Source organism: Thalassospira permensis NBRC 106175 (assembly GCF_000714555.1).
Taxonomy (GTDB): Bacteria; Pseudomonadota; Alphaproteobacteria; order Rhodospirillales; family Thalassospiraceae; genus Thalassospira; species Thalassospira xiamenensis.
This window is the reverse complement of the sequence record NZ_AUNC01000023.1, coordinates 57,672-288,357: the sequence shown is the minus strand read 5'-3', so window position 1 is coordinate 288,357 and position 230,686 is coordinate 57,672. Positions and strand designations below refer to the sequence as shown.

Genomic DNA, 230,686 nt, shown 5'->3' with positions numbered 1-230,686 from the left:
TCGTCAATGCTGACCAGGTCACTCGGGCCGAACCATCTCCAGGTTTGTTTCATGTGTTTCTCTCTGTATTGGCGTGGTGTCTTCAACACCGACTATAACGGTTGTGAACAGTATCACGACATAATTTTGTTGACTAGTATGGTAGTATGCATCATGACTCAGAAAAGCAAGGAGAGATTGATGGGCGATCCCGAACAAAACGACTGGGAAATCACGCACGATCAGGCTGTCGGCCCACAGATCCATCGCATCATACGCGAACGGATCGTGTGTACGGACCTGCTTCCCGGTGTGCGCTTGTCCGAAGCAGAACTTGCAAAACATTTTAATGTCAGCCGCCAACCGGTCCGCGAAGCTTTCATCAAGCTTGCCGACGAGGGTCTTTTGGAAGTTCGTCCGCAGCGCGGAACCTATGTGCGGAAAATTTCTGTTGCCGCTGTTCTTGACGCACGATTTGTCCGCGAAGCCATTGAAGCCGACATTGCACGCTTTGTTGCAAAAGAACCTGACGATGCGTTTCTTGCCCGCCTCGAACAACTGATTTCCGATCAGCGCAAAGCAATGAAAGGCGATGCAAGGTCGTTTCTGAAACTGGATCATGATTTTCATCACTGCCTGGCGGAGGCCGCCGGAAGAACATATGCGTGGAAGGTCGTTGAAGATGTCCGCGCCCAACTCGACCGGGTACGGTATCTGAGCTACTTCCAGTTTCCGATGGACGAAATCATCGAACAGCATGTCCGAATTGTTGCGGCGATCACAGCCCGTGATCCCGAAACAGCCAGCGCAGCCATGCGTGAACACCTCCGTGAAATCCTGCATACGCTGCCTGATATTGCCCGCTCCAAAACGGAGCTTTTTGATGACGCCAATTCTGCGTTGTCATCCTGAGACGTCAACCGAACTGGGAGGAAAATATGCTTAAAAAAACGACCAAAAAACTTATGATCGCTGGTGTCGCAGCCATGATGATGAGCAGTTCTGCGATTGCGGCTGAAATGACCCTCAAACTTGGCCATCTCGCCAATGAACAGAATTCCTGGCACAAGGCTGCGGTCAAATTCGGCGAAGAACTCTCAAGCCTTACCGACGGCCGCATTGATGTTCAGGTCTTCCCGAACGAAACGCTCGGCAAGGAAATCGACCTGATCAACGGCATGCAGCTTGGTTCGGTCGATATGACCATTACCGGTGAAAGCCTTCAGAACTGGGCTCCGATGGCGGCCCTTCTGGCTGTGCCTTACGCCTATCCCACGCTAGAAGACATGGATGCGGTTGCCAGCGGCGAAATCGGTTCAAAAATTGAAGATCAGATCGTCGAAAAGGCACAGATTCGTCCGATCGCCTATTTTGCACGTGGTCCGCGTAACCTGACCTCGAACCGTGAAATCAAAAGCCCGGATGATCTCAATGGTCTGAAAATGCGCGTTCCGAACGTGCCGCTGTTCCTCGATGTCTGGAAGGCGCTTGGCGCACAGCCGACACCGATGGCGTTTTCCGAAGTCTTTACCTCGCTTCAGGCTGGCACGATTGACGCGCAGGAAAACCCGCTTGCGCTCATCGATTCCGCCAGCTTCGATGAAGTTCAGAAATTCGTGAACAAAACCGAGCATGTTCGTTCATGGATCTACCTGACCATTTCGGAAATCACCTGGAACAACCTGTCTGACGAAGACAAGGCTGCTGTGACCGAGGCCGCAAAACGCGCACAAGCTTACGAACGCGACCTGTTCGCCGCGGACGAAGAACGCCTGACCAAAGAACTTCAGGAAAAAGGCATGACCTTTGTTGAAGTCGACAAAAAGGCCTTTGCTGCAAAAGCTAAAGATGCAGTTCTCGCCAATGTTTCCGACGAAATTCGTCCATTCGTCGAAGAACTCTTCACAAAATAAAATGTGCGGGATCGGTCACTTCGCGTGACCGATCCCTTTCCGACGGGGAAGCAACGTGCTTTTTGCCAGATTATACGCGTTCATTATCGCACTGTGTCGCATCGCAACGGGGGCTGCCTTCAGCATCCTAATGTGCACGGTTCTAATACAGGTCTTTTCGCGCACCTTCATGCCCAGCTCTCCGGTCTGGACAGAAGAACTAACGCGCTATGCCCTGCTATTTCTCGCCGCTTTCGGTGTTGGCCTCTCGTTCCGCAATGGTGAATTGGTCAATGTTGATATCGTATGCGAAATGCTACCCCTGCGCATACAGCGGGCGCTCATGTTCGTTTCAGCTGCTCTAACCACTGGCTTCTGCCTGATTCTGGTATCCCCCGCATGGAGGTTCGTTTCCATCGGTGTCATGCAAACCTCGCCTGCACTCGGGGTCCGAATGGACTTTATCCACGCGACGGTATTCATCCTTCTCGTGCTGCTTAGCCTTTTCGCAACCTTGCGTATGATCCGTGTTATCGCCGGTGTATCTGACGGAAAACCCGAAGACACGACAAAGGACTTTCCATGAGCCTTGCAATCTTACTAGGCGTTTTCGCCCTCGGCCTTGTTATCGGGCTTCCCGTTGCCGTTACTTTGGGCCTGTCTTCGCTTTGTTATCTGCTCATTGAAGGCATTCCGCTCGTCGTCATCCCGCAAAAAATGTTCGCGGGGATGGACGTCTTTGTTCTGCTTTGCATTCCTGGCTTCATCCTTGCCGGGAACCTGATGAATGGGGGTGGCATCACGCCGCGCATCGTCCGGTTCGCCAATGCAATGGTGGGCTGGATGCGCGGTGGGCTGGGCCTTACCAACGTTACCGGCTCCATGCTGTTTGGTGGCATTTCTGGCACTGCGGTTGCCGATGCTGCTTCCATCGGTGGCATGATGATTCCCGGCATGGTGCGCGCCGGTTATACCCCTGCCTTTTCTGCTGCGGTGACCGCGGCCTCATCTACGGTTGGCCCGATCATCCCGCCAAGCATGCCAATGATCATCGTCGGCGCACTTTCGGGTATCTCTGTTGGCAAAATGTTCATCGCCGGAGCCATCCCGGGCATCCTGATGGGCATTGCCATGATGATTACCTGCTACATCATCGCTGTTCGTCGCAAATTCCCCCACCAGCCATGGCAGGGCTTTGGCGAACTGCTTCGCTCCTTCATGGGGGCCTTCTGGGCTCTTGCCATGACGGCACTAATCGTTGGCGGTCTGCTAAGCGGCATAGTCACGCCTACAGAAACCGCCGTCATCGCAAGCCTCTATGCCCTGATTGTGGGCTGCTTCATTTATCGTGAACTGCCACTGCGCAGGGTTCCAAAAATCATTGTCGATAGTGCCGTCACTGCGGCGGCCATTCTGGCCCTTGTCGGTTTGGCCAACGTGTTTGGCTGGATTTTGGTTTCTGAACGCATTCCCCAGATGATCTCGAATGCGGTCTTGTCCGTGACCGACAATAAATATGTCGTCATTCTACTGATCAATCTGGTGCTGCTTGTCGTCGGCATGTTCATGGAAACCATCGCAGCCCTGATCATCCTGTTTGTGCCGCTTCTGACACTGGCGACCAATGTCGGCGTTGATCCGATCCACTTTGCCGTGTTTGCAGTTCTCAACCTGATGATCGGTCTGACAACTCCGCCGGTCGGGATTTGCATGTTTATCTGTGCAAACATTGCCAAGGCACCGGTCACCACGGTGATCCGGGCCCTGATGCCGTTCCTTCTGACGAACATCATGATCCTGTTTCTTGTTTCCTATATCCCGGCGCTGTCAACCTGGCTGCCGTCCCTGATGGAGTAATCTATGCAAACACGTGTTTGCCGTCTGTATGGCCAAGACGATCTGCGGATCGAAACTGAAAACGCCCCTGCTTCCGCCCATGACGAAGTTCTTATCCGCGTCGGGGCCGGCGGTGTGTGTGGTTCGGATATGCATTATTATTTCGAAGGCGGCATCGGCCAGATCCGCGTGCGCGAACCGATCATTCTGGGCCATGAAGCCGCCGGGGCGATTGTTGCACTTGGCCCCGATGTTACCGGGCTTGTCATCGGACAAAAGGTCGCGATCAATCCAAGTCACCCATGCGGCACTTGCAGCTATTGCAAGAAAAACCTGCAGCAGCATTGCCTGAACATGAAGTTCTTCGGCTCTGCAATGCCAATGCCCCATATTCAGGGAGCATTCCGTGATCTGGTCAATGTCCGGCAAGGCCAGTGCTTTGCGATCAGCAATCAAACAGATATCGGCCATGCCGCCTGTGCAGAACCACTGGCAGTCTGTCTGCATGCCGTGGCGCGTGCTGGTGACCTTTCGGGGAAAAAGGTTCTGATTACCGGGGCTGGCCCGATTGGAAGCCTTTGTGCCGCCGCGGCCAAACGTGCCGGGGCCAGTGAAATCGTTGTTACCGATTTGCAGGATTTCGCGCTGAATGTTGCGCAGCAAATGGGTGCAACCAGCACCATCAATATCGCCAATGCCGCGGACGACCTGAAAGCCTATGAACAGGACAAAGGTCAGTTTGACGTTTGTCTGGAATGTTCGGCAGCCCCGGCAGCATTGCGGTCTGCAATCAGTGTTTTGCGGCCGCAGGGTATTCTGGTTCAGGTCGGGGTTGCAGGTGAAATCCCTGTCCCCTTCAACCCGCTGGTCGCCAAGGAAATCACGATCACCGGAACCTTCCGATTCCACGCGGAATTTGCCGATGCTGTGCGCCTGATTGACCGCGGTGACATAAATGTCACCCCAATCATCACCCAAACCTATCCGCTTGAAACCGCACAAGAAGCGTTTGAAGTCGCACGAGATCGAAGCAAATCGGTTAAAGTTCAATTGTCTTTCGCCAATTGAATTTGCTTCCTGTTTATCCGAATACCAAGAAGGCTGTGGCATTATTCATGTCACAGCCTTCTTCATGAGGCCCCCTAGTTAGGCCGTGATGAAACGTCTGGCAGGTTAGCCATCTTGTCAAACACCGGCACGCGGCTGAAGATTGATGTGCGTCACATTCTAGGACGACTTGTTAAATTGTCGCCCTTGGGCAAAAGAGACGTTTGACTTGCCGGATGAAGACAATTCCGACAGAACTAAGCAAATGAACAATGCGCGTTGGTAAAACCAGCGCATGGGAGGCGCTAAGTGTCCGGTTTCCATTGGTCGCGCAATCAGCGTATGAGTTTGGTTGGCCGATACACGCTTTTATCGGTCGGCGTTGTAATATGTGCGCTTGTCGCACTGAGCTTCTTTTATCAGCGTTTTTCCAGTGAACTGATTGACCGCCTGACGGGTGAGCGCCTGAGCGCGCAGGTTGCAGCAACATCAAACAAACTTTCCGCATTTCTGGACGCCCGCATTTATCAATTGGTGACCCTGTCAAACCACCCGGCGTTACCGGCCTTCATTGATGCGCCAAATTCACCGCAGGCAGAAGAGGCGCTTGCATTGCTGCGGGTCGAGGCGGATTCACCTGATTTGTATGGCGTGCTATTTTTTGACTGGAATGATAATCTGGACAGACTGGTTGCCGGGCAAGCCGCGTCCGGCCCGCCATATTGGTCCAAAACCGGTTGGGATATCCGAGGTCTTCCCCGCGTCGAACATGAAGGTATCGAATTCATCGGGCCGCAACTGCCCGAAAATGGGAATTCCGGCTGGATTTTGATGCGTCAGCATATTCGCGATAACGGGCTTGGCCAGAATACGTCTGTTGCGCTTCATATGCGTCTTGCATCCCTGACCGAACTCCTTGTCAGTGCTGGTGTTGCCGGGGTGATTGAACCGCTTTTGCGAACGCCAGGTGGTGTTGTTCTGGACCCAACGGGCCGTCCAGCCGAAGTCACCGGTGAACTGATTGAAGGCCCCAGCATTCTTCCGGGCTGGAATATCGTCATGAGTGTTCATCCAGGCACCATTTTGCAACCGATTGATCAGACCCGGTTTTGGCTTTATGTCACAGCGACCCTTATAATCCTGGTCATTCTGGCAATCTTTTTTGCCCTGTCGCGCAGCCTGCGGCGAAGGGTTGATACACTGGTTCAGGGCGCGCACAGCATTGCATCGGGCGATCTATATTACCGTCTGCCCGAAGGCCGCCGCCGTGATGAAATCAGCACGGTTGCCAAAGCATTCAACACCATGGCATGGCAGCTTAAAGACCTGATTGACCGAACCGTTCGCGCCGAAAAACTTGCAGTACTTGGACAGTTTGCAACGGGCGTTGCCCACGAAGTTCGCAATCCATTGGCCACGATGAAAACCACCGTTCAGGCCCTCACCCGCAAGGAACAGGATGGTGAACGCAAGGTCTTGCTTGACGACATGGGCCATCAGATTGATCGCCTTTCACGCGTGGTGAACGATCTTCTGGCTTATGGACGCCCGGGAGAGGCCAATCTGCAAAATGCCGAAGTTCGCGAGCTGTTTCGTCAGTCTTCCCGAGTTCTTGAACCGATTGCCAAAGAAGCGAATGTCCGGTTTTACACCAGCGGCGATTCCGGGCTGAAGCTTCATATCGACCCGGATCAGGTTTTGCAGGTTCTGCTTAATCTTGGCATCAATGCCATTCAGGCCTGTAAGGTCGGCGGCACCGTCGGTTTGCGGGCAGAACAGAACGAAGAGTGGGTAGAAATCCGCGTCACAGACGATGGCGCGGGCATCCCCAAACAGCATTTGCTTGACGTGGTACAACCATTTTTTACCATGAAAAGCAAAGGGACCGGTCTTGGCCTGACGATCAGCCAGCAGCTCGTCGAGGCCAATCAAGGTACCATTCATATTGAAAGCGCCCCGCAAGAGGGCACGACAATTACATTGAAGTTCCTCGCCGCAAAAGCAGGAACTTCCGAGGAGGAATATCCCGAAAATGTCCCAGAAGATCAGAATACTGATCGTCGACGATGAGGAATCGTTCGTTCGTTCTTTGAGTTTTGCACTGAGAACAGAAGGTATGGACGTCACGGGCGTTCATTCCGGCGAAGATGCCTTTCTCGAAGTTCGGAAGAACCAGTTCGACATTATCCTGCTTGATCTGCGCCTGCCCGGCGCCGATGGCATGGAGGTCCTGAACAGTATCCGTAATCTTGACATTGATATACCTGCGATCATGATCTCGGCGCATGGCGATACCCGTGCGGCAGTCAAGGCCGTCAAGCTTGGGGCCGCAGACTATCTTAGCAAGCCGTTCGAACTTGATGAGCTGATCCACACGATCAATACGGTTCTGGATCAAAATCAGACGGCGCTGGAACTGGAATATCATCGTAAACGCGATGTTCCGGCCAACGGCCTGATCGGCGATTGCACAGTCATGAGCAACCTGCGCACCACTATTGAACGCGTCGCCAAAAGTAGTGCCAGCCGTATTCTTTTGCTGGGAGAGTCCGGCACTGGCAAGGCATTGGTCGCACGTGCAATCCATGGCGAAAGCCCACGATCATCGCGGGCCTTCATCGAGGTGAACTGCGCAGCATTGCCCGAGCAACTGATTGAGTCCGAACTCTTTGGCGCGGAAAAAGGCTCCTATACAGGTGCCCATCAGAAACGTACCGGTCTGGTAAAGCTCGCAGATGGTGGCAGCCTGTTTCTCGACGAGATCGGCGAACTTCCGCTGGCTCTGCAGGCGAAATTCCTGCACTTTCTGGAAAATGGTGCTTATCGCCCGGTTGGCAGCGAGCATTCGGCATCGGCCGATGTGCGTGTGATTGCGGCAACCAACCGCGACCTTGCCGAAGAAGTCCGTCTAGGCAATTTCCGCGAAGACCTGTTCTATCGGTTGAATGTCATTACCATTGATATCCCGGCCCTTCGGGAACGGGGTGACGACATCATCAAACTGGTCGAACATTTTGCCGATAAACAGGCAAAGGCCGAGGGATGCCAACCGATCAAGTTTGCACTGGAAACGGTTGATATTTTGCTTGCACATCGCTGGCGCGGGAATGTACGCGAACTCAAGAACCTGATCGAACGGCTGACCATTTTGTATCCGGCAAAGATGATTTACCCGGAACTCCTGCCTGCCGAATTTCATGAAGACGAGTTGCATGACGAACGGGAACCCCATCAGCCCGCAAGCTCTAACGCGCCGCAATTGCAGGATCGCCTTGATACCACGGAACGCACTCTGGTGCGGGACGCGCTTGATCAGGCAAACGGGCACAAGGGCCGGGCGGCAGAAATCCTTGGCATTTCGCGACACGCCTTAAAGCGAAGGTTGCAAAGACTGGGACTGCAATAACAAAAAGGGCGGTTCCGGCCATTCACGAAATCAAAAGCCATTGAGCGAAAACCGCTCAATGGCTTCTTCCGTTCGGAGCGCCAACCGCTCATAACCGCGCGCATTGTTTGTGAGCGCCCGCACATCCATCGCACAAAACCGCAATCTCCCTGCCTTTTTCCTTTTAGTGATCAGTTGGCACAGCCTTTGCCAATCAGTGGGACAAAGGTACAAACACGAATGGAACAACCATTCGTAGGGAGGATACATCATGGAGATGCTCAAACGCCCGGTTTCCGGGTGCATCACCATAATTATTGCCACGTTCACAATGCTTGTCGCCAATAGCGCACAAGCCGAACGTTTTGAGCTGGGTGCATCAGCCAAAGAAGCGGATGCGGTGATCGGCTGTTTGTACCCCATGACCGGTCGATCAGCGACCTATGGTCGAGACAGCATCGTCGGCATTCAAATCGCACTTGATGACCTTGCCGCTGAAACCAAGGCAGGACTAACCCCACCAAAACTTCGCATCATTGCCGATGATCCGCGATCAAAGGCTTCTTATGCCGTGCGTTTGGCACAGGACTTCATCGCCAAGGATAAAGCCCGGTTTTTCTGCGGGATCGTATCATCAGGCGTTGCCCACGCAGTAAGCGACCTTGCCCGTCAGGAAAAAGTCATCATGATCGGAACCGATCATGCATCTTCTCGGCTCAGCATCGAAGCCGGTCATGATTATTATTTCCGGGCCACAAATGACAGCTGGACCAGCATGGCCGCAGGGGCGCGCTATCTGCGCGACATTCAAAAGGAAACTGGCTGGAAACGGCTGGCCTTTGTGGGGCCCGACTATGATTATGGGCATGTTTCCTGGACGGACTTGCAACTGGCACTCGATGGCCTTGGTGTTGAATATGAAACCGTCAGCGCATTATGGCCCAAGCTCTATGAGCCGGACTATTCGATCTATATCAATGCCCTGCAATCGGCGAAGCCGGACGTCGTTGTCACCGCACTTTGGGGTGGAGATTTCATTGCCTTCATCAAACAGGCATCAACGACCCGTTTCTTTGAAACCACCCGTCTGGCCAATTTTGATACCGGTGCCAATTACGATGTGATGATGGCGCTGGGTAATCAGCCCTATCCCGGCCTGATCCTTTCGGCTCGTCATCACAATAATTGGCCAGAAACCGGACGTAACAAACGATTTGTCGCGCAATTCCATCACCTGACCGGTCGTTATCCGACTTATGCCGCCGAGGGTGCCTATACCGGCATTATTGCAATTGCGCGTGCCATCGAAAAGGCGGGCGGCTCAGACGATGACAGGGCACTGATCACCGCACTCGAAGGGTTGCAACTGGCCCTGCCCGAAGACCCGCCGGGCTTTGCATCCTATATCGATCCCGACACCCACCAGATTGTCCAGGCGCAAGCCGTGGGCACGGTCGTCCATAACGAAGATTTTCCGCCATCGAAACTGATGGTGGGAAATTGGGCGATCTATGACGCCGAAGACCTCAAACCGTCAAAAGAGATGGTCAAACGCCGCCGCGATGCCGTGGCCGGTGGGTCTGAGGCTGTTCCACCGCCATCTCCATAGACCTTTCCCAAGGGAGGAAAAAAGTGAAGAATAATAAAACAACTTTCAGCAATTATCTGGTTTCGGGCGTCGCTGCCCTTGCCTTGACGGTCGGCCTTGCATCAGCTGCATCGGCTGCCGAAAACGGCAAATTCCGCGTCGGCATCGTCACCTTCCTGTCTGGCCCGGCTGCTGGTCCGTTTGGCGTTCCTTCTGCGAATGCCGCCAAAATTCTTGTCGAAGCGCTTAACAAGGGAGAGGTACCAGCACCTTATAACAAGCTTGGCATCAATGGGGCGGAAATCGAAGCAGTTATTATTGATGAGGCTGGTGGTGCAACCAAGCAGGTTGAAGAATACCGCAACCTTGTCCAGCGCCAAAAAGTTGATGCCGTGATCGGCTATGTGTCTTCGGGTGATTGCCTCGCAGTTGCTCCTGTAGCAGAAGAACTGAAAACCTTCACTATTGCGTATGATTGCGGCACTCCCCGCCTGTTTGCGGATAACCCCGATGCACAATATATGTTCCGTACCGGCCTTGATGCATCGGTCGACAATATCGGTGCCGTTCGCTATCTCAAAGCAACCCGTCCGGACGTAACCCGTCTGTCAGGTATTCAGCAGAACTATTCCTGGGGTCAGGACAGCTGGGCTGACTTTACGGCTGCAGCGGCAAAACTGCTGCCGGAATCAGAAATCGTCGAAGAACAGTTCCCAAAAATCTATCAGGGCCAGTATGGCGCAGAAATCTCTGCCCTGTCGGTCAAACGTCCGGAAATCGTCCACAGCTCCTTCTGGGGTGGCGACATGGAAGCCCTGGTTCTTCAGGCAAATGCCCGTGGCCTTCTTGAAGACGCCACCGGTTTGCTAACCTGCGGTGAAGCGAGCCTTGCCACCTATAAAGATCAGGCACCAAATGGCATGATCATTGGTGCGCGCGGTCCGTTCGGTGCATTTGCGCCGGACAACGCCCTGAACACCTGGTTCAAGGGTGCTTATAACGCCGCCTATGATCTTGATCCGGTTTACCCGGCAACCAAGATGGCACAAGCGATCCTCGGCCTGAAATTTGCCGCTGAAAATGCAGGCCTTGCCGACAAGGAAATCCCGACCGCAGATCAGCTTGCGACGGGCCTCAAGGGGGCAACCTTTGAATCCGTTTCGGGTACTGTCGAAATGGCGCGCGGCAATGGTCATCAGGCGATGCAGGGCATCACCTATGGCGAATACCACTATGAAGACGGCAAGGCGTCCATCGTCAATACCGTTTCATTCTCAGGCGAATGCGTAACTCCGCCAGAAGGCGTTTCTGCCGCAGACTGGATTGCCCAGGGCTTCCCGGGCGCTCAGTGTAACTAAACGCAATCTTCCTGCGATGCGGGCATCTCTTTTGCGGGATGCCCGCCCTTTTCCCTGCACACTGGATATTTGTGATGACAAGTCTTCTTGCCGTCCTGATTGATGGCTCGATCTATGCATCGTGGCTGTTTCTCGTGGCCGCTGGCCTGACCGTGATTTACGGGGTGATGCGCATCCTGAACATGGCGCACGGCAGCTTCTATGCCATTGGCGCCTATTCGGCAGCATCCCTTGTTGGCTGGTATTTCAACAACGGTATCGGCCCGGCCTGGATCAGTTATCTTTTGCTGATTGGTGCGGCACTGGTTGCCGGACTGATTGTCGGCGTGATCCTTGAACGCGGATTGCTGCGCCTGATGTACGGCCGCGACGAAATCCTGATGGTGATCATTACCTATGCGCTTTTGCTTATCCTTGAAGACACGATGAAAATCGTCTGGGGGGTCAATCCGTATTTCGCCTATCAGCCCTATTCCGAACTCGGCCGAACGTCTTTTGGACTGCTTAAGGTTTCGAATTACGACCTGTCACTGGTCGGGGTTTCGGCCGTCATTGGCCTTGTTTTGTGGGGACTGCTCGAACGCACCAATACCGGCAAGGTATTGCGCGCGGTGATCCATGACCGCGAGATCGCGGTGGCGATGGGCGTTAATGTCCGCCTCATGTTCACCATCACCTTTGTCATCGGTACCATCCTTGGTGCACTTGCCGGTGCGCTGACCGCACCTGCCATCTCGGTTGTGCCGGGTATCGGGATTGAAGTCATCGTTCTGGCCTTTGCCGTGGTCGTGATTGGTGGACTTGGCAGCATCGGCGGTGCCGCGGTTGGTGCCCTTCTGGTTGGATTGAGCCGCGCCGCTGCCGTTCATTATGCCCCTGAATTCGAACTTTTCGTCATTTACGGCGTGATGTCGCTGGTTCTGGCGTTCCGCCCCGAAGGCCTTTTTGGCCGTACTTTGGCGAGGAAAATCTGACATGCGCTTCGATAAAACTGAGATCTCGCTTGCTGCAATTGCGATTGCCTGCGTGCTGTTCGGGTTTGTATCGCCCGGCTGGCTGATCTTCCTTTTGACCATCGCCTTTGCCAAAGCCCTCGTTGTGCAAGGCGTTGTCATGCAGATGCGCTCCGGCCTGGTATCGTTTGGCCAGGGCCTATTTTACTGCATTGGTGGATATACCGTCGGCATGGGTGGCCAGTTCTTTGGCATCCATGATGCAATTGCTGCCCTGGCCCTTGGCATGCTGGTGGCAATTGCGGTTGCCATGTTGCTGGGGCTGTTGCTGACCCGATATCGGGACATCTTCTTTGCGATGCTGTCGCTGGCATTTTCGATGATCCTGTTCGGCATCCTTGTCAAAAGCCCTGAACTGGGCAGTACGGACGGATTTAACGTGCATAACTGGACCGTCTTTGGCTGGGCACCAGAAGGCGGCGAAGGCAGTCAGCTTACTGTCTTCACCCTGACCGTTCTGGCAGGTCTGGTCATTGCCGTTCTGATCCACCGTTATACCAAGGCCGGGATCGGCGTGATCTGCGAAGCCGTTCGCGAAAACGAAGTCCGCGTTGAATATCTTGGTCTCTCGCCGCGCTGGCTGCTGTACGGCAACTATGTCTGTGCCGCTGCAGTTTCCTCACTTGGCGGTGGATTGACTGCCCTGGCCACCGGGCATGTCGACCCTGAAATGGCCTATTGGACCACATCGGGCGAATTTATCTTTATCGCTCTTCTCGGCGGGTTGGGTCATGTCGCCGCTCCGTTCATTGCTGCCGTGGTTTTCTCGGTCGTGCGGACCTATGCAATCGAACTGGTTCCCCATACCTGGCAGATGATCCTCGGATTTACCCTTTTGGGTGTCATCGTCTTCCTGCCTAAAGGGCTCTGGAGCCTGGTATCGCGGAAAAAGTCAGGAGAACGTGCATGACTGTCATTCTTGAAACCAGATCGCTAAACAAGGAATTTGGGGCGGTCATCGCCGCAAAGGACCTTGATGTCCGGATTTCCAAAGGTGAAATCGTTGGCGTCATCGGGTCCAACGGCGCGGGCAAGACAACCTTCATCAATATGGTGACCGGTTATCTTAAGCCGACCCGTGGTGAAATACAGTTTAACGGCAAGTCTATTCTTGGCCGTTCGCCACGTGCCATCACCCGTGCTGGCATGGCACGTTCATTTCAGGTTGCACAACTATTTCCTGAAATGACGGTAATCGACAATCTGATCGTTGCCCTTGCCGCTGCCGAAAGTCCACGCCCAAGCTTCCTGAGCCCGCTTCGCAGCGACAAACGCATCGCACGGGCCGAAGACATCCTGCGTGAATTCGGTGTCGAAAATTATCGTGATTCATTGGTGACGGCAGTTCCGCAAGGTGCACGCAAACTGGTGGATATCGCCATGGCCCTGATTGGCAATCCGCAGATGCTTTTGCTGGATGAACCGACCAGTGGCGTCAGCATGGATGAGAAAACCGCCCTGATGGACACCGTGATGAATGCCGTCCGCCAGCATGGTGTGACAGTGCTGTTTGTTGAACATGACATGGATGTGGTCGAACGTTACGTTTCGCGTGTTCTGGCCTTCTATAGCGGTGAAATCATCGCCGACGGCAACCCGTCGGCGGTTCTTGCCGAAGAACGCGTGCGTGATCTCGTGACCGGCCATCGTCCCACTCACAAAAAGGGGAATGGCGCATCATGACGCTTGAAATCAAGAGCCTGAATGTTTCAATCGGCAACATTCCGATCCTGCGTGATGTTTCTCTGACCGTTCCGTCCGGGCAGATGTTTGGTCTGATCGGTCATAATGGTGCAGGCAAAACCACATTGATGCGTGCCATCATGGGATTGCTTGAGGCCGACGATGGTTCCATTACCTTTGATGGCAAGGATCTGCGCAAAACGGCTGATTTTGGTCGGGCAAAAGGCGGTATCAGTTACATGCCCGAAGACCGCCGCCTGATCCCGTCACTTACGGTTGAGGAAAATATTCTTCTGCCTGCATGGGCCAACGGCATTGCCGATGCCAGGGAACGTCTGGAATGGGTTTATGACCTGCTTCCGGAAATTGCGCAGTTCCGGGCGCGCCGCGCCTTACAGCTTTCGGGGGGACAGCAAAAGCTGGTCGCACTTGGCCGCGCCCTTATGCCGGGCCGGAAGTTGTTGCTGCTTGATGAACCGTTCGAAGGTGTTGCCCCGGTTCTGTCACGCCGCCTGTCCGAAGTCATTTCCAACCTTGGCAGCAGCGGTTTGTGCGTCCTGATTTCCGAGTCAGATGACACCCATTCCGCCGATCTGGTGACAGGGAGCTACCGCATCGAACGCGGCACAGTTTCCCCATCAGCAACCCAGTTCGCCTGAACCGGCCAACGCGAGGACCCCCATGTCAGATTTTACATTTGAAACCACGCCCCGCGTCATCTGCGAGTTTGATGGCGCACTTCAGTTGGGCAGCCTGTGTAACGAGTTCGGCGCAAAACGCGCCATCCTCATCACCGATCCGGGCCTGCAGAAAGCCGGATTGATTGATGCCCCCTATCAGGCCCTTATTGATGACGGGATCGATACTCTTCTGTGGACACGTGTTGAAGCCGACCCGCCTGAAAGCACCATCCTTGATGCCGTAAAGGGCGCGATGGATTTCGCGGCCGATATCATTATCGGCCTGGGTGGTGGATCATCGATGGATACCGCCAAGCTGGTGGCCTTGCTGTGTGGCAACCCGCAGCAACTTGACGCGATCTATGGGATCGGTCTGGCAAAAGGACCGAGACTACCGCTTATTCAGGTTCCAACCACCGCAGGCACCGGTTCTGAAGTCACACCCATTTCCATCGTTACCACTCCGACCCAGGAGAAAAAGGGCGTTGTATCGCCGCTTCTTTATCCGGATGTCGCATTGCTTGATGCCAAACTGACGATGGGTCTTCCTGCATCGATTACGGCAATGACCGGTATTGATGCGATGGTTCATGCAATAGAGGCCTATACAACCAAGCACAAGAAAAACGCGCTGTCTGATGGTTTGGCCATTCGCGCGATGCAGCTGATGACCGCCCATATTGATGATGCGGTATCGGCAACACCATCACGCGAATCCCGCGAAGCCATGTTGCAAGGATCAATGATGGCTGGCATGGCATTCGCCAATGCCCCGGTCGCCGCAGTTCATGCGCTGGCCTATCCGCTGGGTGGGCATTTTCATGTGCCGCATGGTCACAGTAATGCGCTTGTCCTGATCGAGGTTCTTAAATTCAACCGCGATGCAGCCCACGCGCAATATGCGGAACTGGCCCGTGCTGTTCTGCCGGGTGAACGGTTTGCCGATGATAATGCCGCCTGTGATCGCTTTATCAGCTACATGACCGACATGGTCGAACGCATGCCGTTTACCCGACAGCTGCGCGATGTCGGCGTGTCTGAGTCCGATCTCGACATGTTGGCGACGGACGCGATGAAGGTCGAACGTCTTTTGATCAATAATCCGCGCGAGATGACCTTTGAAGCCGCCCGCGACATTTATGCCTCCGTGCTTTAACCGCAGGATAGCCCCATGACGATTGAACTCAATGATACCGGTCTTTGGCAAACCCTTGGTCATATCAATGGCAAATGGGTGTCGGCTGAAAATGGTATAACCTTTTCAGTGACAGATCCTGCAACCGGCGCACATCTTGCCGATGTTCCCGATATGGGGGCATCCGAAACCCGGCTGGCGATTGATGCCGCCAATGCCGCCCTTCCGGCATGGCGGACAAAGACTGCCAAGGAACGGGCAAACATCCTTCGCAAATGGTTTGACATGTGCATGGCCGCACAGGAAGACCTTGCCTTGCTGATGACTCGCGAACAGGGAAAACCCCTTGCCGAGGCCCGTGGCGAAGTGGCCTATGGCGCGTCATTCCTTGAATGGTTTGCCGAAGAAGGTAAACGCATTTATGGCGATGTCATTCCCTCGCACGGTGCGGATAAACGCATCATCACGGTCAAACAACCGATTGGCGTTGTTGCTGCGATCACGCCCTGGAATTTCCCGATGGCCATGATCACCCGCAAATGTGCCCCGGCACTTGCCGCGGGCTGTACCGTTGTCATCAAACCTGCCGAAGACACGCCCTTGACCGCCCTTGCCCTTGCGGAACTGGCCAAGCGTGCGGGTTTCCCCGATGGCGTGATCAATGTGGTGACCGCATCGCATGGGGCGGATATCGGCAATGAACTGACCGGAAACCCGATTGTGCGCAAACTGTCCTTTACCGGTTCAACCCAGGTCGGCAAACTTTTGATGCGGCAATGCGCCGACACCGTCAAAAAGGTCAGTCTGGAACTTGGTGGGAATGCGCCATTTATTGTCTTTGATGATGCCGATCTTGACGAGGCCGTTGCCGGTGCCATCGCATCGAAATACCGCAATGCCGGACAGACTTGCGTTTGTGCCAACCGCATTCTGGTGCAGGAAGGTGTCTATGACGCCTTCGCCGAAAAACTTGCCGCCGCCGTTGCCAGGCTGCGTGTCGGTCCCGGCACCGAGGAGGGTGTAACCCAGGGGCCGCTGATCAATACCAAGGCCATTGAGAAGGTCGAAACCCTTGTCAATGACGCGATCAGTTGTGGCGCAAAAGCAGTATTGGGTGGCGCACGCGCCAAACCGGGTAGCAATTTCTTCAGCCCGACCATCCTGACCGGTGTTACCGCCGACATGCGGATTTTCTCCGAGGAAATTTTTGGCCCGGTTGCCCCCCTGTTCAGGTTCCGCGACGAGGCAGACGCCATTCGTATGGCCAATGATACGCCCTTTGGACTGGCGGCCTATTTCTATGCCCGTGATATCGGTCGTATCTGGCGGGTTGGCGAAGCACTGGAATACGGCATTGTCGGCATCAATGAAGGGATCATTTCCACAGAATCAGCCCCGTTTGGCGGTGTGAAAGAATCCGGTATCGGCCGCGAAGGATCGAAATACGGCATCGATGATTTTGTCGAAATCAAATATATGTGTCTCGGCGGTCTTGCCGGGAAAGCCAACTGACCGGCAACAAGGAGCCCACCATGAGTTTCATGTTTCGTAGTGTCCCGCGCATCGTATGCGAGGCGGGCGGCATTGCCAGAACCGGCACCCTGATGAAAGAACTTGGCGCAACCCGCGTCACTGTTGTTTGCGATCCGGGCATTGTCACACTTGGCTTTGCCGATCAGGTGCAAAAATCGTTGGAAGCGGCTGGTATTGCCGTTCAGATATTCTCCGATGTTAAAGCTGATCCCCCCCAGAATATCGTTCAGCAGGCCATTGATGGTGCCAAGGAGTGGCAGGCTGATGGTGTGGTTGGTATTGGGGGTGGCAGTTCTCTTGATAGTGCCAAACTTGTCGCGCTGCTTGCCAATAGCGATCAGACAATCGAAGGCATTTACGGGATCGACAAGGCAACCGGCGACCGTTTGCCCCTGATCCAGATCCCGACAACCGCTGGCACCGGATCGGAAGTCACCTGGGTGTCGGTCATCACCGATAACAATAATCTGAAACAGGTTGTTTATACCCCGCAACTGATGCCCGATATCGCGCTTCTGGATGCTGAACTGACCTATGGGTTGCCACAGAAAGTCACCGCGGCAACCGGTCTTGATGCGATGGTTCATGCCATCGAAGGATACACCAGCCGCACACGTAAAAACCCGATTGCCGATGGCATGGCGGTCACAGCATTGTCGCTGCTTGGCAAGAACCTGATGAAGGTGATAGAGAACCCCGGCGACAAGGAAGCCCGATCGGCAATGCTTCAGGGCTCACTGATTGCCGGGATGGCCTTTGCCAATGCGTCAGTCGCAGCCGTCCATGGGCTGGCTTATCCGTTGGGCGCACGGTTCCATATTCCGCACGGACACGCCAATGCACTGGTAATGGCGCAAGTTTTGCGCTTCAACCTGCCCGCCGCAAGTAAACTCTATGCCGAACTTGCGCCCTGTCTGATCGAAGATGCCGATTTCTCATCCGATGAAGATGCCGCAGAGGCCTTTGTTCGCCGGATTGAGGCAATGGTCCTTGCCAGCGGCCTTGAAACACGATTGCATGAACTGGGGATCACCGAAGACTCTCTGCCTGAAATGGCCGAGGAGGTCTTTACCAAAATCCATCGCCTGATCGAGAGCAATCCGCGCGATATGACGACAAACGATATTGAAGCCATTTACCGCAGCGTTTTCTGATTTAGCCGCTTGTGAACTCCGATTTATACAGTGGCAAAGAACCGGCGGCCTGTTTGGTCGCTTGGCCGCCGGTTCTTAAAATCAATCGAGGCGATCCCGGATTACCGAATGGCAACCGGGTTGATGATCATCTGGACTGCGCCTTTTAACTTTGCCTGCCCCAGAACAAAAAGAAACTCGTGGGCGCGGTCTGCTGCCAGATCCTTGGTGACGATGTTTTCAAGGATATAAACGCCGTTTTCTGCCAGAAGCTTCACATGAACCGGGAAGAAGGCATTCGGGTCCTCGTGAGGAACCGCTTCGAGGCCCCATGTATCTCCGCCAACCGCGACCACACCCCGCGTAGCCAGCCATTCCGCGGCTTCCAGCCCGATACCGGGTTCGGTCTTGCCATAAAGCGCATTATCCTTACCCACCAGATCAAGCCAGCCGGTATGGATCAGAACAACGTCACCCTTGCGGATTTCAGTCCCAGCCGCCTTTTGGGCGGCCATGATATCATCCAGGGTAATGACATATCCACCATCCAACCGGGCGGCTCCCTTTATCGCGGCAACGTTCAGCAGCACACCACGGGTTGCCATTGGCGGAACATTTTCAATACCCAGCTTGGTCAATCCGGTGGCAGCGACCATGTCTTCGGCGTGATTATTGTTATAGTAAGTGTGGTGATCGCCAAGATGACCAAGGCCATCAATCTGGGTTCCCACGCCGAGCCAACCGGTAAACATGTCGTCATTATACGTTCCGGCATTACTGCCGATGGTCTTGTTGCCACTTTGCCCGGGCGAGAAAACCGTTACAGCCACACCACGCGGTGCGAATGCAGGCGTATCGCGCGAAATTTCCATACCCAGTGAGTAGACTTTTCCCTTGGAAATCAGCTTGCTTGCCGCAAGGGTTACATCTGATGAAAGATAGTTTGCGGCTCCGATCTGATCATCCGGACCAAACCGCGAGATGAACCTGTCATCTGCCGATGCACTGCCGACAGCTCCGATGAAACCCAATATTATTGATGCAGAAATCAGGATTTTTGCTTTTTGCATTTATTCCTCCCTAAGTTGATAAACACTTAGAGAGTGGCAATTGTCGTGCCAACAAAAAGGTGACGCAAATCAGCATTTCCACCGAAAAAGGGAGCGGATACCGATCAACTCAAAACTTAGAATGATCGGTTAGCGCGCAACAGCCCGCAAACACGACACGGCATACCACGAGTATTTCTTGGAGATTGATTTTGAGAAATCGATGGTGCCCCCGGGGAGAATCGAACTCCCACTCTCAAAGAGAAACAGATTTTGAGTCTGCCGCGTCTACCAATTCCGCCACAGGGGCAGGCACATATGGGTGCATTGCGCACCCGCCATCGTGGGGGCGGATAATAGCTGTAATTTTCGTCCGGTCAATGGGGCTTTGCGCAAAAATTACATCTTTGGCCGCAGCGGACTTTTCTCGGGAAAACGGCATTGCGAGACGGCCCCAAATGCGGTTACATCACCCGTTCCTGGGCCATAGTGCCGCATTGTTTTTATCGTCTTAAATGCAAAGGGCGTTTCCGTGCTGCGCAGCCTTTATGACTGGACCCTTGGCCTGGCCGCCCATCGCCACGCTGCCATTGCACTTTTCATTATCGCCTTTGTGGAAAGTTCGGTTTTTCCAATCCCGCCGGACGTTCTTCTGATCCCGATGATCATTGCCGCGCCAACACGCGCATGGCGTTATGCGTTAATCTGCCTTGTCGGGTCTGTTCTTGGCGGCATTGCCGGTTATGGCATCGGCTACTTCCTTTTTGAAAGCATCGGCCAACCGGTATTGCAGCTTTATGGCTATAGCGCCAAGTTCGATGTATTCCGCGATTATTATAACGAATGGGGTGCCTGGGCAGTGTTCATCGCCGGGATAAGCCCGTTCCCCTACAAGGTCATTACCATCCTGTCGGGTGTGACAGCACTTGATCCGGCAATATTCATGGTCGCATCGGTTCTGGCGCGTGGTTTGCGCTTCTTCATTATTGCAGCCCTGATCTGGAAGTTTGGCCCGGTCATTCGCGACTTTATCGAAAGGCGGCTTGGCCTCGTTTTTACCATATTTGTCGTGGTTCTTGTCGGTGGATTTGCTGCCATCAAACTGATCCCGCACGGTTAACACCGAAAAACGATAACGGAACAACCCGATGATCAAATTGCTTCGCGCACATTATGCCCCAGCCCTGCCACCTGTTGCCATTTTCCTGATTTCTGCCGGAAGCCTCGGCTTTGCCTTCTATGCGCAGTATGTGCAGAAGCTTTTGCCCTGTGTGTTATGCCTTTATCAACGCGTACCGTTTTATGTTGCCGGTGGCCTTGCCATTCTTGCCCTTTTGCTGCTGCGCATACCGGGTGCTTCGCGGGTTCTTGTTTATCTATGCGGTGTTGCCTTTGCCATTGGTACCGGAATTGCGATCTATCATGTCGGCGTTCAGGAACTCTGGTGGGAAGGTCCGGCCATGTGTGGCGGCCTTACCAGCGGCGCGGCATCGGTCGCCGACCTGAAAGCGCAACTGATGGCCCAGCCGATTATCCGCTGTGACAAGATCGACTGGGCCCTGTTTGGCATCACGATGCCGACAGTCAATGTCTTCTTCTCGGCCGCGCTGACGATCCTTTGCCTGATCGCTCCATCACGGTGGATGAAACGCTAGAACGATCAAAATCAAACCCGAAATCCGGCCTGCCAGACGCTTTGCTAGCAGGCTTTTTTTTGCGAAAAACACACCAGATTGCGGACACGAGATATTCTTTTTCCCTCCGTTAAATAATAATGCGAATTATTCTTGTTTGCATAAAATTCTTCTTATAATATCCGCAGCCTTAAGGAATACCGAACCAGATAGGTCTGCGCTGATCGAGCACGACCGAAGAGCAAATATACCCAGCGAGGATATAGGCAGGAATGCCAGACCAGACATTCCATCCCCATATGACAACCAAGATCGAAGGAATCACATTCCTGGAAGAACTTCGTTTCAGACGCTGGAACACAGGGATTACCGATCTATGGCATGTGCAATGTGCAGAAACCTCGGGTGGCAGTTATGTCTCGGAAGCGCCGCGACTGGTTGCCATTCTGGAATGCGCCGGGGATGCGCAATTTTGCATTCGCGCGAACAAAAACCATACTGGTGAAGGCCGTGGTGATCAGGGGTGCCTGTTCTATATTCCGGCCGGCATGCATGTCACCTCTGAGGTACAGGGCTCATGCCGCCTGCGCCATCTTGACATCCATCTTGATACACAACGGCTTGAACAATGTCTTGGCTACAAGGCAGATCCCAGCGTCCTCGAAATGCCGCGGATCGGCTTTTATGATCAGCGCATCAATGCGCTTGTGCGCATGATTGCCGACGACATCGCAACCGATAGCCCATCACCGGCGCTCTATGGTGAAGGACTTTTGACCGCACTGACCAGCGCCCTTCTGGCACCGATGCCAGAAACCGATACGACACGCAAACGCGGCAGGCTCGCCCCGTTCCAGCTACGCAGGACTGTCGATTATATTGAACAAAATTGCGGTCGCGTTATTCGCCTGGATGAATTAGCCGAACTTGCAGGACTATCTCAATCTTATTTTTGCTCGGCTTTTCGCGAGAGCACAGGCATGCCGCCCCACCAGTGGCAGATGAAAGCCAGAATAGAACGCGCCAAAACCATGCTGCGTAAATGCGATACTCCTTTGGCATCCATCGCAACCCAAATCGGCTTTGCAGATCAGGCCCATCTCACACGGGTATTCCGCCGCATCACAGGCACCACACCCGGCGCATGGCGCCGCGAACAGGCTATCGTAAATTAAACCAAAAACCGTTCAATATAGCCAAATAGGGTTCAATATTTCCCCTTTCGCTGCGTGCTATCGGGACGTCACACGTGACAACTGACGCAGAGAACAGACCCAATGAAGTCCTTCAGAGACAAGAACTTAAGAACCGCCCTTCTTGGCAGTGTTGCAATGATTTTCGCAACATCACCAATGCAGGCTTTCGCACAACAGGCCAAAGACGAAATCCTTGTTGATCCCATCGTGATCGAAGCCGACCAACAAAGTGAAACAGCAACGTCACCTGTTAAGGGATATGTTGCAAAGCAAAGTGCAACAGCAACCAAAACCGGTACCGCGATCTCGGAAACGCCCCGCGCCATATCGGTCATCTCAAAAAAAGAGATCGAAACACGCCAAGCCCAGACCGTTATGGATGCCCTTAAATATTCGCCGGGCATTCAACCGGATTTGTATGGTTACGACACCCGCTATGACTGGTTCAAGGTGCGGGGCTTCGCCCAACAGGACATAGGCCTTTACCGCGATGGTATGCAGCTTCGCTCATCGGGTTATGCGTCATTCAAGCAAGAGGCATATGGGGCAGAACGCATTGAACTCCTGCGTGGCCCGACATCGGTTCTTTATGGTCAGAATGCGCCGGGCGGTATCGTCAACGTCGTTTCCAAGCGCCCTCATGCAGACATGCTAAACGAAGTAGAACTGCAAACCGGCAGTTTCGATCACAAACAAGGGGCCTTTGACATCGGCGACAAGCTGGTTGAAGACGGAAGCGTTCTTTACCGCGTTACAGGCCTCGTCAAAGATTCCGGCACCCAGACCGATATGGTCGATGACAAAAGGATTTATCTTGCGCCATCGCTGAAATGGGAAAATGACGACACTTCCTTGACCCTTCTCACCCATTATCAGGAAGACGATACCGGCTCGGCAAACAACTGGCTGCCCGCCGTCGGAACAATCTTTGGCGCCCCCAATGGTGCAATTCCGGTTGATGTCTTTACCGGGGAACCGGCGTTTGAGGGCTACAAGCGCATTCAGTATTCACTCGGTTACGAGCTCAGCCATGACTTCACGAATGATCTTACATTCCGCCAGAACGCGCGATATGCCTTTGTTGATGTCGATTACAAAACAATCTACGGAAACGGCTGGGCAGATGTAAATGCTGGCACGCTAAACCGCAGTCTCCTGCGCACCGACCAGAATGCACACGCCATTACAATTGATAACCAGCTGGAAACCCGGTTTGAAACCGGAACTGTCAATCACACCCTTCTGACCGGACTGGATTATCAGCATTACATCTATGATCGTTATGCCGCGTTCGGCAGTGCGTCGGCGCTAAACGTCTATAACCCGTCCTACGGCGGAACTCTGTCTGCCCTGACGACTTGGTACGATGACGATGTAACGCTTCGCCAGCTTGGTGTTTATGCACAAGATCAGATCGAGTTTGATGAACATTGGGTATTGACCCTTGGCGGTCGCCAGGACTGGTCAGACGAGAAAAAATACGACAACGCCAATAACGGTGCAGAGAGCAGCAAAAACGATCATGCCTTTTCCGGTCAGGCCGGGCTCGTTTACAAAACCGAACTCGGCCTTACGCCATATATCAGCTACTCGGAATCCTTTACCCCCGTCGCCAGTCAGGGAACGCAAAACTTTGATCCTGAAACAGGTCAGCAATACGAAATTGGTGCCAAATACGAACCTGAAAGCTTCGATGGCCTGTTAACCGCTGCCTTATATGATCTGCGCCGTCAAAATGTCACGACAACCGACCCTGACGATACAGCACGTAAAATCCAGTCAGGCGAGGTCCGCTCGCGCGGTATCGAACTGGAAGCAACCATTGAGCCTTTTGAAGGGTTGGTTGGCAAAGCTGCATACAGTTTCAACGATGCCGAAGTCACCAAAGACAACGATGGCTATCAGGGCAAAGCCCCGGTCGGCGTTCCGAAACATACAGCATCTCTTTGGGCTGATTATACGTTACAGTCCGGCACAATGAGTGGCTTTGGGTTCAATGGTGGCGTTCGCTATCTCGGTAAACAGTACGCTGATCAGTCAAACACCGTTGAAGTCCCGTCAACCACTCTGTTTGATGCCGGCATCCACTATGAGATTGAAGGCTACCTTCTGGCATTGAATGCGACCAACCTGACGGATGAACGTTGGGTCGCAAGTTGCTCGGGAACAAATGCCTGCTACTACGGTCAGGGACGCACGATTCTCGCCACGGTCAAATATCGCTGGTAGTCAGATTGCGAAGGACTTCGTAAAATACAAAAGCACCGCCAGAAACGACGGTGCTTTTACTTTGTCCACATATATCGGACCCGGATCAGAAGTCGTATTCCAGTTCGGTATCCCAATACAAAAAATCCCGCCAACTTTCGTGAAGATAGTTTGGCGGGAAGCGGCGTCCGATGGTCTGGAGTTCGTGCATGCTCGGCTGTTCGGGGGTCCTGCGCAGCCGGAGTCCGGCTTCCCTGATCGATCGGCTACCCTTGAAAAGGTTACAGTCCGAACAGGCAGTCACAATATTGGACCAGTTCGTTCGCCCGCCCCGCGACCTCGGAATGACGTGATCGAATGTCAGGTCACTGGTCGGCAGACGATCCCCGCAATACTGGCAGGAAAACTGGTCGCGCAGGAAAACGTTGAACCGGGTAAAGGCCGGGCTGCTTTTGAGCGATACATATTCCTTGAGCGATATGACACTCGGCAGTTTCATTTTGAAAGACGGAGAATGGACTTCGCGATCATATTCCGAGAGAACATCAACGCGTTCCAGAAACACTGCCTTAAGCGTATCCTGCCAGGACCACAAGGACAGCGGGAAATAGCTTAACGGCCGGAAATCGGCGTTAAGGACAAGTGCCGGACACGCATTGGGCGATAAATGCATATCATCCGCTCCACCGTGTTTACCGAGTCGCACCCACTATTTAGCAGGTTCGCGAATCGCGGGTGATGAACATATCATGACGTTTCATCAATCCATGCGACGCGGTCACGTAAATCACTGATAGAGAAAAGTATAGACCAATTTTCGCAAAGCGCAAATCCCGCTTGAGGCCGAGTCGCAAACATTTACGCAAAACCGGCGGCACCAGGTACGACTCGCAATCAGGCACATCAACGCCCGGACAAACAAAAAGGCCGCGCATCGATGATGCACGACCCTTTTATGGCCCCGGAACAGGGCGATCTGAAATCTTTGAAAAACGAAAGGCCCGCAATCGCGAGCCTTCGTAATTCTTAAAGCAAAAGTCTGCCTTAGGCAGCTTTCGCTTCAACAGCTTTGGCGATCTGGCGTTTGACTTTCACCAGCTCTGCCGACAGCTTGGAAGCTGCTGTGCCGAGCACATATGCATCCAGACCACCACGTTTTTCAATGGTGCGGATCGCATTGGTGGTCAGACGCAGACGCACCGAACGACCCAGCGCTTCGCTCAGCAGCGAAGCCGGCTGAAGGTTCGGAAGGAAACGACGTTTGGTGCGGTTGTGGGCGTGGCTCACATTCATGCCGACCAAAACGCCTTTGCCGGATACCGGGCAGCGACGTGCCATGACCTGATCTCCTGGTCTATAATTCGCAAAAGGACGCTTGGCCTGACATGCAGGCCCGCGCTTGGAGCCGGGTTATTACCGTCTCTGACAGATGCCGTCAAGCCTTCATCCACGCTTTTACGCGACAAAAACACCTGTTTTGCGCAATCCGTTCATATTGCATCACGCAAGGACGGCTTTTCCCATCTCAACCACACGGAATCAAGCGATTTTCCCGGGCACACAGCCATACCCCCGGTTCGGTTTGGCAATTACATCACGATGATGCGACCCGATTCTGGACGGCATCCGGCAAAGACAAACATATATAAAGTCGGGTTCAGGCCTTCTCGCTGCCCATATTGGCTCTTTGACGTTACGTTCTTTATAAGGATTCAGAAGATAGAGGCCAGAACACCCAAGGTCACCCAGATTGATCCTTGTCAAAACATCATCGCGCATTCGGTGTTAGCGTGCCGTCATAGTTATTCCGCACACGCTTGGGGAGCACTGCGCATGATGAAAACCGATTCCAAGGTATCCTTGCCCCTTTTGGGCATTCTGCTGGTCGCTGTGATCGGCCTTGTTTTGTATCTGGCCGGTTATGTGCTTGCGCATTTCGGTGTGCCGATTGCATCGGTCTGGATTTACGTCGCACTCGCACTGGTCCCGGTCGTTTTCCTCGTGCTTCTGGATTTCAGTCGCTAATCCTGCGCGCTATCTGCAAACAATAAAACGGCCTGCCAGTTTCGGCGGGCCGTTTTATTGTTTGGAGGGCTTTCGCCTGAAAAATCACCATCAGACGGCTGAACTTCTTTGTTGCCAATGGGGATTTTCACAAGGCCCCGCCGACGGGCGGGCAAAGAAATATCCCTGATAGGCATCAACCCCCATCGCCGCAAGTTCGCTGCGTTGCTGCTCGGTCTCAATACCCTCGGCAATAACATCAAGACCGAACCGATGCGCAATCAGAATGGCGCCTTCGATCACCGCACGTGAATTGACATCCATTTTCAGGATGAAAGATTTATCGATTTTGACCGCATCGACGCGGATCTGATGCAGGCGGGAAAGCGATGAATAGCCCGTACCGAAATCATCAATATGAACTTCCACTCCCTGATCATGCAGATCAGCCAGGACTTCTGAAATCAGTTGTGTGCGCCGGATATCAAAGATCGATTCTGTCACTTCAATAGTCAGGCGGTTGGCTGGCAGACCCGTTTCAAGCAGCAGATTTTCCACCATACGGGCAAAACGCGGCACAACAATCTGACGCACCGATACGTTAACCGCAATCTTGGGCCCACCGGCAAAGCCGGACCAGTCCAGGATCGTTTTGCAGGCTTCGCGCATCACCCATTCGCCGATATCGACAATCAGCGCCGATTCCTCAGCAATCGGAATAAACTCGTCTGGTGGTACACGGCCAAGTTCCGCACTTTCCCAGCGCAACAACACCTCATAGGCGGTAATGTCGCCCGTCTTCGCACTGACGACCGGCTGATATTCAAGAAAAAGCTCATTGGCGGACAAAGCCTGACGCAGGGCCTGATTGATCGCCAACCGACGTTCCTGCTCAACAAGCAACTTGCTGTCATAACTTTGCACACTGCCACGCCCGGACCGCTTAACCTCGGCTGCGGCCAGATCGGCCCAATGGATCAATTCCGCAATCTGCGGGTTCTCGTCCATGCCAAATGCGACACCAGTGCTGAAACCGACATGCAATGTCTGCCGTGCGATATGGATTGGCCGGTTAACAGCCGCCCGGACCTCGGCGATGGTTTGGTCCACCAGCTGATGCAGATTTTCCGGCTGATCAGTCAGAATCATGATGAATTCATCACCACCCCACCGCCCGACAGCATGACGATCATCGACATATTCCCGTAAACGGTGCGAAACTTCCTTAAGCACCAGATCACCGATCGCATGACTGAGCCCGTCATTGATCTGTTTGAAATGATCAAGATCAATGAACAGAACGGCATAGGCACGATTGCCCCAGCTTGCGCGCGCTTCTTCAAACCAGGAAACGATGCCATCACGGTTCAGCAATCCTGTCAGGGTGTCGCGCACCAGAAGATTGCGAAGTTCACGGGTTCGTTTCGCCACCCGAGCTTCAAGTGTCGCATTCCAGTTCTCGGTTATCCGGTTTTTCTCGCGCAGGTCGTCAACCAGAGAGTCATTTTCGTGCTTCAGCACAAGCGACCGATACAGAATACCGTGATTATTGCGATGGGTGATCATCATGACGGTTACAAAGATGAAGCCAAGCCCCGACAGAACGTAATTCGGCTCCGGCATGACAATCAGAACAATACAGGCAGGCAGTAGCAACATCAGAAGATAGAATCGGCCGACCCTGAAAACAGGTGCAAGAATTCCTGTCGCGCCACCGGCAAGCCCCGCCAATATGATCAGGGTTACGAAACGGCTTTCATTACTTTGCGTTGGCAAGTCAAAGATTGACGCCAACGCCCAAAGGATAGCGCCGGAACAAACACCACAGGCATATCGCATAAACCATCTATGGAATTCCGCATCATCAAATGCCGAAACCAGCCGTCGTTCGACATGATAGCGATACCCGATAAAAAGCCGGATCACCGTCGTTGCAAAAATCACGCAAATCCAGACGGTCATGCCAAATGATAGTTCGGATTGAAACCAAAGCGTCCCGACAAGACCACTTCCGGCCGACAGATTGACAAGGACGTTCGCCCAGTTGTTGCGATAGGCAAGATCAAGAAGGTCCGCGCGAACCTTCTTTTGCAGTTTCGGCGCTGCTTCGGTCCCGTGTCCGGGTTCCAAAAGCAGCCGTTTCAAGGTGTCAGCCATCCTGGCTGTGAACTGCCCCATCCGGAAATTCCGTTATAGCCGTTTACACGCTTAACAATCGGATGCGCAACATTAGCTATTTGGATGGTAAGCAGTCACCCTAAATAATTCCAGATAGAAAGTGCGGTTTTTTTGAAGCAATGCCCCTTGTAAGCCCCAAAGTCGACCGGGACCCGGTTTTGCCCCGGTCGGCTTTCGATGCCAGATCGTCAGAATTATACCCTCAGAATATCTCGAAGACTTGCCCGGTCTGAAGACCCTCGACCGACTTGGCATAGCCAAGGGCCGCACGTGCCGCCGGAACGGGATCATGCCCGCGGAAATACGGTGCGTAGCCTTCCATCGCCTCAAGGATCACACCGGGGCTGACCGCGTTGATGCGAAGCCCCGGTTTCATTTCGATTGCAGCAGCCCGCACAAAAGACTCGATTGCGCCATTCACCATCGAGGCCGAGCTACCGTAACGGATCGGATCTTTGGACAGGATACCAGTGGTCAGCGTGAATGATGCATTGTCTGCCACGTGATCACGCCCAACCAGCACCAGATTGACCTGCCCCATCAGTTTGTCATTGATCCCGATGCGGTATTTGTCATCGTCCATTTCGGCGAAATCACCGAAATGAACCTTTCCGGTCGCAGAAACAACCGCATCGACTTTGCCGACCTTTTCAAACATCGCATGGATTGATGCGATATCCGTCAGGTCAACATTAACGTCTCCACTTGCGCGGGACGCACGGATGATGTCGTGGCGTTGGGACAACTCGGAATCAATCCCACGCCCGACAATCCCCGATGCGCCTACCAAAAGAACTTTCATCTGATCCTCCATCCTTGGAAGTGCTTCGATGGAAGGATTGTCTCATGAGACAATTGCAAGGATAATCTGGTTATTTCCAAACATTTTGTTTAATATTATAAACAATGAAAGATTATCTGAGTGAAATGCGCAGCTTTGCGGCCGTCATGGAAAACGGTGGCTTTACCCACGCCGCCAAGGCACTTGGCGTGTCCAAGGGCCTGATCAGTCAGCATGTCAAAAGACTGGAATCAGAGCTGGGGGCACAATTGCTGTTCCGGTCAACCCGCAAGGTAGAACCAACCGAAATCGGGATTACATTTCTGGGTTACTGTCAGAATATCACCCAAAGTGCCACCGCCGCATTCGAAGCCGTCGAGGCTCTGCGCGGCGAACCGGTCGGCACCGTTCGCATTACGGTGCCCGTTTCCTTTGGCGAGATGTTTCTTGATGACATCATCGTCGCATTTCAAAAAGCACATCCGCGCATACAGATCGAAATGGAACTGGAAAACACCTTCCGTGCGCTGCAATCTGCCCATATCGATATCGCCATTCGCGTCGGATTATCCGACGACCCAGAACAGGTTGCCATTCCGCTGGGTCAATTGTCTGAACTGATCTGCGCAAGCCCTACCTACTGGGCAAAGCACCCAAAGCCCGAAACACCCGCCGATCTGGGAAATCACAATTGCCTGCTGAATTTTCAGTACTACAAAGATGGCAACTGGGTTTTCTTTTCCGATGATGGCGCACAATCAGTTCCGGCACAGGGCAATCTGCGCCTTAATCATTATCCGCTGTTGCGCAATGCCGCGATCCGCGGATTGGGCGTTGCCCGGCTGCCCCGGTATGTTGCCCTTCCGGCAATCTTCGACGGATTGCTTGAAACGGCACTGGATGGCTATTCATCGCCGTTACGACCGATCTATCTGGTTTACCCCTATCAGGAAAACCTGCCGGTCAAAAACCGGTTGATGATTGATTTTATTCGCAGTTGGTTCGTCGAACGACCTGACCTTCTGGAAACCAGAACGACGTCGCCTAGACATATCCGCTTAGCGCAATGACCTCTTGGGCGCTCATACCCTCGTCACGCATGGATCGCAGTGTTTTTGATTTGTCGCGCTTGGCAAACCGTTTGCCATCCGGGCCCGTAAGCATGCCATGATGATGATATTCAGGAACATCATACCCCAGCAATTCCTGTAACAGGCGATGCAGGTGGCTTGCAAAAAACAGATCCTGACCGCGGGCGACAAGGTTGATACCCTGCAAATGATCATCATGGATTACCGATAGATGGTAGCTTGTCGGCGTGTCCTTGCGCGCCAGAACAACATCGCCAAATATTTCCGGCGTTGCATGCTGTTTTCCAAACTTGCGGTCATACCACCATAACGGGCTGGCGACCTGTCTAAGGGCATGCTCCATATCCAGACGCAGCGCATAACTTTCCCCCGTCGCAACACGATCTGCGCGTTCGGACGCACTACGATTACGACAGGTCCCCGGGTAAAGCACACCATCCGGCCCATGCGGCGCATTTCCGATCCGCGCGATTTCTTCCTGAATGTCTTTTCGCGTGCAAAAGCACGGATAAAGCAGCCCGGCATCGGTCAAACGATCCAGCACCTTCTCATAATCAAGGAAATGCTGTGACTGTATACGGACAGGGCTTTCCCATCGAAGCCCCAGCCAAGCAAGGTCCTCAAAGATCGCATCAACATATTCCGGGCGACAGCGGGTTTGATCTATATCTTCGATCCGCAAAAGGAAACGACCATTCGGACCGGCCTGTTTTGCGGAAAACAGGGCCGAGGCCGCATGGCCAAGATGCAGAAACCCGGTCGGACTGGGGGCAAAGCGGGTAATGGCTGTCATAACGGCCCTATCCCCATGACCTACCAGCGGTCACGATCACCGGTCGCCTTGTCCTTGGCGGTATCCGCAGGCACATGACGCATCGGACGTTTGGGTTGACGCCCCCCCTGTTCATCGAACAGATCGGACAATTCACGCAACATCGTCCCGCCAAGCTCTTCGGGGTCGTTGATCGTTACCGCACGCTGGTAATAGCGGGTCACATCATGTCCGATCCCGATCGCAAGCAGCTCAACTGGCGAACGGGTCTGAATCCAGTCGATGACCTCGCGCAAGTGCCGTTCAAGGTAATTTCCGGAATTCACCGACAGGGTCGAATCATCGACCGGCGCGCCGTCGGAAATCACCATCAAAATCCGGCGTTGTTCCGAGCGGCCCAGAAGGCGTTCGTGCGCCCAAAGCAGGGCTTCGCCGTCGATATTTTCCTTAAGCAATCCTTCGCGCAGCATCAGGCCAAGATTCTTGCGCGCGCGCCGCCACGGGGTATCGGCCGCTTTATAGATGATGTGTCGCAGGTCGTTGAGACGGCCCGGTTTTGGCGGCTTGCCACTTTCAACCCATTTTTCGCGCGATTGCCCGCCTTTCCACTGACGGGTAGTGAAACCAAGGATTTCGACCTTCACCCCGCACCGTTCAAGGGTACGTGCCAGAATGTCGGCAGATAGTGCGGCAATCGTAATCGGGCGCCCGCGCATGGAACCGGAATTATCGATCAGCAGCGTCACGACCGTATCCCGGAAATCTGTATCCTGTTCCTGTTTGAAGGACAGCGAGGTCGAAGGTGTTGAAACAATACGCGCCAGCTTCGCCGCATCAAGGATGCCTTCTTCAAGGTCGAAGTCCCAGCCACGATTTTGCTGCGCCATCAGGCGGCGCTGCAAGCGGTTGGCAAGGCGCGAAACGACATTCTGCAAATTCGCAAGCTGCTTATCGAGCATGGCGCGCAGACGCGAAAGCTCCAGGCCTTCGCAAAGCTCGTCGGCAGTTACGATTTCATCAAATTCACGCGTAAAGGGTTCATAGCCGCGTTCAATCGGTTCGTTCCGACCGTCAAATTCCGGCTGTTCGCCCGGTCCGGCAGGCTGTTCTTCCTGCGACATCGCTTCAAGCTGCTGGTCATCGATATCGCCTTCACCGGCTTCGGCTTCTTCGGTACCGGCATCCTGCTGCTGATCATCACCATCAGGTTCGGACTCGTCGGCCTGCCCCTGCTGGCCACCCTGACTGTCAAGTTCCTCGTCCGGGTCGGTTTCGCCTTCTTTTTCGTCCTCATCCTCGCCGTCATTTTCAGGCGGGGCTTCGTCGATATCATCTTCAAGAGACAAATGATCAAGCAGGCGGCGCAATCCCCGCGCAAACGCATCCTGATCGTCAATCAGATCGCGCAGATCGTTCAGGTCTGTACCGGCATTTTCTTCGATATGGGCACGCCACAGATCGATCAGCGGGCGGGCCGATGACGGGGCGGGTTCGCCAGTAAAAATCTCGCGCGCCAGCATCCCGATTGCATCAGCAAACGGGGCATCTTCGCGCGCCGTCAACCGATGGAAGTTTTTGGCACGGCAATCCTGTTCGGCATGTTCACGCAGGTTCTTGCGCACACCGGGGAAATAACGCGAACCAACTGCCTCGCAACGGGCCGTTTCCAGCGCGTCGTAAACGGCCTGTGCCTCGGCGGTTTCGGGCATACGGCGGGCATGAAGGGCCACATCATGGTGACGCAGTTTCAACGCCCAGCCATCGGCAACCCCGCGCAGGTCGGCAACCTCGTCCTTCGGCAGCGCCTGTTTGGGCATCGGCAGGCGCACATGTTCGCCATAGCCACCTGCCCGGCCGCCTTTGACAAAGCCGACTTCAAGATCATTGCGTCCGGCAAGCGCACGAAATGTCGCCGCTGTGCCGCGCAAAAATCCGGAAAGCGCTTCATCATTCTTCATTGCTCTACTCGCTTCTGGAATCAGGTCGCCGATTTGCTTTAACAATGGATGATCCTAACGGACCATCACATTGATGGCTTCTTCGGGAAGTTCCTCGCCAAAGCACCGCTGATAATATTCAGCAAGGATCGGGCGTTCGACCTCATCGCAACGGTTAAGGAACGTCACGCGAAACGCATAGGAAATTTCCCCGAAAATCTCGGCGTTTTCCGCAAGCGTAATAACGGTACGCGGGCTCATGACAGTCGAAATGTCGCCTGCGACAAATCCCTGGCGGGTCAGGTTGGCAAGTGCAACCATGGCCTCGATCTTCTTGCGGCCTTCGGCATTGTCGAACGACGGCACCTTGGCGGTCACGATGTTGGTTTCATCGGCAACCGACAGATAGTTAAGGGTCGCAACAATCGACCAACGGTCCATCTGGGCCTGGTTGATCTGCTGGGTCCCGTGATATAGGCCTGTGGTATCGCCAAGGCCGACCGTGTTTGACGTCGCAAACAGGCGGAAGTTCGGATGCGGATGGATGACCTTGTTCTGATCAAGCAGGGTCAGCTTGCCATCGACTTCCAGAACACGCTGGATAACGAACATCACATCGGGGCGACCGGCATCATATTCATCAAAAACCATCGCAACCGGACGTTTAAGCGCCCAGGGCAAAATGCCTTCGCGGAATTCCGTGATCTGTTTGCCATCGCGCAACACGATGGCATCTTTGCCGATCAGGTCGATACGCGAAATGTGGCTATCAAGGTTTACACGAACACAAGGCCAGTTCAGACGTGCAGCAACCTGTTCGATATGGGTCGACTTACCCGTACCGTGATACCCTTGGATCATCACGCGGCGGTTATGGGCGAAGCCCGCCAGAATGGCCAACGTGGTATCGCGATCAAACCGATAGGTCGGATCAATCATGGGAACATGTTCGCTGCCCTGGCTGAATGCCGGAACCTTCATGTCGGAATCAATCCCGAACGCTTCACGAACGGAGATTTTGATGTCTGGTGCATCCAGCGGATGTTCGGCGGCTGCACCTGTCGCTTCGTAACCTTGGCTCATAAGTACTCGCGCATTTGTCGGACCGGTGACGCGGTCTCGTTTGAAACTAGCTCATTAATAGCGGCTAAGATGCGCGTGACAAAGGGAAGATGCGCAAAAAAAATCTATCGCCGCCAATGGATCGAACAATGAAAAGGTCCGCGGCACGAATTGCAAGGCAGATTTTATCAAATTTCGCCCGATACCAGTCCCTGATTACGTGGAAACACGTGCTTCCAGATCACGGATGTATCTCATCAGCGACGAATAGGCTGCACTGATTTTCTTAAAGCGTTCTTCGGCAACCTTGTCGCCGCCATTGGCGTCGGGATGGTATTTTTTCGACAGCGCCTTGTATTTTGACTTCAGTTCGTCCTTGGAAAACGGCCAAGGAAGATCAAGCGTTGCCATGGCCTGTTGCTGTTCGGATGGCATGCCCATAGCCCCCGCGCGACGCTGGGCATCTTCGCTTTTGCGTCGGCGATCCCCCGCAGGGTCACCCCCTGGGCCATGATGGGTCGGATCACCATCTTCATTAAAGAAGCCGAAACCGTCGCTGAATTTGAAGTTGAACGGTTTCTTGGCACCGCGAATATGCCCGAACCGCCATGTCGGGCGTTGCCAATGGGTATCACGCCGGACATCGTTTTCGATGTCTTCGGCTTTCATGCCCTCGTAATAGTTCCAAGACTTGTTGTATTCCCGGACATGGTCGAGACAGAACTTATAGTACTCGCGAAGCTTGCGGTCCTTGGGCGCACGAAATTCCCCATGACCTTCACATCCCGGCCATTCACATACGGGCAGGTCTGGTTCTTCATGGTAAAGGGTTTTGCGTTTGTTGCGTTGGCCGCGGTTCATCTGCGTTTATATGTTCTGATCATCAAGCTTCGCAATATCATACGAGCCGTTTTAATGCGATAAAAGGCTTGAAAAACTGCCATCGCGTGCCACAACGGTGCCAACAGTCAGATTTTCACATTAATTCATGCGAAACACACCGAAACATGAGGCCATTGTCATGCAGGTAGCCCAACAGATTGGCGATATCCTGACCGCGGAATTCGCCCCCGAGAAACTCGAAATCATCGATGATTCGTCAAAACATGCCGGTCATTCAGGCGCCGACCCACGCGGAGAGTCGCATTTTTCCGTACTGGTCGTTTCCCAAAAATTTGATGGCGAAAACCGGGTCAATCGCCAGCGGCTGGTTTACGCAGCCCTTGATCAGCTTCTGAAAGATCGCGTTCACGCGCTGGCTTTGAAAACCATGACACCTTCCGAATATGCAGCGGCTGCGACCCAAAAATAACCAAAGCGTTTATTCCGCATCGTGAAATCAACTTAGACGACCGTTGTTTTTCGGCGCAATAATAGCCCAGAAGCCCGATGCGCAGTCTCCTGCATATGGGGCACGGGCGCCGGTCAAATCTGCGCCCGATACAAACGGGAGGACTAGGTTATGAGAACGCGCCTTATCGGGGCAAGCGTCGCCCTGTTTATGTCTGGAACGGCCTACGCACAGGCCCCCGCTCCGGACAATCTAGAAAAACTCTCCAATTTCCAGTCAACAGGCACCAGCGAGTTCACAAGAATCGAGCAAACCGGTGACTATGCTGACGGTATCAAGAAAACGCTTGAACGCATTACTCTGCCGGACGGTTTCAAGATTGCCCTTTATGCCGTTGTGCCCGATGCCCGCCATATCGCCGTTGGCCCGCAAGGGGTCGTGACATTTGTCGGCACGCGCAAGGACAAGGTCTGGTCGGTAACCGACCGCAACAAGGACCGTGTTGCCGACGAGGTCAAGGACTTCGCCCCGTCCTTGCGGTTCTCCATTCCCAACGGTCCGTGCTTCTCTCCCGATGGCATGCTCTATATCGCAGAGCAAAACAGGGTTCTGACCTTCCCCGCCGCCGAATTTTTCTATGAAAGCCCCGATGTCGCGGCATTCAATGTCGTTAAGCAGGGTGAGCTGATTCCACCGTCCGAAGAAAGCTACAATCACACCGCACGTGTTTGCAAAATCGGCCCGGATGGCAAACTTTATATCTCGCTTGGGCAACCTTTCAACGTTTCCCCCAAGGACAAGCTTGATCTTTATCGCCAACACGGGATCGGCGGTATTATACGCATCAACATCGATGGAACCGGCCGTGAAGTATACACATACGGGGTCCGGAACTCCGTCGGTCATGACTTCCATCCGGAAACCGGCGAACTATGGTGGACGGACAATCAGGTTGACGGCATGGGCGATGACATTCCGCCCGGTGAAATCAATCACCAGACAGCAGCCGGTCAGCATTTCGGCCATCCCTGGTATGGCGGCGGCAACGTTCGCACAAATGAATATGCCGGTGAAGAAGTTCCCTATGATGTCGTGATGCCCGCGGTCGAAACCATTGCACATGCTGCCGACCTTGGCATGTCCTTCTACACGGGCAAGATGTTCCCGGCCAAATACAAGAATGCGATTTTCTCGGCCCAGCACGGATCGTGGAACCGCACCACGCCGGTCGGCGCGCGCGTGATGGTAACCTTTATCGACAGTGACGGCACGGCCCGCATAGAGCCCTTTGCCGAAGGCTGGATCGATGAAAACGGGGAGTATCTTGGCCGCCCGGTTGATGTCGCCCAGCTGCGCGACGGTTCCCTGATTGTATCGGACGACCTTGCCGGTGCCCTGTACCGCATCTGGTACGAGGGGAAATAATGCGGATATTGCTTATCGTGATTCTCGGCGGGCTTTTGCCCGCCGGGGCTTCCTTGGCACAGGACATTGATGCCGGCCGGAAAGTTGCGGGCATATGCCGAACCTGTCACGGTCTGAACGGATTTGCCCGCATCCCGATTGCACCGCATATCGGCGGCGAACCCGCGGCATACATTGAAACCCAATTGCGCGCGTTTCGCGATGGCAGCCGGGAACATGAAATGATGACCGTGGTTGCCCGCAGTTTAACCGACCAGCAGATCGCCGACGCCGCGGCCTGGTATAACCATTTTGATGTGACTGCCACACTGCCAGCCGGGAAAAACCCCAATGATGCCCCGGAACTTTGCAGCGCCTGCCATGGTTCAAACGGGATTTCGGAAATGCCGGACGTTCCCAACCTTGCCGGTGAAACCAATATCTATCTCGAAACACAGTTAAAAGCGTTCCGAAACGGCAAGCGCAATCATGAAATCATGTCGCCAATTGCAACCGAGCTTGACGATAAAGGAATGCAGACCGCAGCAGACTGGTACAGTGCGATTACGATCAACATCACCGATCCGACCAAACCGAACTGAAACCAAAATCAGCTGTCGGGTCGCAGTGCCCCTGAAACATCAAGGCCAACCGTCATTGCCGCGATAACATCTCCGGTTTCCGGATTGATGATCGGAACCGTAACCTGCGACAGAAAGGCACGGGTTGATCCATCAAAATAGATGTCGGCGATCTGACTTATATCCGGGTCATGGCTAATGGCGACCTCGAATTTCTGCTCATCTGATTGATCGAAATCGGTCGTCAACCGGTTCATGCCGATAACCGCGCCGTTGGTATCGAATACGAATATTTCGGCAATATTGTCGGCGTCGCTTTCCTGAAAGGCCCGCAGGATATCGGAAAGCGGATTTTCAAGGATTTCGGTTGCCTTCGGGCTGGCAATCCCGCCTTCGCTGCCCTGACGCCATTCGCGATCGATTTCGACAATCGCATGAGGCTGAATTTGTGCTCCACCCATTGCGGACCGTACCGCCCCAACAAGTTCCGCATTCGCCGCCATGGCGCGGATCGCCGGTAATTGCTGACGAGTAATCAGATCACGTTCCCAATCCTCAAGCTGCATGGGTAAGGTTTCGCATGCACCCAGCGCCGTATTCAGCGACGCAATTAGCCCGGGATTAAGGCGGGTATATTCCCGCCCAATATAAACAACAAGCGGGGCATATCGTTCGAACTGGACGTTGAACTGATCTTCATGGTTGCCCATGCTGTCGCGCGCGGCCTCGAATGTCTGTTTGTCGACCAAGGCGTATTCAACGCGCCCGGCCAGGACCTGCGAAATCAGGGAGTTGATGGACGGTGCCTTGGCAATTTCCTGATACCCCTGCTCTGCCAGCCATTCTGCTTCGTTGGAGCCAAGGATGGCACCAACAGAAAGCAGACTGTCGGGTGTCGGGCTTGACGCGAAACTGCCCTGTTGTCCGGCAGCTGAAATCCAGACCCATTTTTCAAGTGCTAACGGCAAGGTCGGCTCGGCGTATTCGTCCATGAAGGAGCTGATCCGCGCCAGAAAGAACCCGTCCGCCTGCCCGTTTCGCACCATTTCCCGATTGCGCTGGCGGGGTGCAATCGCGATCCCGTACCCAACCCCGATCCGGTCAAACGCGCAATTCAATACTGCGATGGAATAGCCTCGCAAAATGCCATTCTGCAATTGCTGATAGGGAGGCTGAAGATTGGTTTGAAGAATGAGGAATGCGTTCTTGTCCGATGAGCCGGTAGAATCCTGTGCTTGTTCCTGCCCCTGTGCGGGAAGGCTTTTCAGCGTAATCACAAACACGCATGCCATCAGGCCAAGCAGCAAAATACAGCTATAGGCCGACGCAAATCGCCCCGAAAGATTTTGTCCTGATGGCTGTGTATGGCGTCTCATGCAACACCTGACATTCACCAAACCCCGTCACCGGTGATATTGGGTGTAATAACAGCGTTACAAGACTGACCGCTTAGTCACCGGTATACATATCGGGCGCAATGCGTTTGACCGCCGCACCGTCACTTCGCCACCCGTGGCAGCTATTCACCAATGGAGATCGGCGCTTTTTCGGCGGGTTTGGCACCGTGCCATCCTTTTCCGCCTGCTTTCGGCGTTCTTCGGCCTCGCGGGCGCGGATCGGAAAGATTGTCTGAAACGCAGTCGTTGCCACCGGTCCCATCAGTTCGGTCAGATGCGTGCATCCGTGAATGCCACCAACCCGTTCGCGAATCTGCTGTTTCAACCCCGGCCCGATCCGAAGTCCGACAAGTGCGGCGTAGTTCGGGGCAATTTCATCACAGGCATTGAACGGGGCATGATCAGTGACGGCTTCAACCGCACTTATCACCATGTCATCCCCGACAGTAATGCGCAGCCACATTTCATGGATCGGTACACCGGCGGGAATTTCGCCGCGGTCGTTATTTTCAAACCCGTATGTCTTGGTATCGGTGATATGGCCTTCGATATCCCAAAGACCGTCCTTGCGACGATATCCGGTGCAGGTAACGTTGCGGGTATGGATATGGTCACGTTCCGCAGGGCTGGATAAGGGCATGGCATATATCTCCTTTACGTAAACGTAAAGACAGTAACTGGTACGTTGTCAACCTTCAAAAACGCAGAACGGCTGATGCGGAACCTCCGCATCAGCCGCCCAAAGCATATTTCATGGACTAAACCTGATTTACGCGACGCCGTAATCGGACCCGAAAATAAACTTTTCGCGTTCGCGCAAATCTTCTTCAAGCTGTGCCTTTACGACATTGAACAGATCGCGGATCGACACCATGCCGACGACATTTTCCCCATCAAGCACCGGAAGATGTCGGTAGCGGCGCGCACTCATCAATTCAAGGGCATTCATCGCCGTATCGCCGGGTGCAAGTGTATCGGGATTGGCCGTCATAACCTGTTTAAGGGGGGTAGATGCCGCATCAAGACCCTTTGCGACAACCCGGTTTACAAGGTCACGCTCTGTAAAGATGCCGGCAAGCCTGGCATTGTTATCGACAATGATCACGGCACCGATCTTGCGTTCGGTCATCATATTAACGGCGTCCATGACCGAGTCTGCTGGATTCAAGGTTGCGATCGACTGCTCTTTGACCACACCAGGTACGATTTTCGTATCCATGTTTTTCCCTCTGCGGGTTGCTGTTGCCACGTGCCCTGCCCCGATCAGATTGCTGAAAACAACGCATCAAATGCGTCCGGGGCCCTTATTTGCAATTGGCCCTGCAATCACATCGATCAAGACCTTTGTCGATCATTTTAACCGATAAGTAGATTTATAAGAACATATTTACACCCAGGAAACAAAAAGGGCCGCCCGGTTTCCCTTGCAGCCCGTTTGTTTTGATGCAATCAATGCTAGTTCGTATCGTCGGTTGCGACTTCGCGCACTTCACGTAATTTGATGCGGGTTATCTGATTTCGAATGCGACGCAGGACTTCGAATTCCAGTCCATGGAATCGGAACTGCTGTCCGACATCGGGAATACGGCGGGTTTCATAAAGCAACAACCCGGCAACGGTTGCGGCCTCTTCGTCGGGCAAACGCCAGCCAAAACGACGATTAAGGTCACGAATGGTCACATCACCGCGCACAATGACCGATCCATCGGTTTGCGGCTGAACACCAACAACCTCGACGTCGGTTTCATCGGCGATATCGCCAACAATTTCTTCAAGGATATCTTCAAGCGACACGACGCCTTCGAACGCCCCATATTCATCGACGACAATCGCGAAATGCTCGTGACGTTCCTTGAACGCCTTAAGCTGATCGGCAAGCGTGGTGCTATCGGGGATGAACCAGGGTTCGGAACTCAGCATGCGAACATCTTCTGCCGTTTCAGGCTTTGCCCCACGGACGATTGCTTTCAACGCCTCACGCGCATGCAAAACGCCAACGATGTTATCCGGATCCTTGTCATAGATCGGAATACGCGTATGCGGGCTTGCCAATACCGTATCAAGGATTTCTTCCATCGGGCGCGTGATATCAATCATCTGCACCTTGCGACGGTGCACCATGATTTCCCAGACACCGACATCCTCAAGGTCAAGAACCCCATGCAACATGGTGCGTTCGGCATGATGATCACCAACAACGACGTCATCCGCATGCAATTCAATGGCACCGCGCAATTCACGCTCGCGGTCGGTTCCCGGGCCATCGCCGCTGCCAAAAAGGTGCAGGGTGGCACGTACCAGCACCTGAATGGTCTGGGTAACCGGCGCAAAAACAACAACCAGAATACTCATCGGCCGGGCAACGCGCAGCGCCATGCTGTCTGCGTGCTGAAGCGCATAGGTCTTTGGCAGAATTTCAGAAAATATAAGCACAAGTGCCGTCATGGCCGCGGTCGCATAAACGACGCCGCGTTCACCAAAAAGCTCGATCATGACAGACGTTGCCAAGGCAGATGCCAGAATGTTGACAAGGTTGTTACCCAGCAGAATGGCACCGATCAGCCGCTCCTGATACTGGCGCAACCGGTTGACGATCCCTGCCCGCTGATCTCCATCCTGTTCCTTGTGATGCATGACTGGCTTTGATGCTGCTGTCAGCGCAGTCTCCGAGCCAGAAAAGAAAGCCGAAAGCATCAGCAGGATAAAAATCACGACAATCGTGATTGTCATTCAGGTTCGTCTCCAATGGGTGTACGCAACAGATATCTACTTTGTGCTGTTGCGGCGTATCAGGTCAATCTCTGATCGGGCAAGTCATCAAGTTCACAGTCGCTATTGCCCCGAACTTCTGCCTTAGCCGTGGCAGGAACGGGTAATGGCAGCACGCATTTTCTGAATGTCCATCGCCTTGGATGTAAAAGCCTTGCCGATACCACGCGTCATGACAAACGTGATTTCACCGTCACGAACTTTTTTATCGCGCGACATATGGCCGATCAAACGATCAATATCCCAATGCATGCCCGGAACTTCGGACGCACATACCGGCAAACCAACCGATTTCAGATGACTTGCAATCCGTTCTTTTTCGCCAGCCGGGGCCATGCCCATTGCCGCACAAACGTCATGGGCAATGACCATCCCCATCGCCACGGCTTCGCCATGCAGAAGCTTTGCGCCGTATCCGGTTTCCGCTTCCAGCGCATGCCCAAATGTGTGACCCAAATTCAATAGGGCACGTTTCCCAGACTCGCGTTCATCCTGAGACACGATCCGCGCCTTGGCCGCACAACTGCGCATCACGGCTTCGCGGCGCTCCGCACCATCGTTGCTCAAAACGGCTTCGGCGTTCTGTTCAAGCCAGTCAAAGAATTCCGGATCATCAATCAGGCCGTATTTAACAACCTCGGCGTAGCCGGCAAGCATTTCGCGGCGCGGCAATGTATCAAGAACCGCCGTATCTGCCAAAACAAGGCGCGGCTGATGGAATGCACCGACAAGGTTTTTGCCCGATTTCGAATTGATGCCTGTTTTGCCCCCAACCGAACTATCGACCTGTGAAAGCAGGGTTGTCGGAATTTGAACGAAATCAAGACCACGCAAAAGCGACGCTGCAACATAACCCGCAAGATCGCCAACCACCCCACCGCCAAGTGCCATGATCAGGGTCGAACGTTCGATCCCCATCGCCAGAATCTGTTCGATAACATCTTCGAACACGGCAAAGCTTTTGGATTTTTCACCGGCAGGAACGATCACTTCGCGATGCGCGATACCCGCCCCGTCAAACGATGCCAGAACCACCGGAAGATGGCGTTCCGCCACCGTCGCGTCACTGATAACGACGACACCGGCCTTTCTGACGAACGGCGCGATATGGCTTGCGGTATCTGCCAAAAGATTGCTTCCGACCAGAATATCATAGCTGCGCGCACCAAGTTCGACGCGCAAAACGTCATGATTTGCCGCAAGAGGAGACGTCTGATTGCTCACCGGATTATATTCCCGTCTTTATCGAATGAACGGCCAAGCAGGGCAATGACCCCGTCGCGCGTTTCTTCCTTGGAGGATTCGTCACAGTCAAAAATGATGTCTGCTCCGGCATAAACCGGATAGCGCGCCTCGATCAGATCGCCAAGAATCTGACGCGGATCGCCATTATTGAGCAGCGGACGATGCGTTCGCCCGCTGGTACGTTGCAGCAACAGATCAAGGTCGGCACGCAACCAGACCGAGACCGATTTGTCCAGAATAAGTTCCCGGGTTTTTTCGCGAATAAACGCACCACCACCGGTCGCAAGCACAAGCGGCTCGCCATCCAGCAGACGCGCGATTACGCGTTCTTCACCTTCGCGAAATGCTTCTTCGCCGTATAGCTTGAAGATGTCGGCAATCGAACAGCCTGCGGCTTCCTCGATTTCACGATCAGCATCAACAAAATCCAGATCAAGTGCCTTGGCGACCATACGTCCGATGCAGCTTTTCCCGGCCCCCATCAGACCGATAAACACCAGCGGTCGGCCTTTCAGCCCTGTCCGGATATTTGCAATCACGTCATCGCGCAAACCCGACTCGGCAATATTGCTCTCCATGATCGGTTTGCAGTCCTGTCTTTAATCCGGTTATCACACAATTTACCCATTTCTTTAGGCCAGCTGCGGCCTGAACGCAAGCAAACCGCGCTGTTCACCGACAAATTCCTTCGTTACACAAGGGATCTGAGCAATTCCGATACGGAGCGAGATTTGCGCACCCGCTGAAAACTTTTGGCCATCGCGTTAACCCTCTGTGAGGACCCGGACCCTAAACTGCCTTTATATCGCCGAATTGGAATGTCATGGAAAAGGTTCGGGGAACGGGGTTGGAGAAATCACAGGCTGAATTCATGGCTTTGGGCCAAAGCGGTTCGGCTCTGTCTTGCATCTTTTACCGGGCCCCGCATACTGATCTTTGCGCATATAGAACCAACGCACCGAAGTCTGGATAACCATGAAGATAATTTCGCGTCTCATTTTATTGCTGATTATTGCTGTCATCGCTGGTGGCGCAACATTTTTGGTCACCTGGGATATTCCATCGCCAACGACCCAGATGGAAGAAACCATCCCGAATTCGAGGTTCAACTGACATGCGCTTGCGTTCTCGCCTGCTGATGCAATCCTGTTTCGTCACAATGATGGCAGGGACAGGAATCACCTTGCCCGTGGCTTTTGCCAACGCGCAGGCACCGGTTCCGCTGTTTTTGAAACAGGAAGCAGAACAGAACGCAAATTCGCAACCGGATGCGACCGCCCCTGCAACAGGCGGCAATTCGGGCCCAAACAGCAATTTTGGTCAGGGTACCGGTACACTACCAGATACATTCCCAAGCGACCCCGACGCGGTCCAGACGGTTACGTTGCAAGCTGTTGATGCTGAGGCCGTTGGTACACTGGGACGTGAACGTGGCGGATTTGGTGCCGATATGTGGAACGGCACAAGCCGGGAAACGGCGGCACGTCTTCTGACAGATATTCCGGCAATGCCCGCAACGCATACGGGCCGCGACCTTGCACGTCGCCTGTTGTTAAGCATCGCGGCCGTTCCTGATGATCACAAGGAAATCAGCATGCTTGAAACGCGTGCTGCCAAGCTGATCAATATGGGTGAACTGGACGGTGCGATTGATCTGGTCCGCGCCACACCACAAGGGGCACGGGGCTCGCTGCTGGCACAGGCAGAAGTCAATGCTTTGATGATTGCCGGAAAACTTGATGATGCCTGTGCGGCAATCGATGGTTACAGCAACAGCTTCGACGATATTTTCTGGCTCAAAGCCGCTGTCATGTGCGCGCTTCATGCCAATGACCGGACATCGGCATCGTTTTCGACAGATCTGGTCCGCGAAATGGAAGGCGAAACCGACAAAACCTTCTTTGGTCTGGTATCTGCCATCCGGAACGGATCGGCGCCGTCGCAAGACATTCTGAACTCGCTGAACACGTTGCGCCCGATCGATATTGCGCTTCTTGAAATCGCCAAGCAAAGCATTCCGACCAATCAGCTTGAAACCGGTAATGCCGCCGCCATTCTGGGCATGATCAATGCGCGTGCAACGTCGACCGATGTGCGCCTTGAAGCCGCCCGCAAAGCTGAAAAACTTGGCCTGATCGAAGCCGCGCAGTTGCGCAAGATTTATAGCGACGTCTCTTTTGACGCAGATGCGATAGCCAATGCGCTTGACGATGCCCCCGAAGGGGTGCAGGCCCGCCAATATGCCAAACTGTATCAGGCGGCCACCAAAAGTGATGTTGCAGCAGTCCGTGCGGAAATCCTTGCTGCCCTTTATGAATCTGCAATCATCAATGGTGATTTCGTTCAGGTATCACGCCTGACGTCCGATCTGCTGACCGATATCCCGGTGAATAGTGATTTTTCGTGGTTTGCGATTGATGCGCTAAAATCCTCGATTGCGGCAAACAATATGGAACGTGCGTCCGGTTGGCTGCAAACCGCCAAAAACAGTTCCAATCCGGGCAACGATATCGAATCCCGTCTGATCCTTCTTTATCCGGTTCTGGCACTTGCCGGACTTGAAGATACCGGAACACCAACCGCCACCGAAATGGCAGACGGGTCGAATGGCAGTGTCACGGTTAATCTGCCCGACGATGGGGCAACAACGCCTGTCCGTTATGGACTGGGCGGTGCTGTAACTCTTACGCCACCAGCCAAAACTTCTGCACCGATGAACGACGCACAGGCCAAACACCGCGCCCGTATGACCGAATGGCAGGAAATGGACGCCGCCCGCGGCGATCAGATTCAGGCAAAACGTGATTCAGAACTGATCTTTAGCCTATTTGACGGCTTTGGCATTGAAGTCCCGATTGCACTTTGGGATGCGCTTTTGACCGCGCCCTATCTTGATGAACGCCAAACCGTAAGCACGGCAGTCAACCATCATCTGGAAACCGCAGCAATGAATATGCAGCGCGGCAAAACCGTCGCCCTTGCCATTCATGCGCAGCAGGTTGCAGGGGTTCCCAACGGTGACCCAAAGGATCTTTCGGACGCGGTTGCCGCACTCAACCATATCGGGCTTAACCGCGAGGCACGCCGTCTTGCCGTCGAAATCCTGATGGCTCGAAGCCAATAACGGACAGATATCGTGGCACAGCCGCTTAATAGCAATCTTGTCGCGGCCTTTCTGGAAATGATGGCAGCAGAACGTGGGGCAAGCATTCATACGCTCGACGCGTATCGCCGTGATCTGGAAGATTATGTTGCAAGTCTGAAAACGCAGAAATCGGACCTGATCGGTGCGCAGGACACCCATGTCCGGAAATATATGGCATCGCTTGGCGATGCAGGTTTGGCGCCGCGAACCCAGGCCCGTCGGCTGTCCGCCGTCCGGCAGTTCCACAAATTCCTTTATGCCGATGGATATCGCAATGACGATCCATCTGCCCATATCGACAGCCCCAGGCAGGGCAATACATTGCCAAAATTCCTGACCATTGATGAAATTGATCGACTGATTGTCACCGCCACCAATCATGACGGCATCAAGGGCAAACGCCTTCTGGCGATGGTAGAACTGATGTATGCCACTGGCATGCGCGTCTCCGAACTGGTTGAACTGCCTTTTGCCGCTGCAGCGCGTGACCCGCAAATGCTGATCGTTCGGGGCAAGGGAAACAAGGAGCGGCTCGTCCCGCTGTCCGATCCTGCCCGTGATGCCTTAAGGGATTATCTTGAAGTCCGGGCATTGTTTATTCCGGTCACCAAGGCAAACCAGCCCGGCCAATCACCCTATCTGTTTCCGTCGCGCGGCAAATCGGGTCATCTGACGCGCCAGATGTTCCTCAATATGGTCAAGGACCTTGCCGCCGAAGCCGGAATTGCCCCGTCACGGGTTTCCCCGCACGTCTTGCGTCATTCCTTTGCCAGCCACCTTCTGGCAAACGGGGCCGATTTGCGCAGCCTGCAACAGATGCTGGGCCATTCGGATATTTCAACGACACAAATCTATACCCACGTCCTCGAATCGCGTTTACGCGGCCTTGTGCAGGAACACCATCCACTTGCTCAACTGCAACGTGGCTGACTTCGCCCGCCGGAATCACAAAATTTGTCTAGCTCTCTGTATAAGAAACCTCGACCAAATGCTGTGAAAAGTGTCGGTTTTCTGCGGATGTCATATATTCGTAACTGTACTGTCATCAGGTTGTTGCCGATCCTGCGTTAGGAGCTTTGCATGTACCGTGATGCTCCTGCCGTTCAGAGGATTCAGTAAATTTTTCAAGATCGGGGAATAGCCTTGGCATTTGATGCGGAGGATGAACTGACCGCGGACAGAGCTGCCGGCTCGGCACTCCGCCTTCGGAACTGGAAGCAGATCGTCGAAAAAGTCGACTTTGCCTTTCAACCGATCGTCAACCCGCATACCGGGCACATATTTGGCTACGAAGCGCTTTTGCGTCGCTGGGAAGACAGCGGCTTTGAGTCGATCCAGTCCCTTTTCGATACGGCGTGGGAAACCGGCAATCTGCACGGCGTTGACATGATGTTGCGCGAAAAGGCGATTGCAAAGTTTGCCCGCCTGCCCGAAGCACGCCGATTGAAACTGTTTTACAATTTTGACAGTCGTGTTGTCCGTACCCCGGATTATCAGCCGGGCCGCACCGCCGAATTGCTGCGTAAAGCCGGTCTTGAACGCGACACCATCTTTCTTGAAATTTCAGAACGTCACGACATCAGCAACGCCCAATACCTTCAGGATATTCTGACGCGATATCGCAGTCAGGGTTTCAAGGTTGCGATCGACGACTATGGCAGCGGCTTTGCCCAGCTTCGCGCGCTTTACGAATGCGAACCAGACATCATCAAGATTGACCGGTTCTTTATCGACGGGATTGATCGCGACCGGCGCAAGGAACTGTTTGTATCCCAAATCACGGCTTTCGCGCATATGATTGCCGCACAGGTCGTGGCCGAAGGCGTTGAAACCCGCGAAGAGTTTTTGTGCTGTCGACGGATCGGATGCGATCTGGTGCAGGGATTTTTCATTGCACGGCCATCGGTCGACCTGCCGGAACGTACAGATATCGTCCCTGCCATTTCCGGGGTTGCGATAGAAAACCGGCGCGGGGTAGAACGCGACGGCGATGTTTTGCGGTCCTATTTGCTCGAGACGCCACCGATCGAAAACAACATCAATCCGGTGGAAATCCTGTCCTATTTCCAGAAAAATACCGACATCGCCATTGCACCGGTTATCAACAGGCAGGGCGAACCGCTTGGCGTGATCCGGGATTCAGATTTCAAGGCTTTCATATACACGCCATTTGGTCGCGAGCTTTTGCAAAACCCGGCCAACCGCACAAATATCAGCCGTTTTTTGCGCCGCTGCCCGATTGCCGATATCAATACCAGTCTGTCAGAACTGCTTGAAACCTTTGTCGCGGCAAACTCGCTTGATGGTGTGATCCTGACTGAAAAGGGGGTTTACCTTGGCGTGCTTGATCAAAGTGCGCTGCTGCGCGCGGTTAATGAACGCAATACGCTAAATGCACGCGATGAAAATCCGCTGACCCGTCTTCCGGGAAACAGTGCGATTTATCGCTATGCGGCCAACGCACTTGCCAAACCGCGCCGCCGTCGCTTTGCCGTTTACTTTGATTTCGACAATTTCAAACCCTTCAACGACCTTTACGGTTTCCGGCAAGGGGATCGCGCGATACTGCTTTTCAAGGATATATTGGGCAAAGCGCTAAGCCAGAATGACTGGTTTGTTGGTCACATCGGCGGCGATGATTTCTTTGCCTATGTCCAGTCAATTGACTTCGAGGATGCCGTAAGTGCGGTTCAACGTGCCCAATCCATGTTCGATGAACAGATCAAAAGCTTCTATGACGCCCAAACCCGCGATCAGGGTTACCTGATCGGCAAGGGGCGCAACGGTGAAAGCAGCGAATTTCCTTTGATGACGGTTAGTGCTGCATTGGTACGTATCCCGCCGGAACGCACAGACATTACGCTTGACCATATCTCGATCGAGGCCGCAAAACTCAAAACGATTGCCAAAAATAGCGTGACCCGCTTTGCCGCGGGCCATTATGACGCGCCGGACAATATCGCGCCGATGATACAGGAACCCGGATAACAGGTGATACGCGTTATCGTTGCAAATAACGCTTTTCTTTAAAATCACTGACGCTAAAATCCGGAAAATACAGCACACTTGTTTTGCTGCCCGTCATAACAAATGTAGCGAGCCGTCCTGCCATCATGGTCAGCGTTACCAGCACTTCTGAAATTCTGCCGCCGATTCCGGTCCGCCCAGCAAGTCCGGTATCGCCACGTGCATCCCAGACGCAGCAGGAACAGAAGCAATCCGTCGAGCAGGTCGCAAACTCGATCCAGCTTTCTGACGAAGAAATCGAACGCGTTCAGCGTGCTGCGGAAACGGCACGCAATGAACGCCGGTTTCAGGATGGCCAGACTGCCCTGACACTTGAAAATAATCAGGGCGATGATGCCGCCAACAGCTACGGTGCCAACGGGAAGTCCAGTCACACCTTCGCCAGCGGTGCCAACAACCGTGGCAGTCTTGTTGATTTCTACGTCTAACCTGACAGCAACGATAACCCGGCCTTAAAGCCCAAGGGTACGTTTCCACCCATCCCAGTTCCAGATCAGTTCTGCAATCCGGTCATAACCGGCCCGGTCCGGGTGATAGCCATCTCCACGACGAAGCGCGCGCTGCCAATCCTGATCGGCAAGCGTGGTTGCATGCAGATCAAGATAAGGCACGTCAAAACCCCGCGCCGTTTCGGCATATATCTGGTTTAGCCCTTCAAGGCGTTCGTTGATTTCCTTACTGGACTTGCCGCCATCAATGACTGCCTGCGGTCCGATCCACAAGGTCGGTGCCAATTTGGATGCTTCGCCTATGATCTCTGCTGCATTTGCCGCCGATTTGGCGGGGGAAACCCGCATGGTGGTTTCCTCGCCACGGTCTTCGGCATGGTTGGCATCATTCACACCAAAACTGAACATCAAAACCGTCGGGAATTCTGGCACCATGCGAAGTTCGGCCTCAAACTTCCAGCGGGCTTTCAAGCCCTCGCTGGTTTCGGCACGAATGCCCAGATTATAGATCGTCGTTTCGCGCTTGGCCTCGTCCAGCAACCGGCGGCCTAGCCGTATTGGCCAACCGCCTTTATCCCCGTCGCGCACGCCATTGACCAGACTGTCCCCAAAACAGCAAATGCGATGACCTGTAACGCCTTCGGTCATGATTACTCCTGCAACTTTGCGGCATTCTGCGCCGCCAAATAATTCATCAGTTCCTCGCGACCGGGCGCAAAGGCATTTGCAATCCAGTATTCTTCCGCCATCTTCAATAACCAGCCCATTGTCGGCCCGGCGGTCACAAGACCCGCTGCGAGAAGATCCCGCCCCTGAATTGGCATTTTAACATCGACCCAGTCTGTTGCCGCCTGCAACAAAGCTTGCCAATCGCGGTTTTCGGCACCGCTGGCCCGTGGCGGGATCGCCGCACGCGCCGCCCAGGCAATCAAAACCGCATCGCGAAAGGCATCCGGCCCGATGCGATAAAGATCCCGCCGGATCGTATCCTCGGACAAATCGGCACTGATAAGATTGGCATTGGAAATCATTGCCGCGAAACGGTCGGCTTCGTCGTTGGACAATCGCAATGCCCTGCCAAATTCGGTTGCCGCCTGCAAATCGTCATCAGCATTTTCCGGCGCACGGTACAAGGCCGCCAGACGACGCAATGGATCGGGCTTGATTGCAGAATCGGCAAGAGCCGTACTATCAAGCCATTCCATCATGCGAAGTCGCGGTGTATCTGCCAAATCCGGCAAGATAACCGGCAACACATTAAAGCCGATCATTTCCTTAATCGTGGCTGCCGGGCTGCGTGAACGCAGCAATTTAAACATCTCATCGCGAATACGTTCGGGTGAAATATCCCGAAGCCCTTGCGCCCCCTTGCGGCATGCTTCCGCACCAATCGGGTCAAGTGGTGGTCGACCAAACCATGCCTGAAACCGGAAAAATCGCAGAATACGAAGGTAGTCTTCTTCAATCCGGTCTTCGGCAATACCGATGAAACGTACCCGGCCTTCGCGCAAATCCGTTTCACCGTCAAACGGATCATAGATCGTCCCGTCCAGATCGCAATAAAGCGCATTGAATGTAAAATCACGACGTCTGGCATCGCCAAGCCAGCTATCAGTAAAGGCGACTTCTGCATGACGGCCATCGGTCGTGACATCAATGCGCAGCGTCGTGATTTCATAGGCCGATGCATCGGTTATCGCCGTCACCGTGCCGTATTTAAGCCCGGTGGGGATAACTTTGAGCCCCGCCTTTTCAAGGGCAATAACGGTTTCTTCCGGTTTCAGGTCGCACGCGATATCCACATCGATCAGATCACGTTTCAAAAGCGCATCGCGTACGATCCCGCCAACAAAGCGGGCCGTGCCACCATGCGCTGCAATCGCATCAAATACACGTGCTGTGTCGGGATGCGTCATCACCCCGTAGGGCTGCAGATGCCCGGTTGCTGTCAGTTCGGTCATCGGTAAATCTTTGCTGGCCTGAAACCTTGCAGGCGGATGTCTCTTTTCCGGGTTATTCCTTGGGTTCGAAAAATCCTGGCTGAACGACACCATCCTTTAATACCGGCGGATGATAAATGGAATCAGGTGATGCACCAGTCCCGAGTGCCGTTACAATCAGGATTGCCGCCGCCAGCGCCACACCAATACCAAGCAGCAAAAGCCACGGCCCTTTGTCCCAGGGCGGAATAACATCATGCCCTTCTCGAATCGCCTTTGCCCGCGCCCATTTAAGCCAAAGACCGTAAACAAGAAACGGCAGGATTACGGGAATGGCAATCTGAATAATCTGTCGCAGCATTACCGATAGTCTCCAATCTTTACCGTTCAGTACTCGCCTTAAGAACCTCGCTGAAATTCACCAGCATTCCGGCCGTTGCCCCCCAGATGTAATATTCCTGATACGGGATGGCAAAATAGCGGCGCTTTGCCCCTTCGAAGGTCACGGTCTGAAGTTTCTGGTTCTGCGGTTCAACAATGAATTCCAATGGTACTTCAAATACTTCTGCCACTTCATGTGCATCGGGTGCAAGGTCGAAAGGCGGTGTGATCAGCCCAACAACCGGCGTCACCCGATATCCGGTTACAGTGTAATAATCGTCCAGACGACCAACCAGTTCGATATGCGTGCGCGACAGCCCAATTTCTTCCTCGGTCTCTCGCAGGGCGGTTTCCTCAAGCGTATTGTCATGGTCTTCCTGACGACCGCCGGGAAAACTGATCTGACCGGCATGATCGCTCAGATGATCGGTGCGGCGCGTCAAAATCACATGCAGGCCTTCGTCGCGACGCACAAGCGGCACAAGAACGGCTGCCGGACGCGCAATCAGTTCCCCCTCGGCAAAGTCGCGCGCGCGTGATTCTGATCCCGGATAGTCAACCGCATGGTCCCCACGCCGTTGAAGAATATCATCACGCGGCGCATTCAATGCGGCAATGATCTGGGCCGGTGTCATTCGCCAGCCTCCAGCGTTCCGATCTCGAAGAACTGATTGTGACTGTAAACACCAATACGCATTTTGCCGGTCTCCGGTTCTTTAAGCTCGTCAGCCATATCGACCAGCTGATAAAATACAGCCCGGTTCAGTCGGGCCTCAAGACCGCGATCAAGCTTCACATAGGGCGACGGCTCACCGGTTTCGGGGTCGTGTTCAACCCTTAAACCATGATTTTCATCAAGCTCGACCCACTGATCAATATTGGTCCGAAAACGGATGACAGATGCCGTACTCTCGCCGGTTTTTTCCAGCTCGACCGCAATGAAAGCAACATCTTCGACCTCAATGCGCGCCATCTCGGCCGGGGTCACCAGCCAGTGCCCGCCTTCCTCGTCGCGTTGCAGGACAGATGCGAAAAGTTTGACAAGTTCGATACGGCCAATCGGCCCACCTTGATAGAACCAGGTTCCATCACGACCTATAGACATGGGAATGTCGCCACAGATCTGTGGATGGCGTCCGCCTGCCGGTTTTCCGGCGCGAAGGCGGGTCCAGAGCTTTTCGGCAAGATCGACGGTTTTTTCGTTACTGCTCATGCTATACACTTAGGTCCGAAACCAAAAGATTGCGCGCTTTTATAACGCTGATACCATCCTTATTGGGTAGCCGGCTTCGATTACCGGCACAACAGAGGAAGCAAAGTTTCCTGTCATGACAAACGCGCCACGTTTTCCCGAAGAAATGGGTCTTTCACAAGACAGCAGTCTTGAACGCGACGCAGGGCGGCTTGACGCCTGTGTTGGCCGGTTGGACGAAGCCCGCAAGATGGTTTCATCTGTTATATTTGGGCAGAATGAAGCCATAGAGCAAACACTTATCGGCATTTTATCCGGCGGACATGTCCTGATGGTCGGTGCGCCCGGACTTGGCAAGTCATTACTGGCCCATACATTGGGAAAAGTCCTTGGCCTGCTTGATAAGCGTATCCAGTTCACACCCGACCTGATGCCAGCCGATATCCTTGGCTCCGAAGTTCTGGAAGAAGGGGCAGACGGCAAACGCGCATTTCGTTTCATCAAGGGCCCGGTTTTCTGTCAGTTGCTTCTGGCCGATGAAATCAACCGCGCCAGCCCGCGCACCCAGTCCGCCCTGTTGCAGGCCATGCAGGAACGCGAAGTATCCGTCGCCGGTTACAGCCACAAGCTTCCGGAACCGTTCCACGTTCTGGCAACCCAGAACCCGCTGGAACAGGAAGGCACCTATCCCCTGCCCGAGGCACAGCTTGATCGTTTCCTTCTGGAAGTCCGGCTGGGCTATCCCGATCAGGATGAAGAACGACGCATCGTAACCGAAACCACTGGCCGCTATCCTGTGCGCCCACGGCAGGTGCTTCAGGCCGACGATCTGGCCGAAGCACAGGATTTCGTCCGGCGTCTGCCAATGCCCGACCGGGTGCTGGATACCATCATTGCACTTTGCCGCGAATGCCGACCGGAAAGCACGCATATGGCCGATATCCGCGATAATGTTGCCTGGGGTCCCGGCACGCGTGCGGCACAGGCCCTGTCGCTTGCCTGTCGTGCCCGTGCCATGCTGTTTGGCCGCTTCGCCCCCTCGATCGAAGATATCGAAGCCCTTGCCGTTCCGGTGCTTCGCCATCGTTTCGGCTTGACCTATGGAGCACGTGCCGAGGGTTTCACCGCCAGAGGCCTGATCACCAACGCGTTGGAACATCTGCAGGAGAAATAAGAATTGGCATTGGCCGCGGTCCACGATCATGTTGCAGCCGCACGTGCACTGGCGGCCCGATTGCCGCAACTGATCGATGAAAGCCGACGCATGGCGATCAGCTTGCGAAGCGGCCTTCACGGCAACCGCAAAGTCGGCCCTGGCAGCGATTTCTGGCAGTTCCGCCCCTATATCACTGGCGATCCAACCAACCAGATCGACTGGCGTCGTTCCGCGCGTGGCGATCATACCTTTATCCGTCAGACCGAATGGCAGGCCAGCCACAATTACTGGATCTGGCCGGTTCTATCGCCATCCATGTATTGGTCATCGGCACGAGACATCCCTTTCAAGGCCGAACGCACCCTTGTCATTTCCATCGCACTTGCCGATCTGCTGCTGCGCAACGGGGAAACGGTCGGAACATTCGATGCCGAACGGACCCGCATCACATCTGCCGAACATCTTGAAAAACTGGCCCACGCCATGCTGGCAAGCCCGGGCAACATCACCGACCATGCCGGTTCGATGCATGCCGGTCGCAAACATTCCGTTCTGGTGCTGGGTGATTTTCTGGAATTCGTCGATAGCAAGCAGTCGCCGGTCCGCGCGATCAAGACCCTTGGCCAGTATCAGAATGACGGTGCGCTGGTGCATGTTCTTGATCCCGCTGAAATCGAGCCCCCCTTTACCGGTCGGGTCAATTTCATGGATACCGACGATCAGATGATTTACCGCAGCGAACGGTTTGAAGACCTTCGGGAAGGTTTCCGGCAGCGGGCCAAAACCTGGCGTGCCGACATCCGCGACGCCGCGCGTGAAAACGACTGGCTGTGTGACCAGCATGTGACTTCGGAAAGTGCAAGCCCGACCCTGCTTGCGCTTTATCAGCATCTAAGCGAACGCCAAAGCCAAAGTGGCTCTAACGGACGTGGTCGTCCGGCAATGAACCGCAACAGCCCGACGAGGCCGCGATGAACCTTGCGGCCATCACCTTTTTATATCCTGCGATGCTGGCCGGTCTTCTGGTTCTGCCGATTGTCTGGCTGATCATCAGATCCGCACCAAGGTCGCCCAAACAAGTCGTGTTTCCGGCGGCCCGGTTGTTGCGGGGGCTTCGTGCCAACCGGCGTGACATGCAACGTGCACCAATCTGGCAAACGCTTTTACGCTGCCTGATCCTGACCTTGCTGATCCTCGCCGCCGCGCGACCAGTCCTTAACAGAACAGAATTCTCGCGCGACGAGGGCGCTATTCTGATCATTGCCGAAAACAGCTGGTCATCAGCAGCAAACTGGCAGGAATATCGCACTGGCCTTAGCCAGATCATCAATCAGGCACGGCTGGATTTGCGCAGCATCTATATCGCACAAACCGCACCCGAGGCATCCGGCGCAACAACAACAAGATTACCCGATATTATCGGCCCGATATCGCCGCACGAAGCTGACCGTTTTATTGATCGACTGCATCCGCGCCCATGGGCCCCCGATTATACGGCTCTGTCAAACCGGATTGCCGATCACCAGCATATGGCAAATTCCATCGGCAGCATTATGTGGCTGACGGATAATATGGAACACCCCGCAAAGGCGGATCTTGCCAACGAACTTGGTACCATTGCGCCGATTACCGTACTTGGTCCCAAACGTGAAAACCGCATCGCGGTTCAATCGCTGACACGCAACCGTACCGGACTTGATATCACCCTGGCCCATCAGAATATGAATGCGCCAGGCGAATTTGCCCTTCTTGCGCGCAATGAACGTGGTCAGGTCCTGTTGCGTCACACTGTAAAAATTGAACCAGCAACCCATCAGACCAGAACCCAAATCCCACTACCCAGCGACATCACCAATTCGATACAGTCCGTAGGAATAGAAGGTATAGAATCCGCTGCCACGGTCTTTCAAACCGGTGCCCGCTGGCAACAGCGAAAAGTCGGCGTGATTGTCAGTTCCGGAGATAGTCCGGTGCTGCTGTCGGATCGGTATTTCTTTCTGGACCGGGCAATTTCCCCCTATGCCGACGTGACCTATGCACCACTTGGAAAGCTGCTTGAAAGCGGGATAGATATCCTTGTCGCCACAGGGCCGATTTCCGGCCTTGGCAGCCAATATTCAGCCCTTGAACGCTGGGTCCGCGATGGCGGTATGCTGGTGCGTTTCGCAGGGGACAGCACGACCGAGGTCGAACCGGAATTCCTGCCTGTGACGCTGCGTCTTGGCAATCGGGATTTCGGCGGATCGATGTCATGGGAAAAACCGAAACGACTTTTGGCATTTCCGGAAACCAGTCCATTTTTCGGCGTCCTGATTCCCGAGGAAATCACCATCAATCGGCAACTTCTTGCCGAACCCGATCCGGAAATTGTTGCCAAAACATGGGCCCGCCTGACTGATGGCACCCCGCTGATTACAAGTGCCCCGCGCAATGCCGGGCGAATTGTTCTTTTCCATGTGACCCCGTGGGCCGATTGGTCGAACCTTCCGATGTCGGGCCTGTTTGTCGAAATCTGGCAACGCCTTTTACCCCTTGCAAGCCCAAGTGACCGGTCTGAGGCCGAACTGCAAACAAGCCTGCCGGCCCAATCCGTGCTCGATGGCTTTGGCCGTGCTCATCAACCTGATGCAACGACCCTGCCCTTGCGCACACCGTTGCCGATGCCCGATCCACGGCATCCGCCGGGGATATACGGCAAAAATGGTCAGGCCGTTGCGCTTAACCTTGGCTCATTCCTTGAAAATCTTGACAGTCAGGTCCGCTGGCCGTTCGGCACGGTCATACGTGAAATCACCGATCAGGACCAAATCGATCTTGCCGCGATGTGCCTGATGGCTGCGATGCTGCTTCTGATCCTTGACGGGGTTGCCCTGATACTCGTCCATCACGTCAGTCTGAGACGTGCCCGGCATAAAGATGCGCTGACATCTTTCCTTCTGCTGGCATTTATCGGTGCTTCGGCAACGATGCTGCTGGGTGGCCGCGACGCCAGGGCGGTCGAAACACAGGCCGCTGCCTTGCAACCGCGTCTCGCCTATCTCAAGACGGATGTTGCCCCGATTGACCGTCTCAGCCAGTCGGGACTTGCCGGCTTGACCGAAATCCTGCGTCGGCGAACGGCCGCTGACCTGGCCGCCCCTGATGCCATTGACCCCGAAGCCGACGATCTCAGCTTTTATCCGCTGATCTATTGGCCGCTGGTTGACGGACAGCAACCTTTTTCGGACTTTGCCCGGACGCGTATCAACCGATATCTTGATAGCGGCGGCATGATCCTGATTGACAGCCGTGATCAGGAAGTCGAACCAGCCCGCCTGCGCCGATTACTGGCCGGGCTGGAAATCCCGATCCTTGATAAGGCGCCGGGGGATCATATCCTGTTTCGCAGTTTCTATCTGCTCGACCATGCCTATGGCCGCTTTGCCGCGCCGCTTTGGCTTGATGCACGGCCCGATCAACGGTTGGACGGTGTTGCGTCTGTTCTGTTTGGCGGGAATGACTGGGCATCGGCCTGGATGCTGAACGAAGGCATCCAGACAGAGAGCCGCACCGATGACATTTCCCCGCGCCAGCGCGAAATGGCCTGGCGTTTCGGGGTCAACCTGGTGATGTATGCGCTTACCGGCAGTTATAAGGGGGATCAGGTTCATTTGCCGGCAATCCTTGAAAGGCTTGGCCGATGAATAGAAGCTGGCAGGATTTTCAGATCGCACCATTACTTGATATCGGGCTGCTGCAAATACTTGCCATCGCCTGTGTAGCCGCCATCCTTCTTTTTGCGGTATTTCGCCTGCGGGGCACGATCTGGCGGGCAATCGCGATGGCGGTCATGCTGCTTGCACTGATTGCGCCGCAATTTACCGATCAGAACCGTGAAAAACTAAGCGACATCGTCCTTGTGCTGGTGGATCGTTCCAATAGCCAGAATATCGGCAGCCGCCCCGACCAGACGGATGCCGCGATCTCGCAGATACGCAACCGCTTTGCCGATGATCAAAGTATCGAACTGCGTATCGAAGAAGTGCCGGGCGAAACCGACACCCTGATGTTTGCTGCCCTTGACCGGCTTCTTGGCGGAATCCCGCGCGAACGACTGGCCGGGGTCGTCATGATTACCGATGGGCAAATTCACGATATTCCCGCCAGTCTGGATCTGGGTGCGCCCCTGCATGCGCTCATTACCGGGCGCGAAGATGAACATGACCGGCGTTTGCAAATTCGCCAGACCGCCGATTACGGTATTGTCGGCAAGAACGCGGATTTCATGGTCGAAGCCATTGATCGCAACCTTGAGACAGGAAGTCCGGTATCGGTCCGCATGCTGCATGAAGATGGCACCGAACGGAACCTGACGCTGCCGGCCAACGAACCGCACCGCGTCACCATTCCTGTGCCCCATGCCGGGCCGGTGATCGCCGAATTGCGCATGGATGAAAATCCTGACGAAACAGATCAGACCAACAACCGGCTAATCCTTGAAACGACCGGCGTTCGTGATCGGCTCCGTGTCCTGCTGCTTTCGGGCGAACCGCATCCCGGCGAACGGGCATGGCGGAACCTTCTGCGTGCCGATCCCGGTGTTGATCTGGTGCATTTCACGATCCTGCGCCCACCGGAAAAAGGCGACGATACCCCGATCAACGAATTGGCTCTGATCCCATTTCCGATCCGTGATCTGTTTGAAGTGCGCCTGCGGCAGTTCGATCTGATCATTTTTGATCGCTATCAGATGCGCGGAGTTTTGCCTGCCCACTATCTGGAAAAGGTGGTGGATTATGTCCGATGGGGTGGTGCCGCCCTTGTTGTCGCCGGGCCGGAATATCTTGGACCTGATGGGCTTTCAAACACGGTTCTGGGTGATTTGATGCCGGTTCGGGCAACGGGCCGTGTCATTGAACAACCTTTTGCGCCGCGCGTGAACACAGCCGGACGCATTCATCCGGTGACAGCCCCGATTGCCGGTTCAATCAATACCCCGCCAAAATGGGGCCGCTGGTATCGGCAAATCGAAACCCGGAAAACTGACAATGACGTCATGACGCTTTTGACCGGTGTGGATCAATTACCCCTATTGTCCTTGCGGCGTGTTGAAGAAGGCCGGGCAGCTATGCTGAGTTCGGATCAGATGTGGTTGTGGCAGCGCGGCCATGATGGTGGCGGACCGATTGCCGAATTACTACGCCGATTGTCGCACTGGCTGATGAAGGAACCGGCCCTTGACGAAAATACCATTGCCACCGAACGCAGTGCCGATGGTAAAAGTCTGACCCTGAGCTGGCGCAAGATCGGGGCTGAACCGACAACCGCAACCGGTGCCGATCCGGAAACCGGCCAAGTCGTGCGCACAACATTTGAACGAACATCGGATCAGACATGGCAGGCCACCCTGCCCATCGCAGAGCGCGGCCTGATCCGCGTTCAGGCCCTTGATCGCGACGGCGTTACCCAGTCGGCATTGCATGTCGACCGCGATGTTCTGACCAGTGAACGTCGCAACACCAACTCGACATCAGACCTGTTACGAGAACTGGTTCTGGCAAATGGCGGATATATTGATCGCATCGAAAAAGGGCTTCCCGATTTCCGTCGGGTGAAAGAAGAACGTGTCTGGTTTGGCACAAACTGGGCAGGCTTGATGGAAACGGAAAGCTATCGCACAGTGATTGGCGGCATTACCAATCTGTTGCCTCTTCCGGTCGTTGCTATTCTTCTGGGGTTGATGTGTCTGATCGGCTGGCGGATCGAAAGCAAATAGCCTTAGTCGACCGGATACATCGTTTTGTGGAAATTACATAATCCACCGCGAAACTTTTCCACCAGAAAATCAATGAAAATACGCACCTTGGTCGGAAGATGGCGTCGTTCCGGATATACGGCATAAATCCCGCCACTGGCCAGCGAATTATATTCCTTAAGGATTTCGACCAGCGACCCTTTTTGAAGCGCCTCGGCAACGATGAATTCCGGTTCACGCGCGATACCAAGGCCCCGGATCGCTGCGAACGAGGTAAAATCACCATTGTTACACGACATGACCGGATTGACGCGGACATTAATCTGGCCTTCGGGTCCTTCAAATTCCCAGACATTCGGGCTGGGAAGGTTGGTATAGGCAAGTGTCCGGTGATTGGCCAGTTCGGTCGGGTGTTTGGGTTCACCATGTTCGGCGATGTAGCCCGGCGATGCCACGACGTAACCGTTAAAGTCGGCAAGCTTGCGGGCAATCAGGCTGGAATCCTTTAACCGGGTGATGCGGATGGCCATATCGAACCCTTCGGCAACCAGATCAACCATGTGATCGGCCAGATGAATATCGACATGCAACCCCGGATGCAGGCCCATGAATTCAGACACAAGATCGGGCATATACCGCTGGCCAAATGTCAGCGGAGCCGAAATCCGGAGCGTACCCCGCGGCGTGCCCCGTAAATCGGTCAGGGCATGTTCGGCTGTTTCGATTTCCTCAACCACGCGCGCGCAGTGCTGATAAAAAGTTGCACCCGCGTCGGTCAGGCTCAACCGGCGTGTCGTGCGATTAAGCAAACGAATGCCAAGACTGTCTTCAAGCTTGGTGACATGCTTGCTCACCGCGGATTTGGACATGGCAAGTTTGCGCGCGGCGCCGGAAAAGCTTTGCTCCTCGACGACACGAGCAAAAACCGTCATTCCATCCAGATTGCCGATCAGCATTGCTTTGCTCCTGTCCGAGTACCGAATAATTGTTGCCCATTTGGAAACAAATTAATGTCATATCGCCCGATTGCATTCAACGGGGAAATGACGATGATAGGAACAACGACCCCGGCCGCGCGTAATCGGCATATCACGGGACCACAAAAAACCGGAGGATACGATTATGGGCCTTTTGGTCGATGGAGAATGGAAAGACCAATGGTACGACACGAAATCGACCGGTGGTAAGTTCAAACGTCAGGACGCCGCTTTTCGGAACTGGCTGTCGAAAGACAAGGACGCCGAATTTCCTGCGGAAGCTGGTCGTTATCACCTGTATGTTTCCTATGCCTGCCCGTGGGCACATCGCACGCTGATCTTCCGTGCCATCAAGGGACTGGAAGACATGCTTTCAGTTTCGGTCGTGCATTGGCGCATGCTTGAAAATGGCTGGGAATTTTCCCCTGATGACGGGCTGCCCGACCATCTTGGCAATCACCGTTTCATGCATCAGATTTATACTGCGGCAGAACCCGATTATACTGGACGGGTTACGGTGCCGGTTCTTTGGGACAAGAAAACCAACCGGATTGTCAGCAACGAATCTGCCGAAATCATCCGGATGCTCAACTCTGCCTTTGATGATCTGGGAGCCAAACCCGGCGATTACTATCCAGAATATCTGCGCAGCGAAATCGATGCGATCAATGGCCGGGTCTATGACGATGTGAATAATGGTGTCTACAAATCTGGCTTTGCGACCGCTCAGGATGCCTATGAAGACGCTGTGACAACGCTTTTTGGCACGCTGGACTGGCTGGAAGACCATCTGTCGACCCATCGCTATCTGGCGGGTGATCGTCTGACAGAGGCCGACTGGCGGCTATTCACCACCCTGATCCGGTTTGATCCGGTCTATCACGGGCATTTCAAATGCAATCTGAAAATGCTGAAGGACTATCCCAATCTTTGGGCCTATACGCGCGAACTTTATCAGGTGCCCGGCATCAAACAGACCGTGTTCTTTGAACATATCAAGGGCCACTATTATGAAAGCCACCTGATGATCAACCCGACGGGCATCGTGCCCAAGGGACCTGTTCTCGATCTTGATATGCCACATGGCCGGGACAAACAGTTCGCCGGATAGATAACACGCCCTGCCCGATTTGTTGGCTGACAACACCACGCCCAAACAAAAACCCCCGCAGAAGTTCTGCGGGGGTTTTGCATTCCGAAAACCGGAAACTATTAATTCAGGCGACCTTTGATTTCCGCAATTGCGCTATCGACAAGCTCGTCTGCCTTTGCAGCAGTAACCTTTTCGGAAACCAGTGCAAATGTGGCCTGTGCCGCGATTTCGGCCACACGGGCACGAACTTCGGCAATGGCCTGGGTTTCGAGATTGGCAATACGGTCCATGGCCTGCTGTTCACGACGCTTGAGCGACGCTTTCAGTTCAGCCTGGGCATTCTCCAGCATGCGGTCGGCTTCCACCTTGGCATGGGCGCGGATTTCATCCGCTTCCTTCAATGCTTCGCGCTGTTTGGCCTGATATTTGGCCAGAAGCTCCTGAGCTTCTTCACGCAGGCGCTGTGCTTCATCCAGCTCTTCCGAGATTTTCTGCGCACGCTTGTCGAGTGCACCGGAAATACCCTTAACAGCCTTGAAGCCGCCGAAACCGGCAACCAGCAAGAAAGAAAGCGTGGTCCAGGTGTAAGGATCGGTAAGGAACGTAACCTCGTGCGGGGTTGCCATCTTCTTACTCTCCTACAATCGCCGAAACGGCCTTGTCGGCAGTTTTGGCCTGAACCTTGACACCGATAAGCTTGTCGGTTGCTTCACGGGCGATTTCGGATGCGGCTTCGGCCACACCTTTCATTGCGTCGTCTTTCGCACCGGCAATTGCCTTTTCGGCATCAGCGGTCTTTTTCGACAGTTTCTTGACCAGCGCTTCGGTTTTCGCAGCTTGCTCTGCAGCTGCTTTCTCCGTTGCTTCGCGAATATCTGCCTGTGCGGCATCACGAGCTTCTGCCAAGGCAGCCTCGTACTTCGCGATGGCGGCATCGGTTTCGTCTTTCAACGCCCGGGCCTTGCCAAGATTGTCTTCAATGGTCTTGTGACGGCGTTCCAGAACTTCGCCAACCTTCGGCAACGCGATTTTCGACATCAGGAAATACAGGATGCCAAAAATAACGAACAGCCAGAAAATCTGTTCCGAGAACGTCGCAATATCAAACTGCGGCATAGCCTACTCCCGAATTCAACGACACCGGCGAGGGGTATCCTCGCCGGGCCGAGTATTCGCGCAAAAGGCGCCGATTAGCCGAACAGAACGATCAGCGCAACGACGAGTGCGAACAGTGCAATAGCTTCGGTAACGGCAAAGCCGATCCAGCCATACAGTTCAACGTCGCCTTTTGCAGCCGGGTTACGGCCAACAGTCGCAATCAGGCTCGACCAGATGTTACCAACCCCGATACCGGCACCAATCATGCCAATAGCAGCCAGGCCAGCACCGATCATCTTAGCAGCATCGAGTTCCATAACTTCACCCTTTCGAATTTCTTAAAGGCAATCAGAAGAGATCACACCGGTCCACTAGCATTAGTGCATGTGGATTGCATCATGGAGATAGATGCAGGTGAGAATGGTGTAGACATAAGCCTGAAGCGCAGCAATGCCGAACTCCAGAACCGTAATCCCCGTCAGAAGAGCAAACGGAAGGACGCCGAAGATGCCGATCAGGCCGACGAACCCGCCAATCACTTTCAGCATGATGTGTCCGACGGTCATGTTCGCAAACAGTCGGATCGCCAAGCTGAACGGACGAGAGAAATAGGAGATGATTTCAATCGGGATCAGAATGAAGGCCGTTGCAATCGGCGCACCTGCCGGGAAGAACATCCGGAAGTAATGCGTACCGTGGCGAACGAAGCCGATAATGGTCACACCGATAAAGATCACCAGAGCCATCGCAAAAGTCACAGCGATATGGCTCGTAAAAGTAAAGCTGTGCGGGATCATGCCAAGCAGGTTCCCGAACAGAACAAACATAAACAGGGTGAAAACGAACGGGAAATACTTGCGCCCCGCGGTCCCCACATTATCTTTCAACATATTGGCGACGAATTCATACATCACCTCGGCGGCACCCTGCCAACGGCCAGGTACCAATGCCCCACGACGCATGCTGAGCGTCATGAAGCCCGTTACGAGAACGGCTGCGATCACCATCCAAAGTGCGGAGTTGGTGAAGGAAACATCAATGCCGGCAACCGAAAGCTCGGCCAAGGGCTTGATTTCAAACTGCTCTAGCGGTCCAGCCACCGTAATCCTCGCTCAATCTTTTGAGGGCCAAGGCTAATCCTTGTCCCCCTGCTTGCGCTCCCCCATCGCGCGTCCAAGTCCGACTGCACTGTCGAATCCTTTGGCCACCCGATAAGCGTTAAGACCACCAGCACCTGCTCCGAGAAATACAAACAGAACAAGCAGCCAGGGCGTCGTACCAAGCACCCGATCCAGCGCCCAGCCAATCAATAGTCCAACAAGAACAGCAGCGATCATTTCCGCCGAAATTCTCATTCCTAATGCCATCCCTTGGGATGGTTTGCCGGTCGCCCGGTTCGGGCTGTGCGTTTCTTCACGCTTGCTTGCTACGGCCACCAACTTGCTTTCAAGCTCTGCTAATGAAGCGCGATCTTTATCATCGCTCATTGTCGTGAACCCCGCTGTGGCAGCCTTGCAAACGTCGCAAGGAAATGCGCGGGCAACATACTTAGCGCCCCATAGGCTGTCAAGCCGTAAAACCCCACCTTGCCGGGGGCACAAAATTGGCATTAAACATCTGTTTTATAATAATTTTACCGTCGAAATGTGTGATCATTCACATTTGATGTTAGGCGATAGTCGCAGCCGCATTTATCAGACTTTTCCATAAACAACCGCTTGCAACCGGCGGTTTCCCTTGGTTCCTGGCCCGTTGAACCACTGAATTGGGCTTCTGAGTAACCATTGTGAATTCAATCGCTTTTTATTGATTTCCGCCTTTTGCCGCGCGGTTTCGCATCGGCTTCCTGCTAACAGCTTCATATCCACGGCAAGAAACCGCGTGACATCAAACCGATTCATCTGAAACCGGCCCTTTTAATAAGAGGCAAACGGATTGCACCAAAGCAAAATCCTTAACTGGGCTAAAGCAAATGATCAGTTGGTAAAATCGAGCTCTTTTTGCTCTTTCTGGGAATAGACCTCGGCCTGGCGCAAATCGACCGACACCAGCGAGGAAACACCGCGTTCCGCCATTGTCACCCCGAACAGGCGGTTCATGCGGGCCATGGTCATGCGATGGTGGGTAATCACAAGGAAACGCGTATTGGCATGGCGGCCAATGGCTTCAAGCAATTTACAGAACCGGTCGACGTTGGCGTCATCAAGTGGTGCGTCAACTTCGTCGAGCACGCAAATCGGTGCCGGGTTGGTCAGGAACACCGCAAACAGAAGCGCAACAGCGGTCAATGCCTGCTCGCCACCAGACAGTAATGAAAGGTGCTGCAATTTCTTGCCCGGCGGGGATGCCATGATCTCAAGCCCGGCTTCCAGCGGATCGTCCGCATCGGTCAGCATCAGATGCGCCCCGCCACCGCCAAACAGGCGGACAAACAACTGCTGGAAATGTTTGTCGACTTCGTCAAATGCCGCTTTCAGGCGGTTGCGTGCTTCGCGGTTCAGCTGGTTGATACCATTGCGTAATTTATCAATGGCGGCGATCAGGTCATCGCGTTCGGAAACCAGTGTGTCTTTCTGTTCTTCCATCTCGGCCAGTTCGACCTCGGCCCTCAGGTTAACCGCACCAAGGTTTTCGCGTTCGCGCGACTGACGCTGCAAACGGGCCTCGATATCGTCTTCGGATGGCAATTCCTTGGTCTGATCGATTTCGGCCAGCTCTAAAAGCTGATCAGGCGTGGCATTAACCCGTTCGCGAATGCGCTCGATCAAATCGCGACGATGCTGTTCTGCCTGCTCCAGAAGGGCTTCGCACCGAACCCGGCCTTCGCGGGCCTCGGCCAGTTTCTGTTCCGCTTCCTTAAGGTTCTGATCGGCTTCGCGCTGCGCATTTTCGGCACGCACCAGTTCATCCGCCGCGTCCTTGCGTGCCTGATCGGCAATCTCGATACGGTCGGAAAGGATCGCGCGGCGCTCTTCTATCTCGTCGGGCTTAAGTTCAAGCTCCTCGATCTCCATGCGCGCTTCTTCCTGACGTTCACGAAGCTGGGCCACACGTTCGCCTGCCCCCGATGCGCGATCATTCCAGGATGCGATTTCGCTTTCAACAAATTCAAGTCGCTTGCGACGCCCCGATGCATCACGCTGCATGCGTTCAAGCTGGCTGCGCGCTTCCATCTGATCGGCGCGCGCATCCGAGAGCTCGGCACGTTTTTCAATCAGCTCAGCCTTGATTTCCATCAGGCCTTCGCTCGATTCCTCGGGCGTTGCCGCCAGTTCTTCCTGCTCGGCGATCAGTTCATCAAGGTCCTGCTTGGCACGCTTTTCGGCTTCTTCAGCGTTTTGCAGGCGTCCTTCAATGGCACTGGCGTCACGTTTGATATTGGCAATTTCTTCTCGCGCGCGGGCCAATGATCCCTCTGCCTCGCGAAGGGCACGGTGGGCTTCCTGTTCGCCGTTGCGTGCGGCTTCAACATCTTCTTCAAGACGTTCAACATTTTCCCGCGCTGTATCGGCCTTTTCCGCTGCAAGCTCGACCGCGTCGTCGATCTCTTCAAGCTCAAGGCGTAATTCTTCAAGTCGATTACGCTGTCGCAAACGTGCGGCTGCCGGAAGCTCCGCGCCAACCTTGATCCGATAGCCGTCCCAACGCCAAAGTGCACCTTCACGCGACACCAACCGCTGCCCGGTTTTCAACGTCTTGGCCAGCCAGTTACCTGTTGCCTCGTCATCAACAACCCCGATCTGCCAAAGGCGTCGGTTCAGCAATGCCGGACCGTCAACAAATTTCGCCAGTGCCTGGACCCCTTCGGGCAGGGCAGGGTCATCTGCGTCAGGGTCAACCGCCGACCAGTGCATCGGGGCATCTTCGGCATCGGGCGCGTCAAGGTCCTCGCCAAGTGCCGCCGCCATCGCCATTTCAAGGCCGCTGGTCACCGAAAGCTTTTCGATCACCGCCGGGAACTGCTGATCTGCATTGCCCTTGACCAGACTTTCAAGCGCCTCGATCTCGGCGACAAGCCGCGCCTTGCGGCTTTCGACATCACGAAGGGCATCGCGCGATTCGGTTTCCGCTGTTTTCAGGCTGTCTTCACGGTCGCGCAATTCGGCAAGACGCATTTCGGCATCTTCGATGGCAAGCTTACGCTGCTCGCAAAGTTCTTCGCATTCCTCAAGCACCAGACCGGCCTCTTCAAGGGCGTCGGTAAAATCGGCTTCAACCCGGATATCATCAAGGCGGGCAACGGCCTCGTCATAGCGTTCGGTCAAACGTGACCGGCGGGCGGAAAGTTCGCTTAACCGCTGCTGAACGCTTTTAAGCCGGGCTTCTTCGGCGGCTGCCCGGTTGGTCAGTTCGTCAACCTGCCCTTCCAGCGTTTCAACCCTTGCGGCCTGCGCGACGGCGCGTTCCTTTGCCTCGTCAAGCTCGTCATCCTCGCCGTCCTGGGCTTCACCCAGCTCTTCGCGTTCTGCCTTAAGCTTGTTCAACGCCCCTTCGGCGTCGCTTGCCAGTTCTGCTTCACGCGCAAGGTCGGCATCAATCTGCTGGATGCGCGCACGAAGCTGCGACATTTGGGTTTCGATCTGTGACTTGTCCTTGTCCAGTCCCTCACGCTCGATCAGCATGCGCTGCAAGGCCGCTGCCGCATCGCTTTCCTTTTTGCGAAGATCCGGAAGGCTTGCCGCAATATGGGCCTGAATGGTCGTTGCCTCGGTCACCTGACCGGTCAGGTCACGCACGGCACTTTCGCCCAGCACCAGCAATTCACGGGCATCTGCTTGCCGTTTTTCGGCATCGGTCCAGCGGATGTGGAATAGCAGAGCCTCCGTCTGGCGGATGCTTTCGGAAAGTTTGCGATACCGTTCGGCCTGTCGCGCCTGCTTTTGCAGAGACGCGATCTGGCTATCGAGTGTGACCAGAACGTCTTCAAGGCGTTCCATATTCTGTTCGGCATTTTTAAGTCGAAGCTCGGCCTCGTGACGGCGTGAATGCAGGCCGGTAATACCGGCGGCTTCCTCCAGAACCAGTCTGCGCTGACTTGGCTTCGCTCCGATCAGCGCACCGATCTTGCCCTGTGACACCATCGCGTTTGACCGTGCCCCGGTCGCGGCATCGGCAAACAGCAATTGGACGTCACGCGCACGGACATCCTTGCCATTGACCCGATAATTCGACCCGCCGCTGCGTTCGATACGTCGCACGACCTCAAGCGTTTCGTGATCGTTGAACATCGCCGGTGCTTTGCGTTCGGCATTATCCAGAACGACGGTAACTTCGGCCACGTTCCGCGCAGGACGCGACGATGTCCCGCCAAAAATAACGTCGGACATGTCCGAGCCGCGCATCTGCTTGGCAGAGGTTTCACCCATGACCCAGCGCAGGGCTTCGACAAGATTGGATTTGCCACAGCCATTCGGGCCGACAACACCTGTCAACCCGTCTTCAACCAGCAATTCGGTTGAATCGACGAAGGATTTGAACCCCGTCAGCCGTAGCGATTTAAACTGGACCAATCATGCCCCCGATCCGTCCCTTCCCCTGATTGCCGGATGTCGCATCTGCAGCATCCGGCAGGATCATATTTATCAGTTGGTCAGATCTTCGACTTTGTCTTCAAAGAACTTCAGATCGCGCGAACCGGCAAAGGTTTCACCATCAATCACGAAGCTCGGCGTTGAATTGACCTTGAATTCCTGTTCGCCGCGCATGCGCGATGCAACGATCCCGTCGATCAGGGCCTCGTCCGCCATGCAGGCATCAACCGCATCGCCATCCATACCGGCAAAACGAACCACCTGTTTAATCCCGTCAATCGGGTCTGCGGCCCGTGCCCAGGTCATCTGCGATTTGAACAGCATGCCCAAAACACCAAAATAACGGTCATCACCGGCACACTGCGCAACAGCCGCCGCGCGAACCGCAACGCCATCAAGCGGATAATCGCGGAAGATCAGCTTGGCCTTTCCGGTATCGATCAACGATTTCTTGATCTCCGGCAGGGTTTCATTATGGAATGTGGCGCAATGCGGGCAGGTCAGCGACGCATATTCGATGATCGTCACCGGCGCATCCGGATTGCCAAGCACATGTTCCTTATATTCTACAGCCTCGGCCTGCTGCGCCCCGACAACACCAATCGCAAATGCACATGCGACCGCAAAAAACTTAACTGCCTTCAGCAAGGAAACCTCCGTTAAAACAATATTTTGTGATTACAAGCCTGTTGCAGCGCGGGAGTCAACACGCCCCCCAAAAGCGCTAATGAGCCAACGAGTCGCCAACATCGTTTGGAAATGCGGCAACTCCGTGATCAAACATTATGGGAAAATGATTCGATCCGGCCCGCATCGGAATAAGGCTTTGGGCCACCGATTGGCAAATGACTTACACGTGATTTTAAACGCAATTTCACCGGCTATTTCTTCTGTCCCGGTTGCCCCCGCGCGTGAACGTCCCCCGAAATGCGGCGTCCAAGCCGGGTCAGCACTTCGCGCAGATGCGGGTCTTCGATTTTGGCGATATCGATCTCGCTGGTTTCGCGGATCGGACCTTCGGGCACATTTTCCGGCCGTTTGACGGTGCGCTCCGGGCGGGAAATATCGCCCTGCATCATCTTGATGCGTTCAACCGCGCGATATCCGAAATAGGTATTCACCCGGTCGATGATCTGCGGCATGCGGTGCTGTAATTCAATCGCCACCGGTCCCATCACCCGGATCACAAGGGTTCCGCCCCCGGCATTTTCGCCGCGAGGCGGATTGTATTTGACCGGCATGGTGAATTGTTCAAGATCGCGACCGACAATTTCGGACCAGTGCAAAATGATTTCGGCCTGAAAGAAACCGCGTTTGCGGACCAGCGGACGTGTCAGATTGCCAACCATGGCGGCAATATTGCGCAGGCCCATGCGGCGCTCCGAACTGCCCATCGGGGTAATCTTTTGTTTCTTTTTGACCGCATTTTTTGCAGCAACCATATCGGCACGCTGATCTGGCGTGCTATGTGTCGGCGTATCGGTCATATCTTTTTGCTTGCTCACGCCCGCTTCTTTCGTAGGGTCTGAATCTGACCTAAACGTAATTACCCGTTTTCATCCCCGCAACATAACACGGGAACGCCGTGCATTTCACCAACGACGAAATCCATCACCTCGGTCGGACCATGCTGGACTGGTATGACCGTCATCATCGCACCCTTCCATGGCGTGCCGAACCGGGCGACGCACAGGACCCTTACCGCGTCTGGCTTAGCGAAATCATGCTGCAACAGACCACCGTGATTACGGTCGGTCCCTATTTCGCGGCATTCCTGCAACGCTGGCCGACTGTCAACGATCTTGCCAATGCCGATCTCGATGAAGTTCTGCATGCCTGGCAAGGTCTGGGATATTATGCACGCGCACGCAACCTGCACAAATGCGCCAAGGTTGTTGCCGATGAATATGGCGGCCGGTTCCCCGATACCGAAGAAGGCCTTCTGAAGCTGCCCGGCATCGGTCCCTATACCGCCGCCGCCGTTGCAGCCATCGCCTTTAACCGTCATTCAAGCCCGGTCGATGGCAATATCGAACGGGTCATATCCCGTCTTTTTGCGCTTGAAACCCCACTGCCCGACGTCAAACCCGAAATCAAGGAAAAGTCGGCGGCCCTGACCCCGTCCGACCGGCCGGGCGACTATGCGCAGGCGCTGATGGATTTGGGCGCAACGATCTGCACGCCACGCAATCCGGCATGTGGCATTTGCCCGTGGCAGGCTTCCTGCGAAGGCCGCAAATCGGGCATTGCCCCGGAACTACCCAAAAAACGTAAGAAACCCGCCAAACCATCCCGGGTTGGCTATGCCTTCTGGATACGGCGCGAAGACGGTAAAATTCTGGTCCGGCGCCGCCCGGAAAAGGGTCTGCTGGGTGGACTTTATGAAGTGCCGGGCAGTGACTGGCGCGCGATTGAGGCCCCGGACGATGTGATGTTGTCCGAAGCCCCGATCAAGGCAAGTTGGACGGAACTAGATGGTACTGTCGGGCACACTTTCACCCATTTCCATCTCGATGTGACGGTCCTTGCCGCCAATATAGCTGAAAGCGACGCGGCAAAACTTGATGGCAGCTGGACAACGATTGACGGGTTATCTGAATTCGCTCTGCCGACGGTGATGAAAAAAATCGTGCGTCACGCGCTGAAATACCGCTAGGTCGGCGTCAACCGACCGTTCAAAACACAAAAAGAAGGCCCGTTGCCATTTCGGCGCGGGCCTTTTAAATCGTTAATAAGGTGGTCAGGCGTATATATCAATAACCTGCCCACGGCCCGTGCTGCTCGGCGGGGCCGATTGTTGTGACGTGTCGGCTTCTGCCACCTGATCGACCCGCTGGGCCGACGGTGACTGAAGATCGTTACCACCGGTTTCGGCGATCGGTGCAGCTGCCTGCTGGATCTGGACCGGGTTCGGTGCGTAAGCGGCACTACCTGTTGCGCCAACCTGCATGGGGCTCTCCATCTATCCTTACGGATAATTCCAAGATTCAAGATATAGCAAGAATTGCGCCCGAATGCAAAAGGCCGGAAGGTTTCACAACCATCCCGGCCTTCCAGATCAGATCATTTTAAGCGTGCTGCACCGCACGAAATCAGGCGGAAACCTGCCCCATTTCCTTGCGAAGCTGACTGCGCAGATTGTCGATCACAACCAATCGCCCGTCACACTTGTAATGCCAATAAGTCCAGCCATTACAAGCCTGTGCGCCCTGAACATGGGCACCGATCTGGTGAATCGAACCGGCATTGTCCTTGTGACTGATTGAGCCATCGGCACGAACAAGCGCTGCAACATTGCCGCGGTTGTCATAAATCTTGTCGCCCGGCGCCAGAAGACCGCGTTCAATGACCGCACCGAACGGAATACGCGGAAGTGATCGCTTCGACTCCGTCATCTCAAGGCTTTCACCATCAAGCATCTGGACCTTGGCAATGCGTTCCTTGGCGGCCTTTGCATATTCTTCCTCGCGCTCAAGCCCGATGAAGTGACGACCAAGGCGGCGCGCTGCCGCACCGGTGGTGCCGGTACCAAAGAACGGATCAAGTACAACGTCGCCCTGACGGGTCGTCGCCAGCAGAACACGCTGCAACAATGCTTCGGGTTTCTGGGTCGGATGGACCTTTTTACCCTTTTCATTCTTCAGGCGCTCGGACCCGGAACAGATCGGCAGCAACCAGTCGGACCGCATCTGCAATCCTTCGTTGAGCTGCTTCATCGCTTCGTAATTGAACGTGATCGCTTTCTGCTCGGCATTTTTCGAACACCACAGCAGGGTTTCATGCGCATTGCAGAAACGTTTGCCACGGAAATTCGGCATCGGGTTGGTTTTGCGCCACACGATGTCGTTCAGGATCCAGTAACCGATATCCTGCATCACCGTGCCGACGCGATAAATGTTGTGATACGAACCGATCACCCAGATCGCACCGGTATCCTTAAGGACACGGCGCGCGGCGGTCAGCCAGTCACGGGTGAAATCGTCATAGTGACGGAAACTGTCAAACTGGTCCCAATGATCGTCAACCGCGTCGACCTTGGAATTATTAGGGCGCAGCAGATCACCACCCAACTGCAGGTTATAAGGCGGATCGGCGAAAATCAGATCGACCGACTTTTCCGGCAGGCTGTTCATCAGTTCGATGCAGTCCCCGACCATAACCTGATCAAGCGGTAAGGATGTTTTCTTTGTCATGATGCGTTCCAGGTTCCCCCATATTTCTTGAGGAAAGCATCACCGCAAAAAGTTAATAGACACCGAAAATTTCCAAGGAGTCGCCACAGTTTCAAAGTAATTTCAGCCGTTTAGACAATCTTAACTGGTTCGGCCCAAAAACAGGAAGATTTTCATCCCGGACAGTAGCGGTCAAAAACCCCGCATATCTTCATCGGACTCCTTGATTTCGTTCTGGTCTGACCGGGTATATGCGGCAAGAATTCAAATGTGAATTCGCAGACAGCTAACGCGCGCATCCGTATATCCACGTAGTTCAATACATCCTGATGTGAATTGCGTTACATCAATTTAGCCGAAAACGGTAATTTGACCGTTTGGACAACTCTGCATTTGCCCTTCTTATGATCATGTATACAATCTGCATATCAAATACGCAGAAAAATAGAATTTTCAAGATTGGCAATAACCTGCAGGGGGACATCATGAAGTCTGGCACTTTCCGTCTTTCCCGTCGCGCAATGCTATCGGCCATGGCCGCAGCAGCCGCGGTGGTATCTTTTGGCCTTGGCGTACCGGCACCGGCAATGGCAGCCGACCCGATCAAGGTTTCGGCGATTTACACCGTTCCGGTCGAACAGCAGTGGGTTTCGCGTATCCACAAGGCGCTGAATACCGCTCAGGAACGCGGCGACATCACCTATGAATTTTCCGAAAACGTCGCCAATACCGACTATGAACGCGTGATGCGTGAATATGCCGAAAATGGCTCGGCCCTTATTCTGGGCGAAGTTTTCGGTGTTGAACGCGCGGCCCGCAAGGTTGCCGCCGATTATCCCGAAACCGCGTTTCTGATGGGCTCAAGCTTCGGCCCCGAAGGCGACAATTTCTCGGTCTTTGACAACTATATCCATGAACCAAGCTATCTTGTTGGCATGGCAGCCGGCAAGGCGACCAAATCGAACAAAATCGGCATGGTTGGCGGTTTTGCCATTCCGGAAGTCAACCGCCTGATGAATGCCTTCATGGAAGGTGCCAAATCGGTCAATCCGGATGTCGAATTTACCGTGACCTTCATTAACAGCTGGTACGATCCGCCCAAAGCCAAAGAAGCCGCCTTTGCGATGATCGATAAGGGTGCGGATGTCATGTATGCCGAACGCTTTGGCGTTTCGGATGCCGCGAAGGAACGCGGCGTTCTGGCTGTTGGCAACGTGATCGATACCGCGGCAGACTATCCGGGCACCATTCTGGGTTCGGCCCTTTGGCACATGGAGCCGACGGTGGATCATGCGATTGCAGCGGTCAAAGCTGGTGAATTCAAGGCCGAAGATTACGGCAAACTCAGCTATATGGCACCGGGCGGCGGCACCGTCGTTCTTGATAGCGCCCTTCTGCCCGAAGGTACTGTTGCCGAAGTTGACGCCAAACAGGCAGAAATTCTGGATGGCAGCTTTACCGTCAAGGTGAATGACGAAGAACCGAAATCTTCCATGTAAGATTTCTTCCACTTTGCAGGCAGTCCGGTTTAAACATCGGACTGCCTTTCGTTTTTCGGGGCGATCCCGACATGCACTCGATACGCCAATATGGCCCAAGGCGTGACACATAAAAATTAACGGATCAGCCGGATGTCATCTGCTGCCACCCCATCTTTGGAAACGTCCCCGCAATTGCTGCTGCAACTGGCTTCAATCACCAAGAAATTCGGCCCGCTGATCGCCAATGACGCCATCGACCTTGACGTCCACAAGGGCGAAATCGTTGCACTGCTTGGCGAAAACGGTGCGGGCAAAACCACCCTGATGAACATTCTGTTTGGTCATTATGTTGCGGATACGGGGACCGTGATGGTCGCGGGTGCGGATGGTATCCTTGCCCCGCTTGAACCCGGCGCACCGCAGGCGGCCCTTGATGCCGGGATCGGCATGGTTCATCAGCATTTCACACTGGCCGAAAATCTAAGCGGCCTTGATAACATCGTCCTTGGCACAGAACCGATTTTTCGCCTACGCCGCGACCGGACCAAGGCACGCGCCAAACTGTCAAAACTGATGGCGGGATCGGGTCTTAATGTCGATCTGGATCAGCCGGTTCATAAACTGACCGTCGGCGAAAAGCAGCGCGTTGAAATCCTCAAGGCTCTTTATCGCGATGCCCGTTTGCTGGTGCTGGATGAACCAACTGCGGTTCTGACACCGCAGGAAGCAGACAGCCTTTTTGCGATCCTTCGCAAGCTTGCCACGACCGGGCTTTCGGTCATTATCATTGCCCATAAACTGGCCGAGGTTCTAGCAGTTTCCCATCGCATCGCGGTGCTGCGCGGCGGCAAAAAAGTCGGCGAAATGGCAACCGATCAGGCCGACAGACGTTCGATTGCCGAGCTGATGGTTGGCCGCGATGTTCCCTTAAGCCGCCGAAGCGAACGTGCACCGGGCAAGCCGCTCATCGAGCTTCGGGATGTCACGATTGATCGTGGCGATGCCAGGCGGTCGCTGCATGGGGTGAACCTTCTGGCGCGTGAGGGCGAAATTCTTGGCATTGCAGGGGTATCGGGTAACGGGCAGGCGGCGTTGGCGCAACTGATTGCCGGGCTGGATCGTCCCGATGGTGGCTCGGTCGAGATTTTTGGTGAAAAAGTTACCAAATTCGATGCTCACAAGTTTGCCCAGATCGGCATCGCGCGTATCCCCGAAGACCGCCATCATGATGGTATGGTGGGGTCGATGACGGTGGCGGAAAACATCGCCATCGAAGATGTCCGATCCCGTGATTATCAGAAATTCGGCTTCCTTGATTTCGAGGCAATCCGAAAACGCGCCGAACATGCAATCGCCGATTACGATGTGCGCTGCCCCGGTCCGGATGCTCCCGCACGTCTGCTATCTGGCGGGAATATTCAAAAACTTATCCTTGCGCGTGTTCTTGAAAAATCACCAAAACTGATCCTTGCCAACCAGCCATCCCGCGGGCTTGACGTTGGTGCGCAGTCTGAAGTCCATAGACGGCTTCTTGAGGCGCGCGAAGGCGGGGCAGCGGTGGTTCTGATATCCGAGGATCTCGATGAATTGCTGACCTTGTCCGATCAGATTGCGGTGATCCATGCCGGTCATGTATCGGCTGCGTTTGCGGCAAACGATATTGACCGATCAGAGCTTGGCCTGATGATGGCCGGACAGAAAAAAAGCGATGCCGATTTCGGGTCCGGTAAATTTGAGCCCAGCACAAAGGCCAGCGCAAAAACCGATGAAAATGCCCCAAAATCAGGAGACCCGGCGTGATCCGGTTTGAACCCCGCACCAATCCATCCACAATCATGGTTTATGGCGTCCCCGTCATGGCGGCAACTATCGCCATTCTTCTGGCAGCGATCCCGCTTGCCCTTGCCGGAGCACCGATCATAAACGCCTATGGCCTGATGATAAGCGGCGCGTTTGGATCGATGTTTTCGATTTCGGAAATGCTGACGCGTGCCACCCCGCTGATCCTGACCGGATTGGCGGCCGCAATCGCGTTTCGGGCCAAACTTTGGAATATCGGGGCCGAGGGACAGCTTTATATGGGGGCCATGGCCGCCGTTGCCATCGGATCGGGCGTGATTGACGGGCCAAGCTATATCATGATCCCGGTGGTGCTGATTGCCGGGGCGCTCGCCGGGGCGGTAATGCTGATCGGCCCGACGCTTTTGAAAACGCGGTTAGGGGTGGACGAGGTTGTCACCACTCTGCTTCTGAACTTCATCGTCATTCTGTTTGTGCAGATGATGCTGGAAGGTGCGCTAAAAGACCCGATGTCGATGGGTTGGCCACAGTCCGAACCGGTAATCGATAGCGCCGTCCTGCCGCCGCTGATCGAACGGATGCGGGTGCATCTGGGATTGGTGATCGCGCTGATCTGTGCCGTGGCGCTGGCGATTTTCGTTAAACGCACCGTCTGGGGATTTGAAATCCGTGCGGTCGGTGAAAATGCCGCGGCGGCGAAGTTTTCCGGCATTTCAGTAACCAAGACCATGGTGCTGGTCGCGATGCTGTCGGGTGGTTTGGCCGGACTTGCCGGTGTTTCCGAAGTCGCGGGAACCCGTGGATATCTGGCGACCGATCTGTCGCCGGGTTATGGCTATGCGGGGATCGTGGTTGCAATGCTGGCCCGCCTTTCACCGGTTGGCGTGATCATATCCGCCGTGTTTGTGGCATCGGTTTTTGTCGGTGCTGATTCCATGAGCCGCGCAATCGGCGTTTCAAGTTATCTGGCCGATCTGATTGTCGCGATGTCATTGTTATGCGTTCTGATTGGCGGGTTTCTGACCCGGTTCAAGGTCCATTTCGAACGCCAGAAATCAGCAGGTTAAGGGGAAAGAAAATGGAAATCATCGACATCCTTTTGACCGCAAATTTCTGGGCCGCAGCGCTTCGCATTGCCACCCCGCTGATTTTCGGGGTGCTCGGCGCGCTGATTTGTGAGCGCGCCGGAGTTCTTAACCTTGGCATCGAGGGGATTTTTACAGCCGGGGCGATGGCCGGATGGATGGCGGTCTGGCTGGGTGCCGGATTGTGGGGCGGCGTTCTGGTTGCCGCCCTGGCCGGTGGGTTTTTCGGCCTGATCCACGCGATCCTGACCGTGCCGCTTGGCCTGTCGCAGCATGTGTCGGGGATCGGGGTGACGCTGCTGGCGACCAGCCTGTCGTATTTTACCTATCGCACGGCATTGCCCGATGTGTCGTCACCGCCGCGGATCATTCCGTTCCAGCCGCTTGATATTCCGATCCTGTCGGATTTGCCGTTTATCGGTCCGGCGCTGTTTTCGCAAACGGCTCTTACAATGCTGGCGCTTGTCATGGTGTTTGTCACCGGCTGGGTCTTGTATCGCACCCCGCTTGGCCTTGCGATCCGGGCGGTTGGCGATAATCCGTCCTCGGTCGAGGCGCAAGGGTTATCGGTTTATGCGCTGCGCATCGGGGCCGTGGTTGCCGGATCGAGTCTGATGGCGCTGGGCGGCGCGTTTCTGACCATGTCGGCGTTTGATGCGTTTTTCTTTGGCATGATCAATGGCCGTGGCTGGGTTTGCATTGCGCTTACGGTGTTTGCAAGCTGGCGACCGGGCAAGGCATTGCTGGGCGCGTTGCTTTTTGGTGCGTTTGATGCGTTTCAGGTCCGCCTGCAAACCGAAGTTGGCGCGTTTCTGCCATCGCAGGTTTTCCTGATGATGCCCTATCTGCTATCGATTGCCGCCCTGATCATTGTGGCGCGCAAGGCCGATTATCCCAAGGCATTGCTGGTGCCGTGGTTCAAGGGACAGCGTTGATTTTCGACCCGAAACAAATAGCCTGATGATTAAAATATCCCATTACCGAAGGACGCCGCCATGCAAGCCGATCTGATCCTTAAAAATGCCAATCTGCCTGATGGCCGCACCGGTGTTGATATCGCCTGCAAGAATGGCAAGATCATCGAAATCGGGCCGAAATTACCAATCTTGGCGGGCGAGGAAATCGATTGTGACAGGCTGCTGGTCAGCCCGCCCTTTGTCGATAGCCATTTCCACATGGATGCGACGCTGTCGCTGGGACTGCCAAGGATGAATGAGTCGGGTACGTTGCTGGAAGGCATCGCGCTTTGGGGCGAACTTAAGCCGATTTTGACCATCGAGGCGGTGATTGAACGCGCACTTCGTTACTGCGATCTGGCCGTATCAAAGGGCCTGCTTGCCATCCGAACGCATGTTGATGTCTGCGATGACCGTCTGCTTGCGGTCGATGCGTTGCTTGAGGTCAAAAAACAGGTCGCACCCTATATCGACCTGCAACTGGTGGCGTTTCCCCAGGATGGCTATCTGCGCAGCCCGACGGCAAAGCAGAATGTCATTCGCGCACTGGATAAAGGGGTCGATGTTGTCGGCGGCATCCCGCATTTCGAACGCACCATGGCAGACGGCGCGCAAAGCATTACCGAACTTTGCGAAATGGCGGCCAAACGCGGCCTCCGGGTTGATATGCATTGCGATGAAACCGATGATCCGCTGTCGCGTCATATCGAAATGCTGGCTTATGAAACGCAGCGCCTTGGCCTTCAGGAGCGTGTGGCCGGATCGCATCTGACATCGATGCATTCGATGGATAATTATTACGTATCGAAACTGATAGCGCTGATGACCGAGGCCGAGGTCAGCGTGATTGCCAACCCATTGATCAACATCACCCTTCAGGGTCGTCACGATACCTATCCCAAGCGTCGCGGCATGACGCGCGTGCCGGAATTGCGCAAGGCGGGGCTGACCGTGGCGTTTGGCCATGATTGCGTGATGGACCCATGGTATTCGATGGGATCGGGCGATATGCTTGAAGTCGCATCGATGGGGCTTCATGTCGCACAGATGACGTCACGCGATGATATCCGGGCCTGTTTTGACGCGGTGACAACCGAACCGGCAAAAATCATGGGGCTTGAAGGATACGGGATTGCGGTTGGCAACAATGCCGATTTCGTCGTGTTACAGGCCCGCGATACGATCGAAGCCATCCGGCTTCGCGCCAACCGGCTTTATGTCATTCGGCGCGGCAACATCATCGCCGAAACCCCGTTACAGCAAACCCGCCTGCATCTTTCGGAACGGCCGGAAACGGTGCGCGGAGATGATTATGCCCCGGGGAAATAGCAAATCGCACACGTGAAACGATTTCGTCACGTGATCCATTCGCCGTTACACCCCATATGATGGGGGTCAACGCACATTATCGAGAACCACCATGTTTTACGAACCGGGCAAAACGCCACATAACCTGCCGCATGATCCATTCAAGGCCTGTGTGGCCCCACGCCCGATTGGCTGGATTTCGACGGTCGATAAACAGGGGTGCGCCAATCTGGCCCCCTATTCGTTTTTCAATGCAGTCTGCGGCAATCCGCCGATGGTCATGTTTGCATCTGGCGGATCGATTGACAGTCTGAACAACGCGCGTGAAACCGGTGAATTTATTGCCGCCGTCGCCCCACGCGCTATGCTGCGCGAAATCAATTTCTGTTCGGCACCGCTTCCGCCCGAACAGGACGAATTTGATTATGCCGGTCTAGAAAAGGAACCGGGTCAAACGGTCGCCGCCCATCGGATCAAGGGAGTGCCAATCCATATGGAATGCAAGGTATTCCAGATTGTCGATCTGCCCGGCCCCACCCCGCAAAGCAAAAACGCGATGGTGATCGGTACAGTGGTCGGTCTCCATATTGATGATGCAATCATCCGTGACGGCATGGTCGATGTCACCCTGTTCGAGCCGCTGGCACGTCTGGGCTATCACGAATATGTCAGTGTCGCGGAAACATTTACCGTCCGGCGCGAGGATTTCTGGTAAACAGCCTGCCGGTTTGCGGCGATAGGTTACGACTTTCTGTTGTTTCACGGAAACGACCCGCAACCGCAAACAAACTGTCACAGTAAAATTCTAATGTGATCCTCATCACTTGCGCCTGAACCGATGCATAACCGGGTTCGGGCGTTTCTTCTTATGCATTACACGATGTGGGGGATCACACCATGAAACGGACGATTGCAGCCGGTTTCGCCGGTATTGCGGCCATGCTTCTTGCGACAACGGCAATGGCGGGTGACGTCAAGGTTTTCGAAACCAAAAGTGCGATTAACAATCTGTCGACCGTCATGGTGGATGGCGGCAAGGCACGCGACCTGACGGTTGGTTTCGGTTCGGGGGCCTATCGCCGTCCGGGTGATCCGTCCAATATGTTCTATGCCGTTTCCGACCGTGGTCCGAACTTTGTTTGCGGTGATGTTCAGGACGTTCTTGGCGTCTCCGAAGACGTCGTTTGTCAGGGCCGCAAGGTGCGCGTCTATCCGACGCCGGATTATTCGCCGTCGATCTATACCATTTTCCTGAACGATAACGGCAGCTTTGACGTCAAGGACGTTATCGCGCTTAAGGACCAGAATGGCGTGCCCCTCACGGGTTTGACCAACAAGCTGTCGGTTGCCAAAACCGAAAAGCCGGTCGATGCCAATGGCAAGGAACTGGCACAGTCGGTGTCGGCAATTGACGCCGAAGGTATCATTCGCCTGTCGGATGGTTCGTACTGGATCGGTGAAGAAAACGGTCCGTCGATCCTGCATGTTGCCGCCGACGGCACGGTCAATGAACGTATCGTTCCTGCCGGCTCGGAAAAGGATTTCGAAGGTGCGGCCTATAAGATCACCGGCGGTCTTCCGGCGATCCTTGTGACCCGCCAGACCAACCGCGGTATTGAATCGATGGCCGTATCGCCCGATGAAAGCAAACTGTATTTCATGGTTCAGAACCCGCTGGCCAACCCGAATGCAGATGCCTACAAAAAGGCAAAGAACACCCGCCTGTTCGTGTATGACCGCGTGAAGGGCGAACTTGCCGGCGAATATATCTATCAGCTGGATGATCCGCAGACCTTCCGCAACGATCCATCCGACAAACAGAACGCACCGCGCATTTCCGAAGTCATGGCACTTGGTGATGACCGCCTGCTGGTTCTGGAACGAACCGATGGCACCACCAAGCTGCATGAAGTCAAACTGGATGGTGTATCAAACATTCTGGCATCGCGCTGGGACGATATGTCGACCAGCCCGTCGCTTGAACAGGAAAACGACCTGTCGAAGCTTGACCTAAAGGCAGTTGCCAAAACGCTTCGTTTTGACAGTGCTGATTACCCGATGGCCCCGACCAAGATCGAAGGTCTTGCGGTGATGGGTGACGGTGCGCTGGCCCTGATCAATGATAACGATTTCGGCATCAATGGGGATGCCACCAAGGTGCTTCTGATCGACGGTCTGGTGCGGGCAGACAAATTCTGATCTCTCGCTGGATCATCTGACATTGCGGGAAAGCTGTTATGCGGCTTTCCCGCTTTTTTATTGGGCGAAATCAGCGTAAAAGCGGCCCATGAAAAACGATCAGACATACACCACCCGGACTTTTGACATCCCCGATGGCATTGATGCGGTCATCGAGCCGATGGATGCGACCGGCTATCTGGCCCCTGTCGGCTTTGAAGATCAGCTGCGCGCCGAACTTGGTGACGTGATCGAAAGCCATGACCGGCTGATGTTCGCACCCGGCCCGGAACGCCGTGTCTTCTGGGCGCAGAATGTCTGGCGCAATCCGGTCCGAATGGCGATCCCGTCGATCAAGGGTGCGGCCAAAATCCTGAAATTCAATCAACGTAACTGGGCCATGTTCAAGTTTGATCATTTTTCGCGCGCGAAACTGATCGAAGCCAACTTGCCGCATGTATCGGCCAAACGGCAGGTCTTTGGCGAGCCGGCCCCGACCGCCCCGCTGGGATCGTGGACATTGATCGATCCCGATACGATCATCGCATCGATGGATTGTTCCAGCCCGTGGAAAAATGGCGAGGTCGAGTTTGAAGAAGACAAGACCACCCCGCCCAACCGCGCCTATCTGAAACTTTGGGAAGCCTTCACCCGCCTTGGTGTTGGGCCCGAAGTTGGCGACCGCACGATGGATCTGGGCGGCAGCCCCGGCGGATGGACATGGGTTTTGCATGAATTCGGCACCGATGTGATCAGCATCGACAAGGCCCGTCTTGATCCGAAAATCGCCACCCTGCCGCGTGTTGATTTCCGGCAGGAAAGCGCGTTCGGCCTGAACCCCGATGAAATCGGTTATATCGACTGGCTGTGTTCGGACGTGATCTGCTATCCGGACCGGCTGTTCCAACTGGTCAATCAGTGGATGGATGCAGGTATGGCGACCAATTTCATCTGCACCATCAAGTTGCAGGGTGACACCGATTACGCCGCCATTACACAGTTTGCCGATATTCCCGGATCAAAGGTCGTGCATTTATACAATAACAAGCACGAACTGACCTGGATGAAGGTCCCCGGAGTGACCGATCAGGACTGATTGACGGGTAATCAATCCTCATCATCGCCGTCATAGGCAGGGATCGCCGGATCAAGCGGGTAATAATCGCCTTTGTCCTTGCAAAACATCTGGGCGGATGTCGATATGCCTGATGCACCGTCAAGCGTGCCAGGGGTGATTGCGACTTCCTGCGACCGGACGGGACGCCAGAACAGCGATGATCCGCATTCCTTGCAAAAGCCCCGGTCGCTTTGATCAGAAAGGCGATACCAGCGCAATCCTTCGTCACGGGTTAGATGCAGAGCATCCTTTTCAACCCGGGCATAGGAACTGACATGACCGTGCAGTTTACGGCACAGGCCACAATGGCACATTTTGGCGTCATGCAGTTTGCCGCGCACTTCATAACGAACTTCGCCGCAATGGCAACCGCCGGTCATCGTGTTTAGCGCTGGTGTCGATGTGCTCATCAAACCTTCCTCTTCTGATCGGGCAGGCGGAACGCAGCCTGGTTACAGATGCTGTCTTGTTAAACAGTATCTGGACCAATTCGGGCATCATGCAAGCATGGCTTGTGGCAATATCGATGTTATTGCGGGCAATATTGCGACGATAATGTTTGAGCTTCGCCCAAAGCAGTCCTATTCTGCCGCTTCTGTTCGGGCCCCGGATGATGACGCCACCGCGCCAGATGCCATCCGTCGCCTTGCTTCACAAGCGATGGGATATCATGACCGATCTGTCCTTCCATTATGATGTGCTTGTCATCGGCAGTGGCGCTGCCGGTTTGTCCACCGCACTCAAGCTTGCTCCGCATGTCAAGGTTGCCGTCCTGTCGAAGGGCAAGATCGATGACGGTTCGACCAACTGGGCACAGGGCGGAATTGCCGCCGTGCTTGATGCCACAGACAGCATCGAAAGCCACGTCGAAGACACGCTGATTGCCGGTGCCGGATTGTGCAAACGCGACACCGTCGAATTTGTCGCACGCAATGCGCCCAATGCCATCAAATGGCTTGATGAACTTGGCATTCAACTGACCCGTGACCCGGAAGGCGGCAATGATCAGCCGTTTCACCTGACGCGCGAAGGCGGGCATAGCCATCGCCGCATCGTTCATGCCGCCGATGCCACCGGACGCGCGGTGCAGACCACCTTGCAGGGTGAGGCTGCCAAACATCCGAACATCAGGATTTTCGAAAATTACCTTGCGATTGATCTGGTGACCGACCGTAAGCTTGGCGGTGAAGGCCGCCGATGCATTGGGGCCTATGCACTTGATCTGACAACGGGCAAGGTCCGGTCGTTCAATGCGCGTACCGTGGTGCTTGCCACCGGGGGGGCCAGCAAGGTTTACCGGTTTACATCCAACCCGGACGGATCGACGGGGGACGGTATTGCCATGGCATGGCGTGCGGGTTGCCGGGTGATGAATATGGAATTCAGCCAGTTTCACCCGACCTGCCTGTATCATCCGCAGGCCAAATCATTCCTGATTACCGAGGCCGTGCGCGGCGAAGGCGGCAAATTGCTGCTGGCCGATGGCACGCGTTTCATGGACCGGTTTGACGAACGCGGCGAACTGGCACCGCGCGATATTGTTGCGCGCGCGATTGACCATGAAATGAAACGGCTGGGTGCGGATTGCGTGTACCTTGATATCACGCACAAGGGCGAGGATTTCATCCGCGAGCATTTCCCGACCATCCATGAAACCTGCCTGTCGTACGGCATCGACATGACCAAACAGCCGATCCCGGTTGTTCCGGCAGCACATTATACATGCGGCGGGGTTTTGACCGATCTTCGCGGGCGCACCGATCTGACCGGGCTTTATGCGATTGGTGAATGCGCGGGCACGGGCCTTCACGGGGCGAACCGGCTGGCGTCGAACTCGCTTCTGGAATGCCTGGTATTTGGCGAGGCCGCAGCAAACGACATTGTCGAAGCACTCCCGGTTGATGACCGGTTCAAGGACCTGCCGGACTGGGACGAAACCGGGATCACCGATTCCGACGAGGAAGTCATCGTCGCCCATAACTGGGAACAGTTGCGCAACGTGATGTGGGACTTTGTCGGCATCGTTCGCACGACCAAACGCCTGCAACGCGCGCAGCATCGCATTGATCTGTTGCTGTCGGAGATTGACGAATATTACGGCAATTTCCGTGTGACCAATGACCTGCTTGAATTGCGTAACCTTTCGGTGGTTGCCAAACTGATCATCCAGTCGGCCCTTTGGCGCCATGAAAGCCGCGGCCTGCATTACACCACCGATTATCCGGAACGTGATGACAGCGCGACGCCCCGCCAGACCATTCTTGTGCCGGAAAACTTTGCCGGTCGCTGGGTTGTATCGGGCCAATGGAAGACCTGATCGGCGAAGACGTCATTCCCCCACGTTAATCGGATCAAAGACGGAGATTGTCATGACCGCCACCCTGATTGGTATCGCGCGTAAGGCACGTTCACGTGCGCCAATGGAAACGCTTGATGGTGTTTCTGTCAGTCTTGATTTTGGGGTTGATGGCGATTATCGCGGCAAGCTACGCAAACGCCAGATCACGGTCATGACTGAGGAAGACTGGTTGGCGGCCTGCGGCGAAATTGACCGTATGGATTTGCCCTGGACCACGCGGCGCGCCAATCTGTTGGTACGAGGTATGAAATTGCCGCAAACGCCCGGTACGCGCATCCGGATAGGGGAACTGGTCCTTGAAATCACCGGCGAAACCGATCCGTGCAACCGGATGGAAGCCGCAGCACCGGGCCTTGAAAAGGCCCTGACACCGGACTGGCGGGGCGGGGTTACATGCCGTGCGATTGAACCCGGTGCGATCCGGGTGGGCGATACGGTTATTGTTGACTGATTATCCTGGTTACTCGGGACTGGCCCATCTGGAAATCCCCTGTCGGCTTCCCACTTAAAAGGCAGCAGCATGGTCGGGGATCAGGATGGAACTTGCACCAATACCGCATAACGAAGCCGAACGTCAGGGCATCATCACGCGCATGCGTATCGCAACTTTTGATGCCGAACCCGAACTTGACCGAATCACGTCACTTGCCAAACGGATCTTTGACGTCAAATCGGCCACGATGACGGTAATCGATCATGACCGACAGATTTTCAAATCCCGGGCCAATTTCGAAAAGCTGGAAAGCCGCCGCGATATTTCGTTCTGCGGGCATGCAATCACCCAGACCGAGCCGATGGTGATCAAGGATGCCCGGATCGATCCCCGTTTTTCCGACAATCCGTTGGTGATCTGCGATACGCCAGTGATTTTTTACGCCGGGATGCCAGTGCATCATCACGAAGGACAACCGGTCGGGACACTTTGCATTTTTGACGACAAACCGCGCGAAATGAGCCAGCGCGATATCGATAACCTCAAGGACCTTGCCTATCTGGTCGATATGGTTCTGTTGCTGCGGTTTGCACAATTCAGCCAGAAACGGTTGATGCAAAGCCTTGATGAAGCGGTTCGTCAAAGTATGATTGATCCGATGACAGGGCTTTGGAACCGGCGCGGGCTTGATGAAATACTTGATCGAGAACTCGCCCCAGAAGGCGTGCCATTGACCGAACCCTGCGGGATTTTGTTATGTGATATCGATCATTTCAAATGCGTCAATGACACGCACGGACATCTGATTGGCGATGAGGTCATCATCAGAATTGCCGGGATGCTCAAAAATCATTTGCGCGAAAATGACATCATTGCACGTGTCGGCGGCGAGGAATTTGTATGTGTCATTCCCGGTATCACGCGCGAAACGACCCCGAAAATTGCTGAAAAACTTTGCAATATCCTGCGCAATACGCCGATCAACACCAGCGAGGGCAAAACCCTTGGCGTGACTATTTCCATCGGGGCCACATGGATTGCGGCAGGTTGCAGCAACGACAACCGCAAGGCCATTTTCGAAATTGCCGATGCCGCGCTATATCGCGCGAAACAAAGCGGCCGCGACCGGGTGGTGTTCACGCCCGATGTCAACGAACAGCACAACAAAGGACTATTTGAACAGCATTAAACTCCACCTGGAATAACAACATGCTGTAACGGGAGAACCGTCTTGAAAATCGCGCCCACGCCGGATAACGAGAACGAGCGGCAGAAATCGCTTGAAAGCATGGGTATTCTGTCAACACCGCGCGACCCTGAACTTGATCGGATTACGCGCCTTGCCGAACGCATTTTCAACACCGAAATCGTCGCCATTTCCCTGATTGATGGCGACCGGCAGTTTTTCAAATCCCGGATCAATCTGGGCGTTCCCGAAACGCCGCGTGACATTTCGTTTTGCGGGCATGCGATCATGCATGACGCGCCGCTTGTTGTTGGCAATGCCATCGATGACGAACGTTTCAGCGACAATCCGCTGGTGGTGGGGGCACCCCATATCCGGTCCTATGCCGGTGTGCCGCTTTCCAATCGCGAAGGCTACAAGCTTGGCACGCTGTGCATTATTGATTCAAAAACCCGCAATTTTTCCGAAAGCGAGATCGAAACGCTCAAGGACCTTGCCCATTGGATCGAAACGGTTCTTGCCCTTCGCTATAGCGAACGCAGCCAGAGACAGCTTCTGGCCGATCTGGATGCAGCACATCGCGACATGATGATCGACAGCCTGACCGGGGTCTGGAACCGGCGCGGACTTGAAGAATTGCTGGCGCGCGAAATGACGAGTTCCCGGATCAAAGGTGGCTCGGCCGGGGTATTCATGCTTGATATCGACCATTTCAAGCAGGTCAATGATACACATGGCCATCTGATCGGCGACAAGGTATTACAGGACATTGCCGCCATCATGTCATCTTGCCTTCGCGATCATGACATCGTCGGACGTTTCGGGGGAGAGGAATTCGTTTGTGTCCTGCCAGGCATTCGCCTCGAACAGACGATGTATCTTGGTTACAAGTTGTGCAATGCGGTGCGTGATCAATGCCGGGTCAGCGATATGGACGGCAATGCGGTTTCGATCACGGTCAGCGTCGGGGCGACCTGGATTTCCAGTGAAACGACCGATCTTTATGAACCGCTCGATGTACTGCGGATTGCCGACGAGGCCCTTTATGAAGCCAAGGAAAGCGGGCGCGATACGGTCCGCTATCACGCGCTGGACAGCCATGGCAGCCTTGACGACCTTAAAGGATGAACCGCCCCACCCTGCTTTTTAATGCAAGCGGCCCCAGATCATACATTTCGTCCAGCACGAGATAGGGATCGGCGCCCAGTTCAAGAAGGATGGCGAAGGCAGGTTCGGTTTTGAAACCGGCCCGTTTCATTTTCCGGATTTCTTCGGAAAGCTGCGACCCCAGAAGATATATCAACCGTGCCTCGACCAGCATATGGCGGAAGCCGAACTGGCATTGCGAAGGCGTGCCGGTGGCAAAAATTTCGACCGGCAAATCATCCAGAACAAACCGCACGACAATAGCCTGCGCAACATGTTGCGTTGCCGGGCGGCGATGCAATCCAAAATCATCATGATGACCAAAGACAGCCTGTACGTGGGCTTCGAAACCATCAAAATCCGTGCAATGGCAAAGGATGTCGATATCCGATCCATCAATATCAAGATTGATCGGAAAAGTTCCGGCGACAATCGGATCAAACCCGGCAAGCCCATCCCATACACCATGTCCTGAAATCAGACCGGCCGCCTTTTGACCACGCACGGAAACGGATCGCAACAAATCAAGACCGCGAAAGGCATTGGGCATCAGGCTTTCGGGCCAATCCATTCCGGTCTGGTTCATTGATAAATCCATTCCATTTCTTGACCCGCCCGGCATTGCACGGGATATGTAATAAAATCAAATATTTTTGGCACAACCGCGGTCTGTCGATCAGATCATCCGCGCCGGTTTCGGAATATGCCCCAATATGCTTGATATTCTGGCGATCACCAGCCCCATCTTCCTGATTATCGCACTGGGTTATGTCGCGGTCAGGCAAAATATCATCGCGCAGGATGTGGCGCGCAGCATGGGGGCGTTCGTGATGAATTTTGCCCTACCGGCCCTTCTGGTCAAAACGCTTTCAGGGCGGCCGATTGCCGACATCATTCACGGCGAATTTCTGATTGCCTATGGCGGCGGCTCGTTAATCATTCTGACAATCGGGATTGCCTATACTCGCTTTATCGCCCGGAAATCCTTTGCCAATGCGACCCTGCAGGGTTTGGGCATGTCATTCTCCAATAGCGGATTTATCGGCTATCCGATCGCGCTTCAGGTGCTGGGGCCACCGGCAGCGATAGCATTAACACTGTGCGTGATGATCGAAACGCTGGTGATGATGCCGCTGGTTCTTGTGCTGGGCGACAGTGCAAACAATAACGGACAGGGACGGCTTCAGGTTCTTGGCAAGGCATTAAAAAACCTGTGCAAAACACCTATTATCATCGCGATTTTTGCAGGCCTTTGTCTTTCGCTGACCGGGATTGAACTGCCCGCCCCGGCCCTGAAAGCCATCGACATGCTGGCAATGTCATCGGGACCGGTGGCGCTGTTTGTGATCGGAGCGGGTCTTGTCGGGCTTAAAATCCGGGGTATGCGCGTTGATATGGCGCGGATCGTTACTGGCAAACTGATCCTGCATCCGCTGATCGTATTTTCCCTTGTCTGGCTGATGCCGCCGATGGAGCCAGTCCTGCAAATTGCCGCGGTCAGTTTTGCCTGTTCGCCGATGCTGAGCATCTATGCGGTCTTTGGACAACGTTATGGCCATGAAGGACTCTGTGCCGCATCGCTTATGATCGCAACGTCACTATCCTTCATCACCATATCAACCGCCCTTTGGCTGCTTGACACCACGCAGGTTTTCGGACCTATGCCTTGACATCCCCGGCATGGGCAAGGATTTCTTCGGCCTCGCGAATTTCCTGCTGCTGGGCCCACATTTCGGCATAAAGCCCGTCCTGTGCCAGAAGGTCCTGATGGCGGCCGCGTTCGGCGACCTGCCCGTCGCGCAGCACGATGATTTCATCGGCATCAATCACGGTCGAAAGCCGGTGCGCGATCACAAGCGTCGTATGCCCGCGCGACACATCGCGAAGCGCCTGCTGGATATCCTTTTCGGTACGGGTATCAAGGGCCGATGTCGCCTCGTCAAAGATCATGACTTTCGGGCGTTTCAGCAACATGCGCGCAATCGATACACGCTGTTTTTCCCCACCGGAAAGTTTAAGCCCGCGTTCGCCGACCATGGTTTTAAAACCCTGTGGCAGGGCGGCGATGAAGCCATCGATGCTGGCGAGTTTGGCAGCATTGGTGATTTCCGCCTCTTCCGCGCCGGGGCGACCATAAGCGATGTTATAGGCAATCGTATCGTTAAACAGGACCGTATCCTGCGGCACGATACCGATCGAACGGCGCAGGGATGTCTGCGACACATCGCGGATATCCTGCCCGTCAATCGTGATCCGACCGCTCGAGACGTCATAGAAACGGAACATCAGGCGGGTCAGGGTCGATTTGCCCGCCCCGCTTGGCCCGACAACAGCAACGGTTTTGCCCGCCGGAACTTCGAAACTGACACCCTTCAGAATCTGACGATCCGGGTTATAGGCGAATTTGACATCCTCGAACCGGATTGCCGCATCCGCACAAACCAACGCAGGTGCCCCGTCCTTGTCTTCGACTTCCTTTTCGACGTCGAGTAACGAAAACATGCGTTCCATATCGGTCAGCGACTGTTTGATCTGCCGATAGACAAAACCAAGGAAGTTTAGCGGCATGTAAAGCTGCAACAAATAGGTGTTCACCAGCACAAAGTCGCCAATGGTCATGTTGCCATCCTGAACACCCTTGGCCGCCAGAAGCATGTTCAGAACCAGACCAACCGCAATGATGGCACCCTGCCCGATATTGAGCTTGGACAGGGATTCCTGCGACTTCACCGCCGCCGTTTCGTAACCGCGCAGGGCATTGTCGTAACGCCGGGATTCGTGATCCTCGTTATTGAAATACTTGACCGTTTCATAATTGATCAGACTGTCGATGGCCTTGGTGTTGGCTTCGTCATCGCGCTGGTTCATTTCGCGGCGGAACTTCATGCGCCATTCGGTCACGATCAGGGTGAACGCGATATAGATCACGATGGTGACAAACGTGATCAGCGCGAACCAGAAATCATAAAGCACCCACAGAATGCCCGACACCATGAAGATTTCAAGCAGGGTCGGCAGAATGTTGAACAGCATGAAGGACAAAAGGAATTCAATCCCCTTGACCCCGCGCTCAATCGCGCGCGAGAGCCCGCCCATCTGACGATCCAGATGGAACCGAAGCGACAGGGCATGCAAATGTTCAAAAACGCCAAGGGCGGATGTCCGGATGGCACGTTGCGCGACCTTGGCAAAGACGGCATCGCGCAATTCCCCGAAGGCCGAGGATAAAACCCGCACCAGCCCATAGGCGACAATCATCCCCACCGGCACCACGATCAGAGATGTCGCATCGGCACCACCGGACGAAGCACCGGCCTTGCCACCGCCGTCAAGCGCATCGACGGCGTATTTATACAAAACAGGGACATAAACGTTGGCGACCTTCGCCCCGACCAGAAACAGCAGGGCGATAACCACACGAACCTTGAGCTCGAACTCGCCACGCGGCCAAAGATATGGCAGAAAAGTTCTAACAACACCAAATTCAGCGCGGGCTGTTGGCTGGCTATCACCCATATTTTTCAAGTTTTCATCCCCTGGTGGGTACCATGTGACGTGTCCGACACAGCCCCGGCTTTCCGATTGACGTCCCGCTTTCCCAAAACAACAGATGGCCCGTAATCAATGATTTGGCAAGCAAGTCGGACAAGAAAGCATGTCTTGCCGTCTACGGAATAGTTCGCAAAACATTGATTTATCGTTCCTAGATGATTGCAGTTACGCGGTCAGAGGGATATTTTGTCAAATTGTCGATAAAATTGCGATAAGCCCGCCCCGGGAATTCCGGCCTGCGGGACATCTTCAAGGAACGGAACCAGGACCATGACGGCACTTGCCAGCATCGAAACCCAGGACATCGCAGCACTGATGCACGACATGGGCATCAATGCCCGTGAAGCTTCGCTGAAACTGGCACAGGTCCCGTCCGAACCAAAAACCGCTGCCCTTAAGGCCGCCGCACGCAAATTGCGCGAAAATGCCGATATCATTCTGGCCGCCAATGCACGCGACATGGAAGCAGGCCGTGCAAAGGGCCTGACGCCAGCATTGCTTGATCGTCTTGCGCTTGACCCTGCACGCATCGAAAGCATGGCATCCGGGGTCGAAGCAGTTGCCGACCTTCCCGATCCGGTGGGTCGCGAACTTGCCCGCTGGAGCCCCGAACGCAACGGGCTCGATATCGCGCGCGTGTCTGTGCCGCTTGGCGTGATCGGCATCATTTATGAAAGCCGCCCGAATGTGACGGCCGATGCCGGTGCCATGTGCATCAAATCGGGCAATGCCGCCATCCTGCGCGGTGGTTCGGAAAGCTTCCATTCATCCCGCGCGATTTTTGACTGCATGCTTGCCGGTATTCTCGATGCCGGTTTGCCCGAACATGCGCTTCAGATGATCCCGGTGACGGATCGCGCCGCCGTTGGCGAGATGCTGAAACTGTCCGATTACATCGACGTCATCGTCCCGCGCGGCGGCAAGTCGCTGATATCGCGCATTACCGATGAAAGTCGGATTCCCCTGTTCAAGCATCTGGAAGGGCTTTGCCATACCTATGTCCATGCCAGTGCGGATGTGACCAAAGTCGTCGATATCGTGGTGAATGCCAAGATGCGCCGGACCGGCATTTGCGGTGCGACCGAAACCATCCTGATTGATCAGGTGGTTGCCGATGATCTGTTGCCGAAAATTGCCGCGGCCCTTGCCGACAAGGGATGTGAAATGCGTGGCGATGCCAGCGCGCAAAAGGCAGACACCCGCATCCTGCCTGCCACGGACGATGATTGGATCACCGAATATCTTGATGCCATTGTGTCGATCAAGGTCATCAATGGCGTCGAAGAAGCGGTCAACCATATCAACACATATGGATCGCATCACACCGACGCCATTTTGGCCGAGGATACCGATGCGACCGCGACGTTCCTCAATGGTGTTGATTCCGGCATCGTGATCGTCAATGCATCGACACAGTTTGCTGATGGCGGCGAATTTGGCATGGGGGCCGAGATTGGCATTTCGACGGGCAAGCTGCATGCACGCGGCCCGGTCGGAGTCGAACAGCTGACCAGCTATAAATACATCGTGCGCGGCACCGGCCAGACCCGCCCATGAGTTTTTCGACGCCCAGAAGTCATAGTGCCCCGCCCCGCGTCGGATTGCTGGGCGGGTCGTTTAACCCGGCCCATGAAGGGCATCTGCATATATCGCTGGAAGCCTTGAAAACCCTGCAACTTGATGCAGTCTGGTGGCTGGTGTCGCCGCAAAACCCGCTCAAGCCCGCCCAGGGTATGGCCGACCTTGCCGACCGGTTCGATTCGGCGCTGATGATGGCAAAGCATCCCCGCATTGTTGTTTCTGCAATTGAATCAGAACTGGGAACCCGTTATACGGCCGACACTCTCGCAGCTTTGCAGCGTCGTTTTACCCGAACGCGGTTCGTATGGCTGATGGGGGCGGACAATCTGGCCCAGTTTCATAAATGGAAATGGTGGGACAGGTTGATTTTGCGCGCTCCCATTGCGGTTCTTGACCGCGAGGGGTATTCTAACAAGGCATTGTCCGGGACGGCAGCCAAGCGTATGGAACGCTGGCGCATCCCATCGGACAGGGCGGGTTTGCTGGCCGATCTCGATGTTCCGGCCTGGGTTTACCTGCCAATAAAGCGCCATCCGGCTTCTTCGACCGCAATCCGCGCCGAAGGCAGATGGCAGGTTTGACCGGCGGGAGTTCCCCGGATCCAAAACGGATCGGGCTCTCTTGCGTAAATTGAGGTGGCGACCATAGGTACCGCAAAAAAGACTCTGACCCCGGGCGAGCTTCTTGCCCTTATCCAGAGCACGCTCGAAGACGACAAGGCCGAAGACCTTGTCACCATTAATCTGATCGATAAAACCTCCCTTGCCGATCATATGATCATTGCAACCGGGTCATCCTCCAGACGGGTGGCGTCGATGGCAGAGCATATTGTCGAAAAGCTGAAAGAAGCAGGTCAGGGCCGTGCCCAGGCCGAAGGCAAGGAACAGGGCGACTGGGTTCTGGTTGATGCCGGCGATGTCATCGTCCATCTGTTCCGCCCGGAAGTTCGCGCTTTCTACAACATAGAACAGATGTGGGGCGTTGAAAATCCGGCGCTTAAACAGCAGGCGGCGCGACTGTATTAATACAGTCCGCCCCGGTTTGCCCTGACCACCGCGGGGATTGGCCATCGGTGGTCCCCTTGCGGGCCGGAGCCAGATCGGAAAGATGCAAATTACCCTTGCGGCAGTGGGCCGGATGAAGAACGGCCCCGAGAAAGATCTTTTTGACCATTACGCAGCCCGCCTGCGCTGGCCCTTTGCCGTGCGGGAAGTCGAAGAGAAGAAAAAGCTGCCCCCCAATCAGCTCAAAGACCGCGAGGCGGAGCTTTTACTGGGCGTCATCCCCGAAAGTGCCTTTTTGATCGCACTTGACGAGCATGGCCGCGAATATGGCTCCATCGATTTTGCCGCAAAGCTTGAAGGCTGGATCGATCAATATGCCGGAAATATCGCCTTTGCCATTGGCGGGGCCGACGGGCATGGGGACGCCATCAAAACACGCGCCAATACGCTTTGGTCACTTGGCAAGGCGACATGGCCCCATATGCTGGTCCGCGCCCTGATTGCCGAACAGCTTTTCCGCGCCCACGCCATCCAGACCAACCATCCCTATCACCGGGAATAATCCTCAAAGTCACCAAAAGCATTGGTTCCCCCACTCTTGGATAAGTTGTTTCAAAATTTGTCCATGGGTATTTCTCTATCTGTTTGAGTAGGGGAATTAACGATGCAAAACAGATACTTAAAGATTGCCGCCGCTATCGGTTTGGCAATGCTGACCGGCGCGTGCGCAGCTTCGCGTAGCGTTGTCGAAATTCAGGAACCGGCCAAAATTGAGAACCCGGCGACTGGGCCGGCCGTTAAAATCGTTTCGGTCGAAGACAAACGCCAATTCGAGATTGATCCGTCAACACCGGATATCCCGTCGCTGTCGAATGACGAGATTGATGATGTCACCTTTACATCGCGTGCCTATGCCCGCAAACGCAACACCTATGGAATGGCACTGGGGGATGTTTTGCTACCCGAAGGCAAAACCGTTGCCGATGCTGTCAACAAGGCAATCTCCAACGGCTTCAAACAGGCCGGATACCGTGTTCTTGAACCGGGGGACGCCGAATATGACAGCGCCGACTCCGTCGATGCCGACCTGATCAAGTTCTGGTCATGGTTCGAACCCGGTTTCTGGCAGGTCACGGTGCATAACAAGTCCGAAGTGACGTTGAAGGGCAACGAACTGAACAAGGGCGAACCGGTTACAGTCACCGACAGCTATCAGGAAAAGATGCAGATGGTCCTCGACAGCGACTGGCAAAGCAGTGCTGTTAATGCCCTACGCGAACTTTCCTCAAAGATTGCCCAAAAACTGGAAACGCTTAAGTAACCGGCTTTAACGCAAACCATACTGCATGCGCACGACACCGGACTTGTAGTGCTCCGATGCCACCAGTTTCAGTGTCGTGCCCACAGCATCCCGGCCAAACAGCCGGATGCCATCACCGAGAATTTCGGGGATGATGAACATTTCAAGCTGATCGACAAGGCCGCCAAACAGGAATTGGGTCACAACACTGGCCCCACCGACGATCCAGATATCGCCGGTATCGGACCTGTCATCGCGAAGCTGGCTTGCCAGTTCCACAAGACTACCGCCATAGGCCTCTGTATTGGCCGGGCGGTTATCGGGCAAATCGCGCGATGTCAGGACAATCGTGCGGCGATCTTCATAGGGCCAGTCGCCAAATTCCATCACCTGATCAAAGGTTTTTCGCCCGATGATCAGTGTTCCCACGGTGCCCAGAAAGCCCTCGAAATTGAACTCGCCCGGATCGAATTGATCAAGCCAGTCAACAGCACCATTGGCGCGCGCGATATAGCCATCCAGACTGACCGCGATATAGATGCGGAACAGTTTCTTTTTCATGCTTTGCCCAACCTGTTCGGGGTCTTTGCCCCGTTTTTGATTTCTCAATGATATCAGATTGCAGGCGCAAGGTGGCAAGAATCAGGCCGGATGAAAAACACCCCCGAAACGGCGGCTTCGAGGGTGTTTGGTCGGTATTTCAAACTGTCAGCTCAACATTCGACCACGTTGACATTGACCGCCAGCCCGCCCTGACTGGTTTCCTTGTATTTGCTTTGCATATCAATGCCGGTCTGGCGCATGGTTTCGATTACCTTATCGAGTGACACGGTATGCTGACCATCACCTCGCATTGCCAGACGGGCAGCATTGATCGCCTTGACCGCCCCCATGGTGTTGCGTTCGATGCAGGGTACCTGCACCAGACCGCCAATCGGATCACAGGTCAGGCCAAGGTTGTGTTCCATGCCAATTTCGGCGGCGTTTTCAACCTGTTCGGGCGTACCGCCCATGACGGCACAAAGCGCGCCTGCCGCCATTGAGCAGGCCACACCGACCTCACCCTGACAACCGACTTCGGCGGCCGAGATCGACGCACGCTTTTTATAGATCGAACCAATGGCTGCCGCCGTTAACAGGAATTCGCGTATTTTGCCCTGTGTCACATTGGCCCCGAACCGTTCGTAATAGCGCAGCACGGCCGGAATAACACCCGCCGCCCCGTTGGTCGGGGCGGTCACGACGCGCGAACCGGCAGCATTTTCTTCGTTAACCGCAAGAGCATAAAGATTGACCCAGTCGATCACGGTCAACGGGTCCTTAAGCCCCGCTTCTGGCCGTTCCGTCAGTTCAAGGTAAAGTTTGCGCGCACGCCGTTTGACATTCAACCCTCCGGGCAGGATGCCATCGGTTTTGCAGCCACGCTCAATACAATCCATCATCGCGCGATGCACGCGGTCGACAAATTCCTCGGTCTCGGCAGGTTCACGCCAGCTTTTTTCATTTTCGGCCATGACTTCGGCAATCGACAGCTTTTCCTTTTTACAGATCGCCATCAGTTCATCGGCCGAGGAAAAGGGATAAGGCAGTGTGATGTTATCGCCGGAATATTCCGCACCGCGATCATCGCCCGAGACGATAAACCCACCCCCAACCGAAAAATATTCCTGTTTGTGCAGAACAACACCGTCACGGTCAAAGGCGGTGATCCGCATGCCATTGGGATGTTCAGGCAGGCTTTCGGTCATGTGAAACACAAGATTGGTTTCACGGTTAAAGGCAACCGGATGCGCGCCGTAAAGCTGTAATGCGTGATCTTTATCAATCGCATCCATTGTCGGTGCGATCCGGTCGGGATCAACCGAACGCGGTCGTTCCCCCGAAAGCCCCATGATCACCGCGGTATCGGTGGCATGGCCCTTGCCGGTCAGGGCAAGCGATCCGTAAAGATCAACAATTACCGAGCCGATTTTTTCCAAAAGATTCCGGGCTTCGAGTTCCAGACAGAACCGATAGCCCGCGCGCATCGGGCCGACCGTATGCGAACTCGATGGGCCGATGCCGATGGTATAAAGATCGACAACGGAAAGATTAACGTCTTGCGGACGCTGCTTATTTTCTTCGGTCAAATGGGCCTCCCACGGCTCTTTGTCATGCGGATCAATGCCACATGACGTTATAGAACCGGTGTCTTGCCCCCTCTGTCCCTTGACCTGAGATTGTGCGCCCTGTTGCCAAAAACAAAGAAGTCTTTGACGCCATGGCTTCATCCTTCGGTGGAAATATGGTGCCGGGCATTGGCCCCGTACCGCTTTCTCTCTCCAGAGCCTCAATCCGCAACGGTCCATCTGCCTGAGAGTTTTCGGGGCTATTGCTCCTTCGGCGCCGATCTGATCGCGGGATCAAAGCGGGCTCTCCCATCGCGGTTATTCGAGGTATCACCGTAACGCCCGAGATTACAGGCAGGTGATGATCCTTGTCAAAAAGCGACTTTGCAAGCGCACAAAAAATACCCGGTCGGAAGGCTGTTCAATACCGGCATTCATGATAGATTGCGCGTTGAAAATGCTATGATTGGCAGCGTCTGATGGCGGACCCACCGCGCCCGGCGTCTTTGTACGGATGGCAAAATTACCGGAAAATAACCATCTTTACCGGTAATTCAGCCTTTTACCTTATTTCGTGTACTTTACTTCGTGGGATTATGATTGTGACTGTATCAAATACCGTAAAGCGCCCGCGTCCGGTGGTGCTGTGCATTCTGGATGGCTGGGGTTATCGCGAGGAAAGCAAGGACAATGCGGTTGCATTGGCCAATACCCCTGTTTGGGACGCGCTTTATGCCAACAATCCGACCGGCTTTCTGAAAGCCTGCGGTCTTGATGTAGGCCTGCCCGAAGGGCAGATGGGCAATTCCGAAGTCGGCCATATGAATCTTGGTGCCGGCCGGGTTGTGATGCAGGAACTGCCAAAAATTGACGAGGCTGTCAAAACCGGTTCGATCGCCGATACCGATACCGTCAAAAAGGTTATCGCCAAGCTGAAAGAAAGCGGGGGTGTCTGTCATATCGCGGGGCTTCTGTCCGAAGGCGGGGTGCATTCCCATCAGGCCCATATGGCGGCCCTTGCCAAAATCATCGCATCGGCCGGTGTGCAGGTAAAAATCCATGCCTATCTGGATGGCCGCGATACCGCCCCCAAAAGTGCCGCCAAATTCCTTGAAAAATTCCGCGCACTGATCGGTGATGCCAATGTTGAAATCGTAACCGTCACCGGGCGCTATTACGCCATGGACCGCGACAATCGCTGGGAACGCGTCAGCCAAGCCTATTTCACGATGGTAAAGGGCAAGAATTACGCCGATGGCCGCACCGCTGAAAGTGCCGAAGCCGCAATCCGGGCAGCCTATGATGCCGACACCACGGATGAATTCGTTCTGCCGACCGTGATTGGCGATTATGCCGGCATGAAAGACGGCGACGGACTTTTGATGACCAATTTCCGGGCCGACCGCGCGCGTGAAATTCTGGCCGCGATCTGCGCACCGGACTTTGACGGGTTTGACCGTGGCACCCCGATCAGATTTGCCGTGCAGGCCGGTATGGTTGAATATTCATCCGACCATGCAAAATATATGGATGCGATCTATCCGCCGCAGGTGTTGCCAAATATCTTTGGTGAAGTCGTTTCCAGGGCTGGCATGAAGCAGTTGCGCATCGCGGAAACCGAAAAATATCCGCATGTGTCCTTCTTCTTTAACGGCGGCGAAGAACAGGTTTTCGAGGGCGAAGACCGTATTCTGGTGCCATCGCCCAAGGTCGCGACCTATGATTTGCAGCCGGAAATGTCGGCCCCGGAAGTGACCGAAAAGCTGGTGGCGGCGATCAGGGCTGAAACCTATGATGCGATCATTCTGAACTTTGCCAACCCCGACATGGTCGGCCATAGCGGCATTTTGTCCGCCGCTATCAAGGCCGCCGAAGCGGTCGATACCTGCCTTGGGCAGGTTGTTGATGCGGTTAAATCGGTGGGCGGCGTGATGTTCGTTACCGCCGATCACGGGAACTGTGAGATGATGGTGGATCCGGAAACCGGCGAGCCGCACACCGCGCATACGCTTAATCTGGTGCCGACCATTCTGGTGAATGGACCCGAAGGCGCGACACTGGAAAATGGTCGCCTGGCCGACGTGGCACCGACTTTGTTGCAGCTTCTCGGGCTACCGCAACCGGCGGAAATGTCCGGCAAACCGTTGATCAAGGGTTTGAAAGGGAATGATGCGCTTCTTGCGAACTGATCTGCGTTCCAAGACCGCCCTGCCTGCGCTGGCTGTGATTGCAGCCATGATCGCGGGCGGGGCAGCGCCGTCTTTTGCCCAGTCGCTACGCAAGGTCGACAGTCAGCTTGATAAACTTGAAAGCCAGCTGTCAGAGCAGCAAAAGCAGGAAGAATTCCTGGCGCGTAAATCGCGCGAACTCTGGACCGAGGAACAGGCGCTTCAATCCGAAGCCATTTCGGTCGCCAGACGCGCCCAGCGCCTTGAAACAACCCTGACCGATCTTGAAGATCAGCTTGCCGAACTTGAAGTGCGCGAAAAGCGGGCCGCCACCAGCCTTGAAGACAAAGCCGGGCAATATGCCCGCATCCTGATGGCCTTGCAGCGTTTGTCGACCACCCCGCCCGAAGCTGTGATCGCCCTTCCGACCAGCCCGCAGGATACATTGCGGTCAGCCATCCTGTTAAAGGCCGCCCTACCCGGTGTTGAACAGCATGCGCGCGATTTGCGCGCCGAGCTTGAAGAAATTGGCACCCTTCGCGAAGACATCCGAACGCGCCGCAGCGAAATGGCAGCCGCCACCAAAGAATTACAGGCAGAGCGCCAGTCACTGGCCGCCCTGCTTAACGAAAAGCGCAAACTGCGTTCGGAAACCGAGGCCGAGGCCAAAATGGCATCGCGCGCCGTCAATGAACTGGCGACCGAGGCAAAATCATTGGGCGATCTTCTGGAAAGCCTGAAAAAGCGGGCGGAAGGCGTTCCCGAACCCCGCATGAAACCGGAACGCCAGATCGCCAAGCGCACAGAACCCAAACCGGCCCCGGCCCCATCGACAATTGCCAGAAACGAGCCGCCCGCCACCCCTGCGGAAAAAACAGCCCCTGCCAGCAAGGCGCCATCGGCAAATGATGAAGAGCTTTCTGTCGGCAGTTCGATCACGCTGGCACACGGACAATTGCGTATGCCCGCAAGCGGAAAGGTCGTTACATTGTTTGGTGAACGGTCCCGCGGACCGGACGGACTGGCGGTTACACATTCCAAAGGGATCGAGATCGACACACGCCCAAACGCGCAGGTCGTATCGCCCTTTGACGGCAAAGTTGTATTCGCCGGGCCCTTCCGTGGCTATGGCCGCCTCTTGATTATCGAACACGGCGAAGGATACCATAGCCTTATCGCTGGTTTTGATCGGCTCGACAGTGTGGTAGGACAATATCTGTTGGCGGGTGAACCTGTTGGAATAATGGGTGAATTATCGCCTAAACTCTATCTGGAGATGCGCCATGACGGTGAAGCGATCAATCCGCTTCCCTGGCTGGCCTCGAAAAACGGCAAGGTAAGTGGATGAAAACCTCTCGATTGGCAGTATTCGCACTCGCTACCGGCATGACTTTGGGCCTTGCTTCGCCCGCGCTGGCGCAATCTTCACCAACAACATCAGCCGAAACCTATCGGCTGCTGAACCTGTTTGGCGATGTGTTTGAACAGGTGAAATCGAAATATGTCGAAGAAGTCGATGACAAGCAGCTGATCGAAGCAGCCATCAACGGCATGCTGACATCGCTTGATCCACATTCCTCCTATCTGAATATGGATAATTTCGAGGAAATGCAGGTCGATACCCGCGGTGAATTCGGTGGGCTTGGTATCGAAGTCACGATGGAAGAAGGCTTTGTCAAAGTCATTTCCCCGATTTATGACACACCTGCCGAAAAGGCCGGTTTGCAACCCGGTGACTTCATCACCCATATCGATGGCAAACCGATCCGTGGTCTTGGCCTGAACGAAGCGGTTGAAATGATGCGCGGCAAGGTCAATACAGACATTATCCTGACCATCATGCGCAAGGGTGAAACCGCACCGTTTGATGTCACCCTGACCCGGGCCGTGATCAAGATCCAGTCGGTTAGATCCGAAGCAAAGGATGATGTCGGATATATCCGTATCACCAAATTCAACGAGCAGACCTTTAGCGGCCTGCAACGTGCGATCACCGAGTTGCGCGATCAGATCGGCCCGGAAATCAAGGGCCTTGTGATTGACATGCGCAACAATCCTGGTGGGTTGCTCGATCAGGCGATTTCGGTTTCGGACGCCTTCCTTGATAAGGGAGAAATCGTATCAACCCGCCCGCGCGATACCGAAAATACCGAACGTTACAATGCCCGTCCGGGCGATCTTGCCGACGGACTTCCCATGATCGTTCTGATCAATGACGGTTCGGCATCCGCATCCGAAATCGTTGCCGGTGCCCTTCAGGATCACCGCCGCGCGGTCATCATGGGAACACGCAGTTTCGGCAAGGGATCGGTTCAGACAATCCTTCCGATGCCCGGCAATGTGGCACTGCGTCTGACCACGGCACGCTATTACACGCCGTCGGGCAAATCGATCCAGGAAGTCGGCATCGTGCCTGACATCATTGTCCCGCAGGCCCGTGTCGAAAGCATCGAAGCCGCCCAGCGCCGATCCGAAGCCGATCTGAATGGTGCATTGCGCAACGAGGATGAAACCATCAGCAACGCCGAAAGCGATGCCAATGATCGCCGCAATGCTGCCGAGGAAATAGCGCTGGAAGATTATCAGCTGTCCCGTGCACTTGATATGATCCGGGGCATCGCCCTGTTCGCACCCCGCCCGCAAGGGTGAGGTGCGATCCGCAGACCGAAAGAGACTGACCTTTCGTGATCAGGAAACTCATAAAATCCTTACGGTTTGGCCGAAAGAAGGAACGGGATCCTCTTGATGACATGGGCAATCCTGAAACAGATGATGTTTCAGACGCCCTGTCGGACGAGGATCTTCCCTTTAACGAGCTGCCGATCGAGGTTCAGTGGGAACGTCTGCCCAAGCATCCGCCATCACGGCGCTGGTGGCTGTCAAAACTCCTGATCATTGCGCTGTTTTTAAGCCCGATTTCCGCGGCGGGTGTCGGACTTATCCCGATCCTTGATCCTGAAACCGGCTGGCGGCTGTTTCATCTTGGATCACCCAAAACCATCGTCGCCGTTCCCGGGACCGAGCGCGAGCTTCAGGAAGAAATCGCCAAAGGTGTGCGCGACGTCGAAGAACGCACGCGCGCCGAACAGGAAGCACTGGCCAAAGCCGCTAGTGATCCCAACAATCCGCAAAGTGCCGAAGACATCGCCAGACAGCTTGAAGGCGTTTCCGATCTGGTTGGCACCCCCGGTCAGGAGGGCGCAGTGGATGGCACGACAACACCAACCCCGGAAGAACTCGCCGCCCTTGCCGAAGAAGGCGCACTTGATCAGCCGATAGAACCCGATCCCCTGCGCCCGGCTCCGCTTCCTGGTCTGGATGAAGAAGGCAGTTTCGGTCGTATTCCGCGGATTGCCGATGATGGCACGACGCCGTTTGATGCCTATAAACGGCCCTTCGAACGGGTTGAAGGCCAGCCCTATGTCGCGATCATCGTGACCGGTATAGGCCTGAACAGCACCAGAACGAAGGCGGCAATCGAAGATTTGCCACTGAACATTTCGCTGGCGCTTTCGCCCTATGCCAACAATCTGCAACAGGTCGCTGCCGATGCGCGCGCCATGGGCCACGAGATATTCTTGCAGTTGCCGATGGAGCCGATCGACTTCCCGCTATCTGATCCCGGTCCGCGCGCGCTTTTGACCAGCCTGCCGGAAGGGGAAAACCTTGTGCGACTTGAATGGTTGCTCGCACGGTTCCCGGGCTACGCGGGTGTCGTCAGTTATCTTGGGTCGAAGTTCGGAAGCCTCGATAGCGCCATCCGTCCGGTGATCGAATTCGTCGACCGGACCGGTCTTATGTATGTTGAAGGTACCAATTCCGGGTCAGTGAGCCTTGGCGCGCAATTGGCATCGAATGCCGATAGTCCGAATGCCGTTGGCAACATCATGATCGACGAAATTCCAAGTCGCCGACAAATCGACGCCCGGCTTAACGATCTGGTCGAACTGGCAAAAAGCAACGGCGTTGCCGTCGGAATTGCGCAATCCTATCCGGTGACCATACAGCGCCTTCGGAACTGGTCGTCACGACTTGCCCGCCAGGGCGTTCAGCTTGCACCGGTTTCGGCGCTTGCAAAATTGCAGGTCACACCGCAGTCTGCGGACGAGGCGGAAGCCGCCCGGCGTGACGCCGCATTGGCCGAAGAACGCGCCCAAAAGGATGCCGCCCCGTCCGATACTGGTGACGGCGAAAGTGAAACAATCGAAAATTGATGACACCGCCACCGTATGCGGTTTGTCAGGGGGTATTGATGGCGAAGAAATCGGGCGGCAAATCAAAGAAGGCAGCCAAAGCCAGCGATGATCAGAAGGCCGGGGATCAGAAGATAAAAACCGGCAGCACGGACAAATCAACGCTGACCGCAGAAGACCTGCCTTATCGCCCCTGTGTCGGGATCGCACTTTTTAACGACGAGGGACAGGTCTGGATCGGCAACCGGATCGGGTTTGAAGGCGCATGGCAATTGCCACAGGGCGGGATAGATGATGGCGAAACCGCCGAACAGGCAGCGCTTCGCGAATTGTCCGAAGAAATCGGCACCGACAAGGCCGAAATCGTTGCCGAAACGCCCGACTGGCTGACCTATGATTTACCCGATCACCTGATTGGCAAGGCATTTGGCGGCAAGTATCGCGGCCAGAAACAGAAATGGTTTGCCATGCACTTTACGGGTAAGGAAAAACATATCAAAATTGATGTTCCCCATCCTGAATTTGATGCATGGCGCTGGACCGATTTCGGAACTTTGCCCGATCTGATTGTACCGTTCAAAAGACCGGTTTATTTGCAACTTGTCGAAATCTTTCGTGATGTACCTCAAAGAATTCGAAATTTGGGGACGGCATAAGACGCCACGTTATTTCTTGATCAATACGCTCAAATCGATAGATTGCAGAAAATCAAGATACATCAGAAGTTTAGAGGAGTTCTAAGATGGGTGCGGATCGCTTGATCTTCGGTGTTCTGACGATTGTGGTGGGGATTTTCGGCCTGTTCTATGCTTCGGGATCACATGATGGATATTCCTATTTTGTGGGCCTGGCATTGTTCTTTGGCGCGGTGCTGTTCATGTTCGCACTGATCAAGGGACATTATGACCAGCTGGAAAAAGACGGGCATAAATAAGGTCTGCCGCCGAGATATCGGTCGACATCGCCTTTGAGGTTTTCTTTCTGGACCGGGCACGTTATGGATCAGAGTATGAGCAATACACACTGGGATCCTGTTCGTTACGGTCTTTTTGGCGATGAACGTCGCCGCCCGGCAAAAGACCTGATTGCCCGTCTGCCCAAACCGGCGGATGGCTTTTTGCCACTTCACATTGTCGATCTTGGCTGCGGGCCCGGATCCATCACCGCGTTGCTTGATCAGGCGTATCGCACACCGGAAAATCCCGATGTCCAGATTGTCGGGATCGATTCTTCAGCAGAAATGTTGGAAACAGCCGCCAAGCGCGACGAGAATATCGAATGGCAACAGGCCGATATCGCGCAATGGGAACCGGATAGCCCGGTTGATATCCTGTTTTCCAATGCCGCCCTGCAATGGATTCCCGAACATGCCAAACTGTTCCCCCGCCTGACACGGTTTTTGCGTCCCGGCGGGCTGTTGGCCATTCAGGTGCCGAACAATTTCCTGGCACCCAGTCATCAGTTGATTGGCGAAGCCGGAATTGAATGGCGCGATGCGGTTGCCGGGGCGACCCAGCAAATCCGGATCATGCGACCGGGCGACTATTTTGATGTCCTGTCCGCCGATTGCGATGCCATTGACCTGTGGCAGACCCAGTATTGCCATGTCCTGCATGGGGAAGACCCCGTTTTCGACTGGACATCATCGACCGCCTTGCGCCCGGTTCTTGCCGCCCTGCCCGATGATGATGCGCGCGCCGCATTTTGTGAAAAATACAAAACCCGCTTGAAACAGGTCTATCCGCCGCGTGATGATGGCGTCACACTGTTTCCATTCAACCGGTTATTCATGATCGCCCGCAAACGCGACGCATAAATTCGACGCTAAAGTCTCTATTGGCGGGCATTACAAACGGAGCACCCCATGCCCGCCTTTCGTGACCATTTTATTCCCTGTTGCGGCTATGAAATTCATGTCAGGACGTGGGGCGATCCCCAAAAACCAGCCCTTGTCATGAGCCACGGTCTGGCGCGACTGGCCGATGATTTTGATCATGTCGCGCCGCATTTCACTGATGCGTATTTCGTCCTGTGCCCGTCCATGATCGGCCGCGGGCTTTCGGGATGGGCCAAGAATCCCGACCGGGAATATACCCTGCCCTTCTATGTCGCACAGACCTTCGAAATGCTTGAACATTTCAGGATTTCAAGCTGCAAGTGGATCGGAACGTCAATGGGCGGGTTGATCGGGCTTGCCATGACCGCCGAAGCCGCCGGATGGATCGAAAAGCTGGTTTTAAATGACATCGGACCGGAACTTGACACTGCGGCAGTCGCACGGATCAAATCCTATGTCGGGGCCACTCCGGAATTTGAAACGATCCATGATGTCGAAGAAATCGTCAAACTGATCTATGCGCCGTTTGGCATCACCGACGAAGCTACCTGGTCATTTATTTCCGCGCGCTCGGTGCGACGCCTGCCGAACGGAAATTTCATGATGCATTATGATCCCGAAGTCATGCGCGTCTTTGCCGAACATATTGATTCTTTTGATGCATGGGATCAATTCAACGCTATTTCTTGCCCGGTGATGCTGATCAGCGGTGCGAAATCTGATCTGATTCCCCCCGCCATTGTCGAAAAAATGCGGGAACAAAAACCGGAAATGCCGATTTTAACTGTAGCAAATTGCGGACATGCACCCCATTTGAATGACGAGGAACAGATAAAAGCCATCAAGGCGTTCCTTGCCGACTGACAAACCGGGGCCGGAAACATCCAGAATTTGTTTGCACAAGGGGATGTGCACCAGTTGCGATCAGGTTGTCGGAACACGAGATATGCATGTATCAAGTCCAATTGCGTGGTCTGTTGCGATTCTTGCCGTTGCCGCAACAACGGGCGGCTTTTCGCACGCGGCCCGTGCCCAGTCGATCCAGCCCGCCACGCCAGATGAAACCGGTGTGACAATTGGCATGCCCCAGACTGACAGTTCGCCAAATTCACTGGTCCCCGGAATACTGCCCCCCGCGCTGCCTGGCGGGATGAGCAATTATTTCGCCCCTCGTCGAAATCACGGCATTGTCCTGAACAATCCATCCACCGATGGGGAAAGTGACCCATCGCTTCTGTGGTTTGAAATCGACAGCCAGCCAACGACAAACAACGGCATTGCGGCCCAGTTCGGAATTGGCTACGCCCCACGCCCGGATCTGGGCTTTGCCTTTGGCCCGGTTTTCGAACTGAATGGCCCGATCGGGCAAAGCATTGGCACCGACCAACGCAATGATTTTGATGTCACCCCCACGCACCACCCCGGTGGCTTTTACCGCCATAACTTTTCGGGCAATCCCGGCAACCTTTCGGGCACGGATGATGCGGGCATTGCCGCCAGCCTGTCCTATATGCCGTTTCAGGATATCTGGATCGGGTTACATGGTCGATTGACCAGTGATCTTGCCCCTGATCCGAATACCGGTGCGCTTGATCGCTTTGACGCGATGCTGGGTCTGACAGCCGGATATCGCCTGGAATTCTAGGATCAGGCCCCCTTAATTTGGCCGTGATCTTTTAAGAAATGCTCAATTCCCCTTTTGCCTGCCCGAACGAGGCTGTATGACTCCTAGAAGGATCATCAGGAAAAGACGAAACGCCGCATGACAAGAATGCCAGCACCGATAGACGGGCCGAATGCCGATGCCTTTTCCGCCTGCAACGACCTTGCCGCGGCAAAAAATGCCAATCTGTACCGTGCGGCCATGCGCCTTGGCCCGGAACGGCAGCGTTTCTTTCTGGCGGCCTATGCATCGATGCGGGTGATCGACGATATTGTCGATGACGGGTTCCTTGAACTGACCGATCATGAACGCGACTATGCCCGCGAAGACACCCTGATTGCGATTGATCACTGGCAGCAGCAAATCCAGGCTGCCAAGATCGATGCCGATAACCCCCATCCCGAAAGCGGCCCGCTCAGCCAGCAGGTATTTGATGCCCTGCGTCTGACTTTGGGCCGAAGCGACCTGGAAGTTGATCCGTGGGTTGATCTGGCCGATGCATTGCGCCGCGATGTTGCCGAAGACCCGATGGATGAATGGGACGATTTCATCGCCTATTGCGAGGGGGCAACCGCCGCCCCGGCATCGATTTTTGTTTATCTGCTATCGGCACGATTCGATAACGAAATCGGATATACATCCCCTCTGACCAACCCACCGCTTTATCATGCGCGCGACATGGCGATTTTCTGTTACGTGGTGCATATCCTGCGCGACCTTCCAGAGGATATCAAAGGCCCGGACAGGCTGGTGACGATACCAGCCGAAATCCTGATTGCCGCCGATATCACGCTTGGCGAAATCCGCAATGCCATCGGGCAGAAGAAATATGACGAACTGGACCGCCTCGGCACCATTCTGCTGGAACGCGCATGGGAACATTTTGAAACCGGGCAGGCCCGGTCGGCTGAACTTCTGGCGATCCTTGATGCGGAAGAAACCGACACCCTGTCACGCCTGTTTGCCGTCTATATCGAACTGGCCAGTGCGATGATGGATAACGGATATGCGGCGTTCCTGAAGGACCGCGACACAATCATCGCGCAAACCGCCAACAACAGCCTTCCCGGATAACAAAGACCCCGCCGATTGGCGGGGCCCGGGCGATCACATCGCGTGCGGCAAAATCCGTATTCCGCTGAACGAATCAACCGATGACCAAAGCCAGATCGAAGAAGACCAGATCCGTCGCGGCGTTCTGAAAGTCGATGCGGCGGAGTAGGATGGTCTTACCCAAGGTATTAAAAAATATACCTTTTTTGCCGTGCTGAGCTTTTTCCGGGAACTTTTTCCGGGTTTTCGGAAAATAGTTCTTGATTTGTTCTTTGGCTTGTGGCATAAAGATAAAGTCAACAGGACAAATGGGCCCGGAGACAAAACCCGCAAAGCGTGATTCGCTTTTGCGGGTTTTTTGCGTTTCGGGCGGCAAAATCAGGAATGAGACGATGACAGGGCAGCGATCTGACGCGATGACATGGCGGGGGCGGCACCGCCAAAGGGACTTTCATGGCGCTTGGAAAAGTCATTACGGGGGTGGTGCGATCAGGCCGTAAGGCCGTCGGATATTTGCGAAAAACTGTGGTTTATCATGACGGGAGAGTTGTGCCCTTGGGGCAAGGGCGTTTGAACGGGGCAGCGAGAGCCGGGGCCAATTTGGTTCGGTCCAATTCAGCCCGGTCGGTGAAGCGTGACAATGCCGAGAATCAGCGGGCCCGAATTGCGCCCGGATTGGATTGGCACGGGGTCGGCTGGCCCGGTTGCCGGGATTGGCTGGCGGGGATCGGCTGGCAGGATCGGTTGCCAGCGGGCCGATGGATTCGTTTGGAGATGCCGAAAGGCCGGTCATCATGGGCGGGACGTGTGCCTGCCATGCAGCAACGCTGTTGCCCTTGGGGTGAGTTGCGTTTCGGGCGTCAACCGAGAGCGACGGGTGTTTGTTCGGGGTAGCGGGGTCCGGGGCGTGGTCCGTCCGGTCGGTGGCGTTTGGCGATACCGGGGGCAGCGGGGGGTGGTTGGCTTTGTCTGAGCTGGAGTGGCTTGGCGGTTGATCAAAATCGTCATGCCGGGCGAAGCGGAGTGCAGACCCGGAATCCATGGCCCATTGAAAGAGACGGGATTCCCGCCGTCGTGGTTTATTTCGGATGATTGGGAATGCTTTGTCAGCAGCAAGACCCCGCCGATTGGCGGGGTCTTGCATTTAACAATCAGCAGTTTGCGGATCAGCCACGCAGGGCTGCAACGCCCGGCAATTCCTTGCCTTCAAGCCATTCAAGGAAGGCACCGCCCGCAGTTGAGACATAGGAGAAATCCTGATCGGCATCGGCGTGACGCAGGGCCGCAACCGTATCGCCACCACCCGCGACCGACAGAAGTTTACCAGCCTTGGTCAGTTTTGCCGCCTGCCGGGCGACGGAAACGGTTGCCGTGTCGAACGGTGCAATTTCAAACGCACCCAGCGGACCGTTCCAGACCAGCGTTTCACAGGACTCGAGACGTTTGTTCAGATCGACAATGGTTTTCGGCCCGGCATCAAGGATCATGCCATCGGCATCAACATCGTTGATGTCAGATACGGTGTGATCGGCATGCGCTTTGAATTCCCTGGCGACCAGACCATCGACCGGCAGAACGATTTCGCAATTGGCGGCTTTAGCCTTGGCAAAAATTTCGCGCGCCGTTGCCAGAAGGTCGTGTTCGCACAGCGACTTGCCAACATTTACACCCTTGGCCGCAAGGAAGGTATTGGCCATGCCGCCACCGATCACCAGTTGATCAACCTTGGCGACCAGATTGCCAAGCAGATCCAGTTTGGTTGAAATCTTGGCACCGCCGACGATTGCCATCACCGGATGTTTCGGCGCTTCAAGCGCATTGCCAAGGGCTTCAAGTTCCGCCTGCATCAGACGACCGGCATAGGCCGGAAGTTTGTGGGCCAGCCCCTCGGTCGAGGCATGGGCACGGTGCGCGCACGAAAACGCATCATTGACGTAAATGTCGCCAAGCTTTGCCAGTTCGGCGACAAAGGCCGGATCGTTCTTTTCCTCTGCGGCGTGGTAACGAAGGTTTTCCAGAACCGCGATTTCGCCGTCCTTAAGGCTGTTCACGACGTCTGCGGCGGCCGCACCAATGCAATCATCGGCGAATTTCACCGGACGCCCAAGCTGCTTGGCCAGCGCATCGGCAACCGGTTTAAGCGACATTTCAGCAATGCGTTCGCCCTTGGGACGGCCAAAATGGGTGATCACGACAAGTTTCGCACCGGCATCCGCCAGTTCGATCAACCCCGGAACCGTCCGTTCGATGCGGGTGGTATCACCCACAACGCCGTCTTTCATTGGAACGTTAAGATCAGCGCGCAGCAAAACGCGCTTGCCAGCGACATTGACACCGTCAAGCGTATTGAAGTCAGCCATTATCTGAACCTGCTTTTGAGTTTCACAGAAGACGGGAGGGGGCGTCCCGACATGGGTTGAACGAAGAACCCGTTTGCGCCCTTTTGCCCGACGAACAGGCATTGTGCAACCGGGGAAACCATTCAGAACGATACCGACCCATCAGGCTACCTGCGGGTCGGCACCAGAAATTCAATCAATGCTGTCCCAGAAGGGATCCGTGCAAAAAGCCCGAGAAACTGGTCGCGACCGGCCCGGTCATCAGAACATGATCGTCGGGCAGCCATTCGATGGTCAGCGGACCACCATCCAGAATGATTTCGGTTTTCCGCCCCGTCAAACCGCGGCGCGCAGCGGCAACACCGGCCGCACAGGCACCCGTACCACAGGCCCGCGTCACCCCCACACCACGTTCCCAGACCCGCATGCGAATCCGGTCTTCGCCAATGATGCTGCAAACCTCAATATTGGCCCGTTCGGGGAACATTTCATGATGTTCAAGGACAGGGCCAAGCTTTTCGATATCAATCGACTCGGCATCGTCAACAAAGAACACCGCATGCGGATTGCCGACATTGACCCCGACCGCATCCGACAAACCGCCCAAGGACAGCGGAATATGGTTGGTATCAACCGCCTGACCCAGCGGGATATCGCGCCAGTCCAGCTTGACCTGCCCCATATCGACGGTGACACGACCATCGGCCAGACCATTGGCATCAAGCAATCCGACGACGGTCTGGATAATGACATCCCTGCGGCCAAGTTCGCCCATGACGATGCTCGCCACACAGCGCGTGGCATTGCCACAGGCCTGGACCTCGCCCCCGTCATTGTTGCGAATGCGCATGAAGGCATCGGCAAGATCATCGCGGGCGGGTTCGATCACGATCAGCTGATCACAACCGACTCCGGTTTTGCGGTCGGCGATGCGGGCCGCGGTTGCGTTATCAAGATCAAGCACGGCGGGATCGCGTCGTCCGTCAAAGACAACGAAATCATTTCCCAGACCATGCATTTTGACAAAAGGAATACCGTTCATAACCGCCTTATAACGGTGTCAGCGGATATCGTCCACCAAAGTCAGCGCCGTCAATGCTGGGCAGCCGGGGCACAATAACGGATTTTGCGCGGCACAAAGCCGGCCCCGCTGAAATAGTCGCGCAGGCGTTCTTCCATTTCACCGACCGAAACATGAACCGCCGCACAATGATGATCCAGAACCAGCCGGTTCATCGCGTCGCGCATCGCATCAAGCACATAGGGTCGTGAAACAATCTCGACGGCCATGATGTTGTCGACATGCAGGACAAGTCCCTCGGACATGTCGTCACGCACCTGATAGGAAAACAGACCGTGGATATACCCCCGTTCATTGGCAATCACGATGATGCCACGCGGGCGTTGCCAAAGGATATCGTCGCATCCGGCCCCGATCATGCTATTGGCGCGATCAGTGCAGAATTCGGCAACAAATTCACGCCAGCGCTCAAACGTAAGACCGGTCTGCATCATCTGCACGAGCGGAAAAGTCATATCCGCCGTGTGATGTGTTAGGGGTCTTGCCTGATAGGTTGTTGACATGATTGCTACTCTTCCCACGATTTTCAGCAATCATGGCGCAAAGATTTCGTGTTGACCTTGACCTGTATCAACACCTTTACAGACCCAAACGCGCATAAACACGCTTAGCAATCAATTGTCCCGCAATGCGGGCGAGCTTTGTCTTGAGATTGAGGGGTTCCGCGGTTTTACGAGCCAATATTGACGTGGATCAATGGCGCGTAAGGCTTCAACCCGCATAATCACCTGACAATCGAAAGCCTCGTCCGTTTTGCATGTGATGCTGCCAAAAGCGCATCACGGCAGCGGTGGGGCTTTTGGTGCAGGTGGCAAGGGAATGACATGTGTCGCACCCGGTCACCGCCGGGACTGATGGAGTTGACCGATCGGATTGGGGACAACTCACCCGAACACCTTGAACGGGAGTCAAGCATGAGCCAGGGGAGCATGGCACAGACAGCATCAACGCCAGTTGCTGTTAATTATAATATGGACGTTGTGCGCTGGGGCGCACTGGCGACCGTATTTTGGGGCGTCGTCGGATTTCTGGCGGGCGATTTCATCGCCTGGCAGCTCGCATTTCCGGCGCTTAATTTCGATAATGAATTTCTGAATTTCGGTCGCCTGCGGCCGTTGCATACTTCGGCGGTGATTTTTGCCTTTGGCGGTAACGCCCTTCTGGCAACGTCGTTCTATGTCGTGCAACGGACCTGTCGCACGCCGCTTTATGGCGGCAAGGCGCTTCCGGCATTCGTTTTCTGGGGCTATCAGCTGTTCATCGTCATGGCCGCACTCGGCTATGTGATGGGGGTTACCCAGGGTCGCGAATATGCCGAACCGGAATGGTTTGTTGATATCTGGATCACCGTGGTGTGGGTTGCGTATCTGGCGATGTTCGTCGGAACCCTGCTGAAGCGTCATGAGCCGCATATCTATGTCGCGAACTGGTTCTATCTGGCCTTCATCGTGACGATCGCAATGCTGCATCTGGGCAACAACCTGGCGATTCCGGTTTCCTTCATGGGGACCAAATCCTACTCGCTGTTCTCGGGTGTGCAGGATGCGCTGACGCAGTGGTGGTATGGCCATAACGCGGTGGGCTTCTTCCTGACGGCCGGCTTCCTTGGGATGATGTACTATTTCATTCCGAAACGTGCCGAACGTCCGGTTTATTCCTATCGCCTGTCGATCATTCACTTCTGGGCGCTGATCTTCCTTTATATCTGGGCTGGTCCGCACCACCTGCACTACACGGCCCTTCCTGACTGGGCGCAGACCCTTGGCATGACCTTCTCGATCATGTTGTGGATGCCGTCCTGGGGCGGGATGATCAACGGCCTGATGACGCTTTCGGGTGCCTGGGACAAACTGCGTACCGACCCGGTCCTGCGCTTCATGGTTGCTGCCGTCGGTTTCTATGGCATGTCGACCTTCGAAGGCCCGGTGATGTCGATCAAGGCCGTCAACGGCCTGTCGCACTATACCGACTGGACCATCGGACATGTTCATTCCGGCGCGCTTGGCTGGGTGGCTTTCGTTTCCTTCGGTGCGATCTATCACCTGATCCCGGTCCTGTGGCATCGTGAACGCCTCTATTCGATGCGTCTGGTTGCCTATCACTTCTGGCTGGGTACCATCGGTATCGTTCTTTACATCACGTCGATGTGGGTTTCGGGGATCATGCAGGGCCTGATGTGGCGTGCCTACGACGATCTTGGCTTCCTGCAGTATTCCTTCATCGAAACCGTTGAAGCAATGCACCCCTACTACATCATTCGTGCAACCGGTGGCCTGCTCTTCCTGCTCGGATCGCTGATCATGGTCTGGAACGTCTACAAGACGATCAAGGGTGATCTGCGTCGCGAAGCACCGATCGGCACACCTGCTACCGTAGCAGCCGAATAAGGGGGATGTGAAAAATGCTTCTGAAAAAACACCACATTGTTGAGAAGAACGTCTTTGTTCTCATCCTCGGGATTTTCCTGACCATCATCATCGGTGGTATTGTCGAAATCGTGCCGTTGTTCACGATGGAACAGACCATCGAGAAGGTCGAAGGGGTCCGTCCCTATTCACCGCTCGAACAGGCGGGTCGCAACATCTATCTCCGCGAAGGGTGCTATAACTGCCATTCCCAGCAGATCCGTCCGTTCCGTGACGAGGTCGAACGTTATGGCCATTACAGCCTTGCCGCGGAATCGATGTATGACCATCCGTTCCAGTGGGGATCGAAACGTACCGGACCGGACCTTGCCCGCGTTGGTGCCAAATATTCCAACGACTGGCATGTTGCCCACCTGAAAGATCCGCGCTCTGTCGTGCCGGAATCGATCATGCCGGGCTATCCGTTCCTGGCGGAACGCGAATTGAAGTTCGATGACGCCCAGGCCCATCTTGAAACGCTTAAAATGGTTGGTGTTCCTTATACCGACGAGCAGATCGAGAATGCCAAGGCCGACCTGTATCTGCAGGCGATGGCGGACGAGGATTACGATGAACTCCTTGCACGTTATCCGAATGCGGCAACCGGTGACTTTGACGGAAACCCCGCGAAACTGACCGAAATGGATGCGCTGGTCGCGTATCTGCAGGTCCTGGGTCGCATGGTCGATTTCACCACCTACAACCCGCAACTGAACCTGCGCTAAGGCGAAGGGGAACGTCATGGAATTCTTTACGCAACTCGCTGACTTTTTCCGACCCTTGTGGGGTCTGTGGCTGATGCTGCTTTTCGGGGCGATCATTGCCTGGGTCATGTGGCCCAGCAAAAAGCGCCGGAAAGACATGGAAGAGCATGCCCGGATTCCGTTTCGGGATGAGGAATAGGGGGAGAACCGAGCTATGTCGACACATGTCGAAAAAGACCAGGTTTCGGGTCACGAAACCACCGGTCATGAATGGGATGGCATCAAAGAGCTGAATACACCGCTGCCATCCTGGTGGGTCTATGTTTTCTGGGCCACAATCGTCTGGTCGGTCGGTTATTGGGTGGTTTATCCGTCCTGGCCGACGGCAACGAGCTACCTTACCGGTATGTTCGAAACCACCAACCGGACCCAACTGCATGAAACCATGGCCAATGTTGCCGCCGAACGCGCACCGTATATGGAGCGTCTGGCAGCACTGGATCTGGATGAAATCGTTAATGACAGCGAATTGCTGAACTTCTCGATGGCAGGTGGCAAGGCCGTGTTTGCAGAAAACTGCGCACCGTGTCATGGCACCGGCGGTTCGGGCAACCCGGGCTTCCCATCCCTTCAGGACGATGACTGGCTGTGGGGTGGTTCGCTTGAAACCATCAATGAAACGCTGCATGTCGGTATCCGCTGGGATGCCAATGATGATACGCGTTTCAACGATATGCCCGCCTTTGGTCGTGACGAGATACTGGAACGCGATGGCATCAATGATGTTGTTCAGTATGTCCTGTCCTTTAACGGACGCGAAACCGACAAGGCCGCAGCAACCCGCGGCATGGAAGTCTTCGCTGATAACTGCGCATCCTGTCATGGCGAAGACGCCAAGGGTGTTCAGGAATTGGGGGCACCGAACCTGACGGATGCGATCTGGCTGTATGGTGGCGATGCCGCAACCATTACCGAAACCGTGACCAATTCGCGTGGCGGCGTCATGCCGGCATGGGGTGGTCGTCTTGACGAAGAAACCATCAAGATGCTGACGGTTTATGTCCACTCGCTTGGTGGCGGTCAGTAACCTTTAAAATCTTCTGCCCGCCGCACCTTTATACACTGTGATCTGATCAAAAATTGATTTGTGTCATGGTGGGGTGCGGCGGGTTTTTCGTATGTTGGCACTGCAATTTGAATAATCCTAATCCGACATGGCATGCCGCATGCCATGTTGTGCACCATGCAGATAACTGGTGGCCCCAAAGCCACAAGAGAGCAGTTATCGGCGATGCGGCCCAACAGTCAGGTAGCGACAATGGCCATGCCCCATTTGCAACAGCCCGATCCCGCACATCCGATCCCGCAAAACGATACACTGCCGGAAGATGACCGCGACCAGCCACTTTATAAAACCCGCGACAAGGTCTATCCGAAACGGGTCTCGGGCCGTTTCCGTAACCTGAAATGGTTTGCACTGGTCGCTCTGCTTGCCATTTACTGGATTGTTCCCTGGCTGCGCTGGGACCGCGGACCTTCGGCACCGGATCAGGCCGTGCTGATCGACATGGATCTTGGCCGCGCCTATTTCTTCTTTATCGAGATCTGGCCGCAGGAAGTCTATTACATCACCGGCCTTCTGATCCTTGCGGCGATCGGTCTGTTTCTGGCAACGTCGCTGTTTGGCCGTATCTGGTGCGGTTATGGCTGTCCGCAAACGGTGTGGACAGATCTTTTCATGCTGGTCGAACGTCATATCCAGGGGGATCGCAATGCGCGCATGCGCCTGGACAAATCGCCCTGGACCTTCGAAAAAATCTGGAAAATCGGCGCAACCCATCTTTCATGGCTGGTGATTGCCGCGGCAACCGGCGGTGCGTTTGTGCTTTATTTCCACGATGCGCCGACGGTCATGGTCGATATCTTTACCGGCGATGCGTCACTGGGTGTTTATGTCACCATCGCGTTCCTGACTTTTTCGACCTATCTGCTGGCCGGGTGGGCGCGCGAACAGGTTTGCACCTATATGTGCCCTTGGCCGCGTTTCCAGTCGGCGATGCTTGATGACGAGTCGATGATCGTCACCTATGAAGGCTGGCGCGGCGAACCGCGTGGTCCGATCAAGCGCAAGAACCTTGTTCGCGGCGAAGTCCCGGAAGTCGGCCACTGCATTGATTGCTATGCCTGCTTTAACGTCTGTCCGACGGGGATCGATATCCGTAACGGATTGCAGATGGAATGCATCGGCTGTGGCCTGTGTATCGATGCGTGTAACGAAATGATGGACAAGGTCGGCTTCCCGCGGGATCTGGTCCGGTTTGATTCGGTGCAAAACAGCCAGTTGCGTGCGCATGGCAAGGCGACAAAAATCCGCATTGTCCGGCCGCGTACCGTTTTCTATTCGATCATCGTGATGCTGGTCGCAGGCGTGATGGCCTTTGGCCTGTTCAATCGCACGACACTTGAAGTCAACGTTTTGCGGGATCGCAACCCGATATTCGTCCGACTGTCCGATGGTGATGTCCGAAATGGCTACACCTTAAAGGTCCTGAACAAGGAACAGGCTGCCAAAACCTATATCCTTACAATCGAAGGGCTTGTTGCCACCGATTTTCAGGTTATCGGTCTGACACCTAACCAGGATGGCACGTTCAGCCTGGATGTTGCCCCGGACCGCGTTGGCAGTTTCCGTGTCTTTGTTGCGGCCGATCCAGAAGCACTGGATGGCGAAGCCACACCGTTCGAGTTCAGCGTGACCGATCCAAAGGACAATATTCGCGAAACTTATGATACCGTATTTGCCGGACCGAAATAACCGCCACCCGCCTGAAGATCCGGCCACCGACCCTATTGCGCCGGACAGGAGATAGAAAGATGACGACCCAGACCACAACCTCACCATCCTCTGTTGCGGGTCCGCGCAAATCGGATCGCCTGATCCCGTGGTACTTTGTTGGCGGTTTCGCGATCATGCTGATCGCCAACATCTCGCTGATCACGTTTTCAATGACAAGCTGGAACGGGCTTGTCACCAAACACGCCTTCGAAGAAGGCAACAATTATAACGCCGCAATGTCGGGCGCGCAGCGTCAGGCCGAATTGGGATGGCGCAGCAAACTGTCGGTCGAGGGGCTGATCAATCAGTCTGCGACGGTTACTGTCCTGTTCCGGGATCGCGATTCCCAACCGATCAGCGGTGCCAAAATGGAAATCGTTTTGCGGCGGTCGGACCGTGACGATCTTGACCAGACCGTGCGAATGGCGGAAATCGCGCCCGGGGAATATCGGGCAAGTGCCGCGTTCCCGGTTTATGGCCGTTGGGAAATCCGGACCATTGCGCACGCCCTTGGTGATGATTATCAGACTGTCGAGACCGTTGTCGTAAAACCATGACCCCCCAAACCACCTGCCGCCATTGTGGAGATCCGGTGACCTCGATGTCACCGGTCGGACCTGATTTTTGCTGTCGGGGATGTGCAGGTGCGTTTGAACTTCTGGGCGATCTGGGTCTTAAATCCTATTACAGCCGCCGAAGCATCGATCCCAAAGCCCGGCCATTGCGCCCCGATAGCGATGAAATCGCTGCGGTTAATTTCACCGATCTTGTCAGCACCGACGACGAAGGCGTTCATCATCTTAACCTGATGGTGGATGGCATACATTGCGCAGCCTGTGTCTGGCTGATCGAAACCCTGCTGCAAAAAAATCCGTCTGTCCTGCATGCGCGCGTCAATATGACCACCCGCCGGTTACGGCTGACATGGAACGGTGACATTGCCGATGTGGATGAACTGGTTAAACCGGTTCTGCAGATGGGATACCGGCTGATCCCGTTCGATCCCGCAGCGCTAGAACAGGCAACACAGGCCCGCAACAGCGAATTGCTGCGCTGTCTGGCGGTTGCCGGATTTGCCGCGGGCAACGTCATGCTGCTGTCGGTTTCTGTCTGGGCCGGATATTTTCAGGGAATGGGCGGGGCAACCCGCGATCTTTTCCATTGGATATCGGCCCTGATTGCCCTTCCGGCAGCCGTCTATGCCGGAATGCCGTTTTACCGGTCCGCATGGGGTGCGATCCGCAATCGCCGGGTCAATATGGATGTGCCGATCAGCCTGGGGGTCATTCTTGCCCTTGGCATGAGCCTGGCCGAAACCATGCGCGGCGGCCCCCATGCCTATTTCGATTCTGCCATAACGCTTTTGTTTTTCCTGCTGGTTGGCCGATATCTTGACAGCCGCGCCCGTGGTCAGGCCCGATCAGCCGCCGAACATCTGCTATCGCTAAATGCGCGCTCGGTCACGGTTCTGGCTGACGATGGCACCCGCCGACTGATCGCACCGGACAAGGCCAAACCGGGCATGATCGTTCTGGTGGCAGCGGGGGAGCGGATCGGCATTGATGGTGAAATCCTTGATGGTCAATCGGATATCGATACCAGCCTGATAACGGGGGAAAGCATCCCGAACACCGCCAAACCAGGCACAACCGTTTTCGCCGGAACAACCAATATATCGGCCCCGTTGCGCATCCGCGTTACTGCGACCGGTCAAACAACGCTTCTGGCTGAAATTGTCCGGTTGATGGAAAACGCCGAACAGGGACGCGCCCGATATGTCGCCCTTGCCGACCGTGTCGCCAAATCCTATGCCCCTGTGGTCCACCTTCTTTCGGGCACGACATTTCTCGGCTGGTGGCTGATTGGCGGGATTGGCTGGCAGGATGCCCTGATGAATGCGATTGCCGTTCTGATCATCACCTGCCCCTGTGCCCTTGCCCTTGCCGTGCCGGTTGTTCAGGTGATTGCGACCGGACGGCTGTTGCGCGCTGGTATCTTGGTCAAATCAGCCACGGCCCTTGAAAGACTGACCCGTATTCGCGGTGTCATTTTTGATAAGACCGGCACATTGACCACCGGCAAGCCCGAATTGATCTCCAATCCGGACGATGACACTGCGCTTGAACTGGCTGCATCCATCGCGGCCAATAGCACCCACCCACTGTCGCGTGCCCTTGTACGGGCCGCCGGAAATGTAACGCCAATCGCCAATGTTTCGGAACATCCCGGCCAGGGACTCTCAGCAGAATTGCCCGGCGGCACGGTCCGATTGGGCAGCCGTGCATTTTGCGGCATTGCGGAAAATGCCGACCTGTCCAGCCACATTGCAGGCCCCGAAATGTGGTTGCAGGAACCGGGCCGGGCCGCAACCCGTTTTGTTTTCCGCGATGCCCCGCGTCATGATGCCGAACAGGTCATCGAAACCCTGTCTTCGCGTGGTTTTGACATATCGCTGCTATCGGGGGACCGGGCCGTGACGGTTGCTCGACTTGCCGAAACACTGGGCATTCGCGATTGGAAGGCGCAGCTTTCACCGGCGGACAAGGCAAACGAAATCGCCCGTCGCGCCGAAAATGGCAAATGTGACCTGATGGTCGGTGACGGCATTAATGATGCGCCGGCCCTTGCCGCAGCCTATGCATCCATGTCACCGGCAAGTGCAGCCGAAATCAGCCAGAATGTCGCCGATATCGTGTTTCAGGGCGACCGCCTTTCGGCCGTGATCGAGGCCATCGACGTTGCCAGGAAATCCGACCGGCTTGTCCGGCAGAATTTCACCCTGTCATTTGCCTATAACCTGATCACGATTCCATTGGCAGTATCGGGCATGGTCACACCACTGATTGCCGCCATTGCGATGTCTTCATCCTCTTTGATTGTGATTGCCAACGCATTGCGCCTGAGATCTGGAACAGACAAACAGCGGGCCGAAGATCCTTCCGCCCTCCCAGTACATGCCCAAGAGGCAGGAGCGCCGTCAGTATGAGCAACCTATTACTTCTGATACCAATCGCCCTGTTTCTGGGGCTTCTCGGATTGGCAGCATTTCTGTGGTCGCTTAAATCGGGGCAGTTCGATGACATGGAAGGAGCCGCCAATCGCATCCTTTTTGATGACGATGAACAGCAACCGCAGGACAGCCATACGAAAAACAACGGAGACAAACGTTAGTATCGCTTGAACTGATGCAGTCAGATCGCATAGATTAATTCCAATCTGACATCTTAAGTACATGTAGCTCCGGAGTTTGCCATGTCTGTCCGTTCCCAGCTTTGTGAGGCCTGCGGAATCAAGGACCTGACCTTCTGCTCTTCTTTGCAGGGCACGGAGCATGATCGTTTGCGCCAGATGCTGACCCATGTTCAGTTCGATCCGCACAGCACGATTTTCCACGAAGCCGAAGATGCCGATTACGTGTTTAACGTCACGTCGGGTTCGGTAAAACTATACAAACTTCTGGGCGACGGCCGCCGCCAGATCACCGGTTTCCTGTTCCCTGGTGATTTCCTTGGTCTGGCGCTGAACACCACATACAGCTACACCGCCGAGGCAATCGAGCCGGTAACCGCCTGCCGTTTCCCGCGCGAAAAGCTTGAAAAGCTGTTTGACGAATTCCCGCGTCTTGAAAAACGCATGCTGGGCATGGCGGTTGACGAACTTGCCGCCGCACAGGATCAGATGCTGCTGCTGGGTCGCAAGACGGCCAAGGAAAAGGTTGCGTCCTTCCTTTTGATGCTGGCCCGCCGTCAGGAACATCGCGGCGAGGAAAGCGACACGATCCAGGTCCCGATGAGCCGCTCGGACATCGCCGATTACCTTGGCCTGACCATCGAAACGGTTTCACGCACCCTGACGCAGCTGCGCAAGGAAGCAACGATCACGCTTAAGGATAATCGCCATATCGAAGCCGTCGGCATTGATATGCTTGAAGATCTTGCCGAAGGTTTGTGATTGCGTTGTGCAATTGCACAACAAATCCCGAAATGGACGGAATATCCTGCGGCAACAATAGGGAACCCTTCCTGTTAAAGGCTATTCGACCAAAAGCCTGTTTCGCGATTGCGAAAAAACAGTTCCCGCAAATGGTCATCATATTGTAAACATGACGGCACGCCTGACACAGATCGGGCAGCCAAATCCGGTAACACCGGGGGAGAAACGTCATGAGTGCCACCACCAGAAAACAGGGCCGCATCACGGTTCCTGCCATTCGCGCCCGCAAGGGTGCAGAACCGATTGTCTGCCTGACGGCCTATACCACGCCGATGGCGCAACGCCTTGACCCGCATTGCGATCTTCTTCTGGTCGGGGATTCACTGGGCATGGTTGTTTACGGCATGGAAAGCACGCTTGCCGTCACCGTCGACATGATGATCAACCACGGCAAGGCCGTCATGCGCGGCAGCTCCAACGCCTGCGTGATCGTCGATCTGCCGTTTGGCAGTTATCAGGAATCCAAAGAACAGGCTTTTCGCACGGCATCGCGCATTCTTGCCGAAACCGGATGCGCGGGGGTGAAACTCGAAGGTGGCGCAGAACTGGCTGACACCGTCGAATTCCTCAGCCAGCGGGGCATTCCCGTCATGGCCCATATCGGCCTGATGCCCCAGCAGGTCAACACCATGGGCGGCTTCAAAAGCCAGGGGCGCGGCGAAGAAGCTGCTGCCAAGGTGATTGCCGATGCCAAGGCCGTCGCCAAAGCCGGTGCATTTTCAGTGGTTGTCGAAGGCACGGTCGAGGCCGTTGCACGGCTTATCACCACGGAAATCGACATTCCGACGATTGGCATCGGTGCATCTGTTGCCTGCGACGGGCAGGTGCTGGTGACCGAGGATATCCTTGGCCTGTTTTCCGATTTCACCCCGAAATTCGTCAAACGCTATGCCGATCTGGGCGATCAGGTCTCCAAAGCGGTTGAAAGCTATGCCACCGAAGTCCGGAACCGTCAGTTCCCGACCGACGATCATTGCTTTGGCGTGACCAAACCCGGCAAATTGCGCGCCGTAAAATAACGGTGCCGCCTTTTTGCCCAACAGACGATCGACAAGACGAACATGACGCTTAAAACCGTTCACAGCGTTGCAGAACTGCGCGCGGTTGTTGCCGGGTGGCGCGCGCGAGGATTGCGTGTGGCACTGGTCCCGACGATGGGTGCCCTTCATGTCGGTCATATCAGCCTGACCGATCATGTCCGCAATCACGCTGACCGCGTCATTGTCAGCATTTTCGTCAATCCGACGCAGTTCGGCCCGAACGAGGATTTCGGTGCCTATCCCCGTACATTGCCCGATGATCAGAAAATGCTCGATGCCGCCGGGGTGGAGCTGTGCTTTGCCCCCTCGGTCGAAGAAATGTATCCCGATGGCTTTGCCACCCGTGTCAGCGTCGATGGATCATTTACCAACGTCCTGTGCGGTGCTTCCCGCCCCGGCCATTTCGACGGCGTTGCCCAGATCGTCACCAAACTTCTGCTGCAAGCCCTGCCCGATTGCGCGATATTCGGCCAGAAAGACTATCAGCAGCTGATGGTCATCCGCCGTTTCACCACCGACCTGAACATCCCGGTCGAAATTATCGGCGCACCGATCCTGCGCGAAGATGACGGTCTGGCGATGTCATCGCGCAACCGCTATCTGACACCGGAAGAACGCGCGATTGCCCCGACACTTGACCGGGTTTTGGGCGAAATCACCAAAGCCGCGGCAAGGGGTGCTGAAATCGCCCCGCTTCTGTCCAAGGGGCGCGAAGATATTCTGAACGCCGGTTTCAAATCGATTGATTACCTTGAAATCCGCGACGCAGACACGCTTGAACGGGTCGAAGATCGGGTGCGCAAACGTAGCCGCGTCTTTGTCGCCGCCCATCTTGGCAAAGCCCGTCTGATCGACAATCACGCCATCGACCCCATCAACATCACGGGTTAAACAGCAGCTTGGTCGCGATGAATCGCGGATTGCGATGCGATTGGCATCAAAAGCGCAGAACATCGCGCTTTTGCGCCTGATTGCGCTTGACTCTATCCCCCCTATCGCATAAACCCTGCGCAACAAAGGTCGCCCAAGGGGTGACTCCCCCAGTCCTCGAGTTGTCGAGCACTGGGTTTTAGTTTTTTGTGCGCACACGGTGGAAACACCGGAAACACAGACGGGATTTGGAATGTTTGAAGGACTAAGCGATCGCCTTGGCGGGGTTCTTGATAAGCTGCGCAGACGTGGCGCGCTGAAAGAATCCGACGTCAAGGAAGCCATGCGCGAAGTACGCGTCGCCCTGCTTGAGGCTGACGTGGCGCTGCCGGTCGTCAAATCATTCATCACCAATGCAACCGAGCGTGCGGTTGGTCAGGACGTTCTGCGTTCGGTCACTCCGGGCCAGATGGTCGTCAAGATCGTTCATGACGAACTGAAAAACATGCTGGGTGAAGGCGAGGATATCAACCTTGCGGCCACCCCGCCGGTTCCGATCCTGATGGTCGGTTTGCAGGGGTCGGGTAAAACCACGAGCTCGGCCAAGATCGCGCTGCATCTGACCAAAAAGCGCAACAAGAAAGTCCTGCTGGCGTCGCTTGATATCTATCGCCCGGCCGCCCAGCAGCAGTTGAAAATTCTGGCCGACAATAACGGCCTGAACGTTCTGCCGATCATTATGGGCGAAAAGCCGGTATCGATCGCAAAACGCGCAATGGATATGGGCCGCAAGGAAGGCTATGACGCCGTCATCCTCGATACCGCAGGGCGCCTGCATATCGATATGGAACTGATGAGCGAAGTCGCCCAGGTCCGTGACGCGGTCAACCCGGCCGAGACCCTTCTGGTCACCGATGCGATGACCGGTCAGGACTCGGTCAATGTGGCCAAGGAATTCGCCGACAAGGTCGGCATCACCGGTATCGTTCTGACCCGTATCGACGGTGATGCACGTGGTGGTGCGGCTCTGTCGATGCGCCAGATCACCGGCTGCCCGATCAAGATGCTCGGTACCGGTGAAAAAATCGACGAGATGGAAGCCTTCCATCCGGATCGTATCGCCAACCGCATCCTCGGGATGGGCGATGTCGTCAGCCTTGTCGAAAAGGCTGCCGAAACGATCAAGCAGGAAGACGCCGAGAAAATGGCGAAGAAGCTCGCAAAGGGTCAGTTTGACCTGAACGATCTTCTTTCCCAGCTCAAGCAGCTTCAGAAAATGGGTGATCTTTCCGGCATCATGGGGATGCTGCCGGGCATGGGCGCGCTGAAAAAACAGATGTCGCAGACCAAGCTTGATCCCAAACTTCTGACGCATCAGGAGGCGATCATCCTGTCGATGACGCCCAAGGAACGTGAAAACCCGGCCCTGATCAAGGCATCGCGCAAAAAGCGTATTGCCGCAGGTTGCGGTCTTTCGGTTCAGGATGTGAACAAGCTGCTCAAACAGTATCAGACCATGTCCACCATGATCAAAAAGATGGGCAAGATGGGCAAAAAGGGACTGTTTGGCGGCATGCCGAAAATGGATCCCTCGATGCTCGAAGGCGGCGACATGCCCGACATGAGCAAGTTGCCAAAAGGATTTCCCGGTGCCGGGGGCGGATTACCGCCCGGGTTCCCGGGATTGGGCGGCGGCGGTTTGCCGCCGGGATTTCCGGGGTTCGGTAAAAAGAAATAGCCAAGCCCCCGGTTCTCAAGATTTTTCGAAAGAACCAAACACCCCGGTTCCCTGAACCGGAATAAATTGATCCTCCGGGATCGTAACTTGAAGACTACAAACCCAAGCTGAAAGGAACTTATCCGAATGGCTGTCAAGATTCGTCTTTCCCGTGGCGGTGCCAAAAAGCGTCCGTACTACCGTATCGTAGTTGCAGATGCCCGTGCCCCGCGTGACGGCAGCTTCATCGAGAAAGTCGGTACCTATGATCCGATGCTCCCGAAGGATGCTGACAACCGCGTGACCTTCAAAGAAGAGCGCATCAAATATTGGCTGGGCGTTGGCGCACAGCCGACCGATCGTGTTGCACGTTTCCTGGGCAAAGCTGGCCTGGCTGACGCGTTCAAACCGACCGAACAGCCCCAGAAGTCGGCTCCGAAAGCGAAAGCCCAGGAACGTCTTCGTGAGAAAGCTGAAAAAGCCGAAGCCGCTGCTGCTGCAGCTGCCGAAGCTGCTGCGGCTCCTGCTGAAGAAGCTGCCAGCGAAGAATAAGCTTTTCGCACGCTTTGATCAGATACCGGAAATTTGTGAACCGAAATGGCTGATACCCGCAAATCCAAAACCGACGATGCATTTGTCTGCGTCGGCATGATCACCGCCCCGCACGGGGTGCGTGGTGCCGTGCGCGTCAAAAGCTATACCGTCGATCCGGATAACCTTGTCGGTTACGGCCCGTTGTTCGACGCCAAGGGACAGGCGAAATTCAAACTGTCTCCTGTCGGACATGTTCGCGACCAGCTGATCGCCAAGATCGATGGTGTGAACGACCGGGACGCCGCCGAACGGCTGCGGGGAACCAAGCTTTACGTACCGCGGACGGCCCTGCCGGAAACGGAAGACGAAGACGAATTCTATCTTGCCGATCTTGTCGGCCTGAAAGCCCATCATGTTGATGGTTCGCTGTTCGGGACCGTACGGGGTGTGGCCGATTTTGGCGCGGGCGATGTGATCGAAATCGCGCTGGAAGAAGTCCGTGGCAAAGTCGTCGTCCTGCCGTTTACCAAGGAAGTCGTGCCCGATGTGGTGCTTTCGGAACGCAAGCTGGTGGTAAATCCGCCCGAGGGGCTTTTGCAGGAAGAAGAAGGACCGGGAAATCGTACCCGCCGTCCGGGCAGCTCCCGCAGGGACTCTCAGGCCGACCGCGATTCTGATGCCGTCACTGCCGATGCAGTAGGCGCAGAAAATGCGACCGGCAGCGGAAAGGAGGCCTGATCGATGTCTGTGTGGCAGGCCAAGGTTGCAACCCTGTTCCCGGAAATGTTCCCGGGCGCGCTCGGTCAGTCTCTGGCCGGACGGGCACTGGAAAACGGGATCTGGTCGCTGGATGTTAAAGACATCCGTGATCATGCAACCGACCGTCACCGCACTGTTGACGACAATCCTTTCGGGGGTGGGGCCGGTATGGTCATGCGCCCGGATATTGTCGACGCCACCCTGCGTGAATTGCGTGCGGAAGCTCCGCAATTGCCGCTGATTTATCTCAGCCCGCGCGGGAAAATGCTGAACCAGAAACGTTGCCGCGAACTGGCAGCGGGACCGGGTGCTATCCTGTTGTGTGGTCGCTACGAAGGTATCGACCAGCGCGTACTTGATGAACATCAGGTCGAAGAAATCAGCATTGGCGACTACATCCTCATGGGCGGCGAACTGCCGGCCATGGTCCTGATTGAATCGTGCATTCGCCTTATCGAAGGTGTGGTCAACAAGACCGAATCCGTCGACGAGGAAAGCTTTGAAACCGGGTTGCTTGAATATCCGCATTACACGCGCCCGGCCAATTGGAACGGGCGTGACGTGCCGGAGATCTTGCTTTCCGGACATCATGCCAAGGTACAAGCCTGGCGGCATGCTCAGGCAGAAGAAATTACCCGTGCTCGGCGTCCTGACCTTTGGGATCAGTATGTCGCACGCGGGCACATCAAAGAGGGTTAAACCATGACCAACGCAATCATCCAGCAGATCGAAAAAGATCAGCTCGATAAAATCGCTGCAAAACGCGAAGTTCCGGAATTCGACGCAGGCGACACCGTCCGTGTTCACCTGAAAGTCGTTGAAGGTACCCGCGAACGTATCCAGCAGTTCGAAGGCGTCTGCATCGCCAAGAAAAACCGCGGCCTGAACTCGTCCTTCACCCTGCGTAAAATCGCATCGGGCGAAGGTGTCGAGCGTATCTTCCAGAACTACTCCCCGGCGATCGACAAAATCGAAGTCGTCCGTCGCGGTGACGTTCGTCGCGCAAAACTTTACTACCTGCGTGGCCGTACCGGTAAATCGGCGCGTATCGCCGAACAGACCACCGGTCACAAAGGCAAACTGACGGCTGCAGAACGCAAGAAATAATCTGCGTTCCGCATTGTCGGAATGATTGGCGGGCTCACCTTCGGGTGGGCCCGTTTCTTTTGGGCTGTTTTCATTGCCTGTGGTTTCGGGCGACAAACAACCGACAAATACACTTTATGCGTGCATCATATCGAATCGCCGGTTTTCATGCCTGATCGATGTAACGCGCAGAAACCTTGCGAATAACATATAACTTTATTTTATATCAGCTATCCCTGCTTTGGCTGCCTCACCCCGGAATCTGGTAGTTTTAGCTACCACAAGATGCTCAATTTTCCCCGAATCTACTTTGAGATGCAGTCGCGTAAAAAAACACGCGCCGGGTTGCTTGCGATTTGGAAGCTTGAGTGTATAAAGGCACTCCCGCGGCAAAAACGATCAAGTCCGTGCGGTTCTGGATAATAAAATTTCGCATATCGGGACAAACCCGGATGCCCGGAGGAACAGGCGACGCCGTGCGCCACATGACATCGCAATCCCAGGATTGCCGTCGTAAAAAACATCCCCGGTTTAACGTCCTTTGCCGGCACTACTGTCTGGTCGTCGCTGCATAAAAGATCGATTTTAAGAGGAGGTCGAGATGGGTGCGCCTAAAACCCTTTTTGACAAGATTTGGGAAAGTCACGTGGTCGATACGCAGGATGATGGTACCTGCCTGATTTATATTGACCGCCATCTCGTTCATGAAGTGACCAGCCCGCAGGCTTTCGAAGGCCTTCGCAATGCCGGCCGCAAAGTGCGCCACCCGGAACTGACCCTTGCCGTTCCGGATCACAACGTTCCGACCACGGACCGTTCCGAAGGCATCAAGGAAGAAGACAGCCGTATCCAGGTCAACACTCTTGACCAGAACGCCAAGGATACCGGTATCCATTACTTCCCGATGAATGACCTGCGTCAGGGCATCGTCCACATTGTCGGCCCGGAAGAAGGTTTCACCCTGCCGGGTGTCACCATGGTCTGCGGCGATTCGCATACCTCGACCCACGGTGCATTCGGCACCCTGGCATTTGGCATCGGCACGTCCGAAGTCGAACATGTTCTGGCCACCCAGACGCTGGTTCAGAAACCGGCCAAAAACATGCTGGTCAAGGTCGAAGGCGATCTGCATCCGGGCGTTACCGCCAAGGACATCACCCTTGCCATCATCGGACGCATCGGCACGGCTGGCGGCACCGGTTATGTGATCGAATATGCCGGTTCGGCCATTCGGTCGCTGTCGATGGAAGGCCGCATGACCGTCTGCAACATGTCGATCGAAGGCGGCGCACGCGCGGGCCTGATCGCACCGGACGAAAAAACCTTTGAATATATCAAGGGCCGCCCGATGGCACCCAAAGGTGCCGCATTCGAACAGGCTGTCGAATACTGGAAGACCCTTCCGTCTGACGAAGGCGCGCATTACGACAAGATCGTCGAAATCGATGCTGCCGACATCATCCCACAGGTCACCTGGGGCACCAGCCCGGAAGACGTCGTACCGGTTAACGGCAAAGTCCCGGCACCGTCCGACGCCAAGGATCCCGGCAAACAGAAAGCCATCGCCCGTTCGCTCGAATATATGGGCCTGACGGCTGGCACCAATATCGAAGACATCAGGATTGATCGCGTCTTTATCGGTTCCTGCACCAATGGTCGTATCGAAGACCTGCGCGCCGCGGCGGTTATCGCCAAGGGTCGCAAGGTTGCCGATCACGTCAGTGCCATGGTCGTTCCGGGTTCCGGTCTGGTCAAGGAACAGGCCGAGGCCGAAGGCCTGCACGAGATTTTCCTCGAAGCCGGTTTTGAATGGCGTGAACCGGGCTGCTCGATGTGTCTGGCGATGAACCCGGACCGACTGGAGCCGGGCGAGCGTTGCGCATCGACCTCCAACCGTAACTTCGAAGGCCGTCAGGGCCGTGGTGGCCGTACCCACCTGCTCAGCCCGGCGATGGCCGTGGCCGCAGCAGTCACCGGTCATCTGACTGACGTCCGCAAACTCGGTTAAGGCAGAAACCCATGGCAGAAAGAGCATTCATCAGTTTCCGTGACGGCGCAGCGCGCTGCGGCCGGGCACCGATCCTTGAACAGCTGCTCCCGCAGCTGACCGGGATCAACCTGCCCGAATTCGTAGCGAAGGATATCGACGCAACCGAGGAACTGATCGAGGCCCTCGGTCTTGCCTGGGAAACTGGAAGCAAGGGATAAGATTAATGGATAAGTTCACGACCCTCACCGGTGTGGCAGCACCGCTGCCGATGATCAATGTCGATACCGACATGATCATCCCGAAACAGTTCCTGAAAACCATCAAACGTTCGGGCCTTGGCAAGAACCTGTTTGATGAAATGCGCTATGACGACAAGGGCAACGAAATCCCGGATTTCGTTCTGAACAAACCGGCCTATCGCAATGCCAAGATCATCGTATCAGGTGACAACTTCGGCTGTGGTTCATCGCGCGAACATGCGCCGTGGTCGCTGCTTGATTTCGGCATTCGCTGCATCATCGCGCCAAGCTTTGCCGACATTTTCTATAACAACTGCTTCAAGAACGGCATTCTGCCGATCCGTCTGCCGCAGGAAGATGTCGACAAGCTGATGGATGATGCCGAACGCGGCGAAAACGCCACCATCACCATTGATCTTGAAAAACAGGAAATCCATGGTCCGGATGGCGGTTGCATCACGTTTGATGTCGAACCGTTCCGCAAACATTGCCTGTTGAACGGCCTCGATGACATCGGTCTGACCCTGCAGAAGGGTGACGCGATCAACGATTTCGAAGCCAAGCGCGCTGCGTCGCAGCCCTGGCTGTCGCTGTAATTCAAAGTGGCGGCAGTCCAGATCGGTCTGCCGCCCTTTTTGTCGATACGGGGTGAACGACCCCGATAATATCTGGGAAGGATTGTTTGATGAGCACCACCAAAAAAGTTCTGATGCTGCCCGGCGACGGCATTGGCCCCGAAGTCATGCGCCAGGTTCAGCGCGTCATGGACTGGATGGCCAAAAAGCGTAACGTCAATTTCGAAATCACCGAAGGTCTGATCGGCGGCGCATCAATTGATGCGCACAACAACCCGCTGACCGACGAAACGCTTGCCGATGCCATGGCGGCCGATGCGGTTCTGCTTGGTGCTGTCGGTGGCCCGAAATGGGACAACCTTCCCTTCGATATCAAACCGGAACGCGGGTTGCTTAAAATCCGCAAGGAAATGGGCCTGTTTGCCAACCTCCGTCCGGCCCTTGTGTTTGATGCGCTTGTCGGTGCCTCGACCCTGAAAGAAGACATCGTCAAGGGCCTGGATATCATGATCCTGCGCGAATTGACCGGCGGCATCTATTTCGGTCAGCCGCGCGGCATCGAAGAACGCGACGGTGTGCGTTTTGGCTTCAACACGCTGGTTTATTCCGAGCCGGAAGTTGAACGTATTGCCCGTGTCGCCTTTGACATGGCCATGAAACGCAACAAACGCCTGTGTTCGGTCGATAAGGCCAACGTTCTGGAATCGACCGTCCTGTGGCGCGAAGTTGTTGAACGCGTTGCCAAGGACTTCCCGGAAGTCGAGGTCAGCCACATGTATGTCGATAACGCATCCATGCAGCTGGTCCGTAACCCGAAACAGTTCGACGTGATGGTCACCACCAACATGTTTGGCGACATCCTTTCCGATTGTGCCGCCATGCTGACCGGATCGCTTGGCATGCTGCCGTCCGCATCGCTCGGTGCTGCCGATGCAAGCGGTGCCCGCAAGGCGCTTTACGAGCCGGTGCACGGCTCCGCCCCGGACATCGCCGGTCAGGACATCGCAAACCCGCTGGCAACCATCCTGTCTTTCGCCATGATGCTGCGTTACTCGTTCGACATGGGCGATGATGCAACCATGATCGAAACCGCCGTTCAGAACGTTCTGAAAGGCGGGCTTCGCACCGCTGATATCATGCAGCCGGGCATGGCAAAGGTTTCGACCACCGTCATGGGCGAATCCCTGATCAACGAACTCGACAAGATCGCCTGATCTTTCCGATCACGCTTCAAAAAACAAAGGCCGGGTCAATGATCCGGCCTTTGCCATAAGCACGTTTCCTTGACTTGTTGCGCGACAACAAAGATGTTGCCCAGGCAACTACTGTCTGCATCCCATACGTGCAGAAACATAATAAAAGCTGGATAACATGAGCAAAAAAACAGTTCTTCTTGTCGGTGGCCTTGCCGTTCTGGCCGCCGCGGGTGCCGGTCTTCACTACAAGGCACCGGCCTATCTCGAAAACCGGTTCCGCACGATCCTCAGCAGCCCGGACTCAGACCTTCGCGGTGAATTTTCCGATTTCGAAATGTCGCTTCTGGGCCGCACATTGGCCGCCAAGAACGTCAAACTGATCGATCCTAACGGTGTGACCTACACCATCGGATCAATGCATCTCAATCAGGTCAACTGGCTGACCCTGATCGGGGCAAACCCGTTTGGCAACGGCATTGCCGGTCAGGCCGATCTCGAAGAACTGGCAATTGCCCATGATGCCTATGGCATCACCACCCCGAAGGCGGAACTTGGCGATCTTGCGATGGACCTGGCTTCGCGCAATTTCGACATCACCACCGGTCGTGCTGATCTGCAAAACCTGACCATTTCGGATGGCGACATCCGCCGCATCAATATTGATCACCTGCTGGCGGAAAATGCCGGTTCGGCCAATATCGATGCCCTGAAAATTACCGGTTGGAAAATGGATGATCAGGAAACGAAAATCACCAGCAGCATCGACAATATGACCTTTGCCGGCTGTGCCGGACCGGCCGATCTGATCGCCAGTTTCGATCCCGACATTGCCCGCGATTTCGCCATCTGTGACGATATTGCGGCCACCACCTTGTCGTTTGCCGATGACGCAGGCCTGGAAATGTCGGTTGATGCAATTGCCCTGTCGGGTCTGGAATCCCGGGTGATCAAATCCGGCACGCTGACCGGTCTGTCGATGCAGCAGCCAGACAATCCTGCCAGGCTTGCCATTGGCGAAATCTCGCTTGCTGATTTCCGCGTCGATCTGACGGGTGACATGATTGATCTTGATACAAGGCTCAGCATGGCGGACGCCAGGAAGATGGTCGAAAACACCTCCTTCCAGACAATCATCGTCAAAAACCCTGTAATTTCCGATGAGGAAGTCGAAATCGCGCTCGATAATGTCACATTGCGCGACATGCGTGATGGCAGGCTTGCCGGGATCGACATCACCGGAAGCCACATCACACAGAAAACCCCGGACGGTTCCGCCAATTTCGGTCTGGACGGACTTTCCGTCACCGATCTGGATTTAATGGCAATCACCGGCTTTGGCGAAATTTACGACGTTGCCGATGAAATGGTTGGTCAACATATCGACCAGTTCGAAGATTTCACACTGGGTCAGATGAACCTGCCGCTCAGTCAGGCGCTTTACGGTGCGTTTTCCATGAATGGCCTCTCATTCTCGGGCGCGCCGGATGGTGAAAAGGTCGAAATCCGGCTCGACAGCTTCAAAAGCACCCTTGAAAAGCCTTTCACCCCTGAAAACAGCGCACTGACATTTGTCAAAATCAACAACAGCACCCTCGAAGGGCTGCATGCCACCCTTGATGACAGCATTACCGGTGGCAACGATACCGCAATCTACCTTGGTATCAACAGCTTCGATGATCTTGTGCTGGATGTCTCCAACAGCATTATCTGGGATGAGACGGCTGGCGATTTTGTTTACAGCATCGACAAGGTTGCCCTGCGCGATATCGGCCAGATCGGCCTTTCGGTCACGGTCACCGGGATCAACGATGACGTCATGACCCGTCTTCTGAAAACCCGGATCGGCGATGACGCGGCACTCGAACAGGCCCTGACGGTAGACGCGGCCTTCCGCGGTGCACGCCTTGAAATTTCAGGTGAAAAAATGTTGCCTTTTGCCCTTGGCGTTGCCTCCCTGCTTAATGGCAACACCGCCGAAGACATGAAAATGCTGGTCACCATGAACCTGATGCAGGCGCAGGAACAATTTGCCGATGACGCAACGCTTTATGATGCGTTCGGCGAATTGCTGGCATGGGTTGATGATCCGCGCCACCTGCTGATCGAACTGGCACCGCAGGAACCGGTTGCGATGGGCATGGCGGCCGGTGGCCTGATGTTCCCGCAGATGGGGGCGCAAATGCTGGGCCTTCGTATCACCGCCAACGGCCAATGACAGCCGCAGAATAAAAATAACGGGCCGGATCGTGATGATCCGGCCCGTTTTCATGTTCGCGATCCAAGATCATCGAAACGCGCCAGTTTGTCGGGGTTTCGGTGGATGAAAACATCCGTTATTGCGTTTTGGTGCATGGCCATACTGATGGCGGTCGCCACCCGGTCGCCTTCACGCACAAGCACCCAGTATTCCCGCCCGTCAACGGCCCTGAATTCAATGTCGTACACCGGATTCTTGCGCCAGATACCGACAAAGAACCGCGCAACCTTATCTGCACCGAATATCGGATTAACCGCGGCACTTGCCTTGCCTCCGCCATCGGAATGCATGATCACGTTCGGGGCCAGTTGCCCGATCAACGCGTTCAGATCACCGTGGATCAGGGCATCGACAAAGGCTGTGACCTGTTCCCTGTTTGCGGTCTCGCTGTCTGGAACGGGGGTTGGATCACGGTCGTCTTCGCGGTTCACCTTGCGGCGTGCGCGAAACAGGATCTGGCGGGTATTGTTTTCGGTCCGCTCGATCACCGGGGCGATATCTTCGTGTGACCAGTCAAAAACGTCATGCAGAACAAGTGCCACCCGTTCAACCGGTCCCAACCGTTCCAGCATCATGACATAGGCCTGCCCCAGGCCATCCCGTTCGATCAGGTTGTTTTCCGCTTCAGGAAAAACTGGCGGCACCCAGGGTTCGGGCAACCATTGCCCAACATAATGTTCACGCCTGCGACGTGCCGATTTCAGAACATCAAGGCAGATATTGCTGCAGACCCGCACCAGCCAGCCGGTCGCATCGCGGATGTCATCCTTTGCCGCCGCCCGCCAGCGTAACCAGACATCCTGCACGGCATCTTCGGCATCGGCATGGCTGCCCAGCATGCGATAGGCAAGGGCATGCAGCCGCCCGCGATGGGTTTCGAAAACCTGATCTGCCATGCGATCCCTGTCAAACACATGAAGCGATACGGGACAGGCCCGTATCGCCGATTGGGTGGTCATCCTGCCCGATAGGTCCGTTGAAGCAAAGAGCCTTTCGGATCGGGGATTGCGATCAGGCAAGCTCATGCTGCGCAATACCAAGACGGTTCCATGCATTCATCGTTGAAATGATGCAGGTCAGTTCGGAAATGGCGTCTGCTTCGAAATGATCGACAAGATTGCGATAGCTTTGCGAAATGCGGTCCTGATCAACCGCTTCGGTCAGGCATTCGGCCCAATCAAGTGCGGCACGTTCGGCCTCGTCATATCCCTTGGCCGCGCGCCAGACCGCCAGCATGGTTACCTTGATGGCATCCCCACCGTGATCGGCATGGCTTTTGGCATGCATCCGCAGGCAATGCGAACATCCATTGATCTGCGACACCCGGCATTCCACCAGATCGCGCAAAACACGCGGGATTCTCGGGTTGTCGTCAAGCTTGCCGGCAAGTCCCAGCATGGCTTCGAAAAGTTTAGGGCTGGATTTCGGAAAGTCAAAACGGCTCATCATGTTTCGTCCTTGTTGCAAACCGGGGAAAATCCCCCTTTGCAATCAGGACGAGACAGCTTAGCCCCTTGTTACACACATGGACAAAACTTTGGCCGTCCGCAAAAACTAGACGATCCGCGCCTTTTTAAGCGCCTCGACCACCTCGTCATGCATGACCCAATGCCAGTCTTCGCTATTTTGCTGTTCACCATCTGCCAGCGTAAAGACCGCCGCCAGATAATCGCTGACATCGGATTTGCACATCGGCAATTCGGCCGCGAGGGCGATTTTTTGCGCCAGTTTGCCGTATTTCCTGTTCCCGATCCGGGACCCGAAATGACCAATCGTATTTGCCAGTTGATTACCGGTAATTTCGCGCCCCGGTGCCTTGGCATGGGCGCGCAGCATGTCGCGTTCGCAACTTGACATATCAATGGATTGAAGCGCCCGGACATAGTCCTCAATGCGGCCGATATGGGGGCCGGTACGATGGGTGATCTGGGTGGAATATGCACGTGCGCCCGGGGTTTCCCGGTGTGTCATGTTCTGCATGTTGTTTCCTCCCGAAGGAACAACCGGTTGGTCGCGTTCTACACCGTGCCGGTTGTTTCACGGTTCACGCTGTCCGGGCTCTTTGGCCCGTTAATAATTCTATATGGGTCGGACTGCCGCAAAACGACAGTCCGACCGATGCGTTTTTACGTAAAACGATAACCGGGTTTGGTGAAAACAAACTGCCCGACCCGCATCCCGCCACCGCCTTCACGCTCGTCAAAGGCATTGATGCAGCCCGCCAGATAAAACTCCCACATCCGTTTGAATTCGGTGTCGTATTTTTCCGGATCAAGCTGATCGGCAATCTCGCGGAACCGGTCGCGCCACGCAACCAAAGTTCGGGCATAGTTCAGTCCGGCATGGAAATGCGATGCTTCGACTTTAAGGTCGGCGTTTTCCGCGGCCTCGATCACTTCATGCACCGCCGGAATATAACCACCGGGGAAAATATAGCGATCAATCCACGGCGATGTGAATTCCGGGCGCGGCTTGATGATCGTATGGATCACCGCCCGCCCCCCGGCTTTCAGCAATTTGCCGACCTTCTCGAAATAGGTTTTGAACTGTGGCCGCCCGACATGTTCAAACATGCCAACCGAGACAACCCGGTCGTATTTCCCTTCATTCGCATCGGCAAACAACCGGTAATCCAGAAGATGATATCCAAGCCCTTCGTGGAAGTTGTCGGGCAGTTCCTCTTTGCGTTCCAGCGCCCAGTTATATTGCTCGGTCGAAAGCGTAATCCCGTGCACCTCCGCCCCGGTGGTCCGCCGGATAAAGCGGCTAAGCCCGCCCCAGCCGCACCCGACATCAACCACCCGAAGGCCCGGCTGGTCAATCTTCAGCCGCTGGGTGGTCAAAGTCATTTTGCGGTTCTGCGCCTCTTCCAGCGTCTGGGCACCATCGTCCCAGAAGGCGCAGGAATACTGCATTTCCGGATCAAGGAAACGGGTATAAAGGTCATTGCCGATATCATAATGATGGCGCACGCGCCGGGACGCGGCCTTGACCGAGGTAAATTGCGCGATCTGGAATTTAAGCGATTGCAGCTTTTCGATAAACAGGCCAAATCCGTTTGCCGAATGGCCGCCTTCGAAGTTAAGCCGCAAGACCCTGATCAGGTCTTCCATCTCGCCTGAAACAACGTCAAAACCGCCACGCATATAGGCTTCACCAAATCCCGGATCAGGACTTAGCGCCATTTTCAATGTGTCGGTCCAGTTCGGTACAGTCATTGTTGCCCTGGGATCGCTGCCATCCCCCAGAACAATCTCGTGTCTATCGTCCGCCCGGAATACCAGTGTTCCGCGCGTGACATGTTCCCGGAAAAAATCGAGAACCTTTTTCTGTGTCCAGTCCAATGTCATCGGGTACGTCATCTGCCGTCCTTTTTAAGCCGGAAATGCCATCGCCCCACATAAAACCCGTTTCCGGATTTCACATAAGCACCGGACCCTAAATCAGGATCGTCTGGTCAATCGTTCGAAAAAGGAAATGCGGAAACAGCACAGTCGCAGGCAACTTACCCACAGACATTGAAAACAGAAAACTCAAAGCCGGGGCCGAACGATTCTGATTTAGGGTTCGGTACTCGAACCCCGTGGGTAATTCTGCCAGAATTTTTTGCAATCTCAAGAGGTAAAAGCCAACGAACTCCTTGCGTGGTACTCGATAAAACCTTACATCTCGCCCCATACTGTACAGACGATTATCCACAGGCATATGCAAATCACGACGCCCCATACCAAAGAGGGGCAACGCGTATAAGCAATGCCAGAAAGACTGAAAGAGGCTCCTGATGGGCTATAAAATCGCCGTTGTCGGCGCGACCGGAAATGTCGGGCGCGAGATGCTCAATACGCTTGAAGAACGCCAATTTCCGGCCGATGAAATTTTCGCACTCGCCTCCTCGCGTTCGGTTGGCCGCGAACTGGATTACGGTGACAAGGAAATCAAGGTCGTAGATGCCGCAACCTTCGATTTTTCCAAGGTTGATATCGCGCTGTTCTCTGCCGGTGGCACAACGGCTAAAACGCTGGCACCCAAGGCTGCTGCTGCGGGTTGCGTTGTCATCGACAATTCCAGCTACTGGCGGATGGAGCCCGGTGTACCGCTGGTCGTGCCAGAGGTAAATGGTGCCGCGCTGGCCGGTTACGCCAAGAAAAACATCATCGCCAATCCGAACTGCTCGACCATTCAGATGGTCATGGCGCTTAAACCCCTGCATGACCTGCAACCGATCAAACGCGTTGTCGTTGCAACCTATCAGTCGGTTTCCGGTGCCGGTCGGTTGGCGATGGATGAACTGTTCAATCAGACCAAGGGCATTTACGTCAACGATCTGCCGGTCAAAGAACAGTTCACCAAACAGATCGCCTTTAACGTCATCCCGCATATCGACGAATTCATGGATGATGGTGCTACCCGCGAAGAGTGGAAAATGACCGCCGAAACCCGCAAGATCCTTGATCCGGATATCGCGGTCCATGCGACCTGCGTGCGGGTGCCGGTCTTTGTCGGTCATGCCGAAGCCATCAATATCGAATTCGAACAGCCGGTCACCGTCGAAGAAGCCCGCAAGGCAATGAAAGCTTTCCCCGGCGTTTCCGTGGTGGATTATCGCCAGGACGAGGGATATGTCACGCCGCAGGAAGTCCAGGGCGAAGACAATGTTTTCGTCTCGCGCGTGCGCAAGGACCCGACGGTTGAAAACGGGCTTTCGCTTTGGTGTGTTGGCGACAACCTGCGCAAAGGGGCCGCCCTTAACGCAGTTCAGATCGCCGAAATGCTGGTCGCGGAATATCTGCCAAAGAAATGATCGCGCGCCTAATAAACGTCTTTGAAACCCGCCGGGATCGGCGGGTTTCTTTTTGCCCGGATCATTCCCGCTGGTCAGAACCGCAAAAAAACGATAGGGAATTTATATCGATTAACCGGCGCTCCCGCCATCAGCGCTGCGATCCATAAAGAAAAATAAATCGAGGACAGGGATGGTAAAACGAACACGCAAAGAAGCTGCAAGGCTTGACGAAGCCGCCCGCGCGGGTTGGCTTTATTATTGCGCCGGCAACACCCAGGACGAAATCGCCACCAAACTTGGCGTTTCGCGTCCGACCGCACAGCGTCTGGTATCGGCCGCCATTAGCGAAGGTCTGGTCAAAGTCCGCCTTGATCATCCGATTGCGCGCTGCATGGAACTGGCTGCATCGCTGTGCGAGCAATTTGGCCTAGCCAACTGCGAAGTGGTGCCGACCGATCCCGCTGCCCCCGATGCCATGTTTGGCATGGCGCAGACGGCCGCGACCTATCTTGAACGCGTTCTGCAATCCCCCGATCCCAAGATCATTGCAATTGGCACCGGGCGTGCGATGCGCGGCATGGTCGATGAAGTTCAACGCGTCGATGCCCGCCATCACAAGATCGTATCCCTTGTCGGGACCATTGCCCATGACGGGGCTGCAAGTTTCTATGATGCGGTCACCGATCTGGCGGATCGCACCCGCGCGCCTCACTATCCATTGCCGATCCCGGTAATTGTCGAAAGTGCCGATGTGCGCGCCCAGATGCAGCAACAGCCGCCGATGGACAATATCATGCATCTTGCCGCCAAGGCCGATGTGCGGTTTGTCGGGGTGGGTGATCTTGGCGCCGATGCACCGCTTTATATCGATGGCTTCATCAGCAGGGATGAATTGCAATCCCTGCAAAAAAACGGCGGTATCGGCGAAGTCGTCAGCTGGTCATTTGATGAAAACGGCGCGATCCTTGATCACGATGTCAATCACCGCGTCACCAGTGCGCCAATCCATATTCCCGCGCAAAACACGATTGCTGTCGCCAAGGGGGCCAAAAAGGTCGCCGCGATTCGCGGGGCAATGCGCGGCAAACTGATCACCACACTGATCACCGACGAAGCCACCGCCGAAGCTTTGCTGCAAAGCTAGGCACCGCAAAACACGTTTTGAATCAATACAGAAATCAACCCCGCCAAAGCTTTTGGCGGGGTTTTCTTGTTGCAGCGCAAAAACGATTTCGTTTGACAAGGCATCCTTAAATTGAGTGAATGCTCATTACCTGAACAAATGATCAAACGGGCAAGATAATTTGCCCATCGGGTACACAGTCCTTTGGGAGGAACTATGAAACGCGTAACGGGAGCAGCGCTTTGCGCGCTGTTGGCAGGCGGTGTCGCATTCTCCGCCAATGCCGAAACAAAACTTACCATTGCTACCGTGAACAACGGTGACATGATCCGCATGCAGAAGCTGACGGATGACTTCACCTCCAAAAACCCCGACATTTCCCTTGAATGGGTTACGCTCGAAGAAAACACCCTGCGTCAGCGTGTCACCACCGACATCGCCACCAAGGGCGGTCAGTATGACATCATGACGATTGGCACCTACGAGGTTCCGATCTGGGCGGAAAAGGGCTGGCTGGCACCGCTCGATAACCTTGGTGCCGATTACGATACCGATGACATCATGCCCGCCATCCGTTCCGCCGTAAGCAACGATGGCAAGCTTTATGCGGCACCTTTCTATGCCGAAAGCTCGATGATGATGTACCGCACCGATCTGTTTGAAAAAGCAGGCATCACCATCAATGGTCGCCTGACCTGGGACCAGACTCTCGACATTGCCAAAAAGCTCCATGATCCGGATAACGGTGTTTATGGCATCTGCCTGCGCGGCAAGGCTGGCTGGGGCGAAAACATGGCGCTGATCACCACCATGGGCAATGCCTATGGCGCGCGCCTGTTTGACGAGAACTGGAACCCGACCTTCGACAGTGCCGAATGGAAAAACGCCCTCGACATGTATGTCGAAATCCTCGGCAAATATGGTCCTCCGGGGGCAACGTCGAACGGCTTTAACGAAAACCTTTCGCTGTTCAACTCGGGCAAATGCGGCATGTGGATCGATGCAACCGTTGCAGCATCCTTTGTCAGCAACCCCAAGGAATCGACCGTTGCAGACAAGGTCGGCTTCACCGAAGCCCCGTGCGCTGAAACCTGCACTGGCGCCAACTGGCTCTGGGCATGGAACCTTGGCATTCCGACCGGTTCCCAGAAAGTCGAAGCCGCCCAGAAATTCATCGCCTGGGCAACCTCCAAAGACTATCTGGAACTCGTAGCCTCCAAAGAAGGCTGGGCCAACGTTCCGCCGGGTACCCGTATGTCCCTGTACGAAAACCCGAAATATCTGGAAGCCGCACCGTTCGCTGACGAAACCCTTCTCGCCATCGACAGTGCTGATCCGATCAATTCGACCATGAAGCCGAAGCCCTATGTCGGCGTTCAGTTTGCCGCGATCCCTGAATTCCAGGGTATCGGCACCACGGTAGGCCAGCAGTTCTCTGCCGCATTGGCCGGTTCCTCGACTGTTGAAGATGCGCTTGCATCCGCACAGTCAAGCACCGACCGCACCATGCGCAAGGCTGGTTACTACTGATGCATGACAGGCCAGGATGCCGCACCTAGTGCAATGAATTCTGGCCTGTGCCTCCTTGACCTGATGAACTTGGGGTGGCGGCACATCTGACCGCCACCCTCTTTCCATCCGGATCGAGGCAACAGGGACTTCAAACAGGGAGCACATCATGTCGACACGGTCCTCTACCCTGACCGGGCGCATTATGTCTGCACCGTCGATCATCGCCTTGTTTTTGTGGATGATCGTGCCGTTGGGCATGACAATTTATTTTTCGTTCCTGCGTTACAACCTTCTTTCGCCCGGTATGGAAGAATGGGTTGGTACGCTGAACTATGAATTCTTCCTGACCGACCCGGCCTTCTTTGCGTCGCTGGCCAATACGCTTCTGCTCGTCGGATCGGTACTTGTGATCACGGTGGTCGGCGGTGTTCTGCTGGGCCTGATGCTGGATCAGCCGATTTTCGGCCGTGGCATCCTGCGCCTGCTGGTGATTGCCCCCTTCTTCATCATGCCGACCGTGAATGCGCTGGTTTGGAAAAACCTTCTGATGCATCCGGTATCGGGTATGTTTGCCTGGATCGCCACCGGTTTGGGTTTCCAGTCAATCGACTGGTTTTCCGAAGCCCCGCTAACGGCCATCATCATCATGGTGTCGTGGCAATGGCTGCCCTTTGCCGTGCTGATCCTGCTGACCGCTCTTCAATCGCTTGACCGCGATCAGAAGGAAGCCGCCCAGATGGATGGTGCCGGCCCGGTTTCGATTTTCTTCTATATCACGCTGCCCCATCTCAGCCGTGCGATCACGGTGGTCGTGCTGATCGAAACGATCTTCCTGCTGACCGTGTTTGCCGAGATTTTCGTGACAACAGGCGGCGGTCCCGGCCTTGCAACCACCAATATCGCCTTCCTCGTCTATACGCAGGCCCTGCTGCAATACGACGTTGGCGGCGCATCGGCGGGCGGAATCGTCGCTGTCGTTCTGGCAAATATCGTGGCGATCTTCCTGATCCGCCTCATTGGCAAGAACCTGGACAGGTAGGGGACACGAGATGGAAAACAAACAAACAGCCCTTGGCCATATCGGTTTTTCGATCTTTGCGTGGATTGTCGGGCTTCTGATTTTCTTCCCGATTTTCTGGATGGTCCTGACCAGCTTCAAGACCGAGCTTGAAGCCGTATCGATCCCGCCAAGCTTCATTTCGTTTGACTGGACTCTCGAAAACTACGCCGAGGTACAGGCACGGTCCGATTATTTCCGGTTCGCCATGAATTCGGTCATCCTGTCGGTTGGCTCTACCCTGGTGGGTCTGCTTTTTGCCGTGCCATGTGCATGGGCGATGGCCTTCAATCCGACCAAACGGACCAAGGATGCGCTTCTTTGGATGCTGTCGACCAAGATGATGCCGCCAGTCGGGGTATTGGTCCCGATCTATCTGGTGTTTCGCGACTGGGGCCTGCTCGATACCCGGTTCGGTCTGATCATGGTTCTGTTCCTGATGAACCTGCCGATCATGGTCTGGATGCTTTACACCTATTTCAAGGAAATCCCGGCCGACATCCTTGAAGCCGCCCGCATGGATGGTGCCACCCTGCCCAAGGAAATCATCTTTGTGCTGTTGCCAATGGCGGTTCCGGGCATCGCATCGACCATGCTGCTCAACATCATCCTGGCCTGGAACGAAGCTTTCTGGACCCTGAACCTGACCACCGCCGATGCTGCCCCGCTGACCGCTTTCATCGCCTCCTATTCCAGCCCCGAAGGGCTGTTCTGGGCAAAGCTTTCAGCCGCATCGACGATGGCGGTTGCGCCGATCCTTATCATCGGCTGGTTCTCGCAGAAACAGCTTGTTCGTGGCCTGACATTTGGCGCGGTCAAGTAACCGCCGCCTGATCGAAATTCAACAAGAAGGAACACCGAAATGGGTGCTATCCGACTGGAAAAAGTCAAGAAAACCTTCGGAACGCTGGATGTTATTCCGGGTGTCGATCTTGATATCAATGATGGTGAATTTGTTGTCTTTGTCGGCCCTTCGGGCTGTGGCAAATCCACTTTGCTGCGCCTGATCGCCGGTCTTGAAGACGTCACTGATGGCAAAATCCTGATCAACGGTACCGACGTCGCCAACGAGGCACCAGCAAAACGCGGTCTTTCGATGGTGTTTCAGTCATATGCGCTTTATCCGCACATGACGGTCTATAACAACATCGCCTTTGGCCTGAAAATGGCCGGGGAAAGCAAGGCCGTGATTGAAGAAAAAGTTCAGAACGCGGCCAAAATCCTTAACCTGACGGATTATCTGGAACGCCGCCCCGGCGCGCTTTCCGGGGGACAGCGCCAGCGTGTCGCAATCGGTCGTGCGATTGTGCGTAACCCGGCGGCCTTCCTGTTTGACGAACCGTTGTCAAACCTTGATGCCGCCCTTCGCGTCAATATGCGCCTTGAAATCACCGGCCTTCATCAGGAACTGAAAACCACGATGATCTATGTGACCCATGATCAGGTCGAAGCCATGACCATGGCCGACAAGATCGTCGTGTTGCAGGCCGGCCGGGTCGAACAGGTCGGCAAACCGATGGAACTGTATAACAATCCCGCCAACAAGTTTGTCGCGGGCTTTATCGGGTCGCCGAAAATGAACTTCCTCGGTGGCGACTACGCCCGAAAATATGACTGCCACGAAGTCGGTATTCGCCCCGAACATGTCGCTGTCAGTACCGAAAGCGGCGATCTTCCCGCAACCGTCAAGATTGCCGAACATCTTGGTGCCGAAACCTATCTGCACGTCAATGCCGACGGCTTTGGCCCGATGACGGTGCGCGCAACCGGCGAAGTCCCGCTGGGCGAACATGACAAAATCTGGCTGACCCCGGAACAGGACCGCATCCATCGTTTTGATGCGAACGGTATCGCTCTTGGAAACCCCTGAGACTTTCAAAAAACCGGATCGCATTGCCCCATACGCCATGCGACCCAGCCTGACCACCACAAGAATGTGAGACCAAAATGTACCTCAAAAAGTTCGATCTTACCGGACGCCGCGCCTATGTCACCGGGGGCGGTCGCGCAATTGGCCTGTCATGCTGCGAGGCACTGGCAGAAGCAGGCGCGCATGTCATTATCGGTGACATCAGCGAAGGTGTCGCCGAAGAAGGCCGTGATTACCTGAAATCAAAGGGTTACACCGCCGATATCGACATCATGGATGTCACCAACACCGATCAGGTCCGCACCAGTGCCGAAAAAATGGGCCGTGAAGGCGGCGTTGACATTCTGGTCAACAATGCCGGTATCGCACGTTCCGAAACCCCGGCCGAAACCGTCACCGATGAACATTGGCTTAACGTCATTGACGTCAACCTGAACGGCACATTCTGGTGCTGCCGCGAATTTGGCAAACAGATGCTGGCCAAGAAAAACGGCGTGATCGTCAATGTCGGCTCCATGTCGGGCTTCATCGTCAACAAACCGCAGGAACAGGCCTATTACAACGCATCCAAGGCCGCCGTGCATCATCTGACCAAATCGCTGGCTGCCGAATGGGGCGGGCGTGGCGTGCGCGTCAATGCGGTTGCACCGACCTATATCGCAACACCGCTAAATGAATTCGTGAAATCCAAGCCGGACATGTATGACGCCTGGATCAACGGCACCCCGATGGCCCGCCTTGGCCTGACCGAGGAAATCGGATCGGTTGTGCTGTTCCTGGCATCCGACGCGTCCAGCCTGATGACCGGCTCCATTGTCCTGGCTGATGGGGGTTATACCTGCTGGTAAGGCACAGGTAAAACTGTTGATCGCATTGTCCTGAAGCTTCTGCGATCAGGTCAGGACTGTGGTAGAACGGGGCGTGGTTGTGGGACCTTCGCCCCGTTCACCTTTTTAGCCTTGAATTTGTCGGCCAAGATACACCGAAAACGGATTGCACGGCATCACGACAACGCCTTGAAGCCCCAGAAACCGCGCCAGCCGCGACAGATGCACCACCAGACCGTCCGCAACGGTGGCCGCATCGCACCCGTCTTCCAGATGCGCGCTCTGCACCCGAAGAACCCCTTCCTGCCGATCCGCTTTCAGATCGACACGCGCAACAAATTCCCCATCCTTCATGAACGGCAGAACGTAATAGCCATATTGCCGCTTTTCCGCCGGGACATAGATTTCGATGCGGTAATTGAAGCCGAATATCCGTTCCACCCGGTCGCGTTCCCACATGATCGGATCGAACGGTACCATCAAGGCGGTCGGTTTTGCGCGGCACCGCGGGTTGACATGCGGACACAAATATCCCGGCTGTTTCCAACCCTCGACATTCGCCTGCAACAACGTACCGTCCTCGACCATTTCGGCAACGCGCGCCTTGGCATCGTCGGTCGGCAGGCGGAAATACTTCCGAAGATCGGCCTCGGTCGCGATCCCCATCGCGGCTATCCCGTTGCGGATCAGGGCACGCTGGGCCTCGGCACGCGGCATGGCTGGTTCAAGCGCCTCCGGGCCGATGATCCGTTCGGGCAGGTCATAAACCCGCTCGAAACTGGTGCGCCGTTTGCGCGCCATCACCTGCCCGCTCCAGAACAGGAATTCCATCGCGGTTTTGGTCTTTGACCATCCCCACCATTTCGAACTTGATGCGCCTTCCTGTTCCAGATCACTGGCGGCAAGTGCCCCTTCCTTTTCGATCCGGTCCAGAATGCTGCGCACAAATTCAGGATGATCACGGATCATTTTGGCGATCTGCCCCCAGGTGCCCTTGCCCTCGGCGGCATCCGCCATGCGCCATCGATAAAGCCCGTAATCCTCGACCGGAATCATCGATGCCTCGTGGCCCCAATATTCAAACAATCGCCGCTGCCGGGCGTTGCCCCAGCTCAGTTGATCAAGGTCCGCCGGGTCATAAACGCCAAGCCGCGAAAAGACCGGCATGTAATGCGCACGCGTCAGAACATTGACACTGTCGACCTGTAACATGCCGGTCTGGCGGATGGCTTTCATGATCCGGCGCTTCGTCACCGGGCGGCTTTCGTCCTGATCAAACCCCTGTGCGGCAAGGGCCAGATTGCGCGCCTGCCGGGCGGATACGGAAATCGCAGCTTTGTCGTTAATCATGGTGGCCTTTGAAAAATCGCAAAGAAAAACAGTGTGATGGTATCATACCCTCCTGACAATTATGTCAGTAGGTTGCAGGAACATTTCGGTGGGTCGGATCGTTCTTCGCTCCCGGTCAGTCCGTGCTGACCATGTTCTCAACCCGATGAAGCAACCAGACAGGCATCCATGGAACTCAAACAAATCCTGATCCTTGCCATTCTTGTCGGAACGGTCGTCATGTTCCTGTGGGGCCGCTGGCGTCATGACATGGTTGCGATGGCATCCCTGCTATGTTGCGTGGTCGCGGGGCTGGTGCCTGTTGATGGGGCCTTTCAGGGTTTCGGTCATCCGGCGGTGATCACGGTTGCCTGTATCCTGATCCTGTCATCGGCACTTCAGCAATCGGGCGCGGTTGACACCCTGACCCGGACCGTATTGCCACAATCGGCCGGTCCGGTCGTGACCATGGCCGCACTCAGCCTGCTGGCGGCCATCCTGTCGGCCTTCATGAACAATGTCGGCGCGCTGGCCCTTCTGATGCCTGTCGCCCTGCAAATCGCCGCCAAACAGAACCTGCCACCGGGCAAAATCCTGATGCCGCTGGCCTTCGGGTCGATCCTGGGCGGCATGACCACCCTGATCGGCACCCCGCCCAACCTGATTGTCGCCGGTTTCCGGGCCGAGGCCGGCGACGGCGGCTTTACCATGTTTGATTATACCCCGGTCGGGATTGTTGTTGCCGCCGCCGGTCTGATTTTCGTCATGGTGTTTGGCCGCTGGCTTGTTCCCACCCGAGAACGCGCCGGGGCGGAGGGCTTTGAAACCGGTTCCTACCTGACCGAGGCACGCATTGCCGCGGGCAGCAAGGCGATTGGCATGATGCTGCGCGATGTAAACCGCGAACTTGAAAAGGGCGACGCGCAGGTCATCGGCCTGATCCGCAATGAAAAACGCATCCCTGCCCCCAATCCGTTTCGCGAACTTTATGAAAACGACATCCTGATCATCGAAGCCGACCCCGAAGCACTGGCCATTGCCCTGTCCGCCCTTGATTTGAAGCTTGAGGAAGAATTACGCGATCTGGAGGCACAGGCAAAAGCGGCGGAACAACCGGAAGATAAAGGCGATACGGATGCACCGGAAGCCCCGGAAGCCAAAAATACAAAGACAATTGCCACCAAATCAGCAAAGGCCGAAAAGAAAGCTGACACGCCCGAAACCGATACGCAAAAGCCCGATGATGGCCGCCGCGGCGCGATCCAGTCCGATGACATTGCGCTTATGGAACTGGCGATTTTGCCGAACTCCGGCTTTATCGGCCGGTCCGCCACCGATATCCATCTGCGCACCCGGTATGGCGTAAACCTTTTGGCGGTGTCGCGGCAGGGGCAACGCTCGATGGCGCGGTTGCGTACCATGTCAATGAAGGCCGGCGACGTGCTTTTGATGCAAGGTCCACCCGAAGCCATTCATGATTTTGCATCGCGCCTTGGCTGTGTGCCGCTGGCGCAACGCGCGCTTCGCATCCCCGACAATGCACAGGCGCTAAAGGCCACGGGCATCATGGCCGCGGCCATCGGTGCCGCCGCCTTTGGCGTCATGCCCGCTGCCGTTGCCTTTGCCATCGGGGTTCTGATCGCCATGGTGACGCGCGTGGTCGCACCGCGCAATGTCTATGACGCGGTGGACTGGCCGGTGATTGTCCTGCTTGCCGCCCTGATCCCGGTGGCAAATGCCATGGAAACCACCGGCACGGCCGATCTGATTGCCCGCTTCCTGCTAAACTGGGTCGCACAGGGGAATGCCATCATCGCCCTTGGCCTGATCCTGATCATCACCATGACGCTCTCGGATTTCATGAACAACGCCGCCACAGCGGCCGTCATGTGCCCGATTGCAATTGGCAGTGCCGCGCAACTCAGCGCCAATCCCGACGCCTTCCTGATGGCGGTCGCTATCGGCGCATCCTGCGCCTTCCTGACCCCGATTGGTCACCAGAACAACACCCTGATCCTCGGCCCCGGCGGCTTTCGCTTTGGCGATTACTGGCGGCTCGGCCTGCCGATTGAAATCATAGTGGTGGCGGTTGGGGTGCCGATGTTGTTGTGGGTTTGGCCGCTGTAACGAGAAAGGGCAGCCCAAAGCTGCCCTTTTAAAATTCGATTTGATGACGACTTAGCTGTCAAAGCCAAGATTTGGCACCGCGAGCCCATTGGCACGACACGCCGAAATCAGAGTATTGTTCAACAAGCAGGCAATCGTCATCGGGCCAACACCGCCCGGCACCGGGGTGATCGCACCGGCGACTTTGGATGCGGTTTCGAACTCGACATCCCCAACCAGCTTCATCTTGCCCTCGGCCCCTTCGACGCGGTTGATGCCGACATCAATCACGGTGGCACCGGGCGCGATCCAGTCGCCCTTGATCATGTTCGGGCGGCCCACGGCGGCAACGACGATGTCGGCACGGCGGACTTCTTCGGGCAGGTCACGGGTGCGCGAATGCGCGATGGTCACCGTGCAGCTTTCTTTCAGAAGCAACTGCGCCATCGGCTTGCCAACGATATTGGACCGGCCAACAACCACCGCGCGCATCCCCGAAAGATCACCAAGCGTGTCCTTAAGCAGCATCAGGCAGCCATAAGGCGTGCAGGGCGCAAATCCCTCGCCCCCGGTTGCCAGTGCACCGGCATTAACGACATGGAAGCCGTCAACATCCTTGGCCGGATCGATGGCCGCAAGGATCGCCTGATCGTCGATATGTTTGGGCACCGGCAACTGGCACAGAATGCCATGCACATTCGGATCGGCATTCAGCTTCGCAATCAGCGCCAGAAGCTCTTCCTGCGACGTATCAGCCGAAAGCTTGTGCTCATACGAATTCATGCCGCATTCAAGGGTCTGCTTGCCCTTGTTACGGACATAAACCTGGCTTGCCGGGTCTTCACCGACCAGAATAACCGCAAGGCCCGGCGTGATGCCGTGCGCATCTTTGATCTTGGCCACTTCTGCTGCGATGTCGCCGCGCAATTTGGCTGCGAATGCTTTGCCGTCGATGATTTTTGCGTCGCTCATATGTCTTGTCCGCCCGTCAATTCATGAAGTTGCGCAATCAGTGCGTCCGGATCGCCTGAAATTTCCAGCACCTTGTTGCGGTCCGTATGCCCGGCAACAATTTCGACTGACGATTTAGGCCATTTGGCCGTTTTTGCCAAAAGCTTTATCAGGGCTGTATTCGCCTTGCCATTTTCAGGCACCGCCGTAACCGTCGCCCTGACCCGCTGCTGCCCGTTACCATCAACGCCCACCCCGGCAATCGCATTGCGCGAAGCCTTTGGCGTCAGTCGCAAAAACACCTTGATGCCGGTGCCATCCGAAAGCTTCTCGCAGAACGGTTTACCCATCTGCGGGCTTAGTAACCCAGCAACGCCGCGCGCACGTCTGTCTGGATCAGCATATTGGCAAACTGCAGGATCAGGATCAGGATGATCGGCGAAATATCAATGCCGCCCAGATTCGGAATGATCCGGCGGATCGGTCGCAATGCCGGTTCGGTAATCCGATAGAGGAAATCGCCAACCATATAAACGAACCGGTTGCTGGAATTGATCACGTCAAACGCCACAAGCCATGACAGGATTGCCGACGCAATCAGCATGAAAATGTAGATACCGATAACGGTGTCAATAAGCCAAAAAATCGCCAGCATCGCCGCTCCTTGTAGCAGTCGGTCCAGATCGGGCCGATCTGATCGGAATTGTGTTAACACGCTGCAAAACCTAGTCGGCCTTGGCTCCGGGCGCAAGCACAGAGCACCTATTTTCCGATGCTTTCATCAAGTTTTCCACATGATGTGACATGCTTCACCAGACATTGCGCGATTTTGGCACGACCTTTTCGCCAAAATGGTTCACAGAACATCCCCGCCCCGACAGTTTCTGTCAGGAGAAATGTCAGGATAAAGTCATCAGGCTTGCAAGGCCCACCGATCCCATCCAACAATGCCCCGCCATCAAATGACAAAGAAGGATCGACCATGTCGGCAAACACATTCCCCCGTTGCAAATGGGCCGAAACCCATCTCGACAAGCCGTTTTACGTCGATTACCACGATCAGGAATGGGGCGTTCCGGTTCATGATGACCGGCATTTTTTCGAAATGCTGATCCTTGAAGGCGCGCAGGCCGGTTTAAGCTGGCTGACGATCCTTGCACGGCGCGATACTTATCGCGCGGCCTATGACAATTTTGATGTCCAGAAAATCGCCAAGTATGACGAGGCCAAACAACAAACACTTCTGGCCGATCCCGGCATCATCCGCAACCGGGCCAAGGTCGCGGCAAGCATCCTGAACGCCAAGGCCTTCATCGAAATCCAGAAGGAATTTGGCAGTTTTGATGCCTATATCTGGGATTTCATCGGCGGCAAACCCATCATCAACCACTGGAAAGCCATGTCCGACGTGCCCGTATCCACCGCGCTCAGCGATGCCCTGTCCAAGGACCTCAAAAAACGCGGCATGAAGTTTGTCGGCACGACAATCATCTATTCCTTCATGCAGGCCACCGGCCTTGTGATGGACCACACCACCGATTGCCACTGCTACCCGGCACTTTCGGCTTAACGCGTCGATCCCCTGACAAGCAGACTGGTTTCAAGCACGCGGTTGTTGTCGCCCTGCGTTTCGCCAAGTGCCATTTCGGCGGCCAGACGTCCCTTTTCAACTGAATCCTGACGGATGCTCGATAATGGCGGGTCGGTGCGTTCGCCCTCCGCGATTCCGTCAAAGCCAATCACCTTAAGATCATCGGGGATTTTGCGCCCGCTTGCGCGTGCACCATCAAGTGCCCCGATGGCAATCACATCGGACATCGCCAGAATCCCGTCAATTTCCGGGTGGTCGCGTAACATGGTTTCGACCATTTCGGCACTGTGCGATGACATGTTTTCGCATTCGATATGGACGACATCCTCGATCGCGATCCCCGCCTTTTTAAGACTGGCGTGATATCCACCAAGCCGTTCGCGCACCACACGATGGCTGACCGCCCCGCGGCGCTTGGCATTCATCGGGCCGAAATTTTCCGCCTTGTTGGCCTGCAGGGACAGGATGGCGAATTTGCGCGCACCACAATCAATCAAATGCTGGGCCGCCATTTCCGCACCGGCAAAATCATCAAGCACCACGGTGCCCGCCGCCCCGGCAATATCGGTATCGATGCAGACCAGCGGCTGGTTGCGGCGCTGAATGGCGGAAATGATGTCATTGTCATCGGAATAGCAATGCACCAGAAAGGCATCAACCGCGGCATTGTTGATCGCGGTAATCGCCTGTTCGGGGTTTTCTGCGGAAATGATCATCATATTGACCGCCTGACGGGCACATTCCCGCCCGACACCGCGCAGAAGCTCAATCGCCACCGGATCACTGAACGCATATTCAAGGTTATCGGGAAACACCACGCCAAGCGCCCCGGCCTTGCCGGTGCGGAGCATCCGCGCCATCACATGCGGCCCGCGATAGCCAAGCTCTTTGGCAACTTCCAGAATGCGTTCCCGGACTTCCTTGCGGACCAGATCGGGCTTGCCAAAGGCATTCGATGCCGTGCCTTGCGATACCCCGGCCGCCTTGGCCACATCCAGAAGACGTACCCGTTCTGCCATGCTTGCGATGTCCCCCCTTCATTCACCCGGCTTACGGATTAACCGGCAATCACGTGACATTTTTTTGAATCGTTTCATCCCGATATTGACAGAACCCCTTTCGGACCGCCACACTGCATTCATTGAATCGATTCATTATTGCGCGCGCCGATTGCGCAACCACCGATATGTTTGTCCGTTTGCACCCCGGTGTTGACGGTTTTCCCGGCAATCTCGAATTGCTGACTTCAAGCCGCCCTGACCGGGGCGGCTTTTTTCGGAGCCCCCCGAACTCATCGACCGCGCACCTTGTTTTCCGGTGCGGTATGACGGAATGTCAGGTTGATCCGGGGCCCGATCTGGCGCGCGGTTTTGGGAATCTGATGTAACCAGTGATGCTGTGTCGCGCCCCGCATGATCAGCAGCGAATTATGCGGCAGATCGACACTGACCCGATCCCCGGTTTTCTTGTGCCGGAAATGGAACCGGCGTTCCTCACCAAATGACAGGCTGGCAATAACCGGATTTTCGCCCAGCACATCCTCGTCATCGGCATGCCATGCAACGCTGTCGCGCCCGTCGCGATACTGGTTCAGCAGAACCGTGTTGAACGACGCATCGGATTTTTCTTCGACCAGTTCACGAAGTGGCACGACAATTTTCGGAAATGGTGATGCCGGGTGATAGACACCGCTATAACGATAGGCCACATCGCCATACCACGCCGTCAATCGCGGCACGGCAATTTCGCGCCCCATCAGCCTGGCAACTTCCTGCTGCCAGACAATGCCGCTTAAAAGCCGCTCAAACGTTCGATCCGCGTCGCCTGCGGCCATAACCTCACGCAGCAGCAATGCCTCCCCATCAAAGGGCAGCAGATTGTGTGGTGGCTCATTGGCAAACAGATCGCCCGTCATTTTCTTCCCCGGTTCACGATACCCAAGACCTAGGCCGAACTGGCGGCGAAAACAAGCAACAGCTTATGGAAATCAGCGTTATTACAGATGTTTGGCGGCGCTAGCCATTATTCATGTCAATCCCGGCCTTGTCGGCATAACGTTCGACATCATCAACGCTAAGTCCGACCGCGGCATAAAGATTGATGGTTTCCAGTTCCAGATCGGTTTCCGCATCCGCCAGGTCCTGCTGCGACTGCGTCAGGGTGCGCTGAGAATCAAGAACATCAAGGAAGTTTGAAAGCCCCTGAACATACCGCACCCGCGACTGCTCGAACGCCTGACGGTGATACTGCACCGATGAAATCAGGGAATCGCGCTGCTGGACCGCCCCGACATAGCCGTAAATCGCACTTTCAACATCCTGAATGGCGACCAGAAGCGTCTGCTGATAGCCATAAAATGCCTGCTGCGCCTGTTGTTCGGCAACATCGATATCGGCCTGTCTGGCACCGCCATCATAAAGCGTCGCATCAATCAGCGCCCCGATGGCGGCCATTGCGGTACGGACAATCGGCCCGGTGCCATACCCCGTCGCCCCAAGGGCAAGTGACCCGTCCAGCGTCAATTCAGGATAAAGATCGGCGGTCTGAACCCCGATTTCGGCGGTCGCGGAAATCAATGAAAGTTCTGCCGCGCGGACATCGGGGCGACGGCGCAAAAGGTCGGCTGGAATGCCAATCGGCGGCGCACTGTCAAATTCCGGCAGGGGCTGCACATCGACCAGACGGTCGCGATAGCTTCCCGGCTGCGCCCCCAGAAGGATTCCAATCGCATTGATAGACCGATCAATATCGGTCTGCAATGTCGGCAATGTCGCCTCGATATCGGAAACCTCGGCGCGCGCGCGCGAAAGATCAAGTTCGGACGCCAGCCCCGTCTGCATCCGGACCTCAACGATGTTGCTGGTCTGACGTTGCAGATCAAGCGAACTGCGCAGCAATTCCTGGCGTTTCTGCGTGCCGCGCAGCTCGATATAGTTGCGTACGATATCGGCAATCACCGTCAGGTAAACGTCTTCGCGCAGATAAACCTGTTCCAGATAATCCGCCAACGCGACTTCGTCCTCGCGCTGCTGCCCGCCCCAGACATCCGCCGTCCATGAAAAATCAATCCCGGCCCGGTATCCGATATCGGTGGTCTGGCTGCCGCGTTCGCGCGACGATGTGCCGCGTTCGGCATCGCCGTTAACACTGGCACCGACCTCGATGCCATTTGCCCCCGAAACACCACGCGCCACCGCCCGGGCTTCTTCGATCCGGCTGGCAGCGATTCGCAAATCAAGGTTATTGGCAAGTCCAAGCGCAATCAGCTCAGAAAGAACCGGATCACGCGTACTTTCCCACCAACGGCCATGATCGGCCTGATTGGCGGCGATCACCGGTACTGCCGGGGTATAGGCCCCGACAAGATCAAATTTCGGCGCAACATAATCCGGGCCGACCGTCTGACAGGCCGAAAGTCCGATCATAAGCGGCAGGGCACAACAGATTGAAAGACGTTTTACAGACATTCTAGCTGGCACTTCCTTCGACCTCGCCCTTGTCCGGGATGCTTTCCGCAGCCCGCAACTGGCTTTGCAGTTTCTTGCCGCCATCGGCACGGGCTGACACCAGCGGCGCCAGCAAAAGGTATAAAACCGGTGTTAAGAACAGGGTAAAGACCGTCGCAAAACCAAGCCCGCCAAACACCACCCAGCCAATCGCGGCACGCGCCTCCGCCCCGGCCCCGGTGCCGAGCACAAGCGGCAAACCACCCAGCACGGTTGAAATCATTGTCATCATGATCGGGCGCAGGCGGATCATCGCCGCATCATGCACCGCTTCGCGCACGGATTTCCCGGCATCGCGCAACTGGTCGGCAAATTCTACAACAAGAATACCGTTCTTGGCCATAAGCCCGACCAGCATCACCAACCCGATCTGACTATAGATATTGATCGATGTGCCACTGATGCCCAGCGCATAAATCGCCGCCGCCAGACCGAACGGAACGGTCAGAACCACCACAAGGGCAGACATGAAGCTTTCAAACTGTGCCGCCAGAACCAGCAACACCACAAGAACCGCAATCAGGAAGGTGATCTGCACATCATGCGATGTTTCGCCCAGTGTCGCCGCATCGCCCAGGAACAGAACATTCACCCCGGGCGGCAGGACCTTGTCACCGACCTGATCAATATCGACCACTGCCTGCTGCAACGTATATCCCGGCGCAAGGTTGCCCGAAATTTTGACTGCGCGCTGCTGTCCCTCGCGATCCAGTTCCGATGCCACCGCCTCTTCGCTCAGATTGATCACCGAAGATAGCGGTAAAATACGACCATCCCGGTTGCTGACAAACAGATTCTCCAGATCCGACGGATCATTGATGCTGCCCGCACTGCTGCGCAGTTTGACCGGGATGTTTTCATCATCGACCGTAATCTCGGTAACTTCATATCCCTCGATCATCGCACGCAGCGTCGTATCAAGGCTTTCGATCGGAATGCCAAGGTCGGATGCCCGCTGCCGGTCAATATTGACCAGCAATTGCGGCTGTGTCGTCTGATAGGAAACCCGAAGCCCGACAAACTGCGGATAATTCGCCTCAAGCTCCTGCTGCATGGTGCGCGCATTCGCCGCCAATGTGCGGTAATTCGTCCCGGTCAGGGCAAATTCAAATCCTTCGCCGGTCCCGCCGCGAAGCCCAAGGCTGTTGGGCTGATAGACAAAGGCCTGCACACCGGGCAGTGCATCAAGCGCCCCACGGATCGAACCGGTGATTTCCTGCTGGCTGCGGCTGCGTTCATCCCACGGCACCAGGGGCGCAATCACCAGCGCACGGTTCGGGTCCCAAAGACCGACAATCGTATAGATGTTATAGGCATCGCCGGCCTCGACAATCGGACGCAGGATGTTTTCAACCGTTTCGACCTGCCGGTCCATGTAATCAATGCCAACCCCGTCCGGCCCGCGCAGCGACACCAGAATACGGCCGCGATCCTCGTCGGGCAGAAGTTCCTGCGTGACGCTGTTATAAACCCCAAAGGCCAGCACACCGGCAAAGATCGACACGATCAGGGTAATCAGCGGGAACCGCAAAACCCATTCAAGAATGTTTTTGTAAATCCCCGAACAGTAAAACCCGACCCGTTCCAGAAAATTCGGCTTGGCATCCTTGTCCCCGTCATGCGGGTCAATATGCTTTAAGCGCGACGCCAGCATCGGACACAGCGAAAGTGCCACGAACGACGACACCGCCACCGAAAACGCCAGTACGAACCCGAATTCCCTGAAAAGCCGCCCCGCCGTGCTCGGCAAAAACGAAATCGGCACGAACACCGATACCAGCGTCAGGGTGGTGGCAATCACCGCAAAAAACACCTGCCGCGTGCCCAGAACCGCGGCCGCCATCGATCCCAATCCCTGATGACGGCGGCGCTGGATATTTTCCAGAACCACAATCGCATCATCGACAATCATCCCCGTTGCCAGAACAAGCGCCAGCAATGTCAGGATATTGATCGAAAAGCCCATCATCCAGATCGCGGCCACCGTCCCGACCAGCGCAATCGGAATGGTCACCGTCGGGATCAGTGTTGCGGTAAAGGACCGCAGGAACAGATAAAGCACGCCGATCACGATGATAATCGCCAACGCCAGACTGTTCAGAACTTCCCAAAGCGCGCCTTCGATAAACACCGCATCGTCGGAATTCACGAAAACATTGATATCGTCGTACTGATTGTTCAGGCGTTCGGCCACCTCGCGAATGCCGTCCGATATCGCAATCGTGTTCGATTGCGCCTGGCGCACGACGCCAAGCCCGATCACGGTCCGGCCGTCCAGACGCACATAGGAGGTTGCATCATCGGGCCCGTAATAGACATCCGCCACATCGCCCAGCCGGACCTGATTGCGGATAAACATCTGTTTGACGTCTTCGACCTCCCAGACCGACGCATCGGCACGGACAAAAAGCTTCTGATCACTGGAATCAAAACTGCCGGCGGGAATGTCGAACTTGGCGGTTTTCAGGACATCCGCAACGTCCTGAACCGAAAAACCGTAACTGGCCAGTCGCAGCGGATCGACACGGACATGCAAAACCTTCTCGCGTTCGCCATTGACGGTGATTTCGGCCACACCGGGCACCGAAAGCAGCGCCGGGCTGATCTGGTCATCCACGATATTGGCAAGCTCTTCCTCGGTCAGGCGGTTGCTGACCACGGCAAGGCGCATGATCGCGCTGGCATCGGCATCGGCCTTGACCACGCGGACATCCTCGACCTCGTCCGGAAGGCTTCTTGACGCGCGGCTGACCGCCTCGCGGATGTCATTGGCGGCGTCATTGATTTCAATGTCGGGGTAAAATTCAACCCGAACCCGCGACGTGGCTTCTTCGCTGTTGGAACTGATGCGTTTGACACCGCTGACCCGCGATGCCGCCCCTTCTAGGATGCTGGTCACCTCGGCATCAACCGTTTCCGGCGAAGCCCCGTCATAGGTCGCATAAACTGTCACGGTCGGCTGATCGACGTTGGGCAGTTCACGAATTTCAACGCCGAGCATCGCCGCAAGGCCCGCCAGAATGATCAGAAGCGACACCACGGAAATAAGAACAGGGCGACGGATGCTGAGTGACGCCAGATCATTCTGGTTTTCGTTCTGATTTCCGTCCTGCATGTTACGACCCTTCGCCGGTGCCGTTGCGCTGCGCAACGCCGGTTTCATCGCCACCACGGATGGTTGCCGCCACATCCCTGCCGGGCCGCAGGCGAAGCACGCCTTCGACCACAATCAGATCACCCTTGGCAATCGACCCCTCAAGCAGGATACGCCCCTGTGTCCGCTTTACGACGCGGACCGGAACACGTTCGACCTTGTCATCCTTGATCCGCCAGATATAGGTGCCACCATCGCCCCACAGGACGGAAATTTCCGGCACCGACGGATAGGTTTTACCTTCGATATCGACATAAACCGCAAAGGACATGCCCGACAAAAGCCGCCCGGTCGGGTTCGGAATGCGCGCACGCACCTTGAAGGTGCGGCTTTCCGCATCAATACGGCTGGCGATGGAATCGACCGTGCCTTCAAACCACTCCCCCGGAAGGCTCCATGTCTCAACCCGAAGCGACTGGCCGATCTTCACATTTTCAAACCGGGTTTCGGGAACCTCGAAATCCACCAGAACACTTTCAACGTTATCCAGTGTCGCGATCAATGTGGAACTGTCCACACGGTCGCCCGGCTCCACCTGCGGAATACCAACCGTGCCGTTGAACGGTGCCAGAATGGTCCGGTCGGCCAGGTCCACTTCCGCCTGTTCCAGACGGATGCGCGCCTCGGCAAGGGCGGTGCGTGCCGCATCAACCTCGCTTGCCGATACCGCGCCAAGCGGCCTTGCCTGCTCGTAACGATCCAGAAGCTGCTTGGCATCCTTGACCTGCACGGACGCCAGATCCCGCGCCAGCCGTTCGCGATCCGAATCAAGGATCAGCAAAACCTGCCCGCGCGATACATTTTCACCGGCATGAAACAGAACATCACTGACTTCGCCCGAAACCGCCGGATAAATCGAAACACCCAATGTTGACCGGCCGGTTCCAACGGCTTCAACAACCGTCTTTTCTTCCATGATGCTGGCATATTCGGCAATCACCGGCAGCGCCGGGTTGCCGGTGCGCTTTGCAGCATCGCCTTCGGTTTGGCTTTTTGATGCAACAAAGGGCAGCATCCCTTTGTCATAGGCAAACCAGCCGCCCCCGACTGCGGCAATAATCAACAGAAATACGGCTAGCCTACCTGTGCGTGACATCAAATGCCCGTTCTTGTGTGTTCTGGAAAGATACAAAGACATCGCTGAATATGTCTTGAATTCAAGACTATAGAACTTACTTTAGTTCCCCAAGGGCAGCGACCGTAAAATTGTATCAGAAATGTCGCAACTTGTACTCATCAGGTAATAGGCTCCTTCAACCGATCCGGATCACTCCCGCCGTCCCAAAAGCACAAAAGCCCATGCACGATCTGCACAGGCTTTTGGCTCATCAACCATGAAATCCGTTGTCAAAAACGGCGAAAACCGTCTGGTTCAGGCCGCCCCGCGCATATACTGCGCCGGAAAATCAACAAGATTGGATTGCGCGTCCTTTTCGACGATGTCGGCATCATTCGCATCGCTGCCATCATCGCGGCTTTCGTCGCTGGCAGCCGATTCCACCGCCCGGTCAAGCGACCCCGAAAGTTCCGTCACATTACGGTCAACCTCATCGGCGCGACGGGTCAGATCAACGCTCAGTTTCCGCGTGACCTCGATATCGCGCGATACCTCCTGGATGGCGTTGCTGACATGAAGGGCCGCATCGCTCGCTGATGCAATCGCAAGGCTGATTTCCTCTGTCTCGCGGCGCTGATGTTCGACGTCACCTGCCACTTCTTCGGAAATCGACATCATGTCGCGCACGGTCACACCGACCTCTTCCATCGACCGCACACAACGATCCGTCACATTACCCATCGCACTGACATGGGCGGTGATCTGTTCGGTTGCCTGTGCCGTCTGGCCTGCAAGGTTCTTGACCTCGGCGGCCACCACGGCAAATCCTTTGCCCGCTTCGCCCGCGCGTGCGGCCTCGATGGTCGCGTTCAGCGCCAGAAGGTTGGTCTGCCCGGCAATCCCGCGGATCAGATCGACAATCTGCTCGATACTGGTTGCCACTTCGCGAAGGTCATCGACCGCCTCGGCGGATTGCTTGGTCGAACTAACCGCATTCTGCGCAATGGCGCGCTGCCGGTCCACCCGGTTGGCAATCGATCCGATGGCATCGGACAACCGCGTCGCCGCCTCGCTGATCGAATGGGCGTGCGACTGGCTTTGCGTGGCCGCACTGGTTGCCATTTCGGTCTGGCCTGTCACACGTTCTGCGGCGGCGGCCACTTCGCCAACCGCGTCCCGCATCCTTGTGACCTGATGGGTGACGGATTGTACAAGCCCGGCGGTTTCGCCTTCGATGGTTTCGGCCATTGCACCCAGCGACGCCCGGCGTTTTTCCTCTTCCTCGCGCTGAAGGGCGATGCGTTCCTCGGCCATCTGTTCGATCTTAAGGGCATTTTCGCGGAAAATCGCCACCGTGCGTGACATCGCGCCAAATTCATCACCACGATTGAAATCAATCAGGTCGATATCGGTGTTGTTTTCGCTCAACCGCGTCATATCGCCATTCACACGTCCCAATGGACGCAGAATGCTAAGTGCGATGCCAATCGCCAGACCAAAGGCAATCAGCGCCCCGATCCCGGCCACCACCATATTGGTGATCGCCTTGCTTTCGGACTCGCTATGCGCCGCCTCGACCAGCATGTTCTGACCGGCAACCGCTTCCTCGCGGATATTCTGGGTAATTGCCTGAACTTCGCGAACGGCGGATTTGAAGTCATCCATCGACTGACGGAACCCCGCGATCGACCCTTCAAGCTGGTTCGCCCCCTGCTTTAAAAGGTCATTATCGCGGATCGCATAGGAAAACAGCTTTTTATCCGCGCGTTTCAACCCATCGACCGAGCCTTTGATTTCTTCCTGAAGATCGGTCAACGCCGAGGTTTGCGTACGCGCCGTATCAAGCGATTCAGGTGTCCGCAGGATCGCATATTGCAGATTGTTCACAATTGCGCTCAGGTTGGCGGCACCAAGTTTATCGGCATATTTTTCCGCCAGTGCCGGATCACGTTTGCTGATGAAATCCACCAGCTCGCCTGCCGACTTGCCAAGCTGATGCGCACCAAGCAGCATGGTATCGGACGCTGCCGTCAAATTCTCGGCACGCAGGACAAGCGGCTCCAGGGTTGCGATATATTCCGCATTCAGACTTTCAAGCGCGTCGGCTTTTTCGGTATCGCCCTCGGCGCGAAGCTGACCAATCAGCGCGGCACCGCTGGCTTCTGCACTTTCACGAATTGTCGCAATACCTTCGCGGTCCAGCGGATCAACCGTCTGGGCAAACAGCAGAACCTGGTTCGACAACCGTTCAAGCTTCAACGCATATTCGTTTGCAAGCCCGACAAGCTGGGTGCTTTTGGCAATACGGTCCGCATGACCACCAAAACCCAGCAGATACCATGATGAAAGGGCGCTTAACCCGATCAGCATGATGACAAGCGCAAGAAACCCCGCAAAAATGCGGTAACCGATACGAATACGGTCAAGAAACATGGGATCTCCAATGATCCGGAATGGGGGACATATTTCCCGTGTCTCTAACCCGAGTTTCCCGTCGTTTTTGTAACAGTTAGATGAAATCCGCATTTGTCTATGCCAACACGGACAGATGGGGACTTTTGAATGTTCATTCGAACATTTGCCGCACCGCAAAATCCCCGACACGAAAGCACTCTATACCATCGTTCAGGCGCACCATATCCGTATGTCCGCGGCCCTTTCGGGCAAAATTTACACTCTGTTTACCGATTCGCTTCCGGTCGATCAAACCGGCAAAACCGGCAAATGTATCGGTGACAATATTGTCCAAGCCGAAAGGCCATCGGATGTTTATACTTGCGCCATGGCGCATTCACTTCGACATGATCCGTCGCGCGGCGCACGGAAATCAAACCCCTCCCGCGAAGTCGCCCGTCACTGGCGGGCGGCAGACGGCATTGATTTGTTCGAAGCCGATTACAAACGGTTTTCCTTTCCCAAACACAGTCATGATTATTATGCGTTCGGCACCATCCTGAACGGGGCCGAACAATTCATGACCGGCGGCACCAACTATGTCGCCCGGCGGGGTCAGTTGCTGATGATGAACCCGATGCAGGTCCATGACGGCGGCCCGGCATCCGATGACGGTTACCAGTATCAGATCATGTTTATCGCGCCTGAAATCTTTGGCGATCTGGTGGCCGAACTCTCCCCCAACAGCACCGGCCTGCCGTTTTTTGGCAATCATGTGGTCGATGACCCGGAACTGCATCTGCAACTGCAATCCCTGCACCGCATGTTCCGCCCCGACCTTGATCAGACAACAACCCTGCTCGAACGCGACAGCCAGCTTCTATACAGTGCCGCCCGCCTCGCCCTTCGCCATGCCGATGCGCCGCCCTTTTCCTATCAACCGGGCTCCGAAGACAAACGTGTGCGTGCGGTCATCGACTATATGGCCGACCATCTTGATGCCAACATATCGCTTGATGAACTGGCAAGCCTGACCGGGCTCAGCCGCTTTCACCTGCTACGCGTCTTCCGCCATGCCACCGGCTTGCCACCGCACACCTATTTCAATCACATGCGTCTGCGCCGCGCAAAACGCATGCTGTTTGACGGCTTTGGCATCGCCGATGTCGCGGCGGCCACCGGCTATGCCGATCAAAGCCACCTCAACCGTCATTTCAAAACCATGTGGGGTGTCAGCCCCGGTGCCTTCATCGCGGGACTTCCCCCCACAGCCAAAAAATCCCGCTAAAGCGTTTTGTGCCGCATCGCCTCGGCCAAGATTGCGAAACAGCAATATCGTCCAATATTCCTGTTTGGAACCGCCCTAGGTTCAGGGCAGGCTCCTCGCTCACCACCAGTAAAAATACAAAAATCAAACGGCTGAACCGGAAACGCACAAGATGTCTCGTCCCCAATCCGCCCCGACCCGGCATTTTGATGCCGACACCGTAAGACGCGGTGCCATCGCCTGTCTGCCCCTGCTGCCCAGCACCATGATCTTTGGTGCGGTGCTTGGCGTGCTTGCCACCCAGCGCGGTCTGTCGCTGGGTGAACTTCTGTTCATGAGCCTCACGGTCTTTGCCGGATCGGCGCAATTCGTTTCGGTCGATCTGTGGCGCGAAACCATCCCCAGTATGACGATCATTGTCGCAACCGCGGTGATCAATCTGCGCTATGTCCTGATCGGGGCGTCGCTGCGCCCGGTGTTTCGTGGCCGTCCGCTCTGGGTCAAAATCTGCGGCATGCATATGGTGGCTGATGAAAACTGGGCGGTGACCATGACCCAGGAAAACCTTGCCAATCCGGGCTTCCTGCTGGGCGGCGGAATTTTTCTTGGCGTTGTCTGGGCGGCGGGCAACACCATCGGATATCTGCTGGGCGGGGGCATACCCGACCCGAATGTCTATGCGCTTGATTTCGCCTTTACCGCGGTCTTTGCCGCACTCACGGTTGGCATGTGGAAGGGCCGGGTTGATCTTCTGCCGTGGCTGGCCGCCGCCATCGGATCATTGATCGGACATTACACCTTGCCCGGCACATGGTCGATCCTTGCCGGAGCCGGGGCCGGGGTGATTGTGGCCGCCCTGACATGGCGCGAGGACATGGACGACACCGCACCCGAAACTGAAATAGCAGCAGATGCTTATAGCGCCCCCGAAGGCACCTATTCGACGGAGGCTGGCAAATGATGAGTTTCGCTGATCTGACCACCTTCAGCACCGCCTCGGTCCTGACCATTCTTGGCATGGCGGCAGTAACCTATGGCATGCGCCTTGGCGGCCTTCTGATGGCCGACCGCCTGCCGCAACACGGCCGCTGGGCGCATGTGCTTGAACGCCTTCCGGGTGCGGTCCTGATTTCCGTCTGGGTGCCAAGCGCCCTGTCCGCCGGGCCCATCGGCATCGCTGGTGCCGCCGCCACCGTGATTACGATGATTGTCGTGCGCAACCTGTTTGCCGCGATGGTCGCGGGCATGGTTCTTGTCGCGGCGGGGCGGTATTTCCTCGGCTGACGACACAACACGCAAACAAAAGGCCGCCCGGAATTTTCGGGGCGGCTTTTTGTCATCCTGATTACGCCCCGTGTCGGGCAACAACCAAGCTATTCGCAGGCGGTCAGTGCTGCGCGGCCATTCAAAATTGCACCCCAAACAATCCGCCACCCGGTTGATCAGATAACCGGGTCTTCAGAATAAAATCGTCTAAATCGAAATCATCTGAAAAGTCTGCATCAAGTTCAGCTTCAACCTTCTGCAAGTCATCCGAGTTCATAGCCACTATATACTGCACGCCAAGCTCTTCACATTTTTGATGCGCCAATCGCAATGCCAATGCAATTTGACGAGCATCCACACCATCGAAGATATGACTGTCGTGAACCAAGAAGCCTGGGAAGCGATCATTCTTTTTAGCCATCTCGACCAACAACCAGTCAAAGCAAAACACTTGCATGTGGTTCTTGCCGCCACTCTTTTTGCCTGCAATGTCTGTTTCTATTGAAAGACCGGCAATACCTCTTGATCGTCCAATGATAAGCTGCCCTGCGTCATCATAAAGGGCTTGGGATGTCTCTGCAAAAATCTGTACTGCCGCCTTACGAGGTGCGGAGCGCTCCATTACATCTTGCTCTATTAAGTCAACAAGATCGTCAATTTCGCGCTTCAAACGCTTCTGGTCTTTAGCAACATTCTGAAATTTTGGGATTTGTTGTTGTAAATCAGCATGCTCAACCTCGAGAAAATTAAGTTCCGATTGCAGAAGACTTAATCTCTCAATCGCCACGCCAGAACGCAAAAGCGCTAGTTTTTCTGAAAGGGAAAGTTGCAAACGAGCAATTTCAGACCTGCGGAGTTCAATACGGTTCCGAGCATTTTCCAATTCCTTCTTCAAATGGGTTTGCCGGTTCTTTGAAACCTGCCGATGAAACTGTTCGACTTGCTCAAACCGCTTTTGAACCTGATTGGGAAAGAAAATGCCAACCTGTTCGTAAAGAGAACGCACATCACTGATATCTGAATCTTCTACTTCTACCAACGCAAGCTCAATGTCTTCACACAAATCCATATCTTCAAGATTGGCTTCGTTCATATCACGAATTTTGGCTGTCAGTTCGTTCGCCGAGATCTCGTGACTACGGTATCCGTCAATCACCGTAGCTGATGTAACTTCTCTGCGTTTTACTTGAATCTCAGAATCTAGCAGGTCTGCGCGGGCCTGCATTTTCTTAAGGTCCAGTTCCCCATCTGTGAGGTAACCGCTTTTGATCATACTGCTGAGGGCATCCGCGTTTTTCTTTTCATCTTTTTTTAGTTGGAGTTTCTGCGGTAAATGCCAATCAAAACCCAACAAGTACGATAGACACACTTGACTATCCCAAGGTTTTTGGGAGGTGCTATTCAAAACAGGATCGGCAAACCCACCGTTTCTCTCCTTGCGAATAAAATAGGAAAGAAGCGCACCAAACTTCGGACTATATTTTTGTGACGTGATTTCTGAATTTAAACCAAACCAAGTTTGAGAAAGCTCAGATCGCAAATCTATCGCGGCGACCTCTCTCCCATTGACCAGCAGGTGATCACTAGCCTCTCCCGCTGTTTTCTCAATAGTTAGTTGTGAGCCACTGTTATCAAAAATCACTTCAAACTTATTGTTGATCAGTGAAGGGTTGTGAAAATCGTCTTCCTTGTTCCGCTTTTCTGCTACCAGAAAATGCAGTAGCTCAATGAAACTCGTCTTCCCGGTCCCATTTCGCGTACCACGCACTCCAGAGCTTTCATGCCTCTCAGCCAGCAGAATGTTAAGCCCCGGATTAAATTCCAGCGTCTTAAATGTAGAAAGTGAACTGGATAGCTTTATAATCATTGGTTCATTTTCTTTAAAACACCCTGCTCGAACCGAACAGCCCCAACAGAAAATAGAAAATCAACAACTAACAAGAACCAGTCAAAGTGAATGGTAGAAAGTTGTTTCTCTGTTCGAATCTGTTGCAGGTCATGGAACAATCGCGAGACTGTTTTATCATGATCCAGCAGGGCTAAAACGTCAGCACCGATACCAATAATTGCGTTTTCCGTCTTTACATGTTTGGTCGGCATCAACATAGCGCGTCATCCGGGACATTTTCAAAAATGTCGCATGCATCGAAAAAATATGTAACTATTACATAGGCAGCAGCATTCTCTGCCGGAACTGTACTTCCACCAACAAATTGAATTAACTCACCCAATATCTCATCCGAGTTATACTCCATATCCTTAGCTTCCTCGTACTTAGACCTCATTTGGGCCTGGATCTTGGATGCATTTTGAGGGTTATTCATCCCTGTCAAATATCGCTCGACAACATCAACGTGAGGACGGGCGCGCTGCAGATTAAACTTGGCGTCAGGGCTAAGTGAATTGAAGTCTATTTTTGCTTCATCTGGCAAGTCACCGAAATCAAGTGCATTAACAGAAACCGTGCTTCTATGGTTCATCACTCGCCTAAGCAAGGGACGAATATCTGCCATCGTTACATTCATGAAATTCATGCTTGCTGATGGATATATGTCGATCAGCTGCTGGAGCGTCAATTTGTCGTGAAAATTGTCTTTCAAGAACCTGCGGGGCGATGGGGCAAAAATCCTGATGCTTGGATATTGCTTCCTAAGCTCCTCCAATGCATCACTAGCACTAGTTGGCAAACCTGCCACATTGTTGTGAACAAAGACCCACTCTTTCAGATTTGGCCAATAGGAAATCACATCTGGGAAACTGTCTAGTATTTTTGCTTTCGCATTTTCAGCAAAGGTCCGCGGAGATTCAGGTGCATAACATTGATAAATTGTTTCGGTCGAAATTCGCCTACCGTCACTTTTCTTATCACCATGTATTCCACCAGCCTTGATTGACTCAAAGTCAGTATCGAACACAGATGCCGCCATATCAGCAAACCATTTTTCGAATTCTGTATGATGATAATTACCGAATGCAAAATCAAAATGAAGGTTAAAATCCGACTTTTTCATGACCCCTACTGCACCCATTAATCCATCATTTTCACAACCATAATTTCAGCAGACGAACAATAAAAGCAACATATGATTGCGCTACATTATAAAAAAATTAATAAAGAAATCCTTATGCAAATCAGCAACAAACGTAAATGCATCTAAAAAAGAAACCTTAGCGAATTTATTCCCCAAAAGCAGAAAAGCCGCCCAGTCAGGCGGCTTTTCATATAAGCACTCAAACTTCGCCTTAAGCAGCAACCATATTCTGTTCACGCGTCGCTTCGAATTTCAGGTTCGGCCAATCGCGTTGCGTGGTTTCAAGATGCCAGGCATTGCGCGCGATAAACACCAGCGTTTCGTCGTGATCCTCGAACAGAGCCGACTGGTTGGCATCGCGGAATTTCTTGATTTCCAGCGGATCGCTGCCCATCACCCAGCGCGCGGCATAGGCCGGGGTTGGTTCGAAATGGACCTTGATGCCGTATTCGGCGGCAATACGTTCTTTCAGAACCTCGAACTGAAGCTGCCCGACCACACCAACGATCCAGTCCGCCCCCATCATCGGCTTGAACACCTGTGATGCGCCTTCTTCGGCAAGCTGTTCAAGCGCGCGCTGAAGATGTTTGCCCTTCAGCGGATCATCAAGGCGCACCTTCTGCAACAATTCCGGGGCAAAGGCCGGAACACCCCGGAAACGAAGGTCTTCGCCCTCGGTCAGGGTATCGCCGATGCGCAATGTGCCGTGGTTCGGAATGCCGATGATATCGCCCGGCCAGGCTTCTTCGGCAATGTCGCGTTCATTGGCAAAGAACAGCATCGGGTTATGCACCGCCATCTGTTTGCCCGCGCGCACATGCTTCAATTTCATGCCGCGTTTGAAATGGCCGGAACACAGGCGGATGAACGCAATACGGTCGCGATGGTTCGGGTCGATATTGGCCTGCACCTTGAACACAAAGCCCGAAACCTTTGTCTCGTTGGCCTCAACCAGCCGCGTTGCCGCTTCCTGCGGGCGCGGGGTCGGTGCGATATCGCCAAGTCCGCGCAGCAATTCACGCACACCAAAGTTATTGACCGCCGAACCAAAGAAGACCGGCGTCAGATGCCCCTCCCGGTAGCTTTGCAAATCAAATGGCGGGCAGATTTCGCGCACCATTTCGACTTCTTCGCGCAGCTTCTCCAGAAGGTAATCCGGGATCAGTTCATCAAGCTTCGGATCATCAAGCCCCTTGATCGGAATGGCTTCCTTGACGACATTGCCGCCTTTTTCCATGAACAGAAGCTGATCATTGACCAGATCGTAACAGCCATGGAAATCCCGGCCCGATCCAATCGGCCATGTCACCGGCGACACATCAAGCGCAAGGTCACGTTCGATCTGATCAATCAGTTCAAAGAAATCACGTGATTCACGGTCAAGCTTGTTAACAAATGTCGTGATCGGCACATCGCGCAGGCGGCAAACCTCAAACAGCTTGCGCGTCTGGGCCTCGATCCCCTTGGCACCATCAATCACCATGACGGCGGAATCAACTGCGGTCAGAACGCGGTATGTATCTTCGGAAAAGTCTTCGTGGCCCGGCGTATCAAGCAGGTTGAAGATGTTCTTTTCAAACTCGAAGGTCATGACGGCGGATGACACCGAAATACCGCGATCCTGTTCGATCTTCATGAAGTCCGAACGTGCGCCACGCTGTTCCTTTTTCGCCTTCACCGCACCGGCCATCTGAATGGCACCCCCGAAAAGCAGCAGCTTTTCAGTCAGTGTCGTTTTACCCGCATCCGGGTGGGCAATGATGGCAAAGGTACGGCGGCGCGATACCTGCTCGTCGATCGTCGGCATGGTTCATCCATTGATCATGATTTCGGGTTGGCGCGCACTGTACTGATTTTTGGCGCGCGTGCCACCGTGAAATCGTCATATCGGGCATGATCGCATCCATCGCTGAAACAAATTCGTCATTTGACTTCTGCATAACATGTCAATATTTCCCGACATATGGAAATAAATACAGCAATCAGCGCCCTTGGCGCACTGGCACAGGAACACCGTCTGGCAGCATTCAGGATTCTGGTGCGCGTGGGCGAAGACGGCATGGCCGCAGGCGACCTCGCACGCAGCATTGCGGTCCCGCACAACACCATGTCCACCCATCTGTCGGTTCTAAGCCAGGCCGGACTGATCACATCGCAACGCAATGGCCGGTCGATCATCTATCGGATCGTCCCCGATGTTATGCGTGATCTTTTGGGATTTCTTGCCGATGATTGCTGTCAGGGCCGCCCGGAACTTTGCGGTATCGCGGTTTCCGGCGAAACATCGACCTCGACCTGCTGTTGAAACGCCAAACCGGCATAACCGGACGGAGACATCATCATGACTGGCGGTACCTATAACATCCTGTTCCTGTGTCAGGGGAATTCCGCACGTTCCATCATGGCCGAGGCCATCATGAACCGTGAAGGCGCAGGGCATTTTCATGCCTATAGTGCCGGGGCACATCCGCGCGGCAATCTGCATCCCTATACAATCGACCTTCTCAAAAGTCTGGGCGATGATCCGTCTGTCTTTTCCTCCAAGCCGATGGAAGTCTATTCCGCGCAGGACGAAATCAAATTCGACTTCATCTTTACGGTCTGCGACCAGACGGCAAAGGAAAGCTGCCCGATTTTCCCCGGCTCCCCGATGACCGCCCATTGGGGCGTACCCGATCCGGCAAGTGCCACCGGAACCGAGGCCGAAATCCGCCTTGCCTTCGCCGATGCCTATCGCATGCTGCGCAACCGGATTTCAATTTTCATGAGCCTGCCTTTCGCATCCCTTGACCGGATGTCGCTGCAACAGAAGCTCGACGACATTGGCAAAACCGGAATGCCCGCGAACGAAAGCGCATAAAACGCGAAACGGTCACTAACGGCCCCCGTTAGTGACCTGATATTCAGGAGTCCTCGAAATGAGCCGCAAAATCCGTATCGGCATCAACGGCTTTGGCCGCATGGGGCGTCTTGCCTTGCGTGCAGGCTGGGGCCATCCCGGCCTTGAATTCGTCCATATCAACGAAATCAGCGGCGGGGCGAAAACCGCAGCCCACCTTCTGGAATTCGATTCCGTGCATGGGCGCTGGGATCATCCGGTAACCTGCATTGATGATACGGTTGTCATTGATGGCCAAAGCACCCTGACCTTTTCGGAAAATGCCACACCGGGCGATACCGACTGGGTCGGGCAGGGTTGCGATATCGTTTTCGAATGTACCGGCAAATTCAAAACCCCCGAAACGCTTCAGCCCTATTTTGATCAGGGGGTGAAAAAAGTCATCGTCGCAGCCCCGGTCAAGGAAGGCGCGCTTAACATCGTTTATGGCGTCAATGACGATCTCTATGATCCGGCAATCCATCACCTTCTGACCGCAGCAAGCTGCACGACAAACTGTCTGGCCCCGGTGGTCAGGGTCATCCACGAAAAACTGGGTATCGTGCATGGTGCCATCACCACCATCCATGATGTGACCAACACCCAAACCGTGGTTGACCTGCCGCACAAGGATCTGCGCCGCGCACGGTCCAGCCTGCAATCGCTGATCCCCACCAGCACCGGCTCGGCCACCGCCATCACCATGATCTACCCGGAACTGGCCGGAAAGCTGAACGGCATTGCCGTGCGCGTGCCGCTGCTGAACGCATCCCTGACCGATTGCGTGTTCGAAGTCGCCTGCGACACCGATGTCGAAACGGTCAATAACCTGCTGCACACCGCCTCGGAAACCTATCTTGCCGGGATTCTCGGATACGAGGAACGCCCGCTGGTCAGTTGCGATTATCTGAACGATCCCAGATCTTCGATCATCGATGCCGGATCAACCATGGTGATCGACAAACGGCAGGTCAAAATATTCGCCTGGTATGACAATGAATGGGGCTATGTCTGCCGGATGGTTGATCTGGCCGCCAAAGTCGCCCAAAGCCTTTAGGATCATTTTCATGTCATCGGCCATTCGCAATTATGCCCTTGTCACATCCGCCTATTGGGGATTTACCCTGACGGACGGGGCTTTGCGCATGCTGGTTCTGCTGCATTTCAATGATCTTGGATATTCGGCCTTTGAAATCGCCCTTCTGTTTGTCCTTTATGAATGTGCCGGGGTCATCACCAATCTGGTCGGTGGCTGGCTCGCACAGGCGCGCGGGCTTCGCTTTACCCTGTTTGCCGGGCTGATCACCCAGATCGCCGCCCTTTCCGCCCTGTCTCTGACCAATGAAAACTGGCTGCCGTGGATATCGGTTGCCTATGTCATGGGCCTGCAGGCCGCATCGGGTGTGGCCAAGGACCTGACCAAAATGTCCAGCAAGTCGGCCATCAAGGTTCTGGTGCCCGAAAATGCCGACGGGGCATTGTTTCGCTGGGTGGCCCTACTGACCGGATCGAAAAACGCGCTCAAAGGGGCCGGTTTTTTCATGGGCGGTGCGCTTCTGGCCTGGCTTGGTTTTGGCGGGGCGTTGCTCGCGATGGCAACCGGGCTGACCGTCATCCTGATTGCGGTGGCCCTGTCCATCGGTCCCGAAATGGCCGCCCCGGCCAACAAACCGAAACCCAAATTCCGCGAAGTCTTTTCCAAGGATCGCAAGATCAATATCCTGTCAGCCGCCCGCATGTTCCTGTTCGGATCGCGCGATATCTGGTTTGTCGTCGGATTACCGGTCTTTCTGGCAACCCATCTTGGCTGGGGCCATATCGAGGTCGGCACCTATATGGCGCTGTGGGTGATCGGCTATGGCTTCATCCAGACGATTGCGCCCAAAATCCTGCGCGCAGGCACGCGCACCCCGGATGGCCAAAGTGCGCGCCTGTGGATTTTCGCCCTGATCATCGTGACCGCGGGCATTGCGGCCGCCGTGCAGTTTGATATCTCGCCCGAAATCGCCGTTCTGGGCGGCTTGATGGTCTTCGGTCTGGTCTTTGCGGTCAATTCATCGCTGCATTCCTATCTGATCCTTGCCTATGCCGATGGTGACAGGGTCGCGATGAATGTCGGCTTCTATTACATGTCCAATGCCGTCGGGCGACTGACTGGCACCATCCTGTCGGGACTGGCCTATATGTATGGCGGTCTGGTTGGCTGTCTGGTGGTCTCGGCCGCCTTCCTTCTGATCGGCTGGATAATCAGTTTTGGCCTGCCAAAACACCAATCCGGGACGCCCGAAGCACTGCATTAGAAAAAAGTTATCTCGCAGATGCGGCATAAATCTATGAAAAGATTCACTTTCCGATTTCATTTAAATTTAATCAGATAAAAAACAGTGACAAAACACAGGATGTAGGCGTACGATTCTGTTGTACGGTCAATAACTGGACCGCAGGAGGGGTTCCCGAGTGACGCGAGAGCACGTTCTAAAACGGAATTTTTCGCCCCCCGGATCGCAGATGCAACATGTTGCTGCGAACGGCGGTGAACCCACCCGCCACTTCCATCGCAAGATGAAAATTGAATGCGCGCCTTTCCATGATGGAATGGCGCGTTTTGCTTTATTGGCACAATTGATGAGGTGACTTATGGGTAAGCGCGCAGCACGCCGTCGTAGCCGTCCGCAACAGGCAGACACCAACGTTCACGAGCTGTTTGACGGTGACAAGTCAAACTGGCATCCCCTGAACGGTCAGGGTGACGTCCCTCAGAACGGCCAACGCGATCAAAGCTTCCGCCGCCACATTCGCCCGAAAAGCGAAAATCAGGCGGCCCTGATGGAAGCAATCGATGCCTTCAACCTCATCCTTGCACTTGGCCCGGCGGGAACCGGGAAAACCTTCATCGCTGTTTCCAAGGCCGTCGAAGCACTGGACAAGGGCGAAATCGGCCGCATCGTTCTGGCCCGCCCCGCGGTCGAGGCTGGCGAAAATATCGGCTTCCTGCCCGGCGACGTCGAAGCCAAAATGGCCCCCTATCTTCGCCCGCTTTACGATGCACTGAATGACCGCCTGGGTGCCAAACGCCTGCGGCAGTACCTTTCGGACGGCACGATCGAAATCGCGCCAATCGGCTATATGCGCGGTCGCACACTCAACAATGCCTTCGTCGTGATTGACGAGGCCCAGAACTGCACCTACGGGCAGCTCAAGATGCTGGTCACCCGCCTTGGCTGGAATTCAACCATGATCCTGACCGGCGACCCGGACCAGACCGACCTTCTGCCGGAAATGTCGGGCCTGTCGGAAATGTCCGACCGTCTTGAAAATGTCGAAGACATCGCCTGCGTCAAACTGGCTGATCGGGACATCGTCCGTCATCCGCTGGTCGCCAGCATGCTGACCGTCCTTTAACCTTTCGGCACGGCAAACCAAAAGAAGAAGGCGGGTCCGTCACCGGGCCCGCCATTTTCACAGGCTTATTTCCCGTTGTTTCGGGGCATGTATAAATCCCCGCCATCACGGTATTTTTCCGCCATCGCCGCCATGCCTTCCTTCTGCACATCGGCCCGGATTTCATGCGAAATTCGCATCGAACAGAATTTCGGCCCGCACATCGAACAGAAATGCGCAACCTTGTGCGCCTCTTTCGGCAGGGTCTGATCATGAAATGCCCGTGCGGTTTCCGGGTCCAGCGACAGGTTGAACTGATCTTCCCAGCGGAATTCAAACCGCGCACGCGAAAGCGCATCATCGCGTGCCTTCGCCGCCGGGTGCCCCTTGGCAAGATCGGCGGCATGGGCAGCAATCTTATAGGTGATCACCCCGGTCTTCACATCATCCCGGTCCGGCAGGCCCAGATGTTCCTTGGGCGTCACATAACACAGCATTGCAGTCCCGAACCAGCCGATCATCGCCGCCCCGATCCCCGATGTAATGTGATCATAGCCGGGCGCAATATCGGTGGTTAGCGGGCCCAGCGTGTAAAACGGTGCTTCGCCGCAAATCGACAATTGCTTGTCCATGTTTTCACGGATTTTATGCATCGGCACATGACCCGGCCCCTCGATCATCACCTGGCAATCGTGATCCCACGCGATGCGGGTCAGTTCGCCAAGCGTTTCGAGTTCGGCAAACTGGGCAGCATCATTGGCATCGGCAATCGATCCGGGCCGCAATCCATCGCCCAGCGAAAAGGAAACGTCATACGCCCGGCAGATATCGCAGATCTCGGCGAAATGCTCATACAGGAAACTTTCGCGATGATGATGCAGGCACCATTTCGCCATGATCGACCCACCGCGCGATACGATGCCGGTCACCCGGTCCACTGTTAACGGGATGTGATGTAACCGCAATCCGGCATGGATGGTGAAATAATCCACACCCTGTTCGGCCTGCTCGATCAATGTGTCGCGGAATATTTCCCATGTCAGGTCCTCGGCAATACCACCAACCTTTTCCAACGCCTGATAGATCGGCACCGTCCCGATGGGCACCGGCGAATTGCGGATGATCCAGTCGCGGATATTGTGGATATTGCGCCCGGTCGACAGGTCCATCACCGTATCCGCCCCCCATCGCGTTGCCCAGACCATCTTTTCAACCTCTTCGGCCATTGATGATGTCACCGCCGAATTGCCGATATTGGCATTGATCTTGACCAAAAAATTCCGCCCGATGATCATCGGTTCGGCTTCGGGATGGTTGATATTGGCCGGGATGATCGCGCGCCCCCGTGCAATTTCTTCACGCACGAATTCGGGCGTCACATGATCGGGGATCACCGCCCCGAATGCCTCGCCATCACGCTTGGCATTGGCGCGCATTTCCGCCCGGCCCAGATTTTCACGGATCGCGACATATTCCATTTCGGCGGTAATGATCCCGGCCCGAGCATAGGCCAGTTGCGTCACTGCCCGCCCGCCAGTTGCGCGCAACGGCGCATGGCTTTGCGGAAATGCCGGAACCGCATGGCTTTCACTTTCGACAAAGCCGTTATCTTCGGGTTTGATGTCGCGCCCGGCATATCGTTCGGTATCAGCACGCGCCGCGATCCAGCTTCGGCGCAGTCGTGGCAGTCCCTTGGCAATGTCAATCGTAACATCCGGGTCGGTATAAGGCCCCGACGGATCATAAACCCTGATCGGTGGTTCGCCTGCGGTGGGATGAACCGCAATTTCACGCATCGGTACGCGAATATCGGAAAAGTGCGATCCCGTAATGTGGATTTTGCGCGATGCGGGCAACGGCCCGGTTGTAACATCGCTGGTGACATCAATACTGATATCGGTTTTGGTAGATGGAACAGACATAAAAGGCCCCTTTGCAATCAAGGCAATGGAGACCCAGTTCTGCGAGAGGCTGCTGATGAAAAATGCCGACCGGTGATGGGAAAACCGCCATGACAAACAGGCACTGCCCACGGGTCAAAACAGTTTAAATATGCCGGCATCCGCACCATCCCTACGCCAGTATGAACTGGATCAGGTTCAAAGGGTCACTGCGCTGCAAAGCCAGCAGTTTCTCAGCCCCTTGTCGGGGCTCCCCAGGTGATCGATTGCAGGGTTACAAGTTATGCGGGTAATGTCAATTGGTGGAAAACACCCGCCCCCCGAAACCTAGCGCCCCGTCGCCAGCTCGCCATTTGACGCCGGAATACTGTCCTGACCGGCCTTGCGCGCCCGGCCCGTATGCCAGAATTCCGGGTCTTCGGTATAACCGCTAAACTCGTCGAGATGGATGTCTTCGGGCGGTTCGGGATGGATCGTGATATCCAGATCGGGATATTCCGCCCGGATGCTGTCCATCACCTGATGGCAGATGGTGTGCGATTCCCGCATCAGCATCCCGCCATCCATGATCAGTTCGATCTCGGCAAAGCGATGCACGCCCGATGACCGGGTGCGCAGACGGTGAATGCCGATCACGGACGCGTTTTTCATCGTCAGTTCGATGATCCGCTGGCTGTCCGATTCCGGCAATTCCTGATCCATCAGGACCGAAACCGAATTGCGCCCGACCTTGACCGCGGAATAAAGCAGGAAAAGCGCCACCATGCCGCCAATCGCCGGATCGGCCCAGTTCAGGCCGGAAAAACCTGCAACAAGGGCAACAATCACCGCCAGATTGGACAGGATGTCGCTGGTGTAATGCATCGAATCGGCGTCAACCGCCAACGACCCGGACATCCGCACCGCTTTTCGTTGCAGCAACACAAGCCCGACGGTCATGACAAGCGAGATCGACATGATCCACACGCCTTCAACCGCAAACCGGATCGGCTGCGGTTCGGCAAGCCGCGATCCGGCCTCCGCCAGAACCAGAATGGCCGCCCCGATCATGAAGGCAGACTGGAAAAGCCCCGCCAGCGGTTCGGCCTTGCCATGGCCAAAACGGTGATCGTGATCGGCCGGGCGCCATGCGCTTCGGACCGCCATGAAGTTGATCACAGACGTCCCGACATCAAGCATGCTATCAATCATCGAAGACAGAAGGCTGACGGAATCGGTCATGAACCAACCGGCGGCCTTGATGGCAATCAGCGTCGCAGCAATGACAATAGAGGCCGTGGTTGCCCGACGTGCCCATATTTCCCTTTGCGCGATGTCAATGACAGGACATTGACTCATGTTCTACAGACCCTTGGTCTTCAATTTCCGCTCGCTGATTGCGGTTTTATATCGTGAATTGGCGTAATATGTAATGACTATTGCCATACTTTGACCTTCGCCTGTGCAGCAAATAGCGCATATTTGATATTCCGCAAGGTTTTCAAACCAGACCGGAGCGACTATATCAGCCCCGCAGGCGGATAAGAGCAAACAACAGGCCCACTTATGATTGTTGAAATCGGACATTATGCCCTGGTGCTGTCACTCGTGGTGGCATTGGCACAGTCGACCATCCCGTTTCTGGCCGCATCGCGGCGTGATGTCGCACTTCTGAAAATTGCGCCACGTCTGGCAATTGCCTGCTTTGCCCTTGTCGGTACAAGCTTTGCCGCCCTGACATATGCCTATGTCACATCCGATTTCTCGGTCGTCAATGTGGTCGCCAACAGCCACACCTCCAAACCGCTGATCTATAAAATCACCGGCGTCTGGGCCAACCACGAAGGCTCGATGCTGCTCTGGGTGATGATCCTGACCCTGTTTTCGGCTGCTGTCGCGGGCTTTGGCCAGAACCTGCCGCCAAGCCTTCTGGCGCGCGTCGTTGGCGTCATGGGCTTGATTGCCCTCGGCTTCCTGCTGTTCATCCTTCTGACGTCTAACCCGTTCGAACGCGTGATTAATCCGCCGCTCAACGGCGAAGGCATGAACCCGCTGCTTCAGGACCCCGGCATCGCCATTCACCCGCCGTTCCTTTATCTCGGCTATGTCGGTTTCTCGGTGGCCTTTGCCTTTGCCGTCGCCGCGCTCATCGAAGGTCGGGTTGATCCGGCATGGGCGCGCTGGGTCCGTCCCTGGACACTGGCCGCATGGATGTTCCTGACCGCCGGGATCGGGCTTGGCTCCTGGTGGGCCTATTACGAACTTGGCTGGGGTGGCTGGTGGTTCTGGGACCCGGTTGAAAACGCATCCTTCATGCCGTGGCTGGCCGGAACCGCGCTTTTGCATTCGGCGATTGTCGTTGAAAAACGTGACGCGCTCAAAAGCTGGACGATCTTCCTGTCGATCCTTGCCTTTTCCTTCTCGCTGCTCGGCACCTTCCTTGTGCGGTCGGGCGCGCTGACATCGGTTCATGCCTTTGCCACCGATCCGACGCGCGGGGTGTTTATCCTGTTCCTGCTGTGTCTGACGGTGGGCGGGTCGCTGGCCCTTTATGCGTGGCGCGCGCCAACCCTGAAGGGCGGCGGTCTGTTTCAGCCGATCTCGCGCGAAGGCGCACTTGTTTTCAACAACGTGCTGCTCTCGATTGCCGCGGCCATGGTGCTGCTCGGCACCCTTTATCCGCTGCTGCTTGAAACCCTGACCGGTGAAAAGATTTCGGTCGGCGCGCCGTTCTTCAATTCCACCTTCGTTCCGATCATGACGCCCCTGATCATTGCCATGGCATTCGGGCCGATGATGCCTTGGAAACGTGCCGATCTGTTTGCGGTTCTGGGCAAGCTCAAAATCGCCATTGCCGCCGTGATCCTCGTTCTGATCGTCACCTACTGGCTTGCCGGTGGTCCGGCCTTTGCCCTGTTTGGCATGGGGCTGGCGATCTGGCTGTTTGTTGGAACGATGCTGGAATGGGCCGGACGGATCAAGCTTTTCCGCGAACCGCTCTCGACCAGCTTCCGCCGGATGCGCAATCTGCCACGCTCGGCACACGGCACCATGCTGGCTCATGCCGGGATGGCGATTGTCATTGCCGGGATCACCGGATCACAGGCATGGACCGAAGAATCGGTTCAATCGCTTGCCATCGGTGAAAGCACGGTTGTTTCGGGCCATACCTTCACGCTCAGCAGCCTTCGCGAATATCAGGGGCCGAACTTCTTCGCCCGCGAGGCCACCATCACCATCGCAACCCCGGGCGAACGCACCATAACGCTTACCCCGGAAAAGCGCGTCTACACCGTCGAAGGCATGCCCACGACCGAGGCCGGAATCCGGTCCGGTTTCACCGGCGATATCTATGCTGTCATCGGCGATGAAGACGCCAGCGGCAAATGGGTGACGCGCTTCTATGTCAAACCGATGATCCCGTGGATGTGGGCCGGTGGCATCATCATGGTGCTGGGTGGTCTGATGTCGCTCTCCGATCGTCGTTATCGCGTCGGTGCCCCTGCCCGCTCCACCAAAACGGTTCACACCGTACCCGCCGAATAGGATTCTCAATGACCATCTGGATTGTTCTTGGCGCCTTGACGGCTCTGGTGGCGGGTTACGTCCTCTGGCCGATCTTGCGAAATGCGCGTTCCGCCAGTGCCGATGCGGGTGATGATCACCTTGCCGACATGGACGAAGACGAACTGCAACGCGATCTTGCGGTTTACCGCGACCAGCTTGCCGAAATCGGCCGCGACATCGAACGCGGCGTTCTGACCGGCGAACAGGCCGACGCCGCCCGCACCGAAGTCCAGCGCCGCATCCTTGCCACCGATCAGCGCATCAGCACCCGCCAGCAATCCGACGAGGCCGCAACGCGCATCTCCCGCCTGCGCCCGGCTGTTGCGATCTTTACCCTGCTTCTGTTTGTCGGCGGTATCGGCCTTTATCTGGATCTTGGCCGCCCCGACCTTCGTGATCGCCCCATTGCCAGCCGTACTGACGAAATCATGGCCGCCCGGCAGGCCAGCGAAAATGACGCCAGCCGCAATGACGCGCTGAACCGCGCGGTACAGGACCTGTCAAACCGCCTGCTTGAAAATCCCGATGACCTCAAAGGCTGGGAACTGCTTGGCGCCAGTCTGATGGCGCTTGGGCGCGCCGAAGAAGCCCAGACCGCCTTCCTCGAAGCGGTCAAGCAATCCGGTCGCGATGGTGATTATCTGGCGATGTATGCCGAAAGCGTCATCCGGGCGAATAACGGCCAGGTCAACACAATCGCCCGCGGCGCACTCGAAGAAGCCGCCCAATCCGGCAGCAAGGACCCCCGCATCCAGTATTTCCTCGGTCTTGCCGATGCGCAGAACGGCAATGTCGCTGCCGCGATTGATCGCTGGATCGTGCTGGTGAATGGTGCGCCGTCCGATGCCGGATGGCTTCCGATGGTGCTGGCCCGGATCGACGAAGCCGCCCTCGCCCAGGGGATCGACATTACAGGCCGGATCAAGATCACCCCGCCAATGGCCTCAAACGCCCCTGCCGGGCCTGGGGGACCCTCGCGCGAAGACATGGAAGCAGCCGCCGAAATGTCGCCCGAAGAACGTCAGGAAATGATCCTTGGCATGGTGTCACAGCTGGCCGACAAGCTGGCGGAAAACCCGGAAAACCCCGAAGGCTGGGCCCGTCTGATCCGCGCCTATATGGTGATCGGCCAACCCGATCAGGCAAAGCAGGCCTATGACAACGCCCGACAGGTATTTTCCGATGATACCGATCTCCTGACCCGCTTTGCCGGGTTGGCCGATGAACTGGGCATCCCTGCGAATTGACCGGCCCCAAACGGCCACCATCATTCATCACCCAGAATCGAACGCACCGTGAAAAATCGCGGTGCGTTTTTTCTGTTTACACCCATACGAATGCAGCCAGCCAAATAATACGCAAGGATAGTATTTTGATCAAACTTTCGCCTGTATCCTATTGATTTGGCGTTCTGTTTCCTCAAATTTGACCCATTGAAAAAGTGAACCGGATTCAGAAATTTCAAACTTTTCGCCTACAAGATTGAATTTATTCTGTCTTTTTCTTCAATTCCCCTAAAAGATTGACTATAATTCTCATCTATCAAAAGGGGGAGTTTCCGACATTCCCCATCCAAAAGAATAAGGACGTCGCATGATCGCCGGTGCAAGCGGGGCCGTAAGCAATTTGCTGCTGATAGAAGACAATCCGGGCGACGCCCGATTGGTTCAGGAAGCGCTCCGTGAATTCACCCACCCGGTTACGCTGCATCATGTCAAGGATGCGATGACCGCGCGCCAGTTCCTGCAACAGGATGGCCCCTATCGCAATGCGCCAAGACCCCGCCTGATCCTGCTGGACCTGAACATGCCCCGCAAGGATGGCCGCGAAATGCTGCGCGAAATCCGGAATGATCCGTCATCCGCCTCGATCCCTGTGATCGTGCTGACCACGTCGGGGGCCGAACATGATGTGGATCTGTGCTATGCGGCGGGGGCGAACTGCTATCTGCGCAAACCGGTCGATGTCACGGAATTCATCGAACTGATGAAGATGATCGAATCTTTCTGGCTCGGTCTTGCCCTGACCCCGTCCCCCTGATCCCGCCGCCGGTTACGGCTACCCCCATCACGCTTTCCCAATCAGCCCTTCTGACATGCCAAAAGCAGAAAGGCCGCTGTCTGCACAACAGCGGCCTTTTTAACAAAGTCGAAGATCGATGATCAGTTGGACAGTGCGGCAATCTGCGCACGGGCAACCTCAAGCGCACGCTCGGCATTCGCCTTGTCATGCGCCGTGGTTGCCGCCTTCAGATCCGCCTGCGCGGTCTCAAGACGTGCCTGGGCTTCATCGGCCTTGATATCGGAAACCGGAACCGCTTCTTCGGCCAGAATGGTGCAACGCTCGGGGTTAACCTCGGCGACGCCACCGGCAACGAAGATACGTTCGGAAACCTTGCCACCTGCATAGATGTCGATGACACCGGGGCGAATGGTCGAGATCATCGGCGAATGCTTCGGCAGCACGCCAAAATTCCCGTCCGTGCCCGGAACAACGACCATCTCGACCGGCTCGGATTTGAGCAGGGCAGACGGCGAAACAAGTTCCAATACAGTCGTATCAGTCATGACAGTCCTCTCTCCCGTATGGGAAGGGGGACCGAAGCTGCCTTAGGCAGCTTCGGCCATCTTCTTGGCTTTCTCGATGGCTTCTTCGATGGTGCCGACCATGTAGAATGCCTGTTCAGGCATGTGGTCATACTCACCAGCACAGATGGCCTTGAATGCCTTGATGGTGTCTTCGAGCTGAACGAACACGCCCGGAGTACCGGTAAAGACTTCTGCAACGTGGAACGGCTGCGAAAGGAAACGCTGGATCTTACGGGCACGGGCCACGACCAGTTTGTCTTCTTCCGAAAGCTCGTCCATGCCGAGAATTGCGATGATGTCCTGAAGACCCTTATAGGTCTGAAGGATACGCTGCACTTCACGGGCGGTCTCGTAGTGTTCCTTGCCGATAACGCCCGGATCAAGCGCACGCGAGGTACTGTCGAGCGGATCAACAGCCGGATAGATGCCAAGCTCGGCAATCTGACGGTTGAGCGTCGTGGTCGCATCAAGGTGGGCAAACGAGGTTGCCGGTGCCGGGTCGGTCAAGTCATCGGCAGGGACGTAAATGGCCTGGACCGAGGTAATGGAACCTTTTTTGGTCGAGGTAATACGTTCCTGAAGCGCACCCATGTCGGTTGCCAGTGTGGGCTGATAACCCACGGCAGACGGGATACGACCCAGAAGTGCCGACACTTCCGAACCCGCCTGGGTAAAGCGGAAGATGTTATCGACGAAGAACAGAACGTCCTGGCCTTCTTCATCACGGAAATATTCCGCAATCGTCAGACCGGTCAGAGCAACACGTGCACGTGCTCCCGGGGGTTCGTTCATCTGGCCATAAACCAGTGCGGCTTTGGATGCACCTTCCGGGTTGATAACGCCCGAATCCATCATCTCGTGATAGAGGTCGTTACCTTCACGGGTACGTTCACCAACACCTGCGAAAACCGAATAACCGCCGTGGCCTTTTGCCACGTTGTTGATCAGTTCCATGATGAGAACGGTTTTACCCACGCCCGCACCGCCGAACAGACCGATTTTACCACCCTTGGTGTACGGCGCGATCAGGTCGATGACCTTGATGCCGGTAACCAGGATTTCGGTGTCGGTTGACTGATCGGTGAAGGACGGTGCTTCACGGTGGATCGGAGAGGTCATTTTTGCGTTGACCGGACCACGTTCGTCGACCGGCTCTCCGATGACGTTCAGGATACGACCAAGGGTTTCCGGACCAACCGGAACCAGGATCGCGTCACCGGTATCAATGACTTCCTGACCGCGACGCAGACCTTCGGTGGTGTCCATCGCGATGGTACGGACGGCATTCTCACCAAGGTGCTGTGCAACTTCAAGAACCAGACGCTGGCCGTTGTTGTCAACATGCAGCGCGTTCAGAATGGGAGGCAGATCGCCGTCGAATTTAACGTCGACGACGGCGCCCATAACCTGGGAAATTTTCCCCGCCTTCTTGTTCGCCATAGGTATTGTCTCCTGCTCGGACAAAACTATCCGTTAGTTCCTGCGACCCGCTTACAAAGCCTCGGCGCCGGAAATGATTTCAATCAGTTCGTTGGTGATCTGGGCCTGACGTGAGCGGTTGTACTGGATGCTCAGTCGGTCGATCATATCGCCGGCATTGCGGGTTGCGTTATCCATCGCGGACATACGCGCACCGTGCTCGGATGCACTGCTTTCCAGCATCGCACCGAAAATCTGGACCCCGACATTACGCGGCAGCAGATCAGCCAGAATGGCTTCTTCGGACGGTTCATATTCATAAACCGCAGAAGAACCGGTAGCTTCTTCCTGCCCGTCGGCTTCCGGCACCGCGAACGGTACCAGCTGCTGTTCGGTCACGACTTGCGAAATTGCTGACACGAACTTGTTATAGAAGATCGAGCAGACGTCAAATTCGCCTTCTTCGTACAGCGCCAGAACTTTGTCAGCAACGTCGGTAGCAGCAGAGAAATCAATCCCCTTCTTGCCTTCGACGCCAGTATACCGGGCGACAATCGCGTCACCAAATTCACGCTTGAGCGCATCGGCACCCTTGCGGCCAACACAGATCAGCTTCACCGTTTTGCCAGCCGCGCGAAGGGCGCGGACCTTGATACGGGTTGCTTTGATGATCGATGCGTTGAAACCACCGCAAAGGCCACGGTCCGCGGTAAAGACGACGAGCAGATGCACATCATCCTTGCCGGTACCTGCCAGAAGCTTCGGTGCCCCCTGTGCGCCACCAACCGCGGCTGCAAGCCGTCCCAGCATCGTCCCCATGCGATCCGCATAGGGACGGGCTGCTTCTGCTGCATCCTGCGAACGGCGGAGCTTGGAGGCCGCCACCATCTTCATCGCCGAAGTAATTTTCTTCGTCGATTTGACGCTGGCAATGCGCGAGCGCAGATCCTTCAAACTAGCCATTGCGTTTCCTCCTTCGCCTAAATTTCAGACTTACGCGAAGGTTTTCGCGAACTTGTCGAGGAACGCTTTGAGCTTCGTTTCGGTGGCTTCCGAAAGAACCTTCTCGGTGCGGATCGCATCAAGAATGTCAGAACCGGTCGAACGGATATCGTTCAGGAACTGTTCTTCGAAAGCACGAATTTTGCCAACTTCCACACCGTCAAGGTAACCCTTCACACCGGCATAGATCACAACAACCTGTTCTTCCACTTTAAGCGGCGAATACTGCGGCTGCTTGAGCAGTTCCGTCAGACGTGCGCCACGTGCCAGCAGTTTCTGGGTCGCCGGATCAAGATCCGATGCGAACTGTGCGAAAGCTTCCATTTCACGATACTGGGCAAGTTCCAGCTTGATCGAACCGGCAACCTGTTTCATTGCCTTGATCTGCGCGGACGAACCCACACGCGAAACCGACAGACCAACGTTCACAGCCGGGCGAACGCCCTTATAGAACAGGTCGGTTTCAAGGAAGATCTGACCGTCGGTGATCGAAATCACGTTGGTCGGAATAAACGCCGAAACGTCGTTACCCTGGGTTTCGATAACCGGCAGTGCGGTCAGCGAGCCAGCGCCGTTTTCGTCATTCATTTTCGCAGCACGTTCCAGCAGACGGGAGTGCAGATAGAAAACGTCGCCCGGGAAAGCTTCACGTCCCGGCGGGCGGCGAAGAAGCAGCGACATCTGGCGATAGGCAACAGCCTGTTTCGACAGATCATCATAGAAGATGGTGGCATGCATGCCATTGTCGCGGAAATATTCACCCATTGCGCAGGCAACGAACGGTGCCAGGAACTGCATCGGCGCCGGATCAGAAGCGGTCGCGGCAACAACGATGGTGTTTTCCATCGCACCACGTTCTTCAAGAACCTTCACAACCTGTGCAACGGTCGAACGTTTCTGACCAACCGCAACATAGATGCAGAACATCTTGTCGCTGTCGGATTTCGCTGCATCGTTCACCGGCTTCTGGTTCAGGATGGTGTCGATGATGATCGCGGTTTTACCGGTCTGACGGTCACCAATGATCAGCTCGCGCTGGCCACGGCCAATCGGGATCAGCGAGTCAATCGACTTGATACCGGTCTGGACCGGCTCATGAACCGATTTACGCGGGATGATGCCCGGTGCCTTGACGTCAGCAAGACGACGTTCTTTCGCACCCAGTTCACCTTTACCGTCGATCGGATTGCCAAGCGCGTCAACAACGCGGCCCAGCAGCTCCTTGCCAACCGGCACGTCAACGATGGCACCGGTACGCTTGACCTGGTCGCCTTCCTTGATGGTACGGTCGGAACCGAAAATAACGATACCGACATTGTCTTCCTCAAGGTTCAGGGCCATGCCCTTGATGCCACCCGGGAAGTCGACCAGTTCACCGGCCTGAACATTGTCAAGACCATGAACACGGGCGATACCGTCACCGACAGACAGAACCTGACCGACTTCGGCAACTTCGGCTTCAGCGCCAAAATTGGCGATCTGATCCTTAAGAATAGCGGAGATTTCCGCGGCGCGGATTTCCATCACGCAACCCCTTTCATAGCGAGCTCGAGCTTCTGCAATTTGGTACGAAGCGAGGCATCAAAAACCCGGGAACCGACCTTGACGACAAGGCCGCCAAGAACCGCCGGATCGACATTCAGGTCCACTTTGACAGTGGCACCGACAACTTCTTTAAGAGCGCCGGTAACGGCTTCGATTTGCTCTTTCTTCAGCTCGGAAGCCGACGTCACCTGTGCGGTCACTTCGCCTTTGAAAGCTGAGAGCATGGAAAGGTAGGAACTGATAACATCCGGCAGAACGAAAAGGCGGCGTTTCTGACACAGAACGCCAACGGTCTTCTTGGTCAACTCGGAAACGCCAAGCTTGTCCAGAAGGGCCGCCATTGCCTTGGCCTGCACATCCCGGGAAATCACGGGACTACGGAGCACATTCCGCAGGTCATCGCTTTCGACGATGGCCTGGTCGAGCAATTCAAGATCGCTTTTGACAGCATCAAGCGCATCGGCCGACTGGGCCAATTCGAATAATGCTGTGGCGTAACGCCCTTGAAGCCCGGTCGCGGCAGTATTTTGGGACACCGGTGAAAGCCCTCAATTCTGGTTATGAGAACGACTCGGATACGTATAAAAAAATGGTCTCTCGGAAGGTGTTCCCGCCGAGAAGCGAGCGTTTGGTATCACATGTCCATGACAGGGGCAACCCCCGCGCAACGCCATTTGGGCGGTCTTTTTCATTCTTTACTGAAGTTGGGGCAAAACAGCCCCGGATCGCTCGCGTTTCGAGGCTTTTTACAACTATTTTATAATGCCACCTCTCCCGCCATCGGCGGATTCTGTCTTTGGGAAATCACCTTTAAGGAACGAATCCCCGATTTTTTCGACGATGCCGTCCGTACAACCCCTGATCGATAACCGTTTTTTCCGATCAAAAAGTGTAATCGACATCACATTCGAACCTTCCCGGCGTCAATTCCGGACACCCATGTCATCCCCAAGGAGGTTCAAATGAAACTGCCCTCGATGTCCCCTCTGGCCGGCCTGCTGATTGCAGGCCTTGCCCTGCTGCTTCCGATCAATGCCTTCGCATGCAGCACCGGCTATTTCCGTTTTGTCGAAACCGGCACCGCCAGCCCCTTCGTGCCATCCGCCTCGCGCGCCTATTACGATGATCAGGATCAGGCCGGAACCGCAATTTCCGTTTTTGTCGATCTGACATCGGCGGATTACAGGGCCATGGCTGATAGCCGCCTCAATGCATTCGGCGGTAAAACCACGGTTTACAAAATCGCCTGCGATGCCGTGACCGCCCCGCTGTCCGAAACCCCGGCCGAAGACGTACCCTCCGATAGCTGGATGAGTGCCGAGGGCATCAGCCCCATCCACGTCTATCTCGAAGCCGACAATTTCAACAGCGCCACCGTCGGCACCAAAAAGCAATCCATCCCGGCCTGGCTCACCAGCAAGTCCAGCAAGGTCTACAGCGCCAACTGATATCATCGCGTCGGGTCACCCTACCGGTGGCCCGATCCGCCAATCAGGGTCAGGACCCTAGATATGCGACCCGGTGCCATCGCCCTTGGCCGACCATTGCCGCGCCCGGTTGATCGCCATTTTCGCCTGCACTTCGTGATCAAGGTCCAGACCGAACTGATCGACCAGCCGATACAGCAAAATGATCACATCCGCCGCTTCGCGCCCGATTTCCGAAAGATCGCGGTCAACAACCGCCTCATCAAGTTCCTTCATCTCCGTCATCGCACGCGTGACAAGCGCACGGGGATCGGCCACCGGGCCAAAAATCTTTTCGGCCCAGTCACATATGCTTTGCTGGCTTTCGCTCACGCTTGTTGAATTTTTAACATTCGTCATCAAATCTTATCCATGGGATTTAAAAATCTGGGCTATCCATAACCCGCAAGCATGACGGGAGACAATATATGGCACGATGCCGGAAGTTCGTGCATATGGCGAGGTTGCTCCGATATCGCCTAGAGAATTTGTGCGCCCTGACCGCAACATTGTGCGTTATTGCTTTTCCTTTGGCCGCAAATGCCCGCACCCTGATCATCGAAGGCCTGTCCGAAGCCCCGCTGAAATGGATGGTCGACCGTGATCCGCGTGGCATTGATATCGACATCATGACCGAAGTGCTCAACGATATGGGCATCACCGATTACCGCTTTCAGCTTGTCGATAATGGCCGCCGCCTTCTGCATAATGCCCAGAACGGCAGCAGCGACATCATCCTGACCCTGTCGCAAAACGCCGAACGCAGCCAGTATCTGAACTACCCCGAAGAAGCCCATCTTCTGCTCGATTGGCGCTTTGCCGTGCGGATTGAAGACCGGGACCGGATCACGTTTAATGATTTTTCCGATCTGGCGCGTCATCGCGTCGGGGCGGCGGCGGAATATTCCTATACCGATACCTTTTGGCAATCCGGGCTTGATATCGAAATCGTCGCCAAGAACGATCTTCTGATCCCGATGCTGCTGGAAAACCGTTTTGATGTCGTGCCGGTCAATTACCTCAGCACGCTTTACGAAACCCTGCGCAACGGGCAACGCGAACAGATCGCCTTCATCTATCCGCCGCTTCGCCGCGCGCCCTATTATAACGTGTTTTCAAAGGCGTCGGATTACCCGGACAAGGACGCGTTTCTCAAACGCTATGACCAGATCATCCGCGAAATGCGCAATGATGGCCGCCTTGCCACCATCTTTCAGGATTACCTCGGCCCGGACGGGCTCGACTGGTGGCAGTCGCAATATCAGAACTGAATCCGAACTGACCCTACATAAAGCTGTAAGGATCAATATCGATCTGTACCCGGACACTGCCCGGTGTTTTCACCTTTGATAACCAGTCATGGATCATCGCCTGCAACCGCACCTGTTTATCCGCCCGGATCAGGAAACGGCGGCGATACCGCCCGCGCAGCAACGATAACGGGGCCGGGGCCGGTCCCAGAACGACAATGCCATCACCGCGCGGTGCCGCCCGGCCAATCCGCCATGCGGCTTCATCGACCTCGTTTTCCTTTTTCCCCGAAATGATCAGGGCCGCCAACCTTCCATGCGGCGGCATGCCATGCGTCATGCGCTGGGATAATTCAACCTCGTTAAACGCATCTCGATCGCCCGCGGCAATCGCCTTGATCACCCGGTTGGACGGGTCGGCGGTTTGCAGCAACACCGTGCCGGGTCGATCCCCGCGTCCGGCCCGCCCCGCCACCTGGGTCATCAACTGATAACTGCGTTCGGCCGCGCGCAGATCCCCACCCGCAAGGCCAAGATCGGCATCGACCACCCCCACAAGGGTCAGCATCGGGAAATGATAGCCCTTGGCCAATATCTGCGTACCGATCAGCAAATCAACCTCGTGATTATGCACCCGATTGACAAGCTCCGCCGCCGCCTTTGGCCCGGCGATATTGTCCGATGTCGCGACCTCGATCCGGATTTGCGGGAATGTCTCGACCGCTTCCTCATAAAGCCGCTCCACCCCCGGCCCGCACGCCGCAAGCTTTTCCTCCGCCCCGCAGGCCGGGCAGCTATCGGGGGCCTTGGCCTGATAGCCGCAATGATGGCATTGCAATTTGCCCCATGCCCGATGCTCCACCAGCCACGCGGTACAGTTCGGGCACTGGAACCGGTGCCCGCAGGCCCGGCAAAGGGTCAGCGGCGCATAACCCCGCCGGTTTAAGAACAGCATCGCCTGTTCCCCGGCGGCAAATGTCTCCGCCAGCCGCTTTTTCAAGGTCGGCGTGATCCAGCGTTGCCGTTCCGGCCTGTCCTGCCGGATATCGACAATCTCGACACTTGGCAAAACCGCCATGCCGTGGCGTTCCGAAAGCTCGACCCGCTCATACCGCCCGGCTTCGACATTCGCCAGGGTCTCAAGCGACGGGGTGGCGGACGCCAGAATCGCCGGTATCCCGCCCAGATGCGCACGCGCCACCGCCATGTCACGCGCATGATAAATCACGCCGTCTTCCTGCTTGAACGCATGTTCGTGTTCTTCATCCACCACGATCAGGCCCAGATTGGCATAGGGCAAAAACAATGCGGATCGTGCCCCGACCACAAGCTTTGCCGATCCATCGGCCACCGCCCGCCATGTATCGCGCCGCCGCGCCTGCCCGACTTCGGAATGCCAAAGGGCCGGCTCAACGCCGAATCGGTCGCGGAACCGCTGCAACCATTGCGCCGAAAGGGCGATTTCCGGCAACAGGACCACCACCTGCCGTCCCGCCTCCAACGCGGTTCGAATTGCCTCGAAATAAACTTCGGTCTTGCCCGACCCGGTCACGCCATCCAGCAACGTGACCGAAAACCCATCCCCCGCCACCTTGGCACACAGCATGTCCGCCGCGCGTTCCTGTGCCTCGGACAAATGCGGGCGCTCAATATCAAGGTCGGGGTCGTCAAACGGCGATGGCGGGGTGACCATCAAACGCCGGACGACGCCTGCTTCGACCAGCCCCTTGATCACGCTGGCCCCGGCACCGGTTTCGCGCATGATATCAGCCTGTTCCATCGGCGGATGGTCACGCAGAAACGCCATCACCCGCTTGCGCGGCGGTGTCATGCGAAGGCTGCTTTCGCCATCGCCTTCCCCTTCTGCCGGATCGGCAAGGGTAAATCTGAAAATCGGCTTGGGCGGCTCCAGCGCGTCGGCAACACTCATCGCCATGCGCAACACCGCCCCCTGCGGTGCCATGGTATAGGCCGACACCCAATCGACGAACTTTCGCGTCACATCGGCCATTGGCGGTGCCTGCAAAACGCCATAAATTTCGCGCAGCTTGGCCGGGTCGACGTCGCCCCTGGCCTTACCCCAGACGACGCCGCGCTGGGTTTGACGGCCCAGTGGAATTTCGACAAAGTCGCCGGGCTGAACGCTCAGACCCTCGGGGACAAGATAATCATACGGGCCCGCCAAGGGCAGCGGCGGCAGAACACTGATCGTTTCACCCGTCACCTGAAAGGCCGGATCATTACCAAACAGATTTCCCGATATGGCCTTTGCGGCGCTCATATATTATAAACCCCGTCAGGATGCCTCTGGGTTGGTCGCATGATTATGCATAACCGGCTTGTGGCACAAAAGAAAACGGTCCCACAGCACTGGGCGTCTGGTACCGTCATTTGAATGGAACCGGACCCTATCAGCTAACCGCATCATCGAACAACGATCTTCAAAAGCTCCTGAGCAGGAAATCCAATGAAGTTTTTCATCGACACCGCCGACATCGACGCAATCCGCGAAATCGCCAAATCCGGCCTCGTTGATGGCGTGACCACCAACCCGTCGCTGGTTGCCAAAACCGGCCGTTCGTTCCTTGATCTGATCAAGGAAATCTGTGACGTGGTTGACGGCCCGGTCAGCGCCGAAGTTGCCGCGACCGACTATGAAACCATGGTTGCCGAAGGCCGCAAACTTGCGAAAATCGCCGACAATGTCGTCGTCAAGCTGCCGCTGACCCCGGACGGGCTCAAAGCCTGCCGCACCTTCACCGACGAAGGCATCCAGACCAACGTCACCCTTTGCTTCTCGGTCGGTCAGGCCATTCTGGCCGCCAAGGCCGGTGCGACCTATGTCTCGCCATTCGTTGGCCGCCTTGACGATATCTCGTCCGATGGCATGCAGCTGATTGCCGACATCGCCGAAGTTTACAACAACTATCCGAACTGGCAGACCGAAATCCTCGTCGCGTCCGCACGCGGCCCGCAGCATGTTGTCGATTCGGCCCGTCTCGGTGCCGACGTCGTCACCATCCCGCCGCAGGTTCTTGGCCAGCTGTTCAAACACCCGCTGACCGACAAGGGCCTTGAAACCTTTGTTGCCGATTGGGCAAAAACCGGCCAGTCGATCCTCTAAGACCGACAAATCAGGCCAAGGATCAGGTTTATCACCGGTCCTTAACACGCATTTAACCCGGCAGCCCGCATTGTGGCTGCCGGGTTTTTCGTTTCACTGCAAATTACCGGATCAGATGGAAAAGACAGCATTGCGCGCCGACGACGTCGCGGCCTACCTCGCCGAACATCCCGACTTTTTTGCCAACCGGCCGGACCTGCTTGACAGCCTCGACATGCCGGTGCGCGAACTGGGCTCAGGCATTGCCGACATGCAGCAATATGTCGTCACCCGCCTGCGTGATGAACGCGAAAAGCTGCGCGGTGCCACCAGCGAACTGATCAATATCTCCAAATCCAACCTCGAAACCCAAAGCCGCATCCACCGTGCGGTTCTGGCCCTGCTCAATGCACGCGGCTTTGATGTCTTCGTCGAAGCCCTGCAGGACCTTGTGCCCGAACTGCTTGATCTTGACGCCATCGCATTGTGCTTTGAAGAAAGCGAAGACGCCACGGTGCCGCGTTGCGGCGGCCGTGTCCGTCGCCTGACCGCCGGTGCGGTTGATCAGGTCCTGGGCGAGGAAAACGATGTCTGGCTTCTGCCCGACAATGCCGGGGACGAGGCGATTTTTGGCCCGCAGGCCGATAATATCCGCTCCGCCGCCATTGTCCGCGTCGCACCCTTTTATGGCGATCCGGTCGGGATTGTCGCCTTTGGCGTCGCCGAACCCGATTATTTCAGCCCGGCACAGGCTCATGACCTGATCATGTTCCTCGCCTCCGTGATCGAATTTGGTGTGCGTCGATGGCTGACACCGGCGCAATGAATAAGGGGCTTATGGCCCTGACCCTGCCCGAAGATGTGCGCGATGCCATTGCCGACTGGCGGCAATGGCTTTCCGCCGAACGGCGCGCCTCCGATCACACCACCGAAAATTATCTCGCCGATCTCTATGCCTTCCTTGGTTTTGTCCGGGGGCATAAGGGCGACACACCCGATATTACCGTTCTTCTGCAATTAAACCCGCGCGACTTCCGAAGCTGGCTTGCCCGGCGCAGTATGGATGGTATGGCCAAAAGCTCGACTGCGCGTGCGCTGTCATCACTGCGCAATTTCTATCGCTTTCTGGATCGCACCGGGCGCGGCCAGAACGCGGCGGTCAATTCGATCCGCAATCCGAAACTGCCGCAATCGGTCCCCAAACCGTTAAGCCCCGCCGATGCGATGGCCGTCCTTGACAATGCCGGCGCGTGGCAGGATGAACCGTGGCTTGCCAAACGCAATCTGGCGCTGTTCACCCTGCTTTATGGCTGCGGGTTGCGTATATCCGAGGCACTCGACCTTAATGCCAATCAACGCCCGACGGGCGATTCGATGGTCATCACCGGCAAGGGCAACAAACAGCGCCTTGTCCCGGTCCTGCAAATCGTCCGCGATGCGATTGATGATTATGTCCGCGCCTGCCCCTATGCGCCGAACGGCAATGAACCGCTTTTTGTTGGCGCGCGCGGCGGGCGGCTGGTCGCACAGGTCGCCCAACGCGAAATGCGCAAAATACGCAGCCTTCTGAACCTGCCCGATACCGCCACCCCGCACGCCATGCGCCATTCCTTTGCCACCCATCTTCTGGCCGGTGGTGGTGATCTGCGCACCATTCAGGATCTGCTGGGCCACGCCTCGCTCTCGACCACCCAACGCTATACCTCGGTCGATACCGAACGCCTGATGGCCGTCTATCATGGCACCCACCCCCGCGCTCGGCGATAGGCCACATATTCAAGAACGTTTGCCGCCATCATGCGTTACGGAAAAACAACCCACCCCAAAACGGGAGCCACGCATGAAGCTTTTCCAAAGCCGCCGTTTTGACGCATCCTCACGCCACCGGCAGGTCTATAGCGCCTATGAAATCGCCTATACCACCGTCGATTGGCTGGCCGCGGTTCTGTTCGTCATCGGCAGCATCATGTTCCTTTATGACGATCTGATGCACACCGGAACGTGGCTTTTCATCATCGGGTCGGTGTGTTTTGCCCTGCGGCCCTCCATCCGCCTGGCCCGTGAACTGCACCTTGCCCGGCTGGGCGAAACCGGCACAGAACAGGGCAATTCCCCGGATTACCGTCGGAGTTGATGCCCCTTTCCCGGCCAGATTTCCACAATCGCGAAATTTGGGGTTCTTCGAAACGGCATTTCCCCCTTACACTGCGTTCAAACTGTTGAATTATATCGAGGCACCCCAATGATCCTGCGCTCCAGCGACCCGTCCCCCTTTGGCCGCAAGGTCAAGATTGTCGCCAAAATTCTTGGCATTTACGATCAATTGACCATCGAGCTGGCCAACACCAACGATCCGGCTGACAGCCTGCGCGCACAAAACCCGCTTGGCAAAATCCCGATCCTGATCCTTGATGATGGCCGCAAGATTTTCGATAGCCGCGTGATCTGCGAATATCTTGATGCGCAGGTCGATGGCGTCACCCTGCATCCGACCGAAGGCGACGCCCGGTGGGAAGCATTGACCCTTCAGGCGCTGGGCGATGGCATCGTCGATGCCGCAATCCTGCAAGTCTACGAAAACCGCATGCGCCCCGAAGAAAAACGTTCATCCGACTGGCTGTCCTATCAGTCTGACAAGGTCAAACGCGCCCTTGATCAGCTCGAAGCCAGCCCGCCGTCACTGGCTGGCGACCTGACCATCGGCCATGTTGCGGTTGCCTGTGCGCTCGGTTATCTTGATCTGCGCTTTGATGGCAAATGGCGCGAAACTTACGCCGCCCTCGTCACATGGCTCGATGCCTTCCGCGCCCGCGTCCCGGCCTTTGACGCCACGATTTTCAAGGGCTGATACCCCGTTCAAAGCCCCCGGTGCGGGTTAACCACCTTGCACCGGGCCGCTTTCGGATGATATCGCGATTTCACCCTCACCGCCCGGAGAACAAGAATAAATGTCCCGCCTTAACAGCGTCATCCGCCGCCTGCAGGCCCAGCGCGACTGCCTGAATGCCGCCGCCGAAATGATCAAGGACCATGACGGTATTGTTCTTGAAATCGGGCTTGGCAATGGCCGCACCTTCGATCATTTGCGTGAAATCATGCCTGATCGCGAAATCTTTGTCTTTGACCGCCAGATCGCTGCCCACCCGAAATGCATCCCCGATGACGATCACCTGTTTCTGGGCGACATTTTCGAAACCCTGCCAATGGCGGTTGAACGCTTTGCTGGCAAGGTCGCACTGGTCCATTCCGATGTCGGAACGGGGGACGAGGCGCTCAACGCTAAAATCGCCTCTTTCATCGGCAAAACCCTGCCGCCGTCCCTGATCAAGGGCGCGATTGTCGCCTCCGATCAGAAAATCGACGTGCCCGGCACCATTGCCGAACCGCTCCCCGAAGGCGTCCCGCAGGATCGCTATTTCTTCCGCCGTTATCAGGGCTAAAACCAAAACCGCCCCCCATCAGGAATACCACCCGTGTCCAGCACCAACGCCCCTGCCCCCTCATCCCCCAGCGGCTCCAATATGTCCGAGGCCGCGGCATTCCTTGCCAAATACCCCGATGTCGAGGCCATCGACATCATCCTGACCGATTTTCACGGCATCGGACGCGGCAAGATGATCCGCCGTCACGAGCTTGAAGGCATCTATAAATCCGGGCGCGGATTGCCGACCTCGATCTTCGGCCAGGATGTCACGGGCGAGGATGTTGATGATTGCGGGCTGGTCCAGACCGGCGGCGGCGGCGATGGTCGTTGCTGGCCAGTACCCGGAACGCTCGGCTATCTGCCCCACACGGGCCGCGGGCAGCTCCTGATCAGCATGTATAACGAGGACGCAACCCCGCACGATGTCGATCCGCGCAATGTGTTCTTAAATCAGGTCAAGCGCGCCAATGATCTCGGGCTTACTCCGATGGGCGCGTTCGAACTGGAATTTTATCTGGTGGACCGGGATGCCGACGCGGGCGGGCTTTATCACCCGGCATCCTATGCCATGACCAAACGCCGGTCACCCCTTCGCAACACCATGTCGGTCGATGAAATCGATGAAATGTCGCCGCTTTTTGATGCGGTTTACGAAGGTGCCAAGCATCTTGATCTGACGCTTGAAACCCTGATTTCCGAATATGGGCCGGGCCAGTATGAAATGACCATCCGCTATCGCGATCTGATGCGCGCAGCCGACGATGTCATCATCGCCAAACGCCTGATCCGCACCTGCGCACGCCGTTTCGGGATGGAGGCCGTCTTCATGCCCAAACCGTTTGGCACCGAAGCCGGTTCGGGCATGCACCTGCACCTCTCGCTGGCGGACGAAAACGACAACAACCTGTTTGCCGATCAGGCGGACGGAAGCTTGAGCCCCCTGATGCTCAATGCCATCGGCGGCATTCGCGGCACGATTGGCGACACCATGCTGATCCTGGCCCCCTTCATGAATTCATGGCGCAGATTTGCATCCGCCATGTATTCCCCGGCATCCGATGACTGGGGTGTTGAAAACCGCACCGTGGCGCTTCGTGTGCCGGGCACACCGGGCAAAACCCGGCATTTCGAACACCGCATCGCGGGCGTTGACGCCAACCCCTATCTGGTCGCCGCCGTCACCCTTGGGGCCGCCCTTGACGGCATCGAAAACAAAATCGATCCCGGCCAGCCAAGTACCGATGAAATCGGCCATGACAAAGGCCCTAACGACCTGCCGCGCCATTGGCTTGACGCCATTGACCGCTTCGGTGCGTCCGATTTCAACAAACGCACGCTCGGCCCCCGCTTCCACACCGCCTTCACCCGCATAAAGCAGGCCGAATACGAACATATGGCGCTGAAGGTCAGTGCAGCGGAATGGGAATATTACGGGTTTTCGGTCTGATTGATGGGGCCGGTGTGCCGGTCAGGCTTTCCTGACCGGGTACCAGAATCAGAAGACGCGTTTGGCGCGGTTGTTGGATTTGTGCGCTGAAAACGCCACCCGCGGACGGGAATCCATCATTTTCTGATCGCGCAGATGCGCAACTTCAAGATCACGCGGATCGACATTCATCATGCGGATGTCGCCCGCACGGTCCGCATTGGCATGCAGATGCATCTTGGTCGAGACCCACTGATAGGTCGGATAGGTCACGTTTTCCGGAAGCGATTCTTCAGTAATCACCTTATAGGCCCCGGCCGGCAGAACTTCCGCAAGCCCGCGCAGACTGAACGGCCGCGCAAAATTCAGGATTTTCGATGTGGTACGGTTTGTCAAAAAAGTGCTCCTACCGCGCAAGGGCGCGTTGATCCGGGAAAATCAACGGGATCATTCCCGTGGCCAGCTTTTCAGCTTTTGTTTTCCTCACGCGCGACGCTTGCGAATTCCTGATCGAACCCGCATTGCCACGTTTGATTTCAAACAAAAATTGAAATGACCATGAAATTTGGAAATAAATATCCAAGTCTGATCATATGAATATTTTTTGATTTTATACAACGAACATATTTTTTATTTTTATATCGCCTTGAATAGATACAGAAAACCATCGCACCGAAAATGATGCGGCGCGCGGCAATCCGATTTTATTTTGCGATTTATTTATCCTGCTCTTTAACCCGGCGATGATCAGTAGCTCAGATCAAGCCCAAGCATACTGGAAAGCCCGAAGGTCACCGCCCCAAGGATAACAACCGCCAGCACGAAAATCGCGACCATCTTGGCGCTGGCGCGAAGGACAGCCCGCATGCCGATCTTCTTGCCCTGATCGTAATGCCACTTGATGGCAAAGAACATGCCCGTGCCCAACGCGACAACCTTGATCGTACCAAAAACGAACGGAACCCAATCCATATCAAAGACTTCCTAGTGCATCAGATCAGTGGGTTATGGCCGCATCCTGCGCAAATGCACACTTCGCGTTCTGCAACGCTGATATGTACCATCCGTCCCGGCTGGTTTGGCGCGCCAGATTCCTATTCGGCCTTCCTGCCTGCCATCGCCTGCAAATAGGCGATCACATCACGGATTTCCGCATCCGAAAGCTGATCAGTCGTAAATCCATGCATCTGCATATCGGGCCAATGGCGCACCGATGCCGGATCACGGATCAGCATCACAAGTGCATCGGGCTTGAAATAATCCACCGGGTTCATCGGCAGGTTCAGATCCGGCCCCAGTTCGGTAATCCCCGCCCCGTTCATCCGGTGGCAGGCAAAACACTGATCAATGAAAACCGCCTGCCCGCGCTTGGCATCTTCCGCGGCATCGTCACCAAGTGCCAACTGCGGCCACCGTGCTGCCGGAAAGGCGGCATAACCGATTTTCGCCACCTGATAGGGCCACTGTTCCGACCGGATATGCGATACCGCCGCATCAACCCACACCAGCGAAAACGGCCCGGCCGAAACCTCCTTGCCCGGCAGGTTCGGCCAGCGCGCATCTTCGGGCTCAATGGCGATCCACGCCTGTGCAGTTTCATCGCCCTCAAGCAACACAAGCGGCAGGGGAATATTGGCAACAAACCCGTCAAGGGCTATGACCTCAAGCCCCGTCTCGTCGTCCACCGCACCCGCATCCCCGATCAGGGACGCAACCGGCACCGCGCGATAGGTCATATCGCGGCCATAGGCCGCGTCATCGACCACCGTAATCTCGCGCGCCGCCGCGTGGCTTAACAATTCATCGGTCTGATAAACCGAAACCTCTCCCGTGGGCGTCGTCACCTGCAATTCCGCGGCACTGGCGGCCTTGCCCGCAACCGAAAGCAAAACACACAGCAGCAGCCAAACCCCATATCCCCGATACGATTTCATGCCCGGTCCCCTCTCTGGCGATCTGTGGCAAATTGTCCCGCAACAAGAATACCATAACCGCCGCAAACTGATGATCGCGTATTCACAAATGCCGTCGCGAACGCATGGCTGCCCTTCATCGCCGCCCAATTCCTTGCCATACCGGCCCAATGGCGATATTCAGGTTTCAAACTGTCATTAACTTGCAATGCCGGACCCCGCTGCTTATCTCCGGCTTGCAACAGGCGAGATGAGACGACGCCATGAACCAGATTGCCACCATCGCCGAGGCCGCGCCCGGCGCAATGTCTGAAATGCAGATTGATCCGACCCTTGATCTTGAAGCGGAAATCGCCCGCCTCAAGAAAGAGAAAAACGCGATCATTCTGGCCCATTATTATCAGGACGGAGAAATTCAGGATCTGGCCGACTTTGTCGGTGACAGCCTTGATCTGTCGCGCAAGGCCGCCGAAACCGATGCCGATGTCATCGTGTTCTGCGGTGTGCGCTTTATGGCCGAGGTCGCCAAAATCCTCAGCCCGAACAAAACCGTGCTGCTGCCCGATTCAAAGGCCGGCTGCTCGCTCGAAGATTCGTGCCAGCCCGAACCGTTCCGCAAATTCCGCGAACAGCATCCCGATCACGTATCGGTCACCTATATCAACTGCTCGGCCGAGGTAAAGGCCGCCTCCGATATCATCGTGACCTCGTCGAACGCGGCTGAAATCATCGATCAGATCCCGCTTGATAAACCGATCCTGTGGGCACCGGACCGTCACCTTGGCACGTATCTGGCCAAAAAAACCGGCCGTGACATGACCCTGTGGAACGGCTCGTGCATCGTGCATGAACAGTTTTCCGAACGCGAACTGATCCGCCTTAAAACCCAGAACCCGGATGCCAAAATCGCGGCCCACCCGGAATGCCATGACGGCATTCTCAAACATGCCGATCACATCGGATCGACCCGCGCCATTCTGGAATATGTGATCAACGGCCCGGATCAGAAATACCTGATCGCGACCGAACCCCACATCATCCACCAGATGGAAAAAGCCGCCCCGCACAAGGAATTCATTCCCGTGCCCGGTGCCGATGGGTCCTGCGCGTGCAACAACTGCCCGTTCATGGAACTGAACACACTTGAAAAACTTTATCTGTGTCTGGTCAATAACGGCCCGCAGATCATCATGCCCGAAGATTTGCGTGTTGCGGCGGTCAAGCCGCTTGAACGGATGCTGGAAATGTCAAAGGGCATTCCGCTGAAAAAAGAAAACGCGGCCTAATTCGACCTTATCAACAGCCCCGCAGAAATCTTGTTTTGCGGGGCTGTTTTCCATCCCCCTCCCCCAAAAAGATGCGCCCCACCATGACCGTCCTGACCCAGGCTGAAATTTCCGAATTCATCGACCGCGCCTTTGCCGAGGATATCGGCACCGGTGACATCACATCGGACAATGTCATCCCCGCCGATGCGCGCCTGCGCGTCGCGCTTGAAACGCGGGAGGATATCGTGGTCGCCGGTCTGGATATCGCCCTTGAATGTTTCCGCAAACTGGTCCCCGATGCCAAAATCACCAAGCATTGCGAGGACGGCGATGCGATTGCAGCCAAGGACGTGCTGGCCGTGGTCGAAGGCAATGCACGCGGCATCCTGACCGCGGAACGCACAGCCCTCAATACCCTGCAACATCTGTCGGGCATTGCCACCACCACACGCAGCTATGTCGCGGCGATGGGCAATACGACGGCCAAATTGCTTGATACCCGCAAAACCCTTCCGGGCTGGCGCAAGATGGAAAAATACGCCACCCGCATGGGCGGTGCGCAGAACCATCGCATGGGTCTTTATGACGGGGTGATGATCAAGGATAACCATATCGGTGTGGTCGGCTCGATCACCGAATGCGTGAAATCCGCCCGTGCGGCAAACCTGCCGAAAATCGAAGTCGAATGCGATACGCTTGATCAGGTCCGTGAAGCCACCGATGCCGGTGCCGACATCATCCTGCTTGATAACATGGGCCCCGATATGCTGCGCCAGGCGGTTGCGATTGTGGCGGGCCGCTGCAAGACAGAGGCATCCGGCGGTGTGAACCTGCAAACCATTGGCGCGATTGCCGCCACCGGGGTTGATTATGTCTCGGTCGGGCGCATCACCCAATCGGCCCCGGCGGTCGATATCGGGCTGGATGTCGCCATTCTCTGATCGGGGCGGATCACGATGAACGCTATCAGACCAGCCCCAAGGATTGTCGAAACCGCCAACTGGATTTTCCGCGACGGCGGCAAAGTCCTGTCGGTAAGAAGCCACGGGCGGGATCGTTTTTACCTGCCCGGTGGCAAGATCGATGCGGACGAAACCGCCATCGAAGCCCTGATCCGTGAAATCCGTGAAGAACTGGGTGTGATGCTGATCGAAAAATCCATCCGCCCGCTGGGCATCCATGCCGGCCACGGCCATAACCAGCCATCTGGGGTTATTGTCCGCATGCAATGCTTCGCCGCACGCTTCACCGGCACATTGACCCCGTCGCGCGAAATCGCCGAAATGCGCTGGCTCTCGCAACGCGACCGTCACCTGATGGCCCCGATGGGCCAAAAGATCACGGCCGCCCTTTTCGATATTTAATACCGCCCGATTACCTGCTTAACGTGGCCCATCCCCGTCCGCATCACCCCCGGCATCGGGGATACTGCGCGCAGCCGCGTCCCTGTCGCGGTTTTCATCCTTGGCGGTCGATGGCGGTGTGGCCGGGTCGGCTCCCTCGCCATCACCTGTTTCGGCATTCGCCTCAGGCACTTCATCCTTCGCCTCGATTACCGGCTTGGGGTTGCCATGCCCGGCATCGCGGATGGCGGCCGCCAGTCTGTCGATATCGCGGAAATGCACATCCTGCTGCGGGAACGGAATTTCAACACCTTCGGCTCGGAACCGTTCAAGGATCTCGAACCGCACCGCACTGCCCACCGATAGAACATCACCGATATCGCGCAGGAAATAGCGCAATTCGAAATCAAGCGAGCTGGCCCCGAAATCCATAAACACCACCTGTGGGGCCGGATAGCTCAGGATTTCGCGGCGCTTGTCCGCGATCTCCAGCAGGATTTCACGCACCTTGTTGGCATCCGATCCATACGAAACCCCGATACGGATAATCCCCCGCCCGCTGCGATCCTTAAGCGTCCAGTTCATCACCCGGTTCGAAATCAGTTCGGAGTTCGGGATCACCACCGATGACCGGTCAAAGGTTTCGATCTCGGTCGCGCGCACCCGGATATCCTTGACCAGCCCCTGATCGGCCCCGACCACGATCCAGTCACCCACCTTGATCGGTCGTTCGATCAGAAGGATCAGGCCCGACACAAAGTTACTGACGATACTTTGCATGCCAAAACCGATACCGACCGAAATCGCACCGGCAATGATCGCAAGGTTGGACAAATCCATCCCCGCCGCCGAAATCGCCAGCAACACCGCAAGGCAAATCCCGGCATAGCCGAAAATCGCCGAAACCGAATGCTGCAAACCTTCGTCAAGCTTGGTGTTGGGCAGAACGCGCGTATTGAGCATCCGCTGGAAAAACCGCATGACGCCCAGAACCGCCAAAAACAGCAAAATCGCGATCAGAATGGCGCGGAGCGAGAAATTGATCCCGCCCACCTGTATCCCGATAAACGCCTTTTCGGCGGCATCAAGCAAATCCGCCCACGCAATGTCGGTAAAGATCAGCACCGCCAGCGGCACGGCAACCGAAAACATCACGACATCAATCGTCACACGCAGCCAGAAATAAAGCGTGCCATGCACCGCATCACTGGCCCCGTCATCATCGGGCGATGACGGTTTCACCAGATAGGTATGCACAAGGGCGCGCGCATAGCCACGCAACAGCCAGTAACTGGTGATAAACGCAAGCCCGGTCATCAGGTTTTCAAGGATGAACCGTGCGAGCGCCACATAGCCCAGAAGCGTCAGCACCGGCAGCAGGACCGCCACGATCCGCAATCCGCGGCGCGACCGTCTTTCGACCTTGGCCCATAATTCGTGCCGGTCCGGTTCGCCATGTTCCCAGAACACGCCAAGCGAACAGACAAACAGAATGACCGAAATCAGGAAAACGTTGGAAACACTTTGCACCAGCGCGATTTCAAGCGACGTGCCAAGGGTGGTAGCGCCTTGCAACAGCACCAGATCGGATGCGTAAATCACCGCCGCCAGCAACGATAAAAGCCCGACAACCCGCGCCCCCGTCGCGGTCGTGCCCGCGCGCCGCATCCCCGGCAGGAACGGGGAATAAATACTGCGGATCGCCGCCCCGACAAACAGCAGGAACAAAAGGGCGGCAAAGCACTGATAGATGAAATCACCCATGCTTCCGGCCAGAAGATCGGGCTGTCGATTAACGATCTGATAGGCAATGACAAGTGCGATACCCGGCACCATCGCCGTAAACAGGAACCGCGTCCCCGATATCAATGAAACCCGGTCTTCCTTTGGCACATGCTGCCATCTTTCCGGCAACCAGCGCAGCACCGCGACCTCGCCGCCGATCAGGGCGGCCATCACGATAAACGCCAGCAACACCAGCCCCGGCGCGACCTCTGCCAGCTCGTCGCCAATCTGGCCTTCAAGATCAAGATCGGCATAGCGGCTGCGCACCATGTCGGGCAGTTCAATCGCGCCCGACCATACCTGGCCCCAGGTTTCCCCGTCCCACGGCACGTCAACCCGGCCCAGAATACGCCGCGTAAACCGTTCGCGCGAAATCCGCGCCAGATGGTCGGAAACCTCGGTCGCACGAAAATCAACCAGTTCAACCTGCTTGATCACGCCGCTGATCTCGGCAATCGCATCGTTAAGACGGGATCGTTCGGCGGCAACCGCGGGGACTTCGCTTTGGCCTTCGGCGGGCGGTTCGCCCAGTTTGCCAAGGGCGGCATTCAGGCGGTTCAGACGCTCCGCCGCACTTGACTGCAATGTCGCACTGCCCTCGGTGATCTTTTCGACCTGGGCCCGGCTTTCATTTAACAACCGCCCGCTGACTTCGCCGTCCGACAGGGCCGCATCAATGTCATCAAGACCGTCATTCCAGCCAGATATCAGTTTCTGGCTTTGATCCAGTTCGATCTTCTGGGGATTTTCCTGTGTCTTGTCCTGCGCATATGCGCCGCCACTGATCAGGATGGCGGACATTATTGTCGCCATAATCCACACTACAATCGGTCGAACTGTCGTCATGATAGATATTCCATACTGACCTCTGGCGGGCGAATGCCCAAAACCCGTTTTTCCTGATTTGCAAACAGGTTACACTGTCGTCGATAACGAATCACGTCCCGTTTCGTTCCCGGACCGGCCCCAACCTGTCTTCAAGCACCAGACGGAGCCCCACATGCCTTCATCCGCCCTGATCAATGCTTTCAAACTCGATAGCGACGGCAACGGAACGCCCCTTGAATGGCAGGACATCAGCAAAAACCTTCCCCAAACCGGTGAACATGAATTTCTCTGGGTGCATCTCGACTGGATGGCCGATGGCGTCGGGCGCTGGCTGATCGACATTGTCGGACTTGACCCCACCATCGCCGATAACCTGTCCACGCGCGGCACCCGGCCATCGGTCTTCTTTTATGATCATGGCTATTCGATGAATTTGCGGGGCGTCAATCTGAACGCCGAAAATGATCCCGCCGATATGATTTCGGCCCGCTTCTGGGTATCGGGCAATCTGGTGATTACGCTGCGCAACCGGTCGCTGAAGGCATTTGATGATATCCGGGCCGCGATTGCGCAGAATAACGCGCCGCGCAATCCCGATGATTTCGTCCTCACCGTCGCCGAACGGCTGGTATTTCGCGTCGATAATGTCGTGCTTGGCCTCGAAGACGAAGTCGACACCATCGAAGACGATCAGGAAGGCACGCCTGAAAACAAAACCCTGCCGCTGCGTCGGCGCTGTTCGGATGTCCGCAATCAGCTTTTGCGTCTGCGCCGCCATCTGTCCCCGCAACGCGATGCGCTGGCGCAATATGTCGAACATAAAACCGGCTGGCTTGATAAACGCTATAAACGCCGCGCACGCACGCTGACCGATAAAACCATCCGCCTGGTCGAAGAATTTGACTCCCTTCGCGAACGCATCCAGATCGTCAATGAAAACATGATGGCGCTGGAAACCGAACGCATGAACCGCACCATGTACTGGCTGACCGTGATCGCCGGTCTGTTCCTGCCAATCAGTTTCGTCACCGGGCTTCTGGGCATCAATGTCGGCGGAATTCCCGCCGCCGAAAGCCCGTTTGGTTTTGCTGGCGTATCGCTCATTCTCGCCGCAATCGTCGTCTTTGAAATCTGGCTGTTTAAAAAGATGCGCCTGATCTGACCATTCTTTAAATACCCCCCGATAAACAAGGGAATCACTGACAAGCGCTCAAAGAAAGCTCCCCTCACACAGCAGATTGACCCCAAAAGGAAAATGCCACGCGAGGGGAGAGTTAATGCTCTAAGGGAGGCGGAGCATCAGATAGGCTGAAGAGAAAAATCACTTACTTTCTCTGGTGCGGCTGATTTCAATACATTCACCGAACGCTGAACCCCTTCCGCACATGACAGCACGGGATCTTCATGTTCGATTGACAGCCAACTGTCATACCCGACAAGCCGCAACCTGTAGCAAAACTCTCGCCACCAGCTTTCACCGTGACCATAACCGATGGTGATATAGGACCATGCGCGCTCGGCGACATCGATCATCGGTCCGGTATCTAGCCGTGAAATTGTTGCGGCCTTGTCGGGATTGATCCAGGTATCCTTGGCATGGACATGATGAATGGCATCCCCGAGTGCGGATACAGCCTGCAGCGCATCAGCCCCCATCCACATCAGATGACTCGGATCAAGGTTCGCGCCAACCGATTTGCCAACTGCATCACGTAACCGCAAAAGGGTTGGCACATTATACACCAGCTGATTTCCGTGAAGTTCGATGGCAAACTTGTCGATACCAAGCTCCATGCCATTGTCGACAAGTTTACGCCAGTACGGCAGCAAAACCTCATTCCACTGCCAGGCAAGTATTTCACTCGTTTCCGGTGGCCATGCGGAAATAATCCAGTTCGGGGTCTTGTCCGTCGGAGCCCCGGCCGGAAGACCAGACATCAGGCAAACTTTATTGCACTCCAGTTCAGAGGCGAGCCTGATTGTCTTCTCGACCACGGATGATTGGCGTTGTCCGTCCGTTGGGTGCAATTGATTGCCGTTGCAGTTCAACGCAATGAGACTCAAACCACGACTGGTAATCGCGTTCATGAATCGTTTGCGTGCGTCAGAACTCGCCAGCATCGCGTCCAAATCTATATGTGGCGCGGACGACCAGTTGCCCGTGTTGATTTCAACACCTTCTATTCCCATTCCCGCGATTGTATCCAGCGCCGTTTCAAACGGTTGATTGGACAAAGAGTCTGACACGATCCCGATTTTCATTTTTGTATCCTCATTCAAAGCGCAATGGTGCGACCGGTTTCAAGAGACTGATAGGCCGCCTCGGCAAGCAGCAAAGCTTTGCGGCCATCTTCACCGGATGGTGCCGGCGCAACTTCACCCTTCAGAACACGGACAAATTCTTTCCATTCTTCGGCATAGGATTCCGCATACCGCTCAAGGAAAAAGAACAGTGGCTTTTCACGTGTAACGCCGTCCTCACGTTCCTGCACAAGCATGGTTTTGGGGACATTCTCCGTGCGCAAGGTACCAAGCGAACCGTGGGCCTCGACACGTTGGTCGTATCCAAAGGACGCACGCCGCGAATTGGTGATGACGGCAATTTTACCGCTGGCTGTCTGCAGGGTTACAGATGCCGTATCAATGTCACCCTCCGCCTTGATAGCCGGATCCGTTAGCGTCGATGCCAGAGCAGTCACACGTACCGGCTCTTCGCCCAGAATGAAGCGTGCCATATCGAAATCGTGAATTGTCATATCGCGGAACATACCACCCGATACTTTGATATAATCGATGGGCAACGCACCCGGATCCTTTGAAACAACGGTGACCAGTTCCAGGTCACCAATCACCCCCGCATCAAGCCGGCGTTTCAATTCAGCGACTGCCGGATCAAACCTGCGATTAAATGCGACAAAGAGCCTGTTTTCCTGTCCTTTGATCGCCTCAAGCGTGGCATTCACGCGACTGATGGACAGATCAACCGGTTTTTCGCAAAACACTGCTTTGCCCGCGCGTATCCCGCGTTCAATTAAATCCGCATGCGTGCTGGTAGCCGAGGCGATTACGATTGCATCAATATCGCTGCTCGACAGGGCATCTTCCAAAGAACGTACCGAGGCCCCGTAAGCTTCTGCAAGTTGCCGGGCAATCCCTTCCTGCGGGTCCACGACGGTGGACAACCTTGATAGGGGATGGGCGGCGATATTTGCCGCATGCACCTGTCCAATTCGGCCTGCGCCCAAAAGCGCAATATTATAAATTTTGTCCGTCATGTTTTTAGATTTCCGAGTTGAGATTAGTTTTTCAAAGACCAACGGCGCAGTGTTCGGTCGCCCAGTGCTGCAAAAACAACAATCAGGCCAAGAAGCAAAATGAACCATTGCGGGCGAACACCGGTCACCACGAGATAGGATTGAACCGAAGACAACACGAACGCGCCCAAAACAGCTCCGGGCAGGGATATGCGACCACCAGCAAGAACACATCCGCCAAGCACGCAGGCCGCAATTGCCTGAAGCTCCATCAATCGGCCCATAGAGCCATCGGCGAAGCCAAGCTTGCTGGCCTCGAGGGTCCCGGCAAAGGCGGCAAGCACACCACAAACAATAAAAGCCGAGAGTTTTATGCGTTCGACACGAACACCGCGCGAATGTGCGCTGGCGGCGGAGCCCCCGACAGCCAGAAGCCGATTACCCCAAGGCGTCATTTTCAGAGCAATCAGCAAAACTGCCAGTCCGGCCACCAACCAGTAGAACCCGGTATTGATGCCTAGGAACTCGGTTCCCCCAAGAACGGAGTACGAAAATCCATCCCGCTCCTTGTAAGGGACCGAGAATGAAAATCCGTCTGTCAGCGCAATTGCCAGCCCCCTGAAGATCATCAGAGAACCAAGCGTGATGATCAGCGACGGGGTTTTGGTACGGGTTACCAAAATGCCATTGAAGGCCCCGATCAAAGCACCTGCGCCGATGGCAAGAAGCGCGGCAAAGACAGGATCAATGCGCACGGCAAACCACAGATAAATCAGGGCACCTATGCCAAAGGTTGATCCCACCGAAATATCGATCTCACCCGTTCCGATCACCAGCGCAACGCCAAGCGTCATCAACCCCAACGTGGCAGTTACCTGAAGAATGGTGCCAATATTATAGGCATTGGCCCATCGTCCCTCGGACGTAAGGGTAAACAGCAACACCAGACACAGGGAAATGACCAGAATACCGATCTCGGTATGACGCCTTACGAGACGTTTGATTTCGCTCTTCAGCATCAGACCGCATCCCGTTTTTCGACAATGCGCCCGCCCTGGCGAATGACTTCCTCCAGTGCCTCGGCAGACATTGTCTCAGTGGATGCGTCTTCTATTTTTTCGCCGTTCTCCATAATCACGATGCGATCAGCCAGCCTGTGGACCTGAAAGATGTCGTGGGTGATATAGATCACCAACAACCCTTGATCGCGCAATTGAAGCGCCAGTTCGTTGACATGCTCGCGTTCGCGGACCGAAAGATGGTTTGTCGGCTCATCCATGATCACAACACGGTTCTTGAATTCCACCGCCCGGCCAATTTTGACCGACTGACGTTCCCCACCTGACAGGCGTTCGACCTCATCATCAACCGAGACATTTTCACGAAGACCGAATTGCCTTATCACTCTGCCGCTCATCTCGCGCATCTTCGCAAAATCAAGCAGCGGCAAACCGCAGAACCGTTTCACAGGCTCTCGCCCAAGATAAAAGTTGCGCGCAATGGACAGGTTGTCGCAAAGCCCGACGGACTGCTGGATTGTTTCAATTCCCTGATCTATGGCCAGTTTTGGATGAAACGTCTTCACACGGGTTCCATCGAAATAAACTTCACCGGCAGAAGGGGTGTGGATACCGCAAAGGACACGGATCAATGTGGTTTTACCCGCACCATTGTCCCCGACAAGCCCCACCAATTCCCCTGCATGAAAGTCTACGGACACATTTTTAAGTGCGTGAAAAGCACCGAAATGAAGGTCCAGATTCTTGATCTGGATAAGGGGTGTTTGTTTGTTCATTGTTTCCTCCTTCCCGGTCACAGACTATGTCCGGCCGCGCGCGCCAGTTTCTGGTTGAAAATGACGGCGATAATCAAAACGATCCCGACAAAGGTCATGAACCACGAGGATGGAGCGCCCAGCGCAATCAGCTCATATCGGAAACTCACAACGATCAGCGCGCCAAGAACGGCACCAAGCAAGGACCCGCGTCCCCCCGATAGAAGACAGCCGCCAATAACGGCTGCGGCGATTGCCTCCAGTTCCAGCAATTCTCCGAGTGTGACATGGGTTTGAGGACGGTCTGCAAGGGTCACAATCCCGGCAAAACCGGCAAGCAGCGAACAGATCACAAAGGCGATCGTTTTGGTCCTGTCTGTTTGAACACCTTGGGATTTGGCGCTGTCGAGATCACCGCCAGCCGCCAGCAAATGGTTCCCGAACTTCGTTCTCCATAGCAGAACGCTTAGAATTGCAAGAAGCACAAGCAGCCAGAAAAGCGAGGCTTCAAGCCCCAGAAACTCCCCACCCAGCATTCGGGTAATCCAATGTGATCTGGCTTCTTCCGGAAATGCGCGGACAGAACCGCCCGTCCAGACATAAATGATCCCGCGGACAGTAAACAAACCACCCAGCGTGACAATCATCGACGGCAGGGCGCCTTTCAGTACGGCCATTGCCTGAAGAAAACCGATCAATGCCGAAATCAGAAGTGCCGCAACAATTGCGCCTGGAACACCGAGGCCGGGTTGCAATGTGATGAAGGCGATACCCGCAAGGCCATAAACCGATCCAACAGACAGATCGATTTCCTTGGACATGATGACCAATGCCTGGCCCATCGCGATCAACCCCAATATTGAGGCAAAGTGCAGCACGTTGGTGACGGTCTGAACTGTCCACCAGCCGTCAAAATCAATGACCGTAAAGACGGACAGCATTAACGCGACACCGACGACAGCACCAAAACCGGCACCGCGAGAAAGAGAGGTCGGAAAAAACATGGAAACTTACTTTCGGCACATTACCTGTGGCTGGACATTCGAACACACGTATCGGGCATCATCCGGACCGAAACGGCACGAGCTGGCAGTTTCGGTCCGGCGCTATCATGCTCGGTTACCAGGTGTTCTGTTCGTCGTACGCATCGCCGAAAATATTGCGTACCAAGCCTTCCCAGTGATCAATGTTCTCGATGTCGACAACGATCGGGCCGGTCAGGATATCAGACTGCGGCTCATACCCCAGTTCATGTTTCCAATAGAGCCATTCCATTGGCGCATAGCCCTGCAACCAGAAGCCCTGACTGTTGGTCGCCAGAACATGCCCCGCCTTAATACCAGCCAAGGCAACAGGGCTCGCATCCACCGTAATGATGGTCACGCCCTTGTCATCGACATCAGGAGAAAGCCCCATATCGTTTGCAACACCCCAGGCCCAGGGAGCAGACCAGCTTGCAACAGTGAAAATGTAGTTGGTGTCAGGGTTGGCCTGAAGATATGACTGCAAGGTATTGCGTGCAGTCGCTGGCTCTGCGGAAATAAACAGCTCCTCAAACTCTGCCCCGGCGGCCTCCATGGCATCCTTCATGCCAGCACAACGGGCCTTCAGCCCCTGATGGGCGGAGTCATGAGTTGCGCAAACTACGCGTTTGGGGGCCGGCAGGTCGGCTCGGGAAAGCGCATATTCGCCCAGCTTCTTGCCGGTAAGATATTCATCGCCACCGACATAGGTAAGATAGGGAATACGTTCGCCTTCCGGGCGGGGGTCCGGAATGTTGAAAGCAACAACCGGGATGCCCTGTTCAATTGCTTTGCGCAGTGGCACCTCAAACGCATCGGTACTGACAATGGGCACCGCGATGCCGTCCGGCTTCGTGGCAATTGCCTGTTCAAGCAGTCGCACATGCTCCTGAACCGAGTAGTTATTGGTCGAGATATATTCCGTTTTGACGTTCGGATACTTTTTCTCGAACTCCTCAAGCGAGAGCGTCAGCCATTTCATATTCGGATCATTTGATCCGATATGCGACACCATAACAAAGCGATAGTTGTTTTCGGACTCTTGGGCCGTTGCTGTTTGCGGTGCTGCCATTGCCAGCATGGCACACGCTGCCAGCGCATTTATAACCTTTTTCATGTTGGTATCCTCCCGATATTTGATTTTTATTGATGGATAACGAAGACATCAAAACACATCTTTAAAAATCAAATAATCAGAAAATCGCTCTATTTTGATTGAAATCACATCAAAATAGAGCCGATAATTGGTCCCACGCTGTATCGAATCGATATTCACATTGACGTGATGTTAGTTTCAGGAATAATCCATCAAATGGCTGATAAAATTGATGCGACCGACATTTTTGATGAACGAGGCAATTGGCGATCCCCCACGATCACCGAAATCGCACGCGCTTCGGGCTGCAGCACAGCAACCGTTGACCGGGTTCTGAATGAAAGACCCGGCGTACGCGAAGTCACACGCAAACGGGTGCTTGATGCCCTCTCATCTCTGACGATTGAAAGCCCAACTGACGCTTCATCCTGCTTGAAAATCGCGTTTCTCTCGGACTCTGGCGCAGCATTCAATCAGTCGCTGAGGGAAGGTGTTAATGCCTATCAGGCTGCTTACCCCAACCTCGAACTATCCTTCTATTCTGTTCTGACGACAGAAGTTAAACCCGTACAGTTTGCCCAACAGATCGAGCGAATTTCACAGGATGTCGACGGTCTGGTTTTGGTCGCGCGCGAAGACTTGATAATCAATCGAGCCGTTCGCGCAGTATCAGCGCGCGGCGTGCCTGTCGTATGTGTAACAACTGATCTGCCGAATTCCCGGCGAATAGCCTATATCGGCAACGATCAAACCGGAGCAGGCTCGACGGCAGCATGCCTCATGGGAACATCGATCAGTTCTTCCAACAGCAGAGTTTTGCTTGTCATTAGCGCCCCGTATCGTTGCCAGGAAGAACGTGAACTGGGCTTCAGACGGGTTCTTCGCTCAGAATACCCATCCCTGACGGTAGAAGAGCGCGTCAGCAGCAATGATGATTTCGAATATTCCTACAGGAACGTCCGAAATTATATTCGTGATCACGGCCCCCCTGGCGGCATTTATAATGTAGCAGGTGGCAATACGGGGATCGCGGAAGCTTTACGTGATGAGGGGCTTAGTGGCGAAGTGACGTTTATTGGCCACGAACTTAACAGTAACTCCAGAATCCTCCTCGAAACAGGTGGAATGGATTTTGTAATCGGCCACGATCTGGATCGGGAAATCAGCTTCAGTATCGAATGCTTGCGTGCAAGCCTCAAAAAACAGGATCTTCCCAACATTCCGTCAATGCCGGTTCGCATTTTCACGAAATATAACTGCTTCTGAATGTCATCTTTTGCGGCACGGGACACTTCTGCACATCGCGCAAACTGGGGCCAGGTCCCAGCCATGCGACACAGCCTTGTTGCATTGCAAAGCAGCTTGGCGCTATGACTTTGACCATCCGCCCTTATTCACCTTCACTGCATGACGAGATCCTTGATGACCGACGGCCCGCTTTCACGTTACCGCGCGAAAATCACCGCGGGCGAACTGTCCCATGATCCCATGCAGGAACTCTGTGCCGAAAAACTGCAAAGCCTGTTCAAGGCGCTGAACCATTACGAACCGCATACCGGGTCGGGCGGCTGGCGCGAACGGTTTGGCCTGACGCGCCGCCGCGAAGAACCCGAACCGCCGCAGGGCCTTTATATTTACGGCGAAGTCGGGCGCGGCAAATCGATGCTGATGGACCTGTTTTACGAAACCGTTGCCGTGGATCGCAAACGCCGGGTGCATTTCCACGATTTCATGCAGGACGTGCATGATCGCATGCACCGTTTCCGCAAAACCAAATCAAAGGACGATGCCGACCCGATCCCGCCAATTGCCAAGGATCTGGCCAATGATGCGTGGCTTCTGTGTTTTGATGAAATGCAGGTCACCGACATCACCGATGCGATGATTCTGGGCCGCCTGTTCGAACAGCTTTTTGATCATGGCGTGGTGATTGTCACAACGTCCAACCGCATGCCCGATGATCTTTACAAGGACGGCCTGCAACGTCAGAACTTCCTGCCCTTCATCGACATGATCAAACAGAAACTTGATGTGCTCGAACTCGCAAGCCCGACCGATTACCGCATGCGCAATCTGACGGCGGCCGATGTCTTCCTGTTCCCGGCAGGTCCCGATGCGAAAGCGAAAATTGACGAGATGTTCGCAACCGTCACCGAAGGTGCCCGCGTCGCCCCCGACAGCCTGACCAACAAGGGCCGCAAGATCGAAATTTCCGCCGCCGGGGCTGGTGTGGCGCGCTTCACCTTTGACGAACTTTGCACCAAGCCGCTCGGACCGGGCGATTACATCGCGATTGCCACCCATTTCCATACCATCGTCATCGACCTGATCCCGAAACTGCCGGACTCGCGCCGCGACTGGGCCAAACGGTTCGGAACCCTGATCGATGCGATGTATGAACATAAAACCAAGCTGATCTGTGCGATTGAATGCGATCCGTCGGAAATCTATACCGACGGCGATTATTCGTTTGAATTCCAGCGCACCGTGTCGCGCATGACCGAAATGCGCAGCCAGGAATATCTCGACATGCCGCATCTGACCTGACCCATCTGACGCCCCATCTGATGCCCCTGTAGTCCGGGCGAATTTGAACGCCTCAAAAACGACTCCACCCGCACGGCTTCAATGATGGCACAAAAAATCACCAGCAGGTGCGGGTTGGCATGCCGATTCTTGCGTCTGGCGTGCATTTGTCTTTGCAAAAATGCAGAATCTGCCTGAAGCACGATTTCCTCATGCACCGCCTGCCGCATGGCAGATGGCCGTTTCCTGCAAGGCTTGACGTCAAAAGATAAGATCATGCGCATCAATTCGCGGCAAAAGCGCGACCTGCCTTTCCTTTAGGCAGCGCCAAGGCGCAAACAGGCTTTGGTTTTGCTGCCGATTTGCATTTATTCGCATCTGCAACATGATTGGTTTTTAAGCGTTTAGACAATAGTTGCAACAAACCGGGAACCGGCGGTTTTCCTCGTGAAAACAGCGGCGTTTCCCCTTGTAAAAGCGGCCGAATCAGTTTACGACACTCGGTGTTTACGAACGATTCTTTCGCGTTCGCAGGTTTAAATTTTCAATCGCGCTCCCAAGTTGAGTTTCGACGCCTCGGAAGCGCAATAGGGAAGAAGGTAACGGAATGGCCCGCAACAAGATCGCGCTCGTCGGTGCCGGCAATATTGGTGGTACTCTGGCCCACCTCGTCGGCCTGAAAGAGCTTGGCGACGTCGTCCTTTTCGACATCGTTGATGGCATGCCACAGGGCAAGTCTCTCGACATTGCTGAATCCTCCCCCGTCGACATGTTTGATGCCGACCTCAAGGGCACCAGTGACTATAAGGACATCGCAGGCGCTGATGTCGTTATCGTGACTGCCGGTGTGGCCCGCAAACCCGGTATGAGCCGTGATGACCTCATCGGCATCAATACCAAGGTCATGACCCAGGTTGGTCAGGGCATCAAGGAACATGCCCCGGACGCATTCGTCATCGTCATCACCAACCCGCTTGATGCGATGGTCTGGGTGATGCAGCAGGCAACCGGCTTCGATCCGAAAAAAGTTGTCGGCATGGCTGGCGTTCTGGACTCTGCCCGCTTCCGTTACTTCCTCGCCGAAGAATTCAATGTATCGGTCAAGGATGTCACCGCCTTCGTTCTGGGCGGTCACGGCGATACCATGGTCCCGTCGATCCGTTATTCGACCGTTGCCGGTATCCCGGTTCCCGACCTGATCAAAATGGGCTGGACCACCCAGGAAAAGATCGACCAGATCGTTCAGCGCACCCGTGACGGTGGTGCTGAGATCGTCGCTCTTCTCAAAACCGGTTCCGCTTTCTACGCCCCGGCTGCTTCGGCAATCGCGATGGCCGAAAGCTACCTGAAAGACCAGAAACGCGTCATGCCGGTTGCTGCTTACCTTAGCGGCGAATACGGCGTTGACGGCCTGTATGTCGGCGTCCCGGTCGTTCTGGGCGCTGGCGGTGTTGAACGCATCGTCGAAATCAACCTCGACGAGTCCGAAAAGGCAAACTTCGACAACTCCGTGAACGCAGTTCGCGGCCTCGTCGAAGCTGCCAAGGGCATGCTCTAAGATCGCGAAGCGGGCTGGTCAGTGACCGGCCCGTTTTTCATTCATTGTCGTTATTATAACGTCAATGAACGCGGGCCTCGCAACAACGTCCCGTTATGAAGCAGGGACATTGAAACCACGATTTCTGACCCACAGGAAATCGTACGGAAGGCAAGAAAGCGACCGAACATGAATATTCATGAGTACCAGGCGAAAGAAATTCTTCGCAAATACGGTGTGACCGTGCCGAACGGCAAGGTTGCATACACCGCTCAGGAAGCCACCGAAGCGGCCCAGTCCCTGGCTGGCCCGGTTTACGTGGTGAAATCACAGATCCATGCAGGTGGCCGCGGTAAAGGCACCTTCAAGGAAGCAACCGCTGGCGATAAGGGCGGCGTTCGCGTCGTCAAAAGCGTCGAGGAAGTCGGCACCAATGCCGGCCAGATGCTCGGCGCGACCCTGGTCACCCACCAGACCGGCCCGGATGGCAAGGAAGTCAAACGCGTCTATATCGAAGAAGGCTGCGACATCGCACGCGAACTTTATCTTTCGCTGCTTGTTGACCGTGCCACTTCGCGCGTGATCTTCATGGCCTCCACCGAAGGCGGCATGGACATCGAGGAAGTTGCCGAAGCAACCCCGGAAAAGATCGTCACCGTTGACATCGATCCGGCTGCCGGTTTCTCGGGCTTCCATGGCCGTAAACTCGCATTCGCACTGGGCCTCGAAGGCAAACAGGTTTCCAAGGCCGTCAAATTCATGACCGCCATGTATAACTGCTTCCTCGAAACCGATGCCGCCATGGTTGAAATCAACCCGCTGGTCGTTACCGGTGATGGCGACATCATCGCGCTTGATTGCAAAATGAACTTCGACGACAACGCGCTGTTCCGTCATCCCGACATCGAAGAACTGCGCGACGAAGACGAAGAAAACCCGGCCGAGCTCGAAGCTGCAAAACACAGCCTCAACTACATCAAGCTCGACGGCACCATCGGCTGCATGGTCAACGGCGCAGGCCTTGCCATGGCAACCATGGACATCATCAAGCTTTATGGCGGCGCACCGGCAAACTTCCTTGACGTTGGCGGCGGTGCCACCAAGGAACGCGTGACCACGGCCTTCAAGCTGATCCTGTCTGATCCGAATGTCGAAGGCATCCTGGTCAACATCTTTGGCGGTATCATGCGCTGTGACGTGATCGCAGACGGCGTTGTGGCAGCAGCCCGCGAAGTCAGCCTGAACGTTCCGCTGGTCGTTCGCCTCGAAGGTACGAATGTCGAACTTGGCAAGAAAATCCTCGAAGAATCGGGTCTGCCGATTGTTTCGGCCGATAACCTTGCCGATGCCGCCGAAAAGGTGGTCAAAGCTGTGAAGGAGGCCGCGTAACTATGGCTGTTCTCGTCGATAAAAACACCAAAGTTATCTGCCAGGGTTTCACCGGTTCGCAGGGTACCTTCCACAGCGAACAGGCAATTGCCTATGGCACCAAAATGGTTGGCGGCGTGACCCCGGGTAAAGGCGGCACCAAGCACCTTGACCTGCCGGTCTTCAACACCGTTGACGAAGCGGTCCATGTGACCGGTGCCAATGCATCGGTGATCTATGTTCCGCCGCCCTTCGCGGCTGATGCGATCCTTGAGGCCATCGACGCCAAAGTCGAACTGGCTGTCTGCATCACCGAAGGCATTCCGGTTGCCGACATGGTTCGCGTCAAGCGCGCCCTTTCGGGTTCGAAAACCCGTCTGGTCGGTCCGAACTGCCCGGGTGTCATCACGCCGGACGAATGCAAGATCGGCATCATGCCGGGCCACATTCACCGTCGCGGCAAAATCGGTATCGTTTCCCGTTCCGGCACGCTGACCTACGAAGCAGTCGCACAGACCACCGCCGCAGGGCTGGGTCAGTCGACCTGTATCGGTATCGGTGGTGACCCGGTCAACGGCACCAACTTCATCGATTGCCTTGAACTGTTCCTGAATGACCCTGAAACCCAGGGCATCATCATGATCGGTGAAATCGGTGGTTCCGCCGAAGAAGAAGCATGCGAATTCCTGCAGGCTTCCAAAGTCAAAAAGCCGGTTGCTGGCTTCATTGCCGGTGTCACCGCACCTCCGGGTAAACGCATGGGCCATGCCGGTGCGATCATCTCCGGCGGTAAGGGCACTGCGGATGCGAAAATGGAAGCAATGCGCAGCGCTGGTATTCTTGTTGCCGATTCCCCGGCAAGCCTTGGCTCGACCATGCTCAAGGCTTTGAACGGGTAATCAGGGTAGTCAGAGGAAAGGCAGGGGGAGGCGTGGTCTCTTTCGGGACCATGCCTTCCAAGACCACAAATGAAACCTCAAGATATCGACACGATTCTGAACGAGTCGAACGCAACCTACATCGCTGAACTTTATGCCCGGTATCAGAGCAACCCAACTGCGGTTGATCAGAGCTGGGCCGAGTTTTTTGACGGGTTGCAGGACGACGCCTCCGATCTCCTTGCCGAAATGCAGGGACCCAGCTGGCAGCCGCGGGAAACCAAGGTTGTTGGCGGTATGGAAGGTTACGACGTCTCACAGGGCCACGCCGAACGTCCCGCCAATGGCGGTTACGCACCGGCGGCCCACGCCGCACAACAGACCGCGCCGGTCAGCTCCGACGCCATCCGTGCCGCGGCACATGATTCGATTCGCGCCCTGATGCTGATCCGCTCCTATCGCGTGCGCGGCCATCTCGAAGCGAATCTTGATCCGCTGGGCCTTGCCCCGCGCGATCCGCACCCGGAACTCGATCCGAAAACCTATGGCTTCACCGAAGCCGACATGGATCGCCCGATCTACATCGCCAATGTTCTTGGCCTTGAAACCGCGACCGTTCGTCAGATCGTATCGTTGGCCCGCAAAACCTATTGCGGCTCGATCGGCATCGAATTCATGCATATCCAGGAACCCGAACAGAAATCCTGGATTCAGCAGCGCGTCGAAAGCATCGGCAACCAGACGCAGTTTACCGCACGCGGCAAGGAAGCCATCCTTGAACGTCTGGTCGAAGCCGAAGGTTTCGAAAACTATCTGCACACCAAATATGTCGGCACCAAGCGTTTCGGCATCGACGGTGGCGAAGCCCTGATGCCGGCCCTTGAACAGATCCTCAAACGCGGCAGCCAGCTTGGTATCCGCGAGGTCGTGTTCGGCATGCCGCACCGTGGTCGTCTGAACGTTCTGGCCAACGTCCTGAACAAACCGTTCCAGGCGATCTTCTCGGAATTCATGGGCAACCCGTCCAAGCCGGACGACGTGATGGGCTCTGGTGACGTCAAATATCACCTTGGCACGTCCGCTGACCGCGAATTTGACGGCAACGTTGTTCACCTGTCGCTGACCGCGAACCCGTCCCACCTCGAAGCGGTAAACACCGTCGTTCTGGGCAAGGTCCGCGCCAAACAGGCACAGCGCAAGGACACTGCACGCGAACAGGTCATGGGTATCCTCCTTCACGGGGATGCGGCCTTTGCCGGTCAGGGTCTTGTCGCTGAAACCTTCGATCTGTCGCACCTCAAAGGCTATCGTACCGGCGGTACGATCCACTTTGTCGTCAACAACCAGATCGGTTTCACCACCAAGCCGTCCGATAGCCGTTCTTCGCCTTACTGCTCGGATATTGCCAAGGTCGTTCAGGCGCCGATCATCCATGTCAATGGTGACGACCCCGAAGCCGTGGTTCACGCCGCACGCATCGCGACCGAATTCCGTCAGGAATTCAAACAGGACGTTGTCATCGACATGTTCTGCTATCGCCGCTTTGGCCACAACGAAAGCGACGAACCGGCCTTCACCCAGCCCAAGATGTATGACGTGATCGGCAAACACCCGACCACCAAGGACATCTACGCCCAGAAGCTGGTCAAGGAAGGTCTTCTGACCGAAGAACGCGTCAAGGAACTGGATCAGAAATTCCAGAGCCACCTTGACGACGAATTCAAGGCCTCCGAAGCCTATCGCCCGAACAAGGCAGACTGGCTCGAAGGCAAATGGTCGGGCCTCGCCTCCTCGCACGGCGAAGATGCGGACTGGACCGGTCAGACCGGTGTGGAAAACGACTTGTTGCAGGAAGTTGGCCGGGCGCTTTCGACCCCGCCCAGCGACTATGACATCAACAAGAAAATCCTGCGCCAGCTCAAGGCCAAGGCCAAGATGTTCGAAACCGGCGAAGGCATCGACTGGGCAACCGGTGAAGCCCTCGCCTTCGGCACCCTGATGTGCGAAGGCACACCGGTGCGTCTGTCCGGTCAGGATTGCCAGCGCGGCACCTTCTCGCAGCGTCACGCAAAACTGGTCGATCAGACCAACGAGGCAAAATACACCCCGCTCAACAACATCCGTACCGGCCAGGCCGAGCTTGAAGTCCTCAACTCGCCCCTGTCCGAAGCCGGTGTTCTGGGCTTCGAATATGGCATCACCCTTGCCGAACCGCATTCGCTGGTTCTGTGGGAAGCCCAGTTCGGTGATTTTGCCAACGGTGCACAGGTCATCATTGACCAGTTCATCAGCTCGGGCGAAGCCAAATGGCTGCGCATGTCGGGTCTGGTGATGCTGTTGCCGCACGGTTACGAAGGTCAGGGCCCGGAACACAGTTCCGCCCGTCTGGAACGGTATCTGCAGCTTTGTGGTGAAAACAACATGCAGGTGGCCAACGTCACGACCCCTGCAAACTATTACCACATCCTGCGCCGCCAGATCCGCCGTTCGTTCCGCAAGCCCCTGATCCTGATGACGCCGAAATCGCTTCTGCGTCACAAACAGGCGGTCTCCTCGCTGTCCGAATTCGGACCGGGCACTGTCTTCAAATCAGTGATCAGCGAAACCGGCAAACTGACCGATGCCAAAAAGGTCAAACGCGTCGTCCTGTCGGCGGGCAAGGTCTATTACGATCTGCTCGCTGAACGCGAAAACCGCGGGATTGACGATGTTGCCCTGGTGCGCGTCGAACAGCTCTATCCGTGGCCGGCCAAGGAACTGGCAGAAGAACTTGCCAAATATCCCAATGCCGACGTGGTCTGGTGTCAGGAAGAACCCGAAAACATGGGGTCCTGGTACTTCGTCGATCGTCGTATCGAAGGCGTGCTGTCTGAAATCAAACACAAGGCCGGACGCCCGATCTATGTCGGTCGCAAGGCTGCCGCGTCCCCGGCAACGGGCTTGCTCAAGGCTCACCTGCGCGAACAGGCCGAACTGGTCGATGCCGCGCTGAGCGTAAAATAACTTTATCGGACGGGCGGGAAACCGCCCGTTCGACCCGCACATTCAGAATTCATTCGTATTCGGGCAGGCCCAAACTGTCTGATTGAAAAAACGGTCGAGGAAAAAATGGCGACTGAAGTTAAAGTTCCCACGCTGGGCGAGTCTGTTACCGAAGCAACAATTGCGAAATGGTACAAAAAAGTCGGTGATGCAGTTGCAGCCGATGAACCGATTGTCGAACTTGAAACCGACAAGGTCACCGTCGAAGTCAACGCACCGGTCGCTGGTGCGATTGCCGAACTGGTCGCCCAGGAAGGTGACGAAGTCGAAGTCGGCGCCCTGATCGCCATGATCAAGGAAGGTGCCGAAGGCGCTGCTCCGGCCAAGGAAGAAAAAGCCGAAGCCAAGGAAGAGCCAAAGAAAGAAGAGCCGAAAAAAGAAGAAGCCAAACCGGCTGCTGCCCCGGCAGCAAGCGCACCGGCGGCTTCGACCTCGGCCAATGCCGATCATCCGCTGCCGCCTGCCGTTCGCAAACTGGTCGAAGACAAAAATCTCGATCCGTCGAAAATTCCGGCATCGGGCAAAGACGGCCGCCTGACCAAGGGCGACGTTCTGAACTTCCTCGAAAATGGTGGATCGGCGCCGCGCGCAGCGGCTGCTGCACCGGCGGCACCTGCTGCACCGAAGCCCGAACGCGAACTGCGCGAAGGCGAAGAACGCGTCAAGATGTCCAAGCTGCGCCAGACCATCGCGCGCCGCCTGAAAGAAGCCCAGAACACCGCGGCCATGCTGACCACTTATAACGAAGTGGACATGACCAACCTTCTGGCCTGCCGTAATCAGTACAAGGACGGCTTTGAAAAGAAACACGGCGTGAAGCTCGGCTTCATGTCCTTCTTCATCAAGGCCTGCACCACGGCGCTTAATGAATGGCCGGCGGTCAATGCCGAGATTGATGGCAACAGCTTCATCTATAAAAACTACTGCGATATCGGCGTTGCCGTTGGTACCCCGCAGGGTCTGGTTGTTCCGGTGATCCGTTCGGCGGAAAAGAAAAGTTTTGCCGACCTCGAAAGCACGATTGTCGATTTCGGCAAACGCGCACGTGACGGCAAACTGGGCATGGATGAAATGACCGGCGGCTCGTTCACCATTTCGAATGGTGGCGTGTTTGGCTCCCTTCTGTCATCCCCGATCCTGAATGCGCCGCAGTCCGGTATCCTCGGCATGCACAAAACCCAGATGCGCCCGGTCGCCATCGACGGCAAGGTCGAAATCCGTCCGATGATGTATCTCGCACTCTCCTATGACCACCGTATCATTGACGGCCGCGAAGCCGTTTCCTTCCTGGTACGCGTCAAGGAATGCATCGAGAACCCGGAACGCATCCTGCTCGACATCTGATCAGACAAAAGGATCAAAGAACTCATGGCTGAGAACTACGACGTTGTCGTGATCGGTGGCGGTCCTGGCGGTTATGTTTGCGCCATCCGCGCCGCACAGCTTGGTCTCAAGGTTGCCTGCGTTGAAAAACGCGGCACCCTTGGCGGGACCTGCCTCAATGTGGGCTGCATCCCGTCCAAGGCCCTGCTTCATTCCTCCCACCTGTTCGAGGAAGCGACGGAACATTTCGATACCCATGGCATCGAAGTCTCCAAGCCGAAGGTCAATCTCGAAAAGATGATGGCCCGTAAGGACAAGGTCGTTGACAGCAATGTCAAGGGCATTGAATTCCTGTTCAAGAAGAACAAGGTCACCTACGTCAAGGGTGCCGGCGAAATCACCTCGCCGACCTCGGTCAAGGTTGCCCTTCTGGACGGCGGCGAAGAAACCCTGAATGCCAAGAACATCGTGATCGCCACGGGTTCGGAAGTCACCCCGCTGCCGGGTGTCGAGATCGACGAGAAAAACATCGTCTCCTCGACCGGTGGTCTGGTGCTCCCGAAAGTGCCGAAAAAGATGGTTGTCATCGGGGCGGGCGTGATCGGTCTCGAACTCGGTTCGGTCTGGCGTCGGCTTGGTTCCGAAGTCACCGTGATAGAATATCTCGACCGCATCCTGCCGGGCATGGACGGCGAACTGGTCAAACAGACCCAGCGCATCTTTGCCAAACAGGGCCTTGAATTCAAACTGGGCCACAAGGTCACCGGTGCGAAAACCGGCAAGTCTGGCGTGACGCTCACGGTTGAACCGTCCAAGGGCGGCGATGCCGAGGAAGTCAAGGCCGACGTCGTTCTGGTCGCCATTGGCCGCCGTCCGTTCGTCAAGGGCCTTGGCCTTGATAAGGTCGGCGTCGAACTTGATGATCGCGGTCGCGTCAAGACCGACGAACATTTCCAGACCAACGTGCAGGGCATCTTTGCCATTGGGGACGCCATCATCGGTCCGATGCTGGCCCACAAGGCCGAGGAAGACGGTGTTGCGCTGGCCGAAATGCTCGCTGGCGAAGAAGGCCATGTCGATTACGGCAAGGTCCCGGGTGTTGTCTACACCTGGCCCGAAGTCGCCGCTGTTGGCAAAACCGAAGAGCAGCTCAAGGAAGAAGGCGTCGACTACAAGGTCGGCAAATTCCCCTTCACTGCCAACGGTCGCGCCAAGGCAATGGAAAGCACCGAGGGCTTCGTTAAAATCCTCGAAGACAAGAAAACCCACCGCGTCGTCGGCGCACATATTGTCGGCCCGGCGGCTGGCGATCTGATTGCCGAGGTTGTGCTGGCGATGGAATACGGCGCCTCTGCCGAAGACATCGCCCGCACCTGCCACGCCCACCCGGCCCTTGGCGAATCCGTCAAGGAAGCCGCCCTGGACGCCGACAAACGCGCGATCCACATGTAATCCTGATTGGGAAAACCCGATCCGTGAAACGGCCGCTCCAATGGGGCGGCCGTTTTTTTATGTCCGCCGCAACACAAAAAAAAGAAGGTCCGCGATATATCATGGCGGACCTTTTATCTTGGATACGACACAATATCGTATGAAAGCTATATGATATGATTAATGGCCGGAATTTTTCGCCACCCATTCACTGACCATACCAGCAATTTCCGCACTGTTGTCATCCATCATCGGCACATGGCTATTGCCACGAATACCCTCCGCCGGAAGATCAAGCAGATCGGAAACACCGCCTTCATCCCGCAGCGCAGTCATAAAGCTGTCCGCCCCATCGCGATACTTTTTCCACGCCGGAACATCCTCAATATAATCCCCCCACACAAACAGATGTGGGATATGCGCGATGCCCGCCAGATCGTGCTTGCTCAGACTTGGCGCACCAGCCGGTTCGATCACCACAACGGATTTGATCAGCTCGGGCGCGCGCAACACCATATTCAGGGCAAACCAGCCACCCTGACTATGGGCCACAAGATGCACCGGGCCAACCCTGCGCAACAACGCCTCATAAGCCGCAAGGCTCTCCGCGTCATGGATCGACCAGCGCGGGACAAGCTGCGCGCCAAGCGCATCAACCCCCGACATCGGAAACCGCTGCCCATCGAACGCCTGACGTTTCGCCGGATCATCGTGATAGCCCGATACCGGGCCAAAACGATACATGCCCCAGCTTTCTTCCTTGGTGCGGAAAACAGGACCACTTTTGTAAATCTGCGGATAGGGCGACCATGACGCCCGACCCCGTTCGACCGCGTCGGTGACGATCACATCATATCCGTTTTCCAGAAACAGCCACTGCCATCCCGGTCGGCCATCCGGCGTTGTTTCCCACGTTACCCCCGTCATCGCCCCGCCATGCCAGAACATCACCGGCACTTCATGTTGCGGGTTCGCAAGCTTGACATGATTGGCATAAAGCTGCCCGGTAACATAGGATCCGTTAAGGTCCACCTCGCGCGTCACACCATCCCCGGCAACGCGCATCTGCAGTTTCGGCTGATCCTGCAATTTGACGACCTGACCGCCAATGTGAAAACTGTCAATCCCTGCAATCGAAACCGCATTTCGCGAACGGGTTCTGGCAACATTATTCATCCCCGCTCTCCTTGAAAATATCGGCTGCTGCGATGTCCGACGATTGCGTTGCGATCAATCGCACACGTACCGAACAATCATATTTTTCTGCCAGAAACGCACAAATCGCATCTGCGCATGCCTTGCGGATTTCGGCTGTCCGGCTGTCCGATGCCCGGTGCACCAGATGCGCAAGCATGCCACAGCCAACAACCTTTCCAATCGACGGGACAAACATGATCTGTTCGGTCCCCGCCGCCGGGGCAAGATACTTGTGAATAAGCCCCAGCAATCCTTCCGACGTTTCCTCCGAAGTACGGCTGATCGCATCAACCAGCCCCTCGGCAATCGTGACAGTAAGTATAGGCATAGAATTCTATCCGTTATCGACCATAGGCAAGATCAGGCAAGAACAGGCTGATCTGCGGGATGAATGTCACCAGAAGAAGCAGCAACATCAGGATCAGGACATAGGGCATGGTTCCCCGAATAATGGTTCCCATGTTCTCGCCCGAGATATTTTTGAGAATGAAAAGGTTAAGCCCGACTGGCGGCGTCAGAAGCGCCAGCTCCATGTTGATCACGACGATCAGACCAAAATGGACCGGGTCAATGCCAAGATGCTCGATAATCGGCAGGACCAGCGGCACAAAGATCAGAATGACCGAAATCACCTCAAGGAACATGCCAAGGATAAACATGACAACGTTGGCAAGGATCAGGAATTGCCATCCGGTCAAGCCGGTTGAATTAACGAAATCAACGATGGATCGGGTAATACCCGCACTGGTCAGCCAATGACCGAGCACCAGCGCCGACATGATGATCACGATGATCACTGCCGTCTGGCGAATGCCATCGGTCAAAACACCCGTGATGTCGCGTAATGACACGGCACGATAGACAAATACACTGACAATTAGCGCGACAAAGGCCGCCACGCCTGCGGCTTCGGAAATCGTCACCAGACCGCTGTAAATACCGCCCAGAACCAGGACCGGAATGGCAAGCGCTGGCAAGGCATTCCGGAAGCGCCGGAAGACTTCACCGGGTTCAAGCCTGTCTTCAACCGGCAACTGGTTTTTGCGTGCATACCAGACGACATAGCCAACAAACAGCAGCCCTTGCAGAAGTCCGGGAATCACCCCTGCCAGAAAAAGTTGCGGAACCGACGTTTCAGCAACCAGCCCGTAAATCAGCAACGGTAGACTTGGCGGGATAAGGATACCAAGAGTGCCGGCCGCTCCAACCGTTCCCACAGAAAAGCCGGCGGGATATTTCCGTGCTGCCATGGTCGGGATAAGTGCTGTTCCCATGGCCATTGCCGTCGCAACGGATGAGCCGCAGATGGCGGCAAAGAATGTCGTCGCGATCACGCAGATGATCGCAAGACTGCCGCGGCTGCGACCTGCGATCAGACTGGCAAAATCAATCAGCGCGCGGGTAATGCCACCGCGTTCCATAAAGGTCGCGGCGACCACGAAAAGCGGCACGGCAACCAGTGTTTGCGAATTGAGTTCATTGGCGAATTGCTGGGCAAGGGCGATCAGTGGTGTACCATCCACAAGCCAGCCGATCACTGCCAGACTGCCCAGAACCAGATAAATGGGAACCCCTGCCAGCAGCATCACGAAGAACAGCGCCAGCATCAACCAGATAATCATAAGAGAAATTCCTTTGTCAGGAAGCGGCTGGAGATACCCGCAACTCCAAGAGTTTGGATATCAGCAGAACCACATAGCGCAGCATCGAGGTTCCAAACCCGACAGGAACAGCAAGATAGAATACCCACATCGGAAATTGCAGCGAGCTGTCGCTGATTTCGCCAAACATCAGTCCGAACGAAACGACATCAATACCGGCCCAAAGAACGATCCCGCAGAACCCGATCCCGATCAAAATCGCAAAGACATCAAGCCACCAACGAATCAGGGGGGAAAACTGGTGATGCAGAAGGTCGGCACGGACATGTTTGTCTCGTGCAACCAGATGCGGCAGACTGAGCATCAAGGCCCATCCCACAAGATAGATCGTGACTTCACCGCTCCAATCCGTGAGGTGGGCCGGTGCGGCAAAACGCAAAACGGTCTCGACAGCGACCAGAATGATGGCGGCAAGCGCCATCACCCCGATCAAAGATTTCTCAAGACAGCTAAGAACGTTTGCAATGTTACGAAGTGACATTATCAAACAGTCCCAAATGGAAGGTCGAACTTAATTTGCGGCGGCTGCCACGGCTTGCGAAACTTCATTGATGAAGTCGGTATCCATACCCAGCTCATCAACAATACCCGGCTGAGCCGCCATTAGTTTTTCGCGCATTTCCGCAAGATCGACCGGATTGGGATCAACAGTTTCAATGCCGTGATCTGCATTGGTCTGACGGCTATCTTCCTGCGCTTTGGCCGCAACTTCGCGGACGTCATCAACCATTTCATCCCACGTATCGATCATCAACTGCTGCAAATCCTCAGGCAGTTTCGACCAGGCTTTCTGACTGATGATCGGGACATATTCGATAAAAGCCTGCTTGTCTTCGAAGGCATATTTGATACCCGCATCCCAAAGCTGCGAACTGGCAACACTTTCCTGAGTGGCCCAGATGGTCGATACAGCACCGGTCTGCAATGCCTGCGGCACATCCGACCAAGGAATTTGCGTCGGGTTGGCTTTGAATACCTTGTAACGTTCAAGTGTCGCAGCACCGCCCGGCACACGCACAATCTGCTCTTCCAGATCAGACGGCTTGGTCAACCGAAGATCGGTTGAAAAGACAGTTCCATAACCAAGGTCAAACGGGCGGCCAAGAACAACAACGCGAAGTTTGTCTTCGATCATCTTGTTCAGCTTCTTGCCGACCTCACCATCCACAACCTTGTAGATCACGTCCTTTTCCTGCCCATAGAACATCGGCAATAACAGGATACCCGTTTCCGGTACATATTTGGAAAGGTGCTGATGCGCCGGCGCGGCCATATCAATCGCACCCTGTGCCACAGCCGTCGCGACCATCGGGCCTTTGTATTTCGACGCGGAATCAAAAATACGCATTTCCAGACGACCGTCGGACTTCTCGTTCAGGACCTCCGCAAATTTGCGGAAGGAACGGTTACGCACATGGTTTGGCGAGGTATCAAGTGACACATCAATCGTGTAATCGGCGGCTTCCGCCTGCCAGGTAACTGCCGTCACCACAATAAGAGCTGCCGACAGGATCGCTGAAACTTTCAAGATATTTCCTCCTGATATTTTTTGTTTGTGTTTCGATCCGGACGCTAGCAGTCGTGGTATCATTTTTGTAATATATAATTATGAACCACCCATATAAAAAACATTATACCTTGATGGATTGCGATGAAACTTCTTCCACAACAGCTTAATTTGTCTCGGCTTTCTGCATTTGCCGTCATTTGCGAAGAAGGTAGCCTCAGTCGCGCATCGCTTCGATTGGGCATTGCCCAACCTGCGCTGAGCAACATGATCAAAAAGCTTGAAGAGGATCTCGGCACAAGGATTCTGATGCGTCACGCCCGCGGATCGACCCCGACACAGGCCGGTGAGGTACTACTCAAAGGCGCATACGAAATGCTTGCCATTGCCAATGCAACAATCAGTGCGGTTGGTACTGCCAATCAGGAACCCGAAGGCGACGTCGCGATTGGCCTGCCCGCAGCAACATCAACCGTTCTTGCCATCCCGCTGATCAAACATCTGCGCAACACCTTTCCAAAGGTATCCTTACGCGTTGTCGAAGCATTTTCAGGCTATCTATGGGGGTGGCTTCAGGAAGGAACCCTTGATTTCGCGATCTCGTTTGATCGGACCTCCCTGCCTGACATCGTCTGTCATCCGATTTGTGACGAGGAAATTTTTCTTGTCGGGAATCAGGAACTGATGCGCGATCTGCCCCAGAAAATCACACCCGAAATGCTGGGAAGCTTTCCGCTTATTTTGCCCTCCACCATCCATGGCATCCGCATGAAGGCACAGGCCTTTGCCGCACTCGGTAGCGGACTCGACATTCGAATGGAAATTGACGCCAGCACCCATCTGGTGAAACTGATTGCCAGTGGCGAGGGCTATGGGCTTCTGGCGAAATGCGCGATCTATGACGAACTGGCAAACCACACCGTCAAAGCCATCCCCTTATCGCCGCCGATGATCCGCCAGGTCTCTGTTTGTGCACAGCGGATCAAAATGAAGGACCCCGTGTTACTGCGCGTACTTGATGAAATCCAGAATGTAAGTCGGGACCTAATCGCCTCTGGCAAGTGGCCTGTGGTGGTTCCCCCGTCCCCGGAACGCGGCCGGGGACGATAGCAAACTGGCGCCTCTGGCGCGACGGCTCCCGCCAGACACCGAATCCGGGCTCTGAGCGAAACAAAACCCAAAGCAAGAACCACCGGCAACGAATAAGGGCTGAAACCAACCCGAAGCCCGACACATCCCAAAGTCACAACCAAAGCCCGCCACTTCCGCGAAGTCCACGCCGGAGGATCCCCGATGTTACGAGTGCCGATACTGCCGCTCTCGCGGCAGGTACCGCAGGTGCCAATGATGCCTACCGGGGGGGGGGCTGATGGCCGATGCGCTCACCGATGCTGGCCCTCCCACCGATGGCGACGGGGCTCCGCTGAACGCTCCTGCCACCACTCTCGCCAAATGCTGCGGCCTGAACGGAACTCACCCGTGTTGACCCACGCTCCGATCCCGGCACGGGCGTTATGACATCGCTGCCCGAACCACCCCTGCTCCGCTGCTGACCACTCGATCAGCATCCGGCGTCGCAATTTCCCAGCGCCCTTCCCTGCAGGCGCACCTCTCCCATTCTGCCTTTCCGGTTTGTCAAACTTTACGCCGCCGTTTCCCGGGCCGTTTCAATGCCCGGACGCACTCCTGCCGTAATGACTTTACCCCATACGGATCTTCCGCGCTTGGCGGTGATCGCCTGCTACTTAACCACTCAACATCGTCGCTTTTTCATCGCTGATTCCCCCTGTATTTACCGGTCTTACCCGACCCCGAAACGCAAAAACCCGCCAAAGCGAATCACGCTTGGCGGGTTATGTCTCCGGGCCCATTTGTCCTGTTGACTTTATCTTTATGCCACAAATAAAAGAACAAATCAAGAACATTTTGCAAAAATTTTCGCCGTCCGGTTCTGGCAAAAATTCTCGTTTATTTTCAATAAACTATGCCATCATATTGCCCTATGATGGACCGGTCCGCTAAGATCACCCGCCGGGATCGCCCGGATCAAGACGCAGGAGAAACCACCCATGACGCTTTCGATCGGACTTGTCGCCCACGACCGTCGCAAACGCGAAATGGCCGATTGGCTGGAAACCCACAAATCACAGTTTTCCGGCACCCGGATTTTTGCCACCGGCACCACCGGGCGCGTGCTTCAGGAACGCTTTCCCGACCTTGATATCGTGGCGCTTAAAAGCGGCCCGTTCGGCGGCGATCAGCAGCTCGGCTCGATGATTGCGCATGGCGAATTGCAGGCGATGTTTTTCTTCACCGACCCGATGACACCCCAGCCCCACGATGTCGATGTCCGCGCCCTGATCCGGCTGGCCAACATGTATGAAGTGCCGATTGCCTGCAACCGCAGCACCGCCGACCTTCTGATCAGCAACCCGAAATTCGAGGAAATCTGCGAACAATATCGCGGCCATTCCCCCGAACAGGTTTTTGCCGAATACCAGAACCGCAAGGTTTAGTGATTTACGCGCAGTTCAGTAAACCATCTTCCTGCAAGCGACCGTACGCCACACGTATTGTTTCATCGCTGAAGATGTTTCTTTTGTTCTCGTTCCAGCTGTTCATCTCTTTGATTACCATCTCAAGCGGATAGCAATTCTCATGATGTGCCAACCAATGAACCGAAGATAGAAGCTCCAGACCGTAAGGGCTCTCATAGCCCTGCACCAGTTTACCTAAACGATCAATAATACGATCTGCTGCATCGCTGGAATTCAGATACTCATCTGCAGCAGCATATCCGCTTGGCGTTACATGTGCCTGTCTATCGCCAGTTTGAAAACCGGCAATCATCTTATGATACTCAAGCGCGACAAAAGCCTTCTTCAAAGATTCTGAGTAAGGTCCGTGGAAATCCCGTGAAAATCTGAGGTTAAAATTCACACCAAAAGCCTGCAAAAAATACACTATTTTTTGCAGCGAAATTCGATCAAATGATCCGTCAAAATAGCGCTCCAAGTCACCCAGACTTTTAAGAAGCACTGCCCGCTCAAATGTCATCGCAAACTTGGAGTGACTATACTCCGGTTCATCAACCGCTTCTTTTGGATAAAACACCCGAACGTCAACATTCGAGAGATTTTCGAGCTTCTCAATGATTAACGGTTTTACATCAGACCAATCCAGCCCACCGTTTCCACATCCCAGCGGCGGAATCGCGATAGATTTGATGCTATAATTCTCAATCGCCTCGACGAGAGCATCCAAACCGCTCTCGACATAATCCAGCTTGGATTTAGCTCTCCAATGATCTTTCGTCGGAAAGTTGACCAAAAACCTGGGGCCATCTGTCGGGAAAAGTTGCTTTGTATCATAAACAAAAACTTTGCCGGGCCTTAGACCATTTGAAGAACATATTTTTTTGTATTCTTTATAGTTGTCCGGCCAACGCTTTTTAAACTCAAGAGCAACACCTTTCCCCATCACCCCGACGCAGTTGACCGTGTTCACGAGAGCATCCACCGCCTCGGAAAACAGGTCGCCTTTTTTGAATGAGAGGGTCATTGGTAGTAGCATCCGGGTTTTACATATATTGGGATATCCCAAACTGAGGCATCCATCATCTGCTCGAGCTTATCTCTTATCGTCTCTGATTTGACAATCAAGCAATCTATTAGGCAAAGTGGGACGGCGGAACGGACCAAAAACTCAGCCATACGCTTTTGGCTTCGAGTCATACGTTCTGGCGGATCGTCCATGCTTTTGAAGTATTGGCAAACACCATTGTACCCAAGCTCTTCGATTCTACCCTTGTAAGGATATTCGTCAAACATATCCCAATGAACATGTTCTTCCAAAGAATCCAAATCACCACATAGAACTGGCAATGGAGCATTTGAGTTTAAGGCGAAGTCGCTAAAACAGAAATCTAGCCCGCTATCACGGAAATTTTCAACCTTTGCAACCAGAAATACTCTATCTTCTTCGCAAGCAGGTCCTAAATTATCGCCTTCGGGGGACATCAAATCTACGTTCCCCCTAAAAATTGTAAAAGTGAATGATGTAATTGGAGAAAAATAGAATGGTACATAATCATTAACAACGCCACCATCAGGCATCTGGAACAGCGGACTCCCTCTTCGGTCAACTATGCTCTGATAGGAAGCTTGATGACACAGCTGAGGATGCTCATGATTTTTTGAGCGCACCTCTCCGTCAACCAAAAATACTTCAATATCTTTGTAATACACTTGGCGAAAAATAAATCTGTCCGGCAAATTAGCCCCCAGAGCTTCAG

Annotated in this window: 212 protein-coding genes, 1 tRNA gene and 3 riboswitches (2 of these 216 only partly in view); of the genes, 127 read left to right on the top strand and 86 right to left on the bottom strand. The window is 55.3% G+C overall.

Annotation, left to right across the window (positions count from 1 at the left end; all coding sequences use genetic code 11):
* A protein-coding gene (gene uxuA / locus SMB34_RS13220; protein ID WP_037990595.1) for a mannonate dehydratase crosses the window boundary here: on the bottom strand, nucleotides 1–53 show its start. 1,171 nt of this gene lie to the left of the window's left edge; the window shows 53 of its 1,224 coding nt (coding positions 1–53); it begins with the start codon at nucleotides 51–53; its stop codon lies off the left edge, out of view.
* Between the two features lie 127 nt (nucleotides 54–180).
* Between uxuA and SMB34_RS13215 the strand changes: the two genes are divergently transcribed.
* The 16 genes from SMB34_RS13215 (at nucleotide 181) to SMB34_RS13140 (ending at nucleotide 18,283) form a co-directional block, all read left to right on the top strand.
* Entirely contained in the window at nucleotides 181–891 is a 711-nt protein-coding gene (locus tag SMB34_RS13215; RefSeq protein WP_007089006.1) for a GntR family transcriptional regulator, read from the top strand.
* A gap of 26 nt (nucleotides 892–917) precedes the next feature.
* The gene (locus SMB34_RS13210) at nucleotides 918–1,892 is read left to right on the top strand and encodes a TRAP transporter substrate-binding protein (protein ID WP_007089007.1); all 975 of its coding nucleotides are present in this window, start codon (nucleotides 918–920) and stop codon (nucleotides 1,890–1,892) included.
* 55 nt (nucleotides 1,893–1,947) lie between these two features.
* Entirely contained in the window at nucleotides 1,948–2,457 is a 510-nt protein-coding gene (locus tag SMB34_RS13205) for a TRAP transporter small permease (RefSeq protein ID WP_037990593.1), read from the top strand.
* Complete coding sequence (locus SMB34_RS13200; RefSeq protein ID WP_037990591.1) at nucleotides 2,454–3,728, top strand: TRAP transporter large permease; 1,275 nt, start codon at nucleotides 2,454–2,456, stop codon at nucleotides 3,726–3,728. Before SMB34_RS13205 ends, SMB34_RS13200 begins: the two co-directional genes overlap by 4 nt.
* A gap of 3 nt (nucleotides 3,729–3,731) precedes the next feature.
* Nucleotides 3,732–4,775, top strand: a complete 1,044-nt coding sequence (locus SMB34_RS13195) for an L-idonate 5-dehydrogenase (protein ID WP_037990590.1) — start codon at nucleotides 3,732–3,734, stop codon at nucleotides 4,773–4,775.
* A gap of 288 nt (nucleotides 4,776–5,063) precedes the next feature.
* On the top strand, nucleotides 5,064–6,824 hold the full coding sequence (locus SMB34_RS13190) for a sensor histidine kinase (RefSeq protein WP_037990587.1): 1,761 nt from the start codon (nucleotides 5,064–5,066) through the stop codon (nucleotides 6,822–6,824).
* Nucleotides 6,787–8,160, top strand: a complete 1,374-nt coding sequence (locus tag SMB34_RS13185) for a sigma-54-dependent transcriptional regulator (RefSeq protein WP_037990586.1) — start codon at nucleotides 6,787–6,789, stop codon at nucleotides 8,158–8,160. The genes SMB34_RS13190 and SMB34_RS13185 overlap by 38 nt, the downstream gene beginning before the upstream one ends.
* A 250-nt stretch (nucleotides 8,161–8,410) precedes the next feature.
* Nucleotides 8,411–9,748 carry an ABC transporter substrate-binding protein gene (locus SMB34_RS13180; RefSeq protein WP_037990584.1) on the top strand — a complete coding sequence of 446 codons (1,338 nt, stop codon included), beginning with the start codon at nucleotides 8,411–8,413 and terminating at the stop codon, nucleotides 9,746–9,748.
* Between the two features lie 23 nt (nucleotides 9,749–9,771).
* Complete coding sequence (locus SMB34_RS13175; protein ID WP_007089015.1) at nucleotides 9,772–11,085, top strand: ABC transporter substrate-binding protein; 1,314 nt, start codon at nucleotides 9,772–9,774, stop codon at nucleotides 11,083–11,085.
* A gap of 74 nt (nucleotides 11,086–11,159) precedes the next feature.
* The gene (locus tag SMB34_RS13170) at nucleotides 11,160–12,059 is read left to right on the top strand and encodes a branched-chain amino acid ABC transporter permease (protein ID WP_007089016.1); all 900 of its coding nucleotides are present in this window, start codon (nucleotides 11,160–11,162) and stop codon (nucleotides 12,057–12,059) included.
* A 1-nt stretch (nucleotide 12,060) separates the two neighbouring features.
* Complete coding sequence (locus SMB34_RS13165; RefSeq protein ID WP_007089017.1) at nucleotides 12,061–13,008, top strand: branched-chain amino acid ABC transporter permease; 948 nt, start codon at nucleotides 12,061–12,063, stop codon at nucleotides 13,006–13,008.
* Nucleotides 13,005–13,781: an ABC transporter ATP-binding protein gene (locus SMB34_RS13160; RefSeq protein ID WP_007089018.1), complete on the top strand. Its 777-nt coding sequence runs from the start codon at nucleotides 13,005–13,007 to the stop codon at nucleotides 13,779–13,781. The genes SMB34_RS13165 and SMB34_RS13160 overlap by 4 nt, the downstream gene beginning before the upstream one ends.
* Nucleotides 13,778–14,440: an ATP-binding cassette domain-containing protein gene (locus SMB34_RS13155; RefSeq protein WP_037990583.1), complete on the top strand. Its 663-nt coding sequence runs from the start codon at nucleotides 13,778–13,780 to the stop codon at nucleotides 14,438–14,440. The genes SMB34_RS13160 and SMB34_RS13155 overlap by 4 nt, the downstream gene beginning before the upstream one ends.
* A gap of 22 nt (nucleotides 14,441–14,462) precedes the next feature.
* A complete protein-coding gene (locus SMB34_RS13150; RefSeq protein ID WP_037990581.1) occupies nucleotides 14,463–15,617 on the top strand; it encodes an iron-containing alcohol dehydrogenase in 1,155 nt (384 codons plus the stop codon).
* Nucleotides 15,618–15,632: 15 nt separating this feature from the next.
* Complete coding sequence (locus tag SMB34_RS13145) at nucleotides 15,633–17,108, top strand: NAD-dependent succinate-semialdehyde dehydrogenase (protein WP_167332765.1); 1,476 nt, start codon at nucleotides 15,633–15,635, stop codon at nucleotides 17,106–17,108.
* A 20-nt stretch (nucleotides 17,109–17,128) separates the two neighbouring features.
* Entirely contained in the window at nucleotides 17,129–18,283 is a 1,155-nt protein-coding gene (locus SMB34_RS13140; RefSeq protein WP_037990580.1) for an iron-containing alcohol dehydrogenase, read from the top strand.
* Between the two features lie 101 nt (nucleotides 18,284–18,384).
* Here SMB34_RS13140 and SMB34_RS13135 read toward each other — a convergent pair whose 3' ends face one another.
* Entirely contained in the window at nucleotides 18,385–19,332 is a 948-nt protein-coding gene (locus tag SMB34_RS13135; protein WP_037990578.1) for a cyclase family protein, read from the bottom strand.
* A 203-nt stretch (nucleotides 19,333–19,535) separates the two neighbouring features.
* Nucleotides 19,536–19,621 (bottom strand) — tRNA-Leu (locus tag SMB34_RS13130).
* Nucleotides 19,622–19,843: 222 nt separating this feature from the next.
* Here SMB34_RS13130 and SMB34_RS13125 point away from each other — a divergent pair.
* The 4 genes from SMB34_RS13125 to SMB34_RS13110 all read left to right on the top strand — a co-directional run bounded on the left by SMB34_RS13125 (nucleotide 19,844) and on the right by SMB34_RS13110 (nucleotide 24,370).
* Nucleotides 19,844–20,431, top strand: coding sequence for a YqaA family protein (locus tag SMB34_RS13125; protein WP_037990576.1), 588 nt, complete (start codon nucleotides 19,844–19,846; stop codon nucleotides 20,429–20,431).
* Nucleotides 20,432–20,459: 28 nt separating this feature from the next.
* The gene (locus tag SMB34_RS13120; protein ID WP_051682287.1) at nucleotides 20,460–20,966 is read left to right on the top strand and encodes a disulfide bond formation protein B; all 507 of its coding nucleotides are present in this window, start codon (nucleotides 20,460–20,462) and stop codon (nucleotides 20,964–20,966) included.
* A gap of 251 nt (nucleotides 20,967–21,217) precedes the next feature.
* Nucleotides 21,218–22,120 carry a helix-turn-helix domain-containing protein gene (locus tag SMB34_RS13115; RefSeq protein WP_037990575.1) on the top strand — a complete coding sequence of 301 codons (903 nt, stop codon included), beginning with the start codon at nucleotides 21,218–21,220 and terminating at the stop codon, nucleotides 22,118–22,120.
* A gap of 102 nt (nucleotides 22,121–22,222) precedes the next feature.
* Nucleotides 22,223–24,370 carry a TonB-dependent siderophore receptor gene (locus tag SMB34_RS13110; RefSeq protein ID WP_037990573.1) on the top strand — a complete coding sequence of 716 codons (2,148 nt, stop codon included), beginning with the start codon at nucleotides 22,223–22,225 and terminating at the stop codon, nucleotides 24,368–24,370.
* An 85-nt stretch (nucleotides 24,371–24,455) separates the two neighbouring features.
* Here SMB34_RS13110 and SMB34_RS13105 read toward each other — a convergent pair whose 3' ends face one another.
* On the bottom strand, nucleotides 24,456–25,022 hold the full coding sequence (locus SMB34_RS13105; protein ID WP_007089028.1) for an HNH endonuclease: 567 nt from the start codon (nucleotides 25,020–25,022) through the stop codon (nucleotides 24,456–24,458).
* 371 nt (nucleotides 25,023–25,393) lie between these two features.
* Nucleotides 25,394–25,687, bottom strand: a complete 294-nt coding sequence (rpmB, locus tag SMB34_RS13100) for a 50S ribosomal protein L28 (RefSeq protein WP_037990572.1) — start codon at nucleotides 25,685–25,687, stop codon at nucleotides 25,394–25,396.
* A 495-nt stretch (nucleotides 25,688–26,182) separates the two neighbouring features.
* On the opposite strand from rpmB, the gene SMB34_RS13095 reads away from it, so the two are divergent.
* A complete protein-coding gene (locus SMB34_RS13095; RefSeq protein WP_007089031.1) occupies nucleotides 26,183–26,374 on the top strand; it encodes a hypothetical protein in 192 nt (63 codons plus the stop codon).
* A 90-nt stretch (nucleotides 26,375–26,464) separates the two neighbouring features.
* Here the strand turns inward: SMB34_RS13095 and SMB34_RS13090 are convergent, their stop codons facing one another.
* Together SMB34_RS13090 and SMB34_RS13085 are read right to left on the bottom strand one after the other, a co-directional pair.
* Complete coding sequence (locus SMB34_RS13090) at nucleotides 26,465–28,498, bottom strand: putative bifunctional diguanylate cyclase/phosphodiesterase (protein WP_240478824.1); 2,034 nt, start codon at nucleotides 28,496–28,498, stop codon at nucleotides 26,465–26,467.
* Nucleotides 28,499–28,733: 235 nt separating this feature from the next.
* Nucleotides 28,734–29,333: a short chain dehydrogenase gene (locus SMB34_RS13085; RefSeq protein WP_037990723.1), complete on the bottom strand. Its 600-nt coding sequence runs from the start codon at nucleotides 29,331–29,333 to the stop codon at nucleotides 28,734–28,736.
* 125 nt (nucleotides 29,334–29,458) lie between these two features.
* On the opposite strand from SMB34_RS13085, the gene SMB34_RS13080 reads away from it, so the two are divergent.
* Nucleotides 29,459–30,382, top strand: coding sequence for a LysR family transcriptional regulator (locus SMB34_RS13080; RefSeq protein WP_167332764.1), 924 nt, complete (start codon nucleotides 29,459–29,461; stop codon nucleotides 30,380–30,382).
* On the opposite strand, the gene gluQRS is transcribed toward SMB34_RS13080, so the two are convergent.
* From gluQRS to SMB34_RS13060, 4 genes are all read right to left on the bottom strand, one after another.
* The gene (gene gluQRS / locus SMB34_RS13075; RefSeq protein WP_037990569.1) at nucleotides 30,357–31,196 is read right to left on the bottom strand and encodes a tRNA glutamyl-Q(34) synthetase GluQRS; all 840 of its coding nucleotides are present in this window, start codon (nucleotides 31,194–31,196) and stop codon (nucleotides 30,357–30,359) included. The two genes, SMB34_RS13080 and gluQRS, sit on opposite strands and share 26 nt — an antisense overlap.
* A 20-nt stretch (nucleotides 31,197–31,216) precedes the next feature.
* The gene (gene cobT, locus SMB34_RS13070; protein WP_037990567.1) at nucleotides 31,217–33,133 is read right to left on the bottom strand and encodes a cobaltochelatase subunit CobT; all 1,917 of its coding nucleotides are present in this window, start codon (nucleotides 33,131–33,133) and stop codon (nucleotides 31,217–31,219) included.
* A 54-nt stretch (nucleotides 33,134–33,187) separates the two neighbouring features.
* Nucleotides 33,188–34,195, bottom strand: coding sequence for a cobaltochelatase subunit CobS (gene cobS, locus SMB34_RS13065; protein ID WP_007089037.1), 1,008 nt, complete (start codon nucleotides 34,193–34,195; stop codon nucleotides 33,188–33,190).
* A 195-nt stretch (nucleotides 34,196–34,390) separates the two neighbouring features.
* The gene (locus tag SMB34_RS13060; RefSeq protein ID WP_007089038.1) at nucleotides 34,391–35,035 is read right to left on the bottom strand and encodes a J domain-containing protein; all 645 of its coding nucleotides are present in this window, start codon (nucleotides 35,033–35,035) and stop codon (nucleotides 34,391–34,393) included.
* A 160-nt stretch (nucleotides 35,036–35,195) separates the two neighbouring features.
* Between SMB34_RS13060 and SMB34_RS13055 the strand changes: the two genes are divergently transcribed.
* From SMB34_RS13055 to SMB34_RS13045, 3 genes are all read left to right on the top strand, one after another.
* A complete protein-coding gene (locus SMB34_RS13055) occupies nucleotides 35,196–35,486 on the top strand; it encodes a BolA family protein (protein ID WP_037990720.1) in 291 nt (96 codons plus the stop codon).
* A gap of 150 nt (nucleotides 35,487–35,636) precedes the next feature.
* Entirely contained in the window at nucleotides 35,637–36,890 is a 1,254-nt protein-coding gene (locus tag SMB34_RS13050) for a PQQ-dependent sugar dehydrogenase (protein ID WP_007089040.1), read from the top strand.
* Nucleotides 36,890–37,471, top strand: coding sequence for a c-type cytochrome (locus SMB34_RS13045; RefSeq protein WP_037990565.1), 582 nt, complete (start codon nucleotides 36,890–36,892; stop codon nucleotides 37,469–37,471). The genes SMB34_RS13050 and SMB34_RS13045 overlap by 1 nt, the downstream gene beginning before the upstream one ends.
* Before the next feature lie 8 nt (nucleotides 37,472–37,479).
* Here the strand turns inward: SMB34_RS13045 and SMB34_RS13040 are convergent, their stop codons facing one another.
* The 6 genes from SMB34_RS13040 to SMB34_RS13015 all read right to left on the bottom strand — a co-directional run bounded on the left by SMB34_RS13040 (nucleotide 37,480) and on the right by SMB34_RS13015 (nucleotide 43,439).
* Nucleotides 37,480–38,826, bottom strand: a complete 1,347-nt coding sequence (locus tag SMB34_RS13040; RefSeq protein ID WP_037990564.1) for a type 2 periplasmic-binding domain-containing protein — start codon at nucleotides 38,824–38,826, stop codon at nucleotides 37,480–37,482.
* A 73-nt stretch (nucleotides 38,827–38,899) separates the two neighbouring features.
* Nucleotides 38,900–39,487: a DUF2889 domain-containing protein gene (locus SMB34_RS13035; RefSeq protein WP_037990562.1), complete on the bottom strand. Its 588-nt coding sequence runs from the start codon at nucleotides 39,485–39,487 to the stop codon at nucleotides 38,900–38,902.
* A 129-nt stretch (nucleotides 39,488–39,616) separates the two neighbouring features.
* Entirely contained in the window at nucleotides 39,617–40,066 is a 450-nt protein-coding gene (locus tag SMB34_RS13030; protein WP_007089044.1) for a CBS domain-containing protein, read from the bottom strand.
* 236 nt (nucleotides 40,067–40,302) lie between these two features.
* Nucleotides 40,303–41,577: an HlyC/CorC family transporter gene (locus SMB34_RS13025; protein WP_007089045.1), complete on the bottom strand. Its 1,275-nt coding sequence runs from the start codon at nucleotides 41,575–41,577 to the stop codon at nucleotides 40,303–40,305.
* 123 nt (nucleotides 41,578–41,700) lie between these two features.
* Complete coding sequence (gene aroB, locus SMB34_RS13020) at nucleotides 41,701–42,840, bottom strand: 3-dehydroquinate synthase (protein WP_037990560.1); 1,140 nt, start codon at nucleotides 42,838–42,840, stop codon at nucleotides 41,701–41,703.
* A complete protein-coding gene (locus SMB34_RS13015; protein WP_051682284.1) occupies nucleotides 42,837–43,439 on the bottom strand; it encodes a shikimate kinase in 603 nt (200 codons plus the stop codon). The genes aroB and SMB34_RS13015 overlap by 4 nt, the downstream gene beginning before the upstream one ends.
* A gap of 611 nt (nucleotides 43,440–44,050) precedes the next feature.
* Between SMB34_RS13015 and SMB34_RS13010 the strand changes: the two genes are divergently transcribed.
* From SMB34_RS13010 to SMB34_RS12995, 4 genes are all read left to right on the top strand, one after another.
* The gene (locus SMB34_RS13010; RefSeq protein WP_037990717.1) at nucleotides 44,051–45,985 is read left to right on the top strand and encodes a hypothetical protein; all 1,935 of its coding nucleotides are present in this window, start codon (nucleotides 44,051–44,053) and stop codon (nucleotides 45,983–45,985) included.
* A gap of 12 nt (nucleotides 45,986–45,997) precedes the next feature.
* Entirely contained in the window at nucleotides 45,998–46,936 is a 939-nt protein-coding gene (gene xerD / locus SMB34_RS13005; RefSeq protein ID WP_037990559.1) for a site-specific tyrosine recombinase XerD, read from the top strand.
* 213 nt (nucleotides 46,937–47,149) lie between these two features.
* Nucleotides 47,150–48,994: a GGDEF domain-containing protein gene (locus SMB34_RS13000; protein WP_037990557.1), complete on the top strand. Its 1,845-nt coding sequence runs from the start codon at nucleotides 47,150–47,152 to the stop codon at nucleotides 48,992–48,994.
* Nucleotides 48,995–49,119: 125 nt separating this feature from the next.
* A complete protein-coding gene (locus SMB34_RS12995; protein WP_037990555.1) occupies nucleotides 49,120–49,461 on the top strand; it encodes a hypothetical protein in 342 nt (113 codons plus the stop codon).
* A 24-nt stretch (nucleotides 49,462–49,485) separates the two neighbouring features.
* Here the strand turns inward: SMB34_RS12995 and SMB34_RS12990 are convergent, their stop codons facing one another.
* From SMB34_RS12990 to SMB34_RS12970, 5 genes are read right to left on the bottom strand one after another with little or no spacing between them, the layout of a single operon-like run.
* Nucleotides 49,486–50,130, bottom strand: a complete 645-nt coding sequence (locus SMB34_RS12990) for a DUF459 domain-containing protein (RefSeq protein WP_037990554.1) — start codon at nucleotides 50,128–50,130, stop codon at nucleotides 49,486–49,488.
* Nucleotides 50,131–50,132: 2 nt separating this feature from the next.
* Nucleotides 50,133–51,443: a CCA tRNA nucleotidyltransferase gene (locus SMB34_RS12985; protein WP_037990552.1), complete on the bottom strand. Its 1,311-nt coding sequence runs from the start codon at nucleotides 51,441–51,443 to the stop codon at nucleotides 50,133–50,135.
* 52 nt (nucleotides 51,444–51,495) lie between these two features.
* Nucleotides 51,496–51,783, bottom strand: coding sequence for a hypothetical protein (locus tag SMB34_RS12980; protein WP_007089055.1), 288 nt, complete (start codon nucleotides 51,781–51,783; stop codon nucleotides 51,496–51,498).
* A 19-nt stretch (nucleotides 51,784–51,802) separates the two neighbouring features.
* Nucleotides 51,803–52,438: a CoA pyrophosphatase gene (locus tag SMB34_RS12975; protein ID WP_051682283.1), complete on the bottom strand. Its 636-nt coding sequence runs from the start codon at nucleotides 52,436–52,438 to the stop codon at nucleotides 51,803–51,805.
* The gene (locus SMB34_RS12970; RefSeq protein WP_037990551.1) at nucleotides 52,435–53,016 is read right to left on the bottom strand and encodes a DUF1285 domain-containing protein; all 582 of its coding nucleotides are present in this window, start codon (nucleotides 53,014–53,016) and stop codon (nucleotides 52,435–52,437) included. Before SMB34_RS12970 ends, SMB34_RS12975 begins: the two co-directional genes overlap by 4 nt.
* Nucleotides 53,017–53,131: 115 nt before the next feature.
* Here SMB34_RS12970 and SMB34_RS12965 point away from each other — a divergent pair, with 115 nt between their 5' ends.
* The 4 genes from SMB34_RS12965 to SMB34_RS12950 are packed head-to-tail and all read left to right on the top strand — an operon-like array spanning nucleotide 53,132 to nucleotide 59,906.
* Nucleotides 53,132–54,169 (top strand): AAA family ATPase, encoded by a 1,038-nt coding sequence (locus SMB34_RS12965; protein ID WP_037990549.1) that lies wholly within the window; start codon nucleotides 53,132–53,134, stop codon nucleotides 54,167–54,169.
* A gap of 3 nt (nucleotides 54,170–54,172) precedes the next feature.
* On the top strand, nucleotides 54,173–55,126 hold the full coding sequence (locus SMB34_RS12960) for a DUF58 domain-containing protein (RefSeq protein ID WP_037990547.1): 954 nt from the start codon (nucleotides 54,173–54,175) through the stop codon (nucleotides 55,124–55,126).
* Complete coding sequence (locus SMB34_RS12955) at nucleotides 55,123–57,834, top strand: DUF4159 domain-containing protein (RefSeq protein ID WP_037990545.1); 2,712 nt, start codon at nucleotides 55,123–55,125, stop codon at nucleotides 57,832–57,834. The genes SMB34_RS12960 and SMB34_RS12955 overlap by 4 nt, the downstream gene beginning before the upstream one ends.
* Nucleotides 57,831–59,906, top strand: a complete 2,076-nt coding sequence (locus SMB34_RS12950; protein ID WP_037990544.1) for a hypothetical protein — start codon at nucleotides 57,831–57,833, stop codon at nucleotides 59,904–59,906. The genes SMB34_RS12955 and SMB34_RS12950 overlap by 4 nt, the downstream gene beginning before the upstream one ends.
* A gap of 2 nt (nucleotides 59,907–59,908) precedes the next feature.
* Here the strand turns inward: SMB34_RS12950 and SMB34_RS12945 are convergent, their stop codons facing one another.
* Complete coding sequence (locus SMB34_RS12945; RefSeq protein ID WP_037990543.1) at nucleotides 59,909–60,841, bottom strand: LysR family transcriptional regulator; 933 nt, start codon at nucleotides 60,839–60,841, stop codon at nucleotides 59,909–59,911.
* Nucleotides 60,842–61,007: 166 nt separating this feature from the next.
* Between SMB34_RS12945 and SMB34_RS12940 the strand changes: the two genes are divergently transcribed.
* Nucleotides 61,008–61,973 (top strand): glutathione S-transferase family protein, encoded by a 966-nt coding sequence (locus SMB34_RS12940; RefSeq protein WP_037990541.1) that lies wholly within the window; start codon nucleotides 61,008–61,010, stop codon nucleotides 61,971–61,973.
* Nucleotides 61,974–62,074: 101 nt separating this feature from the next.
* Here SMB34_RS12940 and SMB34_RS12935 read toward each other — a convergent pair whose 3' ends face one another.
* From SMB34_RS12935 to SMB34_RS12900, 8 genes are all read right to left on the bottom strand, one after another.
* A complete protein-coding gene (locus SMB34_RS12935; RefSeq protein WP_007089064.1) occupies nucleotides 62,075–62,581 on the bottom strand; it encodes a F0F1 ATP synthase subunit B family protein in 507 nt (168 codons plus the stop codon).
* A 4-nt stretch (nucleotides 62,582–62,585) separates the two neighbouring features.
* Nucleotides 62,586–63,071: a F0F1 ATP synthase subunit B family protein gene (locus SMB34_RS12930; RefSeq protein WP_007089065.1), complete on the bottom strand. Its 486-nt coding sequence runs from the start codon at nucleotides 63,069–63,071 to the stop codon at nucleotides 62,586–62,588.
* A gap of 74 nt (nucleotides 63,072–63,145) precedes the next feature.
* On the bottom strand, nucleotides 63,146–63,370 hold the full coding sequence (locus SMB34_RS12925; RefSeq protein ID WP_007089066.1) for an ATP synthase subunit C family protein: 225 nt from the start codon (nucleotides 63,368–63,370) through the stop codon (nucleotides 63,146–63,148).
* A gap of 60 nt (nucleotides 63,371–63,430) precedes the next feature.
* A complete protein-coding gene (locus SMB34_RS12920; protein ID WP_007089067.1) occupies nucleotides 63,431–64,153 on the bottom strand; it encodes a F0F1 ATP synthase subunit A in 723 nt (240 codons plus the stop codon).
* A 33-nt stretch (nucleotides 64,154–64,186) separates the two neighbouring features.
* Complete coding sequence (locus SMB34_RS21465) at nucleotides 64,187–64,540, bottom strand: AtpZ/AtpI family protein (RefSeq protein WP_007089068.1); 354 nt, start codon at nucleotides 64,538–64,540, stop codon at nucleotides 64,187–64,189.
* A 489-nt stretch (nucleotides 64,541–65,029) separates the two neighbouring features.
* Nucleotides 65,030–68,563, bottom strand: a complete 3,534-nt coding sequence (gene smc, locus SMB34_RS12910; RefSeq protein ID WP_007089069.1) for a chromosome segregation protein SMC — start codon at nucleotides 68,561–68,563, stop codon at nucleotides 65,030–65,032.
* Nucleotides 68,564–68,635: 72 nt separating this feature from the next.
* Entirely contained in the window at nucleotides 68,636–69,232 is a 597-nt protein-coding gene (locus tag SMB34_RS12905) for a thioredoxin domain-containing protein (protein ID WP_007089070.1), read from the bottom strand.
* Between the two features lie 233 nt (nucleotides 69,233–69,465).
* Nucleotides 69,466–70,089 (bottom strand): DUF721 domain-containing protein, encoded by a 624-nt coding sequence (locus SMB34_RS12900; protein ID WP_007089071.1) that lies wholly within the window; start codon nucleotides 70,087–70,089, stop codon nucleotides 69,466–69,468.
* 80 nt (nucleotides 70,090–70,169) lie between these two features.
* Between SMB34_RS12900 and mutY the strand changes: the two genes are divergently transcribed.
* Complete coding sequence (mutY, locus tag SMB34_RS12895) at nucleotides 70,170–71,240, top strand: A/G-specific adenine glycosylase (RefSeq protein WP_037990539.1); 1,071 nt, start codon at nucleotides 70,170–70,172, stop codon at nucleotides 71,238–71,240.
* Nucleotides 71,241–71,324: 84 nt separating this feature from the next.
* Here mutY and SMB34_RS12890 read toward each other — a convergent pair whose 3' ends face one another.
* Both SMB34_RS12890 and SMB34_RS12885 read right to left on the bottom strand, forming a co-directional pair.
* On the bottom strand, nucleotides 71,325–71,534 hold the full coding sequence (locus tag SMB34_RS12890) for a hypothetical protein (protein WP_007089073.1): 210 nt from the start codon (nucleotides 71,532–71,534) through the stop codon (nucleotides 71,325–71,327).
* Between the two features lie 142 nt (nucleotides 71,535–71,676).
* The gene (locus tag SMB34_RS12885) at nucleotides 71,677–72,777 is read right to left on the bottom strand and encodes a site-specific DNA-methyltransferase (protein ID WP_037990538.1); all 1,101 of its coding nucleotides are present in this window, start codon (nucleotides 72,775–72,777) and stop codon (nucleotides 71,677–71,679) included.
* A 464-nt stretch (nucleotides 72,778–73,241) separates the two neighbouring features.
* Between SMB34_RS12885 and SMB34_RS12880 the strand changes: the two genes are divergently transcribed.
* The 8 genes from SMB34_RS12880 to SMB34_RS12845 all read left to right on the top strand — a co-directional run bounded on the left by SMB34_RS12880 (nucleotide 73,242) and on the right by SMB34_RS12845 (nucleotide 82,660).
* Complete coding sequence (locus SMB34_RS12880) at nucleotides 73,242–74,255, top strand: BMP family protein (protein WP_037990713.1); 1,014 nt, start codon at nucleotides 73,242–73,244, stop codon at nucleotides 74,253–74,255.
* 132 nt (nucleotides 74,256–74,387) lie between these two features.
* Entirely contained in the window at nucleotides 74,388–76,037 is a 1,650-nt protein-coding gene (locus SMB34_RS12875; protein WP_051682282.1) for an ABC transporter ATP-binding protein, read from the top strand.
* Nucleotides 76,034–77,104 (top strand): ABC transporter permease, encoded by a 1,071-nt coding sequence (locus SMB34_RS12870; RefSeq protein ID WP_037990536.1) that lies wholly within the window; start codon nucleotides 76,034–76,036, stop codon nucleotides 77,102–77,104. Before SMB34_RS12875 ends, SMB34_RS12870 begins: the two co-directional genes overlap by 4 nt.
* A gap of 11 nt (nucleotides 77,105–77,115) precedes the next feature.
* On the top strand, nucleotides 77,116–78,057 hold the full coding sequence (locus tag SMB34_RS12865) for an ABC transporter permease (protein ID WP_037990534.1): 942 nt from the start codon (nucleotides 77,116–77,118) through the stop codon (nucleotides 78,055–78,057).
* Nucleotides 78,058–78,117: 60 nt separating this feature from the next.
* Nucleotides 78,118–79,407 carry an amidohydrolase family protein gene (locus tag SMB34_RS12860; protein ID WP_037990533.1) on the top strand — a complete coding sequence of 430 codons (1,290 nt, stop codon included), beginning with the start codon at nucleotides 78,118–78,120 and terminating at the stop codon, nucleotides 79,405–79,407.
* Nucleotides 79,408–79,498: 91 nt separating this feature from the next.
* Nucleotides 79,499–80,101, top strand: a complete 603-nt coding sequence (locus SMB34_RS12855; protein WP_037990532.1) for a flavin reductase family protein — start codon at nucleotides 79,499–79,501, stop codon at nucleotides 80,099–80,101.
* A gap of 182 nt (nucleotides 80,102–80,283) precedes the next feature.
* On the top strand, nucleotides 80,284–81,585 hold the full coding sequence (locus tag SMB34_RS12850) for an esterase-like activity of phytase family protein (protein ID WP_037990531.1): 1,302 nt from the start codon (nucleotides 80,284–80,286) through the stop codon (nucleotides 81,583–81,585).
* Nucleotides 81,586–81,673: 88 nt separating this feature from the next.
* Nucleotides 81,674–82,660: an SAM-dependent methyltransferase gene (locus tag SMB34_RS12845; RefSeq protein WP_007089082.1), complete on the top strand. Its 987-nt coding sequence runs from the start codon at nucleotides 81,674–81,676 to the stop codon at nucleotides 82,658–82,660.
* Between the two features lie 11 nt (nucleotides 82,661–82,671).
* Here the strand turns inward: SMB34_RS12845 and SMB34_RS12840 are convergent, their stop codons facing one another.
* The gene (locus SMB34_RS12840; protein ID WP_051682281.1) at nucleotides 82,672–83,091 is read right to left on the bottom strand and encodes a GFA family protein; all 420 of its coding nucleotides are present in this window, start codon (nucleotides 83,089–83,091) and stop codon (nucleotides 82,672–82,674) included.
* A gap of 260 nt (nucleotides 83,092–83,351) precedes the next feature.
* Between SMB34_RS12840 and nadB the strand changes: the two genes are divergently transcribed.
* The 4 genes from nadB (at nucleotide 83,352) to SMB34_RS12820 (ending at nucleotide 87,787) form a co-directional block, all read left to right on the top strand.
* On the top strand, nucleotides 83,352–84,998 hold the full coding sequence (gene nadB / locus SMB34_RS12835; RefSeq protein WP_084716612.1) for an L-aspartate oxidase: 1,647 nt from the start codon (nucleotides 83,352–83,354) through the stop codon (nucleotides 84,996–84,998).
* Nucleotides 84,999–85,050: 52 nt separating this feature from the next.
* On the top strand, nucleotides 85,051–85,491 hold the full coding sequence (locus SMB34_RS12830) for an MOSC domain-containing protein (RefSeq protein ID WP_037990528.1): 441 nt from the start codon (nucleotides 85,051–85,053) through the stop codon (nucleotides 85,489–85,491).
* Between the two features lie 85 nt (nucleotides 85,492–85,576).
* A complete protein-coding gene (locus SMB34_RS12825; protein WP_007089086.1) occupies nucleotides 85,577–86,662 on the top strand; it encodes a sensor domain-containing diguanylate cyclase in 1,086 nt (361 codons plus the stop codon).
* Between the two features lie 42 nt (nucleotides 86,663–86,704).
* Nucleotides 86,705–87,787 (top strand): sensor domain-containing diguanylate cyclase, encoded by a 1,083-nt coding sequence (locus tag SMB34_RS12820; protein WP_037990526.1) that lies wholly within the window; start codon nucleotides 86,705–86,707, stop codon nucleotides 87,785–87,787.
* Here SMB34_RS12820 and SMB34_RS12815 read toward each other — a convergent pair.
* Nucleotides 87,777–88,391, bottom strand: coding sequence for a DUF4269 domain-containing protein (locus SMB34_RS12815; RefSeq protein WP_051682280.1), 615 nt, complete (start codon nucleotides 88,389–88,391; stop codon nucleotides 87,777–87,779). The two genes, SMB34_RS12820 and SMB34_RS12815, sit on opposite strands and share 11 nt — an antisense overlap.
* Nucleotides 88,392–88,518: 127 nt before the next feature.
* On the opposite strand from SMB34_RS12815, the gene SMB34_RS12810 reads away from it, so the two are divergent.
* Entirely contained in the window at nucleotides 88,519–89,475 is a 957-nt protein-coding gene (locus SMB34_RS12810) for an AEC family transporter (RefSeq protein WP_037990702.1), read from the top strand.
* On the opposite strand, the gene SMB34_RS12805 is transcribed toward SMB34_RS12810, so the two are convergent.
* Nucleotides 89,465–91,321, bottom strand: a complete 1,857-nt coding sequence (locus tag SMB34_RS12805) for an ABCB family ABC transporter ATP-binding protein/permease (protein WP_007089090.1) — start codon at nucleotides 91,319–91,321, stop codon at nucleotides 89,465–89,467. The two genes, SMB34_RS12810 and SMB34_RS12805, sit on opposite strands and share 11 nt — an antisense overlap.
* A gap of 306 nt (nucleotides 91,322–91,627) precedes the next feature.
* Between SMB34_RS12805 and SMB34_RS12800 the strand changes: the two genes are divergently transcribed.
* The 5 genes from SMB34_RS12800 to SMB34_RS12780 all read left to right on the top strand — a co-directional run bounded on the left by SMB34_RS12800 (nucleotide 91,628) and on the right by SMB34_RS12780 (nucleotide 95,263).
* Nucleotides 91,628–92,914, top strand: coding sequence for a glutamate-5-semialdehyde dehydrogenase (locus SMB34_RS12800; RefSeq protein ID WP_037990525.1), 1,287 nt, complete (start codon nucleotides 91,628–91,630; stop codon nucleotides 92,912–92,914).
* On the top strand, nucleotides 92,911–93,519 hold the full coding sequence (locus SMB34_RS12795) for a nicotinate-nucleotide adenylyltransferase (protein ID WP_007089092.1): 609 nt from the start codon (nucleotides 92,911–92,913) through the stop codon (nucleotides 93,517–93,519). The genes SMB34_RS12800 and SMB34_RS12795 overlap by 4 nt, the downstream gene beginning before the upstream one ends.
* A gap of 54 nt (nucleotides 93,520–93,573) precedes the next feature.
* Nucleotides 93,574–93,963, top strand: coding sequence for a ribosome silencing factor (rsfS, locus tag SMB34_RS12790; RefSeq protein WP_007089093.1), 390 nt, complete (start codon nucleotides 93,574–93,576; stop codon nucleotides 93,961–93,963).
* An 82-nt stretch (nucleotides 93,964–94,045) separates the two neighbouring features.
* Nucleotides 94,046–94,504, top strand: coding sequence for a 23S rRNA (pseudouridine(1915)-N(3))-methyltransferase RlmH (gene rlmH / locus SMB34_RS12785; RefSeq protein WP_037990698.1), 459 nt, complete (start codon nucleotides 94,046–94,048; stop codon nucleotides 94,502–94,504).
* Nucleotides 94,505–94,606: 102 nt separating this feature from the next.
* Nucleotides 94,607–95,263, top strand: coding sequence for a hypothetical protein (locus tag SMB34_RS12780; RefSeq protein WP_007089095.1), 657 nt, complete (start codon nucleotides 94,607–94,609; stop codon nucleotides 95,261–95,263).
* Between the two features lie 6 nt (nucleotides 95,264–95,269).
* On the opposite strand, the gene SMB34_RS12775 is transcribed toward SMB34_RS12780, so the two are convergent.
* Both SMB34_RS12775 and SMB34_RS12770 read right to left on the bottom strand, forming a co-directional pair.
* Nucleotides 95,270–95,803 carry a dihydrofolate reductase family protein gene (locus tag SMB34_RS12775; protein WP_037990695.1) on the bottom strand — a complete coding sequence of 178 codons (534 nt, stop codon included), beginning with the start codon at nucleotides 95,801–95,803 and terminating at the stop codon, nucleotides 95,270–95,272.
* 152 nt (nucleotides 95,804–95,955) lie between these two features.
* Nucleotides 95,956–97,371 (bottom strand): L-serine ammonia-lyase, encoded by a 1,416-nt coding sequence (locus tag SMB34_RS12770; RefSeq protein WP_037990523.1) that lies wholly within the window; start codon nucleotides 97,369–97,371, stop codon nucleotides 95,956–95,958.
* Nucleotides 97,372–97,441: 70 nt separating this feature from the next.
* Nucleotides 97,442–97,569: riboswitch (glycine riboswitch) on the bottom strand.
* 3 nt (nucleotides 97,570–97,572) lie between these two features.
* A riboswitch (glycine riboswitch) is annotated at nucleotides 97,573–97,672 on the bottom strand.
* A 274-nt stretch (nucleotides 97,673–97,946) separates the two neighbouring features.
* Between SMB34_RS12770 and gpmI the strand changes: the two genes are divergently transcribed.
* The 10 genes from gpmI (at nucleotide 97,947) to SMB34_RS12720 (ending at nucleotide 108,285) form a co-directional block, all read left to right on the top strand.
* A complete protein-coding gene (gpmI, locus tag SMB34_RS12765; RefSeq protein ID WP_037990522.1) occupies nucleotides 97,947–99,539 on the top strand; it encodes a 2,3-bisphosphoglycerate-independent phosphoglycerate mutase in 1,593 nt (530 codons plus the stop codon).
* Nucleotides 99,517–100,866: a murein hydrolase activator EnvC family protein gene (locus tag SMB34_RS12760; protein ID WP_139328116.1), complete on the top strand. Its 1,350-nt coding sequence runs from the start codon at nucleotides 99,517–99,519 to the stop codon at nucleotides 100,864–100,866. The genes gpmI and SMB34_RS12760 overlap by 23 nt, the downstream gene beginning before the upstream one ends.
* Nucleotides 100,863–102,167 carry a S41 family peptidase gene (locus SMB34_RS12755; protein WP_037990521.1) on the top strand — a complete coding sequence of 435 codons (1,305 nt, stop codon included), beginning with the start codon at nucleotides 100,863–100,865 and terminating at the stop codon, nucleotides 102,165–102,167. The genes SMB34_RS12760 and SMB34_RS12755 overlap by 4 nt, the downstream gene beginning before the upstream one ends.
* Nucleotides 102,168–102,268: 101 nt before the next feature.
* Nucleotides 102,269–103,732 (top strand): divergent polysaccharide deacetylase family protein, encoded by a 1,464-nt coding sequence (locus SMB34_RS12750; protein WP_037990519.1) that lies wholly within the window; start codon nucleotides 102,269–102,271, stop codon nucleotides 103,730–103,732.
* Between the two features lie 38 nt (nucleotides 103,733–103,770).
* Nucleotides 103,771–104,367: an RNA pyrophosphohydrolase gene (locus SMB34_RS12745; RefSeq protein WP_084716602.1), complete on the top strand. Its 597-nt coding sequence runs from the start codon at nucleotides 103,771–103,773 to the stop codon at nucleotides 104,365–104,367.
* An 86-nt stretch (nucleotides 104,368–104,453) separates the two neighbouring features.
* Nucleotides 104,454–104,645 carry a hypothetical protein gene (locus SMB34_RS12740; protein ID WP_007089103.1) on the top strand — a complete coding sequence of 64 codons (192 nt, stop codon included), beginning with the start codon at nucleotides 104,454–104,456 and terminating at the stop codon, nucleotides 104,643–104,645.
* 75 nt (nucleotides 104,646–104,720) lie between these two features.
* Nucleotides 104,721–105,527, top strand: coding sequence for a methyltransferase domain-containing protein (locus tag SMB34_RS12735; protein WP_037990517.1), 807 nt, complete (start codon nucleotides 104,721–104,723; stop codon nucleotides 105,525–105,527).
* A gap of 48 nt (nucleotides 105,528–105,575) precedes the next feature.
* Entirely contained in the window at nucleotides 105,576–106,412 is an 837-nt protein-coding gene (locus SMB34_RS12730) for an alpha/beta fold hydrolase (protein ID WP_037990515.1), read from the top strand.
* An 82-nt stretch (nucleotides 106,413–106,494) separates the two neighbouring features.
* On the top strand, nucleotides 106,495–107,193 hold the full coding sequence (locus tag SMB34_RS12725; RefSeq protein ID WP_156962679.1) for a hypothetical protein: 699 nt from the start codon (nucleotides 106,495–106,497) through the stop codon (nucleotides 107,191–107,193).
* 117 nt (nucleotides 107,194–107,310) lie between these two features.
* Nucleotides 107,311–108,285 (top strand): phytoene/squalene synthase family protein, encoded by a 975-nt coding sequence (locus SMB34_RS12720; protein WP_037990511.1) that lies wholly within the window; start codon nucleotides 107,311–107,313, stop codon nucleotides 108,283–108,285.
* Nucleotides 108,286–108,358: 73 nt separating this feature from the next.
* On the opposite strand, the gene SMB34_RS12715 is transcribed toward SMB34_RS12720, so the two are convergent.
* The 4 genes from SMB34_RS12715 to SMB34_RS12700 all read right to left on the bottom strand — a co-directional run bounded on the left by SMB34_RS12715 (nucleotide 108,359) and on the right by SMB34_RS12700 (nucleotide 112,139).
* Nucleotides 108,359–108,640, bottom strand: coding sequence for a hypothetical protein (locus SMB34_RS12715; protein ID WP_037990509.1), 282 nt, complete (start codon nucleotides 108,638–108,640; stop codon nucleotides 108,359–108,361).
* Nucleotides 108,641–109,430: 790 nt separating this feature from the next.
* On the bottom strand, nucleotides 109,431–110,624 hold the full coding sequence (locus tag SMB34_RS12710) for a phosphoglycerate kinase (protein ID WP_037990507.1): 1,194 nt from the start codon (nucleotides 110,622–110,624) through the stop codon (nucleotides 109,431–109,433).
* Nucleotides 110,625–110,799: 175 nt separating this feature from the next.
* On the bottom strand, nucleotides 110,800–111,645 hold the full coding sequence (gene dapF / locus SMB34_RS12705) for a diaminopimelate epimerase (protein WP_037990506.1): 846 nt from the start codon (nucleotides 111,643–111,645) through the stop codon (nucleotides 110,800–110,802).
* A 50-nt stretch (nucleotides 111,646–111,695) separates the two neighbouring features.
* A complete protein-coding gene (locus tag SMB34_RS12700) occupies nucleotides 111,696–112,139 on the bottom strand; it encodes a hypothetical protein (RefSeq protein ID WP_051682292.1) in 444 nt (147 codons plus the stop codon).
* Nucleotides 112,140–112,613: 474 nt separating this feature from the next.
* Here SMB34_RS12700 and ccoN point away from each other — a divergent pair, with 474 nt between their 5' ends.
* The 21 genes from ccoN to SMB34_RS12600 all read left to right on the top strand — a co-directional run bounded on the left by ccoN (nucleotide 112,614) and on the right by SMB34_RS12600 (nucleotide 133,843).
* Nucleotides 112,614–114,071 (top strand): cytochrome-c oxidase, cbb3-type subunit I, encoded by a 1,458-nt coding sequence (gene ccoN, locus SMB34_RS12695; RefSeq protein ID WP_037990692.1) that lies wholly within the window; start codon nucleotides 112,614–112,616, stop codon nucleotides 114,069–114,071.
* 14 nt (nucleotides 114,072–114,085) lie between these two features.
* On the top strand, nucleotides 114,086–114,814 hold the full coding sequence (gene ccoO / locus SMB34_RS12690; protein ID WP_007089113.1) for a cytochrome-c oxidase, cbb3-type subunit II: 729 nt from the start codon (nucleotides 114,086–114,088) through the stop codon (nucleotides 114,812–114,814).
* Nucleotides 114,815–114,830: 16 nt separating this feature from the next.
* Nucleotides 114,831–114,992 carry a cbb3-type cytochrome c oxidase subunit 3 gene (locus tag SMB34_RS20905; RefSeq protein ID WP_007089114.1) on the top strand — a complete coding sequence of 54 codons (162 nt, stop codon included), beginning with the start codon at nucleotides 114,831–114,833 and terminating at the stop codon, nucleotides 114,990–114,992.
* 15 nt (nucleotides 114,993–115,007) lie between these two features.
* Complete coding sequence (gene ccoP / locus SMB34_RS12685) at nucleotides 115,008–115,880, top strand: cytochrome-c oxidase, cbb3-type subunit III (protein WP_037990504.1); 873 nt, start codon at nucleotides 115,008–115,010, stop codon at nucleotides 115,878–115,880.
* Nucleotides 115,881–116,111: 231 nt separating this feature from the next.
* Complete coding sequence (ccoG, locus tag SMB34_RS12680) at nucleotides 116,112–117,608, top strand: cytochrome c oxidase accessory protein CcoG (protein WP_037990503.1); 1,497 nt, start codon at nucleotides 116,112–116,114, stop codon at nucleotides 117,606–117,608.
* Nucleotides 117,609–117,667: 59 nt separating this feature from the next.
* Complete coding sequence (locus SMB34_RS12675) at nucleotides 117,668–118,186, top strand: FixH family protein (RefSeq protein ID WP_007089117.1); 519 nt, start codon at nucleotides 117,668–117,670, stop codon at nucleotides 118,184–118,186.
* Nucleotides 118,187–118,230: 44 nt separating this feature from the next.
* Nucleotides 118,231–120,615 (top strand): heavy metal translocating P-type ATPase, encoded by a 2,385-nt coding sequence (locus SMB34_RS12670; protein ID WP_007089118.1) that lies wholly within the window; start codon nucleotides 118,231–118,233, stop codon nucleotides 120,613–120,615.
* The gene (gene ccoS / locus SMB34_RS12665; protein ID WP_007089119.1) at nucleotides 120,612–120,800 is read left to right on the top strand and encodes a cbb3-type cytochrome oxidase assembly protein CcoS; all 189 of its coding nucleotides are present in this window, start codon (nucleotides 120,612–120,614) and stop codon (nucleotides 120,798–120,800) included. The genes SMB34_RS12670 and ccoS overlap by 4 nt, the downstream gene beginning before the upstream one ends.
* A gap of 81 nt (nucleotides 120,801–120,881) precedes the next feature.
* Nucleotides 120,882–121,580 carry a cyclic nucleotide-binding domain-containing protein gene (locus SMB34_RS12660; protein WP_007089120.1) on the top strand — a complete coding sequence of 233 codons (699 nt, stop codon included), beginning with the start codon at nucleotides 120,882–120,884 and terminating at the stop codon, nucleotides 121,578–121,580.
* Between the two features lie 212 nt (nucleotides 121,581–121,792).
* Entirely contained in the window at nucleotides 121,793–122,641 is an 849-nt protein-coding gene (gene panB / locus SMB34_RS12655) for a 3-methyl-2-oxobutanoate hydroxymethyltransferase (protein WP_007089121.1), read from the top strand.
* Nucleotides 122,642–122,683: 42 nt separating this feature from the next.
* Complete coding sequence (panC, locus tag SMB34_RS12650) at nucleotides 122,684–123,553, top strand: pantoate--beta-alanine ligase (RefSeq protein ID WP_037990502.1); 870 nt, start codon at nucleotides 122,684–122,686, stop codon at nucleotides 123,551–123,553.
* Nucleotides 123,554–123,785: 232 nt separating this feature from the next.
* Nucleotides 123,786–125,270, top strand: coding sequence for a signal recognition particle protein (gene ffh, locus SMB34_RS12645; protein ID WP_037990688.1), 1,485 nt, complete (start codon nucleotides 123,786–123,788; stop codon nucleotides 125,268–125,270).
* A gap of 126 nt (nucleotides 125,271–125,396) precedes the next feature.
* The gene (gene rpsP, locus SMB34_RS12640) at nucleotides 125,397–125,801 is read left to right on the top strand and encodes a 30S ribosomal protein S16 (protein ID WP_007089124.1); all 405 of its coding nucleotides are present in this window, start codon (nucleotides 125,397–125,399) and stop codon (nucleotides 125,799–125,801) included.
* A gap of 45 nt (nucleotides 125,802–125,846) precedes the next feature.
* Entirely contained in the window at nucleotides 125,847–126,521 is a 675-nt protein-coding gene (gene rimM / locus SMB34_RS12635; protein WP_037990501.1) for a ribosome maturation factor RimM, read from the top strand.
* A gap of 3 nt (nucleotides 126,522–126,524) precedes the next feature.
* Nucleotides 126,525–127,241, top strand: coding sequence for a tRNA (guanosine(37)-N1)-methyltransferase TrmD (gene trmD, locus SMB34_RS12630; RefSeq protein ID WP_007089126.1), 717 nt, complete (start codon nucleotides 126,525–126,527; stop codon nucleotides 127,239–127,241).
* Between the two features lie 3 nt (nucleotides 127,242–127,244).
* On the top strand, nucleotides 127,245–127,649 hold the full coding sequence (gene rplS, locus SMB34_RS12625) for a 50S ribosomal protein L19 (RefSeq protein WP_007089127.1): 405 nt from the start codon (nucleotides 127,245–127,247) through the stop codon (nucleotides 127,647–127,649).
* A gap of 580 nt (nucleotides 127,650–128,229) precedes the next feature.
* Nucleotides 128,230–129,636, top strand: coding sequence for a 3-isopropylmalate dehydratase large subunit (gene leuC, locus SMB34_RS12620; RefSeq protein WP_007089128.1), 1,407 nt, complete (start codon nucleotides 128,230–128,232; stop codon nucleotides 129,634–129,636).
* Nucleotides 129,637–129,647: 11 nt separating this feature from the next.
* On the top strand, nucleotides 129,648–129,836 hold the full coding sequence (locus tag SMB34_RS12615; protein WP_007089129.1) for a hypothetical protein: 189 nt from the start codon (nucleotides 129,648–129,650) through the stop codon (nucleotides 129,834–129,836).
* A 5-nt stretch (nucleotides 129,837–129,841) separates the two neighbouring features.
* Nucleotides 129,842–130,453, top strand: a complete 612-nt coding sequence (gene leuD, locus SMB34_RS12610; protein ID WP_007089130.1) for a 3-isopropylmalate dehydratase small subunit — start codon at nucleotides 129,842–129,844, stop codon at nucleotides 130,451–130,453.
* 89 nt (nucleotides 130,454–130,542) lie between these two features.
* On the top strand, nucleotides 130,543–131,646 hold the full coding sequence (gene leuB, locus SMB34_RS12605; protein ID WP_007089131.1) for a 3-isopropylmalate dehydrogenase: 1,104 nt from the start codon (nucleotides 130,543–130,545) through the stop codon (nucleotides 131,644–131,646).
* Nucleotides 131,647–131,803: 157 nt separating this feature from the next.
* Entirely contained in the window at nucleotides 131,804–133,843 is a 2,040-nt protein-coding gene (locus SMB34_RS12600; RefSeq protein WP_037990500.1) for a type 1 periplasmic-binding domain-containing protein, read from the top strand.
* Nucleotides 133,844–133,893: 50 nt separating this feature from the next.
* Here SMB34_RS12600 and sigJ read toward each other — a convergent pair whose 3' ends face one another.
* The 4 genes from sigJ to SMB34_RS12580 form a co-directional block, all read right to left on the bottom strand.
* Nucleotides 133,894–134,844, bottom strand: a complete 951-nt coding sequence (gene sigJ, locus SMB34_RS12595) for an RNA polymerase sigma factor SigJ (protein WP_051682278.1) — start codon at nucleotides 134,842–134,844, stop codon at nucleotides 133,894–133,896.
* 52 nt (nucleotides 134,845–134,896) lie between these two features.
* Entirely contained in the window at nucleotides 134,897–135,331 is a 435-nt protein-coding gene (locus SMB34_RS12590) for a carboxymuconolactone decarboxylase family protein (RefSeq protein ID WP_037990499.1), read from the bottom strand.
* Between the two features lie 108 nt (nucleotides 135,332–135,439).
* Nucleotides 135,440–135,865, bottom strand: coding sequence for a hypothetical protein (locus tag SMB34_RS12585; protein ID WP_037990498.1), 426 nt, complete (start codon nucleotides 135,863–135,865; stop codon nucleotides 135,440–135,442).
* Between the two features lie 146 nt (nucleotides 135,866–136,011).
* Entirely contained in the window at nucleotides 136,012–137,247 is a 1,236-nt protein-coding gene (locus SMB34_RS12580; RefSeq protein WP_240478823.1) for an SAM-dependent methyltransferase, read from the bottom strand.
* Nucleotides 137,248–137,666: 419 nt separating this feature from the next.
* Here SMB34_RS12580 and SMB34_RS12570 point away from each other — a divergent pair, with 419 nt between their 5' ends.
* From SMB34_RS12570 to SMB34_RS12540, 7 genes are all read left to right on the top strand, one after another.
* A complete protein-coding gene (locus SMB34_RS12570) occupies nucleotides 137,667–138,686 on the top strand; it encodes an aspartate-semialdehyde dehydrogenase (RefSeq protein ID WP_037990495.1) in 1,020 nt (339 codons plus the stop codon).
* 172 nt (nucleotides 138,687–138,858) lie between these two features.
* Entirely contained in the window at nucleotides 138,859–139,812 is a 954-nt protein-coding gene (locus SMB34_RS12565; protein ID WP_037990494.1) for a sugar-binding transcriptional regulator, read from the top strand.
* Between the two features lie 195 nt (nucleotides 139,813–140,007).
* Nucleotides 140,008–141,321: an ABC transporter substrate-binding protein gene (locus tag SMB34_RS12560; protein WP_007089145.1), complete on the top strand. Its 1,314-nt coding sequence runs from the start codon at nucleotides 140,008–140,010 to the stop codon at nucleotides 141,319–141,321.
* Between the two features lie 148 nt (nucleotides 141,322–141,469).
* Complete coding sequence (locus SMB34_RS12555; protein WP_037990493.1) at nucleotides 141,470–142,342, top strand: carbohydrate ABC transporter permease; 873 nt, start codon at nucleotides 141,470–141,472, stop codon at nucleotides 142,340–142,342.
* Nucleotides 142,343–142,352: 10 nt separating this feature from the next.
* A complete protein-coding gene (locus SMB34_RS12550; RefSeq protein WP_051682277.1) occupies nucleotides 142,353–143,183 on the top strand; it encodes a carbohydrate ABC transporter permease in 831 nt (276 codons plus the stop codon).
* Nucleotides 143,184–143,222: 39 nt separating this feature from the next.
* Nucleotides 143,223–144,230 (top strand): ABC transporter ATP-binding protein, encoded by a 1,008-nt coding sequence (locus SMB34_RS12545; protein ID WP_007089148.1) that lies wholly within the window; start codon nucleotides 143,223–143,225, stop codon nucleotides 144,228–144,230.
* A 77-nt stretch (nucleotides 144,231–144,307) separates the two neighbouring features.
* Nucleotides 144,308–145,078, top strand: coding sequence for an SDR family NAD(P)-dependent oxidoreductase (locus tag SMB34_RS12540; RefSeq protein ID WP_007089149.1), 771 nt, complete (start codon nucleotides 144,308–144,310; stop codon nucleotides 145,076–145,078).
* A 105-nt stretch (nucleotides 145,079–145,183) separates the two neighbouring features.
* Here the strand turns inward: SMB34_RS12540 and SMB34_RS12535 are convergent, their stop codons facing one another.
* Nucleotides 145,184–146,407 (bottom strand): winged helix-turn-helix domain-containing protein, encoded by a 1,224-nt coding sequence (locus SMB34_RS12535; RefSeq protein WP_037990492.1) that lies wholly within the window; start codon nucleotides 146,405–146,407, stop codon nucleotides 145,184–145,186.
* A gap of 168 nt (nucleotides 146,408–146,575) precedes the next feature.
* Between SMB34_RS12535 and SMB34_RS12530 the strand changes: the two genes are divergently transcribed.
* On the top strand, nucleotides 146,576–148,513 hold the full coding sequence (locus tag SMB34_RS12530; protein ID WP_037990491.1) for an SLC13 family permease: 1,938 nt from the start codon (nucleotides 146,576–146,578) through the stop codon (nucleotides 148,511–148,513).
* Between the two features lie 51 nt (nucleotides 148,514–148,564).
* Here the strand turns inward: SMB34_RS12530 and folD are convergent, their stop codons facing one another.
* Genes folD through SMB34_RS12515 form a run of 3 tightly spaced genes read right to left on the bottom strand, consistent with a single transcriptional unit; the run spans nucleotide 148,565 to nucleotide 150,098 of the window.
* Complete coding sequence (folD, locus tag SMB34_RS12525; protein ID WP_037990490.1) at nucleotides 148,565–149,464, bottom strand: bifunctional methylenetetrahydrofolate dehydrogenase/methenyltetrahydrofolate cyclohydrolase FolD; 900 nt, start codon at nucleotides 149,462–149,464, stop codon at nucleotides 148,565–148,567.
* Nucleotides 149,461–149,793: a DUF167 family protein gene (locus SMB34_RS12520; RefSeq protein WP_037990489.1), complete on the bottom strand. Its 333-nt coding sequence runs from the start codon at nucleotides 149,791–149,793 to the stop codon at nucleotides 149,461–149,463. The genes folD and SMB34_RS12520 overlap by 4 nt, the downstream gene beginning before the upstream one ends.
* Before the next feature lie 8 nt (nucleotides 149,794–149,801).
* Nucleotides 149,802–150,098 carry a YggT family protein gene (locus tag SMB34_RS12515; RefSeq protein ID WP_007089155.1) on the bottom strand — a complete coding sequence of 99 codons (297 nt, stop codon included), beginning with the start codon at nucleotides 150,096–150,098 and terminating at the stop codon, nucleotides 149,802–149,804.
* 327 nt (nucleotides 150,099–150,425) lie between these two features.
* Between SMB34_RS12515 and SMB34_RS12505 the strand changes: the two genes are divergently transcribed.
* Entirely contained in the window at nucleotides 150,426–151,013 is a 588-nt protein-coding gene (locus SMB34_RS12505) for a DNA-3-methyladenine glycosylase I (RefSeq protein WP_037990487.1), read from the top strand.
* Here SMB34_RS12505 and SMB34_RS12500 read toward each other — a convergent pair.
* The 6 genes from SMB34_RS12500 to SMB34_RS12475 form a co-directional block, all read right to left on the bottom strand.
* Nucleotides 151,010–152,053: a LacI family DNA-binding transcriptional regulator gene (locus SMB34_RS12500; protein ID WP_037990486.1), complete on the bottom strand. Its 1,044-nt coding sequence runs from the start codon at nucleotides 152,051–152,053 to the stop codon at nucleotides 151,010–151,012. The two genes, SMB34_RS12505 and SMB34_RS12500, sit on opposite strands and share 4 nt — an antisense overlap.
* 272 nt (nucleotides 152,054–152,325) lie before the next feature.
* Entirely contained in the window at nucleotides 152,326–152,949 is a 624-nt protein-coding gene (locus SMB34_RS12495) for an alpha-ketoglutarate-dependent dioxygenase AlkB family protein (RefSeq protein WP_037990485.1), read from the bottom strand.
* A 100-nt stretch (nucleotides 152,950–153,049) separates the two neighbouring features.
* The gene (locus SMB34_RS12490) at nucleotides 153,050–154,501 is read right to left on the bottom strand and encodes an efflux transporter outer membrane subunit (protein WP_037990484.1); all 1,452 of its coding nucleotides are present in this window, start codon (nucleotides 154,499–154,501) and stop codon (nucleotides 153,050–153,052) included.
* Between the two features lies 1 nt (nucleotide 154,502).
* Nucleotides 154,503–157,655: an efflux RND transporter permease subunit gene (locus SMB34_RS12485; RefSeq protein WP_037990681.1), complete on the bottom strand. Its 3,153-nt coding sequence runs from the start codon at nucleotides 157,653–157,655 to the stop codon at nucleotides 154,503–154,505.
* A gap of 1 nt (nucleotide 157,656) precedes the next feature.
* Complete coding sequence (locus SMB34_RS12480) at nucleotides 157,657–158,790, bottom strand: efflux RND transporter periplasmic adaptor subunit (RefSeq protein ID WP_037990483.1); 1,134 nt, start codon at nucleotides 158,788–158,790, stop codon at nucleotides 157,657–157,659.
* Nucleotides 158,791–159,066: 276 nt separating this feature from the next.
* The gene (locus SMB34_RS12475; RefSeq protein WP_037990482.1) at nucleotides 159,067–161,184 is read right to left on the bottom strand and encodes a methyl-accepting chemotaxis protein; all 2,118 of its coding nucleotides are present in this window, start codon (nucleotides 161,182–161,184) and stop codon (nucleotides 159,067–159,069) included.
* A gap of 115 nt (nucleotides 161,185–161,299) precedes the next feature.
* On the opposite strand from SMB34_RS12475, the gene SMB34_RS12470 reads away from it, so the two are divergent.
* From SMB34_RS12470 to SMB34_RS12460, 3 genes are all read left to right on the top strand, one after another.
* A complete protein-coding gene (locus SMB34_RS12470; RefSeq protein WP_037990481.1) occupies nucleotides 161,300–162,433 on the top strand; it encodes an AraC family transcriptional regulator in 1,134 nt (377 codons plus the stop codon).
* A 151-nt stretch (nucleotides 162,434–162,584) separates the two neighbouring features.
* Nucleotides 162,585–163,373 carry an AzlC family ABC transporter permease gene (locus SMB34_RS12465; RefSeq protein ID WP_037990480.1) on the top strand — a complete coding sequence of 263 codons (789 nt, stop codon included), beginning with the start codon at nucleotides 162,585–162,587 and terminating at the stop codon, nucleotides 163,371–163,373.
* Entirely contained in the window at nucleotides 163,370–163,696 is a 327-nt protein-coding gene (locus tag SMB34_RS12460; protein ID WP_037990479.1) for an AzlD family protein, read from the top strand. The genes SMB34_RS12465 and SMB34_RS12460 overlap by 4 nt, the downstream gene beginning before the upstream one ends.
* Before the next feature lie 121 nt (nucleotides 163,697–163,817).
* Here SMB34_RS12460 and SMB34_RS12455 read toward each other — a convergent pair whose 3' ends face one another.
* The 4 genes from SMB34_RS12455 to SMB34_RS12440 form a co-directional block, all read right to left on the bottom strand.
* Entirely contained in the window at nucleotides 163,818–165,545 is a 1,728-nt protein-coding gene (locus SMB34_RS12455; RefSeq protein ID WP_037990478.1) for a DUF2326 domain-containing protein, read from the bottom strand.
* On the bottom strand, nucleotides 165,542–165,784 hold the full coding sequence (locus SMB34_RS12450) for an ABC-three component system middle component 6 (RefSeq protein ID WP_037990477.1): 243 nt from the start codon (nucleotides 165,782–165,784) through the stop codon (nucleotides 165,542–165,544). The genes SMB34_RS12455 and SMB34_RS12450 overlap by 4 nt, the downstream gene beginning before the upstream one ends.
* A complete protein-coding gene (locus tag SMB34_RS12445; RefSeq protein ID WP_205618048.1) occupies nucleotides 165,778–166,707 on the bottom strand; it encodes an ABC-three component system protein in 930 nt (309 codons plus the stop codon). The genes SMB34_RS12450 and SMB34_RS12445 overlap by 7 nt, the downstream gene beginning before the upstream one ends.
* A gap of 214 nt (nucleotides 166,708–166,921) precedes the next feature.
* Entirely contained in the window at nucleotides 166,922–168,517 is a 1,596-nt protein-coding gene (locus SMB34_RS12440) for a peptide chain release factor 3 (protein WP_007089166.1), read from the bottom strand.
* A 156-nt stretch (nucleotides 168,518–168,673) separates the two neighbouring features.
* Between SMB34_RS12440 and SMB34_RS12435 the strand changes: the two genes are divergently transcribed.
* The 5 genes from SMB34_RS12435 to SMB34_RS12415 all read left to right on the top strand — a co-directional run bounded on the left by SMB34_RS12435 (nucleotide 168,674) and on the right by SMB34_RS12415 (nucleotide 172,990).
* On the top strand, nucleotides 168,674–169,015 hold the full coding sequence (locus SMB34_RS12435) for an ArsR/SmtB family transcription factor (RefSeq protein ID WP_007089167.1): 342 nt from the start codon (nucleotides 168,674–168,676) through the stop codon (nucleotides 169,013–169,015).
* A gap of 36 nt (nucleotides 169,016–169,051) precedes the next feature.
* A complete protein-coding gene (locus SMB34_RS12430; protein ID WP_007089168.1) occupies nucleotides 169,052–169,570 on the top strand; it encodes an arsenate reductase ArsC in 519 nt (172 codons plus the stop codon).
* A 58-nt stretch (nucleotides 169,571–169,628) separates the two neighbouring features.
* Nucleotides 169,629–170,645 carry an ArsJ-associated glyceraldehyde-3-phosphate dehydrogenase gene (locus tag SMB34_RS12425; protein ID WP_037990476.1) on the top strand — a complete coding sequence of 339 codons (1,017 nt, stop codon included), beginning with the start codon at nucleotides 169,629–169,631 and terminating at the stop codon, nucleotides 170,643–170,645.
* A 10-nt stretch (nucleotides 170,646–170,655) separates the two neighbouring features.
* Entirely contained in the window at nucleotides 170,656–171,888 is a 1,233-nt protein-coding gene (arsJ, locus tag SMB34_RS12420; RefSeq protein WP_084716596.1) for an organoarsenical effux MFS transporter ArsJ, read from the top strand.
* A gap of 337 nt (nucleotides 171,889–172,225) precedes the next feature.
* On the top strand, nucleotides 172,226–172,990 hold the full coding sequence (locus tag SMB34_RS12415) for a PhoH family protein (RefSeq protein ID WP_007089171.1): 765 nt from the start codon (nucleotides 172,226–172,228) through the stop codon (nucleotides 172,988–172,990).
* A 65-nt stretch (nucleotides 172,991–173,055) separates the two neighbouring features.
* On the opposite strand, the gene thiC is transcribed toward SMB34_RS12415, so the two are convergent.
* The gene (gene thiC, locus SMB34_RS12410; RefSeq protein ID WP_051682291.1) at nucleotides 173,056–174,891 is read right to left on the bottom strand and encodes a phosphomethylpyrimidine synthase ThiC; all 1,836 of its coding nucleotides are present in this window, start codon (nucleotides 174,889–174,891) and stop codon (nucleotides 173,056–173,058) included.
* A 130-nt stretch (nucleotides 174,892–175,021) separates the two neighbouring features.
* A riboswitch (TPP riboswitch) is annotated at nucleotides 175,022–175,137 on the bottom strand.
* Between the two features lie 60 nt (nucleotides 175,138–175,197).
* On the bottom strand, nucleotides 175,198–176,208 hold the full coding sequence (locus SMB34_RS12405; RefSeq protein ID WP_007089173.1) for a cation diffusion facilitator family transporter: 1,011 nt from the start codon (nucleotides 176,206–176,208) through the stop codon (nucleotides 175,198–175,200).
* A gap of 207 nt (nucleotides 176,209–176,415) precedes the next feature.
* On the opposite strand from SMB34_RS12405, the gene SMB34_RS12400 reads away from it, so the two are divergent.
* The 3 genes from SMB34_RS12400 to SMB34_RS12390 all read left to right on the top strand — a co-directional run bounded on the left by SMB34_RS12400 (nucleotide 176,416) and on the right by SMB34_RS12390 (nucleotide 180,456).
* Nucleotides 176,416–178,395, top strand: a complete 1,980-nt coding sequence (locus SMB34_RS12400) for a heme lyase CcmF/NrfE family subunit (protein ID WP_037990475.1) — start codon at nucleotides 176,416–176,418, stop codon at nucleotides 178,393–178,395.
* Between the two features lie 8 nt (nucleotides 178,396–178,403).
* Nucleotides 178,404–179,663 (top strand): c-type cytochrome biogenesis protein CcmI, encoded by a 1,260-nt coding sequence (ccmI, locus tag SMB34_RS12395; RefSeq protein WP_037990474.1) that lies wholly within the window; start codon nucleotides 178,404–178,406, stop codon nucleotides 179,661–179,663.
* A gap of 346 nt (nucleotides 179,664–180,009) precedes the next feature.
* Complete coding sequence (locus SMB34_RS12390) at nucleotides 180,010–180,456, top strand: response regulator (RefSeq protein ID WP_007089176.1); 447 nt, start codon at nucleotides 180,010–180,012, stop codon at nucleotides 180,454–180,456.
* Between the two features lie 122 nt (nucleotides 180,457–180,578).
* Here SMB34_RS12390 and atpC read toward each other — a convergent pair whose 3' ends face one another.
* The 5 genes from atpC to SMB34_RS12365 are packed head-to-tail and all read right to left on the bottom strand — an operon-like array spanning nucleotide 180,579 to nucleotide 185,506.
* Nucleotides 180,579–180,983: an ATP synthase F1 subunit epsilon gene (gene atpC, locus SMB34_RS12385; RefSeq protein WP_007089177.1), complete on the bottom strand. Its 405-nt coding sequence runs from the start codon at nucleotides 180,981–180,983 to the stop codon at nucleotides 180,579–180,581.
* 42 nt (nucleotides 180,984–181,025) lie between these two features.
* Entirely contained in the window at nucleotides 181,026–182,444 is a 1,419-nt protein-coding gene (atpD, locus tag SMB34_RS12380; RefSeq protein WP_007089178.1) for a F0F1 ATP synthase subunit beta, read from the bottom strand.
* Nucleotides 182,445–182,495: 51 nt separating this feature from the next.
* The gene (locus SMB34_RS12375) at nucleotides 182,496–183,386 is read right to left on the bottom strand and encodes a F0F1 ATP synthase subunit gamma (RefSeq protein ID WP_007089179.1); all 891 of its coding nucleotides are present in this window, start codon (nucleotides 183,384–183,386) and stop codon (nucleotides 182,496–182,498) included.
* Nucleotides 183,387–183,416: 30 nt separating this feature from the next.
* Nucleotides 183,417–184,949: a F0F1 ATP synthase subunit alpha gene (atpA, locus tag SMB34_RS12370; RefSeq protein ID WP_007089180.1), complete on the bottom strand. Its 1,533-nt coding sequence runs from the start codon at nucleotides 184,947–184,949 to the stop codon at nucleotides 183,417–183,419.
* Nucleotides 184,949–185,506, bottom strand: coding sequence for a F0F1 ATP synthase subunit delta (locus SMB34_RS12365; RefSeq protein WP_007089181.1), 558 nt, complete (start codon nucleotides 185,504–185,506; stop codon nucleotides 184,949–184,951). The genes atpA and SMB34_RS12365 overlap by 1 nt, the downstream gene beginning before the upstream one ends.
* Nucleotides 185,507–185,932: 426 nt before the next feature.
* Here SMB34_RS12365 and SMB34_RS12360 point away from each other — a divergent pair, with 426 nt between their 5' ends.
* Complete coding sequence (locus tag SMB34_RS12360) at nucleotides 185,933–186,418, top strand: hypothetical protein (protein WP_037990473.1); 486 nt, start codon at nucleotides 185,933–185,935, stop codon at nucleotides 186,416–186,418.
* A 57-nt stretch (nucleotides 186,419–186,475) separates the two neighbouring features.
* Here the strand turns inward: SMB34_RS12360 and SMB34_RS12355 are convergent, their stop codons facing one another.
* The gene (locus tag SMB34_RS12355) at nucleotides 186,476–186,796 is read right to left on the bottom strand and encodes a pyrophosphohydrolase domain-containing protein (protein WP_084716594.1); all 321 of its coding nucleotides are present in this window, start codon (nucleotides 186,794–186,796) and stop codon (nucleotides 186,476–186,478) included.
* Between the two features lie 95 nt (nucleotides 186,797–186,891).
* Here SMB34_RS12355 and SMB34_RS12350 point away from each other — a divergent pair, with 95 nt between their 5' ends.
* Nucleotides 186,892–187,707: a substrate-binding periplasmic protein gene (locus SMB34_RS12350; protein WP_240478822.1), complete on the top strand. Its 816-nt coding sequence runs from the start codon at nucleotides 186,892–186,894 to the stop codon at nucleotides 187,705–187,707.
* A 13-nt stretch (nucleotides 187,708–187,720) separates the two neighbouring features.
* On the opposite strand, the gene SMB34_RS12345 is transcribed toward SMB34_RS12350, so the two are convergent.
* Entirely contained in the window at nucleotides 187,721–189,967 is a 2,247-nt protein-coding gene (locus SMB34_RS12345; RefSeq protein WP_037990471.1) for a primosomal protein N', read from the bottom strand.
* A 186-nt stretch (nucleotides 189,968–190,153) separates the two neighbouring features.
* On the opposite strand from SMB34_RS12345, the gene fsa reads away from it, so the two are divergent.
* The 7 genes from fsa to SMB34_RS12310 all read left to right on the top strand — a co-directional run bounded on the left by fsa (nucleotide 190,154) and on the right by SMB34_RS12310 (nucleotide 195,660).
* Nucleotides 190,154–190,810, top strand: a complete 657-nt coding sequence (gene fsa, locus SMB34_RS12340) for a fructose-6-phosphate aldolase (RefSeq protein WP_037990470.1) — start codon at nucleotides 190,154–190,156, stop codon at nucleotides 190,808–190,810.
* 115 nt (nucleotides 190,811–190,925) lie between these two features.
* On the top strand, nucleotides 190,926–191,615 hold the full coding sequence (locus SMB34_RS12335; protein ID WP_037990469.1) for a DUF484 family protein: 690 nt from the start codon (nucleotides 190,926–190,928) through the stop codon (nucleotides 191,613–191,615).
* A complete protein-coding gene (locus SMB34_RS12330) occupies nucleotides 191,594–192,556 on the top strand; it encodes a tyrosine recombinase XerC (RefSeq protein ID WP_084716592.1) in 963 nt (320 codons plus the stop codon). The genes SMB34_RS12335 and SMB34_RS12330 overlap by 22 nt, the downstream gene beginning before the upstream one ends.
* A gap of 73 nt (nucleotides 192,557–192,629) precedes the next feature.
* Nucleotides 192,630–192,923 carry a YrhK family protein gene (locus SMB34_RS12325; protein WP_037990468.1) on the top strand — a complete coding sequence of 98 codons (294 nt, stop codon included), beginning with the start codon at nucleotides 192,630–192,632 and terminating at the stop codon, nucleotides 192,921–192,923.
* Between the two features lie 108 nt (nucleotides 192,924–193,031).
* Nucleotides 193,032–193,637: a glutathione S-transferase gene (locus tag SMB34_RS12320; RefSeq protein WP_037990467.1), complete on the top strand. Its 606-nt coding sequence runs from the start codon at nucleotides 193,032–193,034 to the stop codon at nucleotides 193,635–193,637.
* A 100-nt stretch (nucleotides 193,638–193,737) separates the two neighbouring features.
* Nucleotides 193,738–194,229, top strand: coding sequence for a class I SAM-dependent methyltransferase (locus tag SMB34_RS12315; RefSeq protein WP_037990466.1), 492 nt, complete (start codon nucleotides 193,738–193,740; stop codon nucleotides 194,227–194,229).
* Nucleotides 194,230–194,262: 33 nt separating this feature from the next.
* Complete coding sequence (locus SMB34_RS12310; RefSeq protein ID WP_240478821.1) at nucleotides 194,263–195,660, top strand: glutamine synthetase family protein; 1,398 nt, start codon at nucleotides 194,263–194,265, stop codon at nucleotides 195,658–195,660.
* Nucleotides 195,661–195,708: 48 nt separating this feature from the next.
* Here the strand turns inward: SMB34_RS12310 and SMB34_RS12305 are convergent, their stop codons facing one another.
* The 3 genes from SMB34_RS12305 to SMB34_RS12295 all read right to left on the bottom strand — a co-directional run bounded on the left by SMB34_RS12305 (nucleotide 195,709) and on the right by SMB34_RS12295 (nucleotide 197,573).
* Complete coding sequence (locus tag SMB34_RS12305) at nucleotides 195,709–196,035, bottom strand: hypothetical protein (RefSeq protein WP_007089193.1); 327 nt, start codon at nucleotides 196,033–196,035, stop codon at nucleotides 195,709–195,711.
* 351 nt (nucleotides 196,036–196,386) lie between these two features.
* The gene (locus SMB34_RS12300) at nucleotides 196,387–196,611 is read right to left on the bottom strand and encodes a hypothetical protein (RefSeq protein ID WP_037990464.1); all 225 of its coding nucleotides are present in this window, start codon (nucleotides 196,609–196,611) and stop codon (nucleotides 196,387–196,389) included.
* A gap of 122 nt (nucleotides 196,612–196,733) precedes the next feature.
* Complete coding sequence (locus tag SMB34_RS12295) at nucleotides 196,734–197,573, bottom strand: c-type cytochrome (protein WP_037990463.1); 840 nt, start codon at nucleotides 197,571–197,573, stop codon at nucleotides 196,734–196,736.
* Nucleotides 197,574–197,815: 242 nt separating this feature from the next.
* Between SMB34_RS12295 and nadA the strand changes: the two genes are divergently transcribed.
* The 3 genes from nadA to SMB34_RS12280 all read left to right on the top strand — a co-directional run bounded on the left by nadA (nucleotide 197,816) and on the right by SMB34_RS12280 (nucleotide 200,184).
* Nucleotides 197,816–198,838, top strand: coding sequence for a quinolinate synthase NadA (nadA, locus tag SMB34_RS12290; RefSeq protein ID WP_007089196.1), 1,023 nt, complete (start codon nucleotides 197,816–197,818; stop codon nucleotides 198,836–198,838).
* Between the two features lie 71 nt (nucleotides 198,839–198,909).
* A complete protein-coding gene (nadC, locus tag SMB34_RS12285) occupies nucleotides 198,910–199,761 on the top strand; it encodes a carboxylating nicotinate-nucleotide diphosphorylase (RefSeq protein ID WP_205618050.1) in 852 nt (283 codons plus the stop codon).
* Between the two features lie 15 nt (nucleotides 199,762–199,776).
* Entirely contained in the window at nucleotides 199,777–200,184 is a 408-nt protein-coding gene (locus tag SMB34_RS12280; protein ID WP_037990462.1) for an NUDIX hydrolase, read from the top strand.
* Nucleotides 200,185–200,202: 18 nt separating this feature from the next.
* On the opposite strand, the gene SMB34_RS12275 is transcribed toward SMB34_RS12280, so the two are convergent.
* A complete protein-coding gene (locus tag SMB34_RS12275; RefSeq protein ID WP_240478820.1) occupies nucleotides 200,203–202,794 on the bottom strand; it encodes a mechanosensitive ion channel domain-containing protein in 2,592 nt (863 codons plus the stop codon).
* A gap of 154 nt (nucleotides 202,795–202,948) precedes the next feature.
* Here SMB34_RS12275 and SMB34_RS12270 point away from each other — a divergent pair, with 154 nt between their 5' ends.
* On the top strand, nucleotides 202,949–203,938 hold the full coding sequence (locus SMB34_RS12270) for a zinc transporter ZntB (RefSeq protein WP_037990460.1): 990 nt from the start codon (nucleotides 202,949–202,951) through the stop codon (nucleotides 203,936–203,938).
* A 137-nt stretch (nucleotides 203,939–204,075) separates the two neighbouring features.
* On the opposite strand, the gene SMB34_RS12265 is transcribed toward SMB34_RS12270, so the two are convergent.
* The 6 genes from SMB34_RS12265 to SMB34_RS12240 all read right to left on the bottom strand — a co-directional run bounded on the left by SMB34_RS12265 (nucleotide 204,076) and on the right by SMB34_RS12240 (nucleotide 209,943).
* Complete coding sequence (locus SMB34_RS12265; RefSeq protein ID WP_037990459.1) at nucleotides 204,076–205,038, bottom strand: sugar phosphate isomerase/epimerase family protein; 963 nt, start codon at nucleotides 205,036–205,038, stop codon at nucleotides 204,076–204,078.
* A 14-nt stretch (nucleotides 205,039–205,052) separates the two neighbouring features.
* Entirely contained in the window at nucleotides 205,053–206,051 is a 999-nt protein-coding gene (gene iolG, locus SMB34_RS12260; RefSeq protein ID WP_196871101.1) for an inositol 2-dehydrogenase, read from the bottom strand.
* A 23-nt stretch (nucleotides 206,052–206,074) separates the two neighbouring features.
* The gene (locus SMB34_RS12255) at nucleotides 206,075–207,049 is read right to left on the bottom strand and encodes an ABC transporter permease (protein ID WP_037990456.1); all 975 of its coding nucleotides are present in this window, start codon (nucleotides 207,047–207,049) and stop codon (nucleotides 206,075–206,077) included.
* The gene (locus tag SMB34_RS12250; protein ID WP_022731365.1) at nucleotides 207,049–207,825 is read right to left on the bottom strand and encodes an ATP-binding cassette domain-containing protein; all 777 of its coding nucleotides are present in this window, start codon (nucleotides 207,823–207,825) and stop codon (nucleotides 207,049–207,051) included. Before SMB34_RS12250 ends, SMB34_RS12255 begins: the two co-directional genes overlap by 1 nt.
* A 17-nt stretch (nucleotides 207,826–207,842) precedes the next feature.
* A complete protein-coding gene (locus SMB34_RS12245) occupies nucleotides 207,843–208,808 on the bottom strand; it encodes an ABC transporter permease (protein WP_037990454.1) in 966 nt (321 codons plus the stop codon).
* Nucleotides 208,809–208,923: 115 nt separating this feature from the next.
* Complete coding sequence (locus SMB34_RS12240) at nucleotides 208,924–209,943, bottom strand: sugar ABC transporter substrate-binding protein (RefSeq protein WP_037990451.1); 1,020 nt, start codon at nucleotides 209,941–209,943, stop codon at nucleotides 208,924–208,926.
* A 195-nt stretch (nucleotides 209,944–210,138) separates the two neighbouring features.
* On the opposite strand from SMB34_RS12240, the gene SMB34_RS12235 reads away from it, so the two are divergent.
* The 8 genes from SMB34_RS12235 to lpdA all read left to right on the top strand — a co-directional run bounded on the left by SMB34_RS12235 (nucleotide 210,139) and on the right by lpdA (nucleotide 222,048).
* Nucleotides 210,139–211,188, top strand: a complete 1,050-nt coding sequence (locus tag SMB34_RS12235) for a LacI family DNA-binding transcriptional regulator (protein ID WP_051682276.1) — start codon at nucleotides 210,139–210,141, stop codon at nucleotides 211,186–211,188.
* A gap of 156 nt (nucleotides 211,189–211,344) precedes the next feature.
* The gene (gene zapE, locus SMB34_RS12230; RefSeq protein ID WP_007089201.1) at nucleotides 211,345–212,469 is read left to right on the top strand and encodes a cell division protein ZapE; all 1,125 of its coding nucleotides are present in this window, start codon (nucleotides 211,345–211,347) and stop codon (nucleotides 212,467–212,469) included.
* A 586-nt stretch (nucleotides 212,470–213,055) separates the two neighbouring features.
* Nucleotides 213,056–214,006 (top strand): malate dehydrogenase, encoded by a 951-nt coding sequence (gene mdh, locus SMB34_RS12225; protein WP_007089203.1) that lies wholly within the window; start codon nucleotides 213,056–213,058, stop codon nucleotides 214,004–214,006.
* Between the two features lie 138 nt (nucleotides 214,007–214,144).
* A complete protein-coding gene (gene sucC / locus SMB34_RS12220; RefSeq protein WP_258547382.1) occupies nucleotides 214,145–215,374 on the top strand; it encodes an ADP-forming succinate--CoA ligase subunit beta in 1,230 nt (409 codons plus the stop codon).
* 2 nt (nucleotides 215,375–215,376) lie between these two features.
* The gene (gene sucD, locus SMB34_RS12215; protein ID WP_007089205.1) at nucleotides 215,377–216,252 is read left to right on the top strand and encodes a succinate--CoA ligase subunit alpha; all 876 of its coding nucleotides are present in this window, start codon (nucleotides 215,377–215,379) and stop codon (nucleotides 216,250–216,252) included.
* 69 nt (nucleotides 216,253–216,321) lie between these two features.
* Entirely contained in the window at nucleotides 216,322–219,234 is a 2,913-nt protein-coding gene (locus SMB34_RS12210; protein WP_037990445.1) for a 2-oxoglutarate dehydrogenase E1 component, read from the top strand.
* A 105-nt stretch (nucleotides 219,235–219,339) separates the two neighbouring features.
* Nucleotides 219,340–220,617, top strand: coding sequence for a 2-oxoglutarate dehydrogenase complex dihydrolipoyllysine-residue succinyltransferase (odhB, locus tag SMB34_RS12205; RefSeq protein WP_037990442.1), 1,278 nt, complete (start codon nucleotides 219,340–219,342; stop codon nucleotides 220,615–220,617).
* Nucleotides 220,618–220,641: 24 nt separating this feature from the next.
* A complete protein-coding gene (lpdA, locus tag SMB34_RS12200; RefSeq protein ID WP_007089208.1) occupies nucleotides 220,642–222,048 on the top strand; it encodes a dihydrolipoyl dehydrogenase in 1,407 nt (468 codons plus the stop codon).
* 159 nt (nucleotides 222,049–222,207) lie between these two features.
* Here lpdA and SMB34_RS12195 read toward each other — a convergent pair whose 3' ends face one another.
* The 5 genes from SMB34_RS12195 to dctP are packed head-to-tail and all read right to left on the bottom strand — an operon-like array spanning nucleotide 222,208 to nucleotide 226,413.
* Nucleotides 222,208–223,203, bottom strand: a complete 996-nt coding sequence (locus SMB34_RS12195; protein ID WP_051682275.1) for an alpha/beta hydrolase — start codon at nucleotides 223,201–223,203, stop codon at nucleotides 222,208–222,210.
* Nucleotides 223,196–223,552, bottom strand: coding sequence for a hypothetical protein (locus SMB34_RS12190; RefSeq protein WP_037990439.1), 357 nt, complete (start codon nucleotides 223,550–223,552; stop codon nucleotides 223,196–223,198). The genes SMB34_RS12195 and SMB34_RS12190 overlap by 8 nt, the downstream gene beginning before the upstream one ends.
* A 13-nt stretch (nucleotides 223,553–223,565) precedes the next feature.
* Nucleotides 223,566–224,846, bottom strand: coding sequence for a TRAP transporter large permease (locus tag SMB34_RS12185; protein WP_084716588.1), 1,281 nt, complete (start codon nucleotides 224,844–224,846; stop codon nucleotides 223,566–223,568).
* A 16-nt stretch (nucleotides 224,847–224,862) separates the two neighbouring features.
* The gene (locus SMB34_RS12180; protein ID WP_037990437.1) at nucleotides 224,863–225,366 is read right to left on the bottom strand and encodes a TRAP transporter small permease; all 504 of its coding nucleotides are present in this window, start codon (nucleotides 225,364–225,366) and stop codon (nucleotides 224,863–224,865) included.
* Between the two features lie 30 nt (nucleotides 225,367–225,396).
* On the bottom strand, nucleotides 225,397–226,413 hold the full coding sequence (dctP, locus tag SMB34_RS12175; protein WP_037990434.1) for a TRAP transporter substrate-binding protein DctP: 1,017 nt from the start codon (nucleotides 226,411–226,413) through the stop codon (nucleotides 225,397–225,399).
* 123 nt (nucleotides 226,414–226,536) lie between these two features.
* Between dctP and SMB34_RS12170 the strand changes: the two genes are divergently transcribed.
* Together SMB34_RS12170 and SMB34_RS12165 are read left to right on the top strand one after the other, a co-directional pair.
* Nucleotides 226,537–227,502, top strand: a complete 966-nt coding sequence (locus SMB34_RS12170; protein WP_037990432.1) for a LysR family transcriptional regulator — start codon at nucleotides 226,537–226,539, stop codon at nucleotides 227,500–227,502.
* 959 nt (nucleotides 227,503–228,461) lie between these two features.
* A complete protein-coding gene (locus SMB34_RS12165; RefSeq protein ID WP_007089211.1) occupies nucleotides 228,462–228,908 on the top strand; it encodes a methylglyoxal synthase in 447 nt (148 codons plus the stop codon).
* Between the two features lie 4 nt (nucleotides 228,909–228,912).
* Here the strand turns inward: SMB34_RS12165 and darG are convergent, their stop codons facing one another.
* Nucleotides 228,913–229,953, bottom strand: a complete 1,041-nt coding sequence (darG, locus tag SMB34_RS12160) for a type II toxin-antitoxin system antitoxin DNA ADP-ribosyl glycohydrolase DarG (protein WP_037990430.1) — start codon at nucleotides 229,951–229,953, stop codon at nucleotides 228,913–228,915.
* Nucleotides 229,950–230,686, bottom strand: partial view of a DUF4433 domain-containing protein gene (locus SMB34_RS20700; protein WP_051682274.1) — the 3' portion only. 64 nt of this gene lie beyond the right edge of the window; 737 of the gene's 801 nt are visible here — the last part of the coding sequence; the start codon falls outside the window, past its right edge; its stop codon occupies nucleotides 229,950–229,952. The genes darG and SMB34_RS20700 overlap by 4 nt, the downstream gene beginning before the upstream one ends.

Excerpts from the sequence above, each read along its gene's own strand:
- SMB34_RS13215 (WP_007089006.1), top strand. The coding sequence starts at position 181 with ATGGGCGATCCCGAACAAAACGACTGGGAAATCACGCACGATCAGGCT.
- SMB34_RS13210 (WP_007089007.1), top strand. The coding sequence starts at position 918 with ATGCTTAAAAAAACGACCAAAAAACTTATGATCGCTGGTGTCGCAGCC.
- SMB34_RS13200 (WP_037990591.1), top strand. The coding sequence starts at position 2,454 with ATGAGCCTTGCAATCTTACTAGGCGTTTTCGCCCTCGGCCTTGTTATC.
- SMB34_RS13195 (WP_037990590.1), top strand. The coding sequence starts at position 3,732 with ATGCAAACACGTGTTTGCCGTCTGTATGGCCAAGACGATCTGCGGATC.
- SMB34_RS13185 (WP_037990586.1), top strand. The coding sequence starts at position 6,787 with ATGTCCCAGAAGATCAGAATACTGATCGTCGACGATGAGGAATCGTTC.
- SMB34_RS13180 (WP_037990584.1), top strand. The coding sequence starts at position 8,411 with ATGGAGATGCTCAAACGCCCGGTTTCCGGGTGCATCACCATAATTATT.
- SMB34_RS13170 (WP_007089016.1), top strand. The coding sequence starts at position 11,160 with ATGACAAGTCTTCTTGCCGTCCTGATTGATGGCTCGATCTATGCATCG.
- SMB34_RS13165 (WP_007089017.1), top strand. The coding sequence starts at position 12,061 with ATGCGCTTCGATAAAACTGAGATCTCGCTTGCTGCAATTGCGATTGCC.
- SMB34_RS13160 (WP_007089018.1), top strand. The coding sequence starts at position 13,005 with ATGACTGTCATTCTTGAAACCAGATCGCTAAACAAGGAATTTGGGGCG.
- SMB34_RS13155 (WP_037990583.1), top strand. The coding sequence starts at position 13,778 with ATGACGCTTGAAATCAAGAGCCTGAATGTTTCAATCGGCAACATTCCG.
- SMB34_RS13150 (WP_037990581.1), top strand. The coding sequence starts at position 14,463 with ATGTCAGATTTTACATTTGAAACCACGCCCCGCGTCATCTGCGAGTTT.
- SMB34_RS13145 (WP_167332765.1), top strand. The coding sequence starts at position 15,633 with ATGACGATTGAACTCAATGATACCGGTCTTTGGCAAACCCTTGGTCAT.
- SMB34_RS13140 (WP_037990580.1), top strand. The coding sequence starts at position 17,129 with ATGAGTTTCATGTTTCGTAGTGTCCCGCGCATCGTATGCGAGGCGGGC.
- SMB34_RS13135 (WP_037990578.1), bottom strand. The coding sequence starts at position 19,332 with ATGCAAAAAGCAAAAATCCTGATTTCTGCATCAATAATATTGGGTTTC.
- SMB34_RS13120 (WP_051682287.1), top strand. The coding sequence starts at position 20,460 with ATGATCAAATTGCTTCGCGCACATTATGCCCCAGCCCTGCCACCTGTT.
- SMB34_RS13115 (WP_037990575.1), top strand. The coding sequence starts at position 21,218 with ATGCCAGACCAGACATTCCATCCCCATATGACAACCAAGATCGAAGGA.
- SMB34_RS13110 (WP_037990573.1), top strand. The coding sequence starts at position 22,223 with ATGAAGTCCTTCAGAGACAAGAACTTAAGAACCGCCCTTCTTGGCAGT.
- SMB34_RS13105 (WP_007089028.1), bottom strand. The coding sequence starts at position 25,022 with ATGCATTTATCGCCCAATGCGTGTCCGGCACTTGTCCTTAACGCCGAT.
- rpmB (WP_037990572.1), bottom strand. The coding sequence starts at position 25,687 with ATGGCACGTCGCTGCCCGGTATCCGGCAAAGGCGTTTTGGTCGGCATG.
- SMB34_RS13095 (WP_007089031.1), top strand. The coding sequence starts at position 26,183 with ATGATGAAAACCGATTCCAAGGTATCCTTGCCCCTTTTGGGCATTCTG.
- SMB34_RS13085 (WP_037990723.1), bottom strand. The coding sequence starts at position 29,333 with ATGAAAGTTCTTTTGGTAGGCGCATCGGGGATTGTCGGGCGTGGGATT.
- SMB34_RS13080 (WP_167332764.1), top strand. The coding sequence starts at position 29,459 with ATGCGCAGCTTTGCGGCCGTCATGGAAAACGGTGGCTTTACCCACGCC.
- gluQRS (WP_037990569.1), bottom strand. The coding sequence starts at position 31,196 with ATGACAGCCATTACCCGCTTTGCCCCCAGTCCGACCGGGTTTCTGCAT.
- cobT (WP_037990567.1), bottom strand. The coding sequence starts at position 33,133 with ATGAAGAATGATGAAGCGCTTTCCGGATTTTTGCGCGGCACAGCGGCG.
- cobS (WP_007089037.1), bottom strand. The coding sequence starts at position 34,195 with ATGAGCCAAGGTTACGAAGCGACAGGTGCAGCCGCCGAACATCCGCTG.
- SMB34_RS13060 (WP_007089038.1), bottom strand. The coding sequence starts at position 35,035 with ATGAACCGCGGCCAACGCAACAAACGCAAAACCCTTTACCATGAAGAA.
- SMB34_RS13055 (WP_037990720.1), top strand. The coding sequence starts at position 35,196 with ATGCAGGTAGCCCAACAGATTGGCGATATCCTGACCGCGGAATTCGCC.
- SMB34_RS13050 (WP_007089040.1), top strand. The coding sequence starts at position 35,637 with ATGAGAACGCGCCTTATCGGGGCAAGCGTCGCCCTGTTTATGTCTGGA.
- SMB34_RS13045 (WP_037990565.1), top strand. The coding sequence starts at position 36,890 with ATGCGGATATTGCTTATCGTGATTCTCGGCGGGCTTTTGCCCGCCGGG.
- SMB34_RS13040 (WP_037990564.1), bottom strand. The coding sequence starts at position 38,826 with ATGAGACGCCATACACAGCCATCAGGACAAAATCTTTCGGGGCGATTT.
- SMB34_RS13035 (WP_037990562.1), bottom strand. The coding sequence starts at position 39,487 with ATGCCCTTATCCAGCCCTGCGGAACGTGACCATATCCATACCCGCAAC.
- SMB34_RS13030 (WP_007089044.1), bottom strand. The coding sequence starts at position 40,066 with ATGGATACGAAAATCGTACCTGGTGTGGTCAAAGAGCAGTCGATCGCA.
- SMB34_RS13025 (WP_007089045.1), bottom strand. The coding sequence starts at position 41,577 with ATGACAATCACGATTGTCGTGATTTTTATCCTGCTGATGCTTTCGGCT.
- SMB34_RS13015 (WP_051682284.1), bottom strand. The coding sequence starts at position 43,439 with ATGGAGAGCAATATTGCCGAGTCGGGTTTGCGCGATGACGTGATTGCA.
- SMB34_RS12995 (WP_037990555.1), top strand. The coding sequence starts at position 49,120 with ATGGTCAGCGTTACCAGCACTTCTGAAATTCTGCCGCCGATTCCGGTC.
- SMB34_RS12990 (WP_037990554.1), bottom strand. The coding sequence starts at position 50,130 with ATGACCGAAGGCGTTACAGGTCATCGCATTTGCTGTTTTGGGGACAGT.
- SMB34_RS12985 (WP_037990552.1), bottom strand. The coding sequence starts at position 51,443 with ATGACCGAACTGACAGCAACCGGGCATCTGCAGCCCTACGGGGTGATG.
- SMB34_RS12980 (WP_007089055.1), bottom strand. The coding sequence starts at position 51,783 with ATGCTGCGACAGATTATTCAGATTGCCATTCCCGTAATCCTGCCGTTT.
- SMB34_RS12975 (WP_051682283.1), bottom strand. The coding sequence starts at position 52,438 with ATGACACCGGCCCAGATCATTGCCGCATTGAATGCGCCGCGTGATGAT.
- SMB34_RS12970 (WP_037990551.1), bottom strand. The coding sequence starts at position 53,016 with ATGAGCAGTAACGAAAAAACCGTCGATCTTGCCGAAAAGCTCTGGACC.
- SMB34_RS12965 (WP_037990549.1), top strand. The coding sequence starts at position 53,132 with ATGACAAACGCGCCACGTTTTCCCGAAGAAATGGGTCTTTCACAAGAC.
- SMB34_RS12955 (WP_037990545.1), top strand. The coding sequence starts at position 55,123 with ATGAACCTTGCGGCCATCACCTTTTTATATCCTGCGATGCTGGCCGGT.
- SMB34_RS12950 (WP_037990544.1), top strand. The coding sequence starts at position 57,831 with ATGAATAGAAGCTGGCAGGATTTTCAGATCGCACCATTACTTGATATC.
- SMB34_RS12945 (WP_037990543.1), bottom strand. The coding sequence starts at position 60,841 with ATGCTGATCGGCAATCTGGATGGAATGACGGTTTTTGCTCGTGTCGTC.
- SMB34_RS12940 (WP_037990541.1), top strand. The coding sequence starts at position 61,008 with ATGGGCCTTTTGGTCGATGGAGAATGGAAAGACCAATGGTACGACACG.
- SMB34_RS12935 (WP_007089064.1), bottom strand. The coding sequence starts at position 62,581 with ATGGCAACCCCGCACGAGGTTACGTTCCTTACCGATCCTTACACCTGG.
- SMB34_RS12930 (WP_007089065.1), bottom strand. The coding sequence starts at position 63,071 with ATGCCGCAGTTTGATATTGCGACGTTCTCGGAACAGATTTTCTGGCTG.
- SMB34_RS12925 (WP_007089066.1), bottom strand. The coding sequence starts at position 63,370 with ATGGAACTCGATGCTGCTAAGATGATCGGTGCTGGCCTGGCTGCTATT.
- SMB34_RS21465 (WP_007089068.1), bottom strand. The coding sequence starts at position 64,540 with ATGAGCGATGATAAAGATCGCGCTTCATTAGCAGAGCTTGAAAGCAAG.
- SMB34_RS12890 (WP_007089073.1), bottom strand. The coding sequence starts at position 71,534 with ATGCAGGTTGGCGCAACAGGTAGTGCCGCTTACGCACCGAACCCGGTC.
- SMB34_RS12885 (WP_037990538.1), bottom strand. The coding sequence starts at position 72,777 with ATGACAAAGAAAACATCCTTACCGCTTGATCAGGTTATGGTCGGGGAC.
- SMB34_RS12880 (WP_037990713.1), top strand. The coding sequence starts at position 73,242 with ATGAAGTCTGGCACTTTCCGTCTTTCCCGTCGCGCAATGCTATCGGCC.
- SMB34_RS12875 (WP_051682282.1), top strand. The coding sequence starts at position 74,388 with ATGTCATCTGCTGCCACCCCATCTTTGGAAACGTCCCCGCAATTGCTG.
- SMB34_RS12865 (WP_037990534.1), top strand. The coding sequence starts at position 77,116 with ATGGAAATCATCGACATCCTTTTGACCGCAAATTTCTGGGCCGCAGCG.
- SMB34_RS12860 (WP_037990533.1), top strand. The coding sequence starts at position 78,118 with ATGCAAGCCGATCTGATCCTTAAAAATGCCAATCTGCCTGATGGCCGC.
- SMB34_RS12855 (WP_037990532.1), top strand. The coding sequence starts at position 79,499 with ATGTTTTACGAACCGGGCAAAACGCCACATAACCTGCCGCATGATCCA.
- SMB34_RS12850 (WP_037990531.1), top strand. The coding sequence starts at position 80,284 with ATGAAACGGACGATTGCAGCCGGTTTCGCCGGTATTGCGGCCATGCTT.
- SMB34_RS12845 (WP_007089082.1), top strand. The coding sequence starts at position 81,674 with ATGAAAAACGATCAGACATACACCACCCGGACTTTTGACATCCCCGAT.
- SMB34_RS12840 (WP_051682281.1), bottom strand. The coding sequence starts at position 83,091 with ATGAGCACATCGACACCAGCGCTAAACACGATGACCGGCGGTTGCCAT.
- nadB (WP_084716612.1), top strand. The coding sequence starts at position 83,352 with ATGACCGATCTGTCCTTCCATTATGATGTGCTTGTCATCGGCAGTGGC.
- SMB34_RS12830 (WP_037990528.1), top strand. The coding sequence starts at position 85,051 with ATGACCGCCACCCTGATTGGTATCGCGCGTAAGGCACGTTCACGTGCG.
- SMB34_RS12825 (WP_007089086.1), top strand. The coding sequence starts at position 85,577 with ATGGAACTTGCACCAATACCGCATAACGAAGCCGAACGTCAGGGCATC.
- SMB34_RS12815 (WP_051682280.1), bottom strand. The coding sequence starts at position 88,391 with ATGAACCAGACCGGAATGGATTGGCCCGAAAGCCTGATGCCCAATGCC.
- SMB34_RS12810 (WP_037990702.1), top strand. The coding sequence starts at position 88,519 with ATGCTTGATATTCTGGCGATCACCAGCCCCATCTTCCTGATTATCGCA.
- SMB34_RS12805 (WP_007089090.1), bottom strand. The coding sequence starts at position 91,321 with ATGGGTGATAGCCAGCCAACAGCCCGCGCTGAATTTGGTGTTGTTAGA.
- SMB34_RS12800 (WP_037990525.1), top strand. The coding sequence starts at position 91,628 with ATGACGGCACTTGCCAGCATCGAAACCCAGGACATCGCAGCACTGATG.
- SMB34_RS12795 (WP_007089092.1), top strand. The coding sequence starts at position 92,911 with ATGAGTTTTTCGACGCCCAGAAGTCATAGTGCCCCGCCCCGCGTCGGA.
- rlmH (WP_037990698.1), top strand. The coding sequence starts at position 94,046 with ATGCAAATTACCCTTGCGGCAGTGGGCCGGATGAAGAACGGCCCCGAG.
- SMB34_RS12780 (WP_007089095.1), top strand. The coding sequence starts at position 94,607 with ATGCAAAACAGATACTTAAAGATTGCCGCCGCTATCGGTTTGGCAATG.
- SMB34_RS12775 (WP_037990695.1), bottom strand. The coding sequence starts at position 95,803 with ATGAAAAAGAAACTGTTCCGCATCTATATCGCGGTCAGTCTGGATGGC.
- gpmI (WP_037990522.1), top strand. The coding sequence starts at position 97,947 with ATGATTGTGACTGTATCAAATACCGTAAAGCGCCCGCGTCCGGTGGTG.
- SMB34_RS12760 (WP_139328116.1), top strand. The coding sequence starts at position 99,517 with ATGATGCGCTTCTTGCGAACTGATCTGCGTTCCAAGACCGCCCTGCCT.
- SMB34_RS12755 (WP_037990521.1), top strand. The coding sequence starts at position 100,863 with ATGAAAACCTCTCGATTGGCAGTATTCGCACTCGCTACCGGCATGACT.
- SMB34_RS12750 (WP_037990519.1), top strand. The coding sequence starts at position 102,269 with ATGGGCAATCCTGAAACAGATGATGTTTCAGACGCCCTGTCGGACGAG.
- SMB34_RS12745 (WP_084716602.1), top strand. The coding sequence starts at position 103,771 with ATGGCGAAGAAATCGGGCGGCAAATCAAAGAAGGCAGCCAAAGCCAGC.
- SMB34_RS12740 (WP_007089103.1), top strand. The coding sequence starts at position 104,454 with ATGGGTGCGGATCGCTTGATCTTCGGTGTTCTGACGATTGTGGTGGGG.
- SMB34_RS12735 (WP_037990517.1), top strand. The coding sequence starts at position 104,721 with ATGAGCAATACACACTGGGATCCTGTTCGTTACGGTCTTTTTGGCGAT.
- SMB34_RS12730 (WP_037990515.1), top strand. The coding sequence starts at position 105,576 with ATGCCCGCCTTTCGTGACCATTTTATTCCCTGTTGCGGCTATGAAATT.
- SMB34_RS12725 (WP_156962679.1), top strand. The coding sequence starts at position 106,495 with ATGCATGTATCAAGTCCAATTGCGTGGTCTGTTGCGATTCTTGCCGTT.
- SMB34_RS12720 (WP_037990511.1), top strand. The coding sequence starts at position 107,311 with ATGACAAGAATGCCAGCACCGATAGACGGGCCGAATGCCGATGCCTTT.
- SMB34_RS12710 (WP_037990507.1), bottom strand. The coding sequence starts at position 110,624 with ATGGCTGACTTCAATACGCTTGACGGTGTCAATGTCGCTGGCAAGCGC.
- dapF (WP_037990506.1), bottom strand. The coding sequence starts at position 111,645 with ATGAACGGTATTCCTTTTGTCAAAATGCATGGTCTGGGAAATGATTTC.
- SMB34_RS12700 (WP_051682292.1), bottom strand. The coding sequence starts at position 112,139 with ATGACTTTTCCGCTCGTGCAGATGATGCAGACCGGTCTTACGTTTGAG.
- ccoN (WP_037990692.1), top strand. The coding sequence starts at position 112,614 with ATGGCACAGACAGCATCAACGCCAGTTGCTGTTAATTATAATATGGAC.
- ccoO (WP_007089113.1), top strand. The coding sequence starts at position 114,086 with ATGCTTCTGAAAAAACACCACATTGTTGAGAAGAACGTCTTTGTTCTC.
- SMB34_RS20905 (WP_007089114.1), top strand. The coding sequence starts at position 114,831 with ATGGAATTCTTTACGCAACTCGCTGACTTTTTCCGACCCTTGTGGGGT.
- ccoP (WP_037990504.1), top strand. The coding sequence starts at position 115,008 with ATGTCGACACATGTCGAAAAAGACCAGGTTTCGGGTCACGAAACCACC.
- ccoG (WP_037990503.1), top strand. The coding sequence starts at position 116,112 with ATGGCCATGCCCCATTTGCAACAGCCCGATCCCGCACATCCGATCCCG.
- SMB34_RS12675 (WP_007089117.1), top strand. The coding sequence starts at position 117,668 with ATGACGACCCAGACCACAACCTCACCATCCTCTGTTGCGGGTCCGCGC.
- SMB34_RS12670 (WP_007089118.1), top strand. The coding sequence starts at position 118,231 with ATGTCACCGGTCGGACCTGATTTTTGCTGTCGGGGATGTGCAGGTGCG.
- ccoS (WP_007089119.1), top strand. The coding sequence starts at position 120,612 with ATGAGCAACCTATTACTTCTGATACCAATCGCCCTGTTTCTGGGGCTT.
- SMB34_RS12660 (WP_007089120.1), top strand. The coding sequence starts at position 120,882 with ATGTCTGTCCGTTCCCAGCTTTGTGAGGCCTGCGGAATCAAGGACCTG.
- panB (WP_007089121.1), top strand. The coding sequence starts at position 121,793 with ATGAGTGCCACCACCAGAAAACAGGGCCGCATCACGGTTCCTGCCATT.
- panC (WP_037990502.1), top strand. The coding sequence starts at position 122,684 with ATGACGCTTAAAACCGTTCACAGCGTTGCAGAACTGCGCGCGGTTGTT.
- ffh (WP_037990688.1), top strand. The coding sequence starts at position 123,786 with ATGTTTGAAGGACTAAGCGATCGCCTTGGCGGGGTTCTTGATAAGCTG.
- rpsP (WP_007089124.1), top strand. The coding sequence starts at position 125,397 with ATGGCTGTCAAGATTCGTCTTTCCCGTGGCGGTGCCAAAAAGCGTCCG.
- rimM (WP_037990501.1), top strand. The coding sequence starts at position 125,847 with ATGGCTGATACCCGCAAATCCAAAACCGACGATGCATTTGTCTGCGTC.
- trmD (WP_007089126.1), top strand. The coding sequence starts at position 126,525 with ATGTCTGTGTGGCAGGCCAAGGTTGCAACCCTGTTCCCGGAAATGTTC.
- rplS (WP_007089127.1), top strand. The coding sequence starts at position 127,245 with ATGACCAACGCAATCATCCAGCAGATCGAAAAAGATCAGCTCGATAAA.
- leuC (WP_007089128.1), top strand. The coding sequence starts at position 128,230 with ATGGGTGCGCCTAAAACCCTTTTTGACAAGATTTGGGAAAGTCACGTG.
- SMB34_RS12615 (WP_007089129.1), top strand. The coding sequence starts at position 129,648 with ATGGCAGAAAGAGCATTCATCAGTTTCCGTGACGGCGCAGCGCGCTGC.
- leuD (WP_007089130.1), top strand. The coding sequence starts at position 129,842 with ATGGATAAGTTCACGACCCTCACCGGTGTGGCAGCACCGCTGCCGATG.
- leuB (WP_007089131.1), top strand. The coding sequence starts at position 130,543 with ATGAGCACCACCAAAAAAGTTCTGATGCTGCCCGGCGACGGCATTGGC.
- SMB34_RS12600 (WP_037990500.1), top strand. The coding sequence starts at position 131,804 with ATGAGCAAAAAAACAGTTCTTCTTGTCGGTGGCCTTGCCGTTCTGGCC.
- sigJ (WP_051682278.1), bottom strand. The coding sequence starts at position 134,844 with ATGACCACCCAATCGGCGATACGGGCCTGTCCCGTATCGCTTCATGTG.
- SMB34_RS12590 (WP_037990499.1), bottom strand. The coding sequence starts at position 135,331 with ATGAGCCGTTTTGACTTTCCGAAATCCAGCCCTAAACTTTTCGAAGCC.
- SMB34_RS12585 (WP_037990498.1), bottom strand. The coding sequence starts at position 135,865 with ATGCAGAACATGACACACCGGGAAACCCCGGGCGCACGTGCATATTCC.
- SMB34_RS12580 (WP_240478823.1), bottom strand. The coding sequence starts at position 137,247 with ATGACGTACCCGATGACATTGGACTGGACACAGAAAAAGGTTCTCGAT.
- SMB34_RS12570 (WP_037990495.1), top strand. The coding sequence starts at position 137,667 with ATGGGCTATAAAATCGCCGTTGTCGGCGCGACCGGAAATGTCGGGCGC.
- SMB34_RS12565 (WP_037990494.1), top strand. The coding sequence starts at position 138,859 with ATGGTAAAACGAACACGCAAAGAAGCTGCAAGGCTTGACGAAGCCGCC.
- SMB34_RS12560 (WP_007089145.1), top strand. The coding sequence starts at position 140,008 with ATGAAACGCGTAACGGGAGCAGCGCTTTGCGCGCTGTTGGCAGGCGGT.
- SMB34_RS12555 (WP_037990493.1), top strand. The coding sequence starts at position 141,470 with ATGTCGACACGGTCCTCTACCCTGACCGGGCGCATTATGTCTGCACCG.
- SMB34_RS12550 (WP_051682277.1), top strand. The coding sequence starts at position 142,353 with ATGGAAAACAAACAAACAGCCCTTGGCCATATCGGTTTTTCGATCTTT.
- SMB34_RS12545 (WP_007089148.1), top strand. The coding sequence starts at position 143,223 with ATGGGTGCTATCCGACTGGAAAAAGTCAAGAAAACCTTCGGAACGCTG.
- SMB34_RS12540 (WP_007089149.1), top strand. The coding sequence starts at position 144,308 with ATGTACCTCAAAAAGTTCGATCTTACCGGACGCCGCGCCTATGTCACC.
- SMB34_RS12535 (WP_037990492.1), bottom strand. The coding sequence starts at position 146,407 with ATGATTAACGACAAAGCTGCGATTTCCGTATCCGCCCGGCAGGCGCGC.
- SMB34_RS12530 (WP_037990491.1), top strand. The coding sequence starts at position 146,576 with ATGGAACTCAAACAAATCCTGATCCTTGCCATTCTTGTCGGAACGGTC.
- folD (WP_037990490.1), bottom strand. The coding sequence starts at position 149,464 with ATGAGCGACGCAAAAATCATCGACGGCAAAGCATTCGCAGCCAAATTG.
- SMB34_RS12520 (WP_037990489.1), bottom strand. The coding sequence starts at position 149,793 with ATGGGTAAACCGTTCTGCGAGAAGCTTTCGGATGGCACCGGCATCAAG.
- SMB34_RS12515 (WP_007089155.1), bottom strand. The coding sequence starts at position 150,098 with ATGCTGGCGATTTTTTGGCTTATTGACACCGTTATCGGTATCTACATT.
- SMB34_RS12505 (WP_037990487.1), top strand. The coding sequence starts at position 150,426 with ATGTCGGCAAACACATTCCCCCGTTGCAAATGGGCCGAAACCCATCTC.
- SMB34_RS12500 (WP_037990486.1), bottom strand. The coding sequence starts at position 152,053 with ATGGCAGAACGGGTACGTCTTCTGGATGTGGCCAAGGCGGCCGGGGTA.
- SMB34_RS12495 (WP_037990485.1), bottom strand. The coding sequence starts at position 152,949 with ATGACGGGCGATCTGTTTGCCAATGAGCCACCACACAATCTGCTGCCC.
- SMB34_RS12490 (WP_037990484.1), bottom strand. The coding sequence starts at position 154,501 with ATGTCTGTAAAACGTCTTTCAATCTGTTGTGCCCTGCCGCTTATGATC.
- SMB34_RS12485 (WP_037990681.1), bottom strand. The coding sequence starts at position 157,655 with ATGCAGGACGGAAATCAGAACGAAAACCAGAATGATCTGGCGTCACTC.
- SMB34_RS12480 (WP_037990483.1), bottom strand. The coding sequence starts at position 158,790 with ATGTCACGCACAGGTAGGCTAGCCGTATTTCTGTTGATTATTGCCGCA.
- SMB34_RS12475 (WP_037990482.1), bottom strand. The coding sequence starts at position 161,184 with ATGTTTCTTGACCGTATTCGTATCGGTTACCGCATTTTTGCGGGGTTT.
- SMB34_RS12470 (WP_037990481.1), top strand. The coding sequence starts at position 161,300 with ATGGGGACTTTTGAATGTTCATTCGAACATTTGCCGCACCGCAAAATC.
- SMB34_RS12465 (WP_037990480.1), top strand. The coding sequence starts at position 162,585 with ATGTCTCGTCCCCAATCCGCCCCGACCCGGCATTTTGATGCCGACACC.
- SMB34_RS12460 (WP_037990479.1), top strand. The coding sequence starts at position 163,370 with ATGATGAGTTTCGCTGATCTGACCACCTTCAGCACCGCCTCGGTCCTG.
- SMB34_RS12455 (WP_037990478.1), bottom strand. The coding sequence starts at position 165,545 with ATGATTATAAAGCTATCCAGTTCACTTTCTACATTTAAGACGCTGGAA.
- SMB34_RS12450 (WP_037990477.1), bottom strand. The coding sequence starts at position 165,784 with ATGTTGATGCCGACCAAACATGTAAAGACGGAAAACGCAATTATTGGT.
- SMB34_RS12445 (WP_205618048.1), bottom strand. The coding sequence starts at position 166,707 with ATGGGTGCAGTAGGGGTCATGAAAAAGTCGGATTTTAACCTTCATTTT.
- SMB34_RS12440 (WP_007089166.1), bottom strand. The coding sequence starts at position 168,517 with ATGCCGACGATCGACGAGCAGGTATCGCGCCGCCGTACCTTTGCCATC.
- SMB34_RS12435 (WP_007089167.1), top strand. The coding sequence starts at position 168,674 with ATGGAAATAAATACAGCAATCAGCGCCCTTGGCGCACTGGCACAGGAA.
- SMB34_RS12430 (WP_007089168.1), top strand. The coding sequence starts at position 169,052 with ATGACTGGCGGTACCTATAACATCCTGTTCCTGTGTCAGGGGAATTCC.
- SMB34_RS12425 (WP_037990476.1), top strand. The coding sequence starts at position 169,629 with ATGAGCCGCAAAATCCGTATCGGCATCAACGGCTTTGGCCGCATGGGG.
- arsJ (WP_084716596.1), top strand. The coding sequence starts at position 170,656 with ATGTCATCGGCCATTCGCAATTATGCCCTTGTCACATCCGCCTATTGG.
- SMB34_RS12415 (WP_007089171.1), top strand. The coding sequence starts at position 172,226 with ATGGGTAAGCGCGCAGCACGCCGTCGTAGCCGTCCGCAACAGGCAGAC.
- thiC (WP_051682291.1), bottom strand. The coding sequence starts at position 174,891 with ATGTCTGTTCCATCTACCAAAACCGATATCAGTATTGATGTCACCAGC.
- SMB34_RS12405 (WP_007089173.1), bottom strand. The coding sequence starts at position 176,208 with ATGAGTCAATGTCCTGTCATTGACATCGCGCAAAGGGAAATATGGGCA.
- SMB34_RS12400 (WP_037990475.1), top strand. The coding sequence starts at position 176,416 with ATGATTGTTGAAATCGGACATTATGCCCTGGTGCTGTCACTCGTGGTG.
- ccmI (WP_037990474.1), top strand. The coding sequence starts at position 178,404 with ATGACCATCTGGATTGTTCTTGGCGCCTTGACGGCTCTGGTGGCGGGT.
- SMB34_RS12390 (WP_007089176.1), top strand. The coding sequence starts at position 180,010 with ATGATCGCCGGTGCAAGCGGGGCCGTAAGCAATTTGCTGCTGATAGAA.
- atpC (WP_007089177.1), bottom strand. The coding sequence starts at position 180,983 with ATGACTGATACGACTGTATTGGAACTTGTTTCGCCGTCTGCCCTGCTC.
- atpD (WP_007089178.1), bottom strand. The coding sequence starts at position 182,444 with ATGGCGAACAAGAAGGCGGGGAAAATTTCCCAGGTTATGGGCGCCGTC.
- SMB34_RS12375 (WP_007089179.1), bottom strand. The coding sequence starts at position 183,386 with ATGGCTAGTTTGAAGGATCTGCGCTCGCGCATTGCCAGCGTCAAATCG.
- atpA (WP_007089180.1), bottom strand. The coding sequence starts at position 184,949 with ATGGAAATCCGCGCCGCGGAAATCTCCGCTATTCTTAAGGATCAGATC.
- SMB34_RS12360 (WP_037990473.1), top strand. The coding sequence starts at position 185,933 with ATGAAACTGCCCTCGATGTCCCCTCTGGCCGGCCTGCTGATTGCAGGC.
- SMB34_RS12355 (WP_084716594.1), bottom strand. The coding sequence starts at position 186,796 with ATGACGAATGTTAAAAATTCAACAAGCGTGAGCGAAAGCCAGCAAAGC.
- SMB34_RS12350 (WP_240478822.1), top strand. The coding sequence starts at position 186,892 with ATGGCGAGGTTGCTCCGATATCGCCTAGAGAATTTGTGCGCCCTGACC.
- SMB34_RS12345 (WP_037990471.1), bottom strand. The coding sequence starts at position 189,967 with ATGAGCGCCGCAAAGGCCATATCGGGAAATCTGTTTGGTAATGATCCG.
- fsa (WP_037990470.1), top strand. The coding sequence starts at position 190,154 with ATGAAGTTTTTCATCGACACCGCCGACATCGACGCAATCCGCGAAATC.
- SMB34_RS12335 (WP_037990469.1), top strand. The coding sequence starts at position 190,926 with ATGGAAAAGACAGCATTGCGCGCCGACGACGTCGCGGCCTACCTCGCC.
- SMB34_RS12330 (WP_084716592.1), top strand. The coding sequence starts at position 191,594 with ATGGCTGACACCGGCGCAATGAATAAGGGGCTTATGGCCCTGACCCTG.
- SMB34_RS12325 (WP_037990468.1), top strand. The coding sequence starts at position 192,630 with ATGAAGCTTTTCCAAAGCCGCCGTTTTGACGCATCCTCACGCCACCGG.
- SMB34_RS12320 (WP_037990467.1), top strand. The coding sequence starts at position 193,032 with ATGATCCTGCGCTCCAGCGACCCGTCCCCCTTTGGCCGCAAGGTCAAG.
- SMB34_RS12315 (WP_037990466.1), top strand. The coding sequence starts at position 193,738 with ATGTCCCGCCTTAACAGCGTCATCCGCCGCCTGCAGGCCCAGCGCGAC.
- SMB34_RS12300 (WP_037990464.1), bottom strand. The coding sequence starts at position 196,611 with ATGGATTGGGTTCCGTTCGTTTTTGGTACGATCAAGGTTGTCGCGTTG.
- SMB34_RS12295 (WP_037990463.1), bottom strand. The coding sequence starts at position 197,573 with ATGAAATCGTATCGGGGATATGGGGTTTGGCTGCTGCTGTGTGTTTTG.
- nadA (WP_007089196.1), top strand. The coding sequence starts at position 197,816 with ATGAACCAGATTGCCACCATCGCCGAGGCCGCGCCCGGCGCAATGTCT.
- nadC (WP_205618050.1), top strand. The coding sequence starts at position 198,910 with ATGCGCCCCACCATGACCGTCCTGACCCAGGCTGAAATTTCCGAATTC.
- SMB34_RS12280 (WP_037990462.1), top strand. The coding sequence starts at position 199,777 with ATGAACGCTATCAGACCAGCCCCAAGGATTGTCGAAACCGCCAACTGG.
- SMB34_RS12275 (WP_240478820.1), bottom strand. The coding sequence starts at position 202,794 with ATGACGACAGTTCGACCGATTGTAGTGTGGATTATGGCGACAATAATG.
- SMB34_RS12270 (WP_037990460.1), top strand. The coding sequence starts at position 202,949 with ATGCCTTCATCCGCCCTGATCAATGCTTTCAAACTCGATAGCGACGGC.
- SMB34_RS12265 (WP_037990459.1), bottom strand. The coding sequence starts at position 205,038 with ATGAAAATCGGGATCGTGTCAGACTCTTTGTCCAATCAACCGTTTGAA.
- iolG (WP_196871101.1), bottom strand. The coding sequence starts at position 206,051 with ATGACGGACAAAATTTATAATATTGCGCTTTTGGGCGCAGGCCGAATT.
- SMB34_RS12255 (WP_037990456.1), bottom strand. The coding sequence starts at position 207,049 with ATGCTGAAGAGCGAAATCAAACGTCTCGTAAGGCGTCATACCGAGATC.
- SMB34_RS12250 (WP_022731365.1), bottom strand. The coding sequence starts at position 207,825 with ATGAACAAACAAACACCCCTTATCCAGATCAAGAATCTGGACCTTCAT.
- SMB34_RS12245 (WP_037990454.1), bottom strand. The coding sequence starts at position 208,808 with ATGTTTTTTCCGACCTCTCTTTCTCGCGGTGCCGGTTTTGGTGCTGTC.
- SMB34_RS12240 (WP_037990451.1), bottom strand. The coding sequence starts at position 209,943 with ATGAAAAAGGTTATAAATGCGCTGGCAGCGTGTGCCATGCTGGCAATG.
- SMB34_RS12235 (WP_051682276.1), top strand. The coding sequence starts at position 210,139 with ATGGCTGATAAAATTGATGCGACCGACATTTTTGATGAACGAGGCAAT.
- zapE (WP_007089201.1), top strand. The coding sequence starts at position 211,345 with ATGACCGACGGCCCGCTTTCACGTTACCGCGCGAAAATCACCGCGGGC.
- mdh (WP_007089203.1), top strand. The coding sequence starts at position 213,056 with ATGGCCCGCAACAAGATCGCGCTCGTCGGTGCCGGCAATATTGGTGGT.
- sucD (WP_007089205.1), top strand. The coding sequence starts at position 215,377 with ATGGCTGTTCTCGTCGATAAAAACACCAAAGTTATCTGCCAGGGTTTC.
- SMB34_RS12210 (WP_037990445.1), top strand. The coding sequence starts at position 216,322 with ATGAAACCTCAAGATATCGACACGATTCTGAACGAGTCGAACGCAACC.
- odhB (WP_037990442.1), top strand. The coding sequence starts at position 219,340 with ATGGCGACTGAAGTTAAAGTTCCCACGCTGGGCGAGTCTGTTACCGAA.
- lpdA (WP_007089208.1), top strand. The coding sequence starts at position 220,642 with ATGGCTGAGAACTACGACGTTGTCGTGATCGGTGGCGGTCCTGGCGGT.
- SMB34_RS12195 (WP_051682275.1), bottom strand. The coding sequence starts at position 223,203 with ATGAATAATGTTGCCAGAACCCGTTCGCGAAATGCGGTTTCGATTGCA.
- SMB34_RS12190 (WP_037990439.1), bottom strand. The coding sequence starts at position 223,552 with ATGCCTATACTTACTGTCACGATTGCCGAGGGGCTGGTTGATGCGATC.
- SMB34_RS12185 (WP_084716588.1), bottom strand. The coding sequence starts at position 224,846 with ATGATTATCTGGTTGATGCTGGCGCTGTTCTTCGTGATGCTGCTGGCA.
- SMB34_RS12180 (WP_037990437.1), bottom strand. The coding sequence starts at position 225,366 with ATGTCACTTCGTAACATTGCAAACGTTCTTAGCTGTCTTGAGAAATCT.
- SMB34_RS12170 (WP_037990432.1), top strand. The coding sequence starts at position 226,537 with ATGAAACTTCTTCCACAACAGCTTAATTTGTCTCGGCTTTCTGCATTT.
- SMB34_RS12165 (WP_007089211.1), top strand. The coding sequence starts at position 228,462 with ATGACGCTTTCGATCGGACTTGTCGCCCACGACCGTCGCAAACGCGAA.
- darG (WP_037990430.1), bottom strand. The coding sequence starts at position 229,953 with ATGACCCTCTCATTCAAAAAAGGCGACCTGTTTTCCGAGGCGGTGGAT.